The sequence below is a fragment of the Paenibacillus sp. NPDC058367 genome, from assembly GCF_042723305.1.
GTDB lineage: Bacteria > Bacillota > Bacilli > Paenibacillales > Paenibacillaceae > Paenibacillus_AQ.
Window position 1 is genome coordinate 1 of record NZ_JBHXIZ010000007.1, and the last position, 230,686, is coordinate 230,686.

A 230,686-nucleotide genomic window follows, 5' to 3' on the forward strand; every position below is an offset into this window, starting at 1 on the left:
CCTGAGCCAGGATCAAACTCTCCAATTAGTATTGAAAAGAGCGATATGCTCATTTTGAAACATCTGACGAGAAAATTAATTCTCTAATTTTGGATATCACTTTCGTGATTTCCTACTCACTCGTTGTTCAGTTTTCAAAGATCAAGCTGTTTATTTCGTCGTCGCGTTGTTCAGCAGCGACCTTTATAATATATCACAGCGTCCTCGTTTTAGTCAACCTTTTTTTTAATTTCTTTTTTCGGTTGTCTTTCGAATGTTTTCGAAAGCACATCTCTGTGTCAGAGGGACGAGTTATAATTTAACACATGAACTAGGAAAGAGTCAACCATAAATTTATTAGAATAAATATGAGCGCATCATAATAGCGAGCAAACAAAAAAGAGAGTGCTCAGCCTCTCCCTATCCCTACTTATTTTATCTATAGATTACCGGCAAATCCTGCATCTAATTTCTTATCTATAAGGTATATCGGATCGCATGACCCTCTCCCCCATGACCGTCAGCCCATAAAGTAATCTCACGGATTAGCGAACGAGAAACAAGCTTTCGTAAAACTAGGGGCAACTCAGCCTCTAACTGACACAGGCCAGAATGCTGTAGTAATTCTTTTATACTCCACGCTTCCTTACGGCTATTCAGAATATTGAAAAGCAATGCACAACAATCCGTCATTTTGGACATGATCCCAAATTCACATGCTAGAAGAACAAGCTCTACTCTTTGCTCTAAGGTCTCCGTGCTGATGGTTAGTTCCTCATATAGTTTATGGACCGAAGTGTTCATACTTTTAACCTGCTCCCAAACAGCCGGCTCTGGAAATGAACCAGATTCACTCACTTCTATTCTTGCCCAATGATATAGAGCCATCAATACACAGTTATATGCATCCATAATGTAGCCAGCTTCTATATACCGTTTAGATTTCACATACAAATGTAAGAATCGTGCAAACTCCATGAACTCAACTCGTTCCTTAAGAGGCCCTTCAAATTGTAAAATCTCCCGGCGCATATCCCCTAGTATTCCTTTGGGATCCCAGATCACTTCCCCAATCATCAAACTAGTAAGGAGCTCGTTATTATCTCCCGCCATGACAGCCCGCTCCAAAGCGGAAAGGCCAATATGGACTGACTGGGTCCGTGTGTCACCGGCAATGGTGTGGCGAACAATATGTTCTAAATCCTGTTCCTCATGTAAAACTAACACAACCATATCAAAATCGTGAAGTAGCGCGCTTTGAAAAGGAGTACTCCCTTTCTGCCGCAAAGCGACAGCTCCTAAAACATTTTCTTCAAACGTTTCTCCACTCAACAAAGTTACATTGGATAATTCCATGCTTCCCTCCATTAAATTTGGCGAATTTGCGTCCAGTCAGTTATAATTCAGTTATAATTATTATTCTACATATGAAAGACAGTTCCTTCTGGACAACCCAACTATATTTAGTTAGGAGCAAACACTCATGAAGTTTAAAACGGCTAAGATCAACGCTTTTCGCACATGGGGATTACTGCTCACAATGCTCGGAATGGGACTTATGGTTTTGGGTACAGCAGGCATCGTATTCTGGGGATCGACTGGGAAAGTATTCGCTGGAATCGGACTTGTAATCGGTTTAATTTCCATGATGGCAAGTCTTGCGATCTATTTCTGGGCTGGCATGCTCTCAACGAGTGCAGTTCAGCTAGAGTGCCCTGAGTGTCACAAGCTGACCAAGATGCTCGGTAAAACAGACCGCTGTATGTTCTGCCACACCATTCTTACTATGGATCGGGCTGAGGCTACTATTACTGCAGATCAGCTTGAGCATCAGCAACTAAACCACTAAACACACCTTACAGAGGCTCATTACTAACTAGTTAAAATGCACTCAAATATTTGCTAATACAACAAAGAGGCCCCCGATATGGGAGCCTCTTTGTTTGTTATAAATGAAATTATGATTACTTATGAATCTCTTGTAATGCTTCCCATGCTGATGGATTGCTAAAACTGCGATTCCATGATCCGATGCCTCCAAGCCCCATGGACTTAGCAAGCTCAACTCTTGATTTTAAGCTAACCTTATCTTCTATCCATATTTTCTTAAGAGCGCCATCTTCCTTGTACTCTACGTAATTCTGCCCAGCAGCCTTATCAAATGTAGGAGTTAGCTTCTTCTCTTTGATAATTTTTTCAACGGCATTCATACTAACGGATTTGGAGCTTACCTTTGTCTTGCCATCTACTTGAGCCTCAGTCCAGATGCGGGTGTACAATGGGATCCCCAAAATCACCTTCTCAGGCGGCACATTGTCTTCCTCTATGATCCGGCTTATTGAATTCTCTACCCAAGGTAAGGAGGCAACAGAGCCCGCGATAGGGCTAGCTGCCCAATGTTCATCATAAGCCATCACGATTAGATAATCGACTAATGTCCCAAGAGCCTTACGATCAAGGAATGCTGACCACATCTCGCTATTGGATTTAGGTGTCACGTCTATGGAGACGATTAGATTCTTAGCCTGAGCCATCGGTTTTAGCTCTCTCATAAATTGAGTGACATTCTCTCCGTCTTTCGTATACACATTCTCAAAATCGATATTAATTCCATCCAAATTGTATAAATCCGAATATTCTAAGATCTGTACGATTGCATTCATCCGTTTCTCATAGCTGGACAATGCCTCAGTAGTCATGTCTGGATCGAAGCTATTGCTAAGCAACCCCCATACCTCTAACCCGCGCCCATGCGCCCACTGCACATACGCACTGTCGGCCTGACTGCGCACATTGCCATCGCCATCTATAATACTAAACCAGGTTGGGCTAGCCACGTTAACGCCTGGTAGCTCACCGAAGGTTTCTGGGTTAGGTTTGCGTTGGTAAACAGCCTCCCAATACAAATTCACTGACTTCCCTTTCCAGTTACGTTCAGCGCGTGTTGGCGTGGATTTTTTCGGTTCCACTGTCTTTTGACCATCCCGAACAATGTCACTTGCCTTGGCATAACCTGCATAACCGCTGCTTAATTGTACAAACAGCCAGTCCTTATTTTCTTCATTCCAAATATTCACGACTGCCCCAGGAGACATATCCGCAACTATAGGTGCGTGGATGGATGCCTCATTTCGTAGAGCTACTGACTTGTCGCCTTTTTCACCTTTAACTTTTCCTAGCGAGACAGACTCTCCTGCCGTCATTAGCAGTATTGCTCCGGTATTTGTATCCTCCTGTATTTCAAACCCATATAGATCTTCTAATACATCCGCAGGAAGGTAGGTCACTTTCTCCTTTACTTCAGGTGCTAACCGCAGTTGCAGCGGACGATTGTTCAGACTAGCATCAGTCTTATCCTCCTGCATGTAAAGAAGTTCACTATCCGTTGATAAGATGACCGATTTCGTCTTCTCTTCATAACGAATGGAAGGATCCACATACTCTTGCAACAATGGTAATGGTAATAGCATGCTATCCCCAGTCCCCGAGGCAGAATAACCTGTATGCTCTCCTTTTACAAAGATGGGATGCGCTTGAGCTTTCCAATCTACATCTATGTGCTGACGATTTGGCAATACATAAAACACTACCCAATATGCTGCTGCTACAATGATTAACAGTCCAAATAACCGCCTAAAAAAACCTCCGCGCTTTTTGACGCGCCTCTGTCCCAGTCTTCTGTCCAAAATATATCCTCCAGATAATAATATGATTTTTAATAGAGTCTAACATTACGATTATAACATCCACTTGGTTTCGTATAACCAGTAGAAAATAGTCATTTATCCTACAAATTGTTATATTCAAGAAGAAATGACGTTGTCGTTCTTATATTTGTAAAAAAATAAAAACGTGAGTCCTCCGCTTTCGGATTTCGCACGTTTAGTGATAACTTGGTAGATCGCCTTGATACCGTTCTATTCTAGTCTTAATGCTGCTTCTCTCTACAACTTTTGCAAAATCCATGCAGCTCCATACGCAATCCTGTAATCTTAAAGCCTGTAGCTTGCTCAGCATGCAGCTCTACATCCCTAAGCGAAGGATAACTGAAATCCTCAATCTTACCGCATTTCTGACATATAACATGATAATGATCAGACACATTGGCATCAAAACGGCTGGAGCTATCCCCATAGGTCAACTCACGAACCATGCCAGCTTCCATAAACATCTTGAGATTATTATATACGGTTGCCACGCTCATGCTCGGAAATTTAGGCTCTAATGCCCGATATATATCGTCAGCTGTAGGATGATTCATTGCTTCCATCAAATACGTAAGAATCGCATGACGCTGGGGCGTTATACGGACACCTGTTGTTTTTAATTGTTCCAATGCATGTTGTACGCCACTCCCCATGACTGTCACCGCCTTTTAAATTTAAAAATAAAAGAAATATTTCTTATAATTGTAAGACTGGGTTTTCAATCTTGTCAACGAAGTCGATACATTATATTCATTATTATATAAGAAAAATTACTTTTTTCAATAACCTCTCACATTTAAGTTGCTGTTTCCCTCAACCTGAATCTTGAACTCACCTGTGCCCACTTCACCAGATATCTTCTTCTTATCAATGGTTAAGGTAGGTAAATCTGAAATAATATCGCCATATCCACTTGAGCCATTCAACTTATAGTTCCCTAACTGCGGCAAATACAATTGAATATCGCCAACTGCACTATAAATGTCCCAGTCTCCTCCGACTTCATGCGAACGAACATCAATGATGCCATTCAAGGATTCTGCATGCAGCTTTGATCTGGCTCCATCAATCTCTAAATTACCATTTTTGCTAGAAATATCGATCTCGGCTTCATTCCCGGTTGCACCGATATTGCCAACTGCCGTTGATAATTTCAAGGCTCCTGTGACATTCCAAGCATTCATATTGCCACCGCTCGTTGATAAATCAACACTGCCCTGGACGGATCTCGCACGCACAGCTCCATTCAATGTTTTCCCCTTCACATTACCAAAGATACGATGAAGAATAAGTTCTCCATTCCCCGTTTCCAGCGAAATATCTTCGATCGCTTCTATGTTCTGCAGGGTGATCCCACCATTCATAGTGCGAACATCGAGATTAAACCGGCGGTCTTCCGGCAAAGAAATGTCCAAATCCATTCGCGGCTGACGCTTACCTGATTCTCCGTACGCCTTGCTGTTTGAAGTGATTTTTATAGTTGGTCCTTCAACAACATCCACAAAGGACTGTTCCGAAATGGCCTCAGCCATCGGACCTTCCAATTGATCTACCCAAACTGTAGTAGTAATTTGAATATTATCTACGGGAGCCCGATGCAATAAAATATCCCCATTAATACCATCAACGGATATTTTGGCTGTATTTAGCTTCACTGGAACAATAAGCGGAGCCTTCTGAAATTTACTTCCCTTCGCCTCGCCATAGTCGACTGCAGCTGCAGTAAGATTGAGACTCACATTTTTCCACAGATATAAGTAATGTTCTTGTTCGGCAACGATAAACACACTCGCAGCAAGCAATATAGCAGATAAAAGGCCGCGTAAATCCAATCTGATTCTTGTTCCCTTTTGTACAGAGCCTGAACGACCAGAGAAGAAATACATGAACAGAAACTCAATCCCCCATAACACTGGGATGACCGGCCACCACTTCAAGAGTAAAAGCATATAATCCGACCCGTCTCTCCAATCCAGAAACAACGGGATGGCCATAGCAATAAGCAAGACCGATGCCGTATATCTTCCTACACGCCGGTTATGAGACTCATTTTTCTTGCGCGAAACGATTCCTCTGACAATTTCTCTCGCTCCTACATATATACCACCACATAATAAAACTGCAGACACGGCCACTTCGGAGTAATGCTCAATAAAAAATTGCAGCCATGCTGGCTTTTGGCGAAACAGAATGAGAAGCGCTCCCCCTAAAAGAAGTAGAAATCCAAAGGATACGCCAGGTTCACTGACGATACTACGACGCTTAGGAGGTGAAGTTATTTTTGCCACAGAATCATCAAGCTCTTGATCTTCAGGGTAACGGAGAATCTTGTCCGCTGATTGCAGTACATCATACACATTATAGAAATATATCGCCGGAATAATTAGTGCAAGTAAAATAAGCAACGGAACATTAATCTGCATTCCAATGGATGAGAAATAAATTAAAGCTGAGATATCCAATAGTATCAAGAAGATAAAGGTAATTCCTTTGCGGAGAAGCCCAAAGTATAAGTGCCCAGTTCCTGGGATGAGAGCTGCCAATAGTCCAGCGATAAATTTGCGTTTGCGGCGGCGCCGTTTTGGACGTGGAGGGATTATCTTCTTCTGAATCTCACTCTCCGTAGTCTCAAGATCGGCTGAACCCCGCTGCTCTTCCTGCGCTGAGAGCATTGCAGAATCATTTGTCATATCTCGGCTCCTCCTTTCGTAAACATGGGTCTGTGTATATGCTTCTTCAAAGTGAACCACTCCGATAAAAATCAATCAATTCGACACCGGGAGCAACTTCCTGCGATCCCATAGGTACAAAACCATGCTTGCTGTACAAAGAAACGGCAGGCAGGTTTAGCTTACCCGTAGATACGATGTATTGCTCCATCCCTGGAAAATGTTCAAATACATATTCCAAGAGATTGCTTGCAATACCTCTGCGGAAAAAGTCCGGTCCCACCATCATCCGCGTAATCGTGAGTTTGCCCGGTGATTCTTCTTCTATAGCAATGGCACCCATCAGTTCTTCATCTTCATCAAAGCAGCCGTAAAAATCCTCTTTAGAGTGGCTGAGCATCTCTCTCGTCTCCATAAGCGGCGGGATCTCACGAAACCCTATTAACTCCGCTTCTAGCCGGTAGGCCTTATGCTGGAGGCTCCATAGTTCATTAACGGTACTATCATCCTGGAGGTTTAGCTTAATAATTGTATTCATCCCTGTTAGTCCCCTTATATGCCGCTAAGGGCCTGCCGTTGCCGACAAGCCCTTAGCTTATTACATAAGTATATTACCCCAAGTATAAACAACGTTATCGACTACTAAAGACGATAATCTTTTTAATTGCTCAATACCTCGATCAGAAGTTTATTCGCAAGACCTGGATTTGCCTTACCTTTACTTTCTTTCATAACTTGTCCTACGAGGAAACCGATGGCTTTCTGTTTACCTGCTTTATAATCTTCCACTGATTGTGGATTGGCAGCTACGACAGCTTCCACAATTCCTTTAATGGCACCTTCATCGCTGATTTGTACCAGACCTTTTTCCTCAACGATTGCAGCAGGCAATTTACCGCTCTCTAGCATTTCTTTAAATACCGTTTTAGCGATCTTGTTGCTGATGGTTCCGCCTGCAATGAGGCCGATCATTTCCCCGAGCCCTTGCGGTGTAATTTTGACCTGAGACAAGTCCAGGTTATTACTGTTCAAATAAGCAAGCAACTCACCCATGATCCAGTTAGCTACAGCCTTGGCATCCTGCGTATAAGTAAGGCATCCTTCGAAAAAGTCCGCTAGCGGTTTAGAGGAAGTGATCACGCCAGCATCATAAGCTGTAAGACCCAGTTCTTCACTGTAGCGAGCTTGTCTTGCATCCGGTAGTTCCGGGATCGTCGAACGAATGGATTCTTTCCAGGCATCGTCAATATGCAGCACGATCAGATCTGGATCTGGGAAATAACGATAATCGTGCGCTTCTTCTTTTCCACGCATAGATAAAGTTTTCCCTTGGGCTTCATCCCAGCGGCGAGTCTCTTGTACAACTACTCCACCATCATCCAGGATCTCAGCCTGACGATATTGTTCATACTCCAGTCCACGCAGCACACCGCGGAAGGAGTTCATGTTCTTAAGCTCTGCTCTAATGCCGAATTCCTCTTGTCCTTCTGGACGTAGACTGATGTTCGCATCACAGCGCATCGATCCCTCTTCCATCTTGACATCGGATACGTCGCAGTATTGCATAATGGCACGGATTTTCTCCAGATAAGCACGAGCTTCCTCTGGCGAGCGCAAGTCTGGCTCAGATACGATTTCGATAAGCGGTGTTCCCACCCGGTTGAAATCGACGAGCGACGCAAAACCGCCATCTACGTGCGTTAGCTTACCCGCATCCTCTTCCAAATGAAGACGAGTAATACCAATCCGTTTCGTTTCTCCATTCACTTCAATGTCGATCCAGCCGTTCAAACCGATAGGTTGATCGAACTGCGAAATCTGATAAGCTTTCGGTGAATCCGGGTAAAAATAGTTCTTGCGGTCGAATTTACTAACATCACCAATGGTACAATTTAGCGCCATCGCTGCTTTCATAGCGTAATCTACCGCTTGTTTGTTAAGAACTGGCAATACGCCGGGGTGACCCAGGCAGACAGGACAGGTATGCGTGTTAGGCGGGGCTCCAAATTCAGTGGAGCATCCGCAAAAGATTTTGGAGTTGGTATGAAGTTCTACGTGAACCTCTAAGCCGATGACCGTTTCGTATTTAGACATAAGTAATCCCATTCCCTCCTTTACTACAGCTGTGGACGCTGCTTGTGATGATCAGTATTTTGTTCAAACGCGTGAGCAACACGCAGAATCGTACTCTCGTCAAATTCTTTACCGATAATTTGCAAACCTACTGGCATGCCTTCCGCAAAGCCACAAGGAACGCTAACGGCAGGAATACCTGCCAAGCTCACAGGAATCGTGAGAATATCGTTCAGATACATGGTCAGCGGATCCTCCGTCTGTGAACCTAATTTGAATGCTGTCGTAGGCGCTGTTGGCCCGATGACCACATCATATTTTTTAAAGATGTCATCAAAGTCCTGTTTAATCAAAGTACGCACCTTTTGTGCTTTTAAATAGTATGCATCGTAATACCCGGAGCTGAGTGCATAAGTACCCAACATAATACGACGTTTGACCTCAGGGCCAAAGCCGCGACTGCGGGAATTAAGATATAGATCAAGCAATCCTCCGCCTTCATCTACACGTGCACCATAACGCACACCGTCAAAACGCGCGAGGTTAGATGAAGCTTCCGAAGAGGACAGCAAATAATAAGCTGCTACTGCGTATTCCGTATGTGGTAATGAAACTTCCTCCCAGACAGCACCCATTCCTTCCAGCACCTTAAGTGCGGACAAGACTGTCTCACGCACAGAAGCATCGACACCTGCTCCTAAGTATTCCTTAGGTACAGCAATGCGAAGTCCGGAAACATCACCAGTCAGAGAACTCAAATAATCAGGAATTTCTACTTTAGCTGAAGTAGAGTCCTGGGCATCATAACCAGCAATCGCTTGAAGCACATATGCAGAATCCTCTACATTACGTGTTAATGGTCCAATCTGATCGAGTGAGGAAGCAAAGGCTACCAGTCCATAACGTGATACAAGACCATAAGTAGGTTTGAGACCTACAACACCACAATAGGAAGCAGGCTGGCGGATGGAACCCCCAGTATCGGAACCTAGTGAGAAGAATACTTCGCCAGCAGCTACTGCAGCAGCAGATCCGCCACTGGAACCGCCGGGCACACGCTCTAAATCCCAAGGATTGCGTACAGGACCAAAGCTTGAATTCTCATTAGATCCACCCATTGCGAATTCATCCATATTCAATTTACCCATCGTTACAGCATCTGCCTGCTGCAGTTTAGAAGCCACAGTAGCGTTATAAATCGGCTGGAAATCTTTCAAAAATTGGCTGGCACAGGTCGTGCGTAGTTCCTTAGTTACAATATTATCCTTAATTCCGGCAGGAAGACCAAACAGCAATCCACGTGCTGCTCCAGATGCCAGTTTGTCGTCCAAAGCGCGTGCGGTGCTACGAGCGCCCTCCTCGTTCAAGGTCAAAAATGCATTTACTTTCTTATCCCGCTCAGCGATAATCGCCAGCGATTCTTCAGTCAGTTCACTGACCGATACTTCTTTAGCAGTTAACATGCGATGTACTTCAGGCAATCGATTTTGAAACAGGCTCAAGATTCTTCCCCCTTTCTAATTATGTAGTTATTCCAAAACAGCTGGAACCTTGAAATGTCCGTCTTCATCATCCGGCGCGTTAAGAAGTGCTTCCTCTTGCGTTAGGCTTTCCTTCACAACATCATCACGCATCACATTACTGACCTGCAGTACATGCGTGGTCGGCTTCACATTCTCCGTATCTAGCTCATTCAACTTCTCAGCATATTGTAAAATAGCATTCATTTGTTCTGTAAAGGTTGCCTCTTCTTCCGGGCTCAATTGCAGACGAGCCAGCTTGGCCACATGCTGCACATCTTTAACGGTAATGCTCATAAGATAAATCCCTCCTGTTTAAAGGGCTAAAGCGCCCGGATAACGTTTTTAATTATATTGTAGAAGCTTGGACAATTCAATGATGGGGTTATAACAAAAAAGCCGGCTTTCGCCGGCCTTCCTTAAATCCAAGCTCTAAGATTCACTTGTTTGATGAAATCTGCTTGGGACATGCTTTCGGTTGACGTTGTTTCCGTCTCTTCTGTATCCATATCTTCACCGTTCATCAAATGATGGAACAGCTTCTCATTGTACGTGGACAAAGCATAATCAATTAACGCTTCATGCGTTGCTCTTTCAGCCTCAGCTACTAATAAATGTTCTTCCGCCTCAATGTCTTCAGCCGGAACATAAAAGTTCCTGTTGGCTTCCGGTACACGTATAACATAGTCAAACGCATTATCGGGATTGCGGTCGTAAGCAATTAGGTAGCCGTATTCCCCGATAGGAAGACTCTGCTCAAAAGCGTCCGCAACAATGACAATCTTTTCTCCTAAACGCAGCATCGCCCTACCTCCTGACCCCAAAATCTATCATGATTTTGCTTGTTTCAACAGTCTACTAAAAAAAGATAGAACTGTCTAGCGGCAGTCCAGACGATCCTGAAAATTCTACCAAGCAATAACGCCTTCGGCGTCCCCTAAGGACGATATGCGTTTATGCGAGAAATAGAAGGAAAATGTATAGTGTGAAACTTATACTTTCTTATATTTTTAAATATACTATATTCGATACAGTACAGCTTAATAATCAATCGGGAAAGTTGTTCTTTCTTGTCAAAAGCGCAGCCCCAACAAGGCAAATTATGATCAATACACTTGCAGAAAGATATGGACCTGCTCTAAAGCCCTCTCCAGCTGTAAGAATTCCTGCTGACAGTCCGGAAAGTCCTGCGGGTGTCCAGTCAAACCATGTAGGCAATAAGCTTAAGCCTAATGACAATCCAGCCATTAACGCCAGTGCTAAAAAAGCAGCTACTGGCGGTCTTAAAAAGGCACTAAACAACAACGTAGCCGAGACAACACATAATAACCACAAACCATATACTCCTGAAGCTGCGATAGCATCGCCCCACGGTACTGAACCAATTAGCTGCTCCGTGTAATAAGCTGCACCCGCTGCACCCAATCCAAGCGCAACAACAAGCAGGGTCAGTTGAGCTGTCCATTTAGCGATCACTATTGCTGCGGGAGAAACAGGTCTTACTAGAATTAACTCCATAGTTCCGCTATAGCGTTCTCCAGCTAAAGTATTCATCGAGCCTAGCGCCAATACCAGCATTCCAATTGTTCCATACTGTCCCAGTGCTTGCGCCATCACAACTGCGGCATGCGGTATTTCATACCCTTCCAGCAGACCTGGGGGCACATCCCCGGAGGCTTTTAATATTTCCGGCAAATAATAAATAGTTAAAGGCTGCATAATGCCTAAAATGATGAACACGACAGGTATCCAGATTAGCTTATAACTGCGAGCCATCTCGAGCATTTCTTTTCGATAAAGGACCCAGGTGCTGCTCATACGCCCACCACCTTCATAAATAAATCCTCTAATGTGGAAGAGCCTGCTTCAAATTGCAGCAATGGAATTTCGAGCTGCGCTGCTTCTTGCAAAATCGTCTGGCGGGCCTTTTCTACATCATGCACATTAAATACCGCATGATCTCCAAACAACTCCGAATCCAGTACAAACGGCTTGGAGGCAAGAGATTCCAGCCACTGAATGGCTTCTTTGTGCTTCTCGGTACGTAAACGAATAACAGGAAGGCTGTATTGTGAACGAAGCTGCGACAGAGACCCCTGCTCAGCAATGCGTCCATGATTCATTAAAATAATATCATCACAAATCTCTTCCGCGTCATGCAGCACATGCGTGGAGAAAACTACCGTTGTCTCTTCACGTATTTCTCGTAGCAATTCCATCACTTCCCTGCGGCCGATCGGATCAAGTGCAGATACGGGCTCATCCAGTAAAAGCAGTCGAGGGCGATGCACAAGTGCCTGTGCGAGACCCAACCGCTGCTTCATCCCCCCGGAATATCCACCAATCCTGCGGCGTGCATCGTCTTTGAGGCCTACACGTATAAGCGATTCCAAAGCGCTGCTTGTTGCTTCTTTAGCTCCCATTCCACTAAGCTTTGCAGCAAACACAACATATTCCTGTCCAGTCATCCAACCGTAAAAGGCTGGAGATTGCGGTACATATCCTAGTCCTCTGCGATATTCTGCTCCAGGACGGCTCCCCTCAAACGAAATCATTCCAGAGGTAGGTTCTAGAAGACCCGCCAGCATACGTAGTGTGGTCGTCTTGCCTGCACCATTGGGTCCTAGTAAAGCAACACATCTCCCTTTTTCAATATCAAAGCTTATATCATGTACGGAAATATGCACCCCATAGCTTTTGCGCAAATTCGTAACTTGAAGAAGTGACATTAGACATCTTTCCTTCCTATCGTGAAATAAGCTACGCTGCCTAATATATTTCCGAAAATAATGATTATAATCCACATCCATTTTGGACCGCGTACTCTATCTGCTTTGGCTAAAGAAATCAAACCGATAATAGCCAGTAAAGCCTGCAAAATGATCAACGGCATAATTAATCCCCAATTTACATCTTCCATGAAGTACCACTCCTTTTGTGTAATGAAAGGAACGAGCTCATATCCTGGACCTTCACATCTTCTTTCTCCTACGTCTTTCCGGTAGAATGACAACAAGTAAATAGACCAAAGCGGGTGAAGGAACTGTAGTTATAGCCCATAGACCCCAGAACCAGGCTTTTCTTCCGCGTCGTCTTGCGTCCCTGAATAGCAATGTCCCTTGCAGCATTAATGCTATCGCTATGCAAAACCATAGAGGCACATCCTGCAGCTCATTCATTCTTGCGCACCTTCTCTGTTCCTCCTGATCCTCGCTATTCCTAGAGCACTGAGTCCCGCAATAGGAATAATCGCTTGAATAATCCAATAGATCATCGGTGCAGAACCGAGAATGGATAGAAATACGCTGATCAGGATCAACGATATGCCCCAGAATAACAGCAGCTCTTTACGTTCCATGCTCTTTCTATGCACAGAGGCATCAACCATTAACCTCTCCAGTTCCTGTAATGAAGGTGGTGTGATGTCATTATATTGTGCATCTAACCGGTCAAGCTCATCTGAAAGCTTATGCAAATACAACTCAGGCTCCTTATCTTTATCCTTCTCCATCCTCATTCAGCTCCTTTCGTAGTTGGTTAAGTCCAAGGGATACACGCGACTTGACTGTACCTGAAGGAACTCGCAGGATTTCGCCAATTTCGTCATAACTATAGCCATAGTAATGCTTCAGTAGCACAGCCACTCTTTGCGCAGAAGGTAATTTGGAGAGGGAATCCAGCACTTCACTCCACTCTTCCCCCCTGCTCTCAAATCGCCAACGAATCGAACGGATCCCCTGTTCCTGTTGCTCCCGCTGTTTCCATTCCGCTTCACGCTTCCAGCGCCGCTTGCGATCAATAAATATTCTGGTGGCAATTGTGATTAACCAAGAGGAAAAGGAAGAAGTTCCGTTATAGGTGTTGATCTTCTCCATACATCTGACCATGGTGTCCTGTACAAGATCCTCTGCCAGCAACGGGTCCATGGTCACCTTGATTAAATATTTGAATAAAAAAGTATAGTGTTCTCGCAGCAGTGAAGACAGTGCTGAAGTATCTCCCTGCTGTGCCCGTCTGATTCTCTCCAGCGACTGATCGCTCATCTGCCCCTCCATTCAAGATTTCGTTTCTATTTGTAGTACGAATATGTATTATGAATCGTTCATTCCACTCCATAATTATTTTTTGAGATCCCACAACTTACGCCGCCAGGGCTGAATTATCCCTTTCCTTGCCGGAAAATGCCAAAAAAGAGGCGTTCTTCTGAGCTCGCCTCCTGAAACCACTGGTACTCCCCCGTAAACCCCACAGGCCTCCTGAAGCAAGCCCTTACGAAGTTCCTTATCTTCAAATTGTATGTCTCTACGTTCTATGGATGAACAAAAGCCACCCTTTCCTGAACACTCCGAAAAAAAACGGCAATTACTGCTGCAAAAATGGTTCCATTTCTCCTTGGAGTCATACCAACCGTAGTCCAGCGGGTAGTATATATTCTTCTCCATTCTACTTCCCTCCATGCTTTTAAGCCTATATGAAGACAAAAAAAGAACGCAAACCGGGATTAATTCCGCAGTCTGCGTGCTTCGCGAGGTTAATGTTACATTTAATTAACCTCATTCTAGTCCTTTTGTAGTCTTTTGTCTATTAAAACTTCCTCGGTTTTTGTCGGTTCTACTAGAACCAACGTCTATTGAGGAACATAAGGGTTGCGAATCTTTTCAAATCCAATGGTTGTCCGTGGACCATGTCCTGGATAAACCTTCACTTCGTCATCCATTTTGTATAGCTTGCCACGAATAGAATCGAACAGATCCCGTTCCCTACCACCAGGTAAATCTGTGCGCCCAACTCCCATTTTAAAGAGTACATCTCCGGAGAATAGATCATTTCCACAAAGGAAACTTACACTGCCTGGAGAGTGACCAGGTGTATGGTACACACGGAAGGTGTGTCCAATGAACTGCAGAACTTGCCCTTCTGCCAGATCATATTCCGCAGGATCTGTAGCTAGAGGAGGTGACACCTCCGACCACATTAGTGAACCGTTCAGCTTGGGGCTACTTAGCCATTCACTTTCAAGTGGATGTAAATAAACAGGACATTTCTTAGCTTTACGAATTTCGTCTACACCGCCCATATGATCAAAATGTGCATGTGTTAACAAAATAGCTTCGATTTCCATTCCTTCGATACTCCGCACTAATGCAGCAGGATTCATACCAGGATCTACGATGATACCCTTCGCAGGATCCGCACCTGTCAGTAAGTAGGCATTCGTTTGAAGCGGACCCAGATTAAATGAACGTATATTTAACATCGGTCTAGAATCCGGAAACCAGACTACGCAGTTCTTTTGCGATAACTGCCTGATATTCCGTTCCTTCCCCATAGGCTTGCCCCATGGCCTTACGTGCTTCTGCGATTTTGCTGTCGTAATCAGCGGCCTCACGGTCAGGATTCTCACGTTTGAACTCTCTCATTATACGCTGCACATGCTCTGGTCTAGGACCCCAATGTCCGAGCACATATCCTCCAGTGTCTGCAAAAATCACGACTGGGACAGATCTGCCACCCATGGTCAAGAAATCATCCATAAGCTCCGGATTCTCTTCCAAAATAAATACCTCTGTCTTCATTCCCGCCGTCTCCAGAATACGGAATACAGCAGGAACATTGCGTACTACGTCTCCACACCAATCCGCTGCTAGGATAAGTACCCGCAAATCGTCGCGATGGTTCAGACTTTCGAAATATTCCTTATCGCTCTCATCTTCCCAATTAAACTTTTCATACCAGGATTCAAAAGCCTGTTGATTCTTCGTCATACTTTCTACGAATTGGCGCGGTGTTAGGCCTTTTCCAAACTTTTGAGCTACATTCTGCTTCATTTTGTAGTCCCCTTTTTCTTGGATTTGTACCATTTAAACACAAAGTAAATGATGATCAGAGCGATCGCTACAAGTATAATTTCGTTGGTATACTTAGCTGCTACTTTGTCAATATCTTCCCATTTATTCCCCAAGGTCATACCCAGATATACAAACAGAGCACTCCATGGAATAACAGCAAGCGTAGTCAACAAAGTGAACTTACCTAAAGGCATTTTCGATATCCCAGCTGGAACGGAAATGGCATGACGAACAACCGGAATAAAACGAGCTGTAAAGATTACGCCAGTCCCGTATTTATTGAACCACTCTTCCGAATGGTCAATATGCTTCTTTTGAATGAAAATATATTTCCCGTATTTCTCCAAAACAGGTCTGCCACCATAACGGCCAATCCAATATACAAAAATCTGTGCAATGACTCCGCCGATCGTACCGAATAATACGGCGCCAAAAAAATTAATATCTCCACTCCATACTAAAAAGCCACCGAAAGCCAGTACAATTTCACTCGGAATAACTTCAATCATAAGTCCGATCATAATCCCAAAATAACCAAGACTCTGAATCCATTCAAACAATGTTGAGATCAGATCAGAAATAACATGCAACCGTACTCCTCCTCCCTTTTCCGCAGAATATGGCTATGTATCTAGCATAAACATCTTTGGCGTCTATATAAAGACGCTTAGCGTTTAAACGAGAAATATAAGAACATAAAGTATAGATGCTAAACTTTTACTTTCTTATATTTTTATATGCTCTGCCGCTCTGCTCTATTTTCCAGTTTCTCTTAGCCTATTCTAGCACAAGCAACCTTATCACATCTACTTACAGCGGCGAGCCCATTACCCTATATCGACCCTCTCTTAAAAAGAATTAGAACGACCTGTATAACCAGAAAAGGTGTACACTTCCAGCAATGAAGATGGAAATGGACACCTGTTTGTCTAAAATGTAAAAGCTATTTAATAAGCGGTCCATCCGGCATCCGCCGTTATTACCGTTCCATTCACGAAGCTCGCAGCTTCTGAAGCCAGGAATAAAGCTATCGATGCGATCTCGCTGCTTTCCCCTGTTCGCGGCATGGACGCCATACCATCTCCTGCCTTTTGACTACCAAAAGTACTCGGATTAGACAAATCAATATTCGTCTTTACCCCACCTGGTGCTATAGCATTACAGCGAATTCCAAGCTTCGAGTACTGATACCCTACATTTTTAGTCATACCGATGACAGCGTGCTTGGAGGCAGTATAGGCCACTCCTGCACGTGATCCCTCTAAGCCGCCGATCGATGCTACATTGATGATACATCCACCTTCTTGTGCCATGAAAATCGGTAGGACCTTACGAATGGCTCTCATGGGTCCGGTGACGTTCACTGCAATTACGTTCTCCCATAAGTCGTCTGTGATTTCATGAACCGGGGTCATTTTATCCATGATCCCCGCATTATTAACGAGAATATGAAGTCCACCAAATTGTGTACTTGCGGCATCAATCATTCGCTGAGTATCCTCTTCCTTCGAAACGTCTGCCTTTACAGGATACACCACCCCGTTGCCATGACCTTGTTCTGCCTTCTTGGCCACCGCTTCAACATCCCCCAGATGGATGTCCGCAGCAATAACCTTAGCCCCTTGCTGGGCAAAAAGAAGAGCAATTGCTTCCCCAATCCCAGAACCCGCACCTGTAACAACTGCAACCTTATTCGTCAGCATCATATATCCTCTCCTCTGCTTCTATGTTTCGAACCATTCATCGAATACTTGCCCACAGTTAGTATTAGCAAGGGCATAGCCGCAAACGGCGGTAAATCCAAAGATTCGGTGACAATTTCTTTCTTAATCAAAATCAGGAGAATACGCATTGACAGATAAGAATAAGAATGGTTATTATATATTTAGACAGTTACCTAAATATCGAAATGGTGGGTGGAATATGAATGAGTCTTTCAAAGCACTAGCTGATCCTACCCGTCGCCAAATCATTCGGTTACTAAGGGAAAAGGACCGAACCGCAGGTGAAATTGCTGATTTTTTCAACATGTCAAAGCCAAGCATTTCTCACCATCTGAATGCACTGAAGCATGCTGATCTCGTACAGGATGAACGAAAAGGTCAATTCATTATGTATTCATTAAATACGACGGTTCTCGAAGAGGTTCTTGGCTGGTTGCTCGAGCTAACAGGTACGGGAAAGCAATCGGAGACGGAAAGCAAATCACGGGACGGAAAACAAAGCCGTCAGAATATGCATTCTGAGAAGGAGGATGATTGAAGATGAAGGATTCTAAATGGAGATGGCAAGATACACTGATTGTAATATTAGGTTTAGCATCATTAAGCTTATGCTTTAATCAATTATGGCAAGCTGCCACAGGAGCTGCCCGCGCAGTGGGGAATTACAGGTAAAGTCAACCGGTATTGGGATAAAAATATAGCTATTTTTATGTTCGGAATCCTGGGCATTGTGCTTCCGCTGATCATGCAGTTCACACGTAGCATTGATCCTAAACGGGAAAATTATAAGAAGTTCGAAAATGCCTATGCTATGAGCAGACTCGCTATTGGGGTGCTTTTTAATCTCATGCTCGTGCTCACGGTTGCTTACGGTCTGGGTAAAGAGATTAATGTGGGTAAAATTGCTATAGGAGCCCTAGGAGTGATGTTTATTGCGCTCGGCAACTACATGCCACAGGTAAAAGATAATTATTTGTTCGGTGTTCGCACAGCATGGACACTCTCTAGCCCAGAGGTGTGGCGAAAAACACATCGTCTCTCCGGAAGAATGTGGATGATCGGCGGATTGCTTATTTTTGGGGGAGCCTTTTTGAGCGGCACCTTGTCTCAGACCCTTATTATTACGGCTCTTGTACTTGTTATTCTCGTTCCTGTTCTGTACTCTTGGATCATTTCACGTCAGTTAAAATCGTGAAGCCAATACACTAAGCCGTCGACTCAGGTCGTCGGCTTGTTCTGTTATTTGGAACTTCCGGTCATTATGCTGCTCACCTTTACTTGCCTCGTATTCTGCCAACACTCTATACTCCCGCAGAAGCTCGTTCCCTGAGGCAATACAGCTTATGGCCTCCATTCGATTCCCTTCCGCTAACTTCTTCCGGCCCATCATAAGCATGCCTTCAATCCCTTTGACCCACTTAACAGAGTTGTATTTATCGAGCTTAATACTTCGGCGTATCCAATATAATGCAGCTCCCGGATCATCACTGTACATCCATCGTCTAGCCATTTCCCAGTTTAAACTTGCATTCTCCGGAGAATATTGCAAACTCTGCTGGAGTATACTCACGCTTTGTTCACCCGTAAGCAGCCTGGATAATGCTACAGCTGTTTTAGGAGACTGGGGATTCCACGCTAGTGATTGCTCTAGCAAATCTACCTTCACCGAGGGATCAACCGTCTGAACTGCTTGCCGGTAGTACCTCTCTCCTTGTGTGGCGTGAAGGGACAATACAGATAGCATGAGACAAAGGCAGCAGGCGACAGTGATGAATAGTCGGCGGGAATATGGGGGTGACATGCTCGCGAATGCAGGGATAGGGGCGCTGAGGTTCGCGGATGCGAAATGAGTGGTGAACAAACTTATGGACGTAAAGCGGGTATTCGCAGATTGATGTTTCTGCTCATATTCAGACAGGGCAAGTGCTGGCAGCCAAAAAAGCAGCAGCCAGATTAATCCGTAGCTCCAGTCAAAATCGACTGCGCTATGCATAACGATAACCAAAAATGGCGGCAGCAGACGCGGCGATCTCTGAGCCAGCAGCCAGCCTGCTGCTAGCAGCATAAGCAGTATGGCTGCCAGGCCGACAAATCCTAGGTTCAACAGGATGTCGAGATAACCGCTATGCACTTGGCTGCCAACATAAGGGCGAGATTGGGCGGCGAGGTATGAACTCCGCCAAGTCTCGCCCCCGCGCCCCAGCCAAGGTGCCTCTACCGCCAGCCGCCAGGCGTCGCGGTAGAACAGACCACGCGCGGATACCGTCGATGACGGTCCGGTGATCCGCTCGCGCACGTGCAGGAGGACGGCGGTGCCCGCCGCCGTCCAACCTGCTGCCGCCAATGCCAGCATGGCGGCTCGGGCAATGCCCGCCGCGCTGCGCTGGCAGCGGCACAGCCATAGGCCGGCTAGCAACGCGCCGGCCCAAAGCCCGGCCAGCAACAGCAGGCCGGGCAAAGGCTCTACCGCCAACCCGGCACGGGCCAGTTGGCGGTAGAGCAGCGCCGCGGCGACCACGGGCGCGGCGCCAGCGGCAAGAAGCGGCGCGATGAGCAGCCGCTTCCAGAGCAAGACGGCGGCGCAGGCGCAAGCCGCCGTCAGCCACGCGCCGCGCGACTCGCTGAGGAGCAGCGCGGCGGCGTACGGGAACAGCGGCAGCAAGCGCAGCAGCACGGCGGCCGTGCTGCGCGGTTCTCGCCGTTCCAATCTATCGCATCCATCCACACTCTTCTGAGGTCTTTCATAATAAGCAGCGACAGCAAACAGCCGCTCCAGTAGAAAAACAGCCATCACAGCACCAAAGGCATTAGGATATTCCATCACCCCTGCTAATCTGGCACCTGTAATGCTTACTTCCGATGAATTGCTGTAAGCTATAGCGAAAGGTAACTCTACCACCCCGCACACTGCCAGCAAAGCACTTATGCTTAAGAATATGCCCAAAATAGACCATGCAGCAATGATAAGCTGACGCCCCACCCGATTCAACGCGCAAAAACAAACCAAAAATGCAAAGCTAGCATACAAGCCCCACCGTAATATTTCATTCATTGTTCCCTGTGCCGAAAGAGGATCTCTTAGCCTATGAATCAGATAGAGTGATAGAACTATTAAAGGTGCAGTCAACATTATTTTCAAAGCTCTACGTACTCCACTTGCTCCCCCTGCGCTACTTCTCCACTTGCCTACTCCAATGTACAAATAAAGCAAAGCCGCAGAACACATCACAAACCATAGGGTCAGAAAGAGGTACATCTCCTCTGTAAAAAAAAATCCACGCAGCAAACAAGCTCCTACTCCGGCTGCGATGACTAAGGCTGCACTAAAATATACGATTATTGAATCCAGACTCCGCTCTCTGTTAACGCTCCCCATTTAGATACCCCTATATTCGTTAAGTTATCTCTATCCTTTCCACATTTCCCCTTCGCAAAACTAGAATGCAAAAAGGACGATACCTCTCCACGAAGGAGCTGTACCGTCCCAATTCTCATCAAAAAAGTTATATAGTTGCAAAAAGTACAACTAACCTCTGATATTCGTTACTGCATCCTAGTGTAATTGCATAATGTACAACTATTTTTCGAGAATTCCGCTATATGCGGAGAATTGTTCATTTTTAAGTGTACAGAGTACAATTAAGTCCAAAAAAAACATCTTCAAAGCATATATAGCTGCACAAAATACAACTAAAGCAACTTACCGCTCCTAAAATGCCGTGCTATTACCCCTCCACCGAAATTTCACTCGGAAGCAGGTCAGCACATACGCGCTCAAGGTAAGGTTTCGCCCCTATAAAATCACGAAATGCGGTGTATTCACGCCATTTGACGGAGTTATCACCACCCGAGCTTTTAACGGCGCGGATTAAAATATTCTTCGGTGTATTCTCCAGGTCGATAAATTCCAGCAGCTGGCTGCTATAACCCATCATATCGAGCAATTTGGCACGGATAGCATCCGTAGCCAAGGCAGAGAAACGTTCCTTAAGTATCCCATGTGAAAGCATCGGACTCATTACTTCATTCTCAATCTGCGCGAACAATTCATGCTGACAGCAAGGCACAGACAAAATTACGGAGGCGCCCCAACGTACTGCTTTTTCGAGTGCAGCATCTGTAGCTGTGTCACAAGCATGAAGCGTTATAACCATATCTACCTGATCCAGCTCATCGTACTCGGCAATGTCACCCACAAGGAACTTCAGGTGATCATAACCGATTTTCGCAGCAAGCTCATTACAATGCTCAATTACATCCGCTTTCAAATCAAGTCCAATAATATTAAGCTCCCGCTTCTTGCGGACGGTCAGATAGTGATAAAGAGCAAAGGTCAAATACGATTTACCACATCCAAAATCAACAATCGTTAATGGCCGTCCCGTTGGCAGATCGGCAAGCACATCCTCAACCATCTCCAAAAAACGGTTGATCTGCCGGAACTTATCGTATCGCTTGGCCAGCACTTTTCCTTCTCTGTTCATTATGCCAAGCTCAACAAGAAATGGCACAGGTTCTCCATCCTCCAGCACATAACGCTTGCGGCGGTTGTGTGCCAGATCCGGCTCTTCTTTTTTACTTGGAGACTTGGTAAGGATGGATACTTTGAATTTCTTGCTAATCAGCACCTGATAATCCGCTTCCACCGTGCATAACAAGCCTTGGCGATATGATTCTCTAAATAAAAGGGTCATGTCCTCCGCTGCTAATTCTGCCGGTACGTTGCGATGTTCAACCTTTGTACCAATATAGGACGCAAACTGATAATGCAACTTACCTTTTAGTTCGACAGGTTTAATCTGTACCTTCGTACAGGTCTCCCCTTTGTTACGTACTTGGCTTAAGGTAGCCATAATCAAGGTACGGTCATTAATCAGTTGTTCAATAAGAGCTTTTAAAGATTCCACAACGCACATCTCACTTTCGGGATTAAAAATGGAGAATCATTGTCTCCTAACCATCATCGTTCCATTATATCACGGCTCTACAAGAGTTATCCTATCAGGGCTTCACATGCAGCTCTCCACTAACAATAGTTATTGCTCGGCCAGACATCTTAATCTGATCTTTGCTTACCTCAAGTTGAAGTAAGCCTCCTCGTTCGGAAGCTTGATAAGCGGTCAGCTGCGTACGGTTAAGTCGACTAGCCCAGAAAGGTGCTAGCGCAGTATGCGCTGAGCCTGTGACCGGATCCTCATTTACCCCCATCTTCGGTGCAAAGAACCGTGACACACAATCAATGCCTTCGATGGAGCTTTCTGCAGTAACCGCAAAGGCTCGCTCTTCAAGCCGGGATAAAGCCCCGAAGTCTGGGCTAAGTTCGCGAACTAGGGATTCCTGATCGAGCCGTACAAGTACATTGTCAGCATAGAGCATAGTTTCTACCACATTTTCTTCTGTAATACCAAGCGCTTCTATAAGAGCCGGAATTGTAGGAGAAGACTTAAGCTCATAAGGCGGGAAGTACAGTGAGATGAGGTCATCCGCACGAGAAGCTCTAAGCAACCCACTGTGTGTATAAAATCTAGCTTCCACCTCTGGATCCAGCAATCCCACCTCCCATAATATATGTGCACTCGCTAGAGTAGCATGACCACATAAATTAACCTCAACCTTGGGCGTGAACCAGCGCAGACGATATCCATCATTCTCCGGCCAGAGAAATGCCGTCTCTGACAAGTTCATTTCTGCTGCTGTCTTAAGCATAAATGCCTCGTCGACTGGATGCTTCAGCAAGCATACTGCTGCCGGGTTTCCTGAATATGCTTTTCCTGCAAAGGCATCGATAATAAATAAAGGGGTATTCATTAGGCTTCCGACTCCCTCCGAACTTCTGTGATCCGGCGCCACTCTTTCCATCCTTGTTCCACTTCATGGATAGGAAGCGAGCCTTGTTCCAATTCTTCCGGTGATTTAAGCAGCAGCCGTCTGTACAATTCATCACCTTCCAGTGAGACATCTTCCCCCTGCTCCCATAGTCGATACAGACTGTCCTCCGCTTTACTATAATGTCCGATTGACTCCATATAATCTAGAAGCAGCCGTTCCGTCTTGGCTGGAAGACGATACGCTTTGACTTCCTCCAGAAGTTCATTAATATCCTCTGTCATCTGCAGCATTTCTCGATCAGCGCCGTGCAAATCTGCGTACAAATATAAATGCAGTGCTCTCATACTTCTGAATAGTGCCGCGTCATGATCGCCATTTGCAGCATAAATGCTGCCCTCTTCCTTAAGCAGCTTAGCTACACCTTGAAGCTTATCTGACTCCAATACACCGTTAAACCGGAACATATCTATAATATCTTCTACAGATAGTGAATTTAAAAGACGTGAGTTCAGCGGAAAATGTCGGTTCAATAGCTCATCAATTTCCCATAAGGCTTCCGTTGTCTTCCGCTCTTGCTTCAGCGTTAGAACCTTGGCAACCATCGCCGTCATATCTTCGATCATTCGGACAATATAGTCTCTTCGGAACATGAACTTCCCCCCTTTTCCATACTGTAACTGTGAAGCTTTTGTATCTAGGTATTATATGTGTTTTATTCATTTATCTTAAACCATTGCACTACGCTATGCCACTAAAGCAATTACGGGAAAAATAATGACTAGAATCCTTCTACTTATTGACATGAAATACCGTTCCACATTGGCGGCGTAACAACCATAGCTATCTTTGCCGGATTGGGAATCCGTAAGTTTCAATAGTCTCCTAAAAAAGAGGCAGCCCACGCCAGTTACTTTGACGCGGAGCTGCCTCTTTTTGAATTATTATTTCAGCGATCACGAATGGCTGTTAATACTAACCGTAGCTTGGGTGAATTCCTTGATAACCTCAGCTAACCGTTCAGGAGCTTCAAAGAGGCTCATGTGGCCCGCTCCAGAAATCGTAGCTTGCGTTATATTTGGTTTATCCGAAGTAAAGGTGCGCTCCGCAGGAATCAGTTCATCCTGCTCGCCAGCAACAAGTAGTACCGGCAACGTGGTAGCTGTGATCACATCACGCCGATCCGGACGCTCGCGCATCGCCAGCGCAGCTCCCGCTGCTCCTTGTGGAGGCGTTTTGTAACCAATTTCTTTAGCTCGCTCCAGCAGCTGCGGTGATGCAGAAGCGGTTGCTTTAGCAAAAATTCCTGGGACGAAGCTGTCCACAAAAGGAGTAATGCCTTCATTTTGAATCCTGCTGACACTTTTCAATCGATTCTCCCGAGCTTCTTCACTATCCGGATATGCAGTAGAATGGATTAATCCGAAGCCCTTCAATCGAGAGGCATACCGCTGCGCGAACGAAAGTGTAATATATCCACCAAGAGAATGTCCCAGCATGGTGCATTCAGAAATTTCTAGTGTATCTAACAAGCCCAGAACATCGTCTGCCATTTGTTCAATAGTATAGGGGCCTAGTGGAGCCTCTGAAGCTCCATGACCACGTAAATCGGGAGCAATCACTCGGTAGTCGCTGCTTAAGATGGGAATGATTTGTTCCCAGTATTCAGCACTTCCGCAAAAGCCATGCAATAATACAATAACCTCGCCTTTCCCCTGATCACTGTAGCAAATATTGCTTCCGTCACAACGTACTCTTTCCATGGCTGCTTCCCTCTTTCCAAAATACTAAGATATATTAACTAATATCTATTATTAAGCAAAACAGCTCTCCTTGAAACCGGCATCCTATTCTTAACCCCCAATTCCAAACCCTTTTGCTGCTGCGGCGGCAATTTGTTCAGCCATAACCATAACTCTATGTAGTGGAGTCGTCTGCAGCGTCCGATAGGGCTTGGGACCGTTGATATCTACAATCGCCGCCAAGCTATAATGCCCCACTGCGGGAAGGCATACCCCCACCGATTGTGCTGGCTGAAGCGGCTCATCCGAAACGAAGTAATATCCAAGAGCTATTGGAGGTCCTAGGCAAGCATCCACAGCAATAATGATATGCTCAGATGGAATCTCAGCGACTCTGGCCACCAAATTATCTGCATCGCAAGGAGATGGCAACGTACCGATTACGTGCGGAAAGCCATATTCCAGAAGTTTGCTGCCTGTTAGTGGACCGAGAGCATCTCCTGTAGATCGATCCGTTCCGATACACAGAAAGGTAACTTTCTTAGCTGAATGCAGCGCTGCAATTTCCATAAAAAAGGACACCAATCCTACATCGTCCATTTTGCTTCGTTTACCGCTTCCCTGTTCTCTAATTGCCAATACCTTTCCTCCCTTCGATGATATTTTTTGATTTCACGCCTTTAATTTAACATGATTTCTGTGAGCCCGACAAAAAAATGGTGATCAAGCTCACAATCATGGTAAAATACATGAATCAGTGTACAGAAAGGATGTTAATAACCCTATGGATTTAACACAACCTAGTCAGGAAAATGTTGAATATATGATCGAGGCCATCAAGAACAAACTGAAGATGGCAAGTGCTGCTGCAATGCAAGCCTCCGCTTTTTCAGTAGATAAATATGAAGATATCTTCGATGTCTATGAGGTAGCCATGGGCAGCGATAGACTCAGTATTTCTCAGGTGGAAGCGCTCGTCTCCGAACTCGGTCGTCTACGTCAGAAATAATTGTTCTTCGTTTACAAAAGGAGCCCGTCGCTGCGAATCCGAGATGGATGCGCAGCGACGGGCTCCTTTTTAAGTTCCTATTTCATGAAATGAAGCTGAAATTCTGTATCTGCATGACCTACCCGTGTACCACCATCATTGTAGATCACACCTGAAAATGCATTACGCAGCTTTTCCAAAGTATTTTTCTGACTGTATCCAATCTGATTTAAAATCCCCTGTACAATAAGTCCCCACTCTTCTTCTGATCCATCCAGAATCTTGAAGGCAATACCCAGTCGCTCGCGGCGCAACCCGAAGCAATATACGCCTTTAAATCCACCCTTAGCAATAATATTTTCATCTTCCAAAAGGATTGAATCAAGGCGTCCAGACCCAGAAACCATCTCCGGATGAGCATTCATGGCCGCAGTGATTGTGGTGACCGCTCTGCGAGTTGCCTCGTCAGCAATTAAATCAGGATTGGCTAATTTCAAATACGCAGTCGCCAAGGCTGTCAAAGGCATGGCAAATACCGGCAGACCGCATCCATCCGTACCTAGACCAATACTGTCTGGTGCTACACCAGCCATATAAGCAATCGTATCTATAATTTCACGCTGAACCGTTTGCTCCGGCTGAGAGTATTCTTCAAGTGGTAGTCCTTTGAGCTTACTATATGATAAAATCCCCATGTGCTTGCCCGCACAGTTATGATAGAACTTTCTTTTGCCCGTGCCGCGAATGGCATTCTCTCTACTCGTATAATCCAGTGGATAGCTAGTGGCACATATCATTTGTTGCTCATCGATCCCAATCTTGGAGGAAATACTCTCTAGCGCGGCAACATGGTAGCTCTCTCCTCGGTGAGAAGCAGTCATTAGGGCAACCTCTGCGGGTGTAAAACCATAATGCTCCACGATTCCTCCACGAATGCCTGGGATAGCCTGAAGTGGCTTGGCCGCAGAACGGGTAAAGGATACAAACTCAGGATCACCTGCATAGCCCTTTACGTTCCCGTGTTCTCCTACGATTGCAATATGTCCGCTATGGACACATTCCAGCAAATCTGACCGATATTCTCTTACTAATACTGTTTCCATGGTAACTCTCCTCTTTTCTCTTTGCTGCTCTATAACTCACAAGGATTTATTAGGATTCTACATTTAATAAATGCTAGAAAATAACCCCGTGCTCCGGGGATTTTTTGTACATCACAAACTCCCTTAAGTGTTAGTTCCATGAGGAATTCTACTCCTATTTTCATCATTCTTCAATCCTCTCCACACCAAGAAGATTTTAGAAACCACACAAAAACAATTCCATCAGCAATAAATCCTGAATGACAGGAACATAAATGAAGCTTTTAAATTAAAAAACCACTCCCGCATCAGATTCTTGCTCTTCTGAAAAGGAAGTGGTTTTTATAGAATTCAGTACTGCTGTAGAGTGGGAGCGCAAATCGAATTAACCCTTACTTGCACCCGCGGTCAGACCGTCCACCAGGAAACGCTGAAGGAAAATGAACAGTAGCGTGACCGGGAGAGCAACCAGCACCGCTCCGGCGGCGAACAATGTGAATTCGGTCGAATTGCTTTGATTCACCATCCGGAAAAGCCCGACAGCGAGCGTTCTCGTCTCTTCCGTACGCAATACAAGGTCCGCGAATATGAAATCCACAAAGCAGCCATTAAATATCATAAGACTGGCATAGGTAAGCATCGGTTTGGACAGCGGGATCATTATAGAGAGAAAAACTTTCATATGACTCGCCCCGTCCATCCGCGCAGCATCTTCCAGACTTTTAGGAATAGTATCAAAAAAACCTTTAGCCACAAACACATTGGTGATAATGGCGCCACTGCTGTATACAAGCACAAGTGCCCAATGGGAATTCAGTAGCCCAAGCGTGTTCAGCAGCACGTAAACTGCAATCATAGCCATGAATCCCGGAAACATTTGCAGAACTAGAAGCGCGGTCAGTGTCGTTTTTCTGCCCGTGAACCGATAGCGAGAGATGGCATACGAAGTCAACAGCAGCAGAAAAGTGCCAAGTAGCGTAGACAGCGCTGCAACCTTTAGTGTATTCATGAACCAAATCAAATATTTAGTTTGCTCAAACAGTTCCTTGTAATGAATGAACGTGAAATTTTTAGGAATCAACGAGTCGCTGAACAAACTGTTTCCCGTCTTGAATGAAGACATAATAATCCAAAACGCTGGAAAAAGACTAATAAAACTGAGCACAATCAGTAGCAAATGGCTTCCAATCGTTTTAAACGCTTCTGTCAGTTTTGGCTTCATGCAATCATATCCTCCTCTTTGTAGGATCGCGTTCGGCGGTAGCTCCAGATGGAGAAGGTCGCGACCAGCAGGAAGATGACAATCCCGATTACGGAAGCAAAGCTGTATTGCGATTGGTTAAGCGCCAGTTTGTAGAGCCAAGTCACCAGCAGATCGGTATGGCCCGCGTACTGGTAATCCGGATTAACCGGTTCTCCGTTGGTCATCAGGTAAATGACGTTAAAGCTATTAATGTTACCGGCAAACTGCATGATCAGGATTGGAGCAGTCGCGAACAGTACCATAGGCAGTGTAACCATGCGGAATTTGTAGAATGCCCCAGCACCGTCCACTTCAGCAGCTTCGTACATATCCCTTGGAATCGTTGTCAGTACCCCAAAGGCCAGAATCATGGTAACCGGAATTCCGATCCACATATTAGCCAGAATTACGGTGACCTTTGCCCAGAAAGGATTAGTCAGCCAGGCCACCCCCTCCAATCCCAAAGCTCTTACATAACTATTGATCGGTCCGAACTGATTATTGAACATATTACGCATGACGAGCAGAGAAATCATATTAGGAATAGCAAAGGGAACGATCAGCAGTGTACGCCAAAGCTTTTTCCACCGAACACGGGGCTGGTGAATAAGTACAGCGATGAGCACACCTCCAATGTAAGTCGTCGCAGTAGCAATAATCGCCCAGATCAGTGTCCAAGTCAGCACTCCGCCGAAGGTTGAACTCCATACATCCAAACTTAGCATTTTATTAAAATTACCGAACCCCACCCATTCTACTAGATGCGCAGGCGGTAAAATCGGGTCGGCATAGTTCGTAAACGCCAGTAGCACCGAAAAAACAAGCGGCAATATCGTCAGAAAAACCACTGCCACAAAAGGAATCGCTAGTACAAGATAGGCGAAGTTTCTACGCCCCATATGTCTGAGCGATTCACCGAATGAATGAATGGGCTCATTCCGGTCCCGCGCAGCTCCAACTAGAAAGGCATCCCTGATATTCAGTAAATGAAAAGCTGTATAAAACAGCAGCGCCAGCAATGACATCAGACCATTGATCATCATAAAAATGGAGTGATCGCCCTCCACCATCCGGGTTAATTTACCTACCTTGACCATACGGCTTGGAAATTCACCAAGTGTGATCAATCCCCGCAAATAACCCATTAGATCATGAGCAATAAAATAGATTCCAGCAGACCCCACCAGCAGGAATACTAATCCTTTCAGCCACTGTCGATTGAAGAACTGGCCCAGTCCCGGAATAATAGCCGAGAGTAGCGCTGCACCTGTTTTTTTGTGCATAGCTCAAGTCACCTGTCCTTTACTTCGAATCCAGATCGGCCTGAATCGTTGATACAGTCTTATCGAGCGTCTGCTTAACATCAAGACCCGGGTCGTTCCACAGGGATACAAAAGCTGCCTTTAGCGGTTCCCAGACGGATTTGATTTCCGATAGAGAAGGCATCGGCACGGAGTGTTGGAACTGCTCGAAGAATCCACTTATAATCGGATCATCTTTGATTACCGGCGCTTCTCCGGCTTCAATGCTCGCAGGAATCGCACCCGTCATTTCAAAGTTCTTTAGCTGATTCTCCTTGCTGCTTGCAAAATGTGCGAACAAGCGGCTAGCGACCGGATATACCGTATAGGAATTGACATAATACGATTTAACACCGGAAAAAGAAATGCTGTCTTGACCATCAGGTCCCTTAGGAAGAGGCGCCACTCCAAGGTTAACATGATCCTTGAACATCGCTATGGACCAAGGCCCGTCGATGTTCATCGCCAGCTTGCCTTCCTGAAACAATTGAGTTTTAACGTCATAGGTGATATCTCCTGCATTCAATGGGAGAATTCCTTTTAAGCTCTGAAGAAAGGTAAATCCTTTGACGGTGCCTTCATTATTCAAGCCGATATCTTTGACATTCGTATTGTTGTCACCGTAAATGTATCCGCCGAAGCTGCCAATGAATGGATAGCTGTAATACCCGACGAATTCCCACATGATCGCAAATTTGTTCTCTTTCGGCTTATTGTACGTATTGGCAAAAGCGATCACATCATCCCAAGTTTTTGGAGCTTCGGATATCAGATCCTTGTTGTAGAACAGCGCATAGGTCTCCACCGATTTAGGATAGCCGTACAGGATACCGTCATAAGTCGATGCCTGAATAGCTGTCTCCACCATAGTTGATTTCGTTTCTTCCTCAAACACATCATTTGGCAAAAGCAATCCCGCTTTGACAGCCTGACCAATCTGATCATGCGGGAGAGTCAACACATCGGCGGCTAGTTTGGACGGGCCATCTGTCGCCAACCTTGTTCCCTGATCGCCGCCCGCCATTTCCTCAACCTTGACAGGAACGCCGTATTCTTTTTCGAAATCAGCGGCTAACTGCTTCATGTACTCAACCTGCTCCTTGGCTTCCCAGACCGTTAATTCGGCCCCAGCTTCCGGTTTCAGCTCCTCTTCGGCGGGATTCGTCTCATTTGTAGTTCCCCCCGGCTCGTTCACTATGGAATTCGGGCTTGAATTCGGCTGAGCCGTAGAGTTCCCATTGCCTGAACCGCAAGCCGTAACCGTCAATGCCAACAGCAGACTTAGGGTCAAACTAAATGATACCGCTTGCATTTTAGATCGTTTACTCTTCTTCATTTGCTCATCTCCCCTTTATTCATAAGTGATCAGACCTAACACGCATAGAAAAAGAGCATGCAAAAAAGGTACAACCTCATTCGCACAAAGTGCCGAGGTTGTACCTTTTAGGTAACAGTGCCTTTAATTTGTTTGCGTATTAAGAAAAATCAAGTTCGTTCGCCCTCATTCTATAATACCCATAATTTGGATTGCAATCAGAGTATAGATCCAAATGGGGTTATTTAATAGCACTTTTCTTGTTTTTCCTTATATTTTCTCCTTTTTTCAACTACATACTAAATATTCCATATTGTGAATTCATGTGAAATAATCTCTTGCTTTAATCTTGAGGGGTATGATAAGATTCAGACAAAATTTAAAGGCAATGAAACCGGCAAGGGTTCAACCTCTGATTATCATGAGGTTGGCCCTTTTTTGCGTTTACAGGCCACGAAGGGATGGAAATTGATTATGATTCAACAAGAAGCCGTTTATCATCGCATGGGGCAGAATTGGTCATATGCCTACGATGAGTCTACACTGCATATTCGCATAAGAACTAAACGGGATAACGTGTCAAAGATTGATCTTTTTTGCGGAGATAAATACAGTTGGGACAAAACCCATGAGGTTATTCCCTTGCAGCACATGGCTTCTGATAGCTTATTCGATTATTGGCAGGCTGCCGTCCGTCCTGTTTATCGCAGACTCACTTACTATTTTGCACTTTATAACAAAGATGAGGTCCTTTATTATTTGGAAAAAGGCTTCTTCTCAGAGCCTCCAGTCATAATATATGAGGGCTTATTCGACTTTCCTTTCTTGAACCGTGAAGATGTACACTCCCCTCCAGCATGGGTAAAGGATGCAGTATTTTATCAAATTTTTCCGGAGCGTTTCGCAAATGGCGATCATACTAACGATCCGGCAGATGTGCTAGATTGGGGCGGTACGCCGAGTCCCCGGAATTTCTTCGGAGGAGACTTGCAAGGTGTACTAGATCATTTGGATTATCTCTGTGAATTGGGCATTACCGCCATCTATTTCAATCCTCTGTTTGAGGCAACCACCAATCATAAATATGATATAAAGGATTATTTCTTGGTGGACCCTCATTTTGGAACCAACGCTTTGCTAAAAGAACTTGTCGACGCCTGTCATTCCAAAGGTATCCGCGTCATTCTAGACGGTGTCTTTAATCATTGCGGCCATACCTTTCCGCCATTTGTTGATCTGCTCACCAACGGGCGTTCTTCCCGTTATGCCGATTGGTTTCATGTGCGTGAGTGGCCACCACAAGTCATCGACGGAATTCCCACCTATGACACATTTGCATTCGAGCCTATCATGCCAAAATTCAACACTGAGAATCCTGAAGTCAGAGAGTATCTGTTGAACGTTGGTCGTTATTGGATTGAGGAAATCGGTGTAGACGGTTGGCGGCTTGATGTCGCGAATGAAGTCTCTCATACGTTCTGGCGACAATTCCGTAATACGATCAAAAGCATTAATCCAGAAGCCTATCTTGTAGGCGAAATTATGCATGACTCCTTGCCGTGGCTACTTGGCGATCAATTTGATGCCGTTATGAATTACCCATTAACCAACATTCAGATTAATTTCTTCGCTCACGGACAAATTAATGCTTCACAATTTTCTCTATCGATTGCTACTATGCTAGCGAATTACCCGCAGCAAATTATAGAGGCCACTTTTAATCTATTAGACAGCCATGACACAACTCGTTTCCTGACCCTTTGCGGTGGTGACATCCGGAGATTAAAACTGGCCGTTTTGTTCCAAATGACCTTTCAGGGAGCACCATGTATTTACTATGGCGATGAAATCGGTATGGAAGGTGAATATGACCCAGATAATCGTAAATGTATGGAGTGGGACATCAAGAAACAGAACAGGGAACTGTTTGAATACTATCGCTGGACGATCGGTCTTCGTAATTCGCATACTGCGTTCCGTAGTAGCGGCTTTAAATCGCTGGAGATCCCGGACCACCCAAGACTGCTTGTATATGAACGGTGGGACGAACATAACCGCTTCTTAATCGTGCTCAACAATGAAGAGGTGCTAGTCGACGCCACCATTCCTGTACCCGGGATGGATGCTATATGGGTAAACCTAGAGACGCAGAAGCGAACAGAAAAATTCACATCATTACTACATCTGAATCTGCCCGAATTCGGCTATGCGGTATTCCAAGCTGTTAATAAATAGTCCATAACAAGAGCCCCTCGCCATCTACGCCTTGCTCATCAATTGTTTCAGCCTATACGCCAAAGTTTAAATACGAAGTAAGATAACTTATAAGGAGTGATTGGTGATGAGTAACGTAGAACATAAAGTAGAGCATGAAGTAGAAAACGGAAGCAACTTTTTCAAAGGTATCTTTATTGGTAGCTTAATAGGTGCTGCAGCAGCCCTATTATTTGCACCAAAGCCTGGTCGTGAAATGCGCAGTGATCTGTCCGATAAACTTACGCTTGCTACTGACAAAACTAAAGAAGTTGCTGGTGTCGTAACTGACAAGACCAAAGCCATTGCCACAACGGTAGGTGAAAAAGCAACCGATCTGGCTAGTACAGTTTCAGTCAAAGCTTCTGATATCTACACTACTGTCAGCGACAGCAAGCAGCAAATTGCCGCTACCCTTCAAGAAGCAGGCAGCAAAATTGGTGACACTGTAAGTGAGTCTTCAAATAATGTAGCCTCTGATGTTAAAGACGCTTCTAAAGAAGTGGCTGACGAAGCCAAAGCATCCTCTAAAGAAGTCGCCGATGAGGCTAAAGATGCGAAAGAGGATGTTAAATCCTCCTATAAATCCAGTTACTAATCTGCGGCATAATACAGCTATCATTTCATTCGACAACAGCCAGCTGTCCGCAGCTGGCTGTTGTTTAGTTATACCCTATATAAAGTTTCATCTGATTGAATAGATCCTTAATGAATGCCCGATCGGGCTACAGAAAGCAGGGGTGCTCCATGGGAGAATCAAATAGCCAAACAAAAGCATATGAAATTGATGAACATCCTTTCGAATTACGGCATGAGGTCAAACGCTTAAACAATCGTCTGGATAAGATTGCTGACTCACTAGAAAAATCAGAATTTAAGGACATCCTTGATAACTACTCAGATCCCAAAAAAAGAATTATCACAAACTTGATGGCCGGTATATCCCGAGGTCTCGGCCTATCTCTCGGAACGTTCGTAGTCCTTGGTGTTCTGGGCTACATTCTTAGTCTATTTCTTGATGTTCCCGTGATCGGTGAGTACCTTGGCGAGATCAAAAAATACATTGATGCGAACAGCTAACAAGTGGGCTATTTATCGCCCCTCTATCACCGCTCCCCCTTACCCCGCTTGTCCGGCTAATCCTTCAAGGTTAGCCGGACAAGCGGGGTAAGGGCGTTGTGGAACACAAATAAAGGACATGCTATTCTCCAGGCACGGAGAGAGGCATGTCCTTATCGTCGAACAGTAGAATTCAAATCCAGGTAATGTATATTACACATAAAGGAGCTCAATAGGATGAGTTGGCCATAATCTGCTTTAACTTCTCAGTGGCCCGCTTCTGTATCCGTGAAACACTCATCTGTGAAACCCCCAGCTTCTGAGCAATTGCCCGCTGGGATTGACCATCTTGGAAGGCTAGCAGCAACACTTGCTGCTCTTGCTCCTTCAATTGTCCTAGTGCTTGCTGCAGATCCATTCGTTTCTCTACAGTCTCGTAATCGTTCGCATCAGAGCTGATAAGCTCCCCTAGCGTAGCTCCAGTTTCCTCTTGAGAAAGCGGTGAATCTAGAGATACGTAATGGTAACATTCTCTGCCTGCCAGTACTTCTACAGTTTCTTCAACAGACAGATCAAGATAATGAGCGATCTCATCGACCGCAGGAGAACGCTCAAGCTTCACTGTAAGTTCATCAATCGCGTGTTGAACAAGCGCTCCTTTTTCTTTAATCCGTCTAGGAACCTGTATGTACCAAGATTTATCACGCAAATAATTCTTCATATGTCCAATCATGCTTTTCATCGCATAGGGCTCAAAAGGGATTCCGAGACTGATATCATATTGCTGCAGTAACCGGATGAGCGCCATTTGCCCGACCTGATATAAATCCTCATACAAGTCGGGGCGATTACGGGAAATCTTCCCAGCAGCCATTTTCACCATAGGCTCATATTTCTGTATCAGCAACGTCGCCTGATCGTTATCCTTGGTCTGCTGATACTCCCAAATTTGGGTGACTGCTTCATTCATGGACTCGGGGGGAGTCACTTTGTCACTCATACTTTCTCCTCGCTAAAATTAAGGTGCTTCTTCAAAGTTACCACCGTCCCTTTTCCGGCTTCACTTACGACACTAACGTCATCCATCAACGCTTGCATTAAGTAGAACCCTAACCCGCCAACCTGAACGTCACTTAACTCCTTATCATGCAGTGTCATACGTTCATTAGACTTGTCCAAGCCGTCAAAGCTCTCCCCTTCGTCTTTGACTGTAATGGATAAGGAGCTTTCCTCTACCTCAAAAATAACATCTACTACTCCGTCTTTTTGGCCATAAGCATATAATACTGAATTGTTACACGCCTCTGACACTGCCACTTTCATGTCTTCTATATCCTCATAGGTGAAACCCATTTTCGAGGCAATGCCGTATAAATTCAACCTAACAATATCCACATACTCTGCGCTAGCAGGCAACTGAAGAATTACTTTTTGCACATCATCACTCATTCTTTGTTCTATCCTTTCCTAGTGGGAATTCTCTTGGGAGGCAAAAAACTTGGAAATACCAGTCATGTCAAACAACTTCTGAATTTGTGGAGGAACATCCTCAACCATAAACTTAACGTCCATTCCTTGTCTTGATTTCAGGATCGAAAGTAGAATACCAATCCCTGTGCTATCGATGTATTTTAATTCTTTTAGATTAATAACTAAATCTAGTTTGGTGTCTCCCACAAGTGGCTCCATAACCAGGCGGAAATCGGAAGCAACTGATAAATCAAGTTCACCACTCAGGAAAACTGTGCATACATTCCCTTTGGTTTCTGTCTTAGCATGGAACTTGTTACTTTTATGCGTATTCATTAGACGATCTCTCCTGAACAAATATTTTCTATATTAATAACCTTAATGATATACCTTTGAATCAGATAACGTTAAAAAAACGGATTGGTAAATACTAGATTACGCTTGGAAAATAGATATATCAGGTTCTACTAATACATTGTCGTTGCTAGAATATCGAGAAATAATTTGTTTTATACTACTCATCTTCAGCGGTTTGCTGATGTAATCATCCATTCCAGAGGCCTTACAGCGATTCTGAATTCCTTCCATGACGTTCGCCGTCATTGCAATGATAACGGTCTTCTCGGCAGCAGGACCACCCTCTCGACGAATTTGAGCGGTCGCCTCCAAGCCATCCATCACTGGCATTTGAAGGTCCATAAAGATAAAATCATAAGGGTGTTTAATCGCCATCTCCACAGCCTGTTGACCATCTTCAGCCATATCGGCCGCATAGCCCAGCTTATCCAGCATGCTGACCATTAGACGCTGATTAATCGGATGGTCATCCACAACAAGGATTCTACTTCTTCCCTCTTGATTGGAAACAGGATGTGTGGATTCCTCTTCTTGATATCCACCTATCAAATCTTCTCCTGGCATAGATACCTGAATCGTAAAGATAAAAGTGGCTCCTTTTTGCTCCATCGATTCTACCCGAATTTCTCCGCCCATCATTCCGACAAGAGATTTACATATAGCTAGTCCCAGACCTGTTCCCCCATATTTCCGTGTCATGGAAGAATCAAGCTGCGAGAAGGGCTCAAATAGTCGGTCACATTTCTCCGGAGAAATACCAATCCCCGTATCCATAATTGTGAACTCAACTTCCATTTTATGATCCGCAACGCTCTTGATCGAGGCGACTAGATAGACCCCACCTTGATTTGTGAATTTAACTGCGTTAGCGATCAGATTAATTAAAACTTGGCGTAAACGAGCCATATCCCCATATAAAAGTCGAGGCAATTTCTGATCAATAAAATAAGCGAGCTCCAGGTTCTTCTTTCCTGCTTCTATCGAGAAGAGGCTGAACACCTCTTGAATACAATTTCGGAGTTCAAATAAGTGCTCTTCAACTTCCATTTTTCCAGATTCCATTTTAGTAAAATCAAGAATGTCGTTAATTACCGTAATCAACGTGTCCGCACTTTTCCGAATGATCTCCGAATATTCCTTTTGCTCAGAAGTAAGATCCGTCTCCATTAATAGATCGATCATGCCAACTACGCCGTTCATAGGTGTACGAATTTCATGACTCATCATGGCTAGAAATTCCGACTTTGCTTTCGAGGCAATCTCAGCCTCTTCTTTTGCCTTGATAAGCTCACTATTAATGATTTCCAGTTCTTTCGTCTTTTGCTGCAGCAGCATGGTTTGAGTCTGATGCTTCTTGCTCGTGATGTACATTTCGACAAAGCCTTGTATCTTAGAGTTCAAAATTTGTGGAATGAAAGGCTTGACCATATAATCAATAGCCCCTGCCGAATAGCCCGCGAATAAATGCTCCGCTTCTTTGCTATTGGCAGAGATAAAAATAATCGGAATTTCCTTCGTTTTCTCTCTGGCCTTGATCAATTTGGCAGTTTCAATTCCATCCATACCCGGCATCTGTACATCTAGTACAATGACAGCAAAATCATACCTTAACAAACAGCGCAACGCTTCTTCACCGGAGGTAGCTTTAATTAGCTCGTAATGCTGGCTCTCAAGCACTGCCTCCAGCGCCAGCAAATTTTCAGGACGGTCGTCTACTAGTAGTATATGAATTGGTTCTTGAAACCCCATAGGACCACCCTCCTACATGCGTTATTTTATGTTACGGTATATTTTCTCCACTCTGTCTAAAGATTCATAGCAATCGCTATATTTCGTAAAGTGAATGGACTCCTTAGAGCCCAGAACAAGGATTCCAAAGCGACTTAGACTTTCATGAAACAACCCGTGAACATGATCACGAAGCTCATCATTGAAATAGATCATTACATTCCGGCAGAGAATAACATTAAATTCATTAAATGAAGTGTCAGTAGCTAAATTATGCTCAGCAAAAATAATATTTTTGCGTAAATAAGGTTGTAAAATAACTGAGTTATACTTAGCAGTATAGTATTCGGAAAATGCCCGGGTACCTCCTGCCTCCAAATAATTCTTTGTGTATTGCTTCATTCTGCTAATATCATAAACGCCTTCCTTAGCCTGCTGTAAAGAACGCTCATTCATATCTGTGGCATAAATTCGAGCCTTATCGTAAAGCCCTTCTTCATGAAGCAGGATGGCCATAGAATAAACTTCCTCCCCAGTGGAACATCCGGCATGCCAGATACGAATATAGGGATAGGTTCTTAACAAAGGAACTACCTTCTGGCGAAAAGTTAGAAATAATCCCGGATCCCTGAACATTTCAGTCACAGGAATAGAGAGACTGTAGACAAATCGTTCAAAACAAGCCCGATCATGCAGAACCTTCTCTTGCAGCGCGGATATGGTGAGTACATTCTCCGCATGAACATGATGCCAGATGCGCCGTTTTAATGAAGGCAACGCATAATTCCGGAAATCATAGCCATATAAACGGTGTACCCCATCAAGAAGCAGCTCAATCTCAATTTGCTCCAGTTCGTCACTTCCCGCCAGAACGGGTTGCTCCTCATATCCGTGTTCTATTGCTTTCATTGTTATCCCGACTCCCTTATCAACACGCCGTACTTTTGAAGAATGGCTTTTTGTTAGTTCTTTTAAAGTATTACCCCAATATTAAGGTTACGAATACAGCCAGACTCGCATTAAAGATAGAAGTTGACCTGTTGCAATTGGCTTCTTCATATAGTCAGAGGCTCCAGCTTCAATGCATTTGGCACGATCCTCTTTCATAGCTTTGGCGGTCAGCGCAATAATAGGCAGTTTCTGATACTGTGGCATCTCGCGAATCCGGCGCATAGCCTCATATCCGTCCATTTCTGGCATCATCATATCCATTAGCACAAGATCAAAATCTTCTTGCTCTACCAGCATTTCCAGCGCTTCGCGTCCATTCTCCGCAAACTTCACTTCCATATGATACTCTTCGAGTACGCTGGAGAGCGCAAAGACATTGCGAATATCATCATCGACGAGCAGTATTTTCTTTCCTTCAAACAATTCTTCTTTATTATGAAGCTTCTGCAGAATCTTACGTTTATCTTCCGGAAGATTTGCTTCTACCCGGTGCAAGAACAATGTTGTCTCATCCAACAACCGCTCTGGAGAACGTACATCCTTGATAATGATTGATTCCGCATATTTACGCAGCTGCGTCTCTTCTTTGCCATCCAAATCCTTACCCGTATAAATAATAATAGGCAGATCATTTAATTCCTCATCATCACGAATCTGATCCAGCAGATCGAAGCCTGTCATATCCTCAAGCATCAAATCTAGAACCATACAATCATATCTCTGCTTCCGCAGCTCATTCAGTGCTTCCCCGCCAGTTGAAACTGCGGTTATGGCCACATCGTCGTGACCGATCAACTCCATGATAGAACGACGTTGAATCTCATCATCCTCTACAATCAGCAAGTACTTCAACGTACTGGAGGTGTAGTTCTCGATTTGCGAGAAAGCCCGTTCTAGCGCCTCTCTAGAAGAAGGTTTTCTTAAATAAGCCATTGCCCCCATCATAAGCCCCTGCTTCACTTCATCATTTACAGAGATGACATGGACAGGGATATGGCGAGTCTGTGATGCACTCTTTAGTTCTCTAAGGATGGTCCAGCCATCCATAACCGGCAGCTGAATATCAAGAATAATCGCATCTGGTAAATAAGTCTTCGCCATCTGCAATCCGGTATCCCCTTGGAGGGCTACCAGTCCTTTGAAGTTGCGGCCATGAGCCATATCCAGCAGAATTTTTGCGAAGCTCTCATCATCTTCAATAATAAGTAAAACCTTATCATTTGCAGTTAATTGATCACGATCATCATCGATCACCAATTGTGGGATAGGTGCATGAGCCTGCGTTGGTACAAGGGTTGGAAGTATATCTCCAATATACCCCTCGAAGGTTGCATCTTCTCTAGAAGCAGCAGCTTCTATTACTGCAGGTTGCTGCTTAATATAATTCCCTATAACTGGCAAATACATAGTAAAGGTACTACCTTGGCCCTCACGGGATTCCAGTACAATAGCTCCACCCATTAAACGTGCTAACTCACGGCTAATGGACAAACCTAAGCCTGTCCCCCCAAATTTACGGCTGGTAGTTCCATCCACCTGTTGGAAGGCTTCGAACACAATATCAGTTTTGTCTGCCGGAATACCAATTCCGCTATCCTTTACAGCAATAGCAATATATTCAACTTCACCTGGCAGATCTAGCGGAATAAGATTGTCATCTGCTTGGCTAACCGAGAACTCAATAAATCCTTCCATCGTAAATTTAAAGGCATTAGAAAGCAGATTTCTTAGCACCTGCTTCAACCGATGACCATCGGCAATGACACTATCTGGCAGTGGCTCATTAAAGGTAATTTTTAAAGAAAGTCCCTTTTTGAGCGCTTGCGGAGCAAAATTCTGCTTCACAAAGCTCTTCAGCTCCGTTAATTTAATTTCTTCTTGGTTCAGTTCCATTTTGCCAGCATCAACCTTGGATAAGTCCAAAATCTCATCAATCATCTTAAGCAAGTCTGCACCTGACATATAAATAGTATGTGCAAATTCAACCTGTTTCTCTGACAAGTTGCCATCCTTATTCTCCGTGAGTAGCTGCGACAGAATCAAGAGACTGTTGAGCGGAGTTCGCAATTCATGAGACATATTCGCCAAGAACTCTGATTTATATTTACTAGTAACAGATAATTGCTTGGCCTGTTTCTCTAATTGAATTTTTGCATGCTCAATTTCATCTTTCTTCTCTTCAACCTCCTGCACTTGTTCCTCTAAAGCGCGGGTCTTGGCAATAAGTTCCGTATTATAATGCTCCAGTTCTTCCTGCTGACGCTGGAGCAGTTCTTCCGAACGTTTAAGCGCATCCGTCTGCTCTTCCAAGTTCTCATTGGAACGACGCAATTCCTCTTGCTGAGTCTGTAGTTCCTCCGACTGACACTGCAGCTCTTCCGTAAGAGCTTGTGAATCACGCAACAATTTCTCCACGATCAAACGACGGCTAATATTATTAAAAATAATGCTTAAATTATTAGCGAGTTGTTGCAGCAAATCATTTTTCAAACTGCTAAAAGGTTGGAATGAAGCAAATTCTACTACGCCTAGCAGTTCGTCTTCAAAAATAAGCGGATGGATAGAAATATATCCAGGTTGCGCATCCACGAATCCGGACTTAACGGATGAATAGTCTTCAGGAGCCTTCTCCAGTCTGATCGGGTGCATATCGAGCGCACTTTGTCCTACAAGCCCTTCTCCAATCACAAACCCGTCCTTAGGTTTCTTATCATTATCTACTGCATAATATCCACTGCTTCGTAAAAAGTCAGGACGATTAGCATCTTTTAAATATACAGCTCCGAACTGTGCTCCCAGCACAGGGGTAAACTCATTGATGAAGGTCTGTGAGACCTGATCCAAGGAGCTAACACCTCGCAATAGTTCCGTCACCCGAGCAACATTCGCATTCAGCCAGGATTGGTCATTCTGCGCTTGCGCATAGGCCTGTTCCATTTGCTGCTTCTGTTCAAGATCTAAAGCCATCTTCTTAAAGACAAGAGCAACCTCACCAATTTCATCTTTAGTAGTAACCTTTATACGCCGTATGGCCCTCACTCTACCGTTGCCAAAGCTGGTAATCATCATCGAAACGACATTAAGCCCCCGAGTGATGCTTGGGATAATCCATAAAACCACTCCAAGTCCCAGAAGTAAGCCCATAATCATCATTAGAACTACCATTTGAGTCGAACTTTTATAAGCTTCGTTGGCCTTCGTACTCTCTTCATTCATAATAAAAGCATTATAATCAGAGAGACTGTTCAGAGCGTTTAACACGGCATTCTGAATCGCTTGTCCCTCTGTGTTTGAATACGTGCTGGCATTCTGAAAATAACCAGCCGATAGCAGTTTCAATACCTTTTCCTGATAATTTAAATAAGTGGTGTACGCATCATCTATTTGACCAACCATTTGCATTTCTTCAGCGCTAGTCATCGATGCTTTTATTTTCTCGTAGTGCTCATTCGCTTTAGTAATCTTTTTATTAATCTCATTCTTTTGAGATTCTACCGATGATGCATCTGCACTTAACATGGTCGTGGTCAATATTCGCGCCATATCATTGACTTCTCCACGCATCCCCGAAGAAGACCGCCCCTTCATATATCTATCCTGATACCCTTCCAGTTGGTTATTCATATAATTTAAGCGGTCGTATCCTATCATCGTAAGTGCAAGCATAATCGCTAACATGGCACTGAAGCCAATTAAGAGTTTAGCCTTTATCTTCATTCTCTATCTGTTCCCTTCTTCAGTGAGATCCACACAATACACTTATCATCATCACGCTCTTTAGGAACCTCAACATTGAAAAAAGCAGCTCGAATAGCTTCTTCGTTCCACTCATGTTCAACATTTAAATGTTGAATCATAAATTTCAGCTGCTCTTCTTGTTCGCCCTCAACCAGCTCCAATAGACCATCTGTATAAAGAACTAGATGCCCTTCATCTTCATAGGTTAAGCTCTGTGGCTGAATATCAATCCGTTCAAACAGACCTACCGGGTGACAGTTACTTTCCAGCATGACTGGAGTCTTAGCCACACCTTCAAAAAATAGCGCAGGTGGATGCCCGGCGTTGACGTAGTCAATACGTTTCATACGGGTATCTATCACAAGATAAATGGTCGTAAAGTAATATTGGATCAGCTTTTTCTCAATATAGAGCTGATTAAACCTTCGATTGAGCTCCTGAATTACCTTTTCCGGCTCTACATACGTAGTTACCGTGTCCTTTAACACAGAAGCAAGAAACATACAAAAAAGAGATGACGATATTCCGTGTCCCATAATGTCCAGCAGGATCACGCCATATCGGCCATCACCAAGGGGGTACCACGCGTATAAATCACCGGCAAGCTCAGAGGATGGCTGATAGATGGCATTGACCTCAAAATCCTCTTCCTGAAGAGGCAAGCTCAACACAGCATTCTGAACAAGTGCGGCCAGTCTCAATTCTTCTTGAATTCGCTGATCTCGTTCCTTATGCCAATCTTTCTCTCGCTTCAACCGCAGCGCGAGTCGAATTCTGGCCATCAGCTCCACTTTGTTAATGGGTTTCGTAACATAATCTACTGCACCTGCATCCAGTGCTTCTGCCAGCTTCTTGGAATCTCCAACAGCTGTAACCATTATTATTGGAATATCCTTTAGGTGTTCGTATTGCTGTACAACACGACATGCCTCGATTCCATCCATTTCCGGCATCATCATATCCAGTAAAATCAGATCGATATCTGACATCCGAGGACGTCCATCTTCACTCACAGAACCGATACCCAACCGTGTAAGCATCTCTTTTGCAGAGGATGCGGTTACGAAATTTCGGTAATCTTCTTTTTTCAGGATTTCACGGATAATGATAACATTAGTCGGATTGTCATCTACGATTAAGATTCTCATCATCTTCACCTCACACGAATAGTATTACGAACGTAAAAATCTGCGACTCATTACCTATATCATACGCTATTTAAATGTGTTATTTCTATTTTTAATATATGTAAATATAGTAATAGGTTCATTTACGCCTTCAGCAAAGTAACCTCCCGAACCACTACATGTAGTGGTTCGGGAGGTTACTCTATGGTAAAGACAGCCTCTGTTTATTAACCAAAATGATCAAAAGTGAAACATATTAAGAAGAAATACTATCAAATAAATCAATACCTTCAAATTCACCTGCCAAATTTCGATATATTTTGAGCGCATTGTTTCCTCTCATATATACATCACCATCTTCGGCAATAAAATACGGTTTACCCAAGGTCGATTGCACATTATCCTTCACGGGATCAATTCCCACCCCATTTACCTGTAGACCAAACTGCTGTGCTTGAGAAGGTGAGACATGCACATACAGTACAAACCCCTCACCAACACCCACTGTTACATCTGCGTATTGGTACTCCTCTGTCCCTTGCAATGGATCATTTGTTACCGCCAGCGGATTGCCCTTGGCCAGAAGCAATTCTTCCTTCGTAGCATATAAAGCAACACCTTGCAGTGAATCAAACTGATTTATAGCAGGGCTCGTTTCTGAGGAATGTTCAAATGTAAGAACTGTCTTAGGCTGATCACTAAAAGTCGAGATAGGCGTCAACTGTGGAGACGCATCAAAGTATGGGGAAAGTAGACTAAACAAGAGTATGATAATGTTCATGTTGTTATCCCACCTTTCTTATCTGCAGCCGCCATTTACAGAGGACTTGCTGCCTTAACTTTAATGACGGAATTTTTTCCAAAGAGTTGCAGCTACATCTACACTTTTTAACACAGTAGCTATTTTCCCCGGTGCTTTCTCGTTATTAACAGCATCATAAGAGTTTACCGTACGTTCCTCAGCTGGAGTCAGCGGAGCTTCTTTTATGGATACCCCCTTACGCTTCTCCCTCAGTTCATGTGATTTACGATATCTCTCAATCACAGTTACTGAAACTTGCTTAACGGTTAAGGTTAACTCATTCATAACTTCTCCCAAATTCTTCACAGAATCTATGACAGGATCAATCTTCTGAATTTTATTCTGTACATCAGCGGTAATTTCATTTGCATGTCTGACTGTAGTCTTCACTTCATAAGTCAGTTCATCCATCGTCTTCTGCACTTCCACCAAGGTCTGGCTTACTTTGTCGAGAGATTGCTTCGCTGACTGCAAAGTCTTAATTAGAAAGAAAACAAGTATTGCGAATGCGATAGCAACGAGAGCTACACTAAGTTCAATGATCATATTCATAACCCCTTCCAAATCTCATAAATAGTGGCTAATCAGCCTTGTATACTGCATAGTTACCCCTACTACCATATGCCGAAACAATCTGTCGAGCGTTGTCAAAATTCCCTGCTCCCCTTTGTTTCAGAATCAAAGTCCCCGTTTATACAATGACTACAAATCAAAAAAAGGATAGGTGATATGTAATGTTAAAATGGTCCGCAATTCTGCTAGTTGTAGCTGTAATCGCTGGTATCTTTGGTTTCTTCAATCTTGTAGCAGCCGCTGCTGGTCTTGCAAAGATACTATTCTTCGTATTCTTGGTTCTGTTTGTTGTTTCCCTCTTCACGGGACGCAGAGGTAGATCGATGTAGCCTCCTCCCATATCTATCCATATATCTTATTCATCATGCAGAAAGTATAGGTCATTCCCACACAGATGTCACTTGAGAAAATAAGAAAAAGTTTTGAAGTTAGATCATAATGAGGAGGAACTTAACATGAAAAAATTCGCCAGCATTACACTTGCCTTGGGACTTATGGCTTCAATAGCAGCTACAGCATCAGCCGCTGAGGTAACAGGGACAACTACAGATTCTACGCCCGGAACTGGAAGCACTTACACAACATCTTTTGAAACGATCATTACCCCATCGGATATTACTCCAGCCACACCACAAATTGTTCTAACCGAAAAAACAGCTTTCCACTTTTCAGTTGGCAGTATGATTCCCGCAGGCTGGCTTAGCGCTCAAACGCTTGATACCACAGGTGAAGTGATTACGGATACTTGGGGCAATGAATGGAGAGAAATCTACACTTGGCTAGGAAAAGCGTGGGTAATGGTTCCTGTTGCTGCCAATGTAATTATGTAATTAGTACAGAAAAGATGATAACAAGCATAAACGCCTTCGGCGTCCCTATAAGGACGGCAAGTGTTTATGCGAGAAATATAAGAATAATTTATATAACGGAACATATAAATTCTTATATTTACAAAAAGCTACCCCCTCAGTAGATCATTCTACTGAGGGGGTAGCTTTTGCGCTTACGCCGCCTTTGTTCACCCGTCACAAACATGCGATGCTGCCGCTTCTGTATACCTATATAATTATCGGATGACCGATCCCCCGAAGAGGAAACGATTCGTCCAAGAAGCGCTTAATTTATCTACTTTCACCCCGCCTGAAGCTACTGAATACGTATGGAGAACTTGTCCATCTCCTAGATACATAGCAACATGCGATATTCTTGCCTTAGATTTGTCGATCCCTTCATATGCTGAAGCGGAGTTCCCTTTATAATCCATAAAGAACATTAGATCGCCGCGTTTCAAACCGGAAGTAGACGTAACTACCGTACTATTCGATTTCACCCAATCTCCCTGTTGACGGGAATCAGCAGGCAGTTTCAAATTCACAGCATCCATGAAAATTTGCCGGATAAAATCAGAACAATCGAAGGTGCTTGTATCATATCTGCTGGAACCAAACTCATAAGGTGTCCCAAGATAGCCCATACCTGCTGAGATTACACTCTCGATTTGGGCAGAAGCCCCAGGTGTAGAAATAGGTGGTACTGGTGCTGGCGGCGTTGGTGTCGGCGTTACCGTCCCAGTCCCCCCATTATTAGCGAACGAAGTATATTGATCACTTGAACTTATATATCCAATGCTACCATCAGAGGTTTGAATTTGATACCAGGAGCTGTTCGGCTGTGCCAGAAGCTGTACTTGTTCCCCCTTCTTCAGAAGTCTCAGTACTTTTCCGCTTGTAGAAGGCGCAGTTCGAAGATTCACTCCGTACTTTATGGTTCCCGTTTGTGCTGATGGTGCTGTTGGTGTACCTACTGAAGATGAATTTACGCTGATATACTTATCATCTGTACTTGTATAGCCTACGGATCCATCCGCTGCTTTCACCTGATACCAATAGCTATTCGGTTGTGCCACAATCTGCACTTGATCTCCTTTTTGCAAATACTTCACTACTTCTCCACTTGTAGAAGGTGTACTGCGAAGGCGAACACTTGCCTCGATGACCGCTGTTTGACCGGCTGCTGCTGCCATAACTGAATTTGATGGATTTGAGGCTGCTGCTGCATTTCCAGGAGCAGATACTCCTAAACCTGCAACAATTGCAGCTGAAACCAATAAGGATGCTGTTAATTGCTTATGTGATTTAATCATACGTTCCCCCAATACCATGATGAGATTTCAACAAAGGTGTGTACTACATTCCTTTATGCCCTCATTATAGGCTTGCCCGGGATTTGGAACATGCTCCAAATTGCACATATAATCATGCCACTTTATGGTAAAATACAGGACTAAAGTCTTGAATCCTCCTTAAATATGTTTGTTTTTTCCTTAAAATAGAATTTTTCAAATTTAATCTTTAGGTTCCACATGCACCTGTACATTCATAATATTGTGTAGCTTGCTCATTCTCTCTTCAATGGAGTCACTGATCCTATGACCTTCCACCACTGTAATATTCGCGTCTACCTCCACTACAACATCCACGTGTACATGATTCCCATGAACCCGTGCCTTCACATCTTTAATCCCCTCTACTCCCGGTGTTCGAGCAATCGTACTACGTAGATCCATCAATCTATCTTCATCAAAGCCATCCGTAAGCCGGTAGGTCGAGTCACGAAAAATATCCCATGCCGTCTTAGAGATAATCAGTCCGACAACTACTGCCGCCGCAGAATCAATCCATGGCAGTCCGAACTGAGCACCTACAATCCCAACAGCAGCACCTATACTAACCATAGCATCCGAAAAATTATCTTTCGCCGCTGCCATGAGTGCACTACTATTTATCTGCTTAGCCAGCCTTTTGTTGTATATGTATACTCCCATCATTGCTACTGCACACACTAGAGCCACACCAGCAGACCATAGCTGCGGGGTTTCCTTTGCACGATCGAAAAAGGACCGCACCGCCTCCACAATCACTTGAATACCTACTACCGCCATAATAAAAGAAGCCAACAATGCAGCTACCGTCTCTGCCCGAAAATGTCCATAAGCATGGTCAGAGTCAGGTGGCTTCCGCGAAATCTTTAGACCAACCAACACGGCTGCAGATGCTACGATGTCAGTTAAATTATTGACTCCGTCCGCGACCAATGCACTAGAGGCGAATAGATAACCGCTAACCAGCTTGAAAGTCGATAAAATGAGGTAAGCCGCTATGCTAACCCAAGCGCCACGCTCGCCTTTACGTATATCTTCGTAAATATCAACCATTTTGGCTATCTCCTCGTTTTCTGTTTTGTTAGAAAAGAATTCTTTCAATTATTCTTGCCCTTGTAGCAGCATTTAAAAACAATTAGAATAAAGTGAAGGACTTGCTTCAAAGGAGGTTATCATAATGAGCGAAAACAATGAAAAAGGAAAAATCAATTTAGCTGAAGCTATCCGGCAAAAGCTGGAGCAGAAGAAACAACAATCTTCCTCCAAACCTGGATCAACTTTTCAGGCCGGATCCGCTAAACCACTAAAAAGTCAGAATAACAAAAAGCCTAACAACCAACGCCGTCGTACCGGCGGATCCTAGTACTATTTTATAAACATAAAAGGCTGCGCATCCCTCAGGGACAACGCAGCCTTTTATGCGTTCGTCTGCCTTAAAGGATGGGCTAGAACTCATCAAATTCATAACTGATTCTCTTTATTGTACAATTAGCCAACTGAAAACATGCGCTTTGGGAAACCTCAAGTGATAAGGCTTCCTGTCTTGCAAGCCCCGCGTTTACTCCCCGTAGAATTCTACTTGTTAATCCATGTGTAACCGCAATGACCCGCGGAGTGGAGGACAAGCTATCCAGCCAGTCTGTGACACGCTCCTGAACCGCTTCATAGCTCTCTCCATCTGGTGAACGAAAATACCAATCATACATAGTCGTATCTTCAAGACTATTCGGCCAGCCCTGTTCAATTTCCTTGAGCGTTAGCCCTGACCAAGAACCAACGGAAACTTCACTTAACCTAGAATCCGTTTCTATTTCATTGAAATCATAACCTAAGATTTCACACAAAATTTGTGTGCTTTGCAGCGCTCTCCCAAGTGGACTTGAAATCACCTTCCATTCGGAGGGATGCTCCACCGAATAACGAAGCAGCCTACCCATTTGTCTGACTTGATCCATTCCATGCTCAGTCAGAGGTGAATCCAATTGGCCTTGGTAACGACCTTGCGTATTAAACTTGGTCTCCCCATGCCTCATAATAAAAATAGTTCTGTCCACATGCTTCACCTACCGTTACCTTTTCAAAATCGAAATTATAAAGACAGCTACCCTAATCCTATCAGGATTAGAGTAGCTGCTTAACGGGTTCCTTCCGCATAACGGAAAGTAAATATTATACTTCTACAGGATACATGCGTTGGCGCATTTCCTTAATTTCAGGATTCTCTAAATACTCATCGTAAGTCATCGTGCGATCAATTACACCTGTAGGTGTGATCTCGATGATACGGTTAGCAATCGTTTGGATGAACTGATGGTCATGGGAAGTAAAGAGAATAGTCCCGTCGAAATCGATCAGTCCGTTATTCAGTGCCGTAATGGATTCCAGATCCAAGTGATTGGTAGGTTCATCGAATACAAGCACGTTCGCACCGTTCAGCATCATCTTCGCCAACATACAGCGAACCTTCTCGCCCCCGGACAATACACTCGCTTTCTTCAGTGCTTCTTCTCCGGCGAACAGCATCCGTCCAAGGAATCCACGCAGGAACGTCTCATCCTGATCTTTAGAATACTGACGCAGCCATTCTACGAGATTCAAGTCCACGCCATCGAAATAGCTGGAGTTATCTTTCGGGAAATAAGCTTGAGTTGTAGTGACGCCCCACGCATATTCACCCGCATCCGCTTCCTGCTCACCCATGATCACATCAAATAGAAATGATTTAGGCTGGGAGTAAGGACCCACGAAAGCAATCTTATCACCTTTGTTAACTACAAAGCTGATTTCATCAAGAACCTTCTCACCTTCAACCGATTTGGTCAATCCGCTGATCGTCAGAAGCTGCTTACCTGCTTCACGTTCAGGTTTGAAGTTGAGGAACGGATATTTACGGTTAGATGGACGAATGTCATCCAACGTAATTTTCTCGAGTTGTTTCTTACGAGAAGTCGCCTGTTTAGACTTGGAAGCATTGGCCGAGAAACGCTGAATAAAGGCTTGCAGTTCCTTGATCTTGTCTTCCTTCTTCTTGTTCGAATCACGCTGTAAAGCTTGAGCAAGCTGACTGGACTCGTACCAGAAGTCGTAGTTACCAACGTACATCTGGATTTTGCCAAAATCAATATCCGCAATATGCGTACATACTTTGTTCAGGAAGTGACGGTCATGGGATACGACGATAACAGTACCTTCATAATCCATGAGGAAGTTCTCTAACCAGCCAATCGATTCTAGATCCAAGTGGTTGGTAGGCTCATCGAGCAGGAGGTTGTTTGGACGGCCAAACAAGGCTTGTGCCAAGAGTACCCGTACCTTCTCATTGCCGCTCAGTTCGGCCATTTTCTTATCATGCAGTTCACGCATAATGCCCAGACCGATCAGCATAGCCGCCGCATCCGGCTCTGCATCCCAGCCATTAAGTTCGGCAAATTCGCCTTCAAGCTCACCGGCACGCAGACCATCTGCTTCCGTGAAATCAGACTTCGCATAAAGCGCGTCCTTTTCTTTCATGATTTCATAAAGACGAGTGTGACCCATAATTACTGTTTCAAGTACTGGGAATTCATCGTACTCGAAATGATTCTGCTTCAGAACTGCAAGGCGTTCACCTGGTGTTATATGAACATCACCCGTGTTCGCTTCAATCTCCCCAGACAGAATTTTCAGAAAGGTTGATTTACCAGCACCATTGGCACCAATCAAACCATAGCAGTTACCAGGGGTGAATTTTATGTTTACATCTTCGAAGAGAGCGCGTTTTCCGTAGCGGAGTGTTACGCCGCTTGTGCTAATCATTACGCATTACCATCCTTTTCACTTTAGGGTTTCGGCTCATTATAGCATAAAATCAGTGCAAAAATCCCGTGAAATAGGCATTTAAGCTGATCTCACTCCTACAAAACTTATTCCAACTGTTTTACGGCGACAACTTTTAAGGAGGAATTTTTTCAATTATTCCCCAGATGTGCGATTCTCCTTTTGTACGACCAGTGTTTCTCCATAACCGAGTGTACGAATTCTTTCCTCCGAAATCGCATGTTTAACTCGGGCGTTCTCCATGCGATCCAGTGCTTCCCGGGCGGTATCATCCGCAAGTCTGAAGGTACCGTAATGCATCGGAATCATGGTCTCCGCCCCTACATCTAGGAAAGCTTGAATGGCTTCCTCAGGATTTACATGCTGAGAGGTCATGAACCATTCCGGTTCATAAGCCCCAATCGGCATAAGCGCGATATCGATCTTATAACGACTTCCGATCTCCTTAAAGCCTGGAAAATAACCGCTGTCCCCAGCGAAATAAAGATTCGGAGAAGACTTCTGATTTCCGGAATCAGCGGGCTCCAAGATGTACCCACCCCAATGAGAAGTATTCGTATCCCATGGTGTTCTCCGCGTCCAGTGCTGAGTAGGCACAAAACTAAGCTTGATCTTACCTAGCTTAATCTCCTGCCACCATTCCATTTCCACACAGTTGCGGAACCCTTTTCGAAGCATTTTTCGCTTCAGACCAACAGGAACTACAAGCGTTGTCCCTGCCCGATATAATTTGCGGATAGAGGCGATATGCAAATGGTCATAATGAGAGTGCGAAATCAGAATCAGGTCAATCGGTGGCACTTCGCTAAGTGGAATCCCAGGTTGTCCTAGTCTTTTCTCAAAGCCCAGCCTTCTCGCCCAGATGGGATCTGTAATGATATTCATCCCTTCATATTGAAGGAAAAATGTTGAATGCCCAATCCACGTAATGGTAGACTCCAATCGATTCTCAGACAGATAAGATAATCTGGGCGGCGTATTCGGTACAACATATGAATAGTCCTTCTTCTTGCGACGACGCTCCTCACGCCACTGGCGAAATTCCTTTAATGATTTATCGGTACTTACATTATCGACGTTATGGTAACGAGTTTTAGGCATACAACACCTCTTCTACAGAAGTTTACCGAGCAATCCTAGCTTTAGCGAATATACTACAACTATATTGAACAGCAGCGTATTTTGCAAAATATACAAATAGCATGATAAAGGTTCGCCCTTTTATTCATCACAATTGCAGACTTTAGCGAAATAATAGAAGAGTTCTTTTGGTTTCACACCAGAAATGAGATAATATGTGTATAAAGTATGGCGGTGCATATACCGTTCAAGGGGGAGCTACGTATGAAGATTACTTTTATTGAACCGACTCCAAGTCCAAATACGATGAAGCTACATTTGGACGAAAGTTTAGAACCCGGAATTCGCAGAACCTATACTCCAGAAAGTGAGCGTTCCGCACCTGCTTGGGCACGTGAAATGTTAACGATACCGGGCGTTATTAGCATTTATCATGCTGCTGACTTCGCAGCACTTGAGCGCAAAGGCAATGCCGATTGGGCAGCCATTCTAAGAGAAGTTCAAAGCCGCTTCGCTAACAGCGAAGGTGTAACTGGAGATTGGAGCCTAGCTGACGAGAATGCCGGTGCTCATTTTGGGGAAGCGCAAGTCTTCGTCCAATTGTTCCGCGGAATTCCGATGCAAATCCGCGTCAAAACGGGCGCGAATGAAGAGCGCATATCCTTAGCTAACCGCTTTACTAAAGCGGTTATGGATGTGGCTAGCGCCGTGATGATCAAAGAGCGCAAGCTCACCGATTACGGCGTGCGTTATGGCGAGCCCGCGGACATTGCGCGCGAGGTCGAGCAAGAGATCGAGGCAGCGTATCCGCAGGAACGCCTCGACTCCCTCGTGCAGCAAGCCATTGCGCACGGAGCCGAAGGTGAGTTCGTCGAGCAGAGACGAACTCGCACACAGGATGAGCTGCTGCGAGACCTGAAGCATGAGGATTGGCGCGTGCGCTACGCCGCGCTAGAGGATCTTACGCCGACGGCGGAGCTCCTGCCGGAGCTTAAGGCGGCGCTACACGATTCCAAGCTGCATATTCGCAGGCTTGCGGTTGTGTATCTAGGCGACCTTCGTACGCCTGAGGCGATGGAGCTGCTCTATGAGGCGATGGCTGACAGCGCCCCAGCCGTAAGACGTACGGCTGGCGATACGCTGTCCGACATCGGCGATCCTGCCGCCACGCCAGTGATGACGGCGGCGCTAACAGATAAGAGCAAGCTTGTCCGCTGGCGCGCAGCTCGTTTTCTCTACGAAGTTGGTACATCCGAAGCTCAAGATGCGCTCACACTTGCAGCGGATGATCCAGAGTTCGAGGTTGGCCTTCAGGCCAAGATGGCTTTGGAGCGTATCGCCTCAGGTGAAGCCGCAGCAGGCACCGTATGGCAACAGATGTCAGAACGCCGTCGTAATTAACATGGAAGTACCTGATTTTGTCATTGCTTTGAGAAGTAAACTTGCTTTATACTAATTCCTGATGTTTATAAATGAATGAAGTAAAGATAGCCTCGTCATACTAAGATGAGGTAGAGGTCGCGGATATAAAGAGTACGCGTGTGGAGACGTTAGAGCCGTCTATGAATCACGCCGAAAGGAATATCCGCCGAAGCTTGCGCTGTAGCTCTTACAGCGGTGCAGGCTGGGGCCGTTGCCGAAAGGCACGGAACTGTCACATTGTACAGCCTGCGTAAGTAGCAGACTGCAGTGTGTTGCGCTATCTTCACAGGGAGTATGATGCGGAGCTGTATAGATGGAAGCCGCAGACATAGTTTGCGGCTTCTTTGCGTTTACAGAATTTGTATGTTTCGTACAGTCATCCATAACCTTCTGGAAATCACGAAGTATACCTCCCGCCTTGCGGGAGTCAGCAGCTCAGCACTCCCCGTTCATGAACAGTAAGATTAGATCATAAGGAGTGTCATATTCATGCAGGGCAATCAGCAAAACCCAGCGCAAGGCAACATAAATCAGCCTGCGCTAAAAAAATCGTTCAAAGCAAGACATTTGACCATGATCGCACTTGGCGGATCTATTGGTACGGGTCTGTTTCTAGCCAGTGGCGGCGCGATCGCTTCAGCAGGACCTGGTGGAGCGCTTCTAGCTTACACGGCAGTGGGTGTAATGGTTTATTTTCTCATGACTAGTCTTGGGGAGCTCGCCACCTATTTACCGGACTCCGGGTCCTTCAGTACCTACGGCACTCGTTTCGTCAGCCCCGCCTTTGGCTTCGCCATCGGCTGGAACTTCTGGTATAACTGGGCGGTTACGATTGCAGCAGAGCTATCAGCGGCTACCGTCATCATTAAATATTGGTTCCCGGACAGCCCTTCCTTTCTCTGGAGTCTGGTGTTCCTACTGCTGATGTTCGGCCTAAACTTCCTATCTGCTCGTGGCTACGGGGAATCAGAATATTGGTTTGCCATTATCAAAATCATTACCGTTATCGCCTTCCTCGTTGTCGGTGTCCTCATGATATTCGGCATTATGGGTGGAGAAGCCGTAGGCTTCAGTAACTTCCAAATCGGGGGCAGCTCCTTCCACGGTGGCTTCTTCGCCTTCGTCGGGGTCTTTATGGCAGCCGGATTCTCCTTCCAGGGTACCGAGCTAATCGGCGTTGCTGCTGGTGAGAGCGAGAACCCACGCCGCAACGTCCCAATTGCGATCCGCCAAGTATTCTGGCGTATATTAATCTTTTATATCCTTGCTATATTTGTAATCGGAATGTTGATTCCTTATACGAATCCAGATCTTCTGCGTGGAGGCATCGATGACATCGGAGTCAGTCCGTTTACGATCGTGTTCAATAAAGCCGGGCTTGCAATTGCTGCATCCGTAATGAATGCCGTCATTCTCAGCTCTGTACTGTCGGCAGGGAACTCAGGAATGTATGCTTCCACCCGTGTCCTGTATGCAATGGCTAAGGATGGCATGGCTCCGCGCGCACTGGGTAAGCTCAATCGCCGTGGTGTCCCTGTTGGCGCTTTGCTAGTAACTACGGCTGTCGGAATGCTCGCCTTTCTCGCTTCATTCTTTGGTGACGGTGCCGTATATAACTGGCTACTGAACGCCTCTGGTATGTGCGGATTTATTAACTGGTTGGGTATTGCGGTCTGCCATTACCGTTTCAGACGTGCTTTTATAGCACAAGGGCATTCGCTAGATGAACTACCTTACCGAGCTAGATGGTTCCCATTCGGACCTATCTTTGCCTTAGGACTTTGTATTGTAGCTATCCTCGGTCAGAATATGGGCGCCTTCTCAGGTGGAAATATCGACTGGTATGGTATCGCCGTTTCCTATATTAGCTTGCCGCTGTTTGTCTTGATCTGGGTCGGCTATCGCTGGTTCCGGAAGAGCAATATTATTCCTTTGGATAAATGCGACCTAAGTACTCACCCAGAATAAATAGACCCGGTAAAAAAACAAAAAAAAGGACGTCCCGTAGCCATTTAGGCTTATGGGATGTCCTTTTTGGTTATCCTTCTATTCCCAAGTCACAAACACTTTGAGATCGCCTGTATTGTCAAAAGCAGAACTGGAGTAAGATACATCCTCTAGTCCAAGCTTATATAGCTCCTGCAGGTCATTCTTAAGCTTGGTCCCACTCCCTTGATAACGGAATAATATAGACACCTCACCGGAGGCAATTGCCTTATTCGCTAGCCGAGTCAGATCTCCTACCGAACGTACAATTAGCTCCTCGGCATATAGCTCATAATTGAGATCCTTCTGAAGCTGTTTATAGACAGCCGCATTCTGTCCTCCACGCTCCACAAGCGCAGACAAGGTCTTATGATAGCCTACAGAAGCTGCCGGATAAGACTTCGTCCAGCTATGGTCCTGACGCATCTGCGCATCCGTTCTCAAGTAGTATGCTGTGCTAACCACACCTGCCTTATCAGGGGTCGGGTCATCCCAAGTCGTGTCGAGATGATACCACCTTCCATCTAACAACACAAGATTCCAGGCATGCAACTGGCTACGTCCTCCAGGCTGTTTGGCTGTACCCTCAACGATTTTATTCGTGAATCCAGCCTCCTTTAACAGCTTATAGGTCAACAGCGAATACCCTTGGCAAACGGCGCTGCCACTCTTTAATCCTTCATAAGCCGTATATTTACGATACGAAGTGTCATACTTCAGATGAAGCACAACCCAATCGTGGATAGCCTTCACCTTCTGATGATTGTTCATGCCCGGCGTTATGATCTTCTTCAGCGCAGCCTTCACTTCTTTGTTTACAAAAGCCGTCTGCTCCAGCGTCTCCAAATATTTCACTTCCACCGTAACTTTTACAGTGCTTGCGCTTCCTCGATAAGTATATCCGTAGCTGTCTATAATGTAATACAAATAAGGGTCACTAGCCATCGCTTGATCCAGAGCCGCTTGTATTTTCGTTTTCAAATTTGAAGCTTTGCTCTCATAAGTAAAAGTAATGGTCTCCCTGCGGTTGTTCATTGCACCCGTTAGCTTCTGCGCTACTTCATTTACAGAACGAAGGGTGGGTGAACTCGAAGCCGCATAAGCATGACCCCAGCCCCAATAAATCATCGGTGGAATAGCAGCGAATATAATCACTCCTCCCAGAATGATCTTTACTAATGTGAAGCGTTTTTTCCACATATATATTCCGTTCCTCCGGCTCCTATAGACTTGTAATGAACCCTACCATTTAATAGATAATGAGCGTTTAGGCAAAAAAAGACTGCTCCCTGTAGAATAATTCTACTCTGAGAACAGCCTATATGCTAGAACGATGTGTTTTATTCGCTTTGCGGTGTAATGATATAGGTCTCTCCTATAACGGTTTCAAATTCCATCTCTATCCCTATTCGTGAACCATCGGGACTTTGAATGAGCAAAGGCTGGTGACTGTAAATTCTGCATATTTGTCCATGCGTCGAGGTCAGTTCCGCCTTCGTTAAGCGTCCCTCACGCCATTCTATATTTGTGATAAAGCCGCCTCGGGCTATCAAGCCTTTCACACTGCCTTCAGACCACTCTTCCGGAAGAGCGGGTAATAATTCAAGCCCTTCCTGATGACTCTGCAAGAGCATCTCAGCAACTCCGGCCGTAGTTCCGAAGTTACCGTCAATCTGAAATGGAGGGTGATTACCGAATAAATTCGGCAGACTTGAATCTTGCAAAATACGACGTAAACAGCTATACGCACTCTCTCCATCCTTCAAACGCGCATATAGATTAAGTAGCCAGGCTGCACTCCAGCCCGTGTGTCCGCCCCCGCCTTCCAAGCGCTTCTTAAGCGATAACGCTGCCGCCTCTGCTAGCTCTGGTGTGGAGGAAGGACTAATTACATTCCCGGGATATAAATCATACAAATGAGAGACATGGCGGTGCCCAGGCTCTTGTTCAGCAAAATCCTCATTCCATTCACGAATACGTCCGTCCGGTGCAATCCCAGGATGAGCGAGTCGTTCCTGTTTCTGGCGTAGCTCCTGCCTCAGCTGGGCATCGGTATTCAAAATCTCAGCAGCCTGAATGCAATGCTTGAACAGCTCAGCGATCAGCAATAAATCCATAGCTGAGCCAGCTGAAACACTGCATGGCATGCCATCAGCAGTCAAGAATACATTCTCCGGTGAGGTAGACAGACCCGTTGTCCATCTTCCATCAGGCAGCTCTACCAGCCAATCCAGACAAAATAACGCAGCTCCCTTTAACAAAGGATAAGCTGTGTTGCGCAAATATTCCTCATCTGGACGGAAAGCGTAACGCTCCCACAAATGGCGAGAGAGCCAAACTCCTCCCATTGGCCAAAATGCCCACATCGCCTTGCCGTCTGTCGGAGACGTCATACGCCACAAATCTGTATTATGATGCACCGTCCAGCCACGTGCGCCATAATGAATATTTGCTGTACGGCTGCCAGCCACACTAAGCTCCGTAATAAAATCGATTAGAGGTTCATGGCATTCACCCAACCCGCATAACTCGGCTGGCCAATAATTCATTTCAGTGTTTATATTAGTCGTATAATTGCTGTTCCATGGCGGTTGGAGATAGGGATTCCAGATCCCTTGCAAATTCAGAGCTTGCGTCCCCGGCCGTGAGCCAGCAATCATCAGGTAGCGGCCATACTGGAACAGCAGCGCTTCTAGCGCAGAATCTGCCTGCCCCTCCTGGTACCGTGCTAGTCGCTCATCCGTGGGAAGCTCTATCCGGGAGGACGAAGGTGCAAGCGTCAACTCCACGCGGCGGAACAAGGACTGATGATCCTCTAGATGGCGCTGCTTCAGCTCTGCATATCCATTAGAGGACAAAGCCAATTGCTCTAGGCACAACTCCGAAGGCAGCTTACCGCCGCTTCCTGGCATCCGGTCATACCCGACAAAATCGGTTGCGGCAGCTAGGCGGATCGTAATGGAGCGCGCACCTGAAACCGACAACATGCCGTTCTCAGCATTACATTTGCCGCCATCTGTACGGATCTCCATTGCAGCTGCAAAACTTATGCCAAGCCCCTCTTCGTATAATACGGCACGCGGATGATCTCCTACATAATTATCAGCCACATGCGATGGAGCACGACCGGTCATCATCAGCGCGCCATCCGGAGTGATCTCTAGTCGGAAAGGATGCGGCGAAGTCAGAGCCACTGAGAAATCCGGCAAAATACCCAGCCCCTCTTTCCCCTCTGCACGGATATGAATGACTATAAGTTCATCTGGTCTGCTGGCCAAAACTTCGCGCACAATCCTTACATCCCCAGCAGTATATGATACCGTAGCAAGCGCTTGATCCAAATCAAGCCCCCTCTGATAATCCTCTACAGAACCACCAAGATTAAACTTCATTCGCAAGACTCCGAGCGGTTGATAGGATTCAGTCCGTCTGCCTAACATTTTGGAATCTACCAGTGCTTCCGCTTCCTTGTATTTCCCCTCTGCCACTAATTGTTTGGCCGGAGTCAAATGGCGCAGCGCCTCATAATTAGCTGTATCCCGCGGAAATCCCGACCATAAGGTGTCTTCATTTAGTTGAATTAGTTCTTCTTCCGTTCCGCCAAAGATCATACCGCCCAAACGGCCGTTACCCACGGGCAGTGCTTCTTCCCATTCAGCCGCCGGCTGCTTATACCAGAGATCATGCACCCCAGTGTTCTTACTTTCTCCCACGTATATTCCTCCTATCCTATAATTACAGATGAAAAGAAATTGGCGGGAAGCCCGGACTTTCGTTCGGACTTCCCGCCATCTTCATGCTTTTATTTTATTAGCCGTGTTCCAGGAATAATTACTCATTCCAAAGTTTCACGCGTTGTTTAACCAGCTCTTCACGTAAATCTTCAGCTTTCGTCACACCAGCTTTATCCAGTTCAGCCATGTAAGCATCCCAAACTTTGTCGAAATCAGCTGGCTTGGACAAGATGGCTTCAGGAATCCGTTTCCAACTGATATCCTTCAGCTTGTTGTCGAGAACGACAATTTCGCTATCCCCAGGAATCGTGATGTTCCATGCCGCGCCCCAAGGTTTAACTTTGAATTCATCTTCATTTGGGAAGAGGTCTTTCCAAGTTGTTGCTTTATAAGCAGCAAGTGTTTCTTTTTCAACCGCATTGTAGCCTACTGTTACTTGCTCAGGGAAACGAGTGGTATAGTAGTTTCCAGTTGGATCCAATACGCCGTCACCATAGTGAGCGCTAAGCAGAGCGTAGTTTGATCCGACATTGCCAAGTCCTGTTTCTTTTTGGAAATTGGTAGTGTCATTATATTTACGGTTGTTCACATCTTCAGGAATGACGCGTTTGCCGTCAACTACGTTGTAATGCTTGCCTTCGATACCCCAGTTAACCAATACTTGACCTTCATCGGAAGCTAAGTAGTCCAAGAATTTAATTGCACGTACCGGATCTTTAGCATCTACACTGATCCCAATGCCGTTACCACCCATAAAGCCTGTAGGCCAGAAGGAAGTTTCTTTGTACTCTTCAGATAGGGTTACTGGATAGTGTCCGTATCCTTGATCCAGCTTACCTTCAGCTTTCAATGCTCTTTCTCCATCGCCATAACCCCAGTCTTGGTCGATCAAACCAATAACACGGCCGGTAGCGATTTTAGCTTTGTACTGATCATACTTTTGAACGAAGCTTTCCGGGTCAAGCAATCCGATATCGTTCATATGGTTGAGCCAGCGGAAATATTCTTTCTCAGCAGGACGACGGAAGTGATAAGTTACTTCTTGTGTGTCGATATCAATTGCATATTCTCCATCATCAGGAGAGCCTGTAGTAGTGAATGCTGGGTTAGTTACTGTAATGTACATGTACCAATCATCTGCATTTAGGGTCAGACCGATGTTTTTGTTACCATTTTCATCGGTTGGATGTTTTTCCAGGTAAGCCTTGATTACGTTCTCATAATCTTGGACAGTTTTAATTGCAGGATATCCCGCTTCTTTAACAGCACGGTGTTGTAGTTCAAATCCGCCGCCAGCATCAAAGTATTTGTTATCCACACCTGCATACGTAGGGATAGCATAGATCGCGTGGTCATCGTCACTATAGCGTGAGCGTTTCATGCCTTCTTCGCCTAATACTTTTTTGATGTTCGGAGCATATTTTTCAATCAGATCTGTCAGATCAAGCATTGCGCCTGCATCCACCAGCTTGCTTACGTCGGTCTTGGCACTGATCAGATCCGGATAATCACCGCTCGCTGCGATTAGCGCTACTTTCTGAGCAGGGTCACCAACCGCGTATTCAGCATTCAAGGTAACTCCTGTTTTTTCCGTAATCACTTTACCTACTTCATCTTGCATGCCTGTCCAGTTCGGGTTAGGGTCAGCACTGAAGAAAGTCATCGTGAGCGGAGAAGTATCCTCAACCGCATTGGCTGAATTAGCCGAGTTACCCTTATTTGTTGCATTTCCAGCTGCATCTCCAGCTGCATTATTGCCGTTGTTTCCACCACAACCTGCGAGCATGCCGAGCATCATAATAGAAGTGAGTGTAAGTGCAGTTGCTTTAGCTTTTATTTTTCTATTATTCCCCATTACATAAACCCTCCTTAAAATTGTTTATCTATCGTATCACAGATAAATCCTGTTAATACTTATCCCAAAACTTCCCACAAGAAAAGAAAACGGATACAAAACACTCTTAAAGCTTAGGGGAGACTATGCTCCCCTGTTAGCTGTAATTAGCTCTTCACAGCGCCAAGTGTCATACCTTGAACAAAATACTTCTGAATGAACGGATACACCAACAAAATTGGCACGGTTACGACAATCGTAATCGCCATCTTGATAGACTCTGGCGAGACCTGATTCGAAGCTAGAGAAGCAATGTTGGAGCGATAATCGCCACCATTACCACTCGTTGTACTCTGCAGAACCTTCATCAGTTCATATTGGAGTGTTGTCAGATGAGGGCTTGAACCATTATACAAATACGTATCAAACCATGCATTCCATTGACCTACTGCTAGGAACAGCGCGATTGTTGCTAGCGCCGGCTTCATCAGCGGCAGGATGACACGCCAGTAGATGGTAAAGTCATTCGCTCCATCCAGCTTCGCCGATTCTTGCAGTGCATACGGCAGGCCGTCAATGAAGGAGCGGATGACGAAGACATTAAAGGCACTAACCAGTCCAGGTAATACATAGACTGCAAAGCTGTTCATCATATGGAGATCCTTAATCAGCATGTATATTGGAATCATTCCTCCAGAGATATACATGGTCATCGCCAAGAATGTGGAGACGAACTTGCGGCCTGCAAAGTCAGGACGGCTGATCGTAAATGCTAGCATCGAGGCACTGATCAGACCGAACAAAGTACCGACGACTGTCCGCAAAGCGGATATTTTAAACCCGGTGATCAGCCCTGCGAAACTGAAGATTTTCAAGTAATTGTCCCAGGTAAATTCCCGAGGATAGATGGTGATACCGCCGCGCACACTATCCACTGAATCATTCAGCGAGATCGCAAGCACGTTCAGAAACGGATAGATCGTGATTACAACCACGAACAGTATTACAAAGTATACAATGAAGTCAAAGATCCGGTCTGACCACGACTTTCCGGTGATAGCTGTGTTTCCCACTGTAACGCTCTCCTTTCATGAAAAGGGCAATATTGCAGCCACGATTGGTAGAAGGGCCTTCTGTGTTACAGAAGGCTCTCTTTAGTTGTACGCTTGAAGATTCCATTAATCGTAAACAGCAGGATTACACTGATCACTGAGTTGAATATATTGATCGCGGTACCGTAGGAATATCTCGCCATGCCTAGTCCGTATTTCAGAGAGTACAGATCCAGCACCTGAGAGTAGTCGGTAACGAGGTTATTTCCAAGCAAGAATTGTTTCTCAAAGCCGATATTCAGCAAATTACCAATCGACATAATGAGTAGCACTGTAATGGTCGGCCGGATACCAGGAAGAGTAATATGCCATACCTGGCGGAGCCTGCTGGCACCGTCCACTCGAGCCGCTTCGTACAGTTCAGGTCCAATACCCGAGATGGCTGCAAGGTAGATGATCGCATTCCATCCGGTTTCTTTCCACACATCTGATAAAGTAACGATTCCCCAGAAGAGATGGCCCTGAGCCATGAACTGGATAGGTGAGTCTATAAATCCAATTGTTAACAAGAGATCGTTTACAAGACCATTTTCGCTAGATAACATTTTAGTTACAATTCCCGCTGCAACCACCCATGATACAAAGTGAGGCAAATACGAGACGGTCTGAGCAAAACGTTTAAAAAATCCAAGACGCAATTCATTGAGCAATATTGCAAACGTTATCGGAAAGATAAAGCCTGCGACCAAGCCCATTCCGCTCATCGCCAGCGTGTTACGCAGCGCCAGAAGGAATTGCGAGTCACTGAACAATGTCTTAAAGTGTTCAAAACCTACCCATTCTTGTTCAAAAAAGCCACGTGCGGGCTTGTACTTTTGAAAAGCCATCGTCCAGCCCCATAATGGGAGATAACTGAAGACGAATGCCCAGATTACAAAAGGTATCGACATCAGCCACAAATACTTTTGATTCTTAAAGCTTCTCCAAAACCGTCCTCCTGAAGCAGGCTTTTTGTTGCGCATTCGGGTGTCCGGCGGGATTTGAGCAGTTACTGTGTCCGCTTTCATAAAGCCCCTCCTCTCTATGCCTTAATTCTAAAACTTTGTAAGCGATTGCAGTACCCTATAAATTCGACTTAAAATCAGGTGAAAATTAGAGATTTTTGTCCGGGGTGAATTCTCATTTCGCTCCTCGACACAGGGGGGCTAATGCTGCTGGCGTTTGCATTATTCTTTTGATACGGTTCATAAAACTATCTGCTGGATATTAGTCGCTACGCGGAATATTTGGACTTCCGATCGCTGTTATCCTCAGATTTCCTGATTTGAACCGCTTCTCGCGGTAGAAATCCGAGGATAAAGGCGAACGCTCCGCTTCTACAGTTCCAAAAATTCCTCTTCGCTCCTTTACCAGCAGATTTTATTGAACCGAAAATCAAAAGAAACTGCATTAACCCTTCACCCGCATAAGCTTAAGCAGGTGTCTATTTAACTACATTAATACTTCACCACGTACAATTGGTGGGAGTAGGGAAAACAAAAAAAAGACCCGCGGACTGAGGTTCAGAAACTTACCTGAACCTCAGCCGCGGGTAAACATCAGGAGCCATTGAAAATGGTACATTGAGAATATAAATCCTTAAATACTTTTTCGATAAGAAGTTGGTGAGATTCCTACATATTTACGGAACTTAGCGTTGAAATAATCAGGGTTCATATACCCTACCTTCTCAGCCACCTCGTATACTTTCATCCCTTGCGTCAGAAATTCCTTAGCCTTCTCAATCCGGACTTTATCAACGTACGTATTGAAGTATTCTCCTGTGGTGTTCTTGAACATTTTACCGAGGTAAGCGCTGTTGTAGCAGAATAACTCGGATAAGGTCTCCAGCTTTAGGTTCTCATTGTAGCGACGGTTGATTATTTCTGTAATCTTCTTAATTTCATTTCCACGCCCACTGGTCATCTGGCCCGCAATTTCTTCGAGAAATGAGACAGCCTGGTCCTGCAAATCAGACAAATAATAACTTTGATAAAGTTCCCCTATTGGAGGGGAATGCTCTGCTGCATAGGTGCGAATTTCTGGATACATAGGCTCCAGACGGGCCAGGACAGTACTAAGGAGTCTCACAAAGTTCTCTTTAATTCGCAATTCGTCGCTGCCCGCAGATACAAGTTCAGCACAGATAGTCAGCACTATTGGTCGAATCGCGCTCAGACTTCCGGTTTCTACTGCAAGCAGCAGACGACTCTCCGTCTCCTGATCCTCTTCAGTCTTCTCCTTCATCTCCATCAGAAATCCTGAAGGATCTGTACTGATGATGATCCCCTTCTTGAAGAAGAAGGAACGTCTTAACAGTTCACGTGCTGAATTAAACGATTCTCCCACCATTTCAGGTCGAGGTACTACTCCCCCCGCTACTGCAATGAAGTCGTAACCTTTTGGTTCTATCACTGCAGATAATCCCTTATATAATTCTTCCCGCTTGCTCGCGCTCTGGTCCGGATCCTTCATGAGAATGCCCAAATACTGTGACAATGTAAAGAATGATGCATTAGGATGATTACTAAAATGCTGTTCCATTACTGTTTTGATTCCCCGGAGATCCTCATCATTTGCACCAGCTGTTTTTCTTAACTCAATGAGAATGACTTCATAATTTCCCTGATCGAGTCCTAGCGCATCCACATGTCTGCTAAGGTCCTCCTCCAGTTCTTCCTCTGAGGTTGGCTGTAGAAGCGCTCGGAGTAAAGTTTCCCTATTACGAGCGGGCTCCTCCTCATTCCAGTCACTGAACCGTTGCTCCTGCTCAATCGTTTCATGTAGCTGTTCCAGACATACGATCATCTCATCCTCATCCACTGGCTTCAGCAAATAGCCGTCGATCCGATATCCAATCGCCCGCTTAGCATATTCAAAATCAGCATGTCCACTCAAAATGAGTACATGACTTTCTGAGCCTTCTTTACGAAGCTCACTAATCATTTCCAGACCATCCATTCCAGGCATACGAATATCAGCAACGATCAGCTCCGGGTAGAAGGTATGATACTTTTCAAGTGCTTGCAAGCCATTAGCTGCTGTAGCTACCACCGTATAACCGAGCTTCTCCCAAGGGATCAGACTTCGAAGTCCTTCCCGTAGCTTCGGCTCATCATCGACAATCATCACTTTTATCATAGATTGTTGTCCTCCATTGGTATGCAGAAGAAAATAACCGTTCCTACATTAGGTCTACTTTCAATCGTTAGCCCATATTCTGCGCCGTAGGATAGTTTTAGCCGGTCATGTACATTACGAAGTCCAATTCGCTCACCTTCACGCTCTTCCTTACGCTCAAGCGTGTTCAGTAATTCCTCCAGCTGAATTGGAGATATTCCTACTCCGTTATCTGTAATCGTAAATTTAGCATGATCCCCAACTTGTACAACTTCCACCGTCACAAATGCACCTTCCATCTTATTATCCAGTCCGTGGATTACTGCGTTCTCAACGAGTGGCTGAATAAGAAGCGGGGGCATGTAAAGAGATTCAACGGCAGGGTCTACAGTAAATTGATATTTCAACCTCTCCTCATAACGGAATTGCTGAATATCCAAGTAACAACGTACCACTTCTAATTCCTGACTAAGCAAAATTTTACTTCGGCCTACCTCCAGGTTACTGCGCATCATTTTACCTAGAAGACGTACCACACGGGCAATTTCCACTTGCCCCTTCATGTGAGCTTCCATCCGAATCGCTTCTAGTGCATTGAATAAGAAATGCGGGTTAATCTGGCTGGCCAGCATTTTGAATCGTATATCATTTTGTTTCTGTTCCAGCAGACTATTCTGAGCATTGGATTCCTGTACCTCATACATCAAATCATTAATGCTGCGTACCATGGAATTGAATTGACGAGCTAACAGGGCGATTTCATCCTTGCCATCAATCTTTAATGTCGTATCAAAATCCCCAGTACTGACTCGGTTAATATGTCTGCTTAAATGCAGCAATCGTCGTGAAAACAAAGAGGAGAAGCTATATATAATTAAAAAGGCCAATAGAACACTTATCGCAACCACAGTAATCGAAAGCTTAATCACTTGATTGGGTTCTTTAACTATACTTTCAATCGAAAAAACAGATATAATTCGTAGTGCATTTCGGCTGGCTTGTGGTTTAAGCTCCTCGATCACAATTTTGGAAGCTTCACCATCTACTACTGCTTCATAGCTTCCACTTCCCTGCCCCAAGAGCTTCGTGTCAAAAGAAACATCCACCAGCTTTTTACCTGTCCGATCTTTCCGGTTCGCTGCAATGATATTGTCTTGATCATCGACGATCATGGTATCAAAAGATTCCTGGCTTAGAATGGATGCAAGCTGCTGACTGTTCACATTAATAACGAGTACACCGATCTTACTGGAGCCCTCCAGCTCGATTTTGCGGACAAGACTTAAATAATTCCGCTTATCACGCTCATCTTCGATATATTCCCAACCGACAAGACTATCGTACCGCTGTGCTCTCTGATACCACTGGCTCTCCTTAATCTCAGGTGAAGGATTGATCAGCTCCCAGTTGTTAAGCAGCGTAGCGTTGTCAGTGTATAAGCGAATGTTGGATATATCTTTATACAACCTTAGATACTCACGCATATCCGAGTAATCGCGGTAAGCTTCCACCACATCATAAGTGCTAACATACTGACGTATGGCAAGTCTCTTCAACCGTGCATCATTGCTCAAGCGATATGCGATATCCTGAGATACACCGATGACTTCTTCTGTTCTTTTCTTTACCCGATCTACGTTGATTGAAGCTTGTTCCAGTGCGCTCTGAAACGCCATGGTCCTCATCTCAAACGTAAGATAACCGCCTACCAGTAATACCGGAAGTAACGTAGTGAGTAAAAAAGCAAGCAACAGCTTATTGCGGATTTTGATGTCATTCAACAGCTTAACAATCCATTGGAACATGGCCTTCCGCCCCCCGAAACCTTCACTATCTCATGCAGAGTTTAACGCTGCCCTGGAGATACCCCATACTTTACAGAAGAAAAATAGGAACGGCAACAACTACGAATACAGCCTATCCTCAGATCAATAAACGAGATGGTCATAAAAAGGTCCTTCGCCATATGCGAAAGACCTTTTTTATCAGACATATCAAGCATAAACCCTTCGGCGTCCTTAATTATTGGCGGTACGCTGCCAGCTTGTTATTCAGTTCACGGGTCTGACCGTAGACTTCCTGATAGAGGTTAAATAAACCGTCATAGATCGCCGCTTGCTTCGGATCTGGTTTATACACATCCGCAGGACGGATGAAAGCTTCTGCACATGCACTAAGAGAAGTGAACCAGCCGCTACCGTAAGCTGCCAACATCGCTGCTCCCATAGCCGGACCCTGCTCACTTTCAAGCTTCACGATGGATGCATTGAAAATATCTGCTTGCATCTGGAGCCATGCCTCATTTTTAGCCCCGCCACCGATCGCAATGATTTCTGTAATCTCTTTGCCTGAATCACGTACAATCTCAATAGATTCACGTAGCGAAAAGGTGATGCCTTCTAATACAGAACGTGTAAAATGAGTCAACGTATGCCCTGAATCCATACCAATAAAGCTTCCGCGAATATTCGCATCTGGATGAGGTGTACGTTCCCCTACGATATAAGGTGTAAAGAGCAGTCCGCCGCTACCCGCTGGAATGGAAGCTACTCCACTTAGCAATTCATCAAAGCTTTTGTCTGCCGCAAAGGTTTCTTTGAACCATGTAAGGCTATGACCAGCCGCTAGAGTAACGCCCATGATATAGTAGGCATCTTTTTCACCATGGTTGAAGAAATGGACTTTGCCTTCGAGATTTAAATCTTTGTTGCTCTCATAGGAAAGAACTACACCAGATGTACCAATACTGCACATCGTCCGACCTTCACCAAGGACACCTGCCCCAAGTGCTCCACATGCATTATCCGCACCACCAGCAAATACCTTTGTTGATGATAAAAGACCTGATGCTTCCGCAATATCCGGCAATAACGTTCCTGTCTGTTCAAAGGACTCTACCAGTCTAGGACAAAGGGAAAGCGGCAGTTCAAAAGCTTCAGCAATTTCAGCACTCCACGTTTTAGAACCTACATCTAATAGAAGCGTTCCTGCAGCATCGGAATAATCCATCGCATAATCACCGGTCAACCGGAGACGGACATAGTCTTTTGGCAACAGGAACTGATGCGCTTGTGATAATACCTCAGGTTCATTCTCTTGTATCCATAGAATTTTAGGAAGTGTGAAGCCTTCCAGCGCACGGTTTCTAGCAACCTCAATAAGCTTTGCTCCGAGCGTCTTCTCAATTCTTCTGCACTGTGCAGTAGTACGAGTATCATTCCAAAGAATGGCCGGACGAAGCACTTGCCCTTCCTTATCCACTAGTACCAATCCGTGCATTTGCCCGGAGAAGCTAAGACCATCAACTTGTGATGGATCTATGCCCGATACTTCAATCAAACGACGAAGACTGACCAGCGTACCTTTTACCCAGTCCTCAGGATTTTGTTCGCTCCAGTTCGGCTGCGGTCTGCTTAGCGGGTAGGACTCGGAATGCTCAAAAGCCACCTTGCCCTGTGGGTCCACTAGAACAGTCTTCACTGCGCTAGTGCCCAAATCTACACCAATAACGTATTTCATTTTTTACCTCCTAAAAGTTTTATGGAGCTTAGCTACTTGATTCTCTTCGCAATAAAACTTACTTCGAAAGCATCCTGCTTAGTTTTATGAGCATAGGCTTCATTGAATTACTTCGAGTAAAACTTACTTCGTAAGCATCCACTTAGATTTATGAGCATTTCTAGAATATCTTTGTACAAAAAGGGGGCTGCCGAAGAATGCTCTCTTCAGCAACCCCCGTTGCATTTGTTCAAACTGGATTCAAAGCCTAAGCTTCAAGCTCCCTGTAAAGACTACTCAGCCAAGATGTATTGGTTAAGGGTAGCTCTCAAGTATTCTTGGCGTCCGGATTGGTTAGGACGTGGGTTCTCATTGTTCAAAGCATATTCAGCCAAGGAAGCCAAAGTTGCTTTGCCGGATACGATGTCCGCACCAACGCCTTCATTGAAGCTGCTGTAACGTTTTTCAACGAAATCTTCGAATACGCGATCTTCGATCAATTTAGCAGCTACTTTCAAGCCTTTTGCATAAGTATCCATACCAGCGATATGTGCTAGGAACAGATCCTCAGGCTCAAAGGAAGGACGACGTACTTTAGAGTCAAAGTTGATTCCGCCTTTGCCAAGACCATCATTCTTGAGTACTTCATACAGTGTAAGTGTTGCATCGTAGATGTTAACTGGGAATTCATCTGTATCCCATCCGAGCAATGTATCACCTTGGTTAGCATCAAGCGATCCGAGCATGCCGTTGATACGAGCTACACGAAGCTCATGTTCAAAAGTATGACCTGCAAGCGTAGCATGGTTAGCTTCAAGGTTCAGCTTGAAGTGCTTGTCGAGATTGTATTTTTGTAAGAAAGAGATCGTTGTTGCTGCATCGAAATCATATTGATGTTTCGTAGGCTCTTTTGGTTTAGGCTCGATCAGGAATTGACCGTCAAAGCCGATTTCCTTAGCGTAATCTACAGCCATGCTGAACAGACGAGCAATGTTGTCTTGTTCAAGACCCATATCTGTATTCAGCAATTCTTCGTAACCCTCACGACCGCCCCAGAATACATAGTTGCTAGCGCCCAGACGTTTACCAACTTCCAGACCTTTCTTCACTTGTGCTGCTGCATGTGCGAAAACATCAGCGTTAGGTGTAGAACCTGCACCGTGCATGTAACGTGGGTTAGTGAACATATTAGCTGTATTCCACAACAATTTCTTGCCGGAAGTCTTCATGCCTTGTTCAAGGATATCAACGATAGTGTCGATGTTGCTGTAGAATTCACGCAAAGATGCGCCTTCAGGTGCGATATCTACATCATGGAAGCAGAAGTAAGGCAGATCCATCTTGTCCATAAATTCAAATGCTGCTTCAGCGCGAGCCTTAGCTTTGTCCAGACCGTTCAATTTGTTCCAGCTGCGAATTGCTGTTTCAGCGCCAAACGGATCAGAACCGCCAGCAGTTAATGTATGCCAATAAGCCATTGCAAATTTCAGATGTTCTTCCATAGTTTTGCCGGCTACGACTTCTTTAGGATTGTAAAATTTAAATGCGAAAGGGTTGGTGGAACGGCTTCCCTCGTAAGAGATTTTGTTCACTGTCTCAAAATAAGCCATTGTGTAATCCTCCTCAATTTGTGCTTCGCCCGCAAGCGTTTACAGGGTCATCTTAACACATCTTTTGGACTTTGTATATTGGTTAAACAAAGTTTTGATAAGTTTTTTATGACCATTTTTTGGGACCCTGTCTAGCCTCCTCTCTCCTCTTCCCCAATATAGGAGATCCCTGTTGGAAAATTCCCTCTGGACGCTACGTATTGCAATTTGCAGCACATCACTCTAGACTAAGTGGCATACAACAAATGGGAACTATGCCAAGCTAAAACGCCTTTAGCGTCCTTTTTAAGGACGGTAAGCGTTTATGCGAGAATTATAAAGAGAAAGTATACCGCGAAGCTTATACTTTCTTATAATTTAAGAAGGATGTGTGATTTGTGAAGGTTACTGGAGACCAAGCGCTGGTCAAAAAAATAAATAAATCGATTGTACTACATACCATTCGAAGACACTCTCCACTCTCGCGCGCGAAGGTCTCAGAGATGACCGGACTGAATAAAGCTACTGTGTCCAATTTGGTAGCCGAGCTGTGCACGCAAGAATTGGTAACTGAAGTCGGACCTGGGGAATCAAGCGGTGGCCGCAAACCGTTAATGCTGCATTTTAACACGATGGCTGGTAGTGTAATCGGCATAGAATTACGGGTAAAGCAGCTAACAGCGGTCTTATGTGATCTGAGCGGGGGCATTCTTTACGAAAGCGATTTTTCTTTAGAAAACCATGATTTCCCTTACGTTCTGGAACAAATGAAAAAACTTATCTCAGGCTTGATTATCAACGCTCCAGAATCCCCTTACGGCATCGTCGGCATCGGAGTAGGTGTCCCCGGGATGGTGGATGAAAATGGTGTTGTACTCTTCGCTCCCAACCTTGGCTGGGAAATGGTCGAGCTGCGAGCGATACTCGAAGCTGAATTTTCCGTTCCTGTCACCATTGATAACGAAGCGAACGCGGGTGCACAGGGTGAACTCAACTTTGGAGCGGCACGAGAGGTAAGGCATCTCCTTTACATCAGTGCGGGATCAGGGATCGGATCTGGAATTATTATTGGTGGAGAACTATACAAGGGTGCTAGAGGATATGCCGGCGAAACCGGACATATGACGATTGAAGCCCAAGGCAAGCCTTGCAGTTGCGGGAGTCGTGGCTGTTGGGAGTTATATGCCTCTGAGAAAACTTATGATAATCCCGATCTCTCCCTCCCTGCCCATACTACGCCAGAGCTGGTTCGCTATGCAGCCGGCGGGCAAGAAGACGCCCTGCATCACTTCTCAACGATGGGTGAATATCTCGGTATCGGGGTGACCAATCTAATCAATAGCTTCAATCCAGAACTTATTGTGATCGGTGGGGCATTGTCTGAGGCTGAAGAATGGCTAGGCGAACCGCTGCGCCGGGTTGTAGCTGAGCGCACTCTTCCTTACCATAAACAGCAACTCGAAATTACATTCTCTAAGCTCGGCAGCCGTGGAACGATGATCGGCGCAGGTTTCTCTGCTGTTATGCATTTCCTGGGCGATATTCGGGTGACCCTATAATCCATAACGGTAAGCGAAGCGTTTATGTGAGAAATATAAGAATAATTTATAGCGTGGAACATATACATTCTTATATTTTGAAATAATTGACGTAAAATTGACGCATTTGAGTGAATCAAAAGTGCAGTAAAAAGAACAGAAATCCTATATAATAAAGGTCAAGCTAGTGTGACATTTATCACTACAACCCCTTTTTTGAAATGGAGAGCGAGTCCATGACCTATGTTGATACGTCTGATATCTCGGCACAGATGTTCATCACTGTGTTGCTTTTTCTGCTCATTATTGCCCCTTTGATCAGCCTCGGCGTGCTCCGTTTTTTTCAAGCTAAAAAGAAATCAGGATTTATTCTTATTGGCAGCGGCGCTGCTGTATACGTACTATTTCAGCTCATTACATCTTTCACTCAAACCTAAACTCTACTTCTAGATCTACTTTCATAAAAATAGTCTGCGCACAGATGTGTCAGACTATTTTTTGTATGCTTAAAGCTCACAAGCATATTATACTTTCTTATATTTCAAAAAAGACCGCCTCCTGATCGGAGGCGGCCCATTACAATTTCCTTACGGAAATCTTATTTAACAAGAAGAAACGACTTTATCGTCCTATTAAGACGACATCGGTTCCTCGTAGAAATATAAGGATATTATAGTTGTGCAGCATATAAATTCTTATATTTTTAAACAGTCGCGAGTGCTTTGTCGAACTGAGTTTTGTTCATGCCAACAATTTTATGCTCACCGATTACAGTTACAGGAATAGCCCTCACTCCCATGTCCCATACTTGCTGCGCAAAATCATCGTTCTGCTCGACATTGCGTTCTTCGTAGGATACGCCTTTTTCGCTTAAAAAGCTCTTCACCTGACGGCAATGCGGGCAATTTGTTGAGGTATATACAATTACATTCTCCATGGTATGACCTCCTATAAAAGATATACAGTGATGATATCAATTGTAGCAATGAGGGTTTTTCAAACCAAATTATAGAATAACTGCACTGTGCTCCAAGCTTTCGATATATTTCTCAGCATCCATAGCTGCCATACATCCACTACCTGCTGCAGTAATCGCTTGTCTGTAACGAGTATCCTGTACATCACCACATGCGAACACACCTGGGATATTAGTTTCGGAAGTGCCTGGGTTCGTCATGATATAGCCATCCGCATTGGTTGTGATCTGTCCACCTAAGAAAGAGGTATTAGGGTGGTGGCCAATCGCAACAAACACACCGCTTGCTTCGATGATTTCTTCTTCACCAGTCTCATTGTTAAGCACTTTTAGTCCATTGACGCCTCTTTCGCTCGAAGTCACTTCCAGAGGAGTACGGTTCAAGTTCCAGTCTACTTTAACATTAGCGCGTACACGATCCTGCATGATCTTCGAAGCACGCAATTCTCCACGACGGTGCACCAAAGTCACTTTGGAAGCAAAACGAGTCAAGAAACCCGCTTCCTCAAGTGCGGAATCTCCGCCACCAACAACCACGATCTCTTTATTACGGAAGAAAAATCCGTCACAGGTAGCGCAGGTGCTCACACCGCGTCCTACGTTATCTTGCTCCCCTGGGATACCGAGGTATTTTGCTGTAGCGCCTGTGGAAATGATCAATGTATCTGTAGTAAGAACACCCATTCCTTCAACATTCAGCTTAAAAGGGCGCTCTCCAAGTTCTACACTGTTCACCCAGCCCGTACGGAATTCTGCACCAAAACGTTCAGCTTGTTTACGCATATTATCCATCAAGTCAGGGCCCATGATTCCTTCAGGAAATCCAGGGAAATTCTCCACTTCTGTAGTTGTGGTTAATTGTCCACCGGGTTGAGGTCCTTCAATTACTAGTGGGTTCAAATTGGCACGAGCCAAATAGATAGCGGCGGTTAATCCTGCCGGTCCAGTACCAACAATTATTGATTTATACATATCTATGTCCTCCTTGAGCTAAACGGCAATGACGTCGCTTCTTATTTAAAATAATTATAATGTAGTGTTAATTATGATAACTGAAAGCAAATATGTCAATATGCCAGACTCCCAAGTTCCGAAACTATTTTGTGAACAATTTAATTTTAAAAAATATTATCGCAATAATCTTAGTCCATTTAGAATCACTAATATCGTACTGCCTTCATGCCCTATCACGCCAAAAGGAAGTGCGATCCCTTGCACAAAGTTGCTGATCATAAGCACTGCAATCACAGTCACAGCAAAAATCATATTTTGCTTCACAATACGCTGCGAACGACGCGCCAATGATATGGTTGAAGCGATCTCTTCTATATTATCATTCATAAGCACTACATCGGCTATTTCAAGTGCTGCGCCGCTTCCTTTCATACCCATCCCCATGCCTACGGTTGCTGTCGCCAAAGCAGGTGCATCATTCACACCATCACCAACCATAACAACGTGACCATACTTTTCACGTAGTGCTTTGATATGCTTCACTTTATCCTCCGGTAATAGATCGGCAAATACCATATCCACTCCAGTTGTACCTGCAATAACCTGAGCTGTAGCGTCACGGTCACCGGTAAGCATTGCCACCTTAATCCCAAGCTCCTGCAGCTTCCGTACTGCGGCTTCTGCTTGTGGGCGAACCGTATCCTGTAAAGCAATCATTCCGGCAATTTGCTCGCCGTCCAGAATGATGGAGACGGTCTTCCCTTCTTCAGCCAACTGCTGCCGCTTAAGTTTCCAATGCTCTAGTTCAGGATTCATAGCAGATGGAGTCAGCTCATCGAGCAAATTAGACTTCCCTATTCTCCAGAGATGTCCGTCGATTTGACCTTCAATCCCCCAGCCTGTGATGGTCTTACTGTCTTCTACTCCCTGTAGCGCTAAACCTTCCTCTTCCGCTTTACGCACAATCGCTTCCGCCAGTGGATGACGGGACATATGCTCAATGGATGCGCTAACCGTTAGCAACTCTTGCCGACTGTAGCCTTCACCTGCAATAAAATCAGTTACCTGAGGAGTTCCCTCTGTAAGTGTCCCTGTCTTATCGAATGCTACAACCGTTGTGCGTGCCATATTTTCCAGATGGACCCCGCCTTTAAACAGAACCCCTTTTCGCGCACTTTTGGAGATGGCTGACAGCATCGCTGGCATAATGGAAGAGACCAGAGCGCAAGGTGATGCTACTACTAGAAAGACCATCGCTTTATAGAAGGTTGCGCTCCAGCTCCAGTCCAGCAAAAACGGTGGAAGAATAATCAATGCCACTGTCGAGGCTACGACAACCCGTGCATAGATGGCTTCTAGTCTTTTAATAAAACGCTGCGAGTTAGGAACTTCCGTCTCTGCCTCTTCTACCATTTTGATGATTTTAGCAAAAAGGGTGTTCTCAGCTGCTTTCGTTACCTCAATATAAAGGGGACCTTCTCCATTCACAGTGCCTGCAAAAACTTCACTACCGGCACATTTCTCTACAGGAACCGATTCTCCCGTAATGGAAGCCTGATCTACTGCTGATTCCCCCCGATATACCTTGCCGTCTGCCGGAATCAAATCCCCCGGGCGCACAAGCAGCAGATCTCCGATCACCAGCTGGTCAATATTAACCTCATTCATACTTCCTTTTTCAATGCGCATAGCCGTAGCCGGTTTGAGTGCCATCAGCGAGGAAATATCCTTTTTACTACGTTCCATCGTATAACTCTCTAATGCTCCACTAAGTGCAAAAATGAAAATAAGCATAGCACCTTCATTCCAGTATCCAATGGAAGCTGCGCCTAGTGCGGCTGCAATCATTAATAGGTTCACATCGAGATCTCGTTCTTTGACGAGCGTTTCTACGCCTTCTTTTGCCTTGTTCCAGCCACCAATCGTATAAGAAATGACATAGAGCGCTATGGAAAGAATTTCTGACCATCCACTAACTGACCAAGCAAAAAGCATAAGCAGTCCGCTGCCCAGAGCAGCCTGCATTTCAGAATTGCTGAGCATGGCACGCGGATCGAACCGGCGCTTTGGAGCGCCTGGCTTCTTCATGCTGCCAGAGATAGATGACTGCTTGGGTAAATGTTTTGATGTTGCTTGCATAATAATCGCCGTCCTTTAAAGTTTTGTGGAGTTTTACTTCATTAACTCTACTTCGCAACAAAACTTGCTTCGTGAGCATACGCTTTGTTTTGTGGAGTTTTACTTCTGCCAAGTGAGAATGAGAGCCATTATTAAGACCCCTAAAATGACACATGCTGCCCCGGCTTAGCCGGGACAGCATGATTGAAAACTATAGGTAGTGAGAATGATAATCATTGTTGCAATAGTACAACTATATTTCCTTAGTGCAACTTATATTTTAATCATACCACCTGGAATTAAAAAGTAAAGCCTATCTATTCAGCTAAACGCCATTTATTTCAGAATATGTGTTAGCTGCCCGTTTAGTGGCGAATTTTATCTAAAAGCTCTGTTGAAGAAGAGCTCCCAACCATAAATTACAGTGATCATTCAATAACCAAGAGCAATGATCCTCTAATAATAAAGAGCAGTGATTCTCCATTAACGGCAGAATCACTGCTCTTTTGTCTTTTTATCGATTCTAAATGAAACGTATCGTCTTATTTAGAAGAGAAAGCGGCTTAAGTGACAGCCGCTTCATTGTTGTCCTACTGCCTTCCACCGGCGGCAGTATCCAGTGTCTCCTGCTGCCTGGCGATCCAGATCAGACAGGCTGCTCTAAGCAGTGCTTCGGTCCGCTGACCTGCGCTGCAAAAGATCCCGCTGAGGCCGATCTGATACAGATCGGCCAAAGCCGACGCCGCCGGAGTCCCCGCGGCGAGAACTACCGCAGCCGGCTTCACGCTCCGCACGGCGGCAAGGATCTCCCCCGCCGCCAAGGTGAAGCCCTCTGCGGCGGCCCCTTCCGGCGCGAGCTCGCTCGCCGCGCCGTCGAGCACTAGGAAATCGGCGATGCGCGCGATTTCCGCGGCGGCGGAGGGCTCCACATCGGGCGCGATCAGCGCCCCGATGCGGCACGCCGCCGCATAAGCGTGGCCGAGTGTCTGATCGGCCACGACCTCGATGAATTCGCGCTTTGCGGCGAATTCGGCTCCGCTTGCGGTGTAGGCGACCAGCAGGTCAAGGCGGCAATCGCCGCCTTGACGCTGGCTCTCCGCCACCGCAGTAAAAAGCGCTTCGAGCTGCGCGTCCTGAAGCGCGGCGAGCTTTGCGGGCTGCGCCGCAAGCTCCTCTGGATGCAGCAGGGTGACTGCTGCCCATTCACCATCCGGTGATTCCAGCAGAGCTGTGGTGGCTGCTTGCAATCGGTAATAGATCCGCTGCAGCATTCGATTAGCCTGCAGCTCATCCTCACTGGATAACCAATGCTCATAAAGACAAAACAGTTCAGGTTCAAGCAGCCATTCCTCACTTCGTATCAGACAAGGACCGGCTTGAACGGACCTTGCGCCTTCCCGTGTAATCGGACGCTCTTCTCGTTCTTCACGTCCTTCACGCAATACTAAGAAGGCCGACTGTTCTCCAGGTCGTTTAAAATAAGAACGGTTCAAAGGTTCTACAACATCCTTCTGCTCTACCCCGGTAATAAATTCTGCGGCAGCGGAGGCAACGGATCCGGCTTGGCTCATTTCCATCCCAACAGCCCGATCACCGGCCTTATACATGAACTTGAACGGGCGCTCTTCACTACTCCGAAAACCATCCTGCTGACGTTCACCCTTCATCTTCGCACCCACCCTTTATCTTTGGATTGCTGCCGGTACGCCTAGTAAATAAACATCATGCCACCGACATCTTATTACCACACTTATAAATACGGGAACCTCCCATGAAATATGCAAGCGTTGCCAAATCATATGAATAATTTGCCTTATTAAATCACAAAAAAGGCATCGCCACATAGCAGCAGATGCCTTCCTTGAACTTCATTGTTCTATTGTTGACTTGCGGCAATGGCCTGTTCCAGATCATAAATAATATCATCAATAGATTCCGTACCAATCGATAAGCGGAGTAATTCCGGAGTTACTCCCGCTGTGGTTTGCTCTTCATCCGACAGCTGTGCATGTGTTGTGCTTGCAGGGTGGATAATCAATGACTTGGAGTCACCGACATTCGCCAAATGCGAGAACAGCTTCACATTTTCAATCAGCTTGCGTCCCGCAGCACTTCCACCTTTAATACCGAAGGTAAGGATCGCGCCTTGACCTTTAGGTAAATACTTTTGCGCTAATTCATGAGATGGATGAGTAGGAAGTCCAGAATAACTTACCCATTCTACATCTGCGTGTGCCTCCAAATATTGCGCAACCTTTAGTGCATTCTGGCTGTGACGTTCCATCCGCAAATGGAGTGTCTCGAGCCCTTGCAACAGCATCCAAGAGTTAAATGGTGAAATAGAAGCACCTAAATCGCGAAGTAATTGAACACGGGCTTTGATAATATAAGCAATCGGTCCAACAGCTTCCGTATAAACAACGCCATGATAACTTGGATCAGGCTCTGTAAGTCCTGGGAACTTACCGCTTGCCTTCCAATCGAACTTACCACCGTCTACAATAATTCCACCGATAGATGTACCATGCCCGCCGATGAATTTAGTTGCCGAATGAACAACGATGTCAGCTCCATGCTCAATCGGACGCAGTAAATATGGGCTTGGGAACGTATTATCCACAATAAGAGGAATTCCATGTTCGTGTGCGATCGCTGCAACGGCTTCAATATCTAGTACATTCCCCTGTGGGTTACCAATAGTTTCTGCATACAAAGCTTTGGTTTTATCATTAATCGCAGCACGGAAGTTCTCTGGATTATCCGAATCCACAAAATGCACCTTAATGCCAAGCTTAGGCAGCGTTGTAGAAAAAAGATTATAAGTTCCACCGTATAGGCTTGCCGCAGATACAATTTCATCCCCAGCGCCCGCAATATTTAGAATGGAGAAAGAAATAGCCGCTGCCCCGGAAGCTGTAGCAAGTGCACCTGCTCCACCTTCTAGTGCTGCCAAACGCTGTTCAAATACATCTGTAGTCGGATTCATCAGCCGAGTGTAAATATTACCGAATTCTTTGAGCGCAAACAGATCCGCTGCATGATCAGCATCACGGAATCCATAAGACGTGGTCTGATAAAGCGGTACAGCACGTGCGAAAGTAGTTGGATCAATTTCCTGGCCTGCATGAACAGTCAAAGTTTCAAATGACAGCTTACGGTCTTCTGACATAGGTATTTCCTCCCTTTATAAATATGAATAGAAATCTTTAACAAATAATAATTGTACCCATTCTCTCATAAACGACATCATTTGAAAAGAAAAAAATCTTATTATTCCGGTGCGAATTATTATATTTTGATTTATTCGAAGGAAAGCATGTCCGATGAACATCAGATAACGCTTTCAATAAAAATTTTTAAGCCGAAGAAACATGTATAACAATATGTACCTGACACAGAACATCTACGCAATAAAAAATAGAATAGCGGCGGATAAAGCTTATCCACCTCATCTCACCGCTACTATTTTACTTATCTTCTTTTAGTAATTGCTTTGGCTTGTTTCACCCTTAGCAATAGCTACACCGCCGCTGGTACCAATACGGCTTGCACCAGCTTGTACCATTACATGTGCATCTTCTGCACTACGAACACCACCGGAAGCCTTCACACCCACATTAGGTCCAACCGTTGCACGCATCAGCGCGATATCTTCCTTCGTTGCCCCACCTGTAGAGAATCCTGTGGATGTTTTTACGAAGTCTGCTCCAGCTTCAACAGAAAGCTTGCAGGCACGAACCTTTTCTTCTTCCGTTAATAAACAGGTCTCGATAATGACCTTAGTCAGTGCTTTGCCGCGAGCTGCGTCTACAACTGCTGCAATATCACGTTTAACCAACTCATTGTTACCATCTTTCAGCGCTCCGATGTTGATGACCATATCCACTTCACCTGCACCATTAGCGATAGCATTGGTAGTCTCAAATGCTTTGGTCTCTGTTGTCGAGGATCCGAGCGGGAAGCCGATAACTGTGCAGACTTTAACCTCAGGCGTATCCTTCAACACTTCATGGGCAGTAGCTACCCAAGCAGGGTTTACGCAGACTGAAGCAAACTTATATGCTTTTGCTTCCTCTGCCAATTTAACGATATCTTCTTTCCGTGCATCAGCTTTAAGCAGTGTATGATCAATGATCCGCGATAGTGTAATTTCGCTCATTTTTGTCATTCCTCCATGATTTGGATAGTGAATTTTTTTCATCTCTGTAATCATACCAATAGAACTCTGCTTTGCAAAGTCGACTGGACGATCAGACCCACCCTAACCTCGATTAACTCATATAAATACACTTAGAGAAGGTCATTATTTACTAAATTATCTTTTCAAGTTAATTTTATACCTTCTTGTATTTTTTAAAATATAAAGGATAATCCCCCTAAACTTTCCCATTAAAAAATACGATAATATCTATATAAATGGGTTTTTTTAGCCTATTTATTTAAATTTTTCTTTCATCATATTTAGGAGGAGATCGATTTAAAATGGGAAACTTTAATTTCACCTCAAACGCTGCAGCCCAAAAACTGAATGTACAAGTAGAAGGTTCTATGTCACCGGAGGACGCCGGGCGCTTCATTCAGGAGTACAACCAAATCGTAAGTACATTTGACCCAGCACAATATGAGATCATTTTAGATTGCAAGACATTAAACGTATCCTCGCCCGACACTCTTCCTATGCTTGAGCAATGCTACATACTGTATAAAGAATCAGGTTTTAAAAAAGTAACCTTCATTATTGCCAAAAGCCCTGTCCTAAAAATGCAGCTAAGCCGAGTAGCCCGGGCAACAAAATTAGAAAATTACGAAATTATTGAAGCATAGGAGGTTTCATTTGGGACATATAACCATCCGACAAGCCGCTTATTACCATCCGGAACATGTCGTATCTAATGATTATTATCTGGAGCATTTCCAGAGTATGGGCAAGGACATTAAGCGATTCCTAGAAGTCATGGGTCGTGACCGGAGATACATCGTAAACGATAAGGATGAAAATGCCCTAACGATGGGACTCAAGGCCGCCCAAAAAGCGCTACAAGAAGCCAATTTACAAGGTGAAGATATGGATATGATCATGTTCGCTTCACAGACACCGGAATATACCTATCCTACCAACGCACTTCTGCTGCACCACATGCTACATGGTAAACATCGGACCATTACGCAAGATTCCAATGCCAACTGTGCAGGAATGGTGTCTGCTGTAGAGCAGACAAGTCGTTATATGCAAGCTAATCCTAGTATCCGGTACGCACTCGTCGTGGGAAGCGACTATAGCTCAGTGCACTGCAATACGGATGATGAAATTACTTACCCTAACTTCGGGGATGCCGCAGCAGCTGTCATTCTGGAACGAAGTGGCGAGCAATCAGGCTTCATTGACTCCCTTTATTACACTGATTCTGAGGGATCTGAGAATATTATGTTCCCTGCTTGCGGTTTATCGAATATTTATCACGAGGACATTACACCTGAGCAAATTCGGATACGCTGGACACCCTTTGACGGTACTGTTTGTGTAAATGCGGCGGTTGCAGACATGAAAGAGCTTCTCTCAAGAAACGGCCTGACTACAGATGATATATCTGCCTTCTGCCTTTCACAATTCTCTCTCAAAAATATCGAACTCATCCAAGAGGGGCTTGGACTTACTGATGAGAAATTCATCTATGTAGGCGACGAGTTCGGGTATACGGCTACAAGCAGTCCTTTTATCGCCTTTCAACGCGGAGTCGAAGACGGACGAATCAAACGTGGCGATTATGTCTTCTTCTGGTCGGTTGGTGCTGGTTGGCAAATTCCTACAATGCTTTATCAATATTAATAGCATAAAAAGCCCTACTTCTATAGAAGTAGGGCTTCCCCATCAGAGGAGCAGATATTAGCAATTTGTGAAATAAATCAGAAATCCAATAATGAATTATTTAGTCAGAGATTGAACATCCACAAATGGAGTGGCTCCCCCTGTTACAGATGGCAGTACGCCGTTCCATTTTTCCAGCGCTTTCTCCTGAACCTCTATTTGCTTCAGCTGCACCAGCTCAGGTGTAACCTCTTGCTTCTTAAGTCTTAAAGATTCGGCTTCGGCTTGCGCCTGGGCGATCTTTTGCTTCGCTTCAATCTCAATCCGCCGGAGATCATTTTCGGCCTTCAGCGCCTGCTGCTGCGCGACCTGCTTCGCTTCAATCGACTGATTGAACGCCTCCGAGAATTTAAAGTTAACAATGTTAATGTCGTTGACGATCAGATCATATTTTGCCAGCCTAGCGGTTAAATGCTCACTGATCTCACTCGACACTACATCTCGGCGTGTAATCAAATCCTCTGCTGGATATTTGGCTGTCACTTCTTTAACGATTTCTTGAATGGCCGGATTGATAATTACATTATCAAAATTACCTCCGATATTGTTCATCAGATTAAAGGCGGAAGCCTTATTTACGGAATAGTTCACCGCCACATGTGTGGATACGGGCTGAAGATCTTTTGAAGAGGCTGAAGTATCGGTCTCCGCTTTCGTTACCTGAGTATTGACTTGAATCACCGTCTGAATAAACGGAACTTTAAAATGAATGCCAGGTGACAACGTATTGTCATTTAATTTACCAAAGGTTTTGTACAAACCTACATGCCCATATTCCACAGATACAAAAGAGTTCGCGCCAATCAACAATACAATGAGCACCGCTGCAACACCGCTAACTATTTTCCCCGGTCGCAGCTGTTTCAATTTCGGATTCATTTGCATATTCATCCAATACCCCTCCTAGATTATGGATAATCATTTAAGCTTAATCGTCTATACGGAGGTTCGAGGGAATTGGTCGCAGGAAATATTTCAGCAGCAGTAGTCATGGCATTACCGCTCTTGGATCAGTCCTTCTAGGGTCAACCGGAATCTTTTGCTCTGCTTGTCCCCGATATTAAAAGCTTCATATATTCCTTCATACGTTAGCACCACGGAGTCCGCCTTCAAAGCATCATTAACGTAAGTTACCTCGGCGTGATCAACATTCCAGCGGTAAATGTAGGCACTCATCGGATTTCCATGCGCGGCTACACCCTCAATAGATCCATCCCCATCAACATCCAGCTCATTGGAATGTCCGGTATCTATCTGCAGCAATCCCGAGGGGTTACCACTCTCGTCGATTAAATAATAGTTAGTGAGCGAATTATTCGCTCCTAGTCCACCGGTGATTTTCAGCACCTTTTCGCTAAAAATCCCCACCACTTCTACCTTGATATCCTCCGGCTGACGATAATTATAAGTTCCTATCGCCCCTAGACTGTATTGTCCTTTGGAAGTAGAAATTTTGGCATACACGTAGTCTTCGTCACTAACCATCGTATACACTTTCACTTTGACTCCTCCGAAATTATTCAGCTTCTTCTCTGTAATCAAAGTAGCGCCTGTAGGTGGAGCACTTAGTTGAGAGACTACGGGGATTGTATCCACCAGCATCCACTCCAGCTTAATGAGGTTAGCAGAGGTGTCTGTTGGCTTCGGTCTTGATGTGTGGTAGTCGTTAGCCGATTGAAGGGGGGTTGGGTCAACCTGATGTTGGCAACCTGCCAGCAGATTCATTAGAAGCAAAGCTGTCAGCGTAACGGATTTATGTAAAGGAAACATCTCTTATTCACTTCCTATCCTCTTTTTAAAATTAAATCTTTCAGTAATCATAGATGAAGTTAGAATTTCAAATGTTACTTTTAGGGGGCGGGAGGGTTAATTTATTGTCTTTTGAGGGTATGCATCGATCAAAAAGCTAAATTGGGCATACAAAAAACCCGCATCAAATGCGGGTTTGAGAAGAAAGAATCAAGAACCTAGCAGTTCACGCGCCAGTAGTCGGTAAACCTCTAGACGTTTCTCCTGCGAATGCGGAATGCTGCATATCATCGCTTCCTGGAAACCATATTGAGCTTGTTCTTCTTGCAAGCGTACGGCGATGTCTTTGACCGCACCAACCAAATGAATCTTACGGCTTTCCTTGATTGACATCCGGTCAATTTCCGATAACGATATGTTCTGAGCTTCTTCTGGTGTCAGCACCTGAGTAATTCTGCCCTTGCTCATCATCAACCGAAAAATATCCTGCGGTAATGCCTCATACTCAGCTTCTTCCTTCGTTTCTGCTGTGGTTACCATATAGGATACACTAATCTCAGGTTTGTCCATGAAGATAGAAGGCTGGTAGTTATTCCGATATTCATCCAAAATCTCATTACTCATCGCACCATTAAAAAATTGCGCAAAGGAGTATCCGACTCCCATCTGTGCTGCTTTTCGCGCACTGTTGCCGCTCGAGCCTAACAACCACACTTCAGGGAGCGCCACCTTCGTTGGAGCGGCAAGATTTTTGGCATACAACTCACTTTCCGGAATCTGATCACTAAGCAACTGCATAGTAATGCCAAGCTTATCATACATGTTATGCAGCATTAACTCGCGGCCTTCAGACAGAGCGTACATAGCACTTGTATCGCCACCAGGAGCTCGTCCCACACCGAAATCTATTCTCCCCGGGGTAAAAGCACTTAACGTTTTAAATACTTCCGCCAGCTTAAGCGGAGAATAATGCATCATCATAACACCGCCGGTGCCGATTCGAATACGGTTGGTCTTAGCGGCTAAACGGGCTGCCGTTACTTCCGGAGCTGAGCTAGCAAATGTATTTCCGCCATGGTGCTCTGCCATCCACATTCTGCTATATCCCAACTCATCTGCTAAAATAGCTAGTTCTTCTGCTTTATTCAGAGCACCTTCCGCTGTGTTACCACTTGTCACGGGTGCCTGATCCAATACGCTTAATCTCATGCGAATACATCCCTTCTTTGGTTAGATGACCATTTTATTGCTGATCCATTCCTCTAAGGCTGCAATCTTATCTTTAAAGCGCTCACCACGCATTTCCTCCGACAACGAAGCAATAGTTTCCCGCTTTAATACAGCTTTCCAAGAGGATTCAGCTTCTTCCATCAGATTGGTTAACAGGCAGCAGCTATCTTCTTTCTCTAAATCCAACATGTCTACCAGAATACCATTGGATGAATACAGCGACTGCTGTCCTTCCACCGCAAGGTAAACGTCATATACACGAATATCTTCAGGTCTCTTCTTTAATTTAAAGCCACCTTTAATGCCGGGAACAGACGTGATGATGTCTGCGGTTACCAGCTTTCTTAACAGTTTCTGAAAATAGGTCGCCGATGCTCCGAGCTGCTGGCTAATCGCTTCTCCAGACAACACCGCTTTGTCCGGCAGCATGTTAAGCAGAACCAGTGCATACACTGACTGTTCCACCCCTGTTTTCATATGCATGTACAGCACCTCGATCTACATAAATTGCTTAATATAAACTGTAGACTATACCACCGCGTATAAAGCGGATAAACATTATCCACTTTATACTTTATATCAGTTTGCACCAAAAGTAAAACCCTGCTCGTCTTCTCTTACAGTTAATATCTGCTATAAAAAAAAGATCGCGCATATAGCGCAATCTTTTTCATATGGATAGTCCCACCCGCTGAACCAGCTGTGAGCTCTGATCATTAAGTCCGGTAATGGTGACTTTTTTGCCACGCACGGCGTATTTGCTCATCGTCTTCGCTATGGCATGAACTGCGGATTGGTCCCACACATGGGAATGTGAAAAATCGATAATAATATGATCGGGATCGCTATCGTAGGCGAATTCATGAATGAAGTGGCTTGTCGTGCCGAAGAACAGCTGGCCGGTAACCGCATATGTTTTGGAAGAGGCAGCTTCCTGAACTGTTAGACGGATCGAAGCTATTTTCCAAGCAAACGTTAAAGCACTTAGCAGAACCCCAAACAAAACGCCAATAGAAAGATTGTCTGTAGCCACCACGGTGACAACCGTCACAATCATAACCAACGCATCGCTAAGCGGAACACGGGTTAGAGATTTAAGCGAGCCCCATTCAAAGGTGCTGATACAGACCATTATCATTACGCCAACGAGCGCGCCCATCGGAATCTGCTTAACCACATCGCCAAGTACGATAATTAGGAACAATAAAAAGATCCCTGATACAAACGTGGACAGACGCGTGCGTCCTCCTGACTTCATGTTAACCATTGACTGGCCAATCATCGCACAGCCTGCCATCCCTCCGAAAAAACCAGTGACTACATTCGCCAGCCCCTGTCCCTTCGCCTCTCTGTTCTTATCACTACCTGTGCCCGTAATATCGTCTATTAAGGTGGCAGTCATCAGTGATTCCAATAATCCAACTACGGCCAGCGAGAGTGAATATGGCAAAATAATAAGCAGCGTATCCAGCGTGAACGGGATCTGCGGTAAATGGAATAGTGGCAAAGTTGCTGTAATATTCCCCATATCCCCTACGGTTCTTACGTCCAGATGAAGAGCGATGCTAAGAATAGAAACGATAACAATCGCTACAAGCGCTGAGGGTACGGCTTTGGTAAACCGAGGAACCGTATAGATAATAAGCAATGTCAGAGCTACCAGTCCATACATCACCCAGCCTTGTCCCTTAAAATGGGTAAACTGCGCCATGAAAATCAGTATCGCCAGCGCGTTGACAAACCCCGTCATGACCGGCTGTGGCAAAAAAGTGATGAATCGGCCCAGCTTTAGCATCCCCATCAATATCTGAAACACACCAGCCAGTACAGTTGCCGCGAACAGATACTCTATTCCATGCTCTAGTACGAGACTTCCGACTAATAGGGCCATAGCCCCTGTAGCCGCCGAGATCATTCCGGGTCTGCCTCCGGCAAGTGCGGTTACAATTGCAATACAAAAAGAGGCATATAAACCAACCATCGGACTTACTCCTGCCAAGATCGAAAAAGCGATCGCTTCAGGAATCAGTGCAACGGCTACGGTCATCCCCGATAAAATATCGGTTCGAGTGTTAGAAAACCACCCATTATTTAAGGTAAGCTGCTTCAAAATCTAATTTCCTCCTGTGACTAATAAGGTATATAGGCCTTTTCAAAAAGACCCGGGGCCGGTGCAACGCTAATGTTCCTTATTGTACTCGACCCGCCTTCACCTTCACAAAAAGATTAGATAGACTTGTAAGCGCTTATTCACCTCATTTTCTAGCCAATCCTTGAAATATCATTCAAATTCTATATTTCTAGATTACCGGTATAGTCCGGAAGCTTTCACTTCATTAAAGAAGTTGTTGAACTCATCAATATTCAGCTGCTGCGCAGCATCGGACAACGCAGTTGCAGGATCAGGATGAACCTCGACCATAATACCATCGGCTCCGGCTGCGAGTGCGGCTTTTGCACAAGGGATAAGAATATCTTTGCGTCCTGTGGAGTGAGTAACATCGACCAATACTGGCAGATGGCATTCCTGCTTAAGAATAGGCACTGCTGAGATATCGAGCGTGTTGCGGGTCGCTTTTTCATACGTACGAATTCCGCGTTCAATCAACATGATTTGTGTATTACCACGAGACATGATGTATTCCGCTGCATGTATGAATTCATCGAGCGTAGCAGCCAATCCGCGTTTCAGCAGCACAGGCTTATTGACTTCTCCGACCGCTTTAAGCAGCTCAAAATTATGCATGTTCCGTGCACCGATCTGGATAATATCTACATAATCTAAGGACTCTTCAATATGTCTTGGATCTACAATTTCACTGATGGTCAGCAGACCATAATCATTTGCTGCTTCACGTAATATTCTTAGGCCGTCCATACCTAGACCTTGGAAATCATAAGGAGAAGTCCGCGGCTTGAAGGCACCTCCACGCATAACACGTACACCAGCTTTTTGCAGTGCTGCAGCTACGGTGCGGGTCTGTAGTTCACTTTCCACAGAGCAAGGTCCAGCTACCATCAGTGAAGAAGGACCGCCAACAGTAACATCTCCCGGCAGAACAATCACAGTGTCTTCTTTGTGACTCTTACGCGCTACTAGTAAAGTTTTTTTATGTTCATCGGATTGTAAGTCCAGAGATGCTGAAAAAATTTGTTTGAAGAGGCTGCGGATGGTTCCGTTAGTGAAAGGTCCTTTGTTGCTCGCTACGAGCTGATCCAGCATTTTCTTTTCACGTTCTGGATCGAATTTAGGCACACCTTGCTTTTCTTTAACTACTCCAATCTCCTGTACAATTTTAGCCCGCTCGGAGATCAGCTCCAGCAATTGCCCATTAATTTCATCCAGACGACCTCTAAGAACATCCAATTCCACGTTACTCATTACCCTTCCACTCCCTCTTCTTATTTATAATTTGAAACGCAAAAAGGCCCCCCGTCGCAAGGGACGAGGAGCCGTGGTACCACCCTTATTTAGAATTAACCCTTAAACTAGCACAAAGGAATAGAAAATCGGATTCCCTCGACTAAAGATTAACTCTATCTTAAACCCGGTAACGCGGGGCGCGGGCCTCCCTACTCATACCTGTCACGACCTGTGACAAACTACTTCAGGGGCCGACTCGGAAGTGAACTTCGGCATTAATCGTCTCATGAGGGTGCTCTCAGTCTCCGGCACGCCTTCCCTGTTAAGATCCGCTATAATGCTTACTCTCTTCGTCATAGTCTTATTTATGTCAGCGTGTCTTTGCGCTGGTTTCTGCTATCTTAATCAAAAAATGTTTCCGATGCAAGATAATAATGGAACGCTGAGTAGCTTTAACGCAATAAAATCACATGAGATACAATTATTCTTATAACAACTCACTAGAATAGGCTTTGAAGTATGAAATAACCCATACCCATACTATTCTGCCACTGATTAAAAGGTTCCAATCCCTTTCTATGTATGAAGTTGACAGCGATATTTTGATTGTTTACAATTAAATCATTGAAAATATTTCCTGTTCTTATTCACTGGCAGCTTTAGCGTTGACAATACATAACTGAAGGGATGTAGCAGCATGAGCATTTATCCATATACAGCACGCAGTATTCGAGGAAAAGAGATCGAACTAGAGGAATACAAAGGTAAAGTACTTTTGATTGTGAATACAGCAAGTAAGTGTGGGTTTACCCACCAATACTCCGACCTGCAAAAGCTCTATGAGCGATACGAAGATCGCGGCTTCCAAATTCTCGGTTTCCCTTCCAATCAGTTTGGGGAACAGGAGCCTGGCAGCAATGAAGAAGTGAATGTATTTTGCCAAATCAATTACGGCGTTACGTTCCCTCTCTTTGAGAAGGTTGAAGTAAAGGGCGAAAATAAACATCCCCTCTTCACTCACCTTACTGAGCAGGCTGGATTTGAAGGCTTCGACATGAACCATTCTTCAGGAAAGCTGCTTCAAAGCATGCTTGAGAGCAAAGATCCGGAAGCACTGAACAATGACGAAATCAAATGGAACTTTACTAAATTTCTAATTGATCGCGAAGGCAATGTAATTACAAGATTCGAATCTACTGTGGATCCGCTGGATATTGAGCCAGCGATCGAAGCACTGCTATAGTTTTTTTAGATATATACCGAACTAATGATATCAACTTAAAGCATAGTAGTCACTGCGGTGAATAATTGGACTTCCGGCCGCTGTTGTCCCCAGATTTCTTGATTGAAACCGCTCTTCGCGGTGGAAATCCCGGGACAAAGGCCTACATAGATTGAATTTCTATACAACAATAAGCCGCCCAGACTCCAACTCTGGGCGGCTTTTTCACGTACGGTACTGCTCGGTAAACACTTCAAAATAAGGGGTGGTATCCCTTTCAGCCATTGAGCCATTAGCGCCCGGTCCCCAGCCGATCTCAGCCCGCCAGCTCCCTAGCAACCCTGTCTGGATTAGCGCCTCCTCATTTACACCGATCAGCTGATCTGCCTGTGGCGCTACATAAAGTGCATCTACAGGGCAATAAGCTTCACACATAAAACAAGTCTGGCAATCTTCCTGACGCGCAATAACCGGAATCTTCCCCTGCATTTCGAATACGTTTGTCGGACATACTTTCGTACACAGTTTACAACCCACGCAGCGTTCCACGCTGATTAGTTCGATCATATCGCCTGCCCCTCCTTTAGTTGATTCAGTTCATGAGCATGGGGCACAGCCTCGGTACTGATGCTTATTTGCTCTATACCGGATACAATCAGCCGGTGGGTTTGACGCGGATCAAGCTCCGGATATTCCGCGAGCTTTTGCAGGCCGCGCGTCTCCTTCCGGGCCAGCGCGGCGGTGTACATCCATCTGCCGACCGCGAGCATAGCCGCGGCTTCGCGTGCTTGCACGATGCCCTGTACGGTGGCGGGAACGCGCCCGTTCAACAAGGGCATCAAGGCATTCAGCCGCTTCAAGGCTGAAGAAATGCCCGGCTCGCTGCGGAAATAATTAATCTGCAGCGGTAAGATTTCACGCTGGATCGCCGCGACTAGCGGCTTCACCTCCAGCGTTTCCGAGGTGTCGGTGCCAGCCGCCAAACCGTAGCGTCCCGCTGCGGTCAGGTTGCGGCTGTTCGCCTGCCCTCGGCAGGACCGCGCATGCTGCGCGGCTCCCTGACCTGCCCAGCTTCCGCTGCATATGGCCCAGGAAGCGTTATAAGCCCCGCCGCCGGAGATGGCGCCGGTCACTTTCTCGCGAGATGCGGCATCTCCGGCCGCATAGAGTCCGGGCACGGTCGTTCGGCAGTCCGTGCCCGTAAGGCGCAGACCCCCAGTGCCGCGCATCGTGCCCTCATAGCGCAGGGTGAGCGGGAATTTCTGCTTAAACGCATCAATTCCCGCCCGCTCCAGCGGCATAAAGAAAATCGGATGCGCTTTTCGCAGAAAATCCTGTTTCTCCGCTGTATCTGCCAGATCGAGCGAAGCATAAACCGGCCCCTTGAGCATCATTTCAGGGATGCTGCCAAAAGTTCGATCCCCTTTATGCAACGGATGACCGTCCGCATCATAAAGCGTAGCCCACGCTAGCATACGGCCACGTGTTACCGTTCCATCTGCAAAGCTCGGAGCGTACTGACGGCTGAATTCCATGCCTGACAAATCAGCTCCCACCTCAGCGGACATCAACAGCCCTTCGCCTGTCAATACGTTGCAGCCAAGACCTTTGCTGAGAAAAGCACAGCCTCCGGTTGCCATCACAACGGCATTGGCCTTTACTTCCCAAGACTCCCCTGTCAGACGGTTGATCCCACGCGCCCCGCCAACCCCATGTTCATCATGAAGAAGCTCTAGCGCTGGCGACTGATCGAGGATCGTGACTCCCGCTTTGCGGACAACTCTTCGCATAATCCTCATGTACTCTGGTCCATGCAGATGTATACGCAGCGAGTTACCTTCTTCATCCTTCGGAAAAGGATACCCCCACTTCTCAACTAGAGCCAGATTCTGCTCTACCTGATCCAGCACGCGGTGAATCCAAGCGTTCTCCGACAGATATCCACCAGATTTTAGTCTGGATTGAACCGCCTGCTCACGCAGCTCGGCAATTGGAGGGATAACGAGCAGCGTTGTACCGCCCGGAGCAGTGGCGCCGCTTGTGCCCAAGTAGCCCTTATCGGCCAAGACTACCTTTGCACCTTGCGACGCTGCACTCCATGCCGCCCAAGCTCCTGCGGGACCTCCGCCAAGCACGAGCACATCCACTGTCATTTCCTTCTTAAGCTGCGACATATCTTTTCCTCCCAAGCATTTGCGCTTTCCAAGCAATTGTTATTTCAGCTGCCAATCGCTAATATTGAAGTCTTTTTTCGCTAATTTTTCTTCGACAAGGAAGTTCTTGGTACCCTCCAGTAGCTTGGTTCCTTCGTCAGTGAACGCGGTATCTTTGATATCACTAATTGGATTTACTTGCTTCGCCAGCTCTGGCGTTGTATCTCCGATTTCAGCCAAAAATTGATAATATTCATCCTCGTGTTGTTTCAAATCCGCCAAGGCTTTCTCACGGGCTTCGTTCCACGCCTTCGGAAAGTCAGGGAATTTCGCCAGATAATCCTCGGACACGACAGTTGCACTAGTGCCGAGCAAGTTCGGATGCTTCGAGGCATCGTCTAAGTGAGTGTAACCTTGGTCAATTAACTTCAGCGCAGGTACACCCAAATTAGTCGTAGCATCTACATCTCCACGGGCCAAAGCTGCGGTAGCATCCGGAATGAGCATATGCACGAGTTTATAGTCAGTTACGCCTTCCTCCTGAAGTAACCCAACCACATAGCGGTGCATGAAAGAGCCTTTTTGAATGGCTATAGTCTTCCCTTGCAGTTCCTTCACCGTCTTTGGTCCATCCTTCTTACCGATTAGATAACCGATAGTGTTGGCTGAGGATTGTGAAATCAGACGTGTCTTGGCCCCAGAAGCATAAGCAATAATAGCAGGTGTATCCCCAAGGCTGCCGATATCTAATCGACCACTAATTAAGGATTCTGTCTGATCAGGACCGTTTGGAAAGCCCGTAAGCTTCACTTCAGTAATGCCATATTTCTTCAACTCTTCTTGAATGATCCCTTTATAAAAGCCCCAGCCCTCCGCGCCACCTGGCACATTCAGCTTATTAGAGCCTATAAAACCAAAGTTCAGTACCGCTGGAACGTTACTTTCGGCTTTGCCTCCAGATTTCTCTGTACTAGAGCCGCCGGATGCAGATGCTCCATTTCCTCCAGCGTTATTTCCGCAAGCCTGAAGAACCAGCATAACCATCATAATCGTAGTTAAAAGTGCAAATCGTATCCTTTTAGAACGTTTCCCTTGAATCTCTCTGTACGCTGGTTTCATTTCTTTCTCCCCCTAGATTTATGTTATTTATCTTAATCTTAATCAAGGTCAGAACCCTGCCCTCGACGCCAATTTGTACATAAAGTCATGACTTGCTACCGGTTGTCTGCCTTTGCCCCAGCCTACCTTTTCACGATAACCACCAAGTAATCCCTGCTTCTCTAGCCCTGCCTCTGTCACCCCAATCACTTTCTCTGAATCTGGCGCAACGTAGAGAGCATCCACAGGACAATACAGCTCACACATAAAGCAAGTCTGGCAATCGCTCTGCCGGGCAATAATAGGAATGCCATCCTCTACCCGTTCGAAGACATTGGTCGGGCAGACCGATACACATTGGTTGCACTCTACACATCTGGCAGCGCTGATCACCTCAATCATGATAGAACACCCTCCTTGGCCACGGCTTCTGTCTTCACCCATACCTGATCCAATCCACCGCTAATCAAGCGATGATGCTGTTCTTGATCCGTTCCCTTAAAATCTTCACGCTTATGCATGCCCCTCGTCTCCGTACGGGCAAGCGCGGAATTGTACATCCAGCGGGCGGTTGCAGTCATGGCTTCAGCTTCACGCGCTTTAACCCCTTCAGGTGTTCGCTGAATCTCACGGCTACGCTGATCTTTCCACAATTCATCCAGACGACCTAATGAAGAGGTCAGCCCTTTATCCGTACGGAATAAATTAATGTCATACGGCTTCACTTCAGCCTGCACAGCAGACACAACCTCTGACGTATGAGCTGATACTCCAGGCTTCACTTCTTGATGAACCAGTGGAGAAGATGATAAGCCGACTGGATTACGGTACGCTGCATTCGAGCCAAGGCTCTGCGCATAGACAGCTGCACCTTCTCCTGCAAAACTGCCGGATGACATAGCCCAAGCCGCATTATGGCTGCCACCACCAGTAAATCCCCCGCAAATTAGCTCACGGGTAGCTGCATCTCCTGCCGCATAAAGTCCGGGAACACCTGTGCCACAGCTTTCGTCCGTGATATGAATACCACCCGTCCCACGAACCGTTCCTTCGAGACGAAGCGTAACCGGAAAAGCATCCTTGAAAGGATCGATCCCTTGTCGATCAAAGGGCAAGAAAAAATTCGTCTGCGCCACCCGCAGCAGCGGTCTTAAATCCTCGGGCGCTCCATCCAGCTTGGCATACACCTGATTGCCTGCTAGCAGATTCCGAGCGATAACTGAACGCCCTTTCTTGGAACCCGCCCCTTCCACAATGCTTCCATCCTCATAATAAAAGCTGGCATAGTTGTAATATGCTGTCTTGGTTACAGAGGAGAACGTAGGGCAGATAGCATAGGCATTGGAGAATTCCATGCCGGACAAGTTCGCCCCAGCTTCAGCTGCAAATAGATAGCCATCTCCGGTCAACACGTTACAGCCGAGAGCCTTACTTAGAAAAGCACACCCACCAGTTGCAATGACAACCGCTCCTGCCTGAACAGTCCAGGTGTCACCACTCTGCGTATGGACTCCAGCCGCTCCAGCTACGCCATGCTCATCCGCTAGGAGCTCCATGGCTGGACTATGATCTAGAATTTTAACGCCCGCTTTTTTCACAAGCTTACGCATTAATTTCATATATTCCGGTCCCTGAAGACTCTTACGATACTGGTTACCCTGCTCATCTACAGGGAATGGATATCCTGAAACGCCAAGTTTGTTCATATTGGCATAGGTACGGTCTAGCACTCGGTCCATCCAGCGGGATTCAGCCAACTGACCGCCCAATGTATAACGACTTGCTTTGGCCTCCTCCCGGAGCTTCTCATCCGGCTTCACATACCAGACTCCTGTTCCTGAGGGGGCCGTTGCACCGCTCGAACCGCAGTAGCCTTTATCTGCAAGGACAACTTTCGCCCCCTTCGCTGAGGCCGTAAGGGCTGCCCATGTTCCTGCAGGGCCTCCGCCTATAACAAGCACATCCGCCACCAAATTCAACAACCCTTTTTGTATCGATCCACTCATAGCTCAAGACCTCCTCAAATGATTTACCCTTCGTAACTATCGCGCCAGAACAGGCACTTGCGTTCAATGATTCGGAACAAAGAATCGATTAGCTTGCCGACAATAGCAAAGATAATAATGCCTACAAACACAACCTCTGTATTAGAGTTCTGCTTCGCCTCATTGATCAGGAATCCAATGCCGGATTGTGATCCAATGAGTTCAGCTACAACAAGACCGATCCATGCTACAGCCAATGACAGCCGCAATCCTAACAAAATCCCGGGTAATGCTGCCGGTAATATCAGCCTGCGCAGCCTCTGATAAGGGCTAAATCCTAACACCCGGGACACCTCAAACAGCTTATTGTCCACATTGCGGATGCCCATAAACGTATTAATATAGAGCGGAAAGAATGACCCTGTCAGAATGATCACTACTTTGGACATCTCCCCAAAGCCGAACCACAAAATAATTAGCGGTGCTATAGCTAGATGAGGAACAAGCCTAAGAACCTGTACACTAGGATCGAGCACATATTCCACACTGCGAAACAAGCCAGTCAGTACTCCGAATAGAAGGCCTAGAACGCCTCCGATAAGAAATCCAACTCCCGCCCTCCCCATACTGACACCTAGGTGATGAGTTAACTCTCCAGTCACCAATAGGCCTGTAAAAGCTCTGGCGATCGACAATGGAGTCGGCAGAAACTGCGCGGAGATCAATCCGGTGCTTCCTGCCAGCTGCCAAAGTACTATTGTCACCACCGGAATGATAGCGCCCGTTCCCCAATCTGACAGTAGAGATTTCCATACTATAGGTACCGCGGATTTCTCCAATTTCTTAGTCGATAAAGGAGCAATATCACTGCTATCTAGCGATTCTCTTGCTCTTGTAGTGTTATTCAAAATAGCTTCTACTCCATCGCTCATGGCGCATCCCCCTTTCGTTTCTTGCGCGTTTTCTGTTTATCCGCGATAGCTGTCCTGCCATCTCAGCAGCCGGCGTTCAATGTAGCGAACAACAGAATCACTCACCAGTCCTGCAATGGCAAAAATAATAATTCCCACGAACACCACAGGTGTATCCGCGAATTGACGCGCGTCCGACATCATATACCCGATGCCTGAAGTGGAAGCAATCAGCTCTGCGACTACCAGACCTAACCAAGAGAGCCCCAAGGAAAGGCGCACTCCGAGAATAATATTCGGCAATGCCGCTGGAAGTACTAGTCTTACAACCTGTTTTAACCGGCTGAATCCAAGCACTCGAGATACCTCGAACAGCTTGTTATCCACGCCGCGAATGCCCATGAACGTATTAATATAAAGCGGAAAAAATGCTCCTTTAGCAATCAACAGCACTTTAGACTCCTCACCGATCCCGAACCATAAAATGAATAGCGGCACTACCGCCAAGCTTGGTATCATGCGAATCATTTGCAGGGATGGATCTAGCAATTTCTCTGATCTGCGGAACAGACCTACGAGAATGCCTAATAGCAGACCAAGTCCACCACCGAGCAGGAATCCGGCAAGGGCTCTGACCAAGCTGATCCTAAAGTTCGGCCATAAATCCCCTGAAGCAGCCAAAGTTACAAATGATTCTGCAATGGTATACGGCGTCGGGAACAGCATCTCTGAGATCATTCCATAGTGTCCAAGGGTCTGCCACAGAATTAGCACAGTGCCCGGCAGCAGAAGGCCCAGTCCAAATGTTGTTACCTTTCCGGGGCGTCCGGAAGTTCTTACGGCTATAGCCCGGTTTGTCATGCTCTGCACCCACCTTTTTTAGCTTTACAATCTCTTTAAATAACAAAAAGAGACCCTCGAATATTGAACACTTTCGGAGGTCTCCATTGGTATGGTCGACATATTTATATTCCTGCCCCGTCAATAAGCTCAAGCTCATCGACTTTTTCAAAATAATTCAGCACCTTCAGGCGTAGCTCTTGAAAGGAAGACGTTGTTTTTTTACGTGGATACGGCAAATCAACCGGGACAATCTTACGTATTTTCCCGGGGCGAGGTTCTAAAATCACTACCCGATTACCTAGAAATACAGCCTCATCAATATCATGCGTTACAAAAATCATGGTTGTTTTGTTGGCCCGCCAAATGTCCAGTAACACCGTCTGCATATGCGCTCTAGTGAACGCATCCAGTGCACCAAACGGTTCATCCAGCAGCAGGATTTTGGGATTTCGCAGTAGCGCACGGGCTATCGCCACCCTCTGGGCCATCCCTCCCGATAACTCCCGGGGATAGGATTTCTCAAACCCATTTAACTTGACGAGATCAATTAACTCATCGACCTTGCGTCTAATTTCTTTGTTGCCTAGCGGCAAATCAGAAGCAATATTCTTCTCTACGGTGAGCCAAGGAAAGAGACGATGCTCTTGAAAAATAAATCCCTTATCGATTCCGGGACCCCCAATCTCCGTCCCTCCTAAGGTAACACTCCCCGTATATCCACTGTCCAAACCGGCCACGATGCGCAGCAGCGTGCTTTTGCCACAGCCACTGGGCCCGATGACCGTAATGAATTCACCCTCTTGCACATGGAGATCAACATTATACAGTGCCTGAACATGCCCTCCGGTAGTCTCAAAACGTTTATTTAGATTTGAAATCGACAGCAACGCTTCTCCCATCGTGACCCCTCCTTAAATTCTGTATACAAAAAAACAGAGGTATTGCGCTTTTACATTCGCAATACCTCTGTAGGAACAGTCGGTAATTTTTATTCAAAGTAAATCAATTGGAATTATAATATTTAAAATATCATCCATTTGAAAAGCTGTCAACAATAAAACTTTTTTCAGACACACTTGTTTACATCAAATATCTTAAATATAAATATATGCTTGAGATCACAATGGACAGCAGCATTAAAGGGAAACCCACCTTCAAATACTTCATGAATGTAATCGGATAACCCTCTTTTCCAGCTAGACCAGCAACAATCAGATTAGCACTGGCACCGATCAATGTACCATTGCCACCCAAGCAGGCACCCAAGGCTAGACTCCACCAGAGGGGCTCCAGATTGGTAATCCCCATCTGCCCCATCTCCTGTATCAAAGGAATCATCGTTGCTACAAAAGGAATATTATCAAGAAACGCAGAAGCAATTGCACTGACCCATAAGATCATCATCGAGCTCATGAGCACATCCCCACCCGTTAAATCAATCGCTTTGGCAGCCAGCTCCGCGATGACACCTGTCTCGACGAGTCCTGATACCAAAACAAACAGTCCGATAAAAAAGAAGATCGTAATCCATTCCACGCTGTGAAAAGCTTTTTCCAGCATGTGTTCTCCTCCAGTTAATAAGAGCAGTAAAAAAGCCCCCGCTAAGGCAACCGTAGCGGACTCCAAATGTAGCGCCTGATGTAAAAAGAAGCCTATAATCGTAAATCCAAGTACGGTAAGGCATTTTCGCAGCAGCTTATGATCCGTAATCATTGCCTTCTCGTCCATGTTCATGATACTTTGCTGCAATTCCGGAGTGGATTTAATTTGCTTACTAAACATCAGTAGTAAAAGCGGGATATACGCTAACATAATGATGACAATCACAGGTGTTAGATTGCTGATAAAGGACATAAACGTCAGCTCTTTCACAGCGCTGCCGATCATAATATTCGGTGGATCTCCGATCAATGTTGCCGTCCCACCGACATTTGATGCAATAATTTGTGACATCAAAAAAGGCAGCGGATTTATACGCAGTTGCCTTGTAATACTGAAGGTAACAGGCACCATAAGTAGCACTGTTGTAACATTATCCAAGAAAGCAGATGCCACAGCAGTAACAACAAACAAAGCAATCAGGATTCTTCTCGGCTTCCCTTTCGCCAGCTTTGCTGATTTCACTGCCGCATATTTAAAAAGTCCTGTCTCAGCAGTAATCCCTACAATCATCATCATGCCTACAAGTAATCCGATGGTATTAAAATCAATGTGATGTAGTGCCGTCTCCTGATCCACAATGCCCATCGCTACCATAACAATAGCGCCTAACATCGCTAAGATCGTACGGTGAATTTTCTCAGAAATAATCAGTCCATAAATCAGTAGAAAAATACCTATTGCCCAAATCGCTTGCTGTTCCATGATATCCCCCGGTCCTTCTATCTAATTTCATTAATGGTACAACCTACTCATTATATAACCTATTTATCATAAAATAGATTTGTATTTTTCGCACTGGAATTGTGGATTACTCCATAAAAAACGACTCTGCCGAGTATTTATCGGAGAGCCGTTTTTTTATGGAGTCGATTATTTCATTTTCAAAACCTGAGGCTCCTTAAAAGCGGTCAAAATACCTTTGCTCTGCACAATAATCATACCGCTTTCCAGCAAGGTTGGGCCGAACACTCTACCTGATGTTTTGAGCTGCACAACCGGTTTTGCGGAAATCAAATCTATCGCGATTAATTTGCCGTCAGTCTGGGCTACATACATGCCATGTCCGAGCAGATCGAAGCGGGCAATCGGATTGCTGATTCCACTGTACTGAACCGCTGATTTATTCGCCATTTTAACACCATAAATGCTCTGTTCGTTACTAAAAAGAATTCTTCCATCATAAGGACCAGCGGCGTAGGATAACTTAGCTCCGATGGATTCGTAAGAATAATTATCGCGTGTTACGGTAGCAGGATCAGCATTGACTGGATAGCTGTAGACACCTTTTTGTCCTGTTATAAAAATTCTGTCACCGTCACTCCAAGCAATGCCCCCCTTTGGTGCTTCGGGATCATTTGGGTCAATATTAGCAGGGTTATAAACTACCGTCTTCACTACTTTACCTGTCTTAACATCCAAACTGTCGAGTGTAGTAAGAGGAAGAGCGTCGAATAAGGTAGCCTTACGTTGTGTTATAAGCGTTCCATTAATCTCAGTAATCGGAAAATAATGATCCTTGTTATTCCAAAGCTCCTTACCCGTTGTTCGATCAAAGGCATGTAGAATGTCATACGTATACGCTCCGGATTCTGAGTTTTGAGCTAATATCAGGTTTCCCTCAACCATGAACGGTTCATACAGCTTTTCACCGAAATTATCACGCCACTGCAGTTTCCCATCCTTCAGATTGTAGGCTTGAATATCACCATTGGCAGCAAAAAGCTGATCTTTATCAATAACTAATTGGCTGATGCCTTTGCTGTTTGCCGATGAACTCCATTTATTTTTTCCGGTAGCCGCGTTAACTGCATAGATTGTGCCTGCTTCTGAAGTCACATAGGCCACTCCATCTTGGTAAAGTAACGGTGTCTTTAATTTGGAGCCATATTTCCACATTACTTTTCCCGTCTGAGCGTTAATGGCTAAAAGCTGACCCTTTTGTAGGATAAAAGCTTTGCCCGCACCGACTGCAACTACGCCCTTGCCCATAATGTAGTCCGTCGCTATATCTCCTAGCGTTGGCAAATCCATCGTAGTGGACCACTCAACCTTCGCAGCAGACAAATTTACATAATAATCATCTAAATTCGAGCCTATAAAGGAAGTGTGCGAATCAACCGCAGCAGCTTGTACCGGGTTTACCATAAGCAATACCCCTAAACCAATAATCACAGTACGAAGATATGACTTCAATAATGTTCCTCTCACCACCACACGCCTCCTCATATAAATGCTTCAATTGGATAGATTCTCAAAATAAAATATAATACTAATGACGAGCAGGATGTAAGAACATGGATTATTATTCCTCATTTTGACATCCTAAAGAGCAGAAATCAAAACATTTACTCATAAACTTACAATTTGTAAGTTATTGTGTTATAATAATCACATTCTTCTATAAACGAACAAGCTTTATCAAATATATGAATAACAAGGGGTTTGTAATCATGAGTAACGAGGTAACCACAGCACCAGCATCCGATTTTGAATTCGGTATCTACACCTTAGGAGACATTGTAGCTGATTGTCATACCGGGAATAAGATCAGCCCGAAACAACGACTCGACGAAGTTGTAGCTGCGGCCAAGCTGGCGGATGAGGCGGGGCTTGATGTATTCGGTGTAGGTGAGCATCATCGTCTTGATTTTGCGATTTCTTCGGTTCCAGTCGTGCTGGCAGCCATCTCCCAGGTTACCCGCAGAATCAAGTTGACGAGCGCCACTACTGTATTAAGCACCATTGATCCCGTGCGCGTATTCGAGGATTTCGCCACACTTGATTTACTATCAGATGGCCGTGCAGAGATTATTGCTGGACGTGGTGCTTTTGTGGAATCTTTTCCGCTCTTTGGGTACGAACTTGAAGACTATCATCGACTATTCGCCGAGAATATTAATCTGCTTCTCGAGCTTAATAAGCATGAAATTATGAACTGGGAGGGTTCCTTCCGCTCATCCTTGAAGGATTCTGAGATTGCACCACGCCCTCTTCAGCAAAGCCTTCCTGTATGGATAGGTGTAGGTGGTTCTCCTGAAAGCGCGGAAAAAGCTGGGGTACTCGGGACTGGAATGGCCATCGCCATTCTTAGCGGTAGTCCAGAACCTTTCCAAGAGCTTGCTGCAACTTATCGACGCGCTGGAATTCAGGCGGGTCATGCCCCTGAATCTTTAAAGATTGCGATTACTAGCCACGGCTACATTGCCGAAACTTCACAGCAAGCGCTCGATGAATATTACCCATACTACTATAGTTATCGTAATTCCATCAGCCCAAAACCTGGTCAAGAATACAATGTATCTCGTGACGACTTTGGGCAATATGTATCTGCTGATAACACGATGGCTGTAGGTAGCCCGCAGCAAATTATTGAAAAAATCCTCTATCAGCATGAGCTGTTCGGCCATAGCCGCTTTATGACTCAGCTCGACATCGGCGGCCTTCCTTACGCCAAGGTAGCCAAAGCTATTGAACTATTGGCAACTGAGGTCGCCCCTGTCGTACGACGTGAGATTGCCAAGAAGAATAGCCGATAGAACTGAGGGGCTGTACCAGTTAATAAAAAAGCACTTCTCCCGCTCGTGGAGAAGTGCTTTTTGTGCTGTTGCAACATTGTGTCTTGCTGTAAGAAGTGAACCGGATGCTCTGCTCAAGAATTAGGGAATATCTCCCTGAAAATCGGAGATTTCTACTCAATAGACTAACAATTAGGGAATACCTCCCTATAATTAACCTGATTCGGCGGTAAATATAGATATTCCCCCGATTTTTAGGGAGGAATTCCCTGATTTCACTCATTTAGAGTAATTATCAGCTATTTTCAGGGAGTTTTTCCCTAATTACTCTCAAAAAAAGAAGCTGCCCCCTAAGTAGATTCACTACTTTTGAGACAGCACTTATGCTCATCACGCAAAGGATGGTTTATTGTTGTCTACCTTCCCGCTAATAAGCTTCTTATATTCATCGTCTCCACCATCTAAAGAAGGCGCAGTATAAATTTGAGCTGAAGCTGGTTGCTGAGCGGAATGGCTCGACCCTGTTTTGCTTGTGGTATTCTTATTATCTTCTGCACTCCTGCTTCCACCACTTGCAGAGCGGAGAACAGCACCCGATAAGTTGTTAATACCCTTTATTCGCTTCATGCTGAATCCTCCCCTACTAAATGATTGATGGTACGGAATAAATCCTGATTATTCGCAACTACCGCCTTAAGATCATCCGCAGATAATCCATCACTCCCTGAAAAGTGTACGGAAAGAACATACTTCTTACCTAGAGGATAGCATAGGATATATACCTCCGCAACTTCCGTGCGTTGAAAAAAAGTCCATTTGCTCGATAAAAATGCATCTACCACACTAGGCTGCTTCTCATTCCCTTTCGTAACAGTCAAGGAATAGGAGTGCCCACGTCCGACATTTCCTCCCACCTGAACAAGCTGTTCTTTCTCTCGAGCCTGCCAAATCGCAGCACCGATCACACGACAATGCTTCGGAGGTAAGAAAGAATTGCGGATCGCCTCACTGAGTGCGTGATACTTCTCTCCATCCTCAGAGATGGTCACATTACTATTATATTGCCAAAAAAAATGAAGGATACTTTCTTTGCGCCTTAATTCCATCTTTAGCTGCTCTAAATCTTTCACCGGGTCACGGAATTTTCCAAACCCCTGGACACTATCAATAATCTTACCACAGCTCACATCCACAGCAGCCGTAGGATTATCATGGTGCATCTCATACTCTAAAGCTGTAATTCCCGATAAATCGGACAACAGATGATATTCTTCAACATTCTGTCCAGGGATTAAATCGTCGCGGGCAGTCACCTGATCCGGCACTAAGCAAAAGACGCGATTACGCCGTAATCTGGCCCAAAACAATCCCATTTCAAACCCCGTATTATCACGAGTCACATAATAAAATTTACCGCGTATTTTGGCGACATCATCTGGCGAGAACACAAATACGGCAAAATCGCTCTCATCCAAATTTCTCTCCAGTGCCTCCATCGTGTATTCATTCGCTCGAAAGGCATTGGCATACCAAGGATGTACTTCAGCATCCCTCTTCAGCTGCTCATGAATCGCTCTTGCATAACGTATGGATTCTCTGGAAGATCCAATGAATAGCTTTGGTTTAGTCACGGCAGTGCTCCTTCATCCTTCCCAATATGTAATAATTATACAAGTCTTTAGACCACCGGAAAAGAGGCCAAGTTCTCATAAATTTCTCAAAAAATATTATTCTAAACCTCGTAAAGTGGGTAAAAAATTACGACTACTTTGAAAAAGCGAGGATACTATGAAAAAAATGATAGGTGTCACATTGCTTGCAGCAAGCCTTATGGGTATAACAGCGTCACAGCCTGCTGAAGCTAAAACGGCAGCAGTTAGTTATACCGCTCAGGTATACGCGAACTCTTTAAATGTACGCAGTGAGCCGGCAAAGAATGCAACTGTTGTAGGATCTATTAAGAACGGAGCAAAAGTAACTGTGACCGATGAACAACACGGGTGGTTGAAGGTTAAGACGGGGAACACCTCTGGCTGGGTAGCCGGCTATTACCTTAAAAAGGTGAACAATAGCTCCAAGCAATCTGGCGCTTCTGGATCATCGGTAGCTTCCAAACCCAGCACTACTTCTTCCACCTCAACCAGCGCCTTGAGTAGTACCACAAAGGTTACAGTTACGGCAGATTCACTACGCGTTCGAAGCGGTCCAGGCACACAATATAAGGTACTCGGTTCTTTAAAAGCTAAGGATACAGCTATCCTCCTCCTTCGTCAGAACGATTGGGCACGAATTCGAACAGCTAGCGGTGACATCGGTTGGGTCGCAGCACAATACATCCGATCTGGAACCACGCCAAGAAGCACAAGCACTACAAGCAGCATTTCGCACACAGGAAATTTACGAGGAAAATTAATCGTCGTAGATCCCGGTCATGGCGGCAGTGATCCGGGAATGCTCGGCACTACATATAACACCATGGAGAAGGATTTGAACCTGCAAACCGCACTTTATCTCCGCGATGCCCTTTTAGCTAAAGGTGCACGGGTTGAGATGACACGTACCCGGGAGGATCAGAAGCCTACGCTCGCACGGCGTGTTCAGATGAGTGAGGACCTGCGTGCAAATGCATTTGTAAGCATTCATTATAATTCCTCTCCGAAAAAAGTATCTGGGACACTAACCTTCTTTTACTCCGAGTCCGATGATCTAAAGCTGGCACGGGCGATTGAAACCCGGCTGGGACAAGGCATCGGTCTAAAGAGCAATGGGTTATCCTTTGGTGATTATCACATCCTAAGGGAGAATCGAATTCCAGCTACCTTAGTTGAACTCGGATTTCTTACCAACCCTACAGATGAGTCAATTGTCCGTAAATCCTCCTATCAGAAAAAAGCAGCCAAGGCTATCGCCGAAGGATTGGCAGACTACTTCAGAAACTAGACAGACCTATAAATAATCAGCAAAGAAGCAGGCTAGGAAATTCCCTAGCCTGCTTTAGTTTATATTTCATATTTAGCCTTCTATTAATCCCTTTTTGATCAGGAAATTACGAGCTACATCCTCTTCCTTGAGCGCATCCACATCAACTTCTGCGTTCAATTGCTGCATTTCTTCGTCACTGATTTGTCCGTTCAATTGATTTAAGACGCCTTTCAATTCAGGGTATTTATCTAACGTTTCCTGACGAATAATCGGTCCTGCATCATAAGGTGGGAAGAATTCCTTATCATCCTGCAGAATCACCAGATCATGTACTTTAATTTGTGCATCCGTCGCGTATGCATTGGTTACATCTGTTTCCCCATCGTCAATCGAACGGTACATGATACCATGGTCCATTCCTTTGCTCTGCTTGAAATCCATTCCGTAGAGTTTTTGGATACCGGGGTATCCGTCCTCACGATCCAAGAACTCGAACTCTACGCCAAGAACCATATTTCCAGATACTTTGGCCAAATCGCTGAAAGTCTTTAGATTGTACTTCTCAGCCGTTTCACGACTAACAGCTAAAGTATAGGTATTATTTATGCCGAATGGATCCAGAAAGGCCATTTCATCTTTTTCAAGCAGTTCTCTGGTTTTTGCCAACGATTCCTCAGAGTTTCCCGTCTCCTCTTGATAGTAATTGGCTACAATGGTTCCGGTGTAATCCGGATATAGCTGGATATTATTATTCTCAAGCGCACTCCAAGCTACATTAGAGCCTCCCAAGTTCATCTGACGCTTCACTTTAATATCTGTTTTATCTTCTATCAGATCTGCCATCATATGAGCGAGTAGAACATTCTCCGTGAAGTTTTTGGAGCCAATCGTGATTTCTCCACTGTTACCCGCAGCAGCGTTATTATTCCCGCCACCACACCCAGCAAGTAACGTCCCCATTAATACTGTAGTTAGAACGCCTGTCATCAATTTTGGAATTTTCATATATAATCTCCCCTTTTATATTCTTTCAAGACTAGAGTTTTAGTTATACTTTCAATCCCTTTGGAGTCGTTAATCTTTCAAGCAATCCGAGTAGATAATCCAGCACGAGTGCAAGAATCGCGGCCGGAATAGCGCCAAGTAAGGTTAGAGCTTCGATGTTCCGTTGAATACCTAAGAAAATAAATTCACCCAATCCGCCAGCACCGATAAAGGCTGCCAGTGTTGCTGTCCCGACATTAATAACTGCAGCAGTACGGATCCCCGCCATAATTACACTTAAAGCTAAAGGGAGTTGAACCCTGAATAGAATTTGCCAGCTCTTCATTCCCATTCCCCGGGCCGCTTCCACTATAGACGGATCCACATCAGTAATTCCCGTGTAGGTGTTGCGGATGATTGGCAGCAGTGAATACAGAAACAAAGCTACAACTGCCGTCTTCATCCCTATGCCAAATAGAGGAATCATAAATCCGAGCATCGCCAGACTAGGTATTGTCTGAAGAATCCCCGCAGCACCAAGCGTAATCCCTTTCAGTGGTTTAACCCGTGTAATCATGATTCCAAGCGCAATGCCAACAATAATCGCAAATAACATGGACAAGAGCACAAGTTGCATATGCACTCCCATAGAATGAATCAAATCATCCCTACGTAAATCTAATTGATATATGAGTTGTTGCCATAACGATTGATCTCTCATACAGACACTTCCTCCTCTTTCGTGCCTCCCCATTGTGCTGCAAACGCCGTCAGAAGACTACCTCTTGTAACAATCCCGGCAATGTTCCCCTCAGCGGTTACAATCGGAATAATGCCGTATGGAGCTTCCGTAATCAATGATAATGCGTCTCTTGCTGTTGCTGTATCCTGCAGCACCACCCCAGGTGGTGTCATAATTTCCTCGATAGTAAGGCTTTGTTCCATTTTGGCGGTAACATCATAAGCGGAGACTATGCCAAGCAGCTTACCTTTCTCGTTTCCAACCAGTAATGTATCCATTTTGCGTTGACGCATAAAGGTAAGAGCTTTACCCAGCGTGCGCCCGGGAAGAGATGTAGATGGATTGTCGCGCATAACTTCTGTTACGGGGATATACTCAGGGTTTTGGTAAATACGGTTTTTGCCGATAAATGATTCTACGAAATCATTAGCAGGCCGGCTGAGCAGCTCATAAGGTGTATCTAGTTGAACGATTTCACCATCTTTAAGAATAGCGATTTTATCTCCAAGCTTCAGTGCTTCATCCATATCATGTGTTACAAATACTATTGTCTTCTTCACTTCTTGTTGCATGCGCAGCAGTTCATCCTGCAGCTGCTCACGGGTAATAGGGTCCAAAGCACCAAACGGTTCATCCATCAATATAATCTCGGGATCAGCAGCCAATGCACGGGCTACACCTACACGCTGCTGCTGCCCACCTGATAATTGTTTCGGATAACGTTTGGCAAATATGGCCGGATCAAGTCCGACTAGGCGGAGCATTTCGAGCACCCGTTCTTTTTTCTTCTTCACATCCCAGCCCTTTAGGTCGGGAATCAAGCCTACATTATCTTCTATGGTGTAGTGCGGGAACAAACCAGCTTGTTGAATAACATAACCGATGTTCTTGCGGAGGGTTACGGGGTTCTCCTTGGTGATATCTTTGCCGTGGATATAAATATGGCCTGAAGTATGCGGAACAAGACGATTTATCATTTTCATCGTTGTTGTCTTTCCGCAACCGCTCGGACCGATCAATACTAGTATTTCTCCAGCTTCAATTTCAAAGCTAATATTCTTAACTGCTTCATAACCATTCGGGTATTTCTTACCTACTTTTTCAAATTTCAGCATAGGGTCTCTCCTTCTTATTTCTATCGTCAGATCATCTCACCGGGCGACTCTGTAAGTTAAACTATAACAAACAACTCTCCAACTGACAACCTACATTATTACAATAAGTTGTTTGTAAATAAATGTAATATTGTAATTATAAAAAAAGCTATCCAGTGATAAACCCCGCTGGATAGCCTTTTTTTGATCTATTATTATAAATGATTCTCTGCATTTTTATTAATAAATTGCTCTGTTCTTTGGTACATTTTCTCATCACCAACTGCTACAAGTACATCATTTTCTCTGAGTATGACATGTGGACCTGGGGAGATTGTTACGTTCGCACCCCGGCGAAGCGCTATAATCGTAGCACCTGTATTCTGCCAAAATTGTAATGCTCCAATGGTTTTGCCAACCACATGTGATTCTTCATGGATTGTAATTTCTTCCGGGTGGTACGGCTTTAAATTCTTCATCCGGTCTGATGCCTCGATAATTCCAGTTAGTACCCTCTCGAACTTGCCGTCGAGCTTCTTCTTTTCAAGCAACAATTGCTCTAGATCCTGTTTCAACGAATAAGCTGATTTCAGATAGTTATTCCTGGTAATATACTCATACGCCTTTTGATCAGAGATGACAATAATCTCTTTTCCTTGCGAAACAAACACTATATTCTCATCCTTCAATAATCCCATAGCCTTACGAATCGTTTCTGGAGAAACATGATATTGCCCTGCCAATAGAGAACGCCCGGATAGCTTACTCTGTACGGGAAATTCCCCGCTTACAATTCTTTGTGCAATATCAAGGGCTATAGACTTATAACCGGATATTTCTTGCATGGACATTGTCGATCTCCTTACTCTGGCGTGAATTATAAACATGCTCAAGTATACCTTTTTTCACTCACCAAATAAAGATGTCCTGCCTTATCCAAATATTTGATATACCAAAAATAAATTTAACGATACAACAAGACCAGAGATAAGCCAGCCGAGAGCCGCTGTCATCTTACGATTCACTAACCCGCCCATAATCTGACGATTGCTTGTAAACATAACCAGTGGTACCAGAGCAAAGGCAATCCCAAAGGACAAGATCACCTGGCTGATAACGAGTGCTTTCGTTGGATTTACACCAAAACCAATGATAGCCAAAGGTGGAATAATCGTAATCGCACGGCGTAAGTACAGGTTAATTCTTTTGTTGATGAAGCCTTGCATTACCACATCGCCAGCCATAGTTCCTACAGAAGAGCTCGATAGTCCTGCGATGAGTAGTCCTAAGCCAAAGGAGATGGCCGTTACGGGTCCAGCTAAGTGACTAAATTGCTGAAACGCAACATCCAAATCCTCAACCACGATACCATTTTTAAAAAATAATGCGGCTGAGACAATAACCATCGCCAGATTCACTGCCCCTGCAATAATCATCGCAATAATAATATCTATGAATTCCAGTTTAAAGATTTGTTTCTTCTCCGCTTCATTTACTCCGACAATACGGTTCTGTGTAAGTGATGAATGTAGATAAATGGCATGTGGCATCACGGTTGCGCCTAGAATTCCTGCGGCCAAAAGAATGCTATCCACCCCTTCAAACTTAGGTGTGAACATGCCTACAGCAACAGCACCCATATCCGGTTTAGCTACAATTACTTGAAAAGCAAAAGCTAATACAACTATAAGAATCATTGCAGCAATTCCGGCCTCAAGGGAACGGTAACCCCGGCGCTGAAGCTCCAGGATAGCAAATGAACCGACCGCAGTAATGAGTGCTGCCGGCAGCATGGGAATATCAAATAATAGATAAAGCCCCAATGCCGCCCCGATAAACTCCGCCAGATCCGTAGCTATAATCACCAGTTCACTTTGAATCCATAAGAAGATCGATACACTCTTCGGAAAACGATCATGAGCGATCTCCGGCAGATTCTTTCCTGTAGCAATACCAAGCTTGGCGGATAACGCCTGAATAAGAACGGCCATTAAATTCGAGGCTACAATCACCCATAATAAAAGATAGCCGTATTTTGAACCTGCCGTAATGTTGGTGGCAAAATTACCGGGATCCAGATAAGCAACCGCAGCGATAAACGCTGGACCTAAGAAAGGAAGTAATCTTTTAATTCCTTTGGTCTCCCCATTAAGTACGGCTTGCGCCGAAATGGAGTTTTTATGTTGTCTCATATGCGGTTGTTCTATATGTGGTTTTTCTATTAAAGTTTGTTCCAACATGTCCATTCCTCCTCTTGCCCAAAAAAAGTTGTCTATATACACGAAAGTTTCCTCTGTGCAACTTATATTTAAAGTATATGCTCATTTCTGAAAAATGTAAATATGTTTCATTAGAAATTTTCATATGCTTGTCCACCTACGACCAAGAACAAAAAAAGCTGGACGATGATCAGAAATTACCCGATCTTCGCCCAGCTTAAGCCAATTAATCCGAAATGCTTATGGTGTGAGACTTTGAATATCTCTTCTCATTTGTTCATTCTGCATTTTCAGCTCATTCAATTCTTTCTGAAGCTCCTGATAATCAGGCGACGCTTGCTTTCTCGACCCATGCCCGTGCCCGTGTCCATGTTTCCCACCCAGTCCGAACATCATAAATAACATCATCAAAGGACAGATCAATGTGATTAACCAAGACCAATTCATAGCATTACCTCCTACAATTTCATTATGACCTCTATATCATAAAGAAAAGTTGTGGAGAAAGGATGTGCTGTGAATTACGAATTTTTCTTCCATGTATCCTTAAGCGGCACAATTCGGTTCAGTACCAGCTTATCTGCTGTGGTATATTTCTTATCTACACAGAAGAATCCATGCCGGATGAATTGAAATTTATCTTCTGGAAGTGCACTCGCCATGGAAGGCTCCAACAAACAATCCTTCAGAATGGTTAGGGAATCTGGATTAAGATACGCGTCCCAGCGCTCATCCTCTTCTTTAGGACCGTCGTTATCTTTTAGCAACCGCTCATATAGATGAACTTCCGCCTTGATCGCGTGCTCTGCCGATACCCAGTGGATGGTCGCTTTAACCTTCCGTTCATTAAATCCACTTCCACTCTTCGTTCTCGGATCATAGGTGCAGCGAAGCTCTATAACTTCTCCAGTTGCTTCGTCCTTGAGCACCTCATTGCACTTAATGAAGTAGGCGCCCTTTAACCTAACCTCATTCCCTATAGTCAGCCTGTGATAACCTTTGGGTGGCTCCTCCATGAAATCCTCTTGTTCAATATAAAGCGTCCGTGAAAAAGGAACTTCCCTTTCCCCAAGCGTCTTATCCTCACTGTTATTCTCAATCTTCAGCCATTCGCTTTGATTCTCAGGGTAGTTAGTAATAACCACCTTTAGAGGCTTTAGAACAGCCATCACGCTAGTTGCCTTCGCCTTCAAATCTTGTCTAAGCGAATGCTCTAACATGGCAATATCTACAATGGTGCTATTCCTAACAAATCCAATTTCCTTCACAAAATTCCGAATACTCTCCGGCGTAAAACCTCTTCTCCGCAGTCCGCGAAGCGTTGGAAGTCTTGGATCATCCCAGCCATCCACATAATGTCCTGTAACCAGTTGTCTAATATACCGTTTGCTAGTAACGACGCCGGTGATATTTACGCGTCCGAATTCCCTTTGCTTTGGAGCCTCAGGGGTATCCAGTTCATTCAGCACCCACTCATACAGTGGTCGATGATCCTTAAACTCAATGGAACATAGGGAATGCGTAATCCCTTCGATTGCATCTTGTATAGGATGGGCAAAATCATACATCGGATAGATGCACCAATCGTTGCCGGTTCTATAATGCTCCGCATGAATGATTCTGTAAATCACTGGATCACGCAAGTTGATATTAGGTGAGCTCATATCTATTTTGGCCCGTAATACTCTGGCTCCCGTCGGATAGGCTCCATTCCTCATCTCCGTGAATAACTTCAAATTCTCTTCCACAGAACGCTCCCGATAAGGGCTGTTCTTTCCCGGCTCAGTAAGCGTTCCTCTATAAGCTGACACCTCTTCAGGTGATAAATCGCAGACGTAGGCTTTTCCTTTTTGGATTAACTTTACCGCGCTATTATATATTTTTTCCGAATAGTCTGATCCGTAGAAAGTATGGTCTGGCGGGTAGCCCATCCAAAACATATCTTCGCAAATAGCATTTACATACTCCAGATCCTCTTTTAAAGGATTGGTGTCATCGAACCGCAAATGGAACTTCCCGCCATACTTTTTCGCAGTCGTATAGTTCGTGTGAATCGCATACGCACTGCCAATATGCAAATACCCATTAGGCTCCGGTGGGAATCTCGTGCAAATATCTCTACTGTAAGTTCCAGCTTCCAGCTCTTCTTGAATCAATCTGTCGATGTAACTCTCTGCTAATACTTCCGGTTCCTTGTTGATTGGTATTACCTCCTGTTTATAAGTGATATCCGCCTGATTATTCTGCACAAGCATAAACGCCTTCGGCGTCCTATAAGGACGGTAAGTGTTTAAGCGAGAAATATAAGGATAAAGTATAGTGTGAAACTTATACTTTCTTATATTTAAATAAAAAAGAACCTCACCTCCAAGACTTATGGTCTTGGGGACGAAATTCTCGCGGTACCACCCCAGGTTCATTAATATGTCGCCATATTAATCTCATCAAGTACGGCAATGCATCTTACGCATTGGTTATACTCTAGCTCTATAACAGGAGCTCCCGTCATACCATCCCCGTCGATCGGTTCCGATATGCCGCTCAGAGGCTTGTTTCGATAAAATCTCCCTTACCCTGTTCTCATCATTCAGGGCTCTCTGTGAAGGAATGATTTTATTTACTCTTCTCGTCATCGCGTTTAATTATTTTGTATAGGATACCAAATTGAGGATCCTGTGTAAATGGTGCTGTACTTCTGTCTTCTTACAATTTAATCCTCGCTCAGAGCCGTTATCAGTTCCAACACTACTTCATTATCAGGCTCTACAGCCAAAGCTCTACGCGCGTAATCCAGTGCAGCCCCTTCAGCTCCAAGCTCATAATTACAAATCGCCATACTATAAAGCACCGAGGCTAATGGTTCTTCCGAATTGGCATGCATAGACCGTGCTAAGTAGGCTAACGCCTCCTCGAACTTATCCATTTCATACAGCAGTAACCCAGCATCCAGTGATAGGTCATAGCTCTGTTCCATCGGATAGTAACCTGTCCACATTAATCGTATTCCCTGCTGAAGATCCAGTATTTCTTCATCACTGGCATCCGGCAGCAGCTCTGAAATCTGTTCTGCACTATGGATAAACCATTCTGCATCATACCCACCTAAGCGCCAAAAAGCCAAAATCTGCTGGAGACCCATTGTATCTAATTGCTGATCCATCCATTCCTTCATACTGAAGAAATCATCCGGGCCAAAACGCTCTATAAACCGCTTGTAACCTAACCGAGTGTTCGTATAGCTCATAGGCGCGTCCAGCATAAGAATGCATCCGATATTCAAGTTTTTGTAATGATGAGTGGTAAATAAGGAGTGTGCTCCTTTTTGCTCCAACATATACTGAATTGCATGATAATTCGCTGTTAAGGAGAAGCTACCGTGATGAATCAGCAAAGGGGGTTCCGCAAATTCCCAATTCTCTATTCGGTGATCTCCCTTATCCGCTGTAAGGAGTACGAACCCTTCTATAGACAACTTAGCTAGCCGCTCCAAACAAGTAAGCCCCACAACAGGAAACAGAATATGGGAATCCTCCAGCTTCTGCTGGTAGAGCTTTATAACATCGTGATAGGGGTAGGTTTCCACTTCGTAATTAGCCGCTCGAACATAATGATATTGTGGGATGATTGTACCGAGTACATCAGAGGGGTTGTCCGATCCTGCAGCCTCTGAATACTGAATCGACACCTCACATTCAAATATTTTACCTTCATCCACATAAATTAATTCCTGCGGGATACTGTCAAAAAAATAATTTGCTACAAGCAGCAGCGGCTGCTGTAAATCACCAGGTTTGATGCTGAGCTTAGCCTGTACTAAATACAGTTCAGTATCCTGTACAGCATCAAATCGTGCGAAATCCAGTATACCCTGCTCTACGAATGGAAGTAAGCTTGGATGCTGCTGCCAGCTGGTTATATTTTTAACGGGTAAATCACTCATCACATAACGAAAAGGAGGAAGTGGAGTCCCCGCATAATCTATGATTTCGCATAGCTTCTTAAGGATATGGAACGCTAACCGACCCGCCCCAGCTCCCAATTCCAGTATAGTGACTGTTTCAGAGAGATGTCCTTGTCCAGCCCGATCTTGCAGGAATCCGAAGATCATTTCCGCATATGCTGTCGCAATCATAGGATTACTCGTAATATACTGCGGAACCTGATCATTATTCCAAGCCTTTAATCCCTGTTCTTCATAATAAGCCCGCTGCAACTCCCAAATGGGTGCTTCACTGAAGCGATAGTGCTGCCCTTCGTTACCTGTCATCTATTTCTTAACCTGCTCTCTGTATATCTTGTTAGAACACCTATGATACTTATTCCGCTCTCAATGTACGTGATCTGAAAATGACGTATTCAGCCTCTGTAGGAATGGAAACGGAAAATGATAATAATGCCGCCTTGGAGGTTAAAGAGTCAGGTCCTTTTAACGTTTGGTAGTAAGAGTTCCCTTTACTGTCCACACTCACCAGCTCCAGTTCCGCATTCCCTTTAGGGATGACAAAACCAGAGGTATTTTGCACGCCTAAGGTTAGTCTGTATTCTTTCCCAGATTGAGTCTGTGTTAGCTTAAACGGATATAACGGATATGGATGTGCTGTTGTTTCCACTGGGTAAGGGGTAAGCGCTCGATCCGCCTCAGGCTTTGCCCATTCCTCCCCTTTTCTGGCGCCAATGCCAAGGGTTAATTTATTCACATTATTGAACTGAGTTTCCCAGCGAAATGTCTTTAACCCCTCTAGAATAGGGGATGCTGGAACAAACAGGATTCCATCCTTGATCTCTGGGGCGATCCCTAATGAATCTTCAGTCTCCCCATTAAATTCTGCCTCTAGCTGCCCTGCTTTAATCTTCCCTACAGAGCGATCCAGTAGTGAAACCGTAACGCTGTTCGTTAATGCGTCATAGAGCAAATCCGCACCAATCGCACTCGAGAAAGCCCGAATCGGCACCATTAATTTACCTGATTTAAAATAAGGAGCGAGTTTACCTGGAAAAAGGACGTAATACCCCCCATATGACAGTGGCATTACCTGAGTCCCTAACTGAACAGCCGCCGACACCGATGTAGGTGTAACCGCGGAACCCGCGGCGAACATAATTACCAACAGACCTATGACATAAGCTCTTATTCTCCCTAATCGTTGTAAGGACTCCTTAATGTGATTCATCTCAAACCCCTCTCCCTCTCTACTCCGTCTAGAACAAAGCCTCTATTAGTAATAATCAATGATCCCCTTGCGCATGTCAACTTGTTCCACTTTTGTTATTCATCATAAAAGACAGGATTCCGCATATATTTTCATTGAGTTATTTAGAATCATGAAAGGAGTGCGATGGATGACTGCAGATGGACAGGATTCGCCAAGAAAGACAAATATCCCACAGCCCATTCGAAGCGATGGCGCAGGGGGATTAGATAAAGGACCACGTGATATAATGCGGGATTTGGAGAATCCCGACATGTTTGTCCCTCCCGTGACCGATGCCGGTCTCGTCCCCAATTTAAAATTTTCTTTCTCCGATGCACATATGCAGCTTAATCATGGTGGCTGGTCGAGAGAGGTGACAGTCAGAGACCTCCCCATCGCCACTACACTAGCTGGCGTCAACATGAGCCTAACCCCCGGTGGAGTACGTGAACTCCATTGGCATCAGCAAGCGGAATGGTCTTATATGCTGCTAGGTCGAGCTCGAATTACCGCCGTAGATCAAAATGGTCGAAACTTCATAGCAGATGTGGGGCCAGGTGATCTATGGTATTTCCCGCCAGGTATTCCCCACTCTATACAAGGTCTTGAAGAAGGCTGTGAGTTTCTGCTTGTATTCGACGATGGAAGTTTCTCTGATCTAAACACCTTGTCCATTTCCGATTGGTTTGCCCATACTCCGAAAGAAGTGCTTTCGGCTAACTTTGGGGTGCCTGCCGCTGCATTTGACTCCATTCCTACCGAACAGGTCTATATTTATCAGGATCAGGTTCCGGGTTCATTGCAAAGTCAAAGGGTAGAATCTCCATACGGAGAGATCCCACAAACCTTTAAACATTCCTTATTGGCTCAACCTCCGCTGAGGACTCCCGGCGGGAGTGTCAGAATAGTCGATTCCAGTAACTTTCCCATCTCCAAAACCGTAGCTGCCGCATTGGTAGAAATTGAACCCGGAGGGATGAGAGAGCTGCACTGGCATCCAAATAACGATGAATGGCAGTATTATCTTACCGGAAAAGGACGCATGACCGTATTCGCTGGAAATGGTGTAGCACGTACCTTTAACTACAGAGCAGGCGATGTAGGATATGTTCCTTTTGCGTTTGGACATTATATTCAGAATACAGGCGACGACTCCTTATGGTTCCTTGAAATGTTCAAAAGCGATCGTTTTGCCGACGTTTCTCTGAATCAATGGATGGCTCTCACTCCCCATGAGTTGGTTCAAAGTAATCTGAACGTTGGACCAGAGGTTATGAACGCCTTAAGGAAAGTCAAATGGCCCGTTGTGAAATATCCTAAGACAAGCAATAACGCCTCCGGCGTCCCTAAAGGCTAAAGGACGGTAAGCGTTTTGCGAGAAATATAAGGATATGGTGTAGTGTGAAACTTATACTTTCTTATATTTTTAAAAGAATAGGATGCTTCACCTGGTAACTATTCGCCGGTCTCCGCAAATCGTTTGATTCTTACCTCAATCTGGTCACGCACACGCTGGAACACTGCCCACTTCTCTTCATCGGTCCCTTGCGCCTTTGCCGGATCATCGAAGCCCCAGTGTTCCCGTTTGACCTTCGGAGGCGTCATTGGACATTTATCCGCAGCATCCCCACATAACGTAACGACTAGATCCGCATTATTCAGCAGATTAGAATCAATCATATCCGAGGTCTGTCCAGTGATATCTATGCCTACTTCGTTCATAGCTTGTACAGCTTTTGGATTTAGACCATGGGCTTCAATTCCAGCGCTGTACACGTTCCATTCTCCCCCTAAATATTGCTTCGCCCAGCCCTCAGCCATCTGACTCCGGCAAGAGTTTCCTGTACATAAAAAATAAATCGTTTTCTTGTTCATCCTGATCTTCCCCTTTTCAAATTAAATAATCAACAACCACAGATAGAGACCTAAAAGTGTAATAAACAACGTTGGGATAGTTAATATAATCCCCGTCTTAAAATACGTTCCCCAGGATATCTTCACACCTTTGGCCGAAAGCACATGGAGCCACAGCAGCGTTGCTAGTGAGCCAATTGGGGTAATTTTAGGGCCTAAGTCTGAACCTATAACATTCGCATATATTAATGCCTCTTTAATAACTCCGGTTGTATGCGTTGCATCAATTGCGAGTGCGTCAATCATTACAGTAGGCAGATTATTCATCAATGATGAGATCAATGCAGCAATGAACCCCATACCCATAGTTGCAGCGAATAGACCCTGATCAGCAATCATTCCTATCGCCTTAGCGAGTAGATCAGTTAGACCCGCATTCCGAAGTCCATATACCACGACATACATTCCAATGGAGAAGAACACAATCGCCCAAGGTGCTCCTGTAAGCACTTGTTTCACCTTGACGGAAGGGCTTCTTCTCGCGAGGAGCATGAACAAAATTGCAATGATTCCCACAACCACTGATACCGGAATCTTCAAGAATCCACTAACGAAATACCCTATTAAAAGAATAGCCAGTACAATCCATGATAGACGGAACATCTTCTTATCTTTAATAGCCTCTTGCGGATCTTTTAGTTCGGAATCATTAAATCGCTTCGGAATACTTTTGCGAAAAAAGAAATAAAGCACCACGATACTCGCTATCAATGAGAATAGCGTAGGTACAATCATTTTCCCCGCATACTCCATAAAGGTAATTCCAAAAAAGTCAGCCGATACGATATTCACAAGATTGCTAACCACAAGCGGTAATGAGGTGGTGTCCGCAATAAAGCCGCTAGCAATAATGAATGGAAATACTTTTTTCTCATCAAAATTCAGCGCTCTAACCATAGCAAGTACAATAGGGGTAAGTATTAGCGCCGCTCCATCATTTGCAAAAAAGGCAGAAACCAACGCACCAAGAACAATGACATAGACAAACATTCGTGTTCCGTTCCCCCGTGCTGCTCGCGCCATATGTAACGCAGCCCATTCAAAAAATCCAATACTGTCTAAAATTAAGGAAATTAAGATGATTGCAACAAACGCCAACGTCGCATTCCACACCATCTGTGTTACATCCAGAACATCATTAAAGCTAACTACCCCAGCTAGTAAAGCAATGATCGCTCCGCCGCAGGCTGACCATCCAATCGATAAATTTCGAGGCTGCCAGATTACAAAAATTAAAGTTACCATAAAAATAAGTATGGCTAGAATGACCACTTTCTCAACACTCCTATAATCTACGAATAAATCCTAATAAATCCTATATCACCATATAACTATATAGTTATATACACTTTAAAAAACTACAACTATATTTTAGTCGCAGCACGGTGCTTTAACTTCTTTATTCAAACTAGCCAATATCGCGGCTGAGCTGGGCATTTGTTGAAGAACAGCCTTAAGATGTGGTTTATCCTCGACATTTAATGAATAATGCACCCACTGCCCTCGTTTGCTTTCTTTCACGATCCCTCGATTCTTCAATTTCCGTAAATGCTGACTAATCGCCGGCTGGGATATATCAAAAATATCAAGAAATTCACACACGCACCATTCCCGTTCTTTCAAAAGTGAAAGCATGGCCAGTCGCGTCTTATCTCCTAAGAGCTTCAAATCATCTGCAATATCCGTCAGTGACTGCATCCCTACTTCTCCTCCTTCCAACACTTATATAAGCGAATACTTATATTGTAATGAACTAGACATTTAGAAGCAAGACTTTATTTTAGCGCACTTCCTTATCCCATTCTTGCTCCAATACACTAAACACTAAAGAATCTCGCCAGCCATCTTTTATGAGTAAAGCATCTCTTAATCTGCCTTCATAGGTCATGCCAATCTTGGTGAGCACCTTGGATGATCCACTATTTCGAGGGTCACAGGTCGCGTATATTCGATGTAGATGCAGTTCTTCAAAACCAAGCTTCAACATTAGTCCGGCTGCTGCTGTAGCGACTCCCTGTCCCCAGACATCAGGATGGACAATATAGCCGATTTCACCGCTTCTGTCCGTATGGCTTCTAATATTTAATTCAACCATGCCGATCAAATTTTCAGTTCCTACTGCAACTATGGCTTGCGCGAACCGAGTTCTGGGAACTTTTTGAGAGTCATCTAGTGCCTGGCTCACAAATGAACGAGTTTGATCAGCAGTATTTGGACCCCAGGCTTGAAAACGGCACACATGATCCTGTGAACAATACGAATGAACATCTTTCCAGTCCGTATGCTTCAATTCGCGTAAATAGATAGGATTTAGATCTTTCATCATCATCCCCCTCAAAGTTTACCTTTAGCTTTAGCATATTAACTATTCATGTGGTTTAGGTTCTAGGAATCGTTACAACAAACTGGGTTCCTTCTCCAACTTTACTCTCCACATCAATATTACAATCATGTATTTTTAGAATCTTCATCACAATGGAAAGTCCAAGTCCATTCCCTTTAAGAGCGCTGCTACGCGCTTTCTCCACCATATAAAATCGATCAAAGATAAGCGGAAGTGCTTCCTCAGGAATGCCTTTACCAGAATCTTTGATATATACCTTCACAAATTGCGCGTTCATCTCAATTTCAACATGAATGGTACCGTCTTGCCCCGTATATTTTATAGCATTATTTATTAAGTTCTGCCAGACCTGATCAAATAAATCTTTATCCACCGTGATCTCGCAAGGCAATAAATCCAATTCAATCATAATATCTTTCCGTGCCCACTGTGGTTCCGCTAATACGATCGTTCTTCTTAATTGTTCGTCTAATTGGAATGTGGTGGGATTAACCGGATGGTGCTCCGAATCGAGTGAGGCTAATCGGAGCAGATTATCACTAAGCCTAGATAGGCGTAAGGTTTCCTCATAGATAATATCCAGATGCTCTTTTTGCTCTTCTAATGGAATGACACCGTCTTGCAGCGCTCTTGTAAATCCTCTAATCGATGTAAGTGGTGACTGCATTTCATGAGAAACATTGCTGACAAAATCATCACGAACTGAGTCCATTTTCTGCAGCTCACTTGCCATACGATTAAAGCTCTCCATCAGTTCACCAAATTCATCTTTATTACGATAAGTCAATCGGACAGATAAATTGCCTGACGCCATTTCCTTCGCTGCAACAGTTAGCTTCTTAATAGGCTTCACAATATACCTAGACATGAACAAGATAAGCAAGCTTCCGATGACTAGTACAGCTAATAGTGTAAACAGAAGCGTAATTCTCAAGCCTCTTACAGTCGATGAAAAATCAATCTTAATAATGAAAGCACCTTTTCCATCATCTATCTTAGGAACCCCTACGATAGCAAGTCCACCCCTACCCGATAGAAAGACCGCATCGGTTGTGTTGGAATTGAATAAGATAGCAACTTTCTCCTTGTCTACAGAAAAAACAGATTCACTTGGCTCATTAACAACCGCTATATCTATACCAAATCGATTAAGCAGATCTGCAAATGCGTTTACTTTTTCCGGATCATCTATTAGATTTGTCACCTTTGCTATATCTTTAGCAATATTAATAAACATATGGTTTGGGGTATTATTTTTTTCTGAAAACTGCATAAAAAGAAAAAAGGAAATAATTAAACTGACTAAAACAATACCAATGAACGTAACGACGATTCGAAGACGTAGGCTTTTTCTCACCATCTAGGCTAGCTCCAGACGATAACCAAGTCCTCTTACTGTAGAAATGATGAACTGAGGGATGGGTTCAAGACGTTCTCTCAAGCGTTTGATATGCACATCAACCGTCCGCTCATCGCCTTCATAATCCATTCCCCATATATTCTCTATTAGCTGAGTGCGGGTGAATATTTGCCTTGGCGAACCCGCCAAAGCAAATAGCAATTCACATTCCTTCTTTTTCAATTCAACCATTTGATCGGCATTAGCGACTGTTAAATTCCCTAGATCAATCGTTACTCCCCCTAATTGAATAACATTCGAAGGGGTTACATGATATCTCTTTAATAAAGATTTCACACGCAGTACCAATTCAATGGGATCAAACGGCTTTACTAAATAATCGTCTGACCCCGCATTAAATCCTCTGACTTTATCCTTAGACTCTCCTTTGGCTGTAACCATTAGGATCGGCATATCAATATAAGATCGAATATCTTCTGTCAGTTCAATACCATCGATATGAGGCATCATCACATCCACAATCGCTAAATCTATTTTTGTATGAGCTAGAATGTCTAATGCTATTTGACCATCTTCCGCTTCCACTACGGAAAACTGATCTTTTTCAAGATATAATCGTATTAATTTGCGGATATGGGAATCATCATCAACCACTAGAATTGTGCTCATACATCAATTTCCTTTCCAACATTGTATTTATTCGTATCGCAGAGATTCCATTGGATCGAGCTTGGCAGCCTTCGATGAAGGCATCAAACCAGCGACAATACTAATCCCTGTACTTACAACTAATCCGAATACGATATAAGATCCAGATAAGTTAATAAGCTTTACGCCAAAAGCATTTTCCAAAAGTATATTTAAACCAAAGCTAATGATAGCTGCAAAGATTATTGCGAAGACACCACTAAATATACCCAATAATGCGGATTCGGAAAAGAATATTCGCTTGATATCTTTCTTTCTTGCTCCAATCGCACGAAGGATCCCAATTTCTTTCGTCCGTTCCACTACACTAATGTAAAGTACAACCAATATCATAATCCCTGATACGATGAGCGAAATCCCTGCAATACCAGATAGAACGATCGTAGCCATATCCACATAAGTCGTGATACGCTCCATGATTTTTGCCGTTTGGGAGCCCGAGAAGCCCGCATCAACAGCTGCTTTATTAATATCATTCACATATTTCATATCCGTTGCAAAAGCATTAACCTGAATCGGGCCAATGGTAATCCCTTTATCAGTATACATTTGCTCCAGTGTCTGTGTTGGAATATATCCTGTTGGTGACATTTGCGCTCTTGGATCAGTGGCTTCATAAACACCAGAGACCGTGATTTCTTTTTCCAATGTTATCGGTTTATGTTGAGCATCCATTTCATTAATATACAGATGAATAGACTTCCCTACCATAGCATTCGGTTGGTCATTTCCACTTAATTGACTCGCTATTTTCGTTGGTAATAATACTTCATTTTCTTTCGGTAAAGCCCCTGCTTTAATCGTCGCTTTATCAAATGTATCGTTTAAGGTGGTTAATTGTGTAAGACTACTCGTTTGTTCCCCAAAAACCGTGGTAGATTTGCCTGTAATGGTTGTTATGGTCTCTACATGATCTACATTTGGAAGGTTACGAATCGTCTCAACATCGGCCTTTGTAAACGTAACGCCGGGTAACATCATCGCTTCTGGGCCCTTCATGTCTTTGGCTTCTGGATTTGGCTTAGTGATATCTACCAGCAAAGGGTCCATACTTGAATTAATTTCATTATTAATATAGCTAGTGATCCCATTTCCTAAGGAAAGCATCAAGAGTACACTTAAAATACCTATTGATCCACCCAAAGCTACCAATACATTACGTTTGGCATTAAGCTTCATATTTTGAAGGGCCATTTTGAAAGAAGCCATTAAGCTGAGATTTCTGGCCGAACCATCTCCCCCATCGTAGGTAGCCATGGAACGTTCCTTCAAATGAATATCGTCTTTCACCAATCCCTCTTCAAGCTTAACGATACGGCTACCGTAATCAGCTACTTTCTGCGAGTGGGTCACGGTAATGACCAAGATTCCTCTTTTCGCTATGCTGTCCAACAAAACTAAGATTTGATCACCTGTATCCTTATCCAGCGCACCCGTAGGTTCATCTGCCAGTATAATATCTGGATTGTTCGACAATGCGCGTGCGATGGATACCCGTTGCTTCTGTCCACCGGACAGTTGATTCGGACGTTTTTTCAGATGATCCTTTAATCCTACCTCCGTCAAAATCTCTATAGCACGCTTATTACGTTCCTTCTCGCTTGTATTCGTCATCTGCATCGCAACCGTAACATTTTCCAAGACTGATAAGTGTGGAATCAGATTGAAGTTTTGAAATACGAAGCCGATGTTGTTCTTGCGATAATCATCCATTTCCTTTTCGGTCATCTTGCTTAGATTCTTCCCGCGAACAAGGACATCGCCCTCATAATCAGAGTCCATTCCACCAATGATATTCATTAGTGTGGACTTACCGCAACCAGACTCACCGAGGATGGAGACAAATTCACCTGTCTCAAAGCTTAAATTCACATCATGTAGTACTGGAACCTTTTCCTTACCATACAAAGTATACGATTTTTTAACATTCTTAACCTCTAATATGTTCATTCCGATCTCTTCCTCTCCTGGGTCACGCTCTTTATCTCTTCCTTTGATGTTGCCTATCCTAACAAATTTATGTGAACTGATAATGAACTGGAAACTTTCATGATTTGCATATAAAAAAACAACCTTCAATAACTGAGGTTGTCTTGTCCCGCGTAATATGATTCTGCATGAACAGCAATCATGCTCCTTCTTTCTTTAAGCTAGCGCTCTTTTTCGTATCAATCTAATTTGGCCTCTGTGATTAATTTCATCTTCGAATACATGAAACCACATGAAGTAGTAATTCGCCTGTTTGTTATGCCAGAATTCCTCTTCTGTATATAACCAGTCATCATCGACGGTTGCGAACCATTCATATGTTTTTTCCCTTACTTCATTTAAACGGTCTAAATAATAGCTAAGATCATGTCCTTTAATCATCGCCCTGCCTTCATCCCCTAAGTTCAGTGCCGGCCCCCATGTCGCTAACTCTTCTTCGGATAAGTCTCTTCCCTCAAATGTCGCAACTTGATACGCATACTCTACAGCAGCGTAATGTAATAATAATGCTCCTATAGAGTTGCTCTCCGAATCCAATAAATAGTCAAGCTGCTCTACACTTAAGTCTTTAACTGCCGCTAATGTGGTATGTCTTGCATAATTCATCATGGATAAAAGGCGACTAATTTGCGGCGAATAACCGGGGATATCTGTGATCAAATATATTTTGTCCATGTCTATCATAATGAGTGCTCTCCTTCATGTTTTGGAAATGTAAATAGGCTTATCTGAATGGCTCTGAAGCTTTGATTACAGGTAATGACACACAAAAATCAAAATTGCTCCGATCTAACAAGTCCGAGCCGCTTTCCCTCTACAATTGCTTCGGATCTGGAATGTACACTCAGCTTCTCAAAGATTCTCGTCAGGTTATACTCCACAGTTCTTTGTGACATTAAGAGCTTGCTGGCTATGTCCTTATTGCTTTTTCCACTGGCTACTTCCTGGAGTATTTCCTGTTCCCTTTGATTAATGGACACTTCTTCAATTAACTGATTATCACGATTGCCCGATATTTTAATATCATTTCTTCGAAGCTGTTTGAGTAAAGAAACCGGTATGACAGCCTCATTCCTCAGAGCGCAGCGTATCGTATTTAATAATTGTTCTCTGGATGCAGTCTTAGAGATAAATCCTGTAACCCCTGACTCCATCAACAGGTTATAATGTGCACTGATTTCATATCCGGTATAAATCACCACTTTTGATTCAGGATCAAGCTGAACAGCTCTTTTGGTGAATTCCAGTCCGCTGATCGTAGGCATGTTAAGATCGCATAAGATCACGTCAAATTCTTGCTTCTCCAGCATATCGAAAGCTTCTATTGCTGACAAAACAAAGGTAACCTCCATATCAGCATCCTGCTCAATCATATTTTTAGTCCCTTCTCCTACTGAAGGATGATCATCAACCAACAAGATACGTATCATCGTCATCGCCTCCTCTGTTCTTTCCTTCCGCAAAAGCTGTTGTCGGTAAATAAATAATGACCTCCAGCCCTTTACCCTTCTCCGAGTTAAACAGGCACTCTCCTTCTAAGCTTGCTACACGCTCTTTAATTCCGGACAGACCCATATGCTGAAAAGATTCTTTAATATCTAAGATATTCATGCCTACTCCATCATCCTTGTAACGGAAATAGAGTTGCTCTTGCTGGTCAAGCTCAATCTCAATCTGATTCGCTTTGGCGTGCTTTCCGGCATTTCTCAGAAGTTCCTGTACAATTCGATAAAGGGCAATCACTAGATCTTCGCTTAGCGCCCCTATTGGGCTTGATTTAAAGGTAATAATATAATTGGACTGTAACTGAGCATATTCAAACAAAATTTCTAGTGCCTTGACGATTCCAGTCTCTCTTAGTAGTGGCGGGCGTAGCTCATTGCAGGTCTCACGAATTTGATGGATAACATCTAATAAACCTTCTTTAATTTGAAGCAACTCAGGTAGGATTTCATTGGGAATAACATGATCCGAGATTAGCGTTTCAAGTCTACGAAGCCAAATGAGTTGATCCTGAAGCGCAGAATCATGTAAATCCGCCGCCAGCTTTCTTCGTTCATTCTCAGATAGGTTAAAGATCAGACGAAGAACCCATGGTGCCGCATGTTGATCTTTTTTCATTTCAGCTTCAAGGTCTTCAATCAGACCTTCTATCAGATATAAATTCTCATAGACAATGCTTGCATAGTTTGCAATGGTATTTAACCAATTTAGTTCATCTGTATTAAACTTGGTGTGATTCTTCTTATGATCAATCCATAAAAGGTGGAATTTCTTTTTGTGACGGCCGATTACGAGTGCTATCCCCTGCTGAAGCTGGACTACTTCGCCTACTTTAAGAACTGGAGATATCGAAACAAATTGTATATTGATCTCTTGTTCCGAATTGTCCACGATTTGTGCGAGATTACTCAAATCCTCATCTATCTCAAAAAAAGCCGACCGATTAACCGGTAGAATCTCATTGATTTCCTTGTAAAGTGCAGCCTCCAAATCAGATCGCTTCATCACTTTGGAAATTTGCTTGGAGAATCTCTCCAGACTGCCTTGATAATGATAAAGTTCACGAAAAAGCCTAGGTCGGAAATAATAATCTATTTTCTCCTTGAAAAATAAGAAGGCCGTAATCGATAAATAAACCACCAAGAACATCTGAACCCATTTGATCCAATCATATTCTTGCCTACTCTGTATGATCGCAAGTACAGCTACAATCATTAGTGCTGGAAGAAAGGCAATTAACAGATAATATTTAAAGCGATTAAAAGCAAAATCAATATCAAATAGTTGTTTAGCAGTTAGCAGATAAAAATAGGTAACCGGCATCAAAAATAAGAAGATCGTGGTGACCTCGAAAGGAATCAAGCTAACCCCAAAAACAATGGGTACAGCAGAGAAGAGAACAAACGGTGTAAACGCAAGAACGTGTCCGGTAAGCATAATTTTGAACATAGATTTAAATGCTGATTTCCGATTATTGATATATAGAGATAACAGCTTAAATATGCTGTATAGGATGCCAACCACAAAGAACCCGATAACAAACAGACGCATAAAGGAATATAAAGATCTATCCCACGAATATATGACTAAACTAAAGGTTGTAAGTATACTTAGAAGAATGACTAATCCATAGTATACCTTGAGTAGAAAAGTAGATATAAATTGGATATTAAACCGCTTCAGATAAACTTGGAGAAAGTGGATAAACACCACCGGAATTAAAGGCAGCATACAACTTAAAGTGATCCTACCGATGAGATCTGATCTGCTTGAGGCATAACCCGCAAAGTAAGTTACGCTCACCATCAAAAAAAATAAAATTAACAATTCAGCCGAACGTTCTCCTGCCCTTTTGCGATACAAAAAGAGACTTAATATCATTAGAAAAAGTAACGTTACTCCAGGGACTACAAGCTGTGTAAACTTGTGATAAAGTGAATACTCATTCTTTATATTGACATGCATATGAATGGAGTTTCCTTCGTTTGAGGTGCGGATAATATCCACTGATTGGACCTGCGCCAGGACATTATACCGCACCACTTTATCCGCTAGTTCGACGTCTACACCATTGACCTGAACTATGATATCTCCTAATCGTAAATTCTGTTTATAGCCTTCCTCAGACGCGCTGATTTCAGAGATAACATATTGTCCCTCTGTATTCTTCTCTATTCCCACTCCGAGCAGTACATTAGAGTATATTACTTGTACAGAGTGAATCAAAAGAAAAGAAAACAAACAAATCAATCCCGCTATGATGTAATTACGAATTTTAGCTGACATTTGAGGTCCCCCGAATTGATCTTAATGTTTTAGAACCAGGCATCCGTTATGAATTCATCACTCTTACTATTCTTACGAAGAAATGTATCCTTTAAAGCTAGCTGCTCAGCAGCTGGCATACCAGCAAGTTGCAGTTTTCCCGACAGAAGCTCATTAACCTTCATTGGCTCTTCTAACAAAACTTGGATCCATTCTTTCAACATTGTTAATTCCTCCCTTTTTTCTTCTTGCTCTCAATATATCAATAGAAATAGGGATGTAAAACGACAATGTGATTGATATTTACCGCAGTTTTTAATTGCGGTTACACTTGCGTGGACTTGCGGTCTCGGTGAGGAAGCTTGTGTAATTATTTTAACTGAAGAAGTAAAAGCTCTTTCCAATGGGCTTCCAGTTCCATCTGATCCACGAGTTCTAGAAATTTGTAATAATGTGTACGCATCCGAGCGGACGAATACAACAACGTACCAGAATCATTACATATCTGCTCGATCTCCTGCCTACGACTTAATATCCCTTCTGTTGTGCCTTTACCGTTAAAATAATCAATCAACCAATCCTGTTCCTCATTAGCAGCCATTTTCAGTAAATATAAGGTAGGCACTGTTCTCTTGCGATGCAAAAAGTCATTTTTCTCTTCCCAGTTTAGCAAATCACGGAGATCATTCTTCATTTGAGCAGCAATGCCCACTTCATTGATATAAACCGCTACCTTTTCGTTCCAATCCCCGCAAGCGAGAATAACGCCTATCATACAGGCAGAAATAAGCAGTGCCGAAGACTTTTGTTCAATTATGCTTATGTATTCTTCTTCGTTCTTGGATTCATTCATAAGGTCTAGGGTCTGACCATTGATGGCCGTAAGCATCTGCCGATTCATAATTTCGGATGCCTTCATTAGCCTGTCCTGCGGAAAGTCACAATCGAGTAAACCTTGATGTGCCAGCGTAAGGAAGCCTATCGCTATGTTTAAGGAGATCTCAGGTGGCGTCTGGCACCATATGGTGGAGGGTTGATCCTGATCCTGCAAATCATCAATAATGTCCAGTCCGAGTATCATTAACTCAATGGATGCGGCTGCACGATAAATATCTGTCTGTTCACCAGCAAACATCCGGTAGTGAATGACACATAACTTGCTGAACAATAAGGTTTCTTTCAACTTCACTTCCAGAAAAGCTACAGCTGTCTCATGTAGGTATCCTACTAAAAAGTATTTTTTGAGTAATTCCCGTAGTTCAGCCTCAACATTCTCCCTCAGTTGTTCCATTCGATCCCTCACCCTTGAGAAAATAACCACTTTACCATTTTAAAACAATTATTTTGAAAATAATATACCCTAACCCATATTATTCCTTATAGTTCAAAATACAAGAAACGACATGAAGATAATAGTGCACAGTATAAGAATGCTTATATTAAAAAAAGCGCCACCTTTCCTATAATGAAGACTAGGAAAAATATGACGCTTACTGTGGCTTAGGGTTCTCTGACGTTCAACTCATCCTTCTTAGATGGATGAGCCTCCAAGTAGTCCTGTGGGAGACTATTATTCTGACGATTCATAAATAGTGATTTCCCCAGCATTTGTAATACTAGCGAGTAAACCATCTTCATGCGGGTGCCTACTAATAATTCCCGGGTAGATAGATCCTCCAGATCTCCTTGGTACTCACCCAGCTCCTCCTCATCCGATAAACTAGGCATACACTCACTTCCTTTTCAATGAGCAGTGTTATACCGTTATCATATGATAGAAGTAGCTGCTTCACACCGAAAACCTTATTGCAATCTCCCGCCATTCTTTTACGTTTATCCAAAGCTCGTTAAATCATCAGATCGGATGTAGCTGCTTGCCGCTTCTTTCTTCGGTTGTGATTAAGTATCCAGATGGCCGTAGCGCCGTATATGATAACGGGGACTATCCCACTCTCCCCCGCAATATATTCCAGCATTGGTGACGAAGTAGATGAAATATTACGAAACACGCTGTCTACAGCATTATTAGTTCCATGTAAAAGTACAGCCGGCCAGATACTGCCTGAGGTCAGGCGTAATTCATTTATAACGATTCCTGCAAAAACAACAGATAGGGTGAACAAGCCTACTACAATATAACGGTTCCCTGAAGAATGATAAGCACGAGGGCCAAGAATTGCCGGGTAATGCCATAATGCCCAAATGAAGCCCATTGTTATACTTGAGCTCACTCTGCCCATCCACTGAAAACGCGGGAGGAGCCAGCCTCGCCAGCCTATTTCTTCTCCCAAGGCGGACAGCGAACCAAGCACAATATACACAGCCAAGTAAACACCCGTCTCGATCCATGAATTGGGAGAAATCAAGCCTGATTTCCATCCACTCCAATAAACTGTATAGCCCGCTCCCAGTGAAAATAAGGGAATGAGCAAAGCCAATATGTACTCTTGTCCTCCTCTAAATTTAAAGCCCAGCCTTCTCCAGCCTGCCGAACTGTATCCATCCCTTACAACGAGAAACATCATGATACACACCGCAAAAAACGGAGTATACCCGTATATGCCTTGTAATGAATCCGGGAGCAGCAGCATGCCAAGCGCCATGGCCCATACAATGGCAATAAATATCAGGGATTGTTTCTTATCCGAGATCAATCTCCTCACCTACCCTTGTCTATTATATTTTGAATAAGCAACACATGCATTATATACAAAATATGATAGAATTATACATTAAGATAGATTCATAGAGAAAAAATAGATTAAGGCCGTGCTCTAAAGTGAACATCATTCACATTAGAGCACGGCCCTTTTCCAGCATATTCGATTAGCTTATTTATACGATTCTCGGCTTACGAATACTGCTTAACAAGAAGAGCAATAGGAAGAACAATAGCAATACCCCCGTCTCCAGATAAAGGGAAGAGAAACCTTTGCCGTTCAGAATTTTCTCCGCTGCGATAAGGATCCAGGTCGTCGGAACAAACTCACTGATTCCTTTCAGTACAGAAGGCATCATTTCTCTTGGCCAGAAGCATCCACCCAGCATACAAATAGGAACATTAATCAAACCGATTAACGCATTGGCCTGCCTGGTTGTTGACGAGAAGCTGCTGACTAGTACACCCATGGAGATGCATACTAGCGAGAATAACATAAAGAAAAGGATTAGTGTTACGAGATGCGTTCCCATATCAAGCTTGAAGCCCTTAATCATGACATAAAACACAATAAGAATCTGGAAGACCGATAAGCCCAAGAAACTCAGAATATTCTGAAGCATGTAGCTCTTCTGTTTCATGGGTGAATACAAGAGACGCTTGTATACACCCGAGGTCTTATCTTCGATAATCATCGTTGTAGAAGTTGTAATCAAGAATACCATGCTCATGACCAGAAATCCCAAGGCTCGCAACGATTGACTGAGGTCCCGCCCCTTGTCTTCGATGACCTTTAGTTCGGAAGTGAAGCTTCCGTTCTGATAGAGCTTTAATCCCTCATAAAAGCTCTCGCTGCTCCCTCCAGAGGATTTCCCTATATTTGCAGCAGCATTAGTAAAACTTTGAATATCCATTTTGATGGGGAGCGTTGCATCGGATTCCTCCACACTAAAGGTCTTAATCTTGGCGTCCTGCCCTTGAATCAATTTTTCCGTGAGCCCTTGATCGATTTGAATCGCGTAATCAATCTTGTTATTAATTAATTGATCCTGTATATCCTCTTTCTTCAGTACAATCAACCGACTGTCCTTCGATAATTTGTCTTGAATCATTTGAGTGTAAGGCGTCTTATCCTCGTCGGCAATACCAACCTTATATTTACTCTGCTGTACGGAACCTCCGATAATAATCATTGTGAACACAATAGGTATAACCAACATGGTGATAAGCTTACCCTTCTTCTTGAACAACCGCTTGAGATTATTTTGGAATATAATCATGCTAACTTCCTCCTAGCTCCCCATCCGGAAATGATAAAGATTACCGCAATAATGGTCCATAAGGCAATAAAGCATGAGGCCGAACCTACTGTACCTCCATAAATATTATTGAAAATAATCGTCTGCCCTAAATAATTAGGCGATAAATACATGAGCTGCTCAAGGTCTAGCTTGACATATCCTCCACCAATAAAAGTCATGATCGGCACCAGCATATTTAGAATAGATGTAGAGCGTGCCTGATCCTTAGACAACATGCTGATCATAACTCCCAAGGCAGTTGAAAGCACGGCCAGTGTCAGCACCACCAGCATAATCATTCCTGGATTTGCTCCCCAGTTCGCATCAAATGCTACTTTAGTAAAGAAGTAGACGATCATAGCCTGCACGAACAATAGGGTGACACAACCGATGATCTTACCCACAAAATGCTGCATAGGTCTCATCGGCGAACTGCGAAGCCTACGTCCAAGCGCGCCTGTGAAGTCCTGTGACATCTCATCACTACCGTATAATGCCCCTGCCATCAGGGTAAGCATGAGCATGGTTACTGCATAATAGTCCATAGATCCCGGTGTCTTACCACCAACAGAAACGGGAACCTCTTCTATCCCTCCAGACTTGGCATCATAATTCATTTTGGAATCCAGCTTAGCAAGTGCCTCTGTAGTATTAGCACCGATGATAAAGCTGTCGACAATGTTCTGTACAATCGTTACCCGGCTGTTCTTCACGTTATTGCTATAGATAGAGATAGCGCTCTTTTTCTTATCCATAATCGCCTTCGAGTAATCCTGATTCAGATAGATGAATGCGGAAGCATCGCCATCTTTTACGCTCGTCATCCCTTCCTCTTCACTCTTCACCTCTTTGACGTTAAGCAATGTGGTGATCGCTTCGAGCTTAAGAAACTCATCGAAATTACGGGAGACATCCCCTGCATCCGCGTTGTAGTATACGACGGAGGTCTTCTCCAGCTTAGTTGGCTCAAAAACCCCTTGCAGCGCGGTTCCTAGAATTAGTGTGATCAGCAGCGGCATAAACAATCTTTTGACAAACGTCCGGTAATCCCTAACGTTCGTGATGATCGTGTAATACGCGATATATAAAATGTTCATAAGGTACCTCCTAATCCCGAAGGGTCCTTCCGGTTAGAGTAAGAAAGACGCTTTCCAGGCTAGGTCGCTCAACACCTATGGTAATAATCTCAGCGTGTGCGCTGGTTAATCGTTCAATCATACGGGTCAAGTTATTGCTGCCTTTTGTCGAAACGACTGTAATTCTGTTCTCATCTACCAAGCACTCAGTTACGCCTTCTACATTCTTCAGACTGTCTGCAAACATTTGACTCGTCGTAGCCACTTCGATAAAGGTCTTCTCCTCATTTGCGATTTGTTCCTTCAGTTCTTCACTAGTGCCGCAAGCGATTAAACGACCTTCATCCATAATGGCAATGGAGCTGCAAATCTCCTCAATCTCCTCCATGTAATGGGAGGTATAAATGATAGTGGAGCCTCTCCGGTTTAATTCGCAGATAGATTCGAGAATATGATTTCTGGACTGGGGATCTACGCCAACCGTGGGTTCATCCATAATAATCAGCTTCGGCTGGTGTACGATCGCACAAGCAATATTTAATCGGCGCTGCATGCCTCCTGAATATTTGCCCGGCTTATCCTTTCTGCGGTCCCATAATCCTGTGAAATTTAATGCTTCTTCTACCCTTTCCTTAAGAAGCTTTCCTTTCAATCCATAAAGCTTGCCGAAAAACGTTACATTCTCGTAGGCAGTCAGCCCTTGGATTACGGCAATATCCTGCGGAACAACACCGATTTGCTTTTTGATTTCCGTTCCTGCGGATTTCATCGTTTTGCCAAACAGAAGAATCTCGCCTTCCTCAGGATCACTCAATCCACAAATAGTACTAATCAAAGTTGTCTTCCCTGCACCATTCGGGCCTAGCAGACCGAAGATTTCGCCTTCTTTTACCGTCAGACTTACTTGATTTACAGCCGTTTTATTCTGGTAGCGTTTTACGATGCCATTCAGTTCCAATATCATTAACTCTCACTCCTCTTAGATAATTGATTATTGAGCCCAGTGGCGAGTACGGTTAAAGGGATACACCGGCACACTCAGCTTGTTCCAGCTTGAATCCTTATACCATAGCTTCCAGTCCAGTACGGCTCCGTTAACGAATAATTGGCAGATCTCCCGCGCAATTTCCGTCTGTTCTACGGGTGCCTTTCTATCCTGCAATGCTGCTTGGAGAAGCAGGTTTGCTGCCTCCGACTGTTTTCTCCTCTGGCTTTCGGTGATCGCAGTGTCAGTTGATCCTGCTGCGTATATTCTCTTATCCCGTAAATACCTTATACCACTGCTGATGATCTCCTGAAGACAGATAAGCAGTTCCTCTAGGCTCGTAACTGGAATAGCCAAACGGTACTCATGCTGACCTCTCCCTGTATTGGCTGTATGGCATAAGTCTCCTATAGCGCTTGAAGGGTGATCCTCAATCCAGGAGATATACGCGTTCACCAATCGGATCAGCGAAGTCTCGTTAGTGGCTGAAAGTGTGAAGATATGCGTTTTCAGACGCTGTTCCTTCTCTGGCGAAGTTGTTTTGGAGACCGCAACCTCTTTGCTGCTATTGTCACTGAAAGCTTCCTCCACAATTAGATGACAGTTGGTTCCGCTATAGCCATAAGAATTGATTCCCGCTCTTCTCGGAGTGCCTTCAACCTCCCAAGCTACCTTTCGATCGTTCACATAAACGGCAGACTGAACAAATGGGATAAAGGGATTTGGCTCTTGAAAGCCGCCACTTGGAGGTAGCGTCTTGTGCTTAAGTGCACCGATCACCTTGAGCAAGGAGGCAACACCCGAACCGGCAACCAGATGACCAATGTTTCCTTTCGTAGAGCCTATCGCACAGAACTGTTTCTTATCTGTCCGTGTTCTGAAAGCAGAAGTGATTCCGCTAAGCTCTATCGAATCGCCAAGCTTTGTCGCGAGTCCGTGTGCCTCTAAATAGGTAATCGTTTCAGGATCTATCTTGGCATCTTCCCAAGCATCAGTAATTGCATTTCGGATTCCCTCTGCGCTCATTTCCGCCAGTTTACTTGTGCTTCCATTATTACTGAGAGCACTGCCCTTTATGATGGCATGAATGTGATCTCTATCCTGTACGGCCTTCTGCAGGGGCTTCAATAAGAGAACTACTACTCCTTCTCCCCAGGTTACCCCTCCAGGACTGCGGTCAAAGACTCGCGTAGTATCTTTGCTAGTCTCAAGCATGCTGTTCTGAACGATAGGATACAGAAAGAGATTAATACCACCCGTAATGGCCATAGTGCATTCTTTATTCCGAATGGCTTGGCAGGCCGTATGTACGGCTGCCATGCCGGAAGAACAACCGGTATCCACAACTAGACTAGGACCGTTAAGATTCAAGTAATTCGAGATCCGACTGGCCAGAATTCCTGTCCATGAGCCTAAGAGCGTATCTGCATCCCTCGTTCTTTGAACATCCAAGTAAGAAAACAACATGCGATGGGTATGATCATTACCAACATATACACCAGTCTTACTGCCATGGAGCTTTGTTCCCCCATATCCCCCCTCTTCGAGCGCTTCATAGGCTGTTTCTAGAAAGAGTCTTTGATAGGGATCTATACTTTCTGCTTTCTTCGAAGGAATCCGAAAGAATTCAGCATCAAATTGATCCAGATTCTCTAAATATCCACCGCTGAAATAAGGATCACTGCCACGCAGATGCTCCGGTAGGAAGACATCCATGTCCTGCTTTCTGCCTTCCGGGAAAGGAATAACCGAGGAGATACCCTTCTCCATGTTGCTCCAGAATTGCTGTGGATGGTCAGCACCCGGCAGTTTACAAGCCAGACCGATAATCGCAATGTCACGGTTAACTGGGGCCATCTTTTTCAGCATAGTTAAGGCTGTACCTCTATCGAGTTCACCTTTTTGAAGAAGCTCCAGGATTTTGCGATTGATTACCTCCGCCTCACTCATGCTCCCCCTCCTTACTCCAAATCTGCGGCGATAAACTCAAGGACACTAGCCATATCCGCATCTCCGGTCTCAAACTGTCCAAGTAATTGATCCAGATATTCTTCTTCTTTAGCATCCTTATTCTCAGTCGCAGAAGATGGTTGGATTACCCCTCGTTTGGTATCGATATATTCCGCCATCTCAGCTACATTCGAATAGGTAAACATATCAGAAATATCAACGAGATCTGGGTATTCACGATCGATGTACTTTAACAGCTCGGTGGCCATAATTGAGTCACCACCCATCGCGTTGAAGCTCTCATAGATGTCGATCACAGGCATGTTTAAACCGCGGGCATAGATATTGGCAATGGTGCGTTCAGTCTCCGTGTATTCATCTTCACCCTTCCCACTAAAGGTGATTTCACCAAGCGGTTGTGGTGTTGCGGAACCCCCTGCCGCCCCCGCATGCTGCTGATGTTTGCTGAGCATTTTACGTAAAGAGAGAGACAGACTCATCGGTAATTGCGGCTCGATCGCTGAGAGTAGCGTAAGATTGATTTCACCAGGGATCACATTGGATAGATCCGTTTCTAGGAGCTGGCTGATCACTTCAAAAGCTCGCTCATTATTCACGGAGCGGAAGAGCACTACATCCTCAGAAATGTTGTAGTCCACTGCCATTCCGACCTCACTCCAAGCTGGCCAGTTTACTGTGGCTGTTTTGCCTGCCACCTTGCGGCGCTGGGAGGAGAATGCATCCAGATAGCTGTTGGCTGCTGTGTAATCGCCTTGGCCTCTTGAACCGAACAAGGTAGCGATGGAAGAGAAGCTGATGAAGAAATCCAATTGATCTTCCCTTGTCAAATGATCCAGCAGCCACGTTCCATACAGCTTTGGATGAATAACTTCATCAAAGTTTCCCTTCTCTTTGCGAATTAGGAATCCGTCACCAGCTACACCTGCCCCATGGAATACTCCGTTGATTCTTCCGAACTTATGACGCAAGGTACTTAAAGCTTCCGTTACCTCATCTTCGTTACTAAGATCAGCACTGAAGCACAACACTTCGGATCCCAGCTTCTCAATTTCTTGGATCTTCAATAATTTGTCGACAAGGGTCTGTTGTTCGCCTTGTTCGATAATAGTTGCCCAGTCTGCTTTATCTGGCAGCTGTGACCGGTTAATTAAGCCTAAACGAACCGGCTGTTTGGAGGCCAAATGGCGTGCCAGTGCCAACCCGATTCCACCAGTACCTCCAGTGATCACATAGACACCATCAGCCGTAATCTCCACCGGCTCCGACTTGACTTGATCCCAATCCACATGGCCCAATTGCTCGGTATATCGCTCGTTCTCACGATAAGCTACCCGAAAGCTTGGAGCTGTGGTTCCAATCTCAGCAATAACACGTTCAACCGAAGTGTTCGGGTCTATTTCGATACTGCGGCAGGAAAGTTCCGGGAACTCCTGAGCCACTACCTTCGATAACCCTAGCAATGCAGCATTATGCGAATGAATAACACGTTCTTCCCCATTCACTTCATGAGCATTATCTGTAAGAATGATAAGTTCAAATTCCTGTTTTACTTTGCTCTGAACATACGCTCGGCTCAAATGGTAAAGGCTGTCTACCCCTTGCTTCACGGCTTGCTTCAGTTCAAAGAGTTCATTGATTTGTTGTTCTCCAGCTAATGACAAGGTATGAATGATTTTATGAATTCCACTGCCAGCCAGATCTTCGAACATCCGGCGATATCCAGACTCCGTACCATCAATGATGATATGGTTGTCATCGATCTGCTCATAAGCCTCTCCCCACTGCGATTCAACGATGCTCATGCCCTTATTATGCAATTCTGCCATTAGTGACCGCGTAAATTCTGAATCTTGTTTAAGAATGAGAATCTTTTCTCCGGAAGCGAAAGCTGGAGCTTCTTCCATGATCGGAGCAGCTACCCATGATGTTTTGTAGTAATGATGAAGCTGGTTCGATTCTTTAAATTGTTTCACTTGAATTCGCTTAATCGTGTACTCTTCGATTTCTGCGAATACTTTGCCGTCCATATCTGTCAAAGAAATATTAAATTTGATCGTTTCTTTGTTCTTGGACTCTTTCTCAATTTTGCGGATATGTGTATAGAAGCGTTCAGGCATTGATCTATAAAACTTGAAGTTCTTATAGGAGAGAGGAAGATACATACCCTCACCGAAGCTTTGTGTAGCAGCATTAACGGCATTGTCGAGCATGCCGGGATGTAATCCATACTGCTCCAAATCCGAAATGAAGGCTTCAGGAATGTTAAGCTCGGCAACAACATCCTTTTCTCCTAAGTAGACTTGCACTACATTCAGCCATCTTGGACCGAAGGTAACTCTGCCACTCTTGTTCGTTAATGCATCATTATCGACAATCAACTCACGGCGTCCGCTCTGATTTTGTAATTGCTCCAGAGGATAAAATACATCTTGGACATCAGACATCGGATAAATATCTACCTCCATATGGGCGGTCCACGTTCCAGCAGCTTCTTCCTCCTGCTTCGCTTCACTCGCTACGATCAGGTGGAGATGATCCCGTTCCCTCTGCACGATAAACTGTACTTCTTTATTCTCTTCTTCTCTTACCGAAACTGGGGAAAGGAAGATGATATCCTTCAATTCCAGACCGCCGTTCGGATAATATCTTTTTCCAATTTCTCTGGCAATTTCCACGTAAGCGGTGCCTGGTACGATGCAGGTACCAAATAGCATGTGGTCCTTCAGCACCCAGTGCTTTTCTGTGTTTAGAGAGACCGAATAAATCTCCTGCTTGTAGGACTTGAGAATACAGCGGTCAATCAAAGGATAATTCCCCTCTTTCACAGGTTCCGCTGCTGCCTTCAACTTACTGACCTTAATCTCTCCCCAATACGGAGTGCGTTCAAAAGGGTATACTGGTAGACTCACCTTCTGTATCGCCTGACCTTGATACAAGATAGACCAGTCGATCATAGCTCCTTCTACGTAGAGCTTTCCTAGCTGGTGGTAGGGATTAACCATCTCAGGCTCCGTATGGATTTTCGTTAGAAATAGGGTAACTTGCTTCCCTTTCTCCGTAAGAATCCGTCTCTCGCTTTCGGAAATTTCACCTTCATCCTTCAGCTTCTTCTTATCAGAGACCACCTTATGTTTGCCAAAATAGATATCCGGCTGATCTTGGATTGATTCTAAGCCTTCGCGGTGTACCCAGGCTATTTTGCTGCGAAGCTCCTCTACGTTTCGGGCAACAACAGACAATCTGTAATCGAAATGCCCGCGGCCAGTATTAGAGGTGTAGCAGATTTGGGCTAGACTGGCCGATGGTGAACCTGCTAAGTATTTATTGTAGCGATCGACAATACGCACCAACGCTTCTTTGCTTTTACCGGATAACGTCAGCATTTGCTGCTCATCTGCTGCTTCCTTGCTCGATTCAATTCTTTCCGGTGCCTCCTCCAGCACGATATGGCAGTTCGTACCGCTAAATCCGAACCCGCTCACACCACCTCTGCGAGGATGTTCCCCCTTATCCCAAGTTGTGAGTCGATCTACAACGTACAGTGGGGAATCCGTGAATGGAATGTGTGGATTCGGCTCCTCGAAATGGAGGCTGGCTGGTATTTTTTTATTCTTAAGACTTAAGATCACCTTCAGAATACCAGCAACACCAGATGCACCAACCAGATGTCCCATGTTCGTCTTGGCTGAACCGATCCCGCAGAATTGACTTTTGGTCGTCTTCTTACGGAACGCATTGCTCAGACCTTTGATCTCAATCGGATCTCCAAGCAAGGTTCCCGTGCCATGTGCTTCAATGTAGCCAATGGTTTCAGGGTTAATTCCAGCCTGTTCCCAAGCTTTGGTGATTACTTCCTCCTGTGCGATTGGATTAGGAGAAGTAATTCCGTTGGAAGCACCATCATTATTAGCTGCACTTCCTTTGATTACGGCATATATATGATCTCCATCCGCAAGTGCCTTTTGTAGCGGCTTCAGCAGCAGTGCTGCAACACCTTCACCAAATACTGTACCTGTAGATTTCTTATCGAAGGTTCTGACGATGTTATCCGTGGAGGCCACCGAACTAAGTACGTCATCACTTCCGTCTTCAGTATTGCCTTGAGCAGAGGTTCCCACGGAAATTCCGCCGGCAATTGCCATATCGCACTCCTGATTCCGCAAGGCTTGACTGGCGGTGTGAATAGCCACCAGACCAGAAGAGCAGGCGGTGTCGACCACCATGCTCGGTCCACGCAGATTGAACAAATAGTTAATCCGGCTAGCCAGTATGCCTTCCCATGTCCCCGTCAAATGCATAGGGTCCGGTTCCGTCAAGAAGCGGTAGAACGTTCCAGAGGTGCAGTCTCTTCCTACATAGACACCAGTATTGGTGCCGACAATGCGATCTCCGCCATACCCTCCGTCTTCAACAGCACTCCATGCAGTTTGCAAGAACAGTCGCTGTGCAGGGTCCATAAAACGTGCTTCGCGTGGAGGAATATTGAAGAATCCCGCATCGAACATTTCAATATCCTTGATATAGCCAGCTTTAACACTCTGTGATTCTTTTTTCTCTTCCTCTGACATCAGCTTCTGGCCAAGGAACTCCGCATAATGGGCGTTATCACTTAGAGGAGAAAAATATTTTCTGCGTTCTTCCGGGTATTCCACCATGCAGGACTCCCCGTTCTCTAAGTGATTCCAGTAAGCCTCTGGAGAGTCTGTATCTGCGAAATTACAGGCAATTCCAATAACTGCAACATCACTATTTTGCTTGTTATCCGAATTGTGTATTTCTAATAGGAGGTTTTTAGCATCTTTTTGTGACAGATTTTGTCCAGCTACTTGTTCCAAAATATACTTTTTAACTTGCTGCATCTTCCCATCTCCTCACAATATTAGTCCTGTATATAGGCCTCCGCTTGATCCGCAGCAAGCTTACCAGACGCGAGCCGCTCCAATATGAAATCAATGTTATCCTCAAAGCTACTGTTTACATTCACGCCTTCGATAACTGCAGGAACGGTCTTGCTTTCAATAAAGCCTGCCATTTCTAGAATGGTTGAATAAATGAATACATCCGTAATGTCGATAACACCGGGATATACCTTCTCTACTTCCTTCAGCAGATGTGAAGCCAGAAGAGAATCCCCACCAATCTCAAAGAACTTGTCATAGATGTCGATTTCACTCATGCCAAGAACCTTCGCCCAAATGCCTGCGATGCGAAGCTCAGTTGGAGTTAATGCCTCTCGATCCTTCCCTTTGATCGTAATCGCAGCATCCAGGTTATTAACTTGCTCTAAATTATTAATGCTCGTATGACTTCGTTTATATTTAGCATTCAGCGCAGGCGATAAGCTGACCGGAAGAAATGGAATCGATTCAGCAAAAATCGAATCATTCACTTCACCTACAAGCACCTGTCGATGCTCTAAGCTGCCGATAGTTGTTAAGGCCAGAATCCCTTCTGCAGAAGTTAAGGGTTTGAACATGCCCGCCTTCTCGCTGACACCGTAGTCCAGAGCCATTCCGGTTTCATTCCAGCCTGCCCAATTAATGGTGAGGGTCTTTCTACCTTGCTTATTTCTGAAAAATGAGTACGCATCCTGATAAGCATTCGCGGCGGTATAATCACTCTGTCCAGGTGCGCCAAAGACCGAGGTCAAGGATGAGCAGAGAATAAAGAAATCCAATGGATCTTTCTCCGTAAGCTTGTCGAGCAGCCACGTCCCTTGTACCTTGGGCTTAAGCACTCTCACCATTTCTTCCACTTCTTTGCGGATGATGTAACCCTCCCCAGCTACACCTGCACAATGGATCATGCCGCTCAGCGTTCCATACTTCGCGCGGATATGTTCAAGCGCAGGCTCAAGCTGGTGCTCTTCCGTAATATCTACTGACATCCATTCCACTGTAGCTCCGCAGCTCTCCATCTCTCTCACTGCGTCTAGCAGCCGATGATATCCAGCCTGCAATTTCTGTTTCGCCAGTTCCGGTTGATGCCCTTTCGCTGGATAAGTGGTTCGGCTTAAGAGAATAATGGTTATATCTCCGAAGGAAGCAAGATATTTACCTATCTCAAGCCCAATACCTCCTGTTCCACCCGTGATTACATATACTCCACCCGGTCGGATCTTCAATCCATTCTCAAGTTCCCGTTGAAGTTGAAGTTCAGTGAACTGCTCTACATAACGAACGCCATTTCGATAAGACGAAGTGAATTCCTGCTTAGGCATAAGTATCTCTGCACTGGCTGCGGATACAGACTCATCTCCATCGAGCTCTACGCAGCGAACTGGAATTTTGGTATTTTCATGGCTGATTACTTTAGCTAGCCCAAAGAGTGAGGCATGATGAGGATGGATTTTTTGTTCCTCACCGTTCACTTCAAAAGCTTCAGTAGCCATAACAATAAGCTCCATCTCTCTTCCCCTCTTTGTACCCGCTAAAGCTTTAGATAAGTGAAAGAGGCTAATTACGCCCAGTTGTATTTGTTCATTCACTTGCTCCACATTTGCCGGGCTCTCGTCTTCCGATAAACCCCAAGCGTGAATGATTTTGTCCGCTGATAGATGTTTGGTAGCCTGAAGCAATTGTGCAAATCCTTCCAGCGTGTTAGGCAGTATAAATGTTCTCCCATCAATCTGCTGAAACACTGTTCCGAGAAGGACTTGCGTAACCTCTACCCCGGAGGATTCTAAATACCTAGACATCTTCTGACAAATAGAGCTTTCATTCGCCAACATGATCATTCGCTTTGGTTGAGTCTGAGTTTCGGTCAGCTGAGCATCTCTCGGTTTGGGTATCCAGCAAATCTCATGATATTTACTCTGCTTTCCTGAGATCTCTTGCAGCTTCGTCTCGAACTCATGCAACTTCTTAATCGTATAGTTTTCAATCTCGCCGAAGACTTCGCCATCTAGATCCACCAGAGAAATATCAAAGGCTGCTACTTCGTCGCTGGCCTTGGACATGCTTTTTCTCCTAAGATAACTATAGAATCGACCAGGGATTGCTTTTGCGAATCTGGCTTTTTCGTAGTGAAGTGGTAAGTACAGCCCCTCTCCCGCAGTACCATTAGCAGCGTTAACCGCACCATCCAGCAAGGATGGGTATAAATAATATTTCTTCATCTCATCCACATAAGCCTCAGATATTTCTAGCTTCGCAAGTACCTCATCATCACCAATATAAAGCTTGCGAATATTTCTCCATCTAGGACCAGTGTGCACAAGTGCTCCTGCCAGCGCCTCATCATCGATGATCAATTGGTGGAGACTACGCTGCTGAATCTCGCTGATATCCAGCATCTTAGGTTTCACGCTAGCTAATGGATAAATAAATCCCTCGGCATGCTTCACCCACTCCGATTCCGGTCGCGCTTTGCTCACAATCGTGAATTCCAGATGGTCAGCGAACATCCGAATACTGGTCTGAACCTCTTTCTCTTCGTCCTGATCCACGACTAAAGGTAGTGTAAAGAGGACATTTCTCAGCTCGATATTCTGGCTTCCATAATACTGACTACCTACCTCACGGGCCATTTCAATATAAGATGTTCCAGGAAGGATAGAATGCCCTCCAAGCACATGCTCGCGAAGCTCCCAATGTCTTTCGATACTAAATATCGTGGAGTAAATTTGAGTATCTATCGACTTAGCTAAGCATCTGTCCAATAGAGGATGACCAATGGTTTTCTCAGAAGCAGGTCTGCGCTCATGGTGACCTTTACTTTCTATCCAGCATCTTTTTCTAGTGAATGGGTATAAAGGAGCTCTCGTCTTGTGAATTTCTTGCCCCTCATACAGATGCTCCCATTCCACTTCAGCACCTCTCGTGTATACCTTAGCCAATGCGGCAAGAGAAGCCGTATCTGCATGTTGTTTTAAGCGGATGATCCATTCCTCAGCCTCACAAGTCAGGCGGTGTTTATCTTCCTTAGTGATTTCGCCCTGCTCTCTGCTCTCTTTCAGTTGGGAGATCAGTTTGCTCTCTCCGTAATAAATTCTGGGGGAATTAACGTTCTCTGGATCTTGATTCAGCAGAATTTGTAAAAGATCCCGAAGTTCCTCCTTATCCGACAAAAGCAGCGCTAAACGGTAATTGTAATGTCCTCTTCCTGTATTTGCTGTATAGCATAGACTTTCCAGTGCAACTTCCGGTTCGGCCAGCAAGTGCTCACCGTAATGTCCAACTAAAGCTTTGAGAGCTTCCTTACTCTTCGCCGACAGCGTCAACAATCGCTCCCCAGATGCGCAAGATTTATGAATTACAGGAGGTGCCTCCTCCAGAATGACATGACTGTTCGTGCCACTTAAGCCGAAAGAGCTGACTCCACATCTCCGTGGCCCCTTTTCATACTCCCATTCCATTAGGCGGTCATTAATGTAAAGGGGGGAATCGATAAAGGGTATGCTCCGGTTCGGGCGTTTGAAATGCAGGCTAGGAGGAAGCTTTTTATAATGAAGTGAAAGAATAGCCTTAATCATGCCCGCCATGCCTGCCGCACCGTCTAAATGTCCAATATTCGTCTTCACGGAGCCTATTGCACAAAATTGCTTCTTATCCGTATGTTTGCGAAAGGCACGCTCCAATCCATTCATTTCTACCGGATCGCCCAGCTTCGTGCCTGTTCCATGTGCTTCGATATAAGTAATGGTGTTAGGATTAACTCTGGCATCCTCCCACGCCTTAAGAATCACAGCTTCCTGTGCGGCAGAATTAGGGGCCGTAATCCCCACCGAGCTGCCATCCTGATTAATAGCGCTGCCTTTAATGACCGCATAGATATCGTCGCCATCGAGCATGGCTTGATGCAGAGGTTTCAGAAGTATGGCTCCCACACCCTCGCCGCCTCCCGTACCATCCGAGCTGTCGTCAAAAGTTCGGGTTCTGCCATCTGAAGCGCTGATACCAATATCTTCGTTCTCACTCTTCACTCCCGGAATCAGGTTCAGCTTCACCCCACCTGCTACAGCCAAATCGCAGTCTCCGTTACGTATAGCTTGGCATGCAATGTGAACCGCTGTTAAGGACGAAGAACAAGCGGTGTCAATCAACATGCTCGGACCCTTAAGATCGAATAAGTAATTGATTCTGCTCGCGATAATGGACTTAATATTTCCCGGGATGGAAATGTTGAATAGAGAAGGATCCGCCATTTCTATAAAGCGTAAGTATTCTTCCAATGAAATATTGCAGTATCCAACATAAATCCCGGTTTTACTGCCTACCAGTTTCTTACCTCCGTATCCGGCATCTTCAATGGCCCCCCACACTGCCTCTAGAAACAGTCGCTGATTCGGGTCCATCAAACTTGCCTCTGTAGGAGAAATAGCGAATAGCTGATAGTCAAACTTATCAATTTCCTCCAAATATGCTTTTTCAGAAAAGTTTAATTTCTTTGCGTCATCAGCATTCATAAAATGTCTAAGATAGTTTTCAGCATCGGCTCTTCGTTCCTGTGGATAAGGTCCAATCTGGTCTTTTCCGGTGCTTAAAGCATCCCAGTATTCATAGCGATTCTTAGAGCTCCCGAATTGGCAGGAGAGCCCGATCACTGCAATATCCCGTCTGGATCCCTGATCCGTTCTATTTGTTCCGGGTCTGGAAGCTTCCGTATCTCTCTTCCGCCTTCCGCTTTCAAACTTAAAATCATTGTTGGCCATGCCCTTCACCTCCATCTAGTCCCGTGATCAGCCTACGCTCATACCATTACTTTATAATCCTGAAATAAATGGCCGGTACCCGTCTCTGCGAACAGCTGCTCGAATCTTTCCACTGCCTCTTCTGGCGGTGTGCCCTTGGTCTTAAACACGCTTTCCAGCATAAGCACAGCTTCTTTCATTTCACTTAAACTAGGTTCTCTTCCTTCCTGCTCAAGTTTCTCTTGCAGTTGTTGAATTTGTTTGTAGGGTTCAGATACTCCCTTTTTGTAGGCTACTTGATCCCAATTGCGGTTTCTAGTACTGACAGCAATCCCTAGGCTTCGAGCTAGCAGTGATAAAGCTGGCCGAGAACCTGATGTTGGAACGGTTTGAACCTGCTCAATGGTCTCCTTGATTACTTCAAGGGATGGCGACTTATCAAAAGAGAGGGTTTGTATTTCAGGCGCTGTTCTGCTCATAAGATTAGTGAGTACGGCGCCTGGCCCAAACTCAATCGCTGTGGTGACCCCTTGTTCAGCCAAATATTTCATACTGGCAACCCACTGAACCGGAGCGACTATCTGTTTCACTAAATTGGCAACAATTTGTTCTCCACCTTCATAAGGACGACCAGAGATATTCGAGAGGACTGGAGTTCCAAACGGCCCTTTCTTAAAGCTGTATTTCAACAGCTCCTCGGAGAAACTTTCTGCTGCTGGTGCCATCAATGAACTGTGAAAGGGTCCCCCCACTTTTAAAAGAACTGCGCGTCCTCCAATACTCTTTAAAGCTTCAATCGCCGATTGGACTGCTTCTTTATTACCTGAAATCACAATTTGTGAAGGAGCGTTAATATTGGATATAGCAACTGAGTATCCATCCCGCGATGCCAACGAACATTGTTTTTCAATCTCTGCTTGATCCACTCCGCTGATCGCAGCCATGGCTCCTGCTCCATCGGCTGCTGCGGCTTGCATTAGCAGCCCTCTTTTACGGGCAATTCGGATGGCATCCGTCAGGGATATCGCACCGGCGCAAGCTAATGCGGAAATTTCTCCAAGACTATGTCCAGCCATCAGATCCGCCTGGGCGCCGATTCTATTCATATACACGCGATAAGCGGCAACACTCATGGCCACTAAAACAGGCTGCGTATTCTCCGTACGGGTTAGTTCCTCTATACTGCCTTCGAAAGTCAGCTTAGCTAGATCGAATCCAGCAGCTTCGTTTGCCTCTTCATATACTTCTTGAGCTTCGGGATATAACGGCACCCAATTTTTACCCATTCCAGCATATTGAGAGCCTTGACCTGCAAATAAAAATGCGATTTTGCCCATGTACAATCACTCCTCTTCTATATTTGGACCTCAAGCATTTTGACAACGCTGTCCGCGTACTTCTCCAAAAATTCAAAAACCTTAGCTTCTTTCCACAGATCTGTACGATAATCACAGATACATTCATAGCCCTCTAAATCCTCAACAATTTGCACATATAAATCAGCCTGGTGAAGACTCATATTCTCCTCATATTCGTTATAAGAGAAGTATGGCACGATCGATTTGCTGTTCTTCAAGCGATCCGTTTCCAGCCAATCAATAGCTTGATAGACCGGATAGCCATCTGAGCCTTTCAGTCCTGAAATAGTTGTAGATACCTGTTCAAGAAGCTCATTAAATTGATAAATGTCATCGAAATCTGTTGTAACCGGCACAATCCATTGCAGATCCTCTGAAAGGACCTGGACCACAATTTCTTCTTGCACACTCATTTCAAATATCTGATAGAAGAATGCAGCTAAGAACAAGCTAGGTAGATCAAAGGTAGACCCTTCCTCCCAATCACGCAGTTGCTCCGCTCTCCATCCCTCTAGACGGAATCGAATGTTTCCATCCCCTTCCTCTTCCTCGAGGCTTCGCAAGCAATCCGCTCTAAGCATTACTTCTGTATGAACGGGTTCGATCACCGCTGGCTGTGAACTCTCATCTATAAAGCACGCAAGCTTGGATATGGACGGATAATCAAACAAATCAACGACTTTTACTTTTCCCGGAGCCTCCTCCTCTAATCTGGCATGAACTGATACTAAAAGCAGAGAATTCCCGCCTAGATCAAAGAAGTTATCATCGAGACCAATCTGCTCGACCTCTAGCAGCTCCCCCCAAATCCGAGAAAGCATCTGTTCAGTCTCCGTCTTGGATGAGGAATATAGAACCTCCAGCATAGGTCGTGCTACACTAGGCTCCGGTAAAGCGCGTCTGTCGATTTTCCCATTCGGGGTGATCGGTAGCTGCTTCAAATACATATAAGTCGAAGGCATCCATGCCTCGGGTAAGGTCTCTGAGAGGAACAATCGAAGCTGCGAAACCGGAATCTCCTGTCTGGCCTCATAATAAGCAACAAGGTATTTACCAGATTCCTCATTCTCACGGGTTGTGATTACACAGCCCTCTACTTCTGGATATTGAGACAATCGATTTTCGATTTCCTCGAGTTCAATACGAACCCCTCGAATCTTGACCTGGTCATCCATTCTTCCGATGAATTCTATGTTTCCGTCGGAAAGCCATCTGGCGTAATCACCTGAACGGTACATTCTCTCTCCCGGCTCGAAGGGATTGCTAACAAACTTAGCTGCAGTTAATGCTTCATTATGCAGGTAGCCTCGTGCGAGACTATCCCCTGCGATACACATTTCCCCAATCACTCCCTCTGGTTGTAATGCTCCATACTCATCAACAATATAAATCCGCGTGTTATGAATTGGGCGTCCTATATGATTGGCTAAGCGGGAATCGTAAATGGTATAGCTGGTAGCGACAACGGTATTCTCTGTGGGGCCGTAGTTATTCACCAGCTTATAAGGTGTATTTCGCGTCTGCTTCAGCCGATCACCACCTGTAAGCAGGATCCGAAGTGATGGACTATGATTTGGCAGCCTAATGAATCTTTCACAGATGGAAGTGGGCAGAAAGCTAATGGATATCCCCTTCTCTTCAAAAAAGTGATTAAGCATCACCATATCAAGCTTAGCTTCCGCAGGAACAATGTGGATGGAAGCACCAGCCAGCAAGTAAGGAAATATCTCCCATACTGATGCATCAAATCCGAACCCAGCATATTTTGTTGCACGATCAGTAGCCGTTACCTCGAATTGATCCAGATGCCAGAAGCATAGGTTGAGTAAAGCTCGATGCTCAATCATGACACCTTTGGGTGCTCCTGTTGATCCTGATGTATAAATAACATAAGCCAGATCTTCAGGAGTATATGGCACGTTTGGATTACCTAAGCTCTCTTCCTCGTCCCCTTCCCCCAAAACCTTCAGATCAAGTAATCTTCCTCCGTAATGTTTGGGCAGTTCCAGTTCTGTCTGGTATAGCATCGCCTCTGCTTTACTGTCATTCAGCATGTACTGAATACGGTCCAGCGGATATTCGGGATCAATCGGCAGATAAGCAGCTCCTGACTTTAAAATGCCAAGTATGCCACTGAACATCTCCAGTGAGGGCTGAGCCATAATGCCTACAATGGAGCCCGAACCTATGCCTTGTGCTTGCAACTGGTGAGCAATTCGATTGGCAGCTGCATTAAGTTTCTGGTAAGTAAATTGCTGATTGCCGGATGTGACCGCCGCTTCATCCGGCATCTCCAGTACTTTCGATTCAAACAGCTTAACCACGGTTTGGGTCTGCGGATAAAGAGTAGCGATAGGGTTGAATTCATAAAGCAATCTGTTCTTCTCCTCAGGAGGAACAATATCAAGCTGCATTAACGGTTGATTGGGATGGCTCAGGGCTTCCATTAACCAATGAAGCAATTGGCCCGAGAGGGTAGAAACCTTCTCCGCTGAGAACAACAGGCCGTTGTATACTACCTCCAGAATCATTGCTTCATTTCGCTCTACCAGAGCAAAAGCCATTTCCGCACCAATAATTTCCGCTTCTTCTGCACTTTCGAGTGCTTCTGTAAGCACTAGCGTTTTCCAAGGTGACTCTCCCCGTTCTACCTTAAGGGGCTCCAAGCTTTTTTTAGGCTTCAAAGATGATCTCTTGATGGAATCCTCGGTGAAAGATTCCATGATGCCCGATTCTACAAGCTGTTCCATCAAAGAAGAACCAGGATCGATAGAAGTCAGCACAGGATATACCCTTCTCTCCACCTTCGAACCAGTTGCACTTTTCGTTAGCACCCCGGTTGTAATCAGTTGATTACCGCAATATTTGAAGAGCATATATTGCACGGCTCTTAACAGTAGAGAAACTTTTCCGCTGGAGGAGTTAGATACCACCTCCATTACTCTTTCAGCTAGAGCAGAGGGTAAGGGTATTCTGCACTGCTGAAATTGATAGACTTCTTCAGAAAATAGATTTCTCTGTTCATGTTCCTCAGGAAATCCACTCCAGATTAGCTCCCCCTTAGACTGCTGCTTCTCTGAATCATCGCTAAGATCCCATAACTTCCGATCATGCTCTTGCTCCGGAAAGCCGCTCATGACCCGTTTATTTACTGCCATCTCTTCTCCTCCTTTTGAATATCATTCATTCCTTACTGACCTCCTTCTACAATAAATTAGGAGTATATCTCTTCAGCCGGAGAGTGGATATCCACTTCCTGAATATAACAATCAGGAGCCTCTGCCATGGTTCGAAGAACCCGCATATATTGGTTGGCCATATTGACTACGGTCTCTTCGCGGAAAAGCGAAGTTCTATAATTGAAGCTAAAGTACAATTGATCACTTCTTTCCCCGGCGAACAGTGCCAGGTCAAACTTGGTTAACCCTGAACGTATATCCAGCCTTTGAACAGCAAGCCCATTCATCACCGGATCTGCTCCTGGATCCGCCAAGCTCTGGAGCTCGAATAAGGTATCAAACAATGGATTTCGGGATGCTTCTCGTGCAAGCTTCAGATCACTGATCATATGCTCGAAAGGGAAATCCAGATGGTTAAATGCAGACAACGTCTCCTCCTTCAACTCTCTAAGGAAGGTTCTGAAGGTCTTCTTCCCTTGCGGACGGCTGCGAATAGCAGCTGTATTCACCAACATGCCCACCATGGAGCTTAAATCGCCATGACTTCTACCAGATACGCCACAACCGACAATAACATCCTCGCTATCCACATACTTGGACAACCAAATATGATAACAAGCAGCCAGCACATTGTTCAGGGTAGTTCCTTCCGTTATGGAAAGCTTCTTCAGGGCTTCCCTCAATTCAGGCTCTGCTTCAAAGCAGACGTCCCTGCCTTCATACGTTCTAGTTACAGAGCGAGGGTAGTCGGTCGGAAGATCTTTAGAGGGAAGAACACCTGAAAACATCTTCATCCAATAGCTCTTTTGTTCACTGTACATCTCGGACTGTAGAAAGTTCTCCTGCCATACAGAGAAATCCTTATACTGCACTTCCAGCTTCGAAAGGCCTGTTCCGTTGTATAGTGCAGTTAAGTCGCGAAGCAGAACAGATATTGAGGTTCCGTCTGAAACAATATGGTGCATGTCTAGGAACAATACATTTCTCTGCTCATGAATGTTAAGCAGAACGGCTCGGAATAAAGGAGCACGAGTCACATCAAAGAATCTACTATACGATTTCAGTGCTTTTTCCAGACTAACCTCAGGGATTTTTCGATACCCCATGCGAAATGGAACTTCGGAATGAACCTGCTGTACAATCTTGCCTTGATTCAGATGAAAGGAGGTTCTTAACGGCTCATGCCTTGCAATCAACTGCTCCAAGGCCTGTTCTAACCGGGTACGATCCAGAACGCCGTCAAGCATAAGCGCTACAGGCATGTTATAGACCGTGCTGCTCTCCTGCATCTGGTTCAGTACAAACATCCGTTTTTGCGCTGAGGAAGCAGGGTACAATCCGCTAGCTTCCAGTGATACTACAACTCTTGCCAAGGTCTCCCGCTGCTCTTTTTCAAGTAAGCTTGCAAGCTCCCGGATGGTTGGATAATGGAACAATTCAGCAATAGCCACCTTAATGCCCATTTGCTTATGAATTTCGGACACCAGCGAGATCGCCCGGATCGAATCGCCCCCGAGTTCGAAGAAATTATCCGAGGCATTCACCCCCGTCTTCCCTAGAACCTTATTCCATACCTCTGCCAGACTGCGTTCACACTCATTCTGGAAAGTTGTATCCTCATTTCCTCGCTTGGAGGTGAACTTAGGGGCAGGCAATGCTGCAATATCCGTTTTCCCATTAGACGTCAGTGGGAACTGCTCCAGATGAATAAAAGCGGCTGGAAGCATGTAATCTGGAAGACGATAGGATAGATGCTTCCGCAATTCTCGTTCTTCTACCTTTCCCTCGCCGATAATATAAGCACACAAGTATAACTTGCCTTCATCATCCTTTCTGCCGATAACAAGCGCTTGGGTTACCTCTTCATGACGGAGCAGCTCGTTCTCAATTTCATCGGTCTCAATCCGGTAGCCGCGAATTTTGATTTGACGATCTATTCTTCCGATGTAGCAAAGGTTTCCGTCTGGCAGCCACTTCACCAAATCCCCTGTCTTATACATGCGTTTTTCAGGAAAATAAGGATTGGAAATGAACTTCTCTGCGTTCAGCTCCGGTCGATTCAAGTAACCGACAGCCAAGCCTGTACCTGAAATACATAGCTCCCCTTCCATACCTGCTGGCATCAGAAGATGATCCTTGCCAAGTACGTAGATCTCCGTGTTTGCAATCGGCTTACCAATATATACAGGTCTATCCGGCTGCAAATTTCTAAAGAAGGTTGTTGCCACGCTATTCTCCGTAGGTCCGTATTCATTCATCAACTCTGTGTGTGGGAGCAGCCGTTTGCTCTCTTCAATCACGTGTTTCGTAATCTGTTCACCCGCCAATGTCACTTGATTTAGCGAATGCAGACGCTCCGCTTCACAGCATTCGAGAAGAGCCAGATACAGGCTAGGCACTGCTATAAAATGAGTTACATGGTAATCAGAAATACTGTCCGCGATAACAAACGGATCCTTAGCATCACTATCAGACAGTAGAACCACTCGACTTCCCGAGATAAGTGGAGTGAATAGACTCGTCAAGAAGCCATCGAATGAGAAAGAAAATAACTGAAGCACAGTGTCCGAGATCCCGAGTGCATAAGCCTCACGGCGCCATTGCAGCGTATTGGCTATACTCCGCTGAGTAACGGCCACTCCTTTTGGTCTTCCCGTCGTACCCGAAGTGTAGATGACATAAGCTAGGTCATCTGGTGATTTCTTCAAAGGCAATGTTCCCTCGTCCTGATGCTCCACCGGATTTTCAAAATTAATCACCGTACCTGAGAAACTAATCTTCTTGCTTCCTTGTTCATTAGTTAGCAGCCACTTGGCTCCGCAATCCTCCAGCATGAAAGAGATTCTTTCCTGCGGGTAATCAGGATCAAGAGGTACATAAGCCCCTCCAGCTTTCCATATCGCTAGAATTCCGATAACCATCTCGATCGAACGATCCAGCATCACAGCAACCGTAGCTGAAGGTTGAATACCCAAGCTGACAAACCCTCTTGCCATTTGCTCTGCACGCTCGTTTAGCGCTCCGTAGGTGATCTGTGAGTCGCCATGGACTAATGCGATCTGCTCGGGGTTCGATACTGCCTGCTCTTCAAACAACAGGAGCAAAGTATTATTTTCCTCGTATTCAACCGCAGTGTTGTTGTAGCCGAACAAGAGCGCCTCTTTTTCAGCTCCATTCACCATCTCAAGCATGGAGATACTGGCATGAGGACAGCTACACAACTGGCTCAACATCTCAGTAAAGTAACGACTAAGTCTTTTTACCGTCTCTAGCTTGAATAGTTGGCGACTATAATCCCATTTCAGTGAGATCCCGCCAGCTACCTCTTCCACAGCCACTAGTGTAAGATCCGTCTTGGCACTACCAGCACTGTTCTGAATAGGTGTGCATACGGTATCTCCAAACTGAAGTCGGCCTGTCTCGGTATTCTCATAGATGAACATGGCGTCAAATAGTGGATTACGGCTAGCATCAGGCTTTACATCGAGTGCATGAACTAAATGATCGAAAGGATAGTCCTGATTTTCAAAAGCATTCAGTGTAGTCATTTTGATCTCTTGTAGAAATTGCTTTCCTGTTTTATCGAAAGCTGGATTTCCTCGAATGACCAAGGTTTGAGCGAACATCCCTACCGTATCGTGGATATCACCCTCTGTTCTTCCCGCTGCCACGGTCCCTACAAGTAGATCTTGTTCTCCAGTAATCTTGGCTAACATGATTTGAAAAGCGGCCATTAAGACCATATAGGATGTCGTACCTGTCTCTCGACTGAGTGCTCCGATCCTTCCGAACAATTCCTCATTCAATGTGGCCGTCAAGCTGGCACCTTCAAAGGAACGAACAGCTGGTCTCGGAAAATCCACTGGCAAGTTCAACACCGGAATATCACCCTGAAGTTGCTCTATCCAGTAGTTCTCTTGAGCCTTCATACTTTCAGAGCGGATGAACTGCTGCTGCCAGACTGCATAATCCTTATACTGGCGCCACACTGGTGGTAGTAATTCCCCACGATAGAGCTGCATCCACTCTTTAAAAAGAATCGCTATTGAGCTGCCATCGCTTATGCTGTGATGCATATCGAGCATGAGCAGATACCTTCCGGTAGACAGTGTTCCGATTCCGCAACGTACCAAAGGTCCTTTGGTAAGCTCAAAGGGACGAATAAAGCTTCCAATCATCTCCTCTGATTGCTCTTCTGTCCCTTGGTAATGTTCAAGTGGAATCTTCTGCTCTGGCAGAATCCGTTGAGCCACCGTCCCCTCTACCTCTTCAAATACAGTACGTAAAGCTTCATGACGATTCGTTAACTCCTGAAGACTTTCTCCCAGTCTTGCAAGGTCTAGCTCCCCATCCAGGTATACCGCAAAGGGGATATTGTAGCCGATACTATCCGGTTCTCTCATGGATGAAGCGTAGATCCGCTGCTGTGCAGAAGATGCCGGGTACAACACCTGAAACTCTGCCACTGGAACAACCCGTTCTAAGTTAGGCTGCGCCAGGTTCATATTCTCTGATAATTGTCTAACCGTCGGACCTGAAAATAATTTTGAAAGTGGCAAATGAAGCTGAAATCGCTGCTGTATTTTGGCTAAAAGGACCATCGCCTTCAGCGAATGTCCGCCAAGCCTGAAGAAATCATCATGCACACCGATACTCTGAACACCCAGTACTTCCTTCCAGAGTTGCAGTAGCAGCTCTTCTTGTGTATTCGCTGGTCCTTCAAAGAGTTGATCGCCCGCTTCTAATAATCCGTACATTGGCTCAGGCAGAGCCCGAGTATTCACCTTGCCATTTGAGGTTAAAGGCAGTGCATCCATAAAGATGAAATGGGCTGGAATCATATATTCCGGCAATCTTTGACTTAAGTAATGGCGGATATCCGTCGGCTTAAGCAATTCGTCAGTAACCAGATACGCGCATAATTGCTTGTTTCCTATACCGTTGTCCTTGGCGAGCACTACCCCCTCTTGCACTCCAGCCAACTGTAGCAGCACTGCCTCTATTTCCCCTGGCTCTATACGAAATCCACGAATCTTTACCTGTTGATCTATTCTGCCGTGGAACTCTATCGATCCGTCCGGAAGCCAGCGGCCCAAATCCCCCGTCTTATACATCGTGCAGCCTTCCAGATATGCATGCTCTACAAATTTATCTGCGGTCATCTCCGGTTGATTCAGATAGCCGAGCGATAAGCCATCACCGGAAATCATAATTTCCCCGAGCGCACCTATAGGCTGCAATTGATGGTAACGATCCACAATGAACACTTGGGTATTGGAGACCGGTCTGCCGATCGGAAGGGTCCCCGAATTTGAAAGAGCCTTTACTTCCTGGTAAGTAGCGAACACCGTGCTTTCCGTTGGACCATAAACATGAATCAGCTTATCATCACCAAAGGTATCGAGTGCTTTACGAACATGATTCACAGAAACGCGTTCCCCTCCGAAGAGGACTTTCCTTACCTGAGACAAAGCTTCAACGTTCACATCCACGACGGTGTTGAATAATGCGGTGGTAATAAACAGTAGCGAAATGCGTTCGTTCTCGATCATCTTCGTCCATTCCGTGATATCCGAAATCGACTCCTTGTCAATTAGCACCAGCTTAGCACCATTTAAAAGAGCGCCGAAGATATCAAAGGTAGATCCGTCGAAAGCATAATTGGACAATTGCAGCAGTGCGTCATCTTCAGTAATTTTGATATAGTTAGTATTCCTTACTATGCGAATAATGCCGGAATGACTGCTTATCGTTCCTTTCGGCTTGCCGGTAGATCCTGAAGTGTACATCACATAGGCTGGAGAGGAGGAATCTATCTGACAAGGAAAAGGTATGAATGATTCGTTAACCTGAAGCGCATGCAGACCATCGAGCCAGATCACTTCACGCAGAACTTCTCTCGTTGTTTCATGAATTTTTGTTACTAATAAGCTTTGGGTTAAAAGTACCTGAATCCGTGCATCCTCAATAATGGTGCCGATACGTTCTTGTGAATACTCTGGATCTATAGGTACGTAGGCTCCGCCTGCTTTCAATATTCCTAAGATCCCAATGATCATTTCAAATGAACGTTCCACCATCAGCCCCACTCTATGACCTGGGCCAACACCTTGAGTTCGAAGCAGATAAGCCAACCTTCCAGACGACTGATCTAGCTCCTCATATGTCATTTGCTCTTCACCAGAGACTAGGGCAACATGTGTAGGAAACTTTGCCACCTGCTCCTCAAATAACTGTGGAACCGTTAGATCTCTTGGATAGTCCGTCCAGGTATCGTTAAATTCCTGAACAATGACTGCTCTCTCTTCCTCGCTCATCAGCTGCAGTTCTTTTATTGGGGCATCTGTCTTCCGAGTCATCTCCCGTATTATATTCAAATAGTGCTCTGTAAAACGCCGTATCGTCTCCTGGTGGAACAAATCAGTTCCATACTCCCATCGGAAAACAATTTCATCCATACGCTCCTCGGCAAACACCGTCATATCAAACTTGGCTATCTTATAATCAAAAGGATAGTAAGACAGCTTGGCATGGCCCAGTTCAATCTGCGGAACATCCATATTCTCCAGAATAAACATGGTATCAAAGATCGGATTCCTGCTTTTTTCTCTTCGTACTTGAAGCACATCCAGCAGCTCGTCGAAAGGGTAATGCTGATTCTCGAATACATCCAACGAACGTTCCTTGATTTCTTTCAGGAAATCAAAAACGGTCTTGTCACCTTCCGGATAATTTCTGTGCGCTACCGTATTCACGAACATGCCCATCGTCCGTTCCAAATCCGCATGTGGCCTTCCCATGGAGACTGAACCGACAATAATATCCTCTTGCCCCGTGTATTTTGATAAAAGAATGTTATAGGCTGCCAGCAAGACCATAAATAAAGTGGCACCCGTTTCTCTAGACAACCGCCGAATATCATCGACAACCGCTCCATTCAAGGTGAAATCAATAAAGTCACCTTTGAAGCTTTGTATAGCTGGCCTTGGAAAATCACTTGGCAGATTCAAGACGGGAAGATCGTCCTGAAGTTGTTCCTTCCAGAATTTCTCCTGTTTACCGCGCTCCTCCACTCCTTCTGAACTCAATCTCCACTCAGTGTAATCCTTGTACTGGATAGTAGCTTCTTCTATAGAATAACCAGCATAAAGATCCATCAGTTCCTGAAATAAAATCGCTGTGGAGATGCCATCAGAAGCAATATGATGAATGTCCATCAGTAGCAGCTGTCTTCCATCCTCAACCCGAACCGTCTGTGCTCTGAGCATCGGAGCCCTGTCTAAGGCAAACGGAGTAATAAACTCATCAATTAATGAAGCAACAGAATCTCTATCTCCTGTAATATCCGGGACTTCAAAAGAGAACTCCTGATGCACTTGCTGCATCAGCCCTTCCTCCGTCATAAGATAAGACGTCCGCAGAATTTCATGCCGTCCGATAATATCTTTCATGGCCTGCTGCAACCGTACGCGATCCAGCTCCCCATCCACGATCCATATATTCGGCATATTATAGGTGGTCGATTGATCATCCAGCTGACTTAAGGCGTAAATTCTTTGCTGCATTGGTGACGCCGAATACATCACCCGTGACTCAGCTGCCGGGATTGGTAGCTGTACTCGCTGGATCGCCCCTCCCATCCAATCCGCAAGACCTGCTATAGTGGAAGTGACGAATAGTTGTTTAAGTGGCACCTCGATACTAAGCTCCTTTTGAATTCGAGATACAAGCACCATGGCCTTAAGCGAATGACCTCCCAGTAAGAAGAAATCATCTTGAATACCTACACGTTCTATATTCAAGACCTCTTGCCAGATATAAGTCAGCTTGCTCTCTAGCTTATTGCGTGGAGCTTTATAGATGTTGTATAAGAAAGCACCTGCTTCCGGTTCGGGAAGCTCCTTCTTGTTGACTTTACCGTTAGGAGTTACAGGTAAGGTAGCCAGCTCCATGAAATAGGTCGGGATCATAAAATCAGGTAATAATTGAGTCAGGAAAGCTCTCAACTCTGCTGGTTTCAGACCTGAATCTGTTACATAATAAGCGCAGAGTAAATTTTGTCCGCTGGAATCCTGACGGCCAATCACGACCGCATCTGTGATGTCCTTATGCTGCTGTATCTGATATGCCACCTCTGCGGGTTCTACTCGGTAGCCTCTTATTTTTATCTGATCATCTATCCGTCCTAGGTAAGCAATAGAGCCATCTGGCAGCACTCTACCTCTGTCACCTGTACGGTATAATCGTTCTTCACATCCTGATAAAGACAGGATTAGAAACTTACTGCTATTCAAATCCTCACGGTTTATATACCCTTTGCCTACTCCATTTCCAGCAATGCAGATTTCTCCGGCTAAACCCGTCGGCATCAGATGATTGTTCTTATCCACAATGTAGATTCTAGTATTATCGATAGGTTTGCCAATCGTAGGCATCTGACTAAATCGCTCTAATCCATCTCGTTCCATCCAATGAGCAATACTGCCGATTGTAGCTTCTGTAGGGCCATAATGATTCATTACTCGAATGTTACTGCTAAGCTGGAAAGTCCGTTCCACGTCCCTCACATGAATCGGTTCACCGCCAAGTACTAGCACTCTCAAGGATGGGAAGAACAGATCCTCAGCCTCTGTTTCGTTTTGCAAGGTGCTGTAAAGTGTTGGTGTCATTTTTAAGAAGGTAAGATTATGAACTCTACCATATTCAAGAAGCCGCTGTGGAGATGCATATAACTCTTTATCCAGTAAATGAAGTTCGCACCCACTTACCATTGCTGAGAAAAGAGCGGTATATCCGAGGTCAAAGGCAAAGGAAGAGGTTAAGGCCGTCTTATCACTGGAACGAAGCTCTGCTGTACGCTGGAACCAGATCAAGTAATTCACAAGATTATGGTGAGCAATCGCGACTCCTTTAGGAACTCCCGTTGTTCCACTGGTATAGATCACATACACCGTATCCGTTGGATCATTATCCGGCCATTGGATCTCCGCACCATTCTCCATTTGATTGCTATCTAGATACAACGTTTCTACCGGAAGTTCCTCTGCCCGAAGATTGCCCTCTTGTGTAATTAACAGCCTTGCTTCACTATCTTTTAGCATATAAGCTTGCCGTTCTGCCGAGAATTCAGGATCTATCGGTACATATCCAGCTCCCGCTTTTAACACACCCCAGATTGCTACGATCATCTCTAGCGAAGGCTCTGCCATAATCCCTATAATATCTCCGGGGCCTATCGCCCATTCTCTGAGCTCACGAGCGAGCGTATTCGATTTTCCATCCAGCTCAGCGTAGGTCAACTTGCTTTCGCCATATACGAGTGCAACGTTATCCGGATTCTGAATAGCCTGTTGCTTAAGCCACTGTGTAAGGGTCCCTGGCTGTTCCAAAGCAGAATACTCTGTTCCCTTTGCCGATCCTGAAGTAGCAGCATCTGTACCTGATAGCAGCATCAATTCGCTGATTCTCATATCCGTCCGATCCAGAAGACTTTCGGCAATTAATTCGATATGTCTTTGAATGCCCTCTATAAAATCCTTATCATATACCTTGGTGTTGTAACCCAAACGTATGGAGATTTCTCCACTAGGAACGATTACAACATTGAAGTGATAGTTGGTCTGTTCGAAGACCTGCACTTGGCTTAATACAAAGCCAAGATCACGTTCATTTTTTAATTGAATCCCTTCTTCTAACGGGTAATTCTCAAAGACAAGCACATGGTCCAGAAGCTCCCGCTTGAGTAACGAAGCGTTCTGAATTTCAGGTAAAGCTACAAATTCATTCCCTGAAGAAAGTGCTACATGATCTCTTACCGTTTCTAGCAATTCTGCAAAAGTAGTCTGATCATTTCTGCGAATACGAACCGGAATGGAATTGATGAACATGCCGACCATCTGCTCAATCCCGCTCACCTCTGGTGGACGCCCAGAGACCACCGAGCCAAACACTACATCATCTACATTATTATATTTCTGTAGTACAATGCCCCAGATCATATGCAGCATCGTACTGAGCGTAACACCACTCTTTCGGGCTAAGGCCTCTAATCTCTCGGTCAACGCCCGGTTTACGGTAAAGTTCACTTCTGAGAGCGAGTAGGCTTCACCTTCGACATTATCAAGCTTCCATGCAGGAACTCCCGCACGCTGCTCATATCCCGACAAATAATGGTTCCAATAATCCATCGCTGAATCTTTATCCTGCTTCTCTAACCACTGAATATAGTTAGAGAACGGCAACACCTGCCGAGTTCTTATCGGTCTGTTTCTTTTAAGCTGCCGATACATACGTCTGAAATCGCGTAGTAGCAAGCCCACACTCCAGCCATCAAGTATGATATGGTGAAACGTCCATATGACATCGACTCGGCGGTCGCTCCGCTCAATAACCGTCAACCTGACAGGAGCATCCAGCGTTAAATCGAACGGCTGACTTCTGTCCGATGCTTTATATTGTTCTATAAATTCAGATTGTGCTGTCTCATCCAACCCGATAACCTGTTCTGTACGAATACTCTGCACCCGCTGCTTCAGCACGACCTGCACCGCTTTTTTCACATTCTTGTGAATGAACACGGTACGTAGAGCCTCGTATTTCTCAACGATTAGTGCGATCGTCTTTTCAAAGATACGTGGATTAAATTCGCCTTGCAGACTAAAATGAAATTGCTCTAGGTAGACGCTGGAAGCTGGATGCATTAAATGATGGAAGAGCATTCCCTCCTGCATAGGTGTCAGAAAATAAATATCCTTAATATCCGCCTTTGTATACATTTGCCTCTACCCCTAAACATTCGTTTTTAATTGCCGATGGATTCAAAGATCTCGCCAAGCAGTTCAAAATCAATTTGACCAGATGAGCAATCACTCGGCGTCAATTCCCCTTCTCTCCGGTTCTGACAATGCTCAATGATTGCCAGTAAGCTACGTCTGTAGGCCTCAGCGAATGCATGTATTGCAGCTGGTTCTAAGGTTTCCCTATTATAGTGACAGACCATTTCAAGGCAGCCGCCGCTGATTACACCTTCCAAGGCTATCGCATGATTATGGTTAAATTCCGGGTGCACTTCCTGTCCTCTATAGAGATTCGATACACTGAATAACTCATTTTCGTTATCCATTTGCCCCATAAAGTTAAAGCTAATTACTGGCGGCGATATCTCACCAAGTCCTTGTCTATGCTCTGTGCTCAAGTATTTCAATACACCGTATCCGATACCATTATGTGGCACGGCCCTCAGCGTTTCTTTAGTTCGTCTGATGGAGTCTCCAATGTCATCGGGATCGATAAGCTCCAGCAGCAATGGATACACAGAGGTAAACCATCCTACTGTTCTAGTCACATCCGTATCAACAAACAATTCTTCGCGTCCATGACTTTCTATTGTAATTTTGATGGCCCGGCGTCCAATCCAATCTTTAACCGCTAAGCTCACTGCACACAGCAGTAAATCGTTAATTTCCGTGTTATAACTGAGATGGGTATCCTTCAGCAACGCCTCCGTCTGTTCACGGGTAAATAGCAAGGTAACACTGCTGGATTGGTTAACCAAATGGGTGGAGGTTAGACCAGGATACAGCGGTTCTTCTTCCCAGGAGGTGATTCTATTCCAGAAATCAAGCTCCTTAAGCAGCTCTTTGCTTTGAGTGTACTGATTCATTTGTTCCGCCCAATAGAAGAATGAATCAGTCGATTCTGGAAGCTGAATTTTCGTATCATGCTCTGCCGTTATTAACTGAGTATAGATATTTCTGAAATCCTCAAGAAGGATTCTCCATGACACCCCATCTACTATAAGGTGATGAATAGCAATTAGAAGGTAATCACCCTCAGTTCTTCTGAATAACCCTAGCTTTACAAGTGGCCCATGTTCTATATTTAATCCCGCTTGAAGCGTATCCGCCTCTTCGCTCATCCTCTGTTCGGGATGTTCTTCTTCTCGTATGTCATACACATTTACTGAAAATCCACCTTCGATGATAGAATCTTGGATTATAGCCTCAAACTCAAACTGCCTTTCTGTGGTTCTTCTGAATTTGGTTCGCAGACCCTCATGTACACTGGACAGAAGATCAAAACTCCGTTCAACGCATTCAGGGCTAAAGCCTTCTTGATGGAAGAGAAGCACGGATTGGTTGAAATGATGACGTACCCTTTCTGGATTCTGAAACAGCCAGTTCTGGATTGGTGTTAGCACAGCCGACTCCAGTTTCACCTTATCTCCTCCCCGCACAGATTTGGTCCTCACGAACGGTGCGATTCGGCGAATCGTATTTTGCTGAAGAATGTGCTTCACATCCAGTTGCAAGCCATATTTGTGTAAACGAGAGGCCACCTGAATGGCTTTGATCGAATCTCCACCCAAGCTATAGAAGTGATCTTCTATCCCCGCAGTCTCACCGAGTACATCTTTCCATACTTCGACAAGAATCCGTTCCATGGTATTCGTAGGTGGTAACTTAATCATATTCGTAGCTTTTTCCGTCACCTTTTGTGCAAGCTGCTTTTTGTCTATTTTCCCGTTAGGAGTAAGCGGTAAGCTCTCCAATAAGACAAGCTGTGCAGGAACCATATATTCAGGCAATTGTTCTCTTAACTGCTCCCTGATCGATTCTTCAACGACACCAGGGTGAACTGGGATACAATATCCATATAATTCGTTGCCCCCGTTATTTCCCTTCTTACTGATCACCACAGCTTCTCTAATCTCAGGGTTAAGCAGCAGCTTCGCCTCAATCTCACCAAGCTCAATCCGATAGCCACGAACTTTGATTTGATCGTCTAACCGCCCTTTATATTCAACATTGCCATCTGTCAGCCAACGGCCCCGATCTCCGGTTAGATACATTTTTCTACCGGGATGAAAAGGATCGTCCACAAACTTCTGGTTAGTTAACATTTCATTATGCAAATAACCTCTAGCGATTCCTGTACCCGCGATAGCAATTTCACCTTCCACGCCTACCGGCTGTAATCTGAAATAAGGATCTATGATGTAAATGGAGGTATTATCAATGGGCTTACCGATAGGGATCTTCCCGCTGCTCTCCTCTACCTGAAAGCTAGTGGCTACAACCGTATGCTCTGTTGGACCGTAATTGTTAACTAGTTTATAACGTTGCGGAATAAACGACTTCAGAGTATCTCCTCCAGTTAGTAGTAAGCGTAGGGATTGATTCTGAAGCGACATAAAAGGCTCGCAGATCGGCGTAGGCAGGAAACTAACCGTAATTCCATTTAAATTCATATATTCATTTAATCGATGGACATCTTTGCGAAGATTCTCCTGAACGAGGTGAAGCTCGGCTCCGCATAAAAGGGAGGGGAAGATCTCCCATGCCGCTGCATCGAATCCAAATCCGGCAAACTGAGTCGTCCGGTCCTGCTCATTTAGTGCAAAAGCCCGGTGATGCCAATGACATAATTGGACCAGTGAGCGATGCTCTATCATAACCCCTTTAGGCATCCCTGTAGACCCGGAGGTATAGATGATATAAGCCAGATCATCCGGTCCGCTCAAGGATTCCAAATCCTCGGCTCCGTAATCCAGACACCATTCCATATGATCTATATCCAGCATTTCTATAGCATAATCATCTGGAGCTGGGAATTGGCTTTGTGTCAACAGGATCTCTGCACCACTATTGTGAAGCATATAAGAAATGCGCTCCGCTGGATAATCAGGATCAATAGGAAGATAAGCTGCTCCACTCTTCAGAATGGCTAGGATTGCTGCAATCATATGCACTGATGGACGGGACATCACAGCGGCAATGCTGTCTTTTCCCAGACCTTTGCTTATTAGTGCCCTTGCCAAGCGATTGGATTGTTCATTTAGCTCTCGGTATGTCAAACGTTCCGTGCCGCAGATCACAGCGGTCTGCTCCGGGGTTTTCCCCGATTGGCACATAAACCATTCATAAGCTGTTATTTCTTCAGGAAACGCTACGGATTCAGTATTGAAGATGCTCAGAAGCTGCTCCCTCTCCGGTATAGTAATCATCTCGAACTCTGAAATAGAGTCATCCAGTCTGGTCACCAGCTGTTCCAATAGCTGTAAGTAATGCTCGTTCATTCGCTCCACCGTCTCTTGTTTGAACGCGGAGGTGAGGTACTCCCATTTCAAAGAGAGCTCTTTGCCTTGCTCCGTTACGATCAGAGCTAACTTAAACCGGGATACAGGGTCTTGGAATGGATAAGAAATGCCTTGGGACCTTCCAAGACGCAAGTCTGGCAGTTCCAGATTCTCCATCGAAAACAAAATATCAAATAATGGATTCCGTTCATGGCTGCGAGAGAACTCTAGCTGCCCAACCAGCTTCTCAAAGGGATACAAGCTATGTTCAGAAGCCGCCAGTACCTGTTGCTTGACTGCTTCCAGAAGTTCTCTTCCCGTTTGTGTACCGTATTGGCGTAGCCGTAAGGGTAAGGTATTCACAAACATTCCTACAACGGATGACATCTCCGAATGACTTCTTCCGTTGTTTACCGTACCGACGATCATGTCCTCTTGACCGCTGTATCTGGATAATAAGAGCTGAAAGGCCCCTAACATTACCATATAGGGTGTTGTTCCGCTGCGGCCTGCCGCTTCCTTCACCTTGTCAGCTAATTTTCGGGTTAAGGGTAGTGTCAAATGGTCTCCTGCGGTTTGGGAATAAGGTCTTTCTGAGTAATCGATGGGCAATTGCAGAATCGGCAGCTCCCCTTCGAATAATTTCAGCCAATACTGTTCTGCTCTTCTGCCGTCCTCCATACACCGCTGTTTCTCTAACCAGTTTGAGCAATCCTTATACTGTATTCTTGCAGGAGTCGCGACCAACTCTCCATTGTATATAGCATTAAGCTGTCTCAGTAGAAGTCCGGTGGATATCCCGTCGCAGACTGAATGATGAATATCCATTAATAGAAGCCCGCGTGAGGGTCCAAGCTCCTTCCATAAAGCCCGAAATAATGGAGCATGGTGCAGATCAAAAGGAGCGATAAAAGCTTGTATCGTCTCCTCGGCAGATTGTTGAGTGTCAGCGATCTTAAGACTCAATACTGCTTGTTCATGCACATTCTGCCGAAGACCGTCTTCCTCCAGGCTAAAAGAGGTGCGGAGCGACTCATGGCAGCGGATCAGCTCATTTAAAGCCATCTCGAGTCTGCTTAAATCCAGCTCTCCATGGATCTCAATAGCCATTGGCAAGTTGTAAGGAGTACTCTCTGGGTGAGCCTGTGAGAGTGTATAAATCCTCTGCTGCGCTGAAGAAGCAGGATAAGAGGCTTGCTCAGCTACCTTATCCATCGATGTGGATATCGTCTTGTCGCTCTGCTCGATAAAAGACGCCAAAGAACGAATGTTCTTTAAGCGGAGCAGGTCAGCCAAGGTGATGCGAATCTCATAATGCTCTAGAATAGCGCTTATGATCTCCGCAGCCTTCAACGAATGGCCACCTAATAGGAGAAAATCATCCTGTACGCCTATCCGATCTGTTCTAAGCACCTGCTGCCATAATAGTGTTAACTCAAATTCTAGTGGTTTTGATGGAGCTATATATAGGTTATTATCATTTATTTCAGTTGTTATAAGAATAAGCCTCTTCCGATCAATCTTCCCACTAGCATTTAAGGGGAATGACGTATCCACTTGGATGAACTGCTGGGGGAGCATATAATCTGGAAGCTTACTCAGTACATATTGTTGTAATTCAGAGGTAGAAATTTTACTTTCGAGTACTAAGTATGCAGCAAGATATTTCTGACCCACTTCGTTATTCTTATCGAGGACGGCTGCATTCTTAACAGCTGGATGTTGCAGCAGCACAGTTTCAATCTCCTCGGTCTCAATCCGGATACCTCTAATCTTCACCTGATGATCAATGCGTCCGATATATTCTACATTTCCGTCAGGAAGCCATTTGGCAAGGTCACCTGTCTTATAAATCCACTCGCCAGATTGAAAAGGATGTGGAACCAATTTTTCTCTGGTGACTTCCGGCAAATTCAAGTAACCGCGAGTTAATCCAATGCCTCCTATACACAGCTCCCCTGCAATGCCAATAGGCTGTGGATTCTGATCAGGATCGATAATATAGAGTTGGAAATTAGCGATCGGTTTTCCGATAGGAACCGCTTTGAGCTTGCTTGCCGCAAGCTCTTTCGGCTTCTTCCAATAGGTTGCACAGATAGATGATTCGGTGGGTCCATAGCCATTTATATATTGAACTTGCTCCCCCCACTGTTCCAATAAAGCAGGTGTAGAAGCCGAGCCAACTACAAAAAGATGTCTTAACGTATGTATGCGTTCAGGATGCAGGGATGCTGCATAAGCAGGTGGAAGTGTTGCAGTATTTACTTCATAATCATTTAAATATCGTTCAAATTGAATGAAATTATAGATGATGTCCCGGGGTGGGATATAAAGTGTTCCTCCCGACGTCAGTGCCTGCAACCATTCCCAAATAGATGCGTCAAACGATACATTAGCGAACTGTACTACACGTTTGGGCACATCCAGAGGGAACTCAGAGGCATACATCGTTGCCAGATTAACCAACCCTCGGTGTTCAATCATTACACCTTTGGGTTTACCGGTTGTTCCCGAAGTGAAAATAATATAAGCCAAATCCTCAAGCTTTCCCACATGCTCCGGCTTCTTGCTGCTGATGTTCTCCCATGATATCGTTACAAGCTCCAATCCTTTGTCGGTACGAATCATTTGTTTACCAGTATCGAAGTATACACAGCTCTTCAGGTCAGTCACTGCTGCCTGCTGCTCACACATTAATGCATGTTTTTGACAGGACAGTAGAGTTTCAATCCCTGAACTCTCGATGATATCAGTGATTCGATCTTGAGGTAAGCCAACGTGAATCGGTACAAAAGCACCTCCGCTCTTAAGGACCGCTAGGGAAGCAATTATGTGCTCAGAACTACTCTCCATCAATAAGCCAATCCGGGTCACCCGTCCCGTCTGCTTCTCACTTGCCAGAAAATTCGCCCATCGGTTCGCTTGTTCATCTAGATCACGATAAGAAATTTGACCGCCTTCGTGAACAATTGCCGGATGTTCTGCTGCAAGTTTGACCTGCTCTTCAAACAGCTCATGAATCGATTGTTGTACTGGAAGAAGGGTGTCCGTTGCATTGAAGTCGATCAGAATGCGGCGTTTTTCTAAGGTGGAGAGCATTTCAATAGAAGCAATAGGGGTAAATGGCTGCCGGATGGCATTAGTCGCCATTCTGCTTAGATGACGGGACAGGCTGCGGATAGAAGCGCTGCGGAGGGCTGTCTTGCTATAAATCAAGCGCAGCGATAGATCATTATCACCTACAACGATATTCAGCGCCAGATCATAAGGAGTGAATGTACATAATGTCCTGCTCTCATAGATTGCAGAATGACCTATAGCATAGCTGTTCGACCGTGTTTCTCTTATCCATTCTGCAGTCCGCTCCATAAAAGCTTCAGCAGCATACCGCGGATTCTCCCTCGCATGATTCTCAGTTTGTTCCCAGGCTTCTATAAAAGATTGTCCCGAATCTACCGCGCATGGGATCGGCTGTATCTCATGATGACCGGTGGAGCATTCGTAATTAATAAGGAAATTCTTCTCGCCAGTATACCGATATAACACCATCGCATACAGGGTCATTATCCCTGAATATATCGAAAATCCGTGTGTATGTGCCAACTTACGGAAAGCGGTAAATGTTCGACTTGAAAATGTGAAATCCACATAGCCCAGAGAATCCTCATTCTTAACTGCTTGGCTGTTTAGTGGACTTCCCCATGAGAGATCTAGCTTCATATTCTCATCCTCATACCGTTCAAGCCATACCGGATCAGAGGATTTGGACAATTGATTAATGGGTGTTGTCGACATTGAAATTGAAACCTCCTTTATTTCCCAGGTATAGCAACCCGGAAGATCCTCTCCAAATATAAGGCGATATAAATTTTCATAATGACGTCATCCAACGATTCGTTAATAAAGAAATGATTACCCGGAAAAATACTGGTGCGGCACTGTCCCGTAGTCGTCTCCCCCCAGGATTGAAGGTCTTCAAGTGTAACCTGGACATCCCTTTTTCCTCCGAATGCACTGATGTTGGCTGAAAATTTGGGTCGGTCTAATCTAGGTTGATACGTCTCGACTAATTTAAAATCGGCTCGTAGAATCGGGAGAAATAACTCGCGAAGCTCTGTATGCTCCAACGCCTGTCTAGTGGTCCCCCCGTAGTTGAGCACTTCCTGTACAAACTCCTCATCAGATAGCATATGAAAGTTATGATTAGGCGAGGGGATAAAAGGAGATCTTCTACCTGAGAAAAAAATATGCTCCGGCCCCGGCAGCCCCTTCTCTTGCAGCTTGTGACATAATTCAAACGCGATCAGACTGCCCATACTATGCCCAAATATCGCATAGGGCTCATACAACTCAGAGCTGATACTCTGATACATATCTTCAACGGCTTCTTCCATATTTTCATAAAAAGGAAGATTCGACTTGCGACCTCTTCCGGCTAGTTCCAGCGGAATAAAATCCATATCATTCTTATCCGGTATCCGCTTCTTCCAGCGTTCATAAGTGACTGCAGAACCGCCCGCGTATGGAATACAGAACACTTTTATATGATTCATCATTACGCCAACTCCAACTTAGGATAGTAAAAATCATTTAAACTCCACAACTTCAACTGCCCTGGTATGCTCTTGGGATGGCAGCAAACAGCACATTGATAACCAGTTATGTCATTAAAGGTCTCAAAAGCCCAATCTTCCAGTAAATGATTCTGTATGTAACATTTGAACCTGCTTTCTTCCTGACTTTTTTGAATAGAAAAGGATTGTAAAGGGATCGACATCCCCTTCCCCAAAGCCTTGATATAGCTCTCCTTCAAGGTCCATAGCTCGTAGAAGCGATTAGGATATTCATGCGAATCTGCTGCCAGATAAACTTTCTCTTCTTCCGTGAAGCATAGATCTCCAATAGCGGGAGGTAAGGAATGACATTGTTCAATATCCGTTCCGATCGGCTGCTCGTCGAGAGCACATGTGACCCAATCACCGGAGTGACTAATGTTAAAATGAATGTTCAGTCCGCTAACCTCTGGCTTACCATAAGGGTTTTCCTGGAACTGGATGCGTCTAACCGGCTGTCCAATTCTGTCGGCAATCACTGTTTTGGCAAGGAAAATACCTGCAAGCGAACGCTCCGCATCTTCCCTTCTATAGAAGCTAGAAATCCGTTTGCGCATACCAGCATCAGTTGAAAGCAAAAGATGTAGATATTGCTGTTCCGGAATGCCACCTTCTATGTGTAAAGCGTGCAATTCCATATCACTCACATCCTTTTCTGAAAATCATCCTATAGCCGAGTTTGTTTCTTTCTTAAGTCAATCTTACAACAGCCTATCAGACCTTTCACCGAAAACCACCCCTGGTTTAACCACAAACCTTTTGCGCTTTTACGAGCCAAGTACCGCAATTATGTTGGTTCATAAATTGTCCAGTTGCGTGGTCCAGTTGCCCATAAGAAAAGACCCGCATTCTACCCGCGGATCCTTTGTTAAAACAAGTATCGTTATTCCATCGAAACGTCTGATTTAATCATCTTTTTAAACTTCAGATAACTGGCTAGTCTCCATGGAATGATGTAGGACGACGCGACGATAAACAGCAGCACAGCCATATTTTGCGGTTCAATCTGGAGAAGATAACTTCTGAGAATAACACGCAAGATCAAGATCCCTACGAAAAAGTAGAGAAAACCTATGTTCCTCTTGGTGTAAATTCGGCCATCCCTTTTCTCATAAGCCGTTGTAATAATCAGCGGAACCGAGAAAGCTAATCCTACAAGTATAGCCAGCAGTGTTTCATTCTGTTGAAGATGTACCTGACCGTTTAGCAGCAGCAGTAGGCCAGGGCTTAAGAATAGAATCGGCAGCATAATCCTAAACGCTCTTTTTCCCATAGGCCTATGTTCCGACATTAGTCTTCTCAGCACAATAATTGCAGCGACACCCAGCATAATGCTTAACATAAAGTTACTATTCATTTTGCAAAGCTCCTTCCACGTAATATGCATCACTGGAATAAAGTGTATCTTATTATTTATAGCTTTACACCGAAAATCATTGTGGTAAAAACCGCAAATTTCAAGCTTGTGACCAGCAAAAAAAGGGATGCCCCAGCATCCCTAGAGGAAGGGGTCTAAGCGGTAGAAGCACCGAAAGCAGCCATTGGCATCTGCCAACGTTCTAATGCAATCGAAGCCCCCCCTGTCAAGGTCTGGCATAAAATTCAAACTACCTTCTCATACTATGGGGAGAATATGGAGGTGAATGTCATGCCAAAAAATAACGCCAGTCCCAAAGGTGAACCAGGCAAACATCAACCAAGTAAGAAAAACAATGCACAGAATAACAATAACTTTAATGAAGCGGCTCAGATGGTAAACATCGATAAAGCTGCCGATTATGTTCCCAGCTTAAACGGTGTTTCCAAAACCGACGTCTAAACCGCACTGTTAAACAAAAAAACACTCCTCAGAATATTCTGAAGGAGTGTTTCATTTCAAAGATTATATGCGATACGTTAAGCCTACTACACCGTTACTGTAAGCTTTTGAGTCCACAAGATGAAGTGGGACTTGATTCGTGATCTCGTCAAAAAGACGCATGCCAGAGCCAACGACTACGGGGCAGATATTAAGCCTAAGCTCATCTAACAATCCATTTTGTAATAGGGATCTGACTAATTTCGGACTACCAGGGATCTGAATGTTCTTTCCAGGCTGTTGCTTTAGCTTCATTATTTCCTCGAAGAGCTTGCCCTTGATCAGGCTCGCAGGTTGCCATTCGAGCATGTCCTCCGTAATCGTACTGGAGACCAGATATTTGTCAGAATGGTTCAGGAATCTTGCCATGGGTAGATCGTCACTCTGATGCTGCCAGAACTGGGCTAACATCTTGTAAGTACGTGTTCCAAGCAATACAGTATCCGCCTGTGCAACACCCGCAGCAATCGTCTCATTCATTTCATTACTCCCCCACTTCTTAGGTGAGGCTTCAAGCGAGTTTACCACTCCATCCAGCGACATAAATAAACCTGCCACAATCTTTCTAGATGAATTTTCTGCATCTTGTTCATGATGATCTACAGGCACACTCATCGCTCCTTGTACCAGAAATGAATACATAACATTCGATCCGCAATATGAGGACATGCTTGATTATTTCAAGTTTTCTAACTCGACGGTCACTTTTTCAATCAGATTCACGAAGGAGGCCAGTTCTTGAGAGCCCTTCACCTGATCTCTAGAATACATGGAATTGTGTTCCGATTCTTTTTTCACCTTGGACAGTGTGGAGTTGATATTATTCAGCTTCTCATCAATCGTTCCGATTGAATCTTTAGAGCGACGAGCTAACTTGCGTACTTCATTCGCGACGACTTCAAAGCCTCTACCGTACTCCCCTGCTCTTGCCGCTTCAATGGCTGCGTTTAAGCCCAAAAGATGCGTATGATCAGCAACCTCCCTAATCATTGTACCCACTTGATGAATAGACTCTACCTCTTTGTCAAGATATAACACAGTTTGATGTGTTTTCTCTTGATAATCAGCATTCTTACTAGCTAATTCCTCGATGGATTCACTGCTATCTTTCAGTTGAACCATTAAGGATACTAATTCTTGAACCGCAGAACTAACACCTGTAAGCAAGTGGTTTTGCTTTTCTAATAAATTTTCTATTTTTGCTTTTTCATCGACTTCGTAGGCTTCCAGAACCAACTGTGAATCCAGATTAAACATCTTGGTTAATGCATGAATGACGGGTTTCCAATCAGTCGGTAATATCCGTTCAAAATAAGCTGTAGCGAGATCCAAATATAATATGTAAGTGCCCAAATACCAATTTGTTGTCAGACCAATACGCGAGTGAATTTTACCTATAAGCAGTCGTCTTTCAATAAATGCTTCATCAATCACACCCGATGCCATGGATAAAAAATACCACTGCTGCGTTTCCTTCAATCGATCAAGCGTACTGTGCTGTTCAATGATGTGGAGTAGCTCAGGTTCCTCTATCATCTGCTTATACAATTCATCTACAAGGGAGCTTACGATTTGCTTGAATTCTTTCTCCTTACTTTTCAATACATTTAAATCAGCCTCAGTAATCCCAATATAGCTAACTTGCTGTTGTCGCTCTGAACTAAGATTGATCATAATTTGGTCAACTTCCCTCTCATTCTGTTTATATAATGATCATCGCATCTTCCATGCCATCCCCTATGGCATCTATTTATCTTGATAATAAAGGTATTATTTTTATAAATTTTAACACTTTATTTACTTAAATAGTTTATTAATTTTACAAACTTTGCATTTCGTAGCATTATTCTTAGATCACACTAAAAAGAGGAGCTCCTATAAAGGAAGCCCCTCTTAAAATTAAAACCTTATCCTACACAGCAACAACTTGTTGCAGCAATTCTATCGTCACCCGGTCAATGAACTTTCTGAATTTCTCTTTCCCTTTGGCGTTGGCCTTATAGTAGTTAATCAATGACAGAATCACTGGAATAAGTTGATCTTCACTTAGCCCTGATCTAAGGGATTGAGCGATTGAAGTCTTAAGCCCTTTTGGTTCTCCACCCACAAAAATCTCATAGGTATTACGCATTTTCACAACGCTAATGTCTTTCAACAGAGGCTCGCTGGTTCCGAGTGCACAGCCCGCATAACCAATCTTCAGTGGCATAGGTGTTTCAATCCCTGCGATGGACTGATTTAATTTCTGTGCAACTGCCAGACCTGCTTCCTCAGCCCCTTTACAAAAATTACAAGCAATCAGGCTTTTCGTGACAAAACCCGCTGAATATACTTCTAATCCTATACGCTCAAGTTGCTCCACAATCACTTCACGTTGTTCAAGAGGCACCTCCAAATAAAGCTGTTTAAAAGATGTCATTTCAATTTTTGCATTCGTTCCTAGAATTGCTCCTATTGTAGCAAGCTGCTCTGGTGTAAACAGGCTTCCCCCCACTTGAATTGGAGGTGCAACTGCGATTTTTGTGATCTCTCCCATATCCTTATCTCCGTCCTCATTCCTCTAGTGATTTAGTTACGGATCTTCACACGTTGCAGACGAAGTGCATTAAGAACAACGGAAACCGAACTGAGAGCCATTGCCGCACCCGCTACCCACGGAGCCAAGAAACCAAGTGCTGCAATCGGAATGCCAAGTGAGTTGTAGCCAAGTGCCCAGAATAGATTTTGTTTAATATTAGTCATAGTTTTACGACTCATGTAGATAGCGTCGGGAATACTGGATAGATCGCCTCGCATTAAAGTAACATCCGCAGCTTCCATAGCCACGTCCGTACCGGTACCAATGGCCATCCCAATATCTGCAGTTGCGAGAGCTGGAGCATCATTAATACCATCACCAACCATGGCTACTATCTTGCCTTGCGCTTGTAATTTTTTCACTTCCTCCGCTTTTCCTTCTGGAAGCACTTCAGCGCGTACATGGTCAATGCCAACTTGAGCTGCAATCGCCTTTGCCGTACGTTCGTTATCTCCGGTAATCATGATGACCTGGATTCCCATTCCTTTCAAGCGACTGACAGCAGCCTGAGAGGTTTCTTTAATGGTGTCCGCAACAGCTACCATACCCACGTACCCTTTATTTATAGCCACAAGCATTGCTGTTTTACCGGATTCTTCTAAAGTAGACATGATGTTATAAGCATGACTTGCCTCTACACCGTATTTGTCCATGAGACGCCGAGTACCAATTAACAGCTCTTTGCCTTCCACGACAGCCTTGATTCCAAAACCCGGTATGGCTTCAAATGATTCTGTCCCTGGCAATTCAATATTTCTTTCCAAGATACCTGTGACAATAGCTTCTGCAAGTGGATGCTCTGAATTCTTCTCAGCTGCACCCACCAGTCTAAGAAATTCTGTCTCGTTGCCTTCAACCAAAATATCGGTAAGCTCAGGTTTGCCCTTTGTTACTGTACCTGTTTTGTCCAAGATAATCGTATCAATTTTATGTGTTTGCTCTAAATGCTCCCCGCCTTTGAACAGGATTCCCAGTTCAGCTGCACGTCCGGAACCAGCCATAATGGAGGTTGGCGTAGCCAGACCCAAAGCACAAGGGCAAGCGATAACCAGAATGGCGATTGCTTTTTCCAAAGCTCCTGCAAAATCACCCGGTGTTACGATAAAGTACCACACTAAGAATGCAATAACGGCAATCCCAACAACGATTGGAACGAAGATACCGGAGATGACATCAGCGACCCGTTGAATCGGAGCTTTCGAGCCTTGCGCTTCTTCTACCACTTTGATGATCTGCGCAAGAGCAGTTTCCTTACCTACTTTTGTTGCCTTAATTCGAAGCATGCCGTTTTTATTAATCGTCGCTCCAATGACGGAATCTCCGGCTTTCTTTTCAACAGGGAGGCTTTCTCCGGTCAGCATGGATTCATCTACCGAAGAGATCCCTTCCAGAACTTCACCATCCACAGGTACTTTATTCCCTGGACGAACAAGTACTATATCACCAGTAATAACTTCCTCTACAGGAATGCTTAATTCTTCACCGTCGCGGACAACTAAAGCTGTCTTGGCCTGCAAGCCCATCAAGGATTTAATAGCTTCTGATGTCCGTCCTTTTGCCAAGGATTCGAACAATTTACCCATTAGAACCAGCGTAATCAATACTGCACTTGTTTCATAATACATTTCTGGTCCATGATGCGCGCTCCCACCATTGACAGCCCAAACGATTGTTAAGTACAGGCTGTAAAAAAACGCCGCCGAGGTCCCGAGTGAAACTAGAACATCCATGTTCGCACTGCCGTTACGTAGCGCTTTATAAGCACCGATGTAAAATTGTTTTCCGATATAAAATTGAACCGGCGTTGCCAAAATCAATTGGAACCATGGATTCATAAAAAGATCAGGCAGCCATATCCACGAAGTGAAGGAAAAGTGGCTCACCATCGCCCACAGCAGTGGAAACGATAGAATCGCAGAGATCAGCAGCTTACGCTTTTGCTTGGATAAATCTTGTTGTCGCTGTTCCGCTGGGTCACCTTGCTCTTGTTTGGGAACAGCCTTGTATCCAAGCTTCTCCACCCGCTTCTGCATGTCAGATACAGAAACTTCAACGGGATTATATTCGACATGTGCTGTTTCCATCGCAAAGTTCACACTGGCAGTGCTTACGCCAGGCAGCTTATTCAGAGTCTTCTCAATTTTCAATGCACAAGCAGCGCATGTCATACCTACAAGCTGTAAATCTACAGCTTCTTTAGCTGTGCTGTACCCAAGCTTCTGAATACTTGCTTCCATCTTACTAACGTCCACTATGTTCGGATCATAAGTCACTGTAGCCCTTTCCATTGCAAAGTTTACGTTGGCTTCACTTACACCTTCTAGTTTATTCAAGCCTTTTTCAATGCGGTTCGCACAAGCAGCACAAGTCATCCCTGTGATTTGTAATGAAGTTTGCGATTGTCCCGCCGCAGCAGTAGTCATTATATAAACACCTCTTCCACTTTTGTGATGATTTCCATTGTTTGCATCATCCTCTTCTTGATTTTAGTATACCCCCCTACCCTATATATGTCAAGCGACAAGCTATACTCTAAATACTTAAAAAGGAGTTTTCTCAGTAACAGAAATCCTGTTTCTGAGAAAACTCCTTCATGAATCCGTCCTCTCTGAAGAGAGTCCTACTGAGTTAAGCGGCCATTTCACGGCAGATTTTCGCACAGGCAAAACATGCTTCTGCACATTGCTGGCAATGATCATGGTCATGCTTTTTACATTCGTTGCCGCAGGCTTCACAAGCCTCTGCACAAGCTAAACATAAGGCCTTGGCATATTTACTGTTCATCGACAGGGCATGTGCAGTGAATCCGCATATTTCCGCACATTCACGATCCAGGCGAATGCATTCCTTCATCATTCCAACATGATCTTCCTCCAAGCAAGATGAGTAACAGTGATTACAAGCCACCATACATTTTAAACATTCTTCAATACACGCTTTGTAGTTTTGATGTGACATCATAAAAGCTCCTCTCAAGATGTAATTTAGTATAGTCCCCTACTCTATATATACCCAATCGTGAGCTAACTTATCATGCTCAGAGAAATTGTCCGAACTGAACATTAGACATGCAGCTGTTTCTCAATTTCTTGACGATTGAACACAAATCCGAAAAACACCTGATTGTTAATGAAAATGGTAGGAACCAATCTTTTTCCCGTTCGATTAAATAACGTATCTGCATGGTCAGGATGATCTGCAATATTAAATTCAGTAAATGGAATATGATGCTCATTCAAGAACTTTTTAAAATTTCTGCAATCCTCACAAGTCGGTGTTGTAAATACCTCTACGTTCATATGGGTCGTCCTCCTTCATTATATTTTCTAACAACATTAGTATACCCCCCTATACTATACATGAATTTAAATAAAAAAAGGATTCCAACGAATCCTTTCTATTATCAATTATTTGATTAATTTATTGATGGTAATTAATAACTCATCTAACACTTCATTTTCACCATCTTGAATTCGTTCTACGACACAGCTCTTCATATGATGTTCTAACAAAAGCTTTCCTACGCCGTTCAAAGCAGATTGGACCGAAGAGATTTGATGCAGCACATCATCACAATAGGTGTCCTTCTCAATTAATCCCTTTAGCCCTCTTACTTGTCCTTCAATTCTATTGAGTCGGCTAACCAGGTTCTTTTTAGTCTTCTCAGAGTGATGACTTTTTCGTTCACCCGTGCTACATGATTCGTGCTCGTGCGTATGATCTTCCATGCACCAATCACTCCTTTCCATATAGTTTTATTATACTATAGCCCCCCTAATCTATTCAAAATATAAAATATAATTAGACTTTCATCACTTCATGGGATATCACCGATGTCTCAATTTGAATAGTAGTATGCTGGATTTTGAAGCGTTCCGCTATTAACTGAATGGCTTGCTGCAAAATACGTTGATCATCTTCCTGATCTTTGATTAAGAGATGGCAGCTTAGTGAATCAAGACCCGAGGTAATTGTCCAAATATGAAGATCATGAACATTTATAACGCCCTCGATATTCTCAAGAACTGCCTTCACCTCAGATGGATTCACTGTAATCGGTGTACCTTCCATAAGAACATGAACGGTATGTTTGATGATTCCCCAAGCACCTCTAAGAATTAATAGAGCAACTAGTACGCTTATAATCGGGTCAGCAATATACCAGCCAAAAATCATCATAACTAAACCTGCAATAATAGCCCCTACCGAGCCTAAAGCATCGCCAAGCACATGAAGATAAGCGCTGCGAAGGTTAATGTTATTCTTTACATCTCCTTTTCTCATAAGAGACCAAGCACTAGCAACATTGGCTAAAAGACCTATACATGCGATCAGCATCATAGAACCACTTGCAACCGTAGGCGGCTCGAAGAATCGGCCATAAGCCTCCACGATGATAAACCCAGCAACTACAAATAAGGTGACCCCATTCAATAGTGCCGCTAGAATTTCAAACCGATGAAATCCATATGTTTTATTGGGAGATGCAGGTTTAGTTGCAAACCAGACCGCTACTAGGCTTAATGCTAAGGAGCTTGCATCGTTTAGCATATGCCCACTGTCCGATAGCAGCGCTAAGCTGTTAGTGACCAGTCCGCCAAAAAACTCCAAAAACATAATTCCTACTGTAATTATTAATGCAATCATTAGTCCTTTTTTGTTTCCGCTAGGATCAAAATGATGATGACCGTGAGGCCCATGGGAATGATCATGTCCTGCATGGGAGTGATTGTGATCGCTGTGATCGTGATCGGAGTGTTGCCCGTCTACATGCTCAATCTGATGATTGTGATTATTCTTCTTGTCCTCCATGATTTACCTCCTATTTACCTTTAGCAAGATAGTATTAGTATGCGCGCGCAGTGGTATTCAAAAGCTCCAGATCATAATAACATATGAACAAGTGCTCATATGTTATTATGATCTGGATTTTTCTTCTTGTCAATAACGAACCTAAGGGTATATCCTCTTTAGTCTTGAAAACACAAAAAAAACACCTCTATACAATTTCTGTATAAAGATGTTTTAGTTTATCTTCCACTTCTTAATCTTAAAGAGAAATCGCTGCTTCTAATGCAACTTCCATCATGCTGTTGAAAGAATTTTGTCTTTCTTCTGCCGTGGTTACTGCATGAGTAACTAACGAATCTGAAATAGTAAGAATACATGCTGCTTGTTTACCTAATACTTTCGCATTATGGAACAATGCATAGCTCTCCATTTCTACACATACACAGCCATGTTCATTGTAAAATTCATTGTGGCCTGGCACGTTATCTTCATGATAGAATACATCGCTTGAATGAATTCTTGCAGTCAAAAGTGGCTTGTTAATACGTTTAGCCGCTTCTTCAATGACTTCGTTCAATTCTTTACTTGGCAGCTGTACGTCTCCTTCTACACCACTTTGCACATAGGCGTATGTAGATTCACTCCACGCACTATCCGCCAGTACCACATCAAATAAATTCAATTTATCTGTGTAGGCACCTGCACTACCGATGCGAATGATGTTTTCCACACCATAATTTTTGTATAGTTCATAAGAATAAATACCGATACTTGGCATTCCCATTCCCGAACCCATTACTGACACTTCTTTACCTTTGTAAGTGCCTGTATATCCAAACATATTCCGTACCGTATTAAATTGGGTTGGGTTCTCCAAATAGGTTTCTGCGATATACTTCGCTCTTAACGGATCTCCTGGCATTAATACTGTTTTGGCGATTTCACCATTTTGTGCTGCATTGTGCGGCGTTGACATAATTTATTCCTCCTAAGTTTGTTACTCAACTACTATCTTACTATACCATTCATGAATTTAAATATACGTTTAAAATATTCTTTTGTTTCAACAAAAAAAGAACTGATTCTCTTGCTACAATTTATTCGCAAACTCGTTAAGCTTTTGGGACATTATTTTTATTTTCTCAATAAATACAGAAGTATGCTGAACAGATCCAGCCTGTTCTTGTCCGATAGCCGCTATCTTCTCTATCGAATTAGCCATTTGGTTCGTAATCCCCTAAATCTGTAACATGGTTTCATTTATGTTTTGAGTTGAAGAAACGGTTTCCCGTGAAAATTTCCGAATTTCCTTAGCTACGACTTCAAAACCTCTTCCCTTCTCACCTGCATGAGCCGCTTCTATGGCTGCATTCAGCCCGAGTAAATTCGTTTGGTCAGCAAGCTTTTTAATAATCGATAGGACCTCTTAGTATTCTCCACATCTCTACCAGCTTATTGGGATTGAATAAGTAGCCTTTAATTCACTTTGTCTACGAATCTGAACTGCAATCTCGCCAATGACCTGACCGTTTTGATCGTGAAGAGGTGTCGCTGTACCCGTAAACTCAAATCCATAGAAGTTGGCCGGAACATCGGACTTTAATGCTTGATTCTCTCGTATAGCTATGTAAAGCGGTTCTTCTTTGTTTAAAAGCTGTCCTTCGGTAATGTTTAAATTATCCAGCAAAAGGTTTTTCCAACCGTGCTAAATTCTCAATTTTGCTTAATCATATTTGAAATATGTATTCGAGAAATTCTCATGAAATCCTCCAAAAAAGTTTACAAATCCCCTTTTTTCTCTCACAACATACGGATAGCATACAAAAAAGCCCCCACCTTGTAAAAAGTGAGGGCTTTGGGTTACTTGTTTTTATTAACAGTATCGATTAGTTGCGGATCAGATAATCAAATGCACCTAAAGCTGCAGTTGCACCGGATCCCATCGAAATGATGATTTGTTTATAAGCACTATTAGTGCAATCGCCAGCAGCAAATACTCCTGGTACATTTGTGGCACCATGGCTATCTACAACGATCTCGCCAACGCGAGTACGTTCAACCATGTCACCTAACCAATCTGTGTTCGGAACCAAACCGATCTGTACAAACACACCCTGTAATTCAATATGGTGAGTTTCTTCTGTCGCACGGTCGATATAAGAAATACCATCTACCTTATCAGTTCCGGTAATTTCTTTCGTTTGCACGTTCTTAAGCACAGTAACGTTAGGTAGGCTGTAGAGACGATCTTGCAGTACAGCATCTGCTTTGAGCTCTGGAGCAAATTCCAGAACCGTTACATGCTTCACTATACCCGCTAGATCAATTGCTGCCTCAATCCCTGAATTACCGCCGCCGACAACGGCAACATCTTTGCCTGCAAACAAAGGACCATCACAGTGTGGGCAGTAGGCTACGCCTTTATTCTTGAATTCAGCTTCACCAGGCACACCCATATTGCGCCAACGAGCACCTGTCGACAGAATGACCGTCTTACTCTTTAGAACAGCACCGTTCTCGAGTTCAACTTCAATTAAATCATTCTTATCTAAACGTGTGGCACGTTGTAACTTCATCACATCAATGCCATACTCTTTCACTTGCTCTTCGAGTTTAGCCACAAGCTGAGGACCTTCAATGTAATTTACACTGATAAAATTCTCAATGCCGAGTGTGTCGTTAACCTGTCCGCCTAAGCGTTCAGCGACAATCCCTGTGCGAATTCCTTTACGCGCTGCGTAAATTGCTGCACTTGCACCTGCTGGGCCACCGCCAACAACAAGTACATCATATGGAGCTTTATTGTCAAACTCTGATGCGTCTACAGTACTACCCATTTTAGCTAGAATTTCTTCAACCGTCATACGACCACTTTCGAAAAATTCACCGTTAAGGTAAACGCTTGGAACAGACATAATTTCTTTGCGTTCTACCTCTTCTTTGAACACTCCGCCGTCAATCATCGTATGGGTAATCCCAGGATTGAAGATACTCATTAGGTTCAGTGCTTGTACAACATCAGGGCAATTGTGACAGCTTAGGCTGACATAAGTTTCAAACTTATATTCGCCATTAATGCTTTTGATCTGGTCAATAACACTTTGCTCAACCTTAGGCGCTCTTCCGCTAACTTGCAATAGAGCCAACACTAATGAAGTAAACTCATGTCCTAGCGGAGTTCCCGCAAAGGTTACGCCCGTATCTTCACCCACACGATTTACGCTAAAGCTTGGGGTTCTAGGCAGTTCGGTTTTTTCTACCGTTATCCTAGCTGACATCTTGGCAATTTCATCAACCAGCGCTTCCATCTCTTGAGATGCTTCGTCAGAGCCCGCACTGATTTTCAGTACTACGTCGCCTTCCAAGAGTTCTAGGTATTGAGCTAGTTGAGCTTTTATTTCTTGATCTAATTTCATTTAGCTTTCGCTCCTTAAATCTTACCTACAAGATCGAGACTTGGTTTAAGAGTTTCTGCACCTTCGGACCATTTCGCTGGGCAAACTTCACCTGGATGATTGCGTACATATTGTGCGGCTTTGATTTTGTTAACAAGTGCACTAGCATCGCGACCAATACCACCAGCATTAATTTCAACGGTTTGGATAATACCGTCTGGATCAATGATGAATGTACCACGATCAGCAAGACCGTCAGCTTCGATCAGAACATCAAAGTTACGGGAAATCACATGAGAAGGATCGCCGATCATAATGTATTTTACCTTGCCAATAGCTGCAGAGCTTTCATGCCATGCTTTATGTGTAAAGTGAGTATCTGTGGAAACGGAATATACTTCAACACCCAGTTGTTTCAGGGTTTCATATTGGTTTTGCAGATCTTCAAGTTCAGTTGGGCATACGAATGTAAAGTCAGCTGGGTAGAAGCAAACTACACTCCATTTACCTTTAAAGTTTTCTTCTGATACATCGATGAATTTCCCATCTTGAAATGCGCTTGCTTTGAATGGTAGGACTTCTGTTCCGATAAGTGACATATTATTTAAATCTCCTTTAAGTTTTATTTTTTGTGGATACAATATTCAAATCTGCAAACATCACATATCTGAATACTATTTGTAATTATTATAATTAACCAAATTAAGGCCTGTCAAGTTATTTATAATAATTCTAATATGATAATCGTTGTCAGTCGCTAAATGTTCATAAATTATCATACTTATGAACTAGTATGGGTTAGTTTACATGTTTTATGTAGGGCAATTTCTACAATTCAAAGTCATCTGCTATTAGATTGATAATATTCAAAGATTCTCTCGCTACCTTTGGGTTAGAATATCGATTTCCATTATATGTGATTAACGCTTTCCATAAAGCCCATCCTCTTGCTCTATTCCAAGTCTCCTCATCCATCTGTAATATATCCTTGAATACCTTTCTACTATCCTCATCAAAAAAGGTCCATGCCATTGCCGCATCACAAGCAGGATCGCCTACACCCAAGATTCCGAAATCAATGACTGCACACAGTTTTCCATCTTTGACTAGTAAATTCCCTGGCGCAATATCTCCATGAACCCAAACCGGCTTGGAATTCCATTTAGAATCTAATGCTAATTCCCAGATTTCTCTCAATAGATCTTCATTAAAAATATCTTTATTATGCTCAACCGCATGTCTAGACTCTTCATCATATACAGCTAAAGATCCACCTCTATAGAAATTATGTTCTCCTGCTAAAGGCCCCCCACTAGCATCAATAGATTGTAATTCTATTAAAAATGCTCCCAAATCTCTTGCAAACTGGTTAAGATCATTAATATTTTGGTACGTTAATGTCTCACCCTCTACCCACTTATTGATAGACCACGGCAATGGATATTCTTCGTTAGGCTTCCCTTTGGCTAATGGTATTTGAATAGGTAACGTGAGTTCTTTACTTAATATGGGCAACCATCGTTGCTCTTTCTCTACTTGTGGAGCATAAGCTGCTGCACTTGGCAATCTCACGCTCATATGCTCACCTAAATGAAACGTTCGATTATCATTCCCGCTGAATTTTACTGGTCTAATCTCTAAATCGGACCACGCGGGAAATTGTTCATTAATTAATCTTGCAACTAAATCTACGGTAATTGTATTCATAAATACCTCGCTAACATAAGTTTTACTAGCCATTTCCATAAGAGACATCTAATATTATGTTAGCTTTACTAGTGTCTGTATGCAAACTATGCAATTAGATCAGCCACAAAAGGGACAAGCTAAGCAAGTTGAAATCTTAATATGATTACGAGGAAGAAGGGTGTTCCTTAATGACTAATAGTAAAACGAATCCTAAGGTGGACGGATTTCTAAGGAAAGCAAAACAGTGGCAGGAAGAATACGAGACGTTGAGAAATATCGTTCTTGACTGTGAGTTGACCGAAGACTTTAAATGGATGCATCCTTGTTACACGTTTGAGAACAAAAACATAGTCTTAATCCATGGATTTAAAGAATATATTGCACTGCTATTTCATAAAGGTGTCTTATTAAAGGATACCCATGGAATTCTGATTCAACAAACGGAGAATGTACAAGCTGCACGCCAGATCCGGTTCACCAATGTTCAAGAAATCCTTGAAAAAGAAAGCATCATAAAAGACTATATTTATGATGCCATCGAAGTTGAAAAAGCTGGTTTAGAAGTAGAATTTAAAAAGAATACAGATTTCATCATTCCTGATGAATTTCAAAATAAACTTGATGAAATACCTGCCTTGAAAAATGCTTTTGAAGCCTTAACGCCCGGGCGGCAAAGAGCATACCTTCATCATTTTAATGAGCCCAAGCAATCCAAAACTCGAGTATCTAGGGTTGAAAAGTGGATGCCGCAAATTCTGGATGGAAAAGGATTAAATGATTAAGTTGTATATGAAGAAGCAACCTTAGATCGGTGAATAATCCGAACTGAGGTTGCTTCTTCTCTTTTTACTAAAAGACTTTATACTACTTCAGATAGGTTCCGGTTACTCCAATTCCACCGCTACCGTTCAATACATACACTCTAGCGTTTCCTTTTCCAGAGCATACCAGAGTGATTGTACCGTTAGTAACATTTTTGGTATCGCCAGTCACCGCATCCACGTAAGTTCCGTTCGGAATTCCGGTAAATGTCGCATTTCCTGAGATCGTAACTAACGCAAAGCTATCGATGCCTTTCGCGCTATCGGTATATCTTCTTTTAAATGCCAAATCACCGGATACATTTTCTGTGGAATACTGGCCTTTTTGCAAGGCTGGAACTGCTCTTCTGATTAAATTGAGTTGTCTAATATGTTTTGCCAAAGGATAGTTTAATGAATCGGCAAGTGTGCCAGTAGCATTTGTATACTTACCGTAGTCCTGAACAGTAACGCTACCCTCAATTTGATCTCCAAAGTAAGCACGCCCTGTGGAGCTAAGTGGTGCATTCGGGCCTACATCGATGACTGATCCTTTTTTAAACTCAATTTCAGAACCATAATAGATCGCAGGTATTCCCCGGAAGGTGAACATCAGCGAGAGATTCTCAGCCCAAGTGCTTTGTGTCCCTGCAAATCGTTGATTCTCTGGTGCTTGGTCAGGTGCATAGTCATGAGAGTCAACATAAGTTACATTCCAAGTAGCATCGTTATAATATTGATCACCGCTCTTCATACTGAATGCTTCCTGTGCAGTCTTGAATGCCCAATGCATCGGGAAATCAATAACATCCATACCCGATTTCATCGAATAGTCAGGTGCGTGATAATTATTGCCTATTAAAAAAGCATTGTTCGAGGTTGGCTGCCCTGCTGTAGTAGAGTTATCTGCCCACTCTTGTTCCACAGACAACTTGTTGGAAGCGTAGTCATTTTGTCCATCACCCGGATAGGCTTTCGAGCTTTTCCATGTATAGAATGGAGTCGATATTGCCGGAATTCCACTGTTCCATACATCTCTATACCGAGTAGCCACTTCACCGAAGACAAAGAAGTTTGAGCCCCCTCTTGTTTTCCAAGCAGGAACAAAATATTTGTTAAAAATATACCGACTCACATGCTTCACAGTATCGACCCGGAAAGCATCAACACCCATATCAATATACTGATTATAGCTGTCAATTAGATACTGATTCACTACAGGATTTTCCGTGTTCAAGTCCACGGCGTCTCCTGCAATCTGTCCTGTCTGTACGGTGTAAGATTCCCAGGAAAGACTTTTTTCGGTATGGTACATGTTATTGTTGGTTTCCGCATTTTTCATGATTGCGAGTCTGGCCTGATATTGCTGATCAGGGGTCATCGTATCATAGTTAGCTGGCAGTTTGTCCGTAATTTTAATCATGTTATTTACGGTGTCCGCTGCAGTCGGATCTTTTTTGAACATAGGCAACAGATTCTCTTCCCCAAAATTACCAGTATGATTCACAACAACATCCTGAATAACCTTTATCCCTTTGGCATGAGCTGCATTAATCAATTCCTGATAAGAGGCTCCCGCTGATTCATACCTTGGATCTACTTTGGAAAAATTAATCGCATGGTAGCCATGATAATCATACCCGCTGGCATTCTGCACCACTGGCGTAATCCAAATAGCGCTGAATCCGAGCGCTTTGATGTAATCGAGCTTTTGAATCAGTCCCTTAAAGTCACCTCTCCAAGCTGGGTCTGAATCCGGATTTCCTGCTTTAGCATCCTCCCATGAATGTACATTGTTACTCGGATCACCATCATAGAATCGTGAAGTAATTACGAAATAAATGGTGTCTTCGCGGAAATCGCCTTTATTTCCAATCGTATAGACAAAGCTCTGTTTCGTTTCATTTCCGGCACCATCAACCACCAGGAATTTCAGTGTCGTCGTCTTATTAATAAGAATGGACGGTCCAGCCAGAGCAGTTAAAGCATTGCCCGAGATATAGAGATTTGAACTGGTAGTTGGTTCCGTCCCATTATCTGTGTAATATGCGGTGGTCGTTGCTGCTTTGTTATCTTTTATATTAAAAGAGACGGTGACCGCAGAGCTTGAATTCCCAACAGGTAAATTCGCGGTTATCGTTGGGGCTTGCAGGTCGAGATTTAGGTCAATGACATAAGCAAAAGTGCCTACACTGCCTGCTTGACCTAAGGAGTTAACACCAAAAGCCTTGATAGTCGTAGTAGAGACTACTTGGATTGGATTCGTGTACAAGGTAGAAGATGTCGTAGGTGTCGACCCGTCTGTCGTATAGTAGATTTTATCGCTGCTATTGAGACTGGAAAGCTTCACGGTTTGAGCAGAATCATATGTCTTAGGCGTAGGTGAGACTGAAATCACAGGGATCTTCGGAATTTCTGGATTAGCGTCATACCACACATTATCTGCGGAATACCAGCCCTCTTTTACACTGCGGGACAAATCGGCCGTCTGTTTGCCGTTTCCATCATTAAAGATAAGGCTTGTGCCGGTGGCGTTGGCAATAGTATAGCTGTACCAGTCGCTTCCGTCCGATTTCATCAGAATTCCTGGCCAAGCTCCGCTTGTTGGAACCGTTGTCGGACTCAGATTCCAGTAATGGATTCGGATCGTTGAGCTCCAGTTTGCTGGTTTCTTAAAATGAACCGTTAAGCCAGCCGAAGTTGGCGTTGGTATTGGTGTTACGGTTGGTATTGGTGTAGGAGTCACTGTTGGTGTTGGCGTTACGGTTGGTGTTTGTGTAGGCGTCACTGTTGGCGTTGGTGTTACGGTTGGTGTTGGCGTAGGAGTCACTGTTGGCGTTGGCGTTGGCGTTGGTGTTGCGGTAGGCGTTGGCGTTGCTGTGGCTGAAAGAGTTAGATAGTCGATATTGATATTCCCAGTATCATCCGAGTCATATTTGTAAGCGATCGTATTATTTCCTGCCTGTAATAAGAGCGTTTCTGTTTGGTCACTCCATGTATCCCAGTTTGCCAAATTCGCTAAAGTGGACTGCTTTACCTTTGCTCCATTCACATAAATGGAAACTTGCTTGGCACTGCCAGTCGCATTGGCATAGCGAAGCGTGGCATTATAGGCGCCTGCAGCGGAAGATTGAACATTGAAGGTGGTAGTTGCTCCTGTGGTAGTGTACCCATCAACAAAACCAGTACCGGTATAACCGCTGTGATTCGTATTTATTTTTGCGCCACCTGACAAGGCTGCGCTCTCAGCTTCATACTTCCCAGCAACCGGAATAACTACCGTCCAGTTCTTCCCTCCGTTGCTGTCCCAGCTATCCGTCGGGGCTGTGATGTGATAACAATAAATGAGTGTTGCGCCCTCCTGCACATTGAGGTTGGCCGTAAACGTGGTCCCACTTTTAGACATGACTGTGTCCGTAGTATTCGTCCAATTATTCGTAGTCCAATGCAGTGTCACAGAAGATGCTGTGGTGTTCGTATAGGAGACTGTATAATCAGTGTTGCTGGCTGAAGCCCCGCCCGATAAACCGAATAAACTAAAGATTAACGAAAAAATGATCAACCAAGAAACAAACCGCCTAGATTGTTTTCGTACCAATTAAATAACCTCCTCATTAATTTTAAGTGCAAATTACGTTGTGCAAACGTTTGCAAAAATGAGAAAAAAAGAAACAATCTAACTTATCCAATCTCCTCCTTCTTAGAAAATATGGAAAAACCTCATTGTATGCGTTTACAAATAGAACTATTGAGAAATCCTCAGGTTACAGATAGCTCCATATCTAATGAATTTTCCCTGTTTATGATTATAGGCTCCAACCTTTTCCGGGTCAATGCATCTTTTAGGCTAAAAACATAAAAATTTAAGAGTTTAAATACAAAGTTCAATCGTTTTCATTCATCAGTTGTTCAAGGCATATTAAAATCTTAAACTACCGCTATTTATAGAACTATAGTTTTCCATTTGTTGAACGAATGATTATCAAGACTTAGGTGACAACTTCTTCGTACTTACCCATTACTTTCGAAATCAGTTCTCGAGATCATGTACTTTAGTCACCCATCCGTGTTTTCAATGGTTCTAAAACTTCCGTTTATGATACGGAAGACCCTCGCCTTCTTCGCAATACTGTTTAAGACTGTACAAAAAAATAGCCCAGTTATAATTACATACGCGATAAAATGAGGTCACTTCCTCCCAATTCATCTGACGAAAAATGATTGAAGTCTTCCCGTTTTTTTCCCTCATATCAAAAGAAATTGTCGTACCTATCCATTCTGGATCTGAATCAACACACTGCCACAAAATCTTTTTATCGGGAACAAGCTCATCAACTCGCATCTTTGTTAAACCTTTGCCGCCGAATCGAAACTCATTTATACAACCGATCTGATCATTGACTATTAGTTCATTTGTCCATATTTCTGAAAGTCCTTTTGCAGTGGTTAATGCTTCATATACCTTTGAATCTGGAACATTCACGGTCTGCAAGTGCTCGATATTTGCCATATTGCTCATCCCCTTTTTTATAAGGAATTAATTTATGTAATTATTTGTATACGAAAATTATACCATCAATCATATCAACTCTGAGATAAACATTGGTGTAGCTCCATCCTCTGTATTAAAGCCAAATTTATTATAGAAATCCACTGCATGAGGATAAGAAATTAATACTTTTGTTTTACACCCTTTATATCTATCAAGCATTATATTCATCATTTCCTTACCTATACCGATACTCTGATAACTCGGATTAATAAGCATATAATGAAAATATACCGTTAAAACACCATCTGACAAAGCATTTATTAAACCGACAAGCTTTCCTCCTTCCCAAGCGGTAACAATTGAATGAGATCCTCCGATTGCTTGTAAAAGCTCGTTTGGGTACTTGCCAGACTTCCATTCTACTGAAAGAAATAACTCTTGGAGTGCATCCTTAGTGATATCCTCTTTGCTTGAAGCGTAATAAATACTCACCCCTGTACCTTCCTTTCATAAAACTAACTACGGCACAACCTCTGTTTTAAACTCCCATATTTCGATGATTTTGCAATCCTTACGAAGCCATAAAATAATACCGACAAAGCAATTTCGGATTTATCAAAGTGAATAATCACTTTATTTACCTCAATATACTCTTAAAAATATGTATAGAAAATGGATTAACTGAAGTGGAATTTGTATTTATTTACATTAGAGAATTCAGGAGAATACTTCTTTTACCTAAGCATACTAATCCTAAGAGGTTTATAGCGTTAACCTGCCCGTTAGTTGAATAAAGGCAGCTGATCGCGTTGACTGACGGCTACCTAATCGTATTTTAGCTAACGCTACCCGTTGGCGTAATTACTCAAATATAATCAATGAATTCATTAGTTTTTTTATAACCATAAATTATGATCGAGTCGGTAGTTACTTCACCTGGAACATGTATTTTTTTTAGGATTTGAATTAAATCAGTTTTTATCAAGTCATCTTCAGCATGAATTTCTAACCACTCAATAAATTTGTAGCCACCATCTGAAAAATGGTAATACCAATCTCCATCCCAAAGGCTGATATAGCCAGTATCAATGTCTTTAGTCCTCCATTTGGTTGGAAGAGCATAGTTGAACATTGCTTGTCTTATTTCTTCCCATTTTGTGTTGTTCATTAAAGGGTTTAGTTCATTTGAATCCATATATTCACTTTTTTCTCCCATCAGTACTGCAAGTGTTTATTCCAGCTTATCATTTTCTCTTGTACAAAACTGCCCGTCAGCAGAACAAAGCTGCCGATTCAAGTCGGCAGCTTCGTTCTGGTGTTATTGAGCTATAGTTTCCCATTAGCTTAATCGTTATTTATGATACGGTTCTCCGCGCTGTCTGTAACGGTAAGTTTTAGGGTCATCCTTTTGTGGGATGGCCCTTTCATTTTTCTCATTATGTTGAACTATGTTCCCCGTTAACGAGCCGCCAACATAAAAAACAGAGCATCTGAGGTCGCGCCTCAGATGCCTTGTATTTAGTATTGTTTTATGACCTGGTTCAATTTTATAAATCTTCTACACCGGTGGGTAAGTTTTTACTCGCTACATTTGGCTTCGTGTACATTTTATTGAGTATGATCGTTTGCACGATAATGAATATACCGCCAACTGCCCAATATAATGGTAACGCGGCGGGCATCTGAAAAGAAAATACACCCATCATGATCGGTGACAACAATCCGATGAAAGCCATTTGGTTATTTTGATTTTGCTGATACTGCGCTGAAACGGATTGAGACACGCGGAACTGAACGTAATACACCACAGCGGCAATAAGCGGCAAAATCATATCTGTTTTCCCCAAGCTAAACCACAGAAAATCGTCCGCTGCAATCTCTCGGGTACGACGAATGGCGTAGTAAAATGCAAGGGTGATCGGCCACTGGAGAAGCATCGGTAAACACCCCATATTTAAGGGATTAAATTGATGCTTCTGGTAGAGCTGCATCATCTCGACTTGCTGTTGTTTTTTTGCATCCGCACTGACGTCGTTCTTATACTTCTCCTTAAGTGCAGTTAACTCCGGCTGGAGGACGGCCATCTTTTCTTTCATGTCCATTTGTTTCTTGGTTTGATTCATCATGAGCGGCATGATCGCGAGTCTGATGATGAAAGTCATCAGCACGATCGATAATCCGTAGTTTCCGTGAAATGCATTCGCGAAGAATTTGATCAAGATCGAAAATGGATAAATAAAAAAGTGGTTAAATATCCCTGCTGAATCGGCATTAATCGAGTTTGATTGGGATGCTGTCGAACACCCGCTGAGCACAATGATCGGAATAACTCCAATCATCATGACGAGAATGGGCTTAGCCCATTTTTGAAGCAACAAAATCTTTTTCATCGTTGTCCTCCCTAATTGAAAGTATGGAATATCAATGTGGGGAAGGACTATGGTCTTCTTCATTAGGTGCTTCTCTTCGTCTGGCGGTACGTACTATCCACCGCTGAATGCTGCTCGGTTGTGACAGTCTGACAGCTACAAACCAAGTTAAACCGGCTGGAGCAATTTCATAACCCCAGTGTATCTCTTGTGTAGAAAAATAGGTGAATGGAATTGACACTAAGGAATAGATGAGAGCGATCGAGAACGCCAATTGAACCAAGTCATAAAAATGCTCCAGCCAAGTTCACCTCTGCATGAGCCATATTGGAAAAATTTGAATAATGATTATACGTTAGAGAAAACTGTGTGGTTTCACTAACCTGCCCGTTAGTTGAACAAATAAAAAATGGCTGCCGAAGCAACCGCTATCCCACTAATGTGCCCCGCTTGCTTAATCGACATTACGCACCAGTCCGATAGACTTAGCCTTGCAGGGTTATCTGCTGATTACGCCTCACCGAAAAACCCTTAGCAGACCAAGGAGAGCAGCGACGCGGCGTAGATACGATTTTATAAGATGTCGGCAGCTTTTTCGACTATACTTTCAAATCCTTCTCTTACAGACTATGATTTATTAAATGAGCAATTTCTTTAACTCTCTCCATTGTAATTCCTTCTCTTTGTTCAACTGCAAGTGGATGATTCGTTTGTTCTAATTCTATTAACGGAACAGCACCAACTTCTTGTGTATGTACCATTGTCTTTAACGATAATGTAGTTATTGGATATATTGAAAGTTCAGTCGATAACCAACCAAAATAAGGTTTTTCAGTTTCCCTTCCTTCTACGTGCAATAATTCATTAGATTTCAAAAAGTTTTCTTCGCTAAGAGAAACCCAAACACTCCATATAAATTTCTCTTTACTATCAATTATTGGTATTTCAATATGTCCTCTAATAAAGAAATGCTGTTCATCAATTACACAAAAATCTCTAATTAATTCTGTTCTTTTCTCTTCTGGTACAGTGTAAAAATAATATGGCGCTTCACTTCCGTAACATAAAGGAAGTTCACTTAATTCGTTGTTACAGTGAGGGCATTTCATGTTTTCTGCTCCTTATAGTTTCTTGGTGATTTCTTATAACGTCTTATTCGCGAAATTACTGAGTTATCCTGCCCGTTAGTTCAATAAAATGAACAGCTAGCATCTGCCGGACATAGAAAGACCGCCATTGAAGGCGGTCTAAAATTTATCATTTCTGCCCAACAATAAGTCCTGGAGATATTAATAACCTAAGATGATTCGCTGTAAGCCTAATTAGAGCGTCTCAACCAATTTCTGAATCTTTGAGTGGGAAATTAAATATACAGGACCCATTATTTCTATTTTGCCGTCCTTTACACGCATTGCACTCTCCTGTTCTGCCGCATAAACATCAATCTCTTCAGACAAGGGGAACAGGTAACCTTGAACAAACGTAGCGTAGTCGCGTTTAGAATGAGATTCATAGGCAAAATGATCAAAGCCAATACCATCATAAATAGTACTTGTTTCAACTTCATTGCCAGTGTTTTTCAAGCATAACCATTTTGCAGCCATGTTTATCGCACCGGCGCTGGCACCCATTATAACGGCATTGCTGTTCTTAATAACATTTGATAATTCATAATCCGCCAAAAAATCGTTTTGCAAAACAGGATCTCCACCGCATAAAAAAATGACAGAAGCGTTGTGAATTAATCGCTGGGCCTCTTCCTTCTGCATGCGATAATCAATGAAATGATATTCATCAAAAATAATGTCAGCCTGATTTAACCATGTACATTCAGAAACATCATCAATGTTAATTTGCTCCCCTGTATAACCAGACGGTTCAGCGCTAATCATAACAAGCGATTTTCTGTCTTGTATATCCTCATGCAAACAATGGACCAGCTTCTCTGGAAAAAAATTATTAAACCAACTGAGATAGTAGTGAGTACTCAAACTTAATTACCTCCATATGTATTTTCCACGATAATAAAATGAAGTTACATATTAGTTATCTAATACGTAACTCCAATTATAAACAATAGCTTCTATTAGTAGAATCTTAAGCAATGGTCTCCATTAAAAATTCGATCACCGGGTAAGAGATCATATGCCGATCACGGTAAATCGAGGTAATAGCATCTGGCCGTGTGCTAAGGATTGCCTTCTGTAAAAGGGCTGCTTGAAAGCCTCTTTCTTGTGCACCGTTAATAGTAAAGGTTACACAATGTTCTGCGGCGAAGCCCGCAACGATGATGAATTCAACACCATGTTCACGTAGAAGTTGTTCCAAATCCGTCTTCCAGAAAGCATTAGAGAATTCTTTCGCCATCTGGATATCCGTGGGTGCTACTGTAATTTCCGGTATACTATTTCTTGCTTCTGGATCCGTATCCGCATTCGCCCCTTCCATGTCTTGTATATGGATGACGATTTGGTCCTTCGCACGAAGTAACCCAGACACATGATTAATGTATTCACAAGCCTCACTTACATTTAATTTCTCCATATGATCGTGTAAGAAAAGGTTTTGCATATCAATAATTAGGAATCCAATTTTTATTTTGAACTACCCCTCTCAGAACATATATAGTTTCTATATTAATCTGGATGTAGATTCAGCTCAAGGGAATAAATGAATTAGACTATTTTGTACAATAGCATTATATGTTACGCCATTCCTCTTCATTTAGTTCGTTGTTAATGCCGACCCCAGCTAAGGAGCCCATAGAAGCGGCAATAATGGCTTGATGAAGATGTGTTGCTGCATCACCGGCACTATAAACGCCTGGAACGTTCGTTTTACCGAGATTATCAACGATGACTGTTCCTGTTTCTGTGAGCTCACAACCAATGGCTTGTGGCAAATCCGACCCGATCCTAAGCTTCGGTCTAAAAAATATCCCCGTACATACGATGCTAGTACCATCCTTCAACACAACTTGCTGCACCATGCCATTGTCAGATTCGATCGACTGAATCGGTGAGTCATAGACAGGAATGTTATGTTGATTTAGCTCTTCGCGTTGTGCATCCGTTAAGTCATCAGATCCATTAGTACATATGGTAATCTTTTTCGTCCAACCAGATAACACTTGGGCCATATGCGTTGCATCGGCTCCCTTAACAATTACGACAAGAGGCTGATCTCTTAGTTCCCATCCATCACAATAGGGGCAGATAAAGGCGCTTTTACCATATACGTCTGAGAGTCCCTTAATATCCATCGGGAGGTCCTTCATCCCTATGGCGAAGAGCACCTTTTTACTTTGAAAAGTCTGACCCTGAACCGTCGTAATTTGAAAATCGCCATCGGTTCCCCTAATCGATAGGGCGGTATCTTCCGCAAAAGTAACGGATGGATAGGCACTAATCTGCTCCTTCGCAATCCTCCTAAATTCGCCTGGACTTATAGAATCTCTAGTAAGAAAGCCATGCGTTTCTCGAGTAACCCTATTACGTGCGCGTCCTTCATCAATCACAACCACACTTTTTCTTGCCCTACCTAGCACGAGAGCAGCATTTAGACCTGCCGGTCCTCCACCGATAATTACACAATCATGAGTCATACTAATTCTCCCTTTCGCTTTTCAATTTACATTAAAGATATTAGAGACTTGTGTTATCTCTAATTTTTCCTAAAAAAAGAACGGATCTTACTCCGTCATTATAATTGTTGCCAGATCCACTATTTTCTTGTTTCTAGATACTAAGAATAATTCCTTTAAGTATTCCAATTAAAGACTTTGTGAATCTATAATAACTTTAATAAATCTAAAAGGCAAGGATTTTTCTATTTAATCATTGCCCTCTTGGAATTCCAACTAAATTACCGCAAAAGTGTAGTAGCCCATAAAAACAGCTTGTTGTCAGGATTAACAAATCCCTTTTTGTTTTTATCTAATGTCGATATTTGTTTCATTTCCTCATCAGATAAACTAAAATCAAAGATTTCCAGATTCGCCTTTAATCTTGCAGGATTAACCGACTTGGGAATAACCCCAACATTGCGCTCAATGTTCCATCTTAACATAACTTGAGCCGTTGTTTTACCGTGTCTTTCAGCAATGCTTGTTAATATAGGGTTATCGAATAAATTTTTGTTTCCATGTCCAAAAGGACTCCACGCTACATGTTGGATATTCTTATTCACCATATAATTATGCAAGTCAGGCTGCTGTAAAAACGGATTTGTGTGAATTTGATTTACTGCAGGTACTATTGAGCCATGCTTCAATACATCACTCAGGTGCGTTTGTTCAAAGTTAGACACACCAATGGCTCTGATTTTACCCTCTTTGTACAATTCCTCTAATATCAACCAGCTCTCAACATATTTTGGGGATGGCCAATGGATCAAATAAAGATCTATATAATCTGTCCCCAGTTTTTTCAAACTCATTTCAAAAGCCTGTTTCGTTCTTTTACCATGATCTGAATTCCACAGTTTTGTTGTAATAAATATATCCTTTCGATTTACACCTGATTTTTTAATTGTACTTGCAACAAGTTCCTCATTATGATAAAAAGCGGCGGTGTCAATATGCTTATATCCATTTCTCAATGCCCAAATGATTGCATCTTCGTGTTCATTTTTCATTTGGTATACACCCAATCCGACTTTTGGTAACAAAACCCCATTATTTAATAGGTAATTTTCCATAGAATAATCCTCCCTTACACTGTTATTTTATATCAGCAGAGTCAGTCGATTCTGATAGCATTCCAGCAACTTCTTTCTATTCCTTGAATAAGCTCTGGAGTCTCAATTATTTTTCCATGTTGAATGTAGTTCTTCAATAAAACTTAAAACTTATTTATAAAAAAAGCAATCAGAATATTAGAAATTATTTCCTGTAATATGAAGGTGAAAAGACAAATAAGGATGTCTCTGAAGTATTAGCTTCAAGACACCCTTAAGTAGGTCTTCATAAGGAACTCATAGAAAGGTCGAGTCGTTCGGTTAAAGCATTACCGGCCGGATTCTGCCGTCTTCTTCATAATGGAGTTCTGTAAATTTCATACTACGTTTATGGTCCACGCCACCAGAAAGCGATGCGTCATGATAGAATAAATACCATTTCTCGTTAAATTCCACGATAGAATGATGAGTCGTCCAGCCAATAACTGGATTCAGGATCGTTCCTTGAAAAACAAAAGGTCCGCAAGGCTTATCACTCACCGCGTAGACGATCTTATGGGTTGTGCCAGTAGAGTACGAGAGATAGTATTTCCCTTTATACTTGTGCATCCATGGACCCTCGAAGTATCTTCTGTCTTCATCACCCGCAAGGATTGAGTTCCCTTCTTCATCAATAATGGAGATCTCCTGAGGGTCAGATTTGAATGACAGCATGTCTTCACTCAGCTCGCCCACCCAAGGACCGTAAGCCGGTTCCTCTGGGCCCTTTTCTACCGCATCTTGTTGAAAAATACCGTCTTGCCACTTTTCTAATTGTCCGCCCCATAAGCCGCCAAAATACATGTAGGCTCTTTCATCCTCGTCCACGAATACGGCGGGATCAATGCTAAAGCTCCCTTCGATATAGCTTTCTTGAGCCTGGAAAGGACCAGACGGAGAAGTTGACGTAGCCACTCCGATACGGAAAATTCCTTCCTTGTCCCGGGCCGGGAAAAACAAATAATACGTCCCCTGCCGGTACGCGGCATCGGGCGCCCACATTTGTTTCGAAGCCCAAGGCACATCCCGAAGATGAAGCGCCTCTCCATGATCTACACAGGGGGATGTAGGATCTTCCAAGGAAAACACATGATAATCCTCCATCGCATATTGGTCACCATTATCATTTGTAGGTCCATCATGGTCAATATCATGGGATGGGTAAATATACAGCTTGCCCTCAAATACATGAGCGGAGGGATCGGCTGTATAGAGATGGGTAACTAACGGTTCATTTTTTGTTGCCATAATAGAACTCTCCTCCTGATTGAGATTACGCCTGTTGATTAGCCAAGCAGAAATGGATTTTACCGTCCTTATAGGGACGGTTCCGTTTCTGCGAGAAATATCAGAACATGAGTAGACATGTGAAACTTATACTTTCTGATATTTCAAAAAAAGGTACACTAAGGCGCTCCTAAAGTATTTTCAGCTAATGTTCTCACATTTCCATAACTATAATTTAGCTAATCAACAAGCCTAGATTGGAATTGATTGGTTCCACGGCGCTGCCTTATTCGAAGCCAGTTTACCGGGGTTATTCTTTGACACCACCAAGTGCCACGCCCGCGATAATGTATCTGGATAACAAGAAGTAAACTATAAACAACGGTAAAGCCGTCAAAGCCAGACCCATATAGATCGAGCCGAACTCCGTTTTGTAGATATCACCTCGGAGCAAGCTTACCATGATTGGCATAGTATATTTCTCCTTCTGTGTCAGCAATATCAGCGGCATGAACAGGTTGTTCCAGTTAGCCACAAAGGCAAAGATGGCTTGTGTTGCTACTGCCGGCATCATCAGCGGTAAGATAATCCGGTTGAAAGTGAAGAATTCACCAGACCCATCTACACGTGCAGCTTCCACGATCTCTATCGACAGAGTTGCGAGCAAGTATTGACGCATGAAAAATACCACCGCAGGTGCAGCAATTGCTGGTAGAATCAGCGGAAGAAAATTGTTGGTCCAATGTAATTTATACATGAACTGATAGAATCCGATTGCGCTCGCTTGGGAGGGAATCATCATCACGCACATGATGAAGGTAAAAAATGGCCCCCGTAGCTTCCAGCTGTAAGTGACGAGCCCATAGGCCGCCAAGGACGAGAAATAGACTGTGCAGAGGGTTGCAGAACTGGCAATAATAAATGAATTCAGGAACCCTTGAAGCGGATCGAAGCTCTTATCGAGCAACACTCGTAGGTTGCTCATCATGTGGCTCGAAGGAAGCAGAGAAAGTCCGCTTTGAATTTCCGGTGTAGAGCGTGTGGCATTTACAAACATGATCCAAAACGGCAGGATACTGAGCACCGCCAAAGAGATGCAAACAACATAGATAATTGTCTTGTTGATCTTTCGGTTAACGGTTCCGCTTTTCTGATTATTTGCCATGTGTTACACCTCCCTCACGGGCTGCTATAGCAGCTTTTCTATTCTTTTGTTTTTGTATTTTTTTAAGTCTTGACGCATCACGGTCACGCATCACGTAGAACAGTATTCCGGCCAATATTGCCGAAATCAAGAACATAATCATGCTCGCTGCTGCAGCACGATTGTACATATAGCTACCCTTGAATGCTTGCCCGTAGATAAACATGGACGTGGTAAGCGTAGAATCGTCCGGCCCGCCTGCAAGGAATAATTGCGGAATATCGAACATGGTCAAACCACCCACCATCGATGTAATCAGTGTGAACAGCAATATCGTACGCAGACTCGGCAGTGTGATGCGGAAAAAGGTTTGAAACCCGTTGGCCCCGTCAATCGATGCAGACTCGAAGAGAGCAGGATTTATACCCATAACGCCAGCAATCAGGACGATCATGGTGTTGCCGTACCACATCCAGAACTGGATGAACGCGACAATGCCCCGTGCTGTCGTCTTATCCTGCAAGAAGAACACCGGAGCGTCGGTCCATCCCAACATTTGAAACAAACTGTTTACAGGACCCATCGGATAGGCGAATAAAGTGCTGAACAACACGGCAATCGTACTCGCTGTGATGATATTAGGCATATAGAGCAGAACCTTGAACAAGCCTTGTCCCTTTATATTGAGACGCTTATTCGTGAACCATGCCGTTAGCAAGAGCGCGAGAAGCATCTGGGGAACGAAGTTAGTAATCCAGAGCAATCCAGTGTTGATCAAAGACTTCCGGAACGAAGGATTATCAAAGAGAAGATCTTTGAAGTTTTGAAAAGGATTATCAAGGATATGGATCGGTTTTGGTATTATTCCTTTCATATCGGTGAATCCAATGACTGCGGTATATAAAATGGGATACAGTGAGAAAATCAGAAATGCCAGGACAAACGGAAAGGTAAAAATATAACCGTATTTCGAATAGTTCACATTTTTGCGGCGCATGCTCTCACCTCTTTAGTTGATATGAAGGGGCGGGATTACTCCCCCGCCCCTCCGAATCCTTCTTATTCGCTTTCAATGCCAAGTTGGTCTTTGACTTGTTGCTTAAAGGTTTCGATCGCTTTGGCACGGTCCTTGTTGCCCGCGGTGTATTCACGCACTTGATCACGCCAGAGCTTGTTGATTGTTTCGTCGTACTGGGTCAAGTTTTTACCTGAAGCGTTTGCATTGGCCGGTACAAACACGTCGAACATGTTCTGACCACCGAGCAGTGGAACTTCACCGTTTGATTTCGACATGACAACGGAGGAAGCAACGCTGTCCTTCGTACCTTGCTCGCCTTCCTTCATGGTACCGTTAGCCCAGTAATATTGGAGTCCCGTTTCGGAGGTGTCGAGTGTAACCCACTTCACAAAGTCTGCAACAGCCTGTTTCTTGGCATCGTCCTTGGTGACGTCTTTGTTGGCAAGCAGCCAAGTGCCACCCCAGAAGAACCCTGTTGGTGGTTCGGAAACCGCCCAGTCGCCATTCGTGTCTTTTACTTGACCGTTCATCACGTAGTTGATGAGCCAAGCAGGACCGAAGAAACCGAAGATTGGTTGGGCTCCAGAGCCTGACATATCGGCGTACCAAGCTTCCGTCCAATCCGTTGTATCGTTGTGGTAGCCATTGTCTTTTAACTTTTTAGAGAGGTCAAGGAACTCTTCCCGCTTCGGATCGATATGAAGCTTGCCATCAACAATCCAACCCTTATCCGAGCTGTTCTCAATTGGATGCCAGATATCTCCGTCGCCGGAAACGATGCCGTATCCTTTAGCTTTCAGCTTCGCGGCTGCTTCGTAGAATTTATCCCAGCCTGGTCCAATTTCATTTTTAATAGTGGCTGGATCGTCGGTTCCAAAAACATCCTTCGCAATGGAACGGCGATAGATGAATGCACCGCCAGTCGCTTGATAGCCGAGGGCTTTCAATTTGCCGTCTAGGCTACCGATGTCAACCGAGTATTGAGCGATGCCAGCGTCCTTAACCATTTGGTCGTCAAGGCCCAGGTCAGAATAGTTGGCCGAATAGCTGGATGCATCGCCTTGTGTATACTTGAGCACAAATGCTGATTCAGCTGCAAAAATATCCGGGGCATCTTTTCCACCAGCTGCCAGAGCCTGATCAAGAGCAGGCTGATAAGCACCATCAGTGGTTGCAATAACCGTAGTTTTGAACTCAACATTCGCATCCGGATGAGTTTCCATGTACTTCTTGGTCATATTAGGTATCTCATCTGTAAAGCTCCAGAGATTGATAGTGACTTTCTCACCTGTTCCTTTTGATGGAGCTTCGGTAGCGTTTGCTGCTGGTGCAGTCGTTGGGCTTGAGCTAGATGAATTAGAATTAGAATTCGAGTTCCCACCACATGCTGCGAGAGCAGATGACATCACGAGCAATGTAGAGAGCCCCACTAAACTACGTTTCATACTTTTCATATCTTTGCCTCCCCTTTTGTATTATCACTTCGGTTTTATGTAACCGCATTCATAATTATAGATCCTGCAATCCTTAAGCATAAGGACACCCTCTTTAGGAAAACTTCCACTATTTTTAGATTCAGTTCTATAGAGCGCAAAAAAAGAGACGCCAAGGGATCTATCCCTTGGTGTCTCCATACTCTGTTTATATTTCTGATCATTACTTATCCGCTTTTAGCGCATCATCCTGCTTCTTGATGAATTCTTCAGGTGTGACGGCTTCACCGAACAATGCCTGAATCTGATTCATGTGTATGGTAGATGCGACTGGCTTCATTTGTGTATCCAGATAAAGAGTTACTTTATTAGCCTTATTTAACTCGTTTAATAGATCAATGAACATTTGCGGTAGCTTGATGGCCGCAGTATCTACTTTGGTAGCCGGGATTACGCCTGCATTGACAACAGAATGCTCCCCCCACTTTTGAACGAAAAAGCTGACGAATTCTTTGGCCTCCAGAGCATGTTTGGAATTTTTGGAAACGAACAATCCAGTGCCCGGACCACCGACCCAATCATCGACGTTACCTTTGCCGCCTTCAACTGTCGGGAACTTGAAATAACCGATGTTGACTTTAAATTCTTGGGCTATATTTGTTGTGGTCGTGAAATCTGGCAGCTCCCAAGTCCCTGTAACGAACATGGCTGACTTTCCGTTCATGAACTGTACCTTGGCTTCATCATTGGATAATCCGTTGTAGCCTTTGATGAATGTGTTCAGGTTTACCAATTCTTGTACTTGTCTTGCAGCCTCTAGCAAGGAAGGATCTGTGAAGTCCTGATCCGCAACAGCTTTATCCATCAGGTTAGGTCCCCCAATACGATCAGCTAGATACATGTACCAGAAGGAAGCCGGCCAACCGTCCTTGCCTCCAAGAGTAACAGGTGTTATGCCATTGTTGTTCAGTGTTCGAATGATCGCTTTGAGATCATCCAAGGTTTGGGGAGGCTGCAGATTAAATTCTGAAAATATTTCTTTATTATAGTAGACCGGAACTATGTTTAGTTCGACAGGAAGGGCATACGTCTTCCCATCAAAGGAGTACCCCTCCGTCGTACCAGCTACGAATTTTCCTTTCAACTCATCCTGTAAAAGATCGTCCACGGCTGCAAACTTATCTCCCCTAACATAAGGATCCATAAAGCCTGCTGCCCAGGTGAATCCGATGTCCGGTAGATCGTTGGAAGCGGCAAGTACCTTCAGTTTGCTTTTATACTGCTCATTTTCAAGAACTTCTGTCTTGATGGTGATATTCGGATTAGCTTCTTCAAATTCTCTGATGATTTCTTTTACCATTTTGTTTTGCGCGGAGTTATTGCTATCCGGCCATAGATGCATCATTTTTAAAGTGATTTTCTCGCCGTCGCTCTTGCTGCTATTCCCCTTATCCCCATTGCAAGCTGTTGTTATCAACAACAATGTTAAGAAAAGGGTGATGGATAATCCGATCCTCTTCGTAGATATTCCCCCCTTGCCGAGCCGTCATTGGATATTCGCTTCTATACCATTCCTCATGGAAGAACGATACTGCCCTGGACTCATTCTTTCGTATTCCTTGAACAGCTTGTTGAAATATTTAACCGTCTGGTAACCCGTAAGGCTGGCAATTTCCGCTATAGGCAGATTCGTTTTCAACAGTAATTCCTTCGCTTTCTGCAATTTTCTACGGGCGACATACTCGCTGAAATTCATCTGGCATTGCTCCTTGAAAAGAGAACTGAAATAGCTCCCGTTCAGATGAACAAGTCCGGCTACTTCCTGCAGGCTGATCGCCTCTTCTATATGCATTTCCACATAGTCTATCGCCTGACGGACCGGATCGCTTAATGCGGCATCTTCATCTCTTATGGCCATTAATTGTGGATCAGCCATCTTCCGCATGAAGCCGATATGTTCCTGCTCCTCCCCTGCCTTCAGGGCATTCTCCACAGATGCGATTAGCTTTTCCCGACTGGCTGGCTTGAGCAAATATTCAACTACGGACAACTGAATCGCTTGCTGAGCATACTCGAACTCGGCATGACCAGAGATGAGAATAACGGATGGCTGACGCTGTATTTTTTTATCCCTTATTTGACTAACTAAAGAAAGACCACTGATTCCCGGCATGCGGATATCCGATATCATGAGCTCCACCGGTATTTCCTCCAGAATTTCAATAGCCGAGATTCCATTACTTGCCGTAAGGATTTCATAATGACCAGCTGCCCACACCTCTAGTATTTTCTTCATTCCTTCTCTAGATCTCGGTTCATCGTCGACAATAAGAATTGTTCGGCTTCTCATGGCATTTTGTCTCCTCGAACAGGAATTTTGATGTTTATACGGGTGCCTTGACCTTTTTGGCTATCGATGGTCATTGCCGCACCCTGCTCATTCTCTCTCGAAAAAAATAGTTGAAGCCTTCTATGCACATTAGCGATTCCGACACCGGAATCTTTTGAAGAAGATACCTTTCCGCTATCCAGCCCTTCCACAAGAGAGCTCAGCATCTCCTCGTCCATTCCCATCCCGTCATCTTCCACCGTAATGGTGACCCATTCTTCATCTCCAGCAACCGTTAGCTTTATCCATCCCGGTTCAATCTTGCTCTCGACCCCATGCAATACGGCATTCTCTACAAGGGGCTGCAGCAACAGTCGGGGTAACTCCACATTCGAAAATTCAGGAGGAGCCTCAATTTCCCACTCCAAGCGACCTTCAAATCGCATCTTCATAATAAGCAAATATCGCTTTACATGCTCCAGCTCATCCTGTAACTTCACCCATCCCCCTTTACTCGAGCCGGTGATCGTATAACGGAATAAATCAGACATGGCGACAACATACTCTGCCAGTTGATCTTCATCCCTATCCAACAGTGACCAGTACAGAACATCTAGGGTATTGAACAAAAAATGCGGATTAATCTGCGCCTGAAGTGCCTTCAACTCCGTATGACTCCGGGATAACTCCTTCTCATAAACTAACTGGATCAGCTCGTTGATATTATCAACCATTTTGTTATAGGAATAATTCAGTTCCTGAATTTCCATAGTGGACGATACATTCTCGATAGGCTTCAGGATGCCTAGACGGGTACTTCTCATAGCTTTGATCAACCTGAACACAGGCCTGGTAATAAGTATAGACAGGAAAAACGAAAGCAAGGTGAACAGTAAGGTACCCATCAAGGCCGATACGACAATGGTCGTCCGCAAGACCGAAATCCCCTTGGTGATGACGTTAACCGGGGTTAAGATGAGTAGCGTCCATCCTGTCACGGAAGACCGCTGTTTGACAACGATAAAGGACCGTTTGCCGATGGAAACATTCTGATCGTTAGATTCCTCCACCAGCTTTGCTGCTGTCTTTTGTGAAATACTGTCATCGTTAGACGTAATAAACTGCCCATCAGGAGCGAGGAGTAATACTGTTTCTCCGTCCCCTTCCCCGGATAAAGAGTCTTTAAGTGCAAACTTGTCTCGGTCTGAGCGAATGAGTAAATAGCCTCCAGTTGTGAAATGCCGATCAATAAGGCTGATCTGTCGAATCGCCACAAGCGATGTAGGATCGAGCGGATCAATACCGAACCAAACGAGACTACCTTCCTTTCTCGTCGCCATTTCGATCCAATCTTCGGGTACCTTATCTCTAAGGGTGCTGCCGTCGAGAGGATACAGCCTCACTCCGTCTTTATTATAAAGCTCAACAGATTTGATGCCGTCCGTGTAGATTTGGACCAGATTGATAATAGATGGCAGCGCTTGCCGTTCCGTAAAGGTAGCGGGATGACCCTCTATATCGCGTAAAAGAAGTTGCTGGATATAATCGTTAGTCGAGACCAGCGTCGTCAGAGAATTAATCTGTTCGAGAACGCTTTCCAAACGGCCGTTAGCCTGAATCGCGGTTTGCTGAATATGCTTCTCCGCATTATTCTTGAGTAGCGTCGAGACTGAATGGAACGTAATCCCTCCAACGAACGTCAGAATGATGAGCATGACGGCGAGGAAACCGAGCAACATTTGATTTCGCAGCGTATTTAACTTTAACATCGACAGTATCCGCCGCATGCATTCTCTTCCCCTCTTTATCATGTGAACATGAGATGATCGCCCCTATGCGTAAAAAAGTAAGGGCTTTCAACCTTTTCAGTCATTATATTAGCATGTTTGCTAATGATCCGCTAAGAAAGAATTATGGATTCGACAAAAAGAACTAATATTTTCGCCCCCAATACTGACAGACGGGGTCATTAGCTCCATTTCTAGCAACCTTTTATGTAGGAGTGTCTTACTCCTAATTAAAAAAATCCCGATGATGTATTCATCATCGAGGCTAACTAATTTTTTATTTTCGCCAAAAAGTTGAACAATCTGCCTTATCCATAATGTTAAACTCGATCATTTCCTCAAGTAATGAGAAATCAACCGGGCAATCCCACCGGATCCGTAACAACTGCTTGGTGTGATCATAGCCTGCCTGTACAATTGCATCAGAGAAATGATTAATCCCTGCGATTTCAGGCGCAACAGCCATATGTTGTTTGGATACGCTAAAGCCAATAATATAGGTGTCGTGATCAGTGAACATAGGCTGATTCCACGCAATTTTTGGTTTTAAATCTGTGAATTTCTTAGTTACCCAAGCCAACACCTCTTCCATTCGCTCCCGATGCTGTGGGTTATCAATTTGCGCTAAATAGTCTGCAAAAACCTCCATGTCGATCACTCCTAACCTCAGAATCGCCTTTTGTTCAGGCGTAGTTACAAAAAAAAACACCCCGTTAGATAATCATATCCAACGGGGTGATAGGGTGCAACTTTTTATAAACGGTACTATTGTTTGGGAAAGGTTATAACCTACTCCACAGTAACACTCTTCGCCAAGTTACGTGGTTTATCCACATCATGACCCAGCGCAAGAGAAGCATAATAAGACAATAATTGCAGAGGTACTACAGACAACGCTGCTGTCAGCATTGGCAATGTCTTAGGAATAACAAACACTTGATCCACTGATCTAAGCAGGTCAGTCAAATGCTCTTGGTGAGTGATTGCAAGCACGTCTGCGCCGCGAGCTTTCACTTCTTTGATGTTGCTGACGGTCTTCTCAAGCACAGCTTCCTGAGTTGCCAGGGCAATAACCGGAACGCCTTCCTCAATCAGAGCCAACGTACCGTGTTTCAATTCACCTGCAGCATAAGCTTCGGAGTGAATATAAGAAATTTCTTTCAGCTTCAAGGAACCTTCTTGAGCAACAGCGTAATCTACGCCGCGGCCGATGAAGAACAGGTTCTTGTGCTCAGAAATTTGTTCTGCATAACCTTTGATCGCTTCTTTTTGAGCTAGGATCTCTTCCACTTGTTCTGGTAGAGCTTGCATAGCTGCTAGTATCTTAGCCACTTGTGCTTCGGTTTGTGTACCGCGAACTTCAGCCAAGTAAAGAGCAAACAATCCGAAAGCGACCAATTGTGAAGTGTAGGCTTTGGTCGAGGCTACTGCAATTTCTGGACCTGCCAAGGTTACCAACACATCATTCGCTTCGCGAGCAATAGAGCTGCCCACTACGTTTGTGATTGCCAGAACATGTGCACCGTTAGCTTGCGCTTCACGAAGAGCTGCCAATGTATCTGCAGTCTCACCGGATTGGCTGACAACGATAACCAAAGTTTCCGGGGTCACGATTGGTGAACGGTAACGGTATTCCGAAGCAATGTCATTCTCTACTGGAATACGAACCAAAGATTCGATCATAGTACGTCCTACCACACCAGCGTTGTATGCCGTTCCGCAAGCAACAACTTGGATGTTACGGATGTTCTTGATTTGTTCTTCTGTGATGTTCAACTCTGGCAAAACAACCTTGTTGCCTTCAGCATTAATACGACCACGCATAGTGTCGCGGTAAGCCTTAGGCTGCTCGTGGATTTCTTTCAACATGAAATGCTCGTAGCCGCCTTTTTCTGCGGTAACTGCATCCCAATCGACAGTAATCATTTCCCGAGAAATAAAGTTTCCTTCAATCGTCATCAGTTCGACAGCATCTCTTGTCAAGACAGCCATTTCGCCGTCGTTCAAAATATATACGTTACGGGTATATTCAAGCAGTGCAGGAATATCTGACCCGATAAAGTTTTCTCCTTCGCCAAGACCGATGATTAGCGGGCTTGCTTGACGCACAGCCACCAATTTATCTGGTTCATATTCAGTCAGGACGCCTAATGCAAAAGCACCGCGCATGAAGGTAATCGCTTTTTGCACAGCTTTCACGATATCTCCATCATATTCGCGAGCAATCAGGTGTGAAATAACTTCTGTATCTGTTTCGGAGACAAAGTGGCATCCGCCAGCAATCAGCTCTTCTTTCAGATCCAGATAGTTTTCGACAATACCGTTATGAACGACCGAGAACTTCATGCTGTTATCCGTATGTGGATGGGAATTCTCATCGGATGGTTTACCGTGAGTTGCCCAGCGTGTGTGTCCGATACCTGCGCTACCTGCCAGTGGGCTGCCTTCCAGCTTCGACTGCAAATTCGCCAAACGGCCTTGTGCTTTCACTACCTGCAGTCCTTCCCCAGTGAATACAGCAATACCAGCAGAATCATATCCCCGATACTCCAGCTTCTTCAAACCTTCAACCAAGATCCCCTGCGAATTCTGATTACCAATATATCCTACAATACCACACATTATTATTTCCCCCGTCCGAGTTATCGTAATGTGGCGGCATAAGGAAAGAAACGTGCCGTGCGGCATGTTTTTGAGAAAAAGCAAATATTCTGTTGTATTTTTGGATCAACAAAATAAACTGTCACTTACATCTTATGTTCATGAAATGCACAGCCTTCTTCTCTGCCGTGGCAGAATCAACGTGTTTCTTTACGATGCGCGCACACATGAATTTTATATTTCTTATGCACCCATGAAAACGTTGTGTGAAAGGTCGCCCTTCCATTTTCCGTCTCCATTTACGGCTCTGGTGCATCACCGGGAGGTCCCCGCCGAACATTTCGAACACCTCCACCTCGTCAGCTTACGTCTGCCGTGATCCGTTCAAGCCCTTGTCTACATAACCATGTAGCAGCTTTCCCTTCTCCCCCGCGCTCGACCAAGCTCTGGCGCTTGCTATTGCAAACCTCACAATCCCCGCTTTCCTTCTAGAATGACACTTAATCTATTATATGCACCTTACATTACTTTGGCAATGCTGCACCAACCTAAATTTCACAAATCCCTGTTCAGACGATCCATCCAAAAATAATAAACACCGGTGTAATGAGTCCGAATCGCTCTCGCTCTCTACACCGGCTATATAGGTATGGTAATGAATTATACCAATTCGCGTTGAACCACTTCTACAATTTGATTCACATAAAGATCTAGATCTGCCTTATCAGGGCCTTCTGCCATGACACGGATTAAAGACTCCGTACCCGATGGACGTACAAGCACACGGCCATTGTCGCCCAGCTTGCCTTCTACTTCAGCGATAGCTGCTTCGATAGCTTGGTTGTTAGGATAATTGGTCTTATCTTGTACACGAACATTGACTAGTACCTGCGGGTATTTCGTCATCATGCTCTTAACCTCACTAAGTTGCTTACCGGAAGCTTTAAGCGTATCTACCAGCTGGATAGCCGTCAGAATACCATCACCTGTTGTATTATAATCAAGGAAGATAACATGTCCAGACTGTTCTCCACCTAGATTAAAACCACCACGGCGCATTTCTTCCATCACATACCGGTCGCCTACAGCTGTTTTAGCAGTGTTGAGGGATAATTTCTCGGTAGCCTTGTAGAATCCGATATTACTCATAACCGTTGATACAATTGTGCTATCTTTCAGCTTACCAGCACGGTTCATTGCATCCCCACAAATACAGAGAATAAAGTCTCCGTCAACTTCATCGCCTTTATTATCGATCGCAATCAATCGGTCAGCATCTCCGTCAAAAGCAAGTCCCAAATCCGCTCCATGACGTAATACTTCCTCACGCAAAGTCTCTGGATGTGTCGAACCAAATCCAGCATTAATATTCAATCCATCAGGCTCAGCACCAATAGAAATAACCTCAGCGCCCAGCTCTCTGAACAATCTTGGTGCAAGTTCATACGCTGCGCCGTGAGCACAGTCGAGTACAACCTTAATTCCCTTGAAATCTTGAGAAATGGTTGTCTTCAAATACTCCAGATAGAGGTACTTGGCGTCATTATCAACCGTAACCATACCTAAACCAGAGCCGATAGGACGAGGCAATTCATCAACTTCAGCATCCATTAGTTCTTCAATACGCAGCTCAGTTTCATCCGTAAGCTTGAAACCATCTCCGCCAAAGAACTTAATGCCATTATCTTCAACCGGATTATGTGATGCCGAAATCATGACCCCTGCATCTGCCTTTAATAATCTCGTAATATAGGCAACAGCAGGTGTACTCACTACACCTATACGGATTACATCTGCCCCAATAGACAGCAAACCAGCAATAAGAGCCGATTCGAGCAAAGGTCCGGAAATTCGTGTATCCATCCCAATGACAACCTTTGGTTTATGCACGTTACCCGCTAGCACATATCCTCCACAGCGACCAATGCTATAAGCCATTTCTGCAGTTAATTCACGGTTTGCTACTCCCCGCACACCGTCAGTTCCAAAATACTTCCCCATTATTTTTCTCCTTTGAATACGCTACATTAGCTTAATGTTCTATCCTATGATTTGAATACTATTTTGGTGTACCTTTGGGACATATCCTAAAAGACGTATTTCAATAAAAGGTTACGTTCCCCCTGTACCTACAGGATTTTCGGAATTCGTACTTGTGTTAGCTGTGCCATTATTCTCTGGACTGCTATCCGTGGGGACAGGCGTCGCTGTAGCTCCAACTTCTCCGCTATGTGTAGGCTTCTCAGTGGCCTCCTCATCGCCTATAACAGGTTCAGAGCTTGGCTCAGGAGTAGTTACACTACCCGCGTCTGGATGAGGCGTAGGCACCGGCGTTGCAGGTGACAGCAACTGTACAGTTACCGTAAGAGGCACACTTGAATTAGCCAGTGCGATGAATTTAGGCAGTGATACCCGTAAAGAAACCTCGTGAGTCCCGGCAGTCAGGCCAGTCACATCAGCCACAACACCTATATCGTCTTTATTTAGTTGATTTAGCAAAGTAGGTGCACCTGTTAAGGTAAGGGCTATATCCTTGCTTGTTGGATTAACAATACTTCCTTCAAACTCATCACCGACACCCTGTAACTTAATGGGTACCGCTTCAACCGTCCGTTCAGCAATTTCTGAGATCGTTAATGAAACGTTCACGGTTTCAGGCATTACTTTCTCAGTTCCTGCCGGAGGTTTCAGTTCTACCTTCAGCTGCTTCGTTCCTGCAGAATCTATAGCGCTAAGATCGACACTTGCTTCATAGGTAGATAATGCAGCTAATGCATTGGCTTGGCCATATACCACGACTGATTCCAGCTCAGGTGTCACATTTGATAAGACGAGAGAACCCGGAAGTTGTCCGGTAAAGCCGATATCCAGCGGTAAGCTCTTAAAAGGCAAGGTAATTGGCAACTCCACCGAAACGGTAGCCGGCTCAATGACGGCATCCTTTACTTCTTTTCCTTCATTATCATAAGCATGCAGCTTCAATTTCTTCTCTTTAAAGGTTTCGTTCTCGCCATTTAGCTCAATGGTGCCTTGTACCTTCACCACTTTGCTTAACTCATTATCTGGCAGCGTAACCTCAACAGTATCCGTAGGCTGCAAGACTGGGGTACCTAATTGATACCCTGCTGCTGGTTCTCCCTTGGTAACCAATGTTATGGGAAAAGACTTTGTATTTCGCAGCTCTACATGTACGTTGACCTCTTTAGGAGTCATTCTGACAAGAGTTACACCTCTAGGTAATGAATATGAGAGTGGCAACGTATTATCTCCAGGCTCAACCTTACTTAGATCAAGGGTCACTTTGTAGTCGTCCGAGAACTGAAAAGAGATATCCGAGTTCTTCCCCTTAACCTCCATACTCACACTATCTACATCCTTGTATTCTAGTACAAATTTATCTTTATCTAGACCGATCTCTTCGATCTTTACATTCTCAATAATCTTCGATTTAGTATCGACCGTGGTCTGTCCAACAGGTGCAGTGTCGATACGAACCATAGTAAACAGTATGATCCCAAATGCAAGGGCTAGAATCTTATTGAAATTGTTATTGCTCATCCACTTATCCATGATTTTTGTCCCCCTTCCGTTTCCAGAAAGTTGAACCTTTCTCCTTCAGCGATGAACTTACACTCAGCTCTTGATGGAGCTTCGAAATCATTGATTCTTCCTTAATGTCCCTTACAATTTGACCATTGATGGCCAGAGAAATCTGTCCTGTCTCCTCCGAGACAATGACAGACACCGAGTCCGCAACCTCACTAATCCCGATAGCCGCGCGATGTCTTGTCCCCAGTTCCTTGCTAATAAAAGGGTTCTCGGACAAAGGTAAATAACATGCAGCTGCGGCGATCTGATTCCCCTGCATAATAAGGGCTCCGTCATGCAGAGGGGTGTTAGGTATAAAGATGTTAATCAGCAACTCAGAGCTGACTAAAGAACGCATGGCGATACCCGATTCCGTATATTCATTAAGGCCTGTCTCTCGCTCGAATACGATTAATGCCCCTATTTTTCTATGTGATAAATAATTTACGGCTTTAATCACTTCGCCAATTAATTTACTGAGTTCTTCATCACTTTCCCCAGCCCGTCCGAAAAATTTACCTCGTCCAAGCTGCTCCAGTCCCCTTCGTAGTTCCGGCTGAAAGATGATAAAGACCGCCAGCACCCCGAATGTAAACATTTGATTCATTAGCCATTTAAGTGTATAGAGGTCTAGCATGGTACTCACAGCCCAAATCAAAACCAGGACCAGAATCCCCTTCAGCAGCTGAATCGCTCGAGTTCCGCGGACCATATTAAGCACTTTATAAATAATGTAGCTGACGATCAGTATATCAATAATATCTTTAATGGAATCTTTCCATGTTAAGTCTGTAAAATAACTCATTGCCTAAAACCCCCGTCATTTCATATTAGCTGGGTTTATGTAAAATGTCTGTTAGATCTGTATCAATATCTAGGTTATAACGTTCGGGCTCCAGTTGCAAGTTTAGCCCCTCACCCATTTTCTAATTTTTCTAAATTTAGGCAACAAAAAAGCGCCATCTTTCCGGAAAAAGAGGCGCAAAATAATATTCCAGCTCAAGGTAACCACTGTCGCTTTCTTTAACGGTAGGCAACTTCAGAGAACATGTTCGTCACTTTATACCAGAGCCAACTTACCGCTTGGTCTATGCTTTTGACTTGCCCAGAAATATGAGCTGTTGAAGCCTGATACAAAGAACCGTCAATGACTGTTACATTGCCGTTCACTTCCCCATATACCTGTGCTTTACCATTCTCTATGGTAAGGTCACCGGTAATAATCTTGCCGGAAGGTACGATTACAGTATCCCCTTTGATAACCACTTGATCCAGATCTGCGCCTCTAACTACAAGTTGTCTATCTGGACTCCAAAAAGTTACGGAACTCATCAGCATTACGACAAGAAACAGAGATGCCGCTGTAAGTGCAGGGTGTCTCTTGATCCAGGTAACAAAAGCATTTTCTTTCTTGGTCTTTGGCAATGAACTCATTATCCGGCTCACAAGATCATCTGAGGCAACAGGATTCTGATGCATTAGGGAGAACATCAACATATCTGTCTGTTCTAATTCTTTAAACTTTGCACGGCAATCTGGACAGGATAGAAGATGCTCCTTCAACTCCCTCTGCTGCTGATCGGGCAAGTCGTCATCCAAGTAGTCGTGCATCATAGAGACGGCCAGTTTGCATTCCATAGGAGCCAATCCTTTCATGAGTGCTATTTAATTATCCTAAGACAAAGGGTCAGGACACATAAGACTTGCTTAACTTACATACGTCGCTCTCCCAAAGATGTTTCATAAAAAAAAATCTATTTTTACATTTTCGGGCCTAATTTTTTACGTAAAAATTCACGACCTCGGTGTACACGCGTCTTAATCGTGGTTACAGGCATGTCGAGCACGTCACTTATTTCCTGAAGCGACAAATCCTGCAGGTATCTAAGAATCATCACAGACCTGTATTTCACAGGCAGACTGTCAATGGCCTCATAGATTAGCCCCTGCGTCTCAGAGAGCAGTAATTCGGTCTCAGGTGTTACATTATCACTTGGAATCAACGAATAGCCGTCAAGGCCCTCCTGATCGTTCATATCTGCATCGAGCGAATAGGTTGGTTTCCGTTTGCGTAATCTATCAATACAGAGGTTCGTTCCAATCCGATAAATCCAGGTAGAAAACTTCTGTTTATCATCATACCGATCCAAGTTTCTATACACACGCAAAAAGGTCTCCTGAACTATATCCTCCGCCTCATGGCGATTGTTCAGCATCCGGTACGCCAGATGATATATTTTGTCTTTATATAGTTCCACAAGCTCGGCAAATGCCCTTTGGTCGCCTTTTAAGGCGAGCTTTGTCAATCTGCCTTCCAAATTCTCCACCTGTTAACTCCCCCAGACTTGCCGCCCTTGGTATTTATTTTCAAATATCCACGGTACAAGCAATTAAATCGTAATTCAAGTTTGTGTAAAAATCAAGGATTGTATTGTAACCTTCTCTGTAAACTGAGTTAAAAACTGGACAACTTGGTATAGGTGATTAAGTGCAGCTTCGAGAAATATTTGGACTTCCGGTCGCTGTTATTGTCAGATTTCCTGATTTAAACCGCTACTCGCGGTAGAAATCTGACAATAAAGGCGATCGCTAACGCTCCTACAGTTCCAAACATTCTCTACGCTGCTCCATCACCTGAATAATAAGTGCCATACTATTTACCTTCGCTTACATCTCGGTTACTTGGGTAGGGCCTGAAAGATCAATATTGGGCAAAGCACATCAATATTTTTCAGGACAAAAGAATCACTTGGCAGCACAATATTTAGTTTATGAGCAAAGTAGCTCGTATTAAGCAACAAAATCATCCCGTCGGTTGAATAGGCTTCTGTTAGTTTAAATTTGTCGCATATGGAGCAGAGATTGTTATACTTTCCGCAGGGTTTTCAGTGATTTGGCGAGTAAGAACTCCAGTGTAGGTTTAGGGTTTCATTTTGATGGAACAAGTTATAGGGAAAACCTCCCTATAAATTAGGTCACAGCTGTTTTATGACCAAGTTATAAGGAATTTCTCCCTGTATATTGGCCAAATTCAATTAATTACACCAAGTTCAGCTGATATAAAGGGAACAATTCCCTATATTGTATCGAAATTACTTAAAAATACCGATTTACGGGTAATAATTCCCTTTAATTCAGCATTTTGACCCTGAAGCAGAGAAATATGAAACTTAAAAATGTTTATGTGTGCGAACAGACAGTAATTCTTATAAAGATGCAAATAAACACGGGCTCCAGCGCTCCTTTTGTGCATCCTTTGCACACATTCCTGGCAATGTCCATAACGCGTGTGCCACAGCGTATCGCTTTATTTTCGATCTATGATTCTGCTATCGTAATTTCCTATACAAGCACAAAAAGTCCGCCCCAATAAAGGGCGGACTCTTTGTGTTAAGACTATATCAGCCGGTATTCCGAAGACCAGCGGCAATGCCATTGATGGTAAGCAATACTTCGCGGAGCAATTCGCTATCGTCTCCATCGATTTCACGGAGCGCTCTAAGCTCAGATAGCAATTGAACCTGCAGGTAGCTAAGTGGATCAACGTAAGGATTGCGGAGTCTGATCGACTCCTGAATCACAGGGACGTTATCCAAGATATCCTGCTGGCCAGTAATCTTCAGGATCAGCTCAGATGTCAGTTTGAATTCATCTTCAATCTGGCCGAAGATCCGTTGACGCGCTTCTTCGTTCTTGCCCATGCTGGCGTATTCCTTAGCAATGATCAAGTCCGCTTTTGAGATAGCCATTTGCAGCGTATCTATCAGTGTAGTAAAGAATGAGAAGTTCTCATACATATGCTGCATTACCTTCAGATTCTCTTCCTTACCCTCATAGAAACTCTGCAGTCCGGTTCCAGCAGCATACCACGCTGGAAGCAAATAACGGCTTTGTGTCCACGCAAATACCCACGGAATTGCACGCAAGTCTTCAAAGCGGTCACTGTTCTTCCGTTTGGAAGGGCGTGAACCAATATTAAGCTCTCCAACCTCAGGCAGAGGTGTGGATTCTTTGAAATAAGTCAGGAAGTCCGGATCACGGAATATCAAATCCTGATATTTGTGAAGCGAAACTTCAGAGATACGGGCAACAATCTCTTCCCACTTCTCTTCATATAAATCCGCTTGTGGAATTCTCGCATTGATCGCTGCAGTCACAAGCGCAGATGTCGCTTGCTCTAGACTGCGGTAAGCAATCCCTTGCATCGAATAACGGGAGGAGATAACTTCTCCCTGCTCGGTGATCTTAATGCCGCCGCCAATCGTCGAGGCTGGCTGAGCCAGAATGCTGCGGTTAAGCGGCATGCCGCCACGACCGAGCGCTCCACCACGACCGTGGAAGAACTTCAGCTTGATTCCGAACTTATCGGCTGTAGCTGTAATCTCTTTCAGAGCAACACGCAGTTCATAGTTAGCGGTAACCACGCCGCCATCTTTGTTACTATCTGAATATCCAAGCATGATTTCCTGCAAATCATTCATTGCTCTTACTGCATCGCGGTAGATAGGCATGCTGAGCAATCTATTCATAATTTGTGGTGCTTCATGCAAATCATCAATCGTTTCAAAAAGTGGCACAGCTTGCAGCGTACATACGACTGTACCGTCATTATCTTTGCGGAATAGTCCTACCTCTTTGGAGAAGACCATAACCTCCAGAATATCGCTTGCCGCTTCTGCCATACTGATCAAATAACTAGTGATACATTGTTTGCCGTACTCTTCTTGCGAAGCGAAGATCGTCCGGTACACTGCAAGACATTCCTCTGTACCCTCACTATACGTCTGATAAGAAGAAGTGATTGGACGTGGATCATTCAACAGCTTCTCCAGTAGCTCAATCTTCTCATCTTCAGACAGTTTGGAGTAATCCGGCGTAATGTTCATTTTCGCCAAAATTTCAGTCATAGCATTCTCATGTTCTTGACTGTGCTGACGCACATCAAGTGTCGCCGTATGGAAACCGAACAGCTCCACTTGACGGATCAATTTCTTAATATAAGTGTCGGCCACATAATCGGCATAGTGATGCCGTAAGCTGCGGTCAATCACGTTCAAATCATCGATAAACTCTTCAGGTGTAGAATAACGCTCAAGAGTATCTTTTTTCTCATCATCCAGAACATTTTGTGTCTTGGAGATCATATAGCTAAGCTTAATACGGTAAGGTTCATTATCATTGCGCCATTCTTCCATCTTGCCAAGATTAATGATCTCACGATCAGCTTCAATGGATTCTACTAGCTCAGGTGTCACCTTAACAATACTTGTACTAAAGCTTAGATATTTCATGAGTTCACGCATAATCCGTTGATATTCCCGAATCGCCAGCTTACGCTGCATGCGCAAGGTCTGTGAAGTAACTGTAGAAGTTACCGAAGGGTTACCGTCACGGTCTCCACCAATCCATGAGCCAAAACGCAAGTAGGTTGGTACATGCCAATTCTGCCCTGGGTAGTATTTACTGAGACAACGTTCAAGTTCTTGATAAACATCGGGCAATACATGGAAGATCGTCTCATGGAAATAGTACATCCCATTACGTACTTCATCGAGTACGGTAGGCTTACGGTCACGCAGTTCATCCGTTTGCCATAGCGTAATCACTTCATTTAATAGCTTCTCACGGAGCTGTTCACGCTCCCGGAAGGTTAAGGTAGGGTTATCCAGACCCATAACATCATCAGATATCCGCTTATGAATATCGAGAATAGCACGGCGCATAGCTTCCGTTGGATGTGCCGTCATTACAAGTTCCAGAGATAATCCTGCAATAATCTCGTTAACTTCCTCATGAGAGAAATCACGTTCACGAAGCTCTTTAATCGCGCTTTCTATAGAACCGGGTTGGACTGTCTCCCCAGCTGAACGTTCATAGTCACGTTTGCGGCGAATCCGATGGTTCTGTTCGGCAATATTCACGAGCTGAAAATAAATAGCGAATGCTCTTATTACCTGATGACGGTTCTCTGGATCCAAAGAATTGATTAACTCCTTAAATTCACTGTGCAGTTCAGGTAAAAATAGTGAGCGCAGCGATTTACTGGTTTCGCGAATTTTCTCCACGATCTCTAGTAGTTCGTTACCGCCTTGGTGAACCAAGACCTCTCCTAAAATGTTCCCCAAGAACCGTACGTCCCGTCGCAGCAGATTGTTAGAGTTGCTTTTGCTGACGGTAGTCGTAAGTTCGGTCATGCTGCTCCCCCCATTCTCTTCCGGATCAATGTGTTAATTATTGTCTGTCTAAAAATCGCCTATTAAAGCTTTCCTCATATCATACAATAAAACTGTGTGAAAATCTCCAACTATTTTGCGCTGTAAAGCGACACAGTATCTAAGATTATACACCAATTTCTCAATTTATACAGTCCTTATATTTTATGTATTCTTTCTTATATATAATGGCTCTAGCATACCTTCATTATGTGTATTTAAATACGGAGCGTTCGAATCTGATCGATGAACAGGCCAATAAGAGGAGAATAATGACGATCGCGGTTATACGAATAATAAATATGTCTTTGAAAATTATAATCTGGAATGGTGCGCATTAGCAATCTTCCTCTGGCTACCTCATCCTCCACAGCAAGACGCGATATAAACGAAACGTACTTTCCACTCATAAGCGATTGCTTTATGGCCTCCAGTGAATCCAGTAGAATATAGGTCCTCGGTTCATTCCCCTCACGCTCAAACCATTTATCCGTCAGTTGGCGTGTACTCGACTCCTTGTCATGTAATATAAAACTTGCTGAAGCAATCATAGCCGGATTTAGATTAGAAAATGAGGCAAATTCATGAGATGGCGAAAAAACAAGCACGAGCTCGTCCTCACACAAGGCTTGAGTATGCAGATCTGGTAGATAAAAAGATTCTGTAGACAAAATACCAAGGTCAATCTCATGGCTAGCCAGCATTTCTTTGATTACAGGGGAAGGCTTAACCGATAAAGAGATCGTAATCCCCGGATGTTGTTCTCCAAACAGCCCCAATATTTTTGGAAGAATATAAGTAGCTGGAACGTAACTGGCACCAATCTTAAGCGTTCCCCGCCCCGCCTGACTGAACTCTTTTACAACCCGCTCCGCTTCTGCAGCTAGTGCATTGATTTTAGTCGCATAATGAAGAAACGCTTTTCCACTCTCCGTAAGAATCATTTTATCCATTCTGGATTCAAATAACTTCTCCCCCAATTGCTGCTCTAAATTCTTTAAATGGTACGTAACGGTGGGCTGCTTCAGTCCGAGTTTATCGGCTACTGTAGTTATTTTCTTATGTTTATTTAACAGTTCTACGATTTCCAGCTTGATTAAATTAAGGTTCATTATCATCCACTCCTCGCCTATTCACTAAACGGTAACATAGAAGAATTCTATGAATGTTAAAATAAATCGGCAAAAAAGTTAATATCACAGTTACATTCAGCAAATATAGCGGGAATTCTTTACCTTTACACTAAGAACAAGCTTAAGAACAGGCAGGTAGATAGAGATGAAGGAAATTACAATCCACAGATTGGAAAAGAAATTCGGAGATGTGCATGCCTTGAAGGCTGCAGATCTGAAGATTCCCGCTGGAAGCTTTACGACATTACTCGGTCCTTCAGGTTGTGGAAAGACGACACTACTCCGTCTGATTGCTGGGCTAGAAACACCGGATGCTGGAGAAATCCTAATGGATGACGAGTTTATTTTCTCAGGCAGCAAAAAAATTAGTCGCCCCATCCATAGCCGCAACTTTGGCATGGTCTTTCAAGATTTCGCGCTCTGGCCGCATTTAACTGTCTTCGAGAATGTCGCCTTCGGACTTCGTGCCTCTAAGCAGAAAAAGGATTTACGGATTAGGGTTCAGCAAGCCCTTCGATCCGTAAAGCTGGAAGGACTCGAGCTACGCTTTCCCCATCAGCTGTCCGGTGGACAACAGCAACGGGTTGCTTTTGCCAGAGCTGTAGTTACTAGACCCCAACTCGTATTGTTCGACGAGCCGTTAAGTGCACTAGATGCAGTCTTGCGAGATGAAATGAGGCTGGAGTTAACCTCCTTGGTGAGGAACATGGGTATTACTGCTCTATATGTCACCCATGATCAAACCGAGGCGATGTCTATGTCAGATGAAGTGGTCGTGATGCAAGGTGGAACTATTTTACAAACAGGTTCTCCTGAGGAGATTTATCAGAAACCCAATCATCCTTTTGTAGCTCATTTTATTGGAAAATCCAACTGGATCGTTCCCGATAAGCAAATGCTTCGTCCGGAACATTTACGTTGGTCTCAGGAGAATGCTTCCTCTCTCCCTTTTACGGGGACGATTCGACATGTGAGCTATATGGGTGATCGCTATGAGGTCATTCTAGAAATGGAGAACCAAACCGCTTGGACCGCTTATCATGATCAACGTCTACCTGTTGGAGAGACGATCCAGGTCTACGCTTCAGAGCACCAGATCCATCATCTGAATTAAGCGTCCACTGCATGGAATAGCTCGTATGATGCTGTTCCATGCAGCAAGATGCAAAAAATATTAGGGAGGCATTCACATTGAAATCAATGAATAACACTAAAGGACTTAGTTCACTTCTTCTAACAACTATAATCGGAGCGAGTCTAGCCGGCTGTAGCTCTACTAACACTCCTGCTGCTAACGCAAGCAATCCGACTTCAACCGCTAACACTACAGCTCAAACTGAAGCACCACAACCCACAGAGAAAGCTCTGAGTGGCAGTCTTGTCGTCTACAGCGCAGGTCCTGAAGGTCTAGCCAATAAAATTAAAGACGGCTTTGAAGCCAAAACCGGTGTGAAGGTCGAAATGTTCCAAGGCACTACTGGAAAAATACTAGCCCGTATGGAAGCAGAGAAGTCCAATCCAGTAGTCGATGTTGTTGTTCTTGCCTCCCTTCCGTCCATGCAAGGGATGAAGAATGATGGATTATTGCTTCCATATAAAGAGGCGGTTAATGCAGATAAGCTCGTTAGCGATTGGTCAGACACAGCAGATGGCAATTATTTTAGCTATAGCGCATCCGCACTGGGGATTGTCTACAATACTAAAAAAGTAAGCACACCTCCGACTTCATGGGATGATCTCACTAAAGCGGAATGGAAAGGAACCGTCAATATTCCAGATCCTTCGCTATCTGGATCGGCTCTAGATTTCGTAACTGGATATTTAAGCGCTAAAGGGGACAGCGGTTGGGATCTTTTTAAACAATACAAAAGCAATGGTGTAGCGATGGCGGGCGCCAATCAAGAGGCACTTGATCCGGTTATTACCGGTGCTAAATCCGTCGTTGCCTCGGGTGTAGATTATATGGCTTATAAGGCAAAAGCTGATGGAGAGCCTGTAGATATCGTCTACCCTGCTGAAGGAACAGTGATCAGCCCTCGCCCGGCTGCGATTATTAAGACAAGCCCGAATGTAGATAATGCCAAAGCTTTTATCGACTATCTTCTATCTGATGAAGCTCAAGCGCTAGTTGCTAAAGCCTACTTATTGCCAGGCAGAACCGATGTGAAAGCAGAGAATCGTGCAAATCTCGATGAAATTAAGACATTTGATGTGAAATGGGAATGGATGAACGAACATAGTGATGAAGTTTCCTCGACCTTCACACAAATTTTTAAATAAGCGTAATGAATATTAACTCTTTACGCTCATTTAAATGGGTGAGCGGCGGACTTGCTTTATTTATACTGACAGTGCTCGTACTGCTGCCACTCCTGCTCATTTTTTGGACCAGTATCTATCCCAATGAGCAGCTGGATATAGCCGCGCCACTACGAACCATTATGAGTAGTCATGATCTGGTTGAGGTACTGCTGAATTCTATCGGGCTCGGGGTAAGCGTTATTCTACTAACTACGCTATTTGCACTACCTCTGGCCTGGATTATGGCTAAAACGGACTTAGGGCATCATAATTGGCTGGATGTTGTGCTACTAATCCCTTTTATGACTCCGCCATACATTGGTTCAATGGGTTGGATGTTATTTATGCAAACGGGTGGGTATATGGAACAGTTTCTGCCCTCTTCCTCCGTGCTGACTCCGTATTTCTTTAGTTATGGAGGGATGGTGCTGATCATGAGCCTGCATTTATTCCCCTTCCTGTATTTACTGCTGCGTAATGCGCTTTTGCAGATCGGAGGCAATCTGGAGGAAGCAGCCTCTGTTCATGGCGCTCCGTTCTTTTACAGATTTAAAAGAGTAATCATTCCCTTGCTATTATCCAGCTATGGGCTTGGAGCTCTTCTCATCTTCGTCAAAACGATTGCCGAATTTGGTACCCCTGCGACCTTTGGTCGTAGGATCGGCTTTTACGTTCTGACCTCTGAGATCCATAAGTATATCTCTAGTTGGCCAATAGATTTTGGAAAGGCTACTTCACTAGCTTCCTTGCTGCTCGGGGTTTGTCTCGTCATGTGGTACATCCAGACTCTAATTAGCAGTCGCTTCTCTTATCGCCTAATTGGCGGAAAAGGGACTCGCACCAAACGTTATAAAAGTACGGGGATCATAGGGGTTCTTAGTTGGGGGTATGTTGTTCTATTACTTCTAGCATCTATCGGCATTCCTTATTTTTCAATCATAACAGCCTCATTATTGAAGCTGCGAGGAGAAGGCGTATCTTGGAGCAATTTAACCTTGAAACATTATGCAGAGCTGCTATCACCGGGTTCTCAAGGTCTTGAGGCCTTATTAAATAGCTTCACATTAGCCATCGTTGCTTCCAGTATCGCAGTTATTCTTGGGACTTGGTTTGCCTTAACTGTAGGAAAAGGAGCTACATTCAAGCAGAAAATTACAGATCTATTCAGCCTACTTCCCAACACAGTTCCTGGAATTGTAATTGTAGTAGGGCTAATCCTGCTATGGAATGCTCGCTGGATGCCTATTCCGCTCTATAATACCTACTGGATGGTTGTGCTTACCTACGTTGTACTATTCATCCCCTACACTGTTCAGTATGTAAAAGCGAGCTATGGGCAGATCGATTCTTCCCTTATGCAAGCGGGACAAGTATTCGGAGGAAGCAAGCTTTATGTGTTCCGCCGTATCCTGCTCCCACTCATTCTACCGGGGATGGTGGCTGGATGGATGATGACCTTCACCATTTCCAATCGGGAACTGGTAGCCTCCTTACTCATTCTTCCACCTTCAATGCAGACATCGGCGACCTATATTTTTGCCCAGTTTGAACAAGGTGCTGTAGCGATGGGGATGGCCATGGCAGTAATCTCTGTCGGCGTTACCACTATATTACTACTAGTATTAGAATATTTAAGCCCAGATAGAAAGCGGAGACAACGATGAGCACACTAACGATTTGGGGAGGGGCCGGAGAGCATGGCCGTTCCTCCTATCTTTTGCAGGACAAAGATGGGCAATCTGGTATTCTACTCGATTGTGGTGTCAAAAAAGAAGGTCCAGGTGAATACCCCCTGCTAGATACAGACATCATCCCACATTTGCAGGCAGTGTTTCTGTCCCATGCGCATGAGGATCATTCCATAGCACTTCCCCTACTGTATAAGTACGGATATTCAGGTAAGGTATGGACAACGAAAGCCACCGTTAAACAGCTTCCCGATTATTTCGAAGCTTGGGATAAATATGTGGCTGCTCAGTCCGCATCACTACCTTATGGAGAAATAGATAAGCAATCTATCCAGTTCATGTATTTGGAGGAGCATATCCCCCCTCAGACTTGGCTGAGGATTGCATCTAATCTTCGAGTACAATGGGGGCGAAGCGGACATTTAGCAGGTTCAGTTTGGCTGATCCTCGAATGGGACGGAACAATCGTATTTTTCTCAGGGGATTATACGAAGGAGTCGTTGCTGCTCATGGCAGATTCACCAACGATTATGGAAGCCGGAGCTAAAGATATCGTCGATCTATCCATTATCGATGCCGCATATGGCGCGGATCCTGATGAGCAGCTTGTAAAGTTACAGCAATTAGAGTCAGCGATCTGTAACACTCTGCAAAAAGGGGGTTCAGTCCTCCTTCCGGTGCCTATCCATGGCAGAAGCCAGGAATTAATCGTATGGGCAAGCGAGTGTTTCCCGGATGATCAGCTGATCGTCGAAGAAGAGCTCATAGCTCCTTTAAGAGGTTTGAGCGATAAGACCGAATGGCTGAAAGAGGGCGCTATTCAGCGCGTTGATATGCTTTTTAATAGAAAGAACTTGTGCATTGTATCTAATTCAGAGGAACGTGCAAAGGCATTGTTGAATCTCAAGAGCTCAATCGTGTTTACCAATGACGGAATGATGCAGTCGGCAAAAGCACAAGAGTATTTTCATCAGCTCTCGGCTTCTCCTAAGAACCATGTGATTTTCACGGGACATTTGGCGGCAGGCAGTTTCGGGCACCGTCTCGTTAAACATTCTATGGTAGAAGAATCTAGCGACATGAGATGTACAATCTCACTCATTCGCTATAAAGTCCACCAAGGCTTACCGGATATTCGAGAAATGCTCCAAACGGTTCCCAGCCGCCGGTCGGTGCTCGTTCATGCTCCCAAATCGCATATTGATCATGTCACTTCTATATTAGAAGGAGAAGGTTTTGCAGGGCTGTACTCTTTGCTGCCTGGAAGTACGCTTTCGTTCTGAAGCTTAACTATGTAATCTCATAAAAAACAATGGGGCTCTTCCTTAGGTCTATTCAGACGTTTTGGAACAGCCCTTTTTTTATGATTCGTACCTATTATCCATTTACTCTTTCGTTGTCCCCGGGCGATCCTTAAAAGCTAGCTCAAACAACCCCGTCGCAGATAAACCAGCCAGCCCCCCAGCCCAAAGGCGAAGAACGATATCCAGATCGGTAAAAGGATACGCTACCGCTCCGATGAGAAAGCCTATCAATAGTCCGATGACAGGGACTGCATTACGCGGGATATTGATACTATTTTTGACCAATTGAACAAGTGCCAGTACGAATACTGCTAAGATAGAGGCGAATGCCATAACATCATCCAAAATCTCTCTAGTTTCCATGATAGATACCTCCTTAGTGAGTACTTTTAATCTCAACCGTTCGTGTCGCGGAATCGTATCCTACCTGAGCGCCGAGCGCCTCTGCAATTACACGTACGGGAACGTAGGTGATGCCTTTTTCAAGAACTCCATCTGCAATCTTAACCCCGTTAACCTTTACGACGGCAATAACATCACTCTTCAAGTCTTCCTCCTCCTTCCGATGGATGACCTTATACGCTGACTCCACCGCAGATGTTGAGGGCTTTGCCCCTGCTCGTAGCTGAGTGAGTGTTAACCCAAACGCCATTTGAAAATGTGGATAGTCCTTAAAGCTCGTCCAATCACCACCCCATTCGAAGCCAAGTGCCTTGGCCTCTTTTACAACCTCCTGCCAATCTGCTATCTGGTTATTATTGCCGTCCAGACGCATATCCCAAGACACACTAGATCCATTAGGCAACAAAAGAGCAAAATCTACGGCTAGTCCAAAATTGTGGTAGCTATACCCGCCACGCGCATTGGTGACAATCGCTCCAGGCTTAGTGCGTCCTTGTGCGTAAAGAGCATCCTGCTCAGCAATTGTGCGAAGACCCTGCGTGATGAGAATGGGGATATCGAGCTTGTAACAACGTTCGATTAGAGCAGTAGCAGCGGAACGGACTATGGGGTGTAGGTTGGTTAGGCGTTTACTTGATTTTTCTTTGATTTGGGACAAAGTGAGCATCTATACCCCTCCTTTAAATAAAAAGGCAATAATAGCAAAGATAGTACCAGCCAGAACGTATTTAAGTAGATCAACAAACACTTTTCTTTCGCTCTTGCTGTCCGTCTGGGATTGTTGCAATAACTGAAACACACGTGAGTCTAAAGTGTCCCAACGCCTCATAATCTCGTTAAATTGAATCTTCATTTCTATTGTTGATTGTTTTATTTGTTTCACATCTTCCTCATGACGCGATTGTTTTTCTTTTAATATTAGAAGCTCATTACTAAAACTAAGATGTTCCGTTCCAAATCTAAAGATTTCGTCTTGGATGACTACTAGTCTATTTTCAACATCTTCTAAACGGTGCTCAATGGGCGCTGCTTCAGCATCGTCTCCTCCTGAATTCACTCCCACAATGGTCATATAACAGCCCCCTTCTAAAGTGATAAATAAAACAGCCCTCGTAGCAGATACGAGGGCAAAATAAAAACGCCTACTATATGGCGCTATCTGTAATCTCTTCAGCTTGTTTAGCCGTTATCTTTTTGGCGGTAACAAACACCTGTAACTGCTCCCCCGTATACAACCCTGCGTCGAAGTATCGCTTAATCAGTACGTACCAGTTCATTTACAGTACACCTCCTTCCACAAGACTTAGAAGTAAGGCTGCCTGATCTTGTTCAGCTTGATCTTGCCTTGCCTGCGTCTGCACTAGCTCCAGTAATAAAGCTGCGTTATCGGCTCGGAGTTGCTCGGTCTCCGTCAGCTCTGGTGGCTTGTTAGCTTCAGCTTCTTGATATGCCGCCCATGCTGCTTGAAGTTCGGCTTCTGTTGGTTGTGGTGCGTCCAAGTTCCAGACTGCGATATATTGCCCACGTTCTACAAGGTCGTAATCCTCTCCCACGACCAATAGATTATAGTCGATTCCGTATCGGTAATGTACGCCCTCTATCGGACTTTCGTCTTTTTCCGGCTGTTTGATCTCATATCTGACCCGTCCCTTTTCTTCAGCTCCCTCGCGTAATACAGGCTCAGCGCCGTTGTCCTGTACGATAAAGTCATACATTGGTTTGGCGTTTGGGTATAGATACATAATTGCTAGTGCTATATTCAAAAGATAATCCCTCCTTTTAAGATACTCGTGTTATTCTGAGGTTTGTAAAAACACCGTCGTTTGTTAAGTCTAGAGAGGTGGCACCAGATTGTTGCATATAAATCTCCAATGTATCTCCTGCACCTAAGTCCGTTATAATAGACCCGCTAGTGGCTAAATCCTGCATTCTAACAGCACCACCGCGCCCCATACACTGATCTCTTACGCCATTTTTATAAACAAAAATCTCAACAACGACGCCATCGGCGGCTCCAATAAGCATTAACATGGTGTTAATTGCATACAGTCCGTTCTTTTTAGCTGTAAACTTGCTGTTGCTCCATTCATCTAAGTAATCATAATACTTATGAAAATAAGAAACTTTAGTAAGGACGTTAGCAGGAATAGATTGAGCATTAAGCCCGCCCCCTATCGCGATACCTGTACGCATACCAGTTGTATTATCTCCCCATGGGTTAAGGACACCACTACCCGGAACAAGCATCCCACTGTCTTGCACCACCATAGCGCCACTCGGAACACTGCTTTGATATCCAAGATATGAACCATATCCAGATAGATATGCAATTCCATTATTTACACCAGTACATTCTCCTACGTACACCATACTTTCTGCGAGAGCAGATATACCAACGGATCTATTTGAGATAGTACATCTATTAATAAACACATTAGAAGAACCTGACCAAAAAGAAGCGAATGTACTTACAACTGTAGCAATACATGAAGTAAAAACAACACGCGCAGAAGAAGAGGAGCTAAATGAGTCTTTTGTAGTTGTGGTTGCAGTCAATCCAGTAATATTAATAGTTCCATAGCAGTTTATAACCTCTAAAGATACAATGTTTACAACACCAGAACCAATAATAGAAAAATCAGTGGCTGTTACAAGACCTGAAACAATAACAGACTCGGAATATGTTCCGGCTGCGATGTTAATGATAACTTTATGATTGACCATTTTCGGAATAAGGCTGATAGCTTTTGTGATAGTTTTAAACGCTCCTGCTGCTGTATTCGCTAGCCCTGTATTACTATCACTACCATCTGTTCGGACATAGTAGGTAATGTCTGCTGTGGTCTGCTGTGGTGTAGTCGCTAAAGGTGCTTTGCTATTGATTTGCCCCTGAATCCCTGCCGAGAGAGTAAAGACATTACTACCTGCCGGGGATGTTACATCACCTGTAGCTGCTGGGAGCCGCGCTGCCGGGAGGGTACCGCTGGAAAGATCACCAGCAGAGCGTGTAGGTAAGTCGGCCAAAGACGCACCTGTTTTACTAACTTTACTCCAAGCAATCCCGGCAGAAACATTTACATCAGCATCTACAATTGCCCCAGCAGCAATAGCCGTAACTCCATCCCCGTTACTAGTAACATCCCCCGTGTGATTAGGATGCAAATAATTATTCGCTCCCGTAGCAATCCCCGCCAGCTTCGTTTTCTCAGCTGTGGTGTAATCATTCGTAGACAGCTGTTTGCCAGAAGCTTTATCCACTTTACTATTAACGGCATTATCCAAGATATCCATATTTCCGTTCAGATCGGCAATATCAACGATATCTGTTCCCTCGGGCTTTTTTAACCCCAAATTTCCTGTCGTTTGCATGTGTCACTCTCCTATCTATAAGTTCTTAATTCGTTCCATGTCTTACTGTGAGCATTCTCCCAGGTCAAAGCCTTAACAGAGTCCCACCACGTATAGCTGAACACAAATTCATAAGCCAAATGCGCGGGCTTAATCTCTTCTATAATTTGAATTAACCCTGCCATATTCGGAGGAATGCCCAGCGTACTCACAAAATGAATCTCAAAACGATACTCATCAGGCACTTCCTTAACTTCAACCACTCCACCTGAAAAAGCGGACGCTGTCCGCTGGATCATCTCCGGCGTTGTCGTCCCGTTTCCACGCAGCTTCGCCTTAATCATCTCTCGGCGTGTGGCATATGACTTGGATGAATCAATATTTAGTCCAAGCTCAGCCTCCCAACGTCCAAGGCTCACCGTTGCTGTTTCAACAAACGCTTGATCCAGTACATCTACAGTGCCTACCTTCAGTCCACCAATTTCTAGCCCGATGGTCTCCTGAAGCTTCTCCATTTCACGGACATCCTTATAATAATCCGGCAAATACTGCATTAGATCAGGCGCCTCGACTTCACCCGGATGATTCGAATCTTCATCTGCGGAATACAATAATTCGCTGAATAAAGAGTTGCCATAGCTCATCCCCCTACACCCCCTTCAGTTGATTCCAGGTTAGGGGCCCTTTGGGCAAATAATCATGTGTATGCGCCGCCGGAGGAAACACTGCTGGTTTACCCGCTACCCCCGCCCAAGCTACACTATCCGCTTGTTGCGCGAAATCCACCTTGCCATTGTTATTCGTATCGTAAATACTTTTCAGCATGTCCCCGGTACTTTGTGCCGCAACTAGCAAGACATTCCCAGCAGCAGAACCGATATATAGCTTCCCACTGTCTGTACAGTAGCCAAGCTCACCAATAGCCAGTGCTCCAATCGCACTTTCCAATCCGCGGCGTATTTGAATCAATGTCTTTAAAGCCATTGTCCCGCCCCCTAGAATGTTCCGCCATCAATACTGGCTACAGTAAGTCTATTGCCATTCGCTGCATCGTAAACGATACTGCTTCCATCCACACTTACGGCTACACCAGCCGAGTCCACGGTGATCCCTTTTCCAGCCGTCACCGCAATCGCGTCTGCAGTAACCGTGATCCCATTACCTGCACCAATATTCAGCGTCACAGCATCGGCTTGACCGCCGCCTATCAGCCCGTTACCAGCGGTAATAGTCTGTAACGCACCACCTGTACGCACCCATGCGCTACCGTTCCAGCTATAAATCTTCTGCTCATCATCGACGTAAGCGGTCCAGCCTACAGCCGGAACATAAAATACCCAAGCGGCAGATTGATATTCAACGATTTGATTCGTTTTCCCCGCCCATGCCCCGGTTGCTCCAGCTGGAATAATGTATCGATCACCCTCAACCGGACTGGCTGGTGGAGCCAGCAGGTTCTGATCTTTTACCGACGCTTGCGGTTCAATGTTATGCTTGGCCAGCTCAATTTCATTTTTAATCTTTTGCGCTGACCACAAATCTGTAATCGTAGTCCCGGCATCATTGATCGTCCGGTGCTTGTTCACATCATCAATATGAGTCTTAATCTCAGCCGCGGTCTTTACGTTCGTGCCATCTGATACTTTATTGATATGCCCCGCACTAATATCCGCTTTAAGCACCTTCGCATAGGTTGCTCCATCAGCGATATCATCAATTGTACCTGTCAGATCGCTAAGCTTCTGCGCATTCATCCGCTGCCAGGCTGCCCCATCATCAAAATACAAATATCCGCTATTCGTACCCGTAGTCACGTAATACAAACGGCCAACGGCTCCTGCAACTGGACGAGAGGCTTCTGGACCCGATAGTGCCCTTCCGACCATGGAATTGGAAGTCCCATCACCAACATAAACTTCCTTAGTGTCACTGCAAAAACCAAGCTCTCCTACCTTCAACACGCCATAACTCGTTAGTTCAGCCTTTGTTCCCCGCTTTATTTGTATGGTCTGTGCCATTTTACACCTCTCTTCTAAAAGATCCCCCGTCAATCTGGCCCTTGCTCTTATAACGTTCTATTTCAGTTTGAACAGCAGTAAGACTTTCCTGCAAACCGTTAATATCCTCTGCTTCAACGGTATCGCCGGGGGTTTCGTAAGTCACATAAACCTCGGGCACATCGGCAAAAATCTTAATCAACCGCCGCCATGGCGCTTCATCCGGAAAAGACACCGTAAAATTACGCAGCTCGATCCCGGAATACTGTGACCCTGTGTACACTGCGATGGTCTGATTATTGATGTTGTCATGCGCAAGCGCACCACTATACATGCCATTTACAAGCGGTAATCTCTCTTCAATAACATAGCTGCCGCCGTTTGCTTTTTTATTAAGCTTTTCTTGAAAAATATCAACTTTCTCCGGGTAACCCATGCTACACCTCCAGTAAAACATTGCCGAACAATGGAATTTCTTCTTCGTTCAACATTACGTTGCCCGCTCCACCGTTCAGCTTCAGCTCACTGTAATCTGCGACTCCCTCAGTAGCTAGCAATAGGGCACCGATTACAGACTGGCTAATATAGGTTGCTGAAAAAGCCTTCTCTTTGCGATAGCTCTCAAGAATCGCCTTAAATTCTTCATTTACAGCTTGCAGCGCATAACCTGAAGCAAGGGTTACTTTTGCGCTTACACTAATACTTTTGCCCTTCGCTGACGCCACAGTTACAACAGCACCTACGGGGGCTTGCCCCTCACCCGCTCCAGAGACCGGATCAATGTAATGCTGAACCTTTGTCACCAGCAGCTCAGAAGCAGGAAGTTTCTCGGCATCCACAACAATCACTTTCACCGTCTTAGGACCGTTCCATAACGGAAAAACACGTGCACCTCCCACCCCTACAACCTGCATAGCCCACTCCATATAGTGATATTTATTGCCGCTAGTAGCTGGGCGTCTGGCTGAATCCAAATAACGCTGCCGTAGCGATTCATCCGATTCGGAGTTCTCCCCAGGGATCAGAAGGGAAGCTATTTCCCCACGCGCGAGGTCTGAAATATAATCCACCGGCAGCAAAGAGCCAAAATATCGGTTTCCTTCTTCTCCAGCGGTTTCACTCTCCAACCGGTACACTCCAGGAGATAGCTTCTCCACAGCCATATAATTCAGCATATCGAGTGAAAAGCGGCTTCCGAGAGGGACATCTACAAATCCTCCATTCGCTTTATAAAAAATCCCCTTCAGTTGCGCTTTGCTCGCTTCTCGCCTAACAATTCCTGACCAGGATATACTTCGCTCCAAGTACTCTCCGGTCGCCGTATCTGCAAAATACAGATTATTATTCACATCCAGCTCAATGTACATCTGCGCGAGCTCTGCTGCTGCCGGAGCGAGCGCGTCATAAATAATGCTGCCCTCGCGTTTATCCAGACCTGACGGAACCCGGTCCAGCATCCGCTCTAAAAGAGCCTCATACGTCTGATCCTCATACATCCTCATTCCACTCCTTTCTCAGCTGAAAATTTCCGTAACGTGTAACCACCTTGCAGTCAAAAGTTAAGTTTTCTCCGGTAAAAGAAACCTCAATATTTTCTAAGCTAAGGATTCGTTCATCCTGAAGTAAGGCCTCATTAATGACACGTCTGATTTCAGCTCTGACTAACAGCCGATCCTTACCCAGAACCAGCTGCCACTCTGTTCCGTAATCCGAACTGTAAATCAGATGTTCAAATCTATCGGTTCGCAGAATTTTGGCCGCTGCCTGCTGCACTGCCTCAAGTCCATCCACTTGGCCAGTGATCCTTTTTCTGTCCCAATCCATTCGGTAAGTTAGACTGGGACTTTCCCCACGTTCAAGGTTGACCTCGCCTTCAAGAAGGGCAGTTATCGGTCCAGATTTTCCAATCGCAGGAATCATATCGGACTCACCAGCCGATCCAGAACAATATAGCTTTGTCCACCCTGCATCCGAACCATCAGAACCCGATCACCAGAGGCAAGCCCTCGACGCACTACCACTTCTCTACCCTCTAGTTCGACTTTACATTCCATTACCGATTCAGGCAGCACTAGCGCATTCCCCGATAAAATAAAACGTTGATCCACCTGGATCTGCAAAGGAGCTACCTCCGTTACCGTCCCATAAGAAAAAGCCACGGGATTTGTATTTCCCACGGCTCCTAAGCTTGCTTTTTTTATAATATCCAACATCATTTCTACACCACCTTTATATCGAGGGACATCGTATGCTCCCCACCGGAAATCTTATGACTGCATTGATCCACCAGAAACACCTGAGTCTTGAATTCATCAAGCAGGACATAAATGAAATTACCAGCCCTTACGCGCATATCACCAATCGCCTGTACGGAGAGACTAAGCTTTTCACGGTTGTGCATTTTTAGCAGATTATTTGCCTTCTCCTGAATTTGTGAAGCATTCGCTTTGTCATCGGCCTTCTGATACAAGTGCAGGATACCCCAGCGTTTCACATTATCCTTATCACTAACCGGAAAGAAATCACGCTTACCAGACTTCTCATTATCCTTGTATAGAAAAATGGTGTTGTACGTATCATCATCAATACTTTTTTTGAGCGAATAGTCGTACAGATAATGCCCCGCTCCAAGCACCAGATTAAGCAGCATAGACTCCGGTTTTCGCAGCGTTAGCTTACCAAAGTCATCATAAAAGGCCATCAACCGCCCCTTATACTGAAGCTCACTGCCGATCGCTCCCATAATGATATCCAACAGCTTTTTGTCATCCTCGATTAAAGAGGGAATCCGGTACTCCGTATCCTCCAG

Annotated in this window: 196 protein-coding genes, 1 pseudogene, 1 riboswitch and 1 other annotated feature (1 of these 199 cut by a window edge); of the genes and pseudogenes, 27 read left to right on the forward strand and 170 right to left on the reverse strand. The window is 44.3% G+C overall.

The genetic code is table 11. From position 1 onward, the window contains the following. Window positions 1-456: 456 nt before the first annotated feature. Window positions 457-1,335 carry a nucleotidyltransferase-like protein gene (locus tag ACFWMP_RS26955; RefSeq protein WP_042191792.1) on the reverse strand — a complete coding sequence of 293 codons (879 nt, stop codon included), beginning with the start codon at window positions 1,333-1,335 and terminating at the stop codon, window positions 457-459. Window positions 1,336-1,462: 127 nt separating this feature from the next. On the opposite strand from ACFWMP_RS26955, the gene ACFWMP_RS26960 reads away from it, so the two are divergent. Further along, complete coding sequence (locus ACFWMP_RS26960) at window positions 1,463-1,828, forward strand: DUF2614 family zinc ribbon-containing protein (protein WP_076285462.1); 366 nt, start codon at window positions 1,463-1,465, stop codon at window positions 1,826-1,828. Window positions 1,829-1,943: 115 nt separating this feature from the next. On the opposite strand, the gene ACFWMP_RS26965 is transcribed toward ACFWMP_RS26960, so the two are convergent. The 19 genes from ACFWMP_RS26965 to ACFWMP_RS27055 form a co-directional block, all read right to left on the reverse strand. Next, entirely contained in the window at window positions 1,944-3,665 is a 1,722-nt protein-coding gene (locus tag ACFWMP_RS26965) for a glycosyl hydrolase family 18 protein (protein ID WP_339243490.1), read from the reverse strand. Between the two features lie 242 nt (window positions 3,666-3,907). Further along, complete coding sequence (locus ACFWMP_RS26970; protein WP_042191799.1) at window positions 3,908-4,339, reverse strand: Fur family transcriptional regulator; 432 nt, start codon at window positions 4,337-4,339, stop codon at window positions 3,908-3,910. A gap of 126 nt (window positions 4,340-4,465) precedes the next feature. After that, complete coding sequence (locus ACFWMP_RS26975) at window positions 4,466-6,376, reverse strand: DUF4097 family beta strand repeat-containing protein (protein WP_256721707.1); 1,911 nt, start codon at window positions 6,374-6,376, stop codon at window positions 4,466-4,468. A 46-nt stretch (window positions 6,377-6,422) separates the two neighbouring features. Beyond that, window positions 6,423-6,893, reverse strand: coding sequence for a GNAT family N-acetyltransferase (locus tag ACFWMP_RS26980; protein WP_076285464.1), 471 nt, complete (start codon window positions 6,891-6,893; stop codon window positions 6,423-6,425). Window positions 6,894-7,015: 122 nt separating this feature from the next. Beyond that, window positions 7,016-8,461 (reverse strand): Asp-tRNA(Asn)/Glu-tRNA(Gln) amidotransferase subunit GatB, encoded by a 1,446-nt coding sequence (gatB, locus tag ACFWMP_RS26985; RefSeq protein ID WP_042191804.1) that lies wholly within the window; start codon window positions 8,459-8,461, stop codon window positions 7,016-7,018. A gap of 11 nt (window positions 8,462-8,472) precedes the next feature. Continuing rightward, on the reverse strand, window positions 8,473-9,930 hold the full coding sequence (gatA, locus tag ACFWMP_RS26990; RefSeq protein WP_379425322.1) for an Asp-tRNA(Asn)/Glu-tRNA(Gln) amidotransferase subunit GatA: 1,458 nt from the start codon (window positions 9,928-9,930) through the stop codon (window positions 8,473-8,475). Window positions 9,931-9,957: 27 nt separating this feature from the next. Continuing rightward, window positions 9,958-10,245 carry an Asp-tRNA(Asn)/Glu-tRNA(Gln) amidotransferase subunit GatC gene (gatC, locus tag ACFWMP_RS26995; protein ID WP_042131015.1) on the reverse strand — a complete coding sequence of 96 codons (288 nt, stop codon included), beginning with the start codon at window positions 10,243-10,245 and terminating at the stop codon, window positions 9,958-9,960. Between the two features lie 122 nt (window positions 10,246-10,367). Beyond that, entirely contained in the window at window positions 10,368-10,751 is a 384-nt protein-coding gene (locus tag ACFWMP_RS27000) for a hypothetical protein (protein ID WP_042131017.1), read from the reverse strand. Window positions 10,752-10,995: 244 nt separating this feature from the next. Beyond that, window positions 10,996-11,766 carry an ABC transporter permease subunit gene (locus ACFWMP_RS27005; RefSeq protein ID WP_076285466.1) on the reverse strand — a complete coding sequence of 257 codons (771 nt, stop codon included), beginning with the start codon at window positions 11,764-11,766 and terminating at the stop codon, window positions 10,996-10,998. Next, window positions 11,763-12,677, reverse strand: a complete 915-nt coding sequence (locus ACFWMP_RS27010) for an ABC transporter ATP-binding protein (protein ID WP_379425326.1) — start codon at window positions 12,675-12,677, stop codon at window positions 11,763-11,765. The genes ACFWMP_RS27005 and ACFWMP_RS27010 overlap by 4 nt, the downstream gene beginning before the upstream one ends. Further along, window positions 12,677-12,868 carry a PLDc N-terminal domain-containing protein gene (locus tag ACFWMP_RS27015; protein WP_042191814.1) on the reverse strand — a complete coding sequence of 64 codons (192 nt, stop codon included), beginning with the start codon at window positions 12,866-12,868 and terminating at the stop codon, window positions 12,677-12,679. The genes ACFWMP_RS27010 and ACFWMP_RS27015 overlap by 1 nt, the downstream gene beginning before the upstream one ends. 52 nt (window positions 12,869-12,920) lie before the next feature. Further along, window positions 12,921-13,127 carry a hypothetical protein gene (locus tag ACFWMP_RS27020; RefSeq protein ID WP_379425328.1) on the reverse strand — a complete coding sequence of 69 codons (207 nt, stop codon included), beginning with the start codon at window positions 13,125-13,127 and terminating at the stop codon, window positions 12,921-12,923. Continuing rightward, complete coding sequence (locus tag ACFWMP_RS27025; protein ID WP_042191817.1) at window positions 13,124-13,459, reverse strand: YxlC family protein; 336 nt, start codon at window positions 13,457-13,459, stop codon at window positions 13,124-13,126. The genes ACFWMP_RS27020 and ACFWMP_RS27025 overlap by 4 nt, the downstream gene beginning before the upstream one ends. After that, window positions 13,446-13,991, reverse strand: coding sequence for an RNA polymerase sigma factor SigY (gene sigY, locus ACFWMP_RS27030; RefSeq protein WP_042191818.1), 546 nt, complete (start codon window positions 13,989-13,991; stop codon window positions 13,446-13,448). The genes ACFWMP_RS27025 and sigY overlap by 14 nt, the downstream gene beginning before the upstream one ends. 75 nt (window positions 13,992-14,066) lie before the next feature. Further along, window positions 14,067-14,390, reverse strand: a complete 324-nt coding sequence (locus tag ACFWMP_RS27035; protein WP_042191819.1) for a hypothetical protein — start codon at window positions 14,388-14,390, stop codon at window positions 14,067-14,069. A gap of 185 nt (window positions 14,391-14,575) precedes the next feature. Beyond that, on the reverse strand, window positions 14,576-15,205 hold the full coding sequence (locus tag ACFWMP_RS27040; RefSeq protein WP_042191821.1) for an MBL fold metallo-hydrolase: 630 nt from the start codon (window positions 15,203-15,205) through the stop codon (window positions 14,576-14,578). Window positions 15,206-15,209: 4 nt separating this feature from the next. Then, window positions 15,210-15,776: a thioredoxin family protein gene (locus tag ACFWMP_RS27045; RefSeq protein WP_076285468.1), complete on the reverse strand. Its 567-nt coding sequence runs from the start codon at window positions 15,774-15,776 to the stop codon at window positions 15,210-15,212. Beyond that, a complete protein-coding gene (uptA, locus tag ACFWMP_RS27050; RefSeq protein WP_042191826.1) occupies window positions 15,773-16,387 on the reverse strand; it encodes an undecaprenyl phosphate transporter UptA in 615 nt (204 codons plus the stop codon). The genes ACFWMP_RS27045 and uptA overlap by 4 nt, the downstream gene beginning before the upstream one ends. 357 nt (window positions 16,388-16,744) lie before the next feature. After that, entirely contained in the window at window positions 16,745-17,503 is a 759-nt protein-coding gene (locus ACFWMP_RS27055; RefSeq protein WP_379425332.1) for a glucose 1-dehydrogenase, read from the reverse strand. A gap of 217 nt (window positions 17,504-17,720) precedes the next feature. Here ACFWMP_RS27055 and ACFWMP_RS27060 point away from each other — a divergent pair, with 217 nt between their 5' ends. The 3 genes from ACFWMP_RS27060 to ACFWMP_RS27070 are packed head-to-tail and all read left to right on the forward strand — an operon-like array spanning window position 17,721 to window position 18,716. Next, on the forward strand, window positions 17,721-18,059 hold the full coding sequence (locus tag ACFWMP_RS27060; RefSeq protein WP_042194532.1) for an autorepressor SdpR family transcription factor: 339 nt from the start codon (window positions 17,721-17,723) through the stop codon (window positions 18,057-18,059). Window positions 18,060-18,061: 2 nt separating this feature from the next. Beyond that, window positions 18,062-18,193: a hypothetical protein gene (locus ACFWMP_RS27065; RefSeq protein ID WP_379425334.1), complete on the forward strand. Its 132-nt coding sequence runs from the start codon at window positions 18,062-18,064 to the stop codon at window positions 18,191-18,193. Then, window positions 18,183-18,716: an SdpI family protein gene (locus ACFWMP_RS27070; protein WP_379425505.1), complete on the forward strand. Its 534-nt coding sequence runs from the start codon at window positions 18,183-18,185 to the stop codon at window positions 18,714-18,716. Before ACFWMP_RS27065 ends, ACFWMP_RS27070 begins: the two co-directional genes overlap by 11 nt. Here ACFWMP_RS27070 and ACFWMP_RS27075 read toward each other — a convergent pair. The 6 genes from ACFWMP_RS27075 to yyaC form a co-directional block, all read right to left on the reverse strand. Next, window positions 18,705-20,897 (reverse strand): O-antigen ligase family protein, encoded by a 2,193-nt coding sequence (locus ACFWMP_RS27075; protein ID WP_379425336.1) that lies wholly within the window; start codon window positions 20,895-20,897, stop codon window positions 18,705-18,707. The genes ACFWMP_RS27070 and ACFWMP_RS27075 overlap by 12 nt on opposite strands. Before the next feature lie 349 nt (window positions 20,898-21,246). Continuing rightward, on the reverse strand, window positions 21,247-22,437 hold the full coding sequence (locus ACFWMP_RS27080; RefSeq protein ID WP_379425338.1) for a class I SAM-dependent methyltransferase: 1,191 nt from the start codon (window positions 22,435-22,437) through the stop codon (window positions 21,247-21,249). 85 nt (window positions 22,438-22,522) lie between these two features. After that, window positions 22,523-23,329, reverse strand: coding sequence for a PhzF family phenazine biosynthesis protein (locus ACFWMP_RS27085; RefSeq protein WP_379425340.1), 807 nt, complete (start codon window positions 23,327-23,329; stop codon window positions 22,523-22,525). Then, window positions 23,329-24,000, reverse strand: coding sequence for a DUF6483 family protein (locus ACFWMP_RS27090; RefSeq protein ID WP_379425342.1), 672 nt, complete (start codon window positions 23,998-24,000; stop codon window positions 23,329-23,331). Before ACFWMP_RS27090 ends, ACFWMP_RS27085 begins: the two co-directional genes overlap by 1 nt. 303 nt (window positions 24,001-24,303) lie before the next feature. Continuing rightward, window positions 24,304-25,110, reverse strand: a complete 807-nt coding sequence (locus tag ACFWMP_RS27095; RefSeq protein WP_042191837.1) for an alpha/beta fold hydrolase — start codon at window positions 25,108-25,110, stop codon at window positions 24,304-24,306. 90 nt (window positions 25,111-25,200) lie between these two features. Beyond that, window positions 25,201-25,728, reverse strand: coding sequence for a spore protease YyaC (gene yyaC / locus ACFWMP_RS27100; protein WP_379425344.1), 528 nt, complete (start codon window positions 25,726-25,728; stop codon window positions 25,201-25,203). Between the two features lie 145 nt (window positions 25,729-25,873). Between yyaC and ACFWMP_RS27105 the strand changes: the two genes are divergently transcribed. Then, window positions 25,874-26,098: a DUF1128 domain-containing protein gene (locus tag ACFWMP_RS27105; protein ID WP_042191840.1), complete on the forward strand. Its 225-nt coding sequence runs from the start codon at window positions 25,874-25,876 to the stop codon at window positions 26,096-26,098. Window positions 26,099-26,175: 77 nt separating this feature from the next. Here the strand turns inward: ACFWMP_RS27105 and ACFWMP_RS27110 are convergent, their stop codons facing one another. The 4 genes from ACFWMP_RS27110 to ACFWMP_RS27125 form a co-directional block, all read right to left on the reverse strand. Next, complete coding sequence (locus ACFWMP_RS27110; protein WP_042191842.1) at window positions 26,176-27,180, reverse strand: asparaginase; 1,005 nt, start codon at window positions 27,178-27,180, stop codon at window positions 26,176-26,178. A 364-nt stretch (window positions 27,181-27,544) separates the two neighbouring features. Beyond that, window positions 27,545-28,381, reverse strand: coding sequence for a sugar ABC transporter permease (locus ACFWMP_RS27115; protein WP_042131038.1), 837 nt, complete (start codon window positions 28,379-28,381; stop codon window positions 27,545-27,547). Then, a complete protein-coding gene (locus tag ACFWMP_RS27120) occupies window positions 28,378-29,685 on the reverse strand; it encodes a sugar ABC transporter permease (protein WP_042191843.1) in 1,308 nt (435 codons plus the stop codon). Before ACFWMP_RS27120 ends, ACFWMP_RS27115 begins: the two co-directional genes overlap by 4 nt. A gap of 19 nt (window positions 29,686-29,704) precedes the next feature. Then, window positions 29,705-31,039, reverse strand: a complete 1,335-nt coding sequence (locus ACFWMP_RS27125; protein ID WP_379425348.1) for a sugar ABC transporter substrate-binding protein — start codon at window positions 31,037-31,039, stop codon at window positions 29,705-29,707. 453 nt (window positions 31,040-31,492) lie between these two features. Between ACFWMP_RS27125 and ACFWMP_RS27130 the strand changes: the two genes are divergently transcribed. The 3 genes from ACFWMP_RS27130 (at window position 31,493) to ACFWMP_RS27140 (ending at window position 34,351) form a co-directional block, all read left to right on the forward strand. Further along, window positions 31,493-33,253: a glycoside hydrolase family 13 protein gene (locus ACFWMP_RS27130; protein ID WP_379425350.1), complete on the forward strand. Its 1,761-nt coding sequence runs from the start codon at window positions 31,493-31,495 to the stop codon at window positions 33,251-33,253. A gap of 106 nt (window positions 33,254-33,359) precedes the next feature. Then, window positions 33,360-33,869 carry a YtxH domain-containing protein gene (locus tag ACFWMP_RS27135; RefSeq protein ID WP_339243503.1) on the forward strand — a complete coding sequence of 170 codons (510 nt, stop codon included), beginning with the start codon at window positions 33,360-33,362 and terminating at the stop codon, window positions 33,867-33,869. A 149-nt stretch (window positions 33,870-34,018) separates the two neighbouring features. Next, window positions 34,019-34,351 carry a DUF5665 domain-containing protein gene (locus tag ACFWMP_RS27140; RefSeq protein WP_042191847.1) on the forward strand — a complete coding sequence of 111 codons (333 nt, stop codon included), beginning with the start codon at window positions 34,019-34,021 and terminating at the stop codon, window positions 34,349-34,351. A gap of 208 nt (window positions 34,352-34,559) precedes the next feature. Here the strand turns inward: ACFWMP_RS27140 and ACFWMP_RS27145 are convergent, their stop codons facing one another. From ACFWMP_RS27145 to ACFWMP_RS27185, 9 genes are all read right to left on the reverse strand, one after another. Next, complete coding sequence (locus tag ACFWMP_RS27145) at window positions 34,560-35,330, reverse strand: sigma-70 family RNA polymerase sigma factor (protein WP_042131042.1); 771 nt, start codon at window positions 35,328-35,330, stop codon at window positions 34,560-34,562. Continuing rightward, window positions 35,327-35,779, reverse strand: a complete 453-nt coding sequence (gene rsbW, locus ACFWMP_RS27150; RefSeq protein ID WP_042191848.1) for an anti-sigma B factor RsbW — start codon at window positions 35,777-35,779, stop codon at window positions 35,327-35,329. The genes ACFWMP_RS27145 and rsbW overlap by 4 nt, the downstream gene beginning before the upstream one ends. 18 nt (window positions 35,780-35,797) lie before the next feature. Continuing rightward, window positions 35,798-36,136: an STAS domain-containing protein gene (locus tag ACFWMP_RS27155; protein ID WP_042131044.1), complete on the reverse strand. Its 339-nt coding sequence runs from the start codon at window positions 36,134-36,136 to the stop codon at window positions 35,798-35,800. A 99-nt stretch (window positions 36,137-36,235) separates the two neighbouring features. Continuing rightward, window positions 36,236-37,906, reverse strand: a complete 1,671-nt coding sequence (locus tag ACFWMP_RS27160) for a response regulator (protein ID WP_042191849.1) — start codon at window positions 37,904-37,906, stop codon at window positions 36,236-36,238. Between the two features lie 21 nt (window positions 37,907-37,927). After that, complete coding sequence (locus ACFWMP_RS27165) at window positions 37,928-38,794, reverse strand: CheR family methyltransferase (RefSeq protein WP_042191852.1); 867 nt, start codon at window positions 38,792-38,794, stop codon at window positions 37,928-37,930. Window positions 38,795-38,881: 87 nt separating this feature from the next. Beyond that, on the reverse strand, window positions 38,882-42,553 hold the full coding sequence (locus ACFWMP_RS27170; RefSeq protein ID WP_339243505.1) for a response regulator: 3,672 nt from the start codon (window positions 42,551-42,553) through the stop codon (window positions 38,882-38,884). Then, window positions 42,550-43,722: a SpoIIE family protein phosphatase gene (locus tag ACFWMP_RS27175; protein WP_042191856.1), complete on the reverse strand. Its 1,173-nt coding sequence runs from the start codon at window positions 43,720-43,722 to the stop codon at window positions 42,550-42,552. The genes ACFWMP_RS27170 and ACFWMP_RS27175 overlap by 4 nt, the downstream gene beginning before the upstream one ends. A 235-nt stretch (window positions 43,723-43,957) precedes the next feature. Continuing rightward, window positions 43,958-44,482 (reverse strand): hypothetical protein, encoded by a 525-nt coding sequence (locus tag ACFWMP_RS27180; RefSeq protein ID WP_076300663.1) that lies wholly within the window; start codon window positions 44,480-44,482, stop codon window positions 43,958-43,960. A 60-nt stretch (window positions 44,483-44,542) separates the two neighbouring features. Beyond that, entirely contained in the window at window positions 44,543-45,049 is a 507-nt protein-coding gene (locus ACFWMP_RS27185; RefSeq protein WP_076285482.1) for a DUF948 domain-containing protein, read from the reverse strand. Between the two features lie 188 nt (window positions 45,050-45,237). On the opposite strand from ACFWMP_RS27185, the gene ACFWMP_RS27190 reads away from it, so the two are divergent. Both ACFWMP_RS27190 and ACFWMP_RS27195 read left to right on the forward strand, forming a co-directional pair. Then, window positions 45,238-45,405, forward strand: coding sequence for a DUF1328 family protein (locus ACFWMP_RS27190; protein WP_042131050.1), 168 nt, complete (start codon window positions 45,238-45,240; stop codon window positions 45,403-45,405). A 126-nt stretch (window positions 45,406-45,531) separates the two neighbouring features. Continuing rightward, window positions 45,532-45,906: a hypothetical protein gene (locus ACFWMP_RS27195; protein ID WP_379425356.1), complete on the forward strand. Its 375-nt coding sequence runs from the start codon at window positions 45,532-45,534 to the stop codon at window positions 45,904-45,906. 236 nt (window positions 45,907-46,142) lie between these two features. On the opposite strand, the gene ACFWMP_RS27200 is transcribed toward ACFWMP_RS27195, so the two are convergent. Both ACFWMP_RS27200 and ACFWMP_RS27205 read right to left on the reverse strand, forming a co-directional pair. Further along, window positions 46,143-47,219, reverse strand: coding sequence for a C40 family peptidase (locus tag ACFWMP_RS27200; protein ID WP_379425358.1), 1,077 nt, complete (start codon window positions 47,217-47,219; stop codon window positions 46,143-46,145). A gap of 201 nt (window positions 47,220-47,420) precedes the next feature. Further along, on the reverse strand, window positions 47,421-48,290 hold the full coding sequence (locus ACFWMP_RS27205; RefSeq protein ID WP_042191865.1) for a cation diffusion facilitator family transporter: 870 nt from the start codon (window positions 48,288-48,290) through the stop codon (window positions 47,421-47,423). 124 nt (window positions 48,291-48,414) lie between these two features. Here ACFWMP_RS27205 and ACFWMP_RS27210 point away from each other — a divergent pair, with 124 nt between their 5' ends. Further along, on the forward strand, window positions 48,415-48,600 hold the full coding sequence (locus ACFWMP_RS27210; protein ID WP_042191867.1) for a hypothetical protein: 186 nt from the start codon (window positions 48,415-48,417) through the stop codon (window positions 48,598-48,600). Window positions 48,601-48,682: 82 nt separating this feature from the next. Here the strand turns inward: ACFWMP_RS27210 and ACFWMP_RS27215 are convergent, their stop codons facing one another. The 3 genes from ACFWMP_RS27215 to ACFWMP_RS27225 all read right to left on the reverse strand — a co-directional run bounded on the left by ACFWMP_RS27215 (window position 48,683) and on the right by ACFWMP_RS27225 (window position 52,154). Then, on the reverse strand, window positions 48,683-49,291 hold the full coding sequence (locus ACFWMP_RS27215; protein ID WP_379425360.1) for a histidine phosphatase family protein: 609 nt from the start codon (window positions 49,289-49,291) through the stop codon (window positions 48,683-48,685). A gap of 115 nt (window positions 49,292-49,406) precedes the next feature. Beyond that, complete coding sequence (locus ACFWMP_RS27220; RefSeq protein WP_379425362.1) at window positions 49,407-51,032, reverse strand: ABC-F family ATP-binding cassette domain-containing protein; 1,626 nt, start codon at window positions 51,030-51,032, stop codon at window positions 49,407-49,409. A gap of 156 nt (window positions 51,033-51,188) precedes the next feature. After that, window positions 51,189-52,154: an MBL fold metallo-hydrolase gene (locus ACFWMP_RS27225; RefSeq protein ID WP_042191870.1), complete on the reverse strand. Its 966-nt coding sequence runs from the start codon at window positions 52,152-52,154 to the stop codon at window positions 51,189-51,191. A 243-nt stretch (window positions 52,155-52,397) separates the two neighbouring features. On the opposite strand from ACFWMP_RS27225, the gene ACFWMP_RS27230 reads away from it, so the two are divergent. Continuing rightward, window positions 52,398-53,534: a virulence factor gene (locus ACFWMP_RS27230; protein WP_076300664.1), complete on the forward strand. Its 1,137-nt coding sequence runs from the start codon at window positions 52,398-52,400 to the stop codon at window positions 53,532-53,534. 103 nt (window positions 53,535-53,637) lie between these two features. Beyond that, window positions 53,638-53,843, forward strand: a riboswitch (Lysine riboswitch). Window positions 53,844-54,044: 201 nt separating this feature from the next. Next, entirely contained in the window at window positions 54,045-55,523 is a 1,479-nt protein-coding gene (locus ACFWMP_RS27235) for an amino acid permease (RefSeq protein WP_042131059.1), read from the forward strand. 78 nt (window positions 55,524-55,601) lie between these two features. Here the strand turns inward: ACFWMP_RS27235 and ACFWMP_RS27240 are convergent, their stop codons facing one another. The 9 genes from ACFWMP_RS27240 to xylA form a co-directional block, all read right to left on the reverse strand. Further along, window positions 55,602-56,741 carry a transglutaminase domain-containing protein gene (locus ACFWMP_RS27240; RefSeq protein WP_340972873.1) on the reverse strand — a complete coding sequence of 380 codons (1,140 nt, stop codon included), beginning with the start codon at window positions 56,739-56,741 and terminating at the stop codon, window positions 55,602-55,604. A 140-nt stretch (window positions 56,742-56,881) separates the two neighbouring features. Further along, window positions 56,882-59,254, reverse strand: a complete 2,373-nt coding sequence (locus ACFWMP_RS27245) for a glycoside hydrolase family 95 protein (protein ID WP_379425365.1) — start codon at window positions 59,252-59,254, stop codon at window positions 56,882-56,884. Between the two features lie 118 nt (window positions 59,255-59,372). Continuing rightward, entirely contained in the window at window positions 59,373-61,130 is a 1,758-nt protein-coding gene (locus ACFWMP_RS27250) for an ABC transporter substrate-binding protein (RefSeq protein WP_379425366.1), read from the reverse strand. Between the two features lie 146 nt (window positions 61,131-61,276). Then, window positions 61,277-62,182 (reverse strand): carbohydrate ABC transporter permease, encoded by a 906-nt coding sequence (locus ACFWMP_RS27255; protein ID WP_042191881.1) that lies wholly within the window; start codon window positions 62,180-62,182, stop codon window positions 61,277-61,279. A gap of 65 nt (window positions 62,183-62,247) precedes the next feature. Then, window positions 62,248-63,183, reverse strand: coding sequence for an ABC transporter permease (locus ACFWMP_RS27260; RefSeq protein WP_231573511.1), 936 nt, complete (start codon window positions 63,181-63,183; stop codon window positions 62,248-62,250). 616 nt (window positions 63,184-63,799) lie between these two features. After that, a complete protein-coding gene (locus tag ACFWMP_RS27265) occupies window positions 63,800-65,341 on the reverse strand; it encodes a response regulator (RefSeq protein WP_379425368.1) in 1,542 nt (513 codons plus the stop codon). Then, window positions 65,338-67,125 carry a sensor histidine kinase gene (locus ACFWMP_RS27270; RefSeq protein ID WP_076285491.1) on the reverse strand — a complete coding sequence of 596 codons (1,788 nt, stop codon included), beginning with the start codon at window positions 67,123-67,125 and terminating at the stop codon, window positions 65,338-65,340. The genes ACFWMP_RS27265 and ACFWMP_RS27270 overlap by 4 nt, the downstream gene beginning before the upstream one ends. 217 nt (window positions 67,126-67,342) lie before the next feature. Further along, window positions 67,343-68,839 carry a xylulokinase gene (gene xylB, locus ACFWMP_RS27275; RefSeq protein ID WP_042191893.1) on the reverse strand — a complete coding sequence of 499 codons (1,497 nt, stop codon included), beginning with the start codon at window positions 68,837-68,839 and terminating at the stop codon, window positions 67,343-67,345. A gap of 272 nt (window positions 68,840-69,111) precedes the next feature. Further along, window positions 69,112-70,428 (reverse strand): xylose isomerase, encoded by a 1,317-nt coding sequence (gene xylA, locus ACFWMP_RS27280; RefSeq protein ID WP_042131068.1) that lies wholly within the window; start codon window positions 70,426-70,428, stop codon window positions 69,112-69,114. A gap of 377 nt (window positions 70,429-70,805) precedes the next feature. Here xylA and ACFWMP_RS27285 point away from each other — a divergent pair, with 377 nt between their 5' ends. Both ACFWMP_RS27285 and ACFWMP_RS27290 read left to right on the forward strand, forming a co-directional pair. Continuing rightward, window positions 70,806-71,966 (forward strand): ROK family protein, encoded by a 1,161-nt coding sequence (locus ACFWMP_RS27285; RefSeq protein ID WP_339243511.1) that lies wholly within the window; start codon window positions 70,806-70,808, stop codon window positions 71,964-71,966. A gap of 215 nt (window positions 71,967-72,181) precedes the next feature. Further along, entirely contained in the window at window positions 72,182-72,382 is a 201-nt protein-coding gene (locus tag ACFWMP_RS27290) for a hypothetical protein (RefSeq protein WP_042191897.1), read from the forward strand. 266 nt (window positions 72,383-72,648) lie between these two features. On the opposite strand, the gene ACFWMP_RS27295 is transcribed toward ACFWMP_RS27290, so the two are convergent. The 6 genes from ACFWMP_RS27295 to deoC all read right to left on the reverse strand — a co-directional run bounded on the left by ACFWMP_RS27295 (window position 72,649) and on the right by deoC (window position 80,152). Continuing rightward, window positions 72,649-72,882: a glutaredoxin family protein gene (locus tag ACFWMP_RS27295; protein WP_042191899.1), complete on the reverse strand. Its 234-nt coding sequence runs from the start codon at window positions 72,880-72,882 to the stop codon at window positions 72,649-72,651. A 69-nt stretch (window positions 72,883-72,951) separates the two neighbouring features. Then, window positions 72,952-73,893, reverse strand: a complete 942-nt coding sequence (trxB, locus tag ACFWMP_RS27300; RefSeq protein ID WP_042191901.1) for a thioredoxin-disulfide reductase — start codon at window positions 73,891-73,893, stop codon at window positions 72,952-72,954. A 156-nt stretch (window positions 73,894-74,049) separates the two neighbouring features. After that, complete coding sequence (locus ACFWMP_RS27305) at window positions 74,050-76,014, reverse strand: heavy metal translocating P-type ATPase (protein ID WP_341146463.1); 1,965 nt, start codon at window positions 76,012-76,014, stop codon at window positions 74,050-74,052. A 569-nt stretch (window positions 76,015-76,583) separates the two neighbouring features. Next, complete coding sequence (locus tag ACFWMP_RS27310; RefSeq protein ID WP_042191903.1) at window positions 76,584-77,660, reverse strand: hypothetical protein; 1,077 nt, start codon at window positions 77,658-77,660, stop codon at window positions 76,584-76,586. A 209-nt stretch (window positions 77,661-77,869) separates the two neighbouring features. Continuing rightward, entirely contained in the window at window positions 77,870-79,162 is a 1,293-nt protein-coding gene (locus ACFWMP_RS27315; protein ID WP_042131076.1) for a homocysteine synthase, read from the reverse strand. A gap of 312 nt (window positions 79,163-79,474) precedes the next feature. Continuing rightward, window positions 79,475-80,152 carry a deoxyribose-phosphate aldolase gene (deoC, locus tag ACFWMP_RS27320; RefSeq protein ID WP_143759565.1) on the reverse strand — a complete coding sequence of 226 codons (678 nt, stop codon included), beginning with the start codon at window positions 80,150-80,152 and terminating at the stop codon, window positions 79,475-79,477. Between the two features lie 323 nt (window positions 80,153-80,475). Between deoC and ACFWMP_RS27325 the strand changes: the two genes are divergently transcribed. Both ACFWMP_RS27325 and ACFWMP_RS27330 read left to right on the forward strand, forming a co-directional pair. After that, window positions 80,476-80,817, forward strand: coding sequence for a hypothetical protein (locus tag ACFWMP_RS27325; protein WP_042191906.1), 342 nt, complete (start codon window positions 80,476-80,478; stop codon window positions 80,815-80,817). A gap of 10 nt (window positions 80,818-80,827) precedes the next feature. Continuing rightward, complete coding sequence (locus ACFWMP_RS27330; RefSeq protein WP_042191908.1) at window positions 80,828-81,820, forward strand: ketoacyl-ACP synthase III; 993 nt, start codon at window positions 80,828-80,830, stop codon at window positions 81,818-81,820. Between the two features lie 96 nt (window positions 81,821-81,916). On the opposite strand, the gene ACFWMP_RS27335 is transcribed toward ACFWMP_RS27330, so the two are convergent. From ACFWMP_RS27335 to ACFWMP_RS27360, 6 genes are all read right to left on the reverse strand, one after another. Beyond that, window positions 81,917-82,750 (reverse strand): prohibitin family protein, encoded by an 834-nt coding sequence (locus ACFWMP_RS27335; RefSeq protein WP_042191910.1) that lies wholly within the window; start codon window positions 82,748-82,750, stop codon window positions 81,917-81,919. A 105-nt stretch (window positions 82,751-82,855) separates the two neighbouring features. Beyond that, a complete protein-coding gene (locus ACFWMP_RS27340) occupies window positions 82,856-83,629 on the reverse strand; it encodes a hypothetical protein (RefSeq protein WP_042191912.1) in 774 nt (257 codons plus the stop codon). 189 nt (window positions 83,630-83,818) lie between these two features. Next, the gene (locus ACFWMP_RS27345) at window positions 83,819-84,817 is read right to left on the reverse strand and encodes an LLM class flavin-dependent oxidoreductase (RefSeq protein WP_042191914.1); all 999 of its coding nucleotides are present in this window, start codon (window positions 84,815-84,817) and stop codon (window positions 83,819-83,821) included. Between the two features lie 21 nt (window positions 84,818-84,838). Next, window positions 84,839-85,321 (reverse strand): RrF2 family transcriptional regulator, encoded by a 483-nt coding sequence (locus tag ACFWMP_RS27350; protein ID WP_042191916.1) that lies wholly within the window; start codon window positions 85,319-85,321, stop codon window positions 84,839-84,841. A 187-nt stretch (window positions 85,322-85,508) separates the two neighbouring features. Further along, window positions 85,509-86,951 (reverse strand): SulP family inorganic anion transporter, encoded by a 1,443-nt coding sequence (locus ACFWMP_RS27355; protein ID WP_379425508.1) that lies wholly within the window; start codon window positions 86,949-86,951, stop codon window positions 85,509-85,511. A gap of 192 nt (window positions 86,952-87,143) precedes the next feature. Beyond that, a complete protein-coding gene (locus ACFWMP_RS27360) occupies window positions 87,144-88,220 on the reverse strand; it encodes a bifunctional 3-deoxy-7-phosphoheptulonate synthase/chorismate mutase (protein ID WP_076285501.1) in 1,077 nt (358 codons plus the stop codon). Between the two features lie 679 nt (window positions 88,221-88,899). On the opposite strand from ACFWMP_RS27360, the gene ACFWMP_RS27365 reads away from it, so the two are divergent. Further along, window positions 88,900-89,445: a glutathione peroxidase gene (locus ACFWMP_RS27365; RefSeq protein WP_042191922.1), complete on the forward strand. Its 546-nt coding sequence runs from the start codon at window positions 88,900-88,902 to the stop codon at window positions 89,443-89,445. Between the two features lie 204 nt (window positions 89,446-89,649). On the opposite strand, the gene ACFWMP_RS27370 is transcribed toward ACFWMP_RS27365, so the two are convergent. The 10 genes from ACFWMP_RS27370 to ACFWMP_RS27415 all read right to left on the reverse strand — a co-directional run bounded on the left by ACFWMP_RS27370 (window position 89,650) and on the right by ACFWMP_RS27415 (window position 100,284). Further along, the gene (locus ACFWMP_RS27370) at window positions 89,650-89,991 is read right to left on the reverse strand and encodes a 4Fe-4S binding protein (RefSeq protein WP_076285502.1); all 342 of its coding nucleotides are present in this window, start codon (window positions 89,989-89,991) and stop codon (window positions 89,650-89,652) included. After that, on the reverse strand, window positions 89,988-91,598 hold the full coding sequence (locus ACFWMP_RS27375; protein ID WP_379425378.1) for an FAD-binding protein: 1,611 nt from the start codon (window positions 91,596-91,598) through the stop codon (window positions 89,988-89,990). Before ACFWMP_RS27375 ends, ACFWMP_RS27370 begins: the two co-directional genes overlap by 4 nt. A 39-nt stretch (window positions 91,599-91,637) precedes the next feature. Next, on the reverse strand, window positions 91,638-92,696 hold the full coding sequence (locus ACFWMP_RS27380; RefSeq protein WP_042191929.1) for an ABC transporter substrate-binding protein: 1,059 nt from the start codon (window positions 92,694-92,696) through the stop codon (window positions 91,638-91,640). A gap of 48 nt (window positions 92,697-92,744) precedes the next feature. Beyond that, a complete protein-coding gene (locus tag ACFWMP_RS27385) occupies window positions 92,745-93,077 on the reverse strand; it encodes a 4Fe-4S binding protein (RefSeq protein WP_339243517.1) in 333 nt (110 codons plus the stop codon). After that, window positions 93,074-94,681, reverse strand: coding sequence for an FAD-dependent oxidoreductase (locus ACFWMP_RS27390; RefSeq protein ID WP_339243518.1), 1,608 nt, complete (start codon window positions 94,679-94,681; stop codon window positions 93,074-93,076). Before ACFWMP_RS27390 ends, ACFWMP_RS27385 begins: the two co-directional genes overlap by 4 nt. A gap of 23 nt (window positions 94,682-94,704) precedes the next feature. Then, window positions 94,705-95,592: an ABC transporter permease gene (locus tag ACFWMP_RS27395; RefSeq protein WP_339243519.1), complete on the reverse strand. Its 888-nt coding sequence runs from the start codon at window positions 95,590-95,592 to the stop codon at window positions 94,705-94,707. Window positions 95,593-95,628: 36 nt separating this feature from the next. Then, on the reverse strand, window positions 95,629-96,432 hold the full coding sequence (locus tag ACFWMP_RS27400; RefSeq protein WP_379425381.1) for an ABC transporter permease: 804 nt from the start codon (window positions 96,430-96,432) through the stop codon (window positions 95,629-95,631). A 104-nt stretch (window positions 96,433-96,536) separates the two neighbouring features. Continuing rightward, entirely contained in the window at window positions 96,537-97,313 is a 777-nt protein-coding gene (locus ACFWMP_RS27405; protein WP_042191938.1) for an ABC transporter ATP-binding protein, read from the reverse strand. Window positions 97,314-97,494: 181 nt separating this feature from the next. Continuing rightward, window positions 97,495-98,778, reverse strand: a complete 1,284-nt coding sequence (locus tag ACFWMP_RS27410) for an ArsB/NhaD family transporter (RefSeq protein ID WP_379425384.1) — start codon at window positions 98,776-98,778, stop codon at window positions 97,495-97,497. A 168-nt stretch (window positions 98,779-98,946) separates the two neighbouring features. Then, entirely contained in the window at window positions 98,947-100,284 is a 1,338-nt protein-coding gene (locus ACFWMP_RS27415; RefSeq protein WP_339243522.1) for a PQQ-binding-like beta-propeller repeat protein, read from the reverse strand. 242 nt (window positions 100,285-100,526) lie between these two features. Between ACFWMP_RS27415 and ACFWMP_RS27420 the strand changes: the two genes are divergently transcribed. Continuing rightward, window positions 100,527-101,612 (forward strand): LLM class flavin-dependent oxidoreductase, encoded by a 1,086-nt coding sequence (locus ACFWMP_RS27420; protein ID WP_042191944.1) that lies wholly within the window; start codon window positions 100,527-100,529, stop codon window positions 101,610-101,612. Between the two features lie 369 nt (window positions 101,613-101,981). On the opposite strand, the gene ACFWMP_RS27425 is transcribed toward ACFWMP_RS27420, so the two are convergent. Further along, window positions 101,982-102,218 (reverse strand): hypothetical protein, encoded by a 237-nt coding sequence (locus tag ACFWMP_RS27425; RefSeq protein WP_076285512.1) that lies wholly within the window; start codon window positions 102,216-102,218, stop codon window positions 101,982-101,984. After that, complete coding sequence (locus ACFWMP_RS27430) at window positions 102,215-103,222, reverse strand: TIR domain-containing protein (RefSeq protein WP_379425387.1); 1,008 nt, start codon at window positions 103,220-103,222, stop codon at window positions 102,215-102,217. Before ACFWMP_RS27430 ends, ACFWMP_RS27425 begins: the two co-directional genes overlap by 4 nt. A gap of 157 nt (window positions 103,223-103,379) precedes the next feature. Between ACFWMP_RS27430 and ACFWMP_RS27435 the strand changes: the two genes are divergently transcribed. Continuing rightward, window positions 103,380-104,531 carry an N-acetylmuramoyl-L-alanine amidase family protein gene (locus tag ACFWMP_RS27435; protein ID WP_341126867.1) on the forward strand — a complete coding sequence of 384 codons (1,152 nt, stop codon included), beginning with the start codon at window positions 103,380-103,382 and terminating at the stop codon, window positions 104,529-104,531. Between the two features lie 72 nt (window positions 104,532-104,603). Here ACFWMP_RS27435 and ACFWMP_RS27440 read toward each other — a convergent pair whose 3' ends face one another. The 9 genes from ACFWMP_RS27440 to ACFWMP_RS27480 form a co-directional block, all read right to left on the reverse strand. Beyond that, a complete protein-coding gene (locus ACFWMP_RS27440; RefSeq protein WP_379425390.1) occupies window positions 104,604-105,518 on the reverse strand; it encodes a glycine betaine ABC transporter substrate-binding protein in 915 nt (304 codons plus the stop codon). Between the two features lie 43 nt (window positions 105,519-105,561). After that, complete coding sequence (locus ACFWMP_RS27445) at window positions 105,562-106,218, reverse strand: ABC transporter permease (RefSeq protein ID WP_042191953.1); 657 nt, start codon at window positions 106,216-106,218, stop codon at window positions 105,562-105,564. Further along, window positions 106,215-107,354, reverse strand: coding sequence for an ABC transporter ATP-binding protein (locus ACFWMP_RS27450; protein ID WP_042191955.1), 1,140 nt, complete (start codon window positions 107,352-107,354; stop codon window positions 106,215-106,217). Before ACFWMP_RS27450 ends, ACFWMP_RS27445 begins: the two co-directional genes overlap by 4 nt. A gap of 194 nt (window positions 107,355-107,548) precedes the next feature. After that, window positions 107,549-108,184 carry a GntR family transcriptional regulator gene (locus ACFWMP_RS27455; protein WP_231573348.1) on the reverse strand — a complete coding sequence of 212 codons (636 nt, stop codon included), beginning with the start codon at window positions 108,182-108,184 and terminating at the stop codon, window positions 107,549-107,551. Between the two features lie 81 nt (window positions 108,185-108,265). Continuing rightward, window positions 108,266-109,525 carry an Nramp family divalent metal transporter gene (locus ACFWMP_RS27460; RefSeq protein ID WP_042194556.1) on the reverse strand — a complete coding sequence of 420 codons (1,260 nt, stop codon included), beginning with the start codon at window positions 109,523-109,525 and terminating at the stop codon, window positions 108,266-108,268. Between the two features lie 267 nt (window positions 109,526-109,792). Next, the gene (locus ACFWMP_RS27465) at window positions 109,793-109,999 is read right to left on the reverse strand and encodes a DUF2933 domain-containing protein (RefSeq protein ID WP_042191958.1); all 207 of its coding nucleotides are present in this window, start codon (window positions 109,997-109,999) and stop codon (window positions 109,793-109,795) included. Window positions 110,000-110,073: 74 nt separating this feature from the next. Next, the gene (locus ACFWMP_RS27470; protein ID WP_379425511.1) at window positions 110,074-111,753 is read right to left on the reverse strand and encodes a glutamine--tRNA ligase/YqeY domain fusion protein; all 1,680 of its coding nucleotides are present in this window, start codon (window positions 111,751-111,753) and stop codon (window positions 110,074-110,076) included. A 180-nt stretch (window positions 111,754-111,933) separates the two neighbouring features. After that, window positions 111,934-112,194, reverse strand: a binding site (T-box leader). A gap of 68 nt (window positions 112,195-112,262) precedes the next feature. Beyond that, window positions 112,263-113,819, reverse strand: a complete 1,557-nt coding sequence (locus tag ACFWMP_RS27475) for a tetratricopeptide repeat protein (protein WP_379425393.1) — start codon at window positions 113,817-113,819, stop codon at window positions 112,263-112,265. A gap of 49 nt (window positions 113,820-113,868) precedes the next feature. Beyond that, entirely contained in the window at window positions 113,869-114,723 is an 855-nt protein-coding gene (locus ACFWMP_RS27480; protein ID WP_042191966.1) for a copper amine oxidase N-terminal domain-containing protein, read from the reverse strand. Between the two features lie 169 nt (window positions 114,724-114,892). Between ACFWMP_RS27480 and ACFWMP_RS27485 the strand changes: the two genes are divergently transcribed. Continuing rightward, window positions 114,893-116,101 carry an oxalate decarboxylase family bicupin gene (locus tag ACFWMP_RS27485; protein ID WP_379425396.1) on the forward strand — a complete coding sequence of 403 codons (1,209 nt, stop codon included), beginning with the start codon at window positions 114,893-114,895 and terminating at the stop codon, window positions 116,099-116,101. A 98-nt stretch (window positions 116,102-116,199) separates the two neighbouring features. On the opposite strand, the gene arsC is transcribed toward ACFWMP_RS27485, so the two are convergent. The 28 genes and pseudogenes from arsC to ACFWMP_RS27620 form a co-directional block, all read right to left on the reverse strand. Continuing rightward, on the reverse strand, window positions 116,200-116,619 hold the full coding sequence (arsC, locus tag ACFWMP_RS27490; RefSeq protein WP_042191970.1) for an arsenate reductase (thioredoxin): 420 nt from the start codon (window positions 116,617-116,619) through the stop codon (window positions 116,200-116,202). Window positions 116,620-116,640: 21 nt separating this feature from the next. Beyond that, complete coding sequence (locus ACFWMP_RS27495) at window positions 116,641-117,930, reverse strand: arsenic transporter (RefSeq protein ID WP_379425397.1); 1,290 nt, start codon at window positions 117,928-117,930, stop codon at window positions 116,641-116,643. A gap of 99 nt (window positions 117,931-118,029) precedes the next feature. Then, complete coding sequence (locus ACFWMP_RS27500; RefSeq protein ID WP_042191975.1) at window positions 118,030-118,356, reverse strand: ArsR/SmtB family transcription factor; 327 nt, start codon at window positions 118,354-118,356, stop codon at window positions 118,030-118,032. Window positions 118,357-118,438: 82 nt separating this feature from the next. After that, window positions 118,439-118,987: a GNAT family N-acetyltransferase gene (locus tag ACFWMP_RS27505; protein WP_339243537.1), complete on the reverse strand. Its 549-nt coding sequence runs from the start codon at window positions 118,985-118,987 to the stop codon at window positions 118,439-118,441. A gap of 49 nt (window positions 118,988-119,036) precedes the next feature. Continuing rightward, a complete protein-coding gene (locus tag ACFWMP_RS27510) occupies window positions 119,037-120,362 on the reverse strand; it encodes a sensor histidine kinase (RefSeq protein ID WP_379425400.1) in 1,326 nt (441 codons plus the stop codon). Further along, complete coding sequence (locus tag ACFWMP_RS27515) at window positions 120,363-121,031, reverse strand: response regulator transcription factor (RefSeq protein ID WP_042191977.1); 669 nt, start codon at window positions 121,029-121,031, stop codon at window positions 120,363-120,365. It abuts the gene before it with no gap. A gap of 27 nt (window positions 121,032-121,058) precedes the next feature. Further along, the gene (locus ACFWMP_RS27520) at window positions 121,059-123,020 is read right to left on the reverse strand and encodes an ABC transporter ATP-binding protein/permease (RefSeq protein WP_339243541.1); all 1,962 of its coding nucleotides are present in this window, start codon (window positions 123,018-123,020) and stop codon (window positions 121,059-121,061) included. Between the two features lie 195 nt (window positions 123,021-123,215). Next, complete coding sequence (locus tag ACFWMP_RS27525) at window positions 123,216-123,743, reverse strand: DinB family protein (protein ID WP_149644850.1); 528 nt, start codon at window positions 123,741-123,743, stop codon at window positions 123,216-123,218. 89 nt (window positions 123,744-123,832) lie between these two features. Beyond that, window positions 123,833-124,489 (reverse strand): response regulator transcription factor, encoded by a 657-nt coding sequence (locus ACFWMP_RS27530; RefSeq protein ID WP_042191982.1) that lies wholly within the window; start codon window positions 124,487-124,489, stop codon window positions 123,833-123,835. Continuing rightward, complete coding sequence (locus ACFWMP_RS27535; RefSeq protein ID WP_052404428.1) at window positions 124,467-126,848, reverse strand: ATP-binding protein; 2,382 nt, start codon at window positions 126,846-126,848, stop codon at window positions 124,467-124,469. The genes ACFWMP_RS27530 and ACFWMP_RS27535 overlap by 23 nt, the downstream gene beginning before the upstream one ends. Before the next feature lie 29 nt (window positions 126,849-126,877). Further along, complete coding sequence (gene comX / locus ACFWMP_RS27540) at window positions 126,878-127,051, reverse strand: competence pheromone ComX (RefSeq protein ID WP_156113188.1); 174 nt, start codon at window positions 127,049-127,051, stop codon at window positions 126,878-126,880. A gap of 146 nt (window positions 127,052-127,197) precedes the next feature. Continuing rightward, window positions 127,198-128,118 carry a polyprenyl synthetase family protein gene (locus ACFWMP_RS27545; RefSeq protein WP_042191985.1) on the reverse strand — a complete coding sequence of 307 codons (921 nt, stop codon included), beginning with the start codon at window positions 128,116-128,118 and terminating at the stop codon, window positions 127,198-127,200. A gap of 209 nt (window positions 128,119-128,327) precedes the next feature. Beyond that, a complete protein-coding gene (locus tag ACFWMP_RS27550; protein ID WP_042191987.1) occupies window positions 128,328-128,555 on the reverse strand; it encodes a hypothetical protein in 228 nt (75 codons plus the stop codon). Between the two features lie 119 nt (window positions 128,556-128,674). Further along, window positions 128,675-129,481 carry a CPBP family glutamic-type intramembrane protease gene (locus tag ACFWMP_RS27555; RefSeq protein ID WP_379425405.1) on the reverse strand — a complete coding sequence of 269 codons (807 nt, stop codon included), beginning with the start codon at window positions 129,479-129,481 and terminating at the stop codon, window positions 128,675-128,677. Window positions 129,482-129,662: 181 nt separating this feature from the next. After that, on the reverse strand, window positions 129,663-130,766 hold the full coding sequence (locus tag ACFWMP_RS27560; RefSeq protein ID WP_042191988.1) for an ABC transporter permease: 1,104 nt from the start codon (window positions 130,764-130,766) through the stop codon (window positions 129,663-129,665). After that, window positions 130,763-131,884, reverse strand: a complete 1,122-nt coding sequence (locus tag ACFWMP_RS27565; protein ID WP_379425408.1) for an ABC transporter permease — start codon at window positions 131,882-131,884, stop codon at window positions 130,763-130,765. The genes ACFWMP_RS27560 and ACFWMP_RS27565 overlap by 4 nt, the downstream gene beginning before the upstream one ends. Window positions 131,885-131,894: 10 nt before the next feature. Further along, entirely contained in the window at window positions 131,895-132,827 is a 933-nt protein-coding gene (locus ACFWMP_RS27570) for an ABC transporter ATP-binding protein (protein ID WP_379425410.1), read from the reverse strand. Window positions 132,828-132,854: 27 nt separating this feature from the next. Further along, on the reverse strand, window positions 132,855-134,798 hold the full coding sequence (locus tag ACFWMP_RS27575) for a beta-ketoacyl synthase N-terminal-like domain-containing protein (RefSeq protein ID WP_379425412.1): 1,944 nt from the start codon (window positions 134,796-134,798) through the stop codon (window positions 132,855-132,857). A gap of 11 nt (window positions 134,799-134,809) precedes the next feature. After that, window positions 134,810-139,678 (reverse strand): type I polyketide synthase, encoded by a 4,869-nt coding sequence (locus tag ACFWMP_RS27580; RefSeq protein WP_379425414.1) that lies wholly within the window; start codon window positions 139,676-139,678, stop codon window positions 134,810-134,812. 20 nt (window positions 139,679-139,698) lie between these two features. Then, window positions 139,699-144,471, reverse strand: coding sequence for a type I polyketide synthase (locus ACFWMP_RS27585; protein WP_379425417.1), 4,773 nt, complete (start codon window positions 144,469-144,471; stop codon window positions 139,699-139,701). Window positions 144,472-144,509: 38 nt separating this feature from the next. Beyond that, window positions 144,510-145,787, reverse strand: a complete 1,278-nt coding sequence (fabD, locus tag ACFWMP_RS27590) for an ACP S-malonyltransferase (protein WP_379425420.1) — start codon at window positions 145,785-145,787, stop codon at window positions 144,510-144,512. Between the two features lie 17 nt (window positions 145,788-145,804). Next, window positions 145,805-148,966 (reverse strand): amino acid adenylation domain-containing protein, encoded by a 3,162-nt coding sequence (locus ACFWMP_RS27595; RefSeq protein ID WP_379425422.1) that lies wholly within the window; start codon window positions 148,964-148,966, stop codon window positions 145,805-145,807. Between the two features lie 56 nt (window positions 148,967-149,022). Then, window positions 149,023-159,762: a non-ribosomal peptide synthetase gene (locus ACFWMP_RS27600; RefSeq protein ID WP_379425425.1), complete on the reverse strand. Its 10,740-nt coding sequence runs from the start codon at window positions 159,760-159,762 to the stop codon at window positions 149,023-149,025. Window positions 159,763-159,788: 26 nt separating this feature from the next. Continuing rightward, window positions 159,789-164,621, reverse strand: coding sequence for an amino acid adenylation domain-containing protein (locus ACFWMP_RS27605; RefSeq protein WP_483874829.1), 4,833 nt, complete (start codon window positions 164,619-164,621; stop codon window positions 159,789-159,791). Further along, window positions 164,598-166,859, reverse strand: a pseudogene (locus tag ACFWMP_RS31510) (non-ribosomal peptide synthetase); the annotation flags it as partial. The gene ACFWMP_RS27605 and the pseudogene ACFWMP_RS31510, both read right to left, overlap by 24 nt. Window positions 166,860-166,876: 17 nt before the next feature. Then, window positions 166,877-167,620, reverse strand: coding sequence for a thioesterase II family protein (locus ACFWMP_RS27610; protein ID WP_379425429.1), 744 nt, complete (start codon window positions 167,618-167,620; stop codon window positions 166,877-166,879). Then, entirely contained in the window at window positions 167,620-168,315 is a 696-nt protein-coding gene (locus tag ACFWMP_RS27615; RefSeq protein ID WP_052404435.1) for a 4'-phosphopantetheinyl transferase family protein, read from the reverse strand. Before ACFWMP_RS27615 ends, ACFWMP_RS27610 begins: the two co-directional genes overlap by 1 nt. A gap of 245 nt (window positions 168,316-168,560) precedes the next feature. Then, the gene (locus ACFWMP_RS27620) at window positions 168,561-169,034 is read right to left on the reverse strand and encodes a CcdC protein domain-containing protein (protein ID WP_042192000.1); all 474 of its coding nucleotides are present in this window, start codon (window positions 169,032-169,034) and stop codon (window positions 168,561-168,563) included. A 291-nt stretch (window positions 169,035-169,325) separates the two neighbouring features. Between ACFWMP_RS27620 and ACFWMP_RS27625 the strand changes: the two genes are divergently transcribed. Beyond that, complete coding sequence (locus tag ACFWMP_RS27625; RefSeq protein ID WP_156113190.1) at window positions 169,326-169,496, forward strand: hypothetical protein; 171 nt, start codon at window positions 169,326-169,328, stop codon at window positions 169,494-169,496. 63 nt (window positions 169,497-169,559) lie between these two features. On the opposite strand, the gene ACFWMP_RS27630 is transcribed toward ACFWMP_RS27625, so the two are convergent. From ACFWMP_RS27630 to ACFWMP_RS27700, 15 genes are all read right to left on the reverse strand, one after another. After that, a complete protein-coding gene (locus ACFWMP_RS27630; protein WP_339243566.1) occupies window positions 169,560-170,177 on the reverse strand; it encodes a dihydrofolate reductase family protein in 618 nt (205 codons plus the stop codon). Window positions 170,178-170,210: 33 nt separating this feature from the next. Beyond that, window positions 170,211-171,209 (reverse strand): globin-coupled sensor protein, encoded by a 999-nt coding sequence (locus tag ACFWMP_RS27635; protein ID WP_042192005.1) that lies wholly within the window; start codon window positions 171,207-171,209, stop codon window positions 170,211-170,213. A gap of 238 nt (window positions 171,210-171,447) precedes the next feature. Continuing rightward, entirely contained in the window at window positions 171,448-172,071 is a 624-nt protein-coding gene (locus tag ACFWMP_RS27640; protein WP_042192007.1) for an NAD(P)/FAD-dependent oxidoreductase, read from the reverse strand. Between the two features lie 32 nt (window positions 172,072-172,103). Further along, window positions 172,104-174,536, reverse strand: a complete 2,433-nt coding sequence (locus ACFWMP_RS27645) for a heavy metal translocating P-type ATPase (RefSeq protein ID WP_042192009.1) — start codon at window positions 174,534-174,536, stop codon at window positions 172,104-172,106. Window positions 174,537-174,741: 205 nt separating this feature from the next. Next, window positions 174,742-175,071, reverse strand: a complete 330-nt coding sequence (locus ACFWMP_RS27650; RefSeq protein ID WP_042192011.1) for a four-helix bundle copper-binding protein — start codon at window positions 175,069-175,071, stop codon at window positions 174,742-174,744. Window positions 175,072-175,175: 104 nt separating this feature from the next. Beyond that, a complete protein-coding gene (locus ACFWMP_RS27655) occupies window positions 175,176-175,412 on the reverse strand; it encodes a glutaredoxin family protein (RefSeq protein ID WP_042192013.1) in 237 nt (78 codons plus the stop codon). Window positions 175,413-175,520: 108 nt separating this feature from the next. Then, window positions 175,521-175,841, reverse strand: a complete 321-nt coding sequence (locus ACFWMP_RS27660; RefSeq protein WP_042131123.1) for a metal-sensitive transcriptional regulator — start codon at window positions 175,839-175,841, stop codon at window positions 175,521-175,523. A gap of 73 nt (window positions 175,842-175,914) precedes the next feature. After that, window positions 175,915-176,925 (reverse strand): cation diffusion facilitator family transporter, encoded by a 1,011-nt coding sequence (locus ACFWMP_RS27665; RefSeq protein ID WP_339243570.1) that lies wholly within the window; start codon window positions 176,923-176,925, stop codon window positions 175,915-175,917. Between the two features lie 238 nt (window positions 176,926-177,163). Then, on the reverse strand, window positions 177,164-177,880 hold the full coding sequence (deoD, locus tag ACFWMP_RS27670) for a purine-nucleoside phosphorylase (protein WP_149644832.1): 717 nt from the start codon (window positions 177,878-177,880) through the stop codon (window positions 177,164-177,166). A gap of 114 nt (window positions 177,881-177,994) precedes the next feature. Beyond that, window positions 177,995-178,126, reverse strand: a complete 132-nt coding sequence (locus tag ACFWMP_RS27675; RefSeq protein WP_339243571.1) for a hypothetical protein — start codon at window positions 178,124-178,126, stop codon at window positions 177,995-177,997. Between the two features lie 15 nt (window positions 178,127-178,141). Beyond that, window positions 178,142-178,318, reverse strand: a complete 177-nt coding sequence (locus ACFWMP_RS27680; protein WP_379425513.1) for a methyl-accepting chemotaxis protein — start codon at window positions 178,316-178,318, stop codon at window positions 178,142-178,144. A gap of 30 nt (window positions 178,319-178,348) precedes the next feature. Further along, window positions 178,349-178,591, reverse strand: a complete 243-nt coding sequence (locus tag ACFWMP_RS27685; RefSeq protein WP_379425435.1) for a hypothetical protein — start codon at window positions 178,589-178,591, stop codon at window positions 178,349-178,351. 199 nt (window positions 178,592-178,790) lie between these two features. Then, complete coding sequence (gene ahpF / locus ACFWMP_RS27690) at window positions 178,791-180,320, reverse strand: alkyl hydroperoxide reductase subunit F (protein WP_042192017.1); 1,530 nt, start codon at window positions 180,318-180,320, stop codon at window positions 178,791-178,793. A gap of 14 nt (window positions 180,321-180,334) precedes the next feature. Beyond that, entirely contained in the window at window positions 180,335-180,898 is a 564-nt protein-coding gene (gene ahpC / locus ACFWMP_RS27695; protein ID WP_042192019.1) for an alkyl hydroperoxide reductase subunit C, read from the reverse strand. 229 nt (window positions 180,899-181,127) lie between these two features. Then, the gene (locus tag ACFWMP_RS27700) at window positions 181,128-182,006 is read right to left on the reverse strand and encodes an aminoglycoside phosphotransferase family protein (RefSeq protein ID WP_379425515.1); all 879 of its coding nucleotides are present in this window, start codon (window positions 182,004-182,006) and stop codon (window positions 181,128-181,130) included. Between the two features lie 170 nt (window positions 182,007-182,176). On the opposite strand from ACFWMP_RS27700, the gene ACFWMP_RS27705 reads away from it, so the two are divergent. After that, window positions 182,177-182,770, forward strand: a complete 594-nt coding sequence (locus ACFWMP_RS27705) for a YdeI/OmpD-associated family protein (protein WP_379425439.1) — start codon at window positions 182,177-182,179, stop codon at window positions 182,768-182,770. An 82-nt stretch (window positions 182,771-182,852) separates the two neighbouring features. On the opposite strand, the gene ACFWMP_RS27710 is transcribed toward ACFWMP_RS27705, so the two are convergent. The 27 genes from ACFWMP_RS27710 to ACFWMP_RS27840 form a co-directional block, all read right to left on the reverse strand. Continuing rightward, window positions 182,853-186,386, reverse strand: coding sequence for an alpha-amylase family glycosyl hydrolase (locus tag ACFWMP_RS27710; RefSeq protein WP_379425441.1), 3,534 nt, complete (start codon window positions 186,384-186,386; stop codon window positions 182,853-182,855). 483 nt (window positions 186,387-186,869) lie between these two features. Continuing rightward, window positions 186,870-187,298: an SRPBCC family protein gene (locus ACFWMP_RS27715; protein ID WP_379425443.1), complete on the reverse strand. Its 429-nt coding sequence runs from the start codon at window positions 187,296-187,298 to the stop codon at window positions 186,870-186,872. 69 nt (window positions 187,299-187,367) lie between these two features. Next, window positions 187,368-187,772, reverse strand: coding sequence for a GNAT family N-acetyltransferase (locus ACFWMP_RS27720; RefSeq protein WP_379425445.1), 405 nt, complete (start codon window positions 187,770-187,772; stop codon window positions 187,368-187,370). Between the two features lie 373 nt (window positions 187,773-188,145). After that, window positions 188,146-188,496: a DUF6678 family protein gene (locus ACFWMP_RS27725; RefSeq protein WP_379425447.1), complete on the reverse strand. Its 351-nt coding sequence runs from the start codon at window positions 188,494-188,496 to the stop codon at window positions 188,146-188,148. A 331-nt stretch (window positions 188,497-188,827) separates the two neighbouring features. Continuing rightward, window positions 188,828-189,670 carry a membrane protein insertase YidC gene (yidC, locus tag ACFWMP_RS27730; protein WP_379425449.1) on the reverse strand — a complete coding sequence of 281 codons (843 nt, stop codon included), beginning with the start codon at window positions 189,668-189,670 and terminating at the stop codon, window positions 188,828-188,830. Window positions 189,671-189,701: 31 nt separating this feature from the next. Next, window positions 189,702-189,890: a hypothetical protein gene (locus tag ACFWMP_RS27735; protein ID WP_379425451.1), complete on the reverse strand. Its 189-nt coding sequence runs from the start codon at window positions 189,888-189,890 to the stop codon at window positions 189,702-189,704. Between the two features lie 379 nt (window positions 189,891-190,269). Then, window positions 190,270-190,758: a DUF2199 domain-containing protein gene (locus ACFWMP_RS27740; protein ID WP_379425453.1), complete on the reverse strand. Its 489-nt coding sequence runs from the start codon at window positions 190,756-190,758 to the stop codon at window positions 190,270-190,272. A gap of 213 nt (window positions 190,759-190,971) precedes the next feature. Further along, window positions 190,972-191,640 carry a Type 1 glutamine amidotransferase-like domain-containing protein gene (locus tag ACFWMP_RS27745; protein ID WP_042192038.1) on the reverse strand — a complete coding sequence of 223 codons (669 nt, stop codon included), beginning with the start codon at window positions 191,638-191,640 and terminating at the stop codon, window positions 190,972-190,974. A gap of 106 nt (window positions 191,641-191,746) precedes the next feature. Then, window positions 191,747-192,247, reverse strand: a complete 501-nt coding sequence (locus ACFWMP_RS27750; RefSeq protein WP_042192040.1) for a cysteine hydrolase family protein — start codon at window positions 192,245-192,247, stop codon at window positions 191,747-191,749. Window positions 192,248-192,347: 100 nt separating this feature from the next. Continuing rightward, window positions 192,348-193,253 carry an NAD(P)/FAD-dependent oxidoreductase gene (locus ACFWMP_RS27755; protein ID WP_379425456.1) on the reverse strand — a complete coding sequence of 302 codons (906 nt, stop codon included), beginning with the start codon at window positions 193,251-193,253 and terminating at the stop codon, window positions 192,348-192,350. A 260-nt stretch (window positions 193,254-193,513) separates the two neighbouring features. Next, entirely contained in the window at window positions 193,514-194,347 is an 834-nt protein-coding gene (locus ACFWMP_RS27760; protein WP_042192046.1) for an aldo/keto reductase, read from the reverse strand. Window positions 194,348-194,647: 300 nt separating this feature from the next. Further along, on the reverse strand, window positions 194,648-195,613 hold the full coding sequence (locus ACFWMP_RS27765; RefSeq protein WP_379425458.1) for a glycoside hydrolase family 43 protein: 966 nt from the start codon (window positions 195,611-195,613) through the stop codon (window positions 194,648-194,650). Window positions 195,614-195,902: 289 nt separating this feature from the next. Continuing rightward, the gene (locus tag ACFWMP_RS27770) at window positions 195,903-196,757 is read right to left on the reverse strand and encodes a carbohydrate ABC transporter permease (protein ID WP_042192048.1); all 855 of its coding nucleotides are present in this window, start codon (window positions 196,755-196,757) and stop codon (window positions 195,903-195,905) included. Continuing rightward, entirely contained in the window at window positions 196,747-197,733 is a 987-nt protein-coding gene (locus ACFWMP_RS27775; protein WP_042192055.1) for a carbohydrate ABC transporter permease, read from the reverse strand. Before ACFWMP_RS27775 ends, ACFWMP_RS27770 begins: the two co-directional genes overlap by 11 nt. A 62-nt stretch (window positions 197,734-197,795) precedes the next feature. Beyond that, on the reverse strand, window positions 197,796-199,208 hold the full coding sequence (locus ACFWMP_RS27780; RefSeq protein ID WP_339243591.1) for an ABC transporter substrate-binding protein: 1,413 nt from the start codon (window positions 199,206-199,208) through the stop codon (window positions 197,796-197,798). A gap of 202 nt (window positions 199,209-199,410) precedes the next feature. Further along, a complete protein-coding gene (locus ACFWMP_RS27785) occupies window positions 199,411-200,667 on the reverse strand; it encodes an extracellular solute-binding protein (protein WP_234541137.1) in 1,257 nt (418 codons plus the stop codon). A gap of 66 nt (window positions 200,668-200,733) precedes the next feature. Beyond that, on the reverse strand, window positions 200,734-201,537 hold the full coding sequence (locus ACFWMP_RS27790) for a response regulator transcription factor (protein ID WP_042192060.1): 804 nt from the start codon (window positions 201,535-201,537) through the stop codon (window positions 200,734-200,736). Beyond that, window positions 201,534-203,303: a sensor histidine kinase gene (locus tag ACFWMP_RS27795; RefSeq protein WP_379425463.1), complete on the reverse strand. Its 1,770-nt coding sequence runs from the start codon at window positions 203,301-203,303 to the stop codon at window positions 201,534-201,536. The genes ACFWMP_RS27790 and ACFWMP_RS27795 overlap by 4 nt, the downstream gene beginning before the upstream one ends. A 277-nt stretch (window positions 203,304-203,580) precedes the next feature. Further along, the gene (locus ACFWMP_RS27800; RefSeq protein WP_379425464.1) at window positions 203,581-203,952 is read right to left on the reverse strand and encodes an iron chaperone; all 372 of its coding nucleotides are present in this window, start codon (window positions 203,950-203,952) and stop codon (window positions 203,581-203,583) included. 140 nt (window positions 203,953-204,092) lie between these two features. After that, on the reverse strand, window positions 204,093-205,925 hold the full coding sequence (glmS, locus tag ACFWMP_RS27805) for a glutamine--fructose-6-phosphate transaminase (isomerizing) (RefSeq protein ID WP_042192067.1): 1,833 nt from the start codon (window positions 205,923-205,925) through the stop codon (window positions 204,093-204,095). A gap of 639 nt (window positions 205,926-206,564) precedes the next feature. Next, on the reverse strand, window positions 206,565-207,905 hold the full coding sequence (gene glmM / locus ACFWMP_RS27810) for a phosphoglucosamine mutase (RefSeq protein ID WP_042192071.1): 1,341 nt from the start codon (window positions 207,903-207,905) through the stop codon (window positions 206,565-206,567). A gap of 111 nt (window positions 207,906-208,016) precedes the next feature. Next, the gene (locus ACFWMP_RS27815) at window positions 208,017-209,474 is read right to left on the reverse strand and encodes a CdaR family protein (protein ID WP_052404438.1); all 1,458 of its coding nucleotides are present in this window, start codon (window positions 209,472-209,474) and stop codon (window positions 208,017-208,019) included. Then, window positions 209,467-210,297, reverse strand: coding sequence for a diadenylate cyclase CdaA (gene cdaA / locus ACFWMP_RS27820; RefSeq protein ID WP_042192076.1), 831 nt, complete (start codon window positions 210,295-210,297; stop codon window positions 209,467-209,469). Before cdaA ends, ACFWMP_RS27815 begins: the two co-directional genes overlap by 8 nt. A gap of 218 nt (window positions 210,298-210,515) precedes the next feature. Next, complete coding sequence (locus ACFWMP_RS27825) at window positions 210,516-211,130, reverse strand: zf-HC2 domain-containing protein (protein ID WP_042192079.1); 615 nt, start codon at window positions 211,128-211,130, stop codon at window positions 210,516-210,518. Window positions 211,131-211,252: 122 nt separating this feature from the next. After that, window positions 211,253-211,819 (reverse strand): RNA polymerase sigma factor SigW, encoded by a 567-nt coding sequence (gene sigW, locus ACFWMP_RS27830; protein WP_042192081.1) that lies wholly within the window; start codon window positions 211,817-211,819, stop codon window positions 211,253-211,255. 1,074 nt (window positions 211,820-212,893) lie between these two features. Then, window positions 212,894-215,686, reverse strand: coding sequence for a phosphoenolpyruvate carboxylase (gene ppc, locus ACFWMP_RS27835; RefSeq protein WP_341126894.1), 2,793 nt, complete (start codon window positions 215,684-215,686; stop codon window positions 212,894-212,896). A 236-nt stretch (window positions 215,687-215,922) separates the two neighbouring features. Next, complete coding sequence (locus ACFWMP_RS27840) at window positions 215,923-216,816, reverse strand: LysR family transcriptional regulator (protein WP_042192084.1); 894 nt, start codon at window positions 216,814-216,816, stop codon at window positions 215,923-215,925. 166 nt (window positions 216,817-216,982) lie between these two features. Between ACFWMP_RS27840 and ACFWMP_RS27845 the strand changes: the two genes are divergently transcribed. From ACFWMP_RS27845 to ACFWMP_RS27860, 4 genes are all read left to right on the forward strand, one after another. Continuing rightward, window positions 216,983-217,951, forward strand: coding sequence for an ABC transporter ATP-binding protein (locus ACFWMP_RS27845; protein ID WP_379425469.1), 969 nt, complete (start codon window positions 216,983-216,985; stop codon window positions 217,949-217,951). Window positions 217,952-218,037: 86 nt separating this feature from the next. Further along, the gene (locus ACFWMP_RS27850) at window positions 218,038-219,117 is read left to right on the forward strand and encodes an ABC transporter substrate-binding protein (protein WP_379425517.1); all 1,080 of its coding nucleotides are present in this window, start codon (window positions 218,038-218,040) and stop codon (window positions 219,115-219,117) included. Between the two features lie 5 nt (window positions 219,118-219,122). Then, complete coding sequence (locus tag ACFWMP_RS27855) at window positions 219,123-220,802, forward strand: ABC transporter permease (protein ID WP_379425471.1); 1,680 nt, start codon at window positions 219,123-219,125, stop codon at window positions 220,800-220,802. Beyond that, window positions 220,799-222,109 (forward strand): MBL fold metallo-hydrolase, encoded by a 1,311-nt coding sequence (locus ACFWMP_RS27860; protein ID WP_379425472.1) that lies wholly within the window; start codon window positions 220,799-220,801, stop codon window positions 222,107-222,109. Before ACFWMP_RS27855 ends, ACFWMP_RS27860 begins: the two co-directional genes overlap by 4 nt. Before the next feature lie 102 nt (window positions 222,110-222,211). Here the strand turns inward: ACFWMP_RS27860 and ACFWMP_RS27865 are convergent, their stop codons facing one another. The 14 genes from ACFWMP_RS27865 to ACFWMP_RS27930 all read right to left on the reverse strand — a co-directional run. Then, window positions 222,212-222,475 carry a holin gene (locus tag ACFWMP_RS27865; protein WP_379425519.1) on the reverse strand — a complete coding sequence of 88 codons (264 nt, stop codon included), beginning with the start codon at window positions 222,473-222,475 and terminating at the stop codon, window positions 222,212-222,214. 31 nt (window positions 222,476-222,506) lie between these two features. Then, window positions 222,507-223,199 carry a M15 family metallopeptidase gene (locus ACFWMP_RS27870; protein WP_379425474.1) on the reverse strand — a complete coding sequence of 231 codons (693 nt, stop codon included), beginning with the start codon at window positions 223,197-223,199 and terminating at the stop codon, window positions 222,507-222,509. Next, window positions 223,200-223,604, reverse strand: coding sequence for a hypothetical protein (locus tag ACFWMP_RS27875; protein WP_379425476.1), 405 nt, complete (start codon window positions 223,602-223,604; stop codon window positions 223,200-223,202). Between the two features lie 73 nt (window positions 223,605-223,677). Then, entirely contained in the window at window positions 223,678-223,809 is a 132-nt protein-coding gene (locus tag ACFWMP_RS27880) for an XkdX family protein (RefSeq protein ID WP_379425478.1), read from the reverse strand. Beyond that, the gene (locus ACFWMP_RS27885; RefSeq protein WP_379425480.1) at window positions 223,810-224,295 is read right to left on the reverse strand and encodes an XkdW family protein; all 486 of its coding nucleotides are present in this window, start codon (window positions 224,293-224,295) and stop codon (window positions 223,810-223,812) included. 16 nt (window positions 224,296-224,311) lie between these two features. After that, window positions 224,312-225,901 carry a pectinesterase gene (locus tag ACFWMP_RS27890; RefSeq protein WP_379425482.1) on the reverse strand — a complete coding sequence of 530 codons (1,590 nt, stop codon included), beginning with the start codon at window positions 225,899-225,901 and terminating at the stop codon, window positions 224,312-224,314. Window positions 225,902-225,912: 11 nt separating this feature from the next. Next, window positions 225,913-226,524 carry a putative phage tail protein gene (locus tag ACFWMP_RS27895; protein ID WP_379425484.1) on the reverse strand — a complete coding sequence of 204 codons (612 nt, stop codon included), beginning with the start codon at window positions 226,522-226,524 and terminating at the stop codon, window positions 225,913-225,915. Window positions 226,525-226,528: 4 nt separating this feature from the next. Then, window positions 226,529-226,864, reverse strand: a complete 336-nt coding sequence (locus ACFWMP_RS27900) for a hyaluronate lyase N-terminal domain-containing protein (protein WP_076300996.1) — start codon at window positions 226,862-226,864, stop codon at window positions 226,529-226,531. 11 nt (window positions 226,865-226,875) lie between these two features. Then, a complete protein-coding gene (locus ACFWMP_RS27905; RefSeq protein ID WP_379425487.1) occupies window positions 226,876-227,898 on the reverse strand; it encodes a DUF2793 domain-containing protein in 1,023 nt (340 codons plus the stop codon). Between the two features lies 1 nt (window position 227,899). Then, the gene (locus tag ACFWMP_RS27910; protein WP_042192112.1) at window positions 227,900-228,313 is read right to left on the reverse strand and encodes a hypothetical protein; all 414 of its coding nucleotides are present in this window, start codon (window positions 228,311-228,313) and stop codon (window positions 227,900-227,902) included. A gap of 1 nt (window position 228,314) precedes the next feature. Further along, window positions 228,315-229,373, reverse strand: a complete 1,059-nt coding sequence (locus tag ACFWMP_RS27915; RefSeq protein ID WP_379425489.1) for a baseplate J/gp47 family protein — start codon at window positions 229,371-229,373, stop codon at window positions 228,315-228,317. Continuing rightward, the gene (locus tag ACFWMP_RS27920; protein ID WP_042192117.1) at window positions 229,366-229,797 is read right to left on the reverse strand and encodes a DUF2634 domain-containing protein; all 432 of its coding nucleotides are present in this window, start codon (window positions 229,795-229,797) and stop codon (window positions 229,366-229,368) included. The genes ACFWMP_RS27915 and ACFWMP_RS27920 overlap by 8 nt, the downstream gene beginning before the upstream one ends. Further along, the gene (locus ACFWMP_RS27925) at window positions 229,794-230,090 is read right to left on the reverse strand and encodes a DUF2577 domain-containing protein (protein WP_042132514.1); all 297 of its coding nucleotides are present in this window, start codon (window positions 230,088-230,090) and stop codon (window positions 229,794-229,796) included. Before ACFWMP_RS27925 ends, ACFWMP_RS27920 begins: the two co-directional genes overlap by 4 nt. A gap of 5 nt (window positions 230,091-230,095) precedes the next feature. Continuing rightward, window positions 230,096-230,686, reverse strand: partial view of an XkdQ/YqbQ family protein gene (locus tag ACFWMP_RS27930; RefSeq protein ID WP_379425492.1) — the 3' portion only. The gene runs 372 nt beyond the window's last position; 591 of the gene's 963 nt are visible here — the last part of the coding sequence; its start codon lies beyond the right edge, outside the window — the gene reads right to left on this strand; the stop codon is at window positions 230,096-230,098.

Excerpts from the sequence above, each read along its gene's own strand:
- ACFWMP_RS27615 (WP_052404435.1), bottom strand. The coding sequence starts at position 168,315 with ATGGAATTGCACGCTTTACACATAGAAGGTGGCATTCCGGAACAGCAA.
- gatC (WP_042131015.1), bottom strand. The coding sequence starts at position 10,245 with ATGAGCATTACCGTTAAAGATGTGCAGCATGTGGCCAAGCTGGCTCGT.
- ACFWMP_RS27550 (WP_042191987.1), bottom strand. The coding sequence starts at position 128,555 with ATGCCTAGTTTATCGGATGAGGAGGAGCTGGGTGAGTACCAAGGAGAT.
- ACFWMP_RS26970 (WP_042191799.1), bottom strand. The coding sequence starts at position 4,339 with ATGGGGAGTGGCGTACAACATGCATTGGAACAATTAAAAACAACAGGT.
- ACFWMP_RS27895 (WP_379425484.1), bottom strand. The coding sequence starts at position 226,524 with ATGAGCTATGGCAACTCTTTATTCAGCGAATTATTGTATTCCGCAGAT.
- ACFWMP_RS26955 (WP_042191792.1), bottom strand. The coding sequence starts at position 1,335 with ATGGAATTATCCAATGTAACTTTGTTGAGTGGAGAAACGTTTGAAGAA.
- ACFWMP_RS27475 (WP_379425393.1), bottom strand. The coding sequence starts at position 113,819 with ATGACAGGTAACGAAGGGCAGCACTATCGCTTCAGTGAAGCACCCATT.
- ACFWMP_RS27220 (WP_379425362.1), bottom strand. The coding sequence starts at position 51,032 with ATGATTAGCACAAGCGGCGTAACACTCCGCTACGGAAAACGCGCTCTC.
- ACFWMP_RS27125 (WP_379425348.1), bottom strand. The coding sequence starts at position 31,039 with ATGAAGAAGAGTAAACGATCTAAAATGCAAGCGGTATCATTTAGTTTG.
- ACFWMP_RS27370 (WP_076285502.1), bottom strand. The coding sequence starts at position 89,991 with ATGATCGAACTAATCAGCGTGGAACGCTGCGTGGGTTGTAAACTGTGT.
- ACFWMP_RS27845 (WP_379425469.1), top strand. The coding sequence starts at position 216,983 with ATGAAGGAAATTACAATCCACAGATTGGAAAAGAAATTCGGAGATGTG.
- ACFWMP_RS27905 (WP_379425487.1), bottom strand. The coding sequence starts at position 227,898 with ATGGCACAGACCATACAAATAAAGCGGGGAACAAAGGCTGAACTAACG.
- ACFWMP_RS27160 (WP_042191849.1), bottom strand. The coding sequence starts at position 37,906 with ATGGGGTTTCAAGAACCAATTCATATACTACTAGTAGACGACCGTCCT.
- ACFWMP_RS27675 (WP_339243571.1), bottom strand. The coding sequence starts at position 178,126 with ATGGCTAATTCGATAGAGAAGATAGCGGCTATCGGACAAGAACAGGCT.
- ACFWMP_RS27545 (WP_042191985.1), bottom strand. The coding sequence starts at position 128,118 with ATGGAACAACTGAGGGAGAATGTTGAGGCTGAACTACGGGAATTACTC.
- ACFWMP_RS27350 (WP_042191916.1), bottom strand. The coding sequence starts at position 85,321 with ATGCATATGAAAACAGGGGTGGAACAGTCAGTGTATGCACTGGTTCTG.
- yidC (WP_379425449.1), bottom strand. The coding sequence starts at position 189,670 with ATGAAAAAGATTTTGTTGCTTCAAAAATGGGCTAAGCCCATTCTCGTC.
- glmS (WP_042192067.1), bottom strand. The coding sequence starts at position 205,925 with ATGTGTGGTATTGTAGGATATATTGGTAATCAGAATTCGCAGGGGATC.
- gatB (WP_042191804.1), bottom strand. The coding sequence starts at position 8,461 with ATGGGATTACTTATGTCTAAATACGAAACGGTCATCGGCTTAGAGGTT.
- rsbW (WP_042191848.1), bottom strand. The coding sequence starts at position 35,779 with ATGAGTGATGATGTGCAAAAAGTAATTCTTCAGTTGCCTGCTAGCGCA.
- ACFWMP_RS27025 (WP_042191817.1), bottom strand. The coding sequence starts at position 13,459 with ATGGAGAAGGATAAAGATAAGGAGCCTGAGTTGTATTTGCATAAGCTT.
- ACFWMP_RS27085 (WP_379425340.1), bottom strand. The coding sequence starts at position 23,329 with ATGAATACCCCTTTATTTATTATCGATGCCTTTGCAGGAAAAGCATAT.
- cdaA (WP_042192076.1), bottom strand. The coding sequence starts at position 210,297 with ATGAGTTATTTTACAGACTTAACATGGAAAGATTCCATTAAAGATATT.
- ACFWMP_RS27915 (WP_379425489.1), bottom strand. The coding sequence starts at position 229,373 with ATGTATGAGGATCAGACGTATGAGGCTCTTTTAGAGCGGATGCTGGAC.
- ACFWMP_RS27375 (WP_379425378.1), bottom strand. The coding sequence starts at position 91,598 with ATGTCGCAGCTTAAGAAGGAAATGACAGTGGATGTGCTCGTGCTTGGC.
- ACFWMP_RS27435 (WP_341126867.1), top strand. The coding sequence starts at position 103,380 with ATGAAAAAAATGATAGGTGTCACATTGCTTGCAGCAAGCCTTATGGGT.
- ACFWMP_RS27445 (WP_042191953.1), bottom strand. The coding sequence starts at position 106,218 with ATGAGAGATCAATCGTTATGGCAACAACTCATATATCAATTAGATTTA.
- ACFWMP_RS27325 (WP_042191906.1), top strand. The coding sequence starts at position 80,476 with ATGGGAAACTTTAATTTCACCTCAAACGCTGCAGCCCAAAAACTGAAT.
- ACFWMP_RS27400 (WP_379425381.1), bottom strand. The coding sequence starts at position 96,432 with ATGACAAACCGGGCTATAGCCGTAAGAACTTCCGGACGCCCCGGAAAG.
- glmM (WP_042192071.1), bottom strand. The coding sequence starts at position 207,905 with ATGGGGAAGTATTTTGGAACTGACGGTGTGCGGGGAGTAGCAAACCGT.
- ACFWMP_RS27145 (WP_042131042.1), bottom strand. The coding sequence starts at position 35,330 with ATGAGTGACAAAGTGACTCCCCCCGAGTCCATGAATGAAGCAGTCACC.
- ACFWMP_RS27195 (WP_379425356.1), top strand. The coding sequence starts at position 45,532 with ATGAAAAAATTCGCCAGCATTACACTTGCCTTGGGACTTATGGCTTCA.
- ACFWMP_RS27765 (WP_379425458.1), bottom strand. The coding sequence starts at position 195,613 with ATGGCAACAAAAAATGAACCGTTAGTTACCCATCTCTATACAGCCGAT.
- ACFWMP_RS27855 (WP_379425471.1), top strand. The coding sequence starts at position 219,123 with ATGAATATTAACTCTTTACGCTCATTTAAATGGGTGAGCGGCGGACTT.
- ACFWMP_RS27075 (WP_379425336.1), bottom strand. The coding sequence starts at position 20,897 with ATGGGGAGCGTTAACAGAGAGCGGAGTCTGGATTCAATAATCGTATAT.
- ACFWMP_RS27770 (WP_042192048.1), bottom strand. The coding sequence starts at position 196,757 with ATGGCAAATAATCAGAAAAGCGGAACCGTTAACCGAAAGATCAACAAG.
- trxB (WP_042191901.1), bottom strand. The coding sequence starts at position 73,893 with ATGTATAAATCAATAATTGTTGGTACTGGACCGGCAGGATTAACCGCC.
- ACFWMP_RS27700 (WP_379425515.1), bottom strand. The coding sequence starts at position 182,006 with ATGAATACAATTACCGTAGATTTAGTTGCAAGATTAATTAATGAACAA.
- ACFWMP_RS27880 (WP_379425478.1), bottom strand. The coding sequence starts at position 223,809 with ATGAACTGGTACGTACTGATTAAGCGATACTTCGACGCAGGGTTGTAT.
- ACFWMP_RS27610 (WP_379425429.1), bottom strand. The coding sequence starts at position 167,620 with ATGATGAATCATATAAAAGTGTTCTGTATTCCATACGCGGGCGGTTCT.
- ACFWMP_RS27455 (WP_231573348.1), bottom strand. The coding sequence starts at position 108,184 with ATGTCCATGCAAGAAATATCCGGTTATAAGTCTATAGCCCTTGATATT.
- ACFWMP_RS27395 (WP_339243519.1), bottom strand. The coding sequence starts at position 95,592 with ATGAGCGATGGAGTAGAAGCTATTTTGAATAACACTACAAGAGCAAGA.
- ACFWMP_RS27335 (WP_042191910.1), bottom strand. The coding sequence starts at position 82,750 with ATGAATATGCAAATGAATCCGAAATTGAAACAGCTGCGACCGGGGAAA.
- ACFWMP_RS27505 (WP_339243537.1), bottom strand. The coding sequence starts at position 118,987 with ATGATGATGAAAGATCTAAATCCTATCTATTTACGCGAATTGAAGCAT.
- ACFWMP_RS27205 (WP_042191865.1), bottom strand. The coding sequence starts at position 48,290 with ATGGTTGATATTTACGAAGATATACGTAAAGGCGAGCGTGGCGCTTGG.
- ACFWMP_RS27265 (WP_379425368.1), bottom strand. The coding sequence starts at position 65,341 with ATGATAAAAGTGATGATTGTCGATGATGAGCCGAAGCTACGGGAAGGA.
- ACFWMP_RS27640 (WP_042192007.1), bottom strand. The coding sequence starts at position 172,071 with ATGGGAGAGATCACAAAAATCGCAGTTGCACCTCCAATTCAAGTGGGG.
- ACFWMP_RS27840 (WP_042192084.1), bottom strand. The coding sequence starts at position 216,816 with ATGAACCTTAATTTAATCAAGCTGGAAATCGTAGAACTGTTAAATAAA.
- ACFWMP_RS27465 (WP_042191958.1), bottom strand. The coding sequence starts at position 109,999 with ATGAATTGGTCTTGGTTAATCACATTGATCTGTCCTTTGATGATGTTA.
- ACFWMP_RS27060 (WP_042194532.1), top strand. The coding sequence starts at position 17,721 with ATGAATGAGTCTTTCAAAGCACTAGCTGATCCTACCCGTCGCCAAATC.
- ACFWMP_RS27185 (WP_076285482.1), bottom strand. The coding sequence starts at position 45,049 with ATGATCATTGAACTTAGTGTAGCTCTCGTTGCTATCGCATTCGCAATA.
- ACFWMP_RS27295 (WP_042191899.1), bottom strand. The coding sequence starts at position 72,882 with ATGGAGAATGTAATTGTATATACCTCAACAAATTGCCCGCATTGCCGT.
- ppc (WP_341126894.1), bottom strand. The coding sequence starts at position 215,686 with ATGACCGAACTTACGACTACCGTCAGCAAAAGCAACTCTAACAATCTG.
- ACFWMP_RS27655 (WP_042192013.1), bottom strand. The coding sequence starts at position 175,412 with ATGAACGTAGAGGTATTTACAACACCGACTTGTGAGGATTGCAGAAAT.
- ACFWMP_RS27485 (WP_379425396.1), top strand. The coding sequence starts at position 114,893 with ATGACTGCAGATGGACAGGATTCGCCAAGAAAGACAAATATCCCACAG.
- ahpC (WP_042192019.1), bottom strand. The coding sequence starts at position 180,898 with ATGTCACTTATCGGAACAGAAGTCCTACCATTCAAAGCAAGCGCATTT.
- ACFWMP_RS27665 (WP_339243570.1), bottom strand. The coding sequence starts at position 176,925 with ATGGAGGACAAGAAGAATAATCACAATCATCAGATTGAGCATGTAGAC.
- ACFWMP_RS27390 (WP_339243518.1), bottom strand. The coding sequence starts at position 94,681 with ATGAGTGGATCGATACAAAAAGGGTTGTTGAATTTGGTGGCGGATGTG.
- ACFWMP_RS27155 (WP_042131044.1), bottom strand. The coding sequence starts at position 36,136 with ATGAATACGCATAAAAGTAACAAGTTCCATGCTAAGACAGAAACCAAA.
- ACFWMP_RS27090 (WP_379425342.1), bottom strand. The coding sequence starts at position 24,000 with ATGTTCCGAAGAGACTATATTGTCCGAATGATCGAAGATATGACGGCG.
- ACFWMP_RS27120 (WP_042191843.1), bottom strand. The coding sequence starts at position 29,685 with ATGCACAAAAAAACAGGTGCAGCGCTACTCTCGGCTATTATTCCGGGA.
- ACFWMP_RS27760 (WP_042192046.1), bottom strand. The coding sequence starts at position 194,347 with ATGGAAAATTACCTATTAAATAATGGGGTTTTGTTACCAAAAGTCGGA.
- ACFWMP_RS27110 (WP_042191842.1), bottom strand. The coding sequence starts at position 27,180 with ATGGAAACAGTATTAGTAAGAGAATATCGGTCAGATTTGCTGGAATGT.
- ACFWMP_RS27860 (WP_379425472.1), top strand. The coding sequence starts at position 220,799 with ATGAGCACACTAACGATTTGGGGAGGGGCCGGAGAGCATGGCCGTTCC.
- ACFWMP_RS27130 (WP_379425350.1), top strand. The coding sequence starts at position 31,493 with ATGATTCAACAAGAAGCCGTTTATCATCGCATGGGGCAGAATTGGTCA.
- deoC (WP_143759565.1), bottom strand. The coding sequence starts at position 80,152 with ATGAGCGAAATTACACTATCGCGGATCATTGATCATACACTGCTTAAA.
- ACFWMP_RS27660 (WP_042131123.1), bottom strand. The coding sequence starts at position 175,841 with ATGGAAGATCATACGCACGAGCACGAATCATGTAGCACGGGTGAACGA.
- ACFWMP_RS27020 (WP_379425328.1), bottom strand. The coding sequence starts at position 13,127 with ATGAATGAGCTGCAGGATGTGCCTCTATGGTTTTGCATAGCGATAGCA.
- ACFWMP_RS27385 (WP_339243517.1), bottom strand. The coding sequence starts at position 93,077 with ATGATTGAGGTGATCAGCGCTGCCAGATGTGTAGAGTGCAACCAATGT.
- ACFWMP_RS27530 (WP_042191982.1), bottom strand. The coding sequence starts at position 124,489 with ATGATACGTATCTTGTTGGTTGATGATCATCCTTCAGTAGGAGAAGGG.
- ACFWMP_RS27095 (WP_042191837.1), bottom strand. The coding sequence starts at position 25,110 with ATGGAAAGAGTACGTTGTGACGGAAGCAATATTTGCTACAGTGATCAG.
- ACFWMP_RS27250 (WP_379425366.1), bottom strand. The coding sequence starts at position 61,130 with ATGGGGAATAATAGAAAAATAAAAGCTAAAGCAACTGCACTTACACTC.
- comX (WP_156113188.1), bottom strand. The coding sequence starts at position 127,051 with ATGTTGAAAGAATGGATCCAAGTTTTGTTAGAAGAGCCAATGAAGGTT.
- ACFWMP_RS27520 (WP_339243541.1), bottom strand. The coding sequence starts at position 123,020 with ATGAACATATTAGAGGTTAAGAATGTTAAAAAATCGTATACTTTGTAT.
- ACFWMP_RS26960 (WP_076285462.1), top strand. The coding sequence starts at position 1,463 with ATGAAGTTTAAAACGGCTAAGATCAACGCTTTTCGCACATGGGGATTA.
- ACFWMP_RS27420 (WP_042191944.1), top strand. The coding sequence starts at position 100,527 with ATGAGTAACGAGGTAACCACAGCACCAGCATCCGATTTTGAATTCGGT.
- ACFWMP_RS27725 (WP_379425447.1), bottom strand. The coding sequence starts at position 188,496 with ATGGGAGAAAAAAGTGAATATATGGATTCAAATGAACTAAACCCTTTA.
- ACFWMP_RS27165 (WP_042191852.1), bottom strand. The coding sequence starts at position 38,794 with ATGAAAGCAATAGAACACGGATATGAGGAGCAACCCGTTCTGGCGGGA.
- ACFWMP_RS27175 (WP_042191856.1), bottom strand. The coding sequence starts at position 43,722 with ATGAGAATCTTAATCGTAGATGACAATCCGACTAATGTTATCATTATC.
- ACFWMP_RS27310 (WP_042191903.1), bottom strand. The coding sequence starts at position 77,660 with ATGAAGGGTGAACGTCAGCAGGATGGTTTTCGGAGTAGTGAAGAGCGC.
- ACFWMP_RS27925 (WP_042132514.1), bottom strand. The coding sequence starts at position 230,090 with ATGTTGGATATTATAAAAAAAGCAAGCTTAGGAGCCGTGGGAAATACA.
- ACFWMP_RS27345 (WP_042191914.1), bottom strand. The coding sequence starts at position 84,817 with ATGAGATTAAGCGTATTGGATCAGGCACCCGTGACAAGTGGTAACACA.
- ACFWMP_RS27425 (WP_076285512.1), bottom strand. The coding sequence starts at position 102,218 with ATGAAGCGAATAAAGGGTATTAACAACTTATCGGGTGCTGTTCTCCGC.
- ACFWMP_RS27595 (WP_379425422.1), bottom strand. The coding sequence starts at position 148,966 with ATGGCAGTAAATAAACGGGTCATGAGCGGCTTTCCGGAGCAAGAGCAT.
- ACFWMP_RS27580 (WP_379425414.1), bottom strand. The coding sequence starts at position 139,678 with ATGCAGCAAGTTAAAAAGTATATTTTGGAACAAGTAGCTGGACAAAAT.
- ACFWMP_RS27565 (WP_379425408.1), bottom strand. The coding sequence starts at position 131,884 with ATGAACATTTTATATATCGCGTATTACACGATCATCACGAACGTTAGG.
- ACFWMP_RS27340 (WP_042191912.1), bottom strand. The coding sequence starts at position 83,629 with ATGTTTCCTTTACATAAATCCGTTACGCTGACAGCTTTGCTTCTAATG.
- ACFWMP_RS27260 (WP_231573511.1), bottom strand. The coding sequence starts at position 63,183 with ATGCGCAACAAAAAGCCTGCTTCAGGAGGACGGTTTTGGAGAAGCTTT.
- ACFWMP_RS27795 (WP_379425463.1), bottom strand. The coding sequence starts at position 203,303 with ATGCGGCGGATACTGTCGATGTTAAAGTTAAATACGCTGCGAAATCAA.
- ACFWMP_RS27910 (WP_042192112.1), bottom strand. The coding sequence starts at position 228,313 with ATGGGTTACCCGGAGAAAGTTGATATTTTTCAAGAAAAGCTTAATAAA.
- ACFWMP_RS27015 (WP_042191814.1), bottom strand. The coding sequence starts at position 12,868 with ATGGAAGATGTAAATTGGGGATTAATTATGCCGTTGATCATTTTGCAG.
- ACFWMP_RS27040 (WP_042191821.1), bottom strand. The coding sequence starts at position 15,205 with ATGTTAAATATACGTTCATTTAATCTGGGTCCGCTTCAAACGAATGCC.
- ACFWMP_RS27235 (WP_042131059.1), top strand. The coding sequence starts at position 54,045 with ATGCAGGGCAATCAGCAAAACCCAGCGCAAGGCAACATAAATCAGCCT.
- ACFWMP_RS27575 (WP_379425412.1), bottom strand. The coding sequence starts at position 134,798 with ATGAGTGAGGCGGAGGTAATCAATCGCAAAATCCTGGAGCTTCTTCAA.
- sigY (WP_042191818.1), bottom strand. The coding sequence starts at position 13,991 with ATGAGCGATCAGTCGCTGGAGAGAATCAGACGGGCACAGCAGGGAGAT.
- ACFWMP_RS27705 (WP_379425439.1), top strand. The coding sequence starts at position 182,177 with ATGACTAATAGTAAAACGAATCCTAAGGTGGACGGATTTCTAAGGAAA.
- ACFWMP_RS27405 (WP_042191938.1), bottom strand. The coding sequence starts at position 97,313 with ATGGGAGAAGCGTTGCTGTCGATTTCAAATCTAAATAAACGTTTTGAG.
- ACFWMP_RS27600 (WP_379425425.1), bottom strand. The coding sequence starts at position 159,762 with ATGTATACAAAGGCGGATATTAAGGATATTTATTTTCTGACACCTATG.
- ACFWMP_RS27305 (WP_341146463.1), bottom strand. The coding sequence starts at position 76,014 with ATGCAAGCAACATCAAAACATTTACCCAAGCAGTCATCTATCTCTGGC.
- ACFWMP_RS27525 (WP_149644850.1), bottom strand. The coding sequence starts at position 123,743 with ATGATAGACATGGACAAAATATATTTGATCACAGATATCCCCGGTTAT.
- ACFWMP_RS27005 (WP_076285466.1), bottom strand. The coding sequence starts at position 11,766 with ATGAGCAGCACCTGGGTCCTTTATCGAAAAGAAATGCTCGAGATGGCT.
- ACFWMP_RS26980 (WP_076285464.1), bottom strand. The coding sequence starts at position 6,893 with ATGAATACAATTATTAAGCTAAACCTCCAGGATGATAGTACCGTTAAT.
- ACFWMP_RS26975 (WP_256721707.1), bottom strand. The coding sequence starts at position 6,376 with ATGACAAATGATTCTGCAATGCTCTCAGCGCAGGAAGAGCAGCGGGGT.
- ACFWMP_RS27410 (WP_379425384.1), bottom strand. The coding sequence starts at position 98,778 with ATGGAACAGCAAGCGATTTGGGCAATAGGTATTTTTCTACTGATTTAT.
- ACFWMP_RS27815 (WP_052404438.1), bottom strand. The coding sequence starts at position 209,474 with ATGGATAAGTGGATGAGCAATAACAATTTCAATAAGATTCTAGCCCTT.
- ACFWMP_RS27380 (WP_042191929.1), bottom strand. The coding sequence starts at position 92,696 with ATGAAACCAGCGTACAGAGAGATTCAAGGGAAACGTTCTAAAAGGATA.
- ACFWMP_RS27775 (WP_042192055.1), bottom strand. The coding sequence starts at position 197,733 with ATGCGCCGCAAAAATGTGAACTATTCGAAATACGGTTATATTTTTACC.
- ACFWMP_RS27570 (WP_379425410.1), bottom strand. The coding sequence starts at position 132,827 with ATGATATTGGAACTGAATGGCATCGTAAAACGCTACCAGAATAAAACG.
- ACFWMP_RS27230 (WP_076300664.1), top strand. The coding sequence starts at position 52,398 with ATGAAGATTACTTTTATTGAACCGACTCCAAGTCCAAATACGATGAAG.
- ACFWMP_RS27585 (WP_379425417.1), bottom strand. The coding sequence starts at position 144,471 with ATGGCCAACAATGATTTTAAGTTTGAAAGCGGAAGGCGGAAGAGAGAT.
- ACFWMP_RS27170 (WP_339243505.1), bottom strand. The coding sequence starts at position 42,553 with ATGAAGATAAAGGCTAAACTCTTAATTGGCTTCAGTGCCATGTTAGCG.
- ACFWMP_RS27140 (WP_042191847.1), top strand. The coding sequence starts at position 34,019 with ATGGGAGAATCAAATAGCCAAACAAAAGCATATGAAATTGATGAACAT.
- ACFWMP_RS27480 (WP_042191966.1), bottom strand. The coding sequence starts at position 114,723 with ATGAATCACATTAAGGAGTCCTTACAACGATTAGGGAGAATAAGAGCT.
- ACFWMP_RS27635 (WP_042192005.1), bottom strand. The coding sequence starts at position 171,209 with ATGATCAATCTTAGTTCAGAGCGACAACAGCAAGTTAGCTATATTGGG.
- ACFWMP_RS27290 (WP_042191897.1), top strand. The coding sequence starts at position 72,182 with ATGACCTATGTTGATACGTCTGATATCTCGGCACAGATGTTCATCACT.
- xylA (WP_042131068.1), bottom strand. The coding sequence starts at position 70,428 with ATGGCTTATTTTGAGACAGTGAACAAAATCTCTTACGAGGGAAGCCGT.
- ACFWMP_RS27450 (WP_042191955.1), bottom strand. The coding sequence starts at position 107,354 with ATGCTGAAATTTGAAAAAGTAGGTAAGAAATACCCGAATGGTTATGAA.
- ACFWMP_RS27890 (WP_379425482.1), bottom strand. The coding sequence starts at position 225,901 with ATGCAAACGACAGGAAATTTGGGGTTAAAAAAGCCCGAGGGAACAGAT.
- ACFWMP_RS27115 (WP_042131038.1), bottom strand. The coding sequence starts at position 28,381 with ATGAAGCCAAAACTGACAGAAGCGTTTAAAACGATTGGAAGCCATTTG.
- ACFWMP_RS27440 (WP_379425390.1), bottom strand. The coding sequence starts at position 105,518 with ATGAAAATTCCAAAATTGATGACAGGCGTTCTAACTACAGTATTAATG.
- ACFWMP_RS27010 (WP_379425326.1), bottom strand. The coding sequence starts at position 12,677 with ATGTCACTTCTTCAAGTTACGAATTTGCGCAAAAGCTATGGGGTGCAT.
- ACFWMP_RS27500 (WP_042191975.1), bottom strand. The coding sequence starts at position 118,356 with ATGCAGTCACTGACGGATATTGCAGATGATTTGAAGCTCTTAGGAGAT.
- ACFWMP_RS27270 (WP_076285491.1), bottom strand. The coding sequence starts at position 67,125 with ATGTTCCAATGGATTGTTAAGCTGTTGAATGACATCAAAATCCGCAAT.
- ACFWMP_RS27630 (WP_339243566.1), bottom strand. The coding sequence starts at position 170,177 with ATGTATTCATTTCTGGTACAAGGAGCGATGAGTGTGCCTGTAGATCAT.
- ACFWMP_RS27850 (WP_379425517.1), top strand. The coding sequence starts at position 218,038 with ATGAATAACACTAAAGGACTTAGTTCACTTCTTCTAACAACTATAATC.
- ACFWMP_RS27045 (WP_076285468.1), bottom strand. The coding sequence starts at position 15,776 with ATGAAGCAGAATGTAGCTCAAAAGTTTGGAAAAGGCCTAACACCGCGC.
- ACFWMP_RS27780 (WP_339243591.1), bottom strand. The coding sequence starts at position 199,208 with ATGAAAAGTATGAAACGTAGTTTAGTGGGGCTCTCTACATTGCTCGTG.
- ACFWMP_RS27900 (WP_076300996.1), bottom strand. The coding sequence starts at position 226,864 with ATGGCTTTAAAGACATTGATTCAAATACGCCGCGGATTGGAAAGTGCG.
- ACFWMP_RS27715 (WP_379425443.1), bottom strand. The coding sequence starts at position 187,298 with ATGGCAAATATCGAGCACTTGCAGACCGTGAATGTTCCAGATTCAAAG.
- ACFWMP_RS27460 (WP_042194556.1), bottom strand. The coding sequence starts at position 109,525 with ATGAGACAACATAAAAACTCCATTTCGGCGCAAGCCGTACTTAATGGG.
- ACFWMP_RS27825 (WP_042192079.1), bottom strand. The coding sequence starts at position 211,130 with ATGGAATGCAAACTGGCCGTCTCTATGATGCACGACTACTTGGATGAC.
- ACFWMP_RS27920 (WP_042192117.1), bottom strand. The coding sequence starts at position 229,797 with ATGATTCCTGCGATTGGAAAATCTGGACCGATAACTGCCCTTCTTGAA.
- ACFWMP_RS27645 (WP_042192009.1), bottom strand. The coding sequence starts at position 174,536 with ATGACTACTGCTGCGGCGGGACAATCGCAAACTTCATTACAAATCACA.
- arsC (WP_042191970.1), bottom strand. The coding sequence starts at position 116,619 with ATGAACAAGAAAACGATTTATTTTTTATGTACAGGAAACTCTTGCCGG.
- ACFWMP_RS27105 (WP_042191840.1), top strand. The coding sequence starts at position 25,874 with ATGGATTTAACACAACCTAGTCAGGAAAATGTTGAATATATGATCGAG.
- ACFWMP_RS27035 (WP_042191819.1), bottom strand. The coding sequence starts at position 14,390 with ATGGAGAAGAATATATACTACCCGCTGGACTACGGTTGGTATGACTCC.
- deoD (WP_149644832.1), bottom strand. The coding sequence starts at position 177,880 with ATGTCAACGCCGCACAATGCAGCACAAAATGGTGAAATCGCCAAAACA.
- ACFWMP_RS27200 (WP_379425358.1), bottom strand. The coding sequence starts at position 47,219 with ATGATTAAATCACATAAGCAATTAACAGCATCCTTATTGGTTTCAGCT.
- ACFWMP_RS27365 (WP_042191922.1), top strand. The coding sequence starts at position 88,900 with ATGAGCATTTATCCATATACAGCACGCAGTATTCGAGGAAAAGAGATC.
- ACFWMP_RS27650 (WP_042192011.1), bottom strand. The coding sequence starts at position 175,071 with ATGTCACATCAAAACTACAAAGCGTGTATTGAAGAATGTTTAAAATGT.
- ACFWMP_RS27000 (WP_042131017.1), bottom strand. The coding sequence starts at position 10,751 with ATGCTGCGTTTAGGAGAAAAGATTGTCATTGTTGCGGACGCTTTTGAG.
- ACFWMP_RS27065 (WP_379425334.1), top strand. The coding sequence starts at position 18,062 with ATGAAGGATTCTAAATGGAGATGGCAAGATACACTGATTGTAATATTA.
- ACFWMP_RS27870 (WP_379425474.1), bottom strand. The coding sequence starts at position 223,199 with ATGCTCACTTTGTCCCAAATCAAAGAAAAATCAAGTAAACGCCTAACC.
- ACFWMP_RS27790 (WP_042192060.1), bottom strand. The coding sequence starts at position 201,537 with ATGAGAAGCCGAACAATTCTTATTGTCGACGATGAACCGAGATCTAGA.
- ACFWMP_RS27535 (WP_052404428.1), bottom strand. The coding sequence starts at position 126,848 with ATGTCAGCTAAAATTCGTAATTACATCATAGCGGGATTGATTTGTTTG.
- ACFWMP_RS27225 (WP_042191870.1), bottom strand. The coding sequence starts at position 52,154 with ATGCCTAAAACTCGTTACCATAACGTCGATAATGTAAGTACCGATAAA.
- fabD (WP_379425420.1), bottom strand. The coding sequence starts at position 145,787 with ATGGGCAAAATCGCATTTTTATTTGCAGGTCAAGGCTCTCAATATGCT.
- ACFWMP_RS27620 (WP_042192000.1), bottom strand. The coding sequence starts at position 169,034 with ATGAATAGTAACTTTATGTTAAGCATTATGCTGGGTGTCGCTGCAATT.
- ACFWMP_RS27515 (WP_042191977.1), bottom strand. The coding sequence starts at position 121,031 with ATGAGCACAATTCTAGTGGTTGATGATGATTCCCATATCCGCAAATTA.
- ACFWMP_RS27560 (WP_042191988.1), bottom strand. The coding sequence starts at position 130,766 with ATGATTATATTCCAAAATAATCTCAAGCGGTTGTTCAAGAAGAAGGGT.
- ahpF (WP_042192017.1), bottom strand. The coding sequence starts at position 180,320 with ATGAAATTAGATCAAGAAATAAAAGCTCAACTAGCTCAATACCTAGAA.
- ACFWMP_RS27800 (WP_379425464.1), bottom strand. The coding sequence starts at position 203,952 with ATGGAGGTTTTTGCAGACTATTTAGCGCAAATTGATAACCCACAGCAT.
- ACFWMP_RS27740 (WP_379425453.1), bottom strand. The coding sequence starts at position 190,758 with ATGAAATGCCCTCACTGTAACAACGAATTAAGTGAACTTCCTTTATGT.
- ACFWMP_RS27055 (WP_379425332.1), bottom strand. The coding sequence starts at position 17,503 with ATGATGCTGACGAATAAGGTTGCAGTTGTTACAGGTGCGGGTTCTGGG.
- ACFWMP_RS27135 (WP_339243503.1), top strand. The coding sequence starts at position 33,360 with ATGAGTAACGTAGAACATAAAGTAGAGCATGAAGTAGAAAACGGAAGC.
- ACFWMP_RS27180 (WP_076300663.1), bottom strand. The coding sequence starts at position 44,482 with ATGAACATTATCATACTCTTGTTTAGTCTACTTTCCCCATACTTTGAT.
- ACFWMP_RS27210 (WP_042191867.1), top strand. The coding sequence starts at position 48,415 with ATGAGCGAAAACAATGAAAAAGGAAAAATCAATTTAGCTGAAGCTATC.
- ACFWMP_RS27625 (WP_156113190.1), top strand. The coding sequence starts at position 169,326 with ATGCCAAAAAATAACGCCAGTCCCAAAGGTGAACCAGGCAAACATCAA.
- ACFWMP_RS27190 (WP_042131050.1), top strand. The coding sequence starts at position 45,238 with ATGTTAAAATGGTCCGCAATTCTGCTAGTTGTAGCTGTAATCGCTGGT.
- xylB (WP_042191893.1), bottom strand. The coding sequence starts at position 68,839 with ATGAAATACGTTATTGGTGTAGATTTGGGCACTAGCGCAGTGAAGACT.
- ACFWMP_RS27875 (WP_379425476.1), bottom strand. The coding sequence starts at position 223,604 with ATGACCATTGTGGGAGTGAATTCAGGAGGAGACGATGCTGAAGCAGCG.
- ACFWMP_RS27360 (WP_076285501.1), bottom strand. The coding sequence starts at position 88,220 with ATGAGTAACGTGGAATTGGATGTTCTTAGAGGTCGTCTGGATGAAATT.
- ACFWMP_RS27080 (WP_379425338.1), bottom strand. The coding sequence starts at position 22,437 with ATGTGCGTTGTGGAATCTTTAAAAGCTCTTATTGAACAACTGATTAAT.
- ACFWMP_RS27315 (WP_042131076.1), bottom strand. The coding sequence starts at position 79,162 with ATGTCAGAAGACCGTAAGCTGTCATTTGAAACTTTGACTGTTCATGCA.
- ACFWMP_RS27755 (WP_379425456.1), bottom strand. The coding sequence starts at position 193,253 with ATGACTCATGATTGTGTAATTATCGGTGGAGGACCGGCAGGTCTAAAT.
- ACFWMP_RS27510 (WP_379425400.1), bottom strand. The coding sequence starts at position 120,362 with ATGGTGAGAAAAAGCCTACGTCTTCGAATCGTCGTTACGTTCATTGGT.
- ACFWMP_RS27240 (WP_340972873.1), bottom strand. The coding sequence starts at position 56,741 with ATGTGGAAAAAACGCTTCACATTAGTAAAGATCATTCTGGGAGGAGTG.